Origin of the sequence: Streptomyces sp. NPDC059743, from assembly GCF_042732975.1 — a bacterium.
GTDB lineage: Bacteria > Actinomycetota > Actinomycetes > Streptomycetales > Streptomycetaceae > Streptomyces.
Window position 1 is genome coordinate 57,191 of record NZ_JBHWGS010000016.1, and the last position, 180,658, is coordinate 237,848.

Annotated in this window: 154 protein-coding genes, 4 pseudogenes and 1 riboswitch (1 of these 159 only partly in view); of the genes and pseudogenes, 71 read left to right on the forward strand and 87 right to left on the reverse strand. The window is 69.2% G+C overall.

The features are described from left to right. The 5 genes from ACFV6H_RS27015 to ACFV6H_RS27035 form a co-directional block, all read right to left on the reverse strand. Positions 1 to 1,270, reverse strand: the 5' portion of a protein-coding gene (locus tag ACFV6H_RS27015) for a molybdopterin-dependent oxidoreductase (RefSeq protein ID WP_385546860.1). 254 nt of this gene lie to the left of the window's left edge; only the first 1,270 of its 1,524 coding nucleotides appear in the window; its start codon is at positions 1,268 to 1,270; its stop codon lies off the left edge, out of view. Beyond that, a complete protein-coding gene (locus ACFV6H_RS27020) occupies positions 1,267 to 2,763 on the reverse strand; it encodes a glycosyltransferase 87 family protein (protein WP_385546863.1) in 1,497 nt (498 codons plus the stop codon). Before ACFV6H_RS27020 ends, ACFV6H_RS27015 begins: the two co-directional genes overlap by 4 nt. Positions 2,764 to 3,137: 374 nt before the next feature. Then, positions 3,138 to 3,803 carry a class I SAM-dependent DNA methyltransferase gene (locus ACFV6H_RS27025; RefSeq protein ID WP_385546866.1) on the reverse strand — a complete coding sequence of 222 codons (666 nt, stop codon included), beginning with the start codon at positions 3,801 to 3,803 and terminating at the stop codon, positions 3,138 to 3,140. Next, positions 3,803 to 4,465: a DUF2064 domain-containing protein gene (locus ACFV6H_RS27030; RefSeq protein ID WP_385546869.1), complete on the reverse strand. Its 663-nt coding sequence runs from the start codon at positions 4,463 to 4,465 to the stop codon at positions 3,803 to 3,805. The genes ACFV6H_RS27025 and ACFV6H_RS27030 overlap by 1 nt, the downstream gene beginning before the upstream one ends. After that, positions 4,462 to 5,190, reverse strand: coding sequence for a glycosyltransferase family 2 protein (locus tag ACFV6H_RS27035; RefSeq protein WP_385546872.1), 729 nt, complete (start codon positions 5,188 to 5,190; stop codon positions 4,462 to 4,464). Before ACFV6H_RS27035 ends, ACFV6H_RS27030 begins: the two co-directional genes overlap by 4 nt. A 557-nt stretch (positions 5,191 to 5,747) precedes the next feature. Here ACFV6H_RS27035 and ACFV6H_RS27040 point away from each other — a divergent pair. Then, positions 5,748 to 6,009 (forward strand): annotated as a pseudogene (locus ACFV6H_RS27040) (amino acid permease); the annotation flags it as partial. Positions 6,010 to 6,023: 14 nt separating this feature from the next. Here ACFV6H_RS27040 and ACFV6H_RS27045 read toward each other — a convergent pair. Both ACFV6H_RS27045 and ACFV6H_RS27050 read right to left on the reverse strand, forming a co-directional pair. Next, on the reverse strand, positions 6,024 to 7,505 hold the full coding sequence (locus ACFV6H_RS27045) for a multicopper oxidase family protein (protein WP_385546875.1): 1,482 nt from the start codon (positions 7,503 to 7,505) through the stop codon (positions 6,024 to 6,026). A gap of 1,056 nt (positions 7,506 to 8,561) precedes the next feature. Then, entirely contained in the window at positions 8,562 to 9,539 is a 978-nt protein-coding gene (locus ACFV6H_RS27050) for an SGNH/GDSL hydrolase family protein (protein ID WP_385546878.1), read from the reverse strand. Positions 9,540 to 9,916: 377 nt separating this feature from the next. On the opposite strand from ACFV6H_RS27050, the pseudogene ACFV6H_RS27055 reads away from it, so the two are divergent. Then, positions 9,917 to 10,221 (forward strand): annotated as a pseudogene (locus tag ACFV6H_RS27055) (hypothetical protein). Between the two features lie 8 nt (positions 10,222 to 10,229). On the opposite strand, the gene ACFV6H_RS27060 reads toward ACFV6H_RS27055, so the two are convergent. From ACFV6H_RS27060 to ACFV6H_RS27110, 11 genes are all read right to left on the reverse strand, one after another. Next, positions 10,230 to 11,456, reverse strand: a complete 1,227-nt coding sequence (locus ACFV6H_RS27060) for a nitric oxide synthase oxygenase (RefSeq protein WP_385546881.1) — start codon at positions 11,454 to 11,456, stop codon at positions 10,230 to 10,232. A gap of 190 nt (positions 11,457 to 11,646) precedes the next feature. After that, positions 11,647 to 12,318, reverse strand: a complete 672-nt coding sequence (locus ACFV6H_RS27065; protein WP_385546884.1) for a sterol desaturase family protein — start codon at positions 12,316 to 12,318, stop codon at positions 11,647 to 11,649. Continuing rightward, complete coding sequence (locus ACFV6H_RS27070) at positions 12,315 to 13,157, reverse strand: SDR family oxidoreductase (RefSeq protein WP_385546888.1); 843 nt, start codon at positions 13,155 to 13,157, stop codon at positions 12,315 to 12,317. Before ACFV6H_RS27070 ends, ACFV6H_RS27065 begins: the two co-directional genes overlap by 4 nt. Before the next feature lie 40 nt (positions 13,158 to 13,197). Continuing rightward, positions 13,198 to 13,740 carry a flavin reductase family protein gene (locus ACFV6H_RS27075; RefSeq protein ID WP_385546891.1) on the reverse strand — a complete coding sequence of 181 codons (543 nt, stop codon included), beginning with the start codon at positions 13,738 to 13,740 and terminating at the stop codon, positions 13,198 to 13,200. Further along, positions 13,737 to 14,228, reverse strand: coding sequence for a type II toxin-antitoxin system RatA family toxin (locus ACFV6H_RS27080; protein WP_385546894.1), 492 nt, complete (start codon positions 14,226 to 14,228; stop codon positions 13,737 to 13,739). The genes ACFV6H_RS27075 and ACFV6H_RS27080 overlap by 4 nt, the downstream gene beginning before the upstream one ends. A gap of 1 nt (position 14,229) precedes the next feature. Beyond that, positions 14,230 to 15,516, reverse strand: a complete 1,287-nt coding sequence (locus ACFV6H_RS27085; RefSeq protein ID WP_385546897.1) for an aspartate aminotransferase family protein — start codon at positions 15,514 to 15,516, stop codon at positions 14,230 to 14,232. Continuing rightward, positions 15,513 to 16,568, reverse strand: coding sequence for an SDR family oxidoreductase (locus ACFV6H_RS27090; RefSeq protein ID WP_385546900.1), 1,056 nt, complete (start codon positions 16,566 to 16,568; stop codon positions 15,513 to 15,515). The genes ACFV6H_RS27085 and ACFV6H_RS27090 overlap by 4 nt, the downstream gene beginning before the upstream one ends. Positions 16,569 to 16,757: 189 nt before the next feature. After that, positions 16,758 to 17,882 (reverse strand): acyl-CoA dehydrogenase, encoded by a 1,125-nt coding sequence (locus ACFV6H_RS27095; protein ID WP_385546904.1) that lies wholly within the window; start codon positions 17,880 to 17,882, stop codon positions 16,758 to 16,760. A 268-nt stretch (positions 17,883 to 18,150) separates the two neighbouring features. Next, positions 18,151 to 20,442 (reverse strand): MMPL family transporter, encoded by a 2,292-nt coding sequence (locus ACFV6H_RS27100; protein ID WP_385546907.1) that lies wholly within the window; start codon positions 20,440 to 20,442, stop codon positions 18,151 to 18,153. A gap of 226 nt (positions 20,443 to 20,668) precedes the next feature. Next, on the reverse strand, positions 20,669 to 22,084 hold the full coding sequence (locus tag ACFV6H_RS27105; protein ID WP_385546910.1) for an ATP-binding protein: 1,416 nt from the start codon (positions 22,082 to 22,084) through the stop codon (positions 20,669 to 20,671). Positions 22,085 to 22,154: 70 nt separating this feature from the next. Further along, positions 22,155 to 22,844, reverse strand: a complete 690-nt coding sequence (locus ACFV6H_RS27110; RefSeq protein WP_384788975.1) for a response regulator transcription factor — start codon at positions 22,842 to 22,844, stop codon at positions 22,155 to 22,157. Between the two features lie 240 nt (positions 22,845 to 23,084). Between ACFV6H_RS27110 and ACFV6H_RS27115 the strand changes: the two genes are divergently transcribed. Together ACFV6H_RS27115 and ACFV6H_RS27120 are read left to right on the forward strand one after the other, a co-directional pair. Next, positions 23,085 to 23,462, forward strand: coding sequence for an ArsR/SmtB family transcription factor (locus ACFV6H_RS27115; RefSeq protein WP_384975465.1), 378 nt, complete (start codon positions 23,085 to 23,087; stop codon positions 23,460 to 23,462). Beyond that, positions 23,459 to 24,157 (forward strand): cation diffusion facilitator family transporter, encoded by a 699-nt coding sequence (locus tag ACFV6H_RS27120; protein ID WP_385546915.1) that lies wholly within the window; start codon positions 23,459 to 23,461, stop codon positions 24,155 to 24,157. Before ACFV6H_RS27115 ends, ACFV6H_RS27120 begins: the two co-directional genes overlap by 4 nt. A 187-nt stretch (positions 24,158 to 24,344) precedes the next feature. Here the strand turns inward: ACFV6H_RS27120 and ACFV6H_RS27125 are convergent, their stop codons facing one another. Next, the gene (locus tag ACFV6H_RS27125) at positions 24,345 to 25,643 is read right to left on the reverse strand and encodes an NAD(P)/FAD-dependent oxidoreductase (RefSeq protein WP_385546918.1); all 1,299 of its coding nucleotides are present in this window, start codon (positions 25,641 to 25,643) and stop codon (positions 24,345 to 24,347) included. Between the two features lie 554 nt (positions 25,644 to 26,197). Here ACFV6H_RS27125 and ACFV6H_RS27130 point away from each other — a divergent pair. Further along, positions 26,198 to 26,671 carry a DUF1348 family protein gene (locus ACFV6H_RS27130; RefSeq protein ID WP_385546921.1) on the forward strand — a complete coding sequence of 158 codons (474 nt, stop codon included), beginning with the start codon at positions 26,198 to 26,200 and terminating at the stop codon, positions 26,669 to 26,671. 198 nt (positions 26,672 to 26,869) lie between these two features. Here ACFV6H_RS27130 and ACFV6H_RS27135 read toward each other — a convergent pair whose 3' ends face one another. Next, entirely contained in the window at positions 26,870 to 27,736 is an 867-nt protein-coding gene (locus ACFV6H_RS27135) for an alpha/beta fold hydrolase (RefSeq protein WP_384975461.1), read from the reverse strand. 911 nt (positions 27,737 to 28,647) lie between these two features. Here ACFV6H_RS27135 and ACFV6H_RS27140 point away from each other — a divergent pair. Beyond that, positions 28,648 to 29,418 (forward strand): SDR family NAD(P)-dependent oxidoreductase, encoded by a 771-nt coding sequence (locus ACFV6H_RS27140; RefSeq protein WP_385546925.1) that lies wholly within the window; start codon positions 28,648 to 28,650, stop codon positions 29,416 to 29,418. 42 nt (positions 29,419 to 29,460) lie between these two features. Continuing rightward, positions 29,461 to 30,060 (forward strand): TetR/AcrR family transcriptional regulator, encoded by a 600-nt coding sequence (locus ACFV6H_RS27145; RefSeq protein WP_384975459.1) that lies wholly within the window; start codon positions 29,461 to 29,463, stop codon positions 30,058 to 30,060. 121 nt (positions 30,061 to 30,181) lie between these two features. Here the strand turns inward: ACFV6H_RS27145 and ACFV6H_RS27150 are convergent, their stop codons facing one another. Then, complete coding sequence (locus tag ACFV6H_RS27150) at positions 30,182 to 30,610, reverse strand: VOC family protein (protein ID WP_384975458.1); 429 nt, start codon at positions 30,608 to 30,610, stop codon at positions 30,182 to 30,184. 331 nt (positions 30,611 to 30,941) lie between these two features. Between ACFV6H_RS27150 and ACFV6H_RS27155 the strand changes: the two genes are divergently transcribed. After that, entirely contained in the window at positions 30,942 to 32,165 is a 1,224-nt protein-coding gene (locus tag ACFV6H_RS27155; RefSeq protein ID WP_385546929.1) for an FAD-dependent monooxygenase, read from the forward strand. A gap of 113 nt (positions 32,166 to 32,278) precedes the next feature. Here the strand turns inward: ACFV6H_RS27155 and ACFV6H_RS27160 are convergent, their stop codons facing one another. From ACFV6H_RS27160 to ACFV6H_RS27190, 7 genes and pseudogenes are all read right to left on the reverse strand, one after another. After that, positions 32,279 to 33,007 carry an ABC transporter ATP-binding protein gene (locus tag ACFV6H_RS27160; protein ID WP_385546932.1) on the reverse strand — a complete coding sequence of 243 codons (729 nt, stop codon included), beginning with the start codon at positions 33,005 to 33,007 and terminating at the stop codon, positions 32,279 to 32,281. Between the two features lie 10 nt (positions 33,008 to 33,017). Beyond that, positions 33,018 to 33,929 (reverse strand): ABC transporter ATP-binding protein, encoded by a 912-nt coding sequence (locus ACFV6H_RS27165; protein ID WP_385546935.1) that lies wholly within the window; start codon positions 33,927 to 33,929, stop codon positions 33,018 to 33,020. Continuing rightward, on the reverse strand, positions 33,926 to 36,079 hold the full coding sequence (locus ACFV6H_RS27170) for a branched-chain amino acid ABC transporter permease (RefSeq protein ID WP_385546938.1): 2,154 nt from the start codon (positions 36,077 to 36,079) through the stop codon (positions 33,926 to 33,928). Before ACFV6H_RS27170 ends, ACFV6H_RS27165 begins: the two co-directional genes overlap by 4 nt. Before the next feature lies 1 nt (position 36,080). Next, a complete protein-coding gene (locus tag ACFV6H_RS27175) occupies positions 36,081 to 37,283 on the reverse strand; it encodes an ABC transporter substrate-binding protein (RefSeq protein WP_385547247.1) in 1,203 nt (400 codons plus the stop codon). 151 nt (positions 37,284 to 37,434) lie between these two features. Beyond that, positions 37,435 to 37,839, reverse strand: coding sequence for a roadblock/LC7 domain-containing protein (locus ACFV6H_RS27180; RefSeq protein WP_384792438.1), 405 nt, complete (start codon positions 37,837 to 37,839; stop codon positions 37,435 to 37,437). Beyond that, a complete protein-coding gene (locus tag ACFV6H_RS27185; protein WP_385546941.1) occupies positions 37,836 to 40,301 on the reverse strand; it encodes a nitrate- and nitrite sensing domain-containing protein in 2,466 nt (821 codons plus the stop codon). The genes ACFV6H_RS27180 and ACFV6H_RS27185 overlap by 4 nt, the downstream gene beginning before the upstream one ends. 509 nt (positions 40,302 to 40,810) lie before the next feature. After that, positions 40,811 to 41,459: pseudogene (locus ACFV6H_RS27190) on the reverse strand (acetylxylan esterase); the annotation flags it as partial. A 173-nt stretch (positions 41,460 to 41,632) separates the two neighbouring features. Here ACFV6H_RS27190 and ACFV6H_RS27195 point away from each other — a divergent pair. The 6 genes from ACFV6H_RS27195 (at position 41,633) to ACFV6H_RS27220 (ending at position 49,796) form a co-directional block, all read left to right on the forward strand. Beyond that, positions 41,633 to 42,733: a LacI family DNA-binding transcriptional regulator gene (locus ACFV6H_RS27195; RefSeq protein ID WP_385546945.1), complete on the forward strand. Its 1,101-nt coding sequence runs from the start codon at positions 41,633 to 41,635 to the stop codon at positions 42,731 to 42,733. Between the two features lie 177 nt (positions 42,734 to 42,910). After that, positions 42,911 to 44,524, forward strand: a complete 1,614-nt coding sequence (locus tag ACFV6H_RS27200) for an FAD-dependent oxidoreductase (protein ID WP_385546948.1) — start codon at positions 42,911 to 42,913, stop codon at positions 44,522 to 44,524. A gap of 109 nt (positions 44,525 to 44,633) precedes the next feature. Continuing rightward, complete coding sequence (locus ACFV6H_RS27205; RefSeq protein WP_385546951.1) at positions 44,634 to 46,763, forward strand: hydantoinase/oxoprolinase family protein; 2,130 nt, start codon at positions 44,634 to 44,636, stop codon at positions 46,761 to 46,763. Next, positions 46,760 to 47,419: a hypothetical protein gene (locus ACFV6H_RS27210; protein ID WP_385546954.1), complete on the forward strand. Its 660-nt coding sequence runs from the start codon at positions 46,760 to 46,762 to the stop codon at positions 47,417 to 47,419. The genes ACFV6H_RS27205 and ACFV6H_RS27210 overlap by 4 nt, the downstream gene beginning before the upstream one ends. A gap of 4 nt (positions 47,420 to 47,423) precedes the next feature. After that, complete coding sequence (locus tag ACFV6H_RS27215; RefSeq protein WP_385546957.1) at positions 47,424 to 48,704, forward strand: transporter; 1,281 nt, start codon at positions 47,424 to 47,426, stop codon at positions 48,702 to 48,704. Positions 48,705 to 48,731: 27 nt separating this feature from the next. Next, the gene (locus ACFV6H_RS27220) at positions 48,732 to 49,796 is read left to right on the forward strand and encodes a hypothetical protein (RefSeq protein ID WP_385546960.1); all 1,065 of its coding nucleotides are present in this window, start codon (positions 48,732 to 48,734) and stop codon (positions 49,794 to 49,796) included. Between the two features lie 285 nt (positions 49,797 to 50,081). Here the strand turns inward: ACFV6H_RS27220 and ACFV6H_RS27225 are convergent, their stop codons facing one another. Together ACFV6H_RS27225 and ACFV6H_RS27230 are read right to left on the reverse strand one after the other, a co-directional pair. After that, a complete protein-coding gene (locus tag ACFV6H_RS27225; protein WP_385546963.1) occupies positions 50,082 to 50,513 on the reverse strand; it encodes an MFS transporter in 432 nt (143 codons plus the stop codon). Next, positions 50,510 to 51,280, reverse strand: coding sequence for an MFS transporter (locus ACFV6H_RS27230; RefSeq protein ID WP_385546966.1), 771 nt, complete (start codon positions 51,278 to 51,280; stop codon positions 50,510 to 50,512). Before ACFV6H_RS27230 ends, ACFV6H_RS27225 begins: the two co-directional genes overlap by 4 nt. A gap of 348 nt (positions 51,281 to 51,628) precedes the next feature. On the opposite strand from ACFV6H_RS27230, the gene ACFV6H_RS27235 reads away from it, so the two are divergent. From ACFV6H_RS27235 to gap, 6 genes and pseudogenes are all read left to right on the forward strand, one after another. Further along, complete coding sequence (locus tag ACFV6H_RS27235; protein ID WP_385546969.1) at positions 51,629 to 53,248, forward strand: PstS family phosphate ABC transporter substrate-binding protein; 1,620 nt, start codon at positions 51,629 to 51,631, stop codon at positions 53,246 to 53,248. 294 nt (positions 53,249 to 53,542) lie between these two features. Then, on the forward strand, positions 53,543 to 55,360 hold the full coding sequence (locus ACFV6H_RS27240; RefSeq protein WP_385546972.1) for an ABC transporter ATP-binding protein: 1,818 nt from the start codon (positions 53,543 to 53,545) through the stop codon (positions 55,358 to 55,360). A 233-nt stretch (positions 55,361 to 55,593) separates the two neighbouring features. Further along, the gene (locus tag ACFV6H_RS27245) at positions 55,594 to 55,749 is read left to right on the forward strand and encodes a hypothetical protein (RefSeq protein ID WP_161230512.1); all 156 of its coding nucleotides are present in this window, start codon (positions 55,594 to 55,596) and stop codon (positions 55,747 to 55,749) included. A 185-nt stretch (positions 55,750 to 55,934) separates the two neighbouring features. Then, positions 55,935 to 56,729: pseudogene (locus ACFV6H_RS27250) on the forward strand (SDR family NAD(P)-dependent oxidoreductase); the annotation flags it as partial. Between the two features lie 134 nt (positions 56,730 to 56,863). Then, positions 56,864 to 57,820, forward strand: coding sequence for a GlxA family transcriptional regulator (locus ACFV6H_RS27255; protein WP_385546976.1), 957 nt, complete (start codon positions 56,864 to 56,866; stop codon positions 57,818 to 57,820). 156 nt (positions 57,821 to 57,976) lie between these two features. Then, a complete protein-coding gene (gene gap, locus ACFV6H_RS27260) occupies positions 57,977 to 58,975 on the forward strand; it encodes a type I glyceraldehyde-3-phosphate dehydrogenase (protein WP_385546979.1) in 999 nt (332 codons plus the stop codon). A gap of 74 nt (positions 58,976 to 59,049) precedes the next feature. Here the strand turns inward: gap and ACFV6H_RS27265 are convergent, their stop codons facing one another. Beyond that, complete coding sequence (locus ACFV6H_RS27265) at positions 59,050 to 60,459, reverse strand: NAD(P)-binding domain-containing protein (RefSeq protein ID WP_385546982.1); 1,410 nt, start codon at positions 60,457 to 60,459, stop codon at positions 59,050 to 59,052. Between the two features lie 145 nt (positions 60,460 to 60,604). Continuing rightward, positions 60,605 to 60,671: riboswitch (guanidine-III (ykkC-III) riboswitch) on the forward strand. A gap of 11 nt (positions 60,672 to 60,682) precedes the next feature. Between ACFV6H_RS27265 and ACFV6H_RS27270 the strand changes: the two genes are divergently transcribed. From ACFV6H_RS27270 to ACFV6H_RS27280, 3 genes are all read left to right on the forward strand, one after another. After that, positions 60,683 to 60,997 carry a DMT family transporter gene (locus ACFV6H_RS27270; protein WP_385546985.1) on the forward strand — a complete coding sequence of 105 codons (315 nt, stop codon included), beginning with the start codon at positions 60,683 to 60,685 and terminating at the stop codon, positions 60,995 to 60,997. A gap of 83 nt (positions 60,998 to 61,080) precedes the next feature. Further along, on the forward strand, positions 61,081 to 61,440 hold the full coding sequence (locus ACFV6H_RS27275) for an ArsR/SmtB family transcription factor (protein ID WP_384975433.1): 360 nt from the start codon (positions 61,081 to 61,083) through the stop codon (positions 61,438 to 61,440). A 53-nt stretch (positions 61,441 to 61,493) separates the two neighbouring features. Next, the gene (locus ACFV6H_RS27280) at positions 61,494 to 61,838 is read left to right on the forward strand and encodes a hypothetical protein (protein ID WP_385546989.1); all 345 of its coding nucleotides are present in this window, start codon (positions 61,494 to 61,496) and stop codon (positions 61,836 to 61,838) included. Positions 61,839 to 61,885: 47 nt separating this feature from the next. Here ACFV6H_RS27280 and ACFV6H_RS27285 read toward each other — a convergent pair whose 3' ends face one another. The 7 genes from ACFV6H_RS27285 to ACFV6H_RS27315 form a co-directional block, all read right to left on the reverse strand. After that, entirely contained in the window at positions 61,886 to 63,370 is a 1,485-nt protein-coding gene (locus ACFV6H_RS27285) for an MFS transporter (RefSeq protein WP_385546992.1), read from the reverse strand. Further along, a complete protein-coding gene (locus ACFV6H_RS27290) occupies positions 63,363 to 63,809 on the reverse strand; it encodes a MarR family winged helix-turn-helix transcriptional regulator (RefSeq protein WP_385546995.1) in 447 nt (148 codons plus the stop codon). Before ACFV6H_RS27290 ends, ACFV6H_RS27285 begins: the two co-directional genes overlap by 8 nt. A gap of 267 nt (positions 63,810 to 64,076) precedes the next feature. Further along, positions 64,077 to 64,457 carry a hypothetical protein gene (locus ACFV6H_RS27295; RefSeq protein ID WP_384792386.1) on the reverse strand — a complete coding sequence of 127 codons (381 nt, stop codon included), beginning with the start codon at positions 64,455 to 64,457 and terminating at the stop codon, positions 64,077 to 64,079. A 522-nt stretch (positions 64,458 to 64,979) separates the two neighbouring features. Further along, a complete protein-coding gene (locus ACFV6H_RS27300; RefSeq protein WP_385546998.1) occupies positions 64,980 to 68,675 on the reverse strand; it encodes a hypothetical protein in 3,696 nt (1,231 codons plus the stop codon). Between the two features lie 128 nt (positions 68,676 to 68,803). Then, positions 68,804 to 69,277, reverse strand: coding sequence for an SRPBCC domain-containing protein (locus ACFV6H_RS27305; protein WP_385547001.1), 474 nt, complete (start codon positions 69,275 to 69,277; stop codon positions 68,804 to 68,806). 259 nt (positions 69,278 to 69,536) lie between these two features. Further along, positions 69,537 to 71,750, reverse strand: coding sequence for an MMPL family transporter (locus ACFV6H_RS27310; protein ID WP_385547004.1), 2,214 nt, complete (start codon positions 71,748 to 71,750; stop codon positions 69,537 to 69,539). A 272-nt stretch (positions 71,751 to 72,022) separates the two neighbouring features. Beyond that, positions 72,023 to 72,709: a TetR/AcrR family transcriptional regulator gene (locus ACFV6H_RS27315; RefSeq protein ID WP_385547006.1), complete on the reverse strand. Its 687-nt coding sequence runs from the start codon at positions 72,707 to 72,709 to the stop codon at positions 72,023 to 72,025. A gap of 85 nt (positions 72,710 to 72,794) precedes the next feature. On the opposite strand from ACFV6H_RS27315, the gene ACFV6H_RS27320 reads away from it, so the two are divergent. Further along, positions 72,795 to 73,757, forward strand: a complete 963-nt coding sequence (locus tag ACFV6H_RS27320) for an aldo/keto reductase (protein ID WP_385547009.1) — start codon at positions 72,795 to 72,797, stop codon at positions 73,755 to 73,757. Between the two features lie 58 nt (positions 73,758 to 73,815). Here ACFV6H_RS27320 and ACFV6H_RS27325 read toward each other — a convergent pair whose 3' ends face one another. The 4 genes from ACFV6H_RS27325 to ACFV6H_RS27340 all read right to left on the reverse strand — a co-directional run bounded on the left by ACFV6H_RS27325 (position 73,816) and on the right by ACFV6H_RS27340 (position 77,802). Beyond that, entirely contained in the window at positions 73,816 to 74,658 is an 843-nt protein-coding gene (locus tag ACFV6H_RS27325; RefSeq protein ID WP_384975420.1) for an alpha/beta fold hydrolase, read from the reverse strand. A gap of 114 nt (positions 74,659 to 74,772) precedes the next feature. After that, a complete protein-coding gene (locus ACFV6H_RS27330) occupies positions 74,773 to 75,945 on the reverse strand; it encodes a DUF5624 domain-containing protein (protein ID WP_385547013.1) in 1,173 nt (390 codons plus the stop codon). A gap of 47 nt (positions 75,946 to 75,992) precedes the next feature. Next, the gene (locus ACFV6H_RS27335) at positions 75,993 to 77,093 is read right to left on the reverse strand and encodes a hypothetical protein (protein WP_385547016.1); all 1,101 of its coding nucleotides are present in this window, start codon (positions 77,091 to 77,093) and stop codon (positions 75,993 to 75,995) included. 103 nt (positions 77,094 to 77,196) lie between these two features. Next, positions 77,197 to 77,802 (reverse strand): TetR/AcrR family transcriptional regulator, encoded by a 606-nt coding sequence (locus ACFV6H_RS27340; protein ID WP_385547019.1) that lies wholly within the window; start codon positions 77,800 to 77,802, stop codon positions 77,197 to 77,199. Positions 77,803 to 77,985: 183 nt separating this feature from the next. Between ACFV6H_RS27340 and ACFV6H_RS27345 the strand changes: the two genes are divergently transcribed. From ACFV6H_RS27345 to ACFV6H_RS27365, 5 genes are read left to right on the forward strand one after another with little or no spacing between them, the layout of a single operon-like run. Further along, positions 77,986 to 78,963: an NAD(P)-dependent oxidoreductase gene (locus tag ACFV6H_RS27345; protein WP_385547022.1), complete on the forward strand. Its 978-nt coding sequence runs from the start codon at positions 77,986 to 77,988 to the stop codon at positions 78,961 to 78,963. Continuing rightward, a complete protein-coding gene (locus ACFV6H_RS27350; RefSeq protein WP_385547025.1) occupies positions 78,963 to 80,702 on the forward strand; it encodes a dihydroxy-acid dehydratase in 1,740 nt (579 codons plus the stop codon). The genes ACFV6H_RS27345 and ACFV6H_RS27350 overlap by 1 nt, the downstream gene beginning before the upstream one ends. A 16-nt stretch (positions 80,703 to 80,718) precedes the next feature. Next, positions 80,719 to 81,636: a fumarylacetoacetate hydrolase family protein gene (locus ACFV6H_RS27355; RefSeq protein ID WP_385547028.1), complete on the forward strand. Its 918-nt coding sequence runs from the start codon at positions 80,719 to 80,721 to the stop codon at positions 81,634 to 81,636. Next, positions 81,633 to 83,246 (forward strand): FAD-dependent monooxygenase, encoded by a 1,614-nt coding sequence (locus tag ACFV6H_RS27360; RefSeq protein ID WP_385547031.1) that lies wholly within the window; start codon positions 81,633 to 81,635, stop codon positions 83,244 to 83,246. Before ACFV6H_RS27355 ends, ACFV6H_RS27360 begins: the two co-directional genes overlap by 4 nt. Next, a complete protein-coding gene (locus ACFV6H_RS27365) occupies positions 83,243 to 84,109 on the forward strand; it encodes a TIM barrel protein (RefSeq protein ID WP_385547034.1) in 867 nt (288 codons plus the stop codon). Before ACFV6H_RS27360 ends, ACFV6H_RS27365 begins: the two co-directional genes overlap by 4 nt. Here ACFV6H_RS27365 and ACFV6H_RS27370 read toward each other — a convergent pair. After that, complete coding sequence (locus ACFV6H_RS27370; RefSeq protein ID WP_385547037.1) at positions 84,057 to 85,493, reverse strand: sensor histidine kinase; 1,437 nt, start codon at positions 85,491 to 85,493, stop codon at positions 84,057 to 84,059. The genes ACFV6H_RS27365 and ACFV6H_RS27370 overlap by 53 nt on opposite strands. Positions 85,494 to 85,660: 167 nt before the next feature. Continuing rightward, entirely contained in the window at positions 85,661 to 86,422 is a 762-nt protein-coding gene (locus ACFV6H_RS27375) for a response regulator transcription factor (RefSeq protein WP_385547250.1), read from the reverse strand. Between the two features lie 172 nt (positions 86,423 to 86,594). Here ACFV6H_RS27375 and ACFV6H_RS27380 point away from each other — a divergent pair, with 172 nt between their 5' ends. Next, positions 86,595 to 87,980: a ferric reductase-like transmembrane domain-containing protein gene (locus ACFV6H_RS27380; RefSeq protein ID WP_385547040.1), complete on the forward strand. Its 1,386-nt coding sequence runs from the start codon at positions 86,595 to 86,597 to the stop codon at positions 87,978 to 87,980. 973 nt (positions 87,981 to 88,953) lie between these two features. On the opposite strand, the gene ACFV6H_RS27385 is transcribed toward ACFV6H_RS27380, so the two are convergent. From ACFV6H_RS27385 to pdhA, 6 genes are all read right to left on the reverse strand, one after another. Then, entirely contained in the window at positions 88,954 to 89,769 is an 816-nt protein-coding gene (locus ACFV6H_RS27385; RefSeq protein ID WP_385547043.1) for an enoyl-CoA hydratase/isomerase family protein, read from the reverse strand. After that, positions 89,760 to 90,614 (reverse strand): 3-hydroxyacyl-CoA dehydrogenase family protein, encoded by an 855-nt coding sequence (locus tag ACFV6H_RS27390; protein WP_385547046.1) that lies wholly within the window; start codon positions 90,612 to 90,614, stop codon positions 89,760 to 89,762. Before ACFV6H_RS27390 ends, ACFV6H_RS27385 begins: the two co-directional genes overlap by 10 nt. Further along, on the reverse strand, positions 90,611 to 91,360 hold the full coding sequence (locus tag ACFV6H_RS27395; RefSeq protein WP_385547049.1) for an enoyl-CoA hydratase/isomerase family protein: 750 nt from the start codon (positions 91,358 to 91,360) through the stop codon (positions 90,611 to 90,613). Before ACFV6H_RS27395 ends, ACFV6H_RS27390 begins: the two co-directional genes overlap by 4 nt. 61 nt (positions 91,361 to 91,421) lie before the next feature. Then, positions 91,422 to 92,789: a dihydrolipoamide acetyltransferase family protein gene (locus tag ACFV6H_RS27400; protein ID WP_385547051.1), complete on the reverse strand. Its 1,368-nt coding sequence runs from the start codon at positions 92,787 to 92,789 to the stop codon at positions 91,422 to 91,424. Further along, entirely contained in the window at positions 92,786 to 93,802 is a 1,017-nt protein-coding gene (locus ACFV6H_RS27405) for an alpha-ketoacid dehydrogenase subunit beta (protein ID WP_385547054.1), read from the reverse strand. Before ACFV6H_RS27405 ends, ACFV6H_RS27400 begins: the two co-directional genes overlap by 4 nt. 3 nt (positions 93,803 to 93,805) lie before the next feature. Next, positions 93,806 to 94,912, reverse strand: coding sequence for a pyruvate dehydrogenase (acetyl-transferring) E1 component subunit alpha (gene pdhA / locus ACFV6H_RS27410; RefSeq protein ID WP_385547057.1), 1,107 nt, complete (start codon positions 94,910 to 94,912; stop codon positions 93,806 to 93,808). 106 nt (positions 94,913 to 95,018) lie between these two features. On the opposite strand from pdhA, the gene ACFV6H_RS27415 reads away from it, so the two are divergent. Next, the gene (locus tag ACFV6H_RS27415) at positions 95,019 to 95,540 is read left to right on the forward strand and encodes an Lrp/AsnC family transcriptional regulator (protein ID WP_385547060.1); all 522 of its coding nucleotides are present in this window, start codon (positions 95,019 to 95,021) and stop codon (positions 95,538 to 95,540) included. 91 nt (positions 95,541 to 95,631) lie between these two features. Here ACFV6H_RS27415 and ACFV6H_RS27420 read toward each other — a convergent pair whose 3' ends face one another. Next, positions 95,632 to 96,336: a GntR family transcriptional regulator gene (locus ACFV6H_RS27420; RefSeq protein ID WP_384789541.1), complete on the reverse strand. Its 705-nt coding sequence runs from the start codon at positions 96,334 to 96,336 to the stop codon at positions 95,632 to 95,634. A gap of 132 nt (positions 96,337 to 96,468) precedes the next feature. Next, a complete protein-coding gene (locus ACFV6H_RS27425) occupies positions 96,469 to 97,911 on the reverse strand; it encodes an FAD-dependent oxidoreductase (protein WP_385547063.1) in 1,443 nt (480 codons plus the stop codon). A gap of 157 nt (positions 97,912 to 98,068) precedes the next feature. On the opposite strand from ACFV6H_RS27425, the gene ACFV6H_RS27430 reads away from it, so the two are divergent. The 4 genes from ACFV6H_RS27430 to ACFV6H_RS27445 all read left to right on the forward strand — a co-directional run bounded on the left by ACFV6H_RS27430 (position 98,069) and on the right by ACFV6H_RS27445 (position 101,643). After that, on the forward strand, positions 98,069 to 99,067 hold the full coding sequence (locus tag ACFV6H_RS27430; RefSeq protein WP_385547066.1) for an ABC transporter substrate-binding protein: 999 nt from the start codon (positions 98,069 to 98,071) through the stop codon (positions 99,065 to 99,067). A 14-nt stretch (positions 99,068 to 99,081) separates the two neighbouring features. Then, positions 99,082 to 99,927 (forward strand): ABC transporter permease, encoded by an 846-nt coding sequence (locus ACFV6H_RS27435; protein ID WP_385547069.1) that lies wholly within the window; start codon positions 99,082 to 99,084, stop codon positions 99,925 to 99,927. Then, the gene (locus tag ACFV6H_RS27440; RefSeq protein ID WP_385547072.1) at positions 99,891 to 100,745 is read left to right on the forward strand and encodes an ABC transporter permease; all 855 of its coding nucleotides are present in this window, start codon (positions 99,891 to 99,893) and stop codon (positions 100,743 to 100,745) included. The genes ACFV6H_RS27435 and ACFV6H_RS27440 overlap by 37 nt, the downstream gene beginning before the upstream one ends. A 73-nt stretch (positions 100,746 to 100,818) precedes the next feature. After that, positions 100,819 to 101,643: an ABC transporter ATP-binding protein gene (locus tag ACFV6H_RS27445; protein WP_385547075.1), complete on the forward strand. Its 825-nt coding sequence runs from the start codon at positions 100,819 to 100,821 to the stop codon at positions 101,641 to 101,643. A gap of 148 nt (positions 101,644 to 101,791) precedes the next feature. Here ACFV6H_RS27445 and ACFV6H_RS27450 read toward each other — a convergent pair whose 3' ends face one another. Then, positions 101,792 to 102,562, reverse strand: a complete 771-nt coding sequence (locus ACFV6H_RS27450) for a helix-turn-helix domain-containing protein (RefSeq protein ID WP_385547078.1) — start codon at positions 102,560 to 102,562, stop codon at positions 101,792 to 101,794. A 249-nt stretch (positions 102,563 to 102,811) separates the two neighbouring features. Here ACFV6H_RS27450 and ACFV6H_RS27455 point away from each other — a divergent pair, with 249 nt between their 5' ends. Next, the gene (locus ACFV6H_RS27455) at positions 102,812 to 103,249 is read left to right on the forward strand and encodes a hypothetical protein (RefSeq protein ID WP_385547081.1); all 438 of its coding nucleotides are present in this window, start codon (positions 102,812 to 102,814) and stop codon (positions 103,247 to 103,249) included. Positions 103,250 to 103,344: 95 nt separating this feature from the next. Beyond that, a complete protein-coding gene (locus ACFV6H_RS27460) occupies positions 103,345 to 104,325 on the forward strand; it encodes a hypothetical protein (RefSeq protein WP_385547084.1) in 981 nt (326 codons plus the stop codon). 196 nt (positions 104,326 to 104,521) lie between these two features. Here the strand turns inward: ACFV6H_RS27460 and ACFV6H_RS27465 are convergent, their stop codons facing one another. The 6 genes from ACFV6H_RS27465 to ACFV6H_RS27490 all read right to left on the reverse strand — a co-directional run bounded on the left by ACFV6H_RS27465 (position 104,522) and on the right by ACFV6H_RS27490 (position 109,934). Further along, complete coding sequence (locus tag ACFV6H_RS27465; protein WP_385547087.1) at positions 104,522 to 105,658, reverse strand: PQQ-dependent sugar dehydrogenase; 1,137 nt, start codon at positions 105,656 to 105,658, stop codon at positions 104,522 to 104,524. Between the two features lie 411 nt (positions 105,659 to 106,069). Continuing rightward, positions 106,070 to 106,597: a DUF302 domain-containing protein gene (locus tag ACFV6H_RS27470; RefSeq protein ID WP_385547090.1), complete on the reverse strand. Its 528-nt coding sequence runs from the start codon at positions 106,595 to 106,597 to the stop codon at positions 106,070 to 106,072. Between the two features lie 5 nt (positions 106,598 to 106,602). Then, entirely contained in the window at positions 106,603 to 107,406 is an 804-nt protein-coding gene (locus tag ACFV6H_RS27475; protein WP_385547093.1) for a hypothetical protein, read from the reverse strand. 79 nt (positions 107,407 to 107,485) lie between these two features. Beyond that, positions 107,486 to 107,971: a DUF302 domain-containing protein gene (locus ACFV6H_RS27480; protein WP_385547095.1), complete on the reverse strand. Its 486-nt coding sequence runs from the start codon at positions 107,969 to 107,971 to the stop codon at positions 107,486 to 107,488. 259 nt (positions 107,972 to 108,230) lie between these two features. Continuing rightward, positions 108,231 to 108,743: a winged helix-turn-helix transcriptional regulator gene (locus ACFV6H_RS27485; RefSeq protein ID WP_384975381.1), complete on the reverse strand. Its 513-nt coding sequence runs from the start codon at positions 108,741 to 108,743 to the stop codon at positions 108,231 to 108,233. Between the two features lie 174 nt (positions 108,744 to 108,917). Beyond that, positions 108,918 to 109,934, reverse strand: a complete 1,017-nt coding sequence (locus tag ACFV6H_RS27490; RefSeq protein WP_385547098.1) for a DUF5954 family protein — start codon at positions 109,932 to 109,934, stop codon at positions 108,918 to 108,920. Positions 109,935 to 110,165: 231 nt separating this feature from the next. Between ACFV6H_RS27490 and ACFV6H_RS27495 the strand changes: the two genes are divergently transcribed. The 8 genes from ACFV6H_RS27495 to ACFV6H_RS27530 all read left to right on the forward strand — a co-directional run bounded on the left by ACFV6H_RS27495 (position 110,166) and on the right by ACFV6H_RS27530 (position 118,986). Beyond that, positions 110,166 to 111,125 carry an STM4015 family protein gene (locus ACFV6H_RS27495; RefSeq protein WP_385547253.1) on the forward strand — a complete coding sequence of 320 codons (960 nt, stop codon included), beginning with the start codon at positions 110,166 to 110,168 and terminating at the stop codon, positions 111,123 to 111,125. 112 nt (positions 111,126 to 111,237) lie between these two features. Continuing rightward, positions 111,238 to 112,485, forward strand: a complete 1,248-nt coding sequence (locus tag ACFV6H_RS27500; RefSeq protein WP_385547101.1) for a hypothetical protein — start codon at positions 111,238 to 111,240, stop codon at positions 112,483 to 112,485. 433 nt (positions 112,486 to 112,918) lie between these two features. After that, a complete protein-coding gene (locus ACFV6H_RS27505) occupies positions 112,919 to 114,493 on the forward strand; it encodes a S8 family serine peptidase (protein WP_385547104.1) in 1,575 nt (524 codons plus the stop codon). 247 nt (positions 114,494 to 114,740) lie between these two features. Further along, the gene (locus ACFV6H_RS27510; protein ID WP_385547106.1) at positions 114,741 to 115,865 is read left to right on the forward strand and encodes an acyl-CoA dehydrogenase family protein; all 1,125 of its coding nucleotides are present in this window, start codon (positions 114,741 to 114,743) and stop codon (positions 115,863 to 115,865) included. Positions 115,866 to 115,914: 49 nt separating this feature from the next. After that, a complete protein-coding gene (locus ACFV6H_RS27515) occupies positions 115,915 to 117,159 on the forward strand; it encodes an acyl-CoA dehydrogenase family protein (protein WP_385547109.1) in 1,245 nt (414 codons plus the stop codon). Positions 117,160 to 117,221: 62 nt separating this feature from the next. After that, positions 117,222 to 117,770 carry an NUDIX hydrolase gene (locus ACFV6H_RS27520; protein ID WP_385547112.1) on the forward strand — a complete coding sequence of 183 codons (549 nt, stop codon included), beginning with the start codon at positions 117,222 to 117,224 and terminating at the stop codon, positions 117,768 to 117,770. A 37-nt stretch (positions 117,771 to 117,807) separates the two neighbouring features. After that, positions 117,808 to 118,374 carry a hypothetical protein gene (locus ACFV6H_RS27525; protein ID WP_385547115.1) on the forward strand — a complete coding sequence of 189 codons (567 nt, stop codon included), beginning with the start codon at positions 117,808 to 117,810 and terminating at the stop codon, positions 118,372 to 118,374. Positions 118,375 to 118,428: 54 nt separating this feature from the next. Then, positions 118,429 to 118,986 carry a TIGR03086 family metal-binding protein gene (locus ACFV6H_RS27530; RefSeq protein ID WP_385547118.1) on the forward strand — a complete coding sequence of 186 codons (558 nt, stop codon included), beginning with the start codon at positions 118,429 to 118,431 and terminating at the stop codon, positions 118,984 to 118,986. A gap of 85 nt (positions 118,987 to 119,071) precedes the next feature. On the opposite strand, the gene ACFV6H_RS27535 is transcribed toward ACFV6H_RS27530, so the two are convergent. From ACFV6H_RS27535 to ACFV6H_RS27605, 15 genes are all read right to left on the reverse strand, one after another. Further along, positions 119,072 to 120,313: a CaiB/BaiF CoA transferase family protein gene (locus tag ACFV6H_RS27535; RefSeq protein ID WP_385547256.1), complete on the reverse strand. Its 1,242-nt coding sequence runs from the start codon at positions 120,311 to 120,313 to the stop codon at positions 119,072 to 119,074. A gap of 61 nt (positions 120,314 to 120,374) precedes the next feature. After that, positions 120,375 to 121,115, reverse strand: coding sequence for an acetoacetate decarboxylase family protein (locus tag ACFV6H_RS27540; protein WP_385547121.1), 741 nt, complete (start codon positions 121,113 to 121,115; stop codon positions 120,375 to 120,377). Continuing rightward, positions 121,115 to 122,209 (reverse strand): LLM class flavin-dependent oxidoreductase, encoded by a 1,095-nt coding sequence (locus ACFV6H_RS27545; protein ID WP_384789602.1) that lies wholly within the window; start codon positions 122,207 to 122,209, stop codon positions 121,115 to 121,117. The genes ACFV6H_RS27540 and ACFV6H_RS27545 overlap by 1 nt, the downstream gene beginning before the upstream one ends. Further along, the gene (locus tag ACFV6H_RS27550) at positions 122,206 to 123,603 is read right to left on the reverse strand and encodes an amidohydrolase family protein (protein WP_385547125.1); all 1,398 of its coding nucleotides are present in this window, start codon (positions 123,601 to 123,603) and stop codon (positions 122,206 to 122,208) included. Before ACFV6H_RS27550 ends, ACFV6H_RS27545 begins: the two co-directional genes overlap by 4 nt. Continuing rightward, entirely contained in the window at positions 123,584 to 125,785 is a 2,202-nt protein-coding gene (locus tag ACFV6H_RS27555) for an anthranilate synthase component I (protein ID WP_385547128.1), read from the reverse strand. Before ACFV6H_RS27555 ends, ACFV6H_RS27550 begins: the two co-directional genes overlap by 20 nt. Next, the gene (locus ACFV6H_RS27560; RefSeq protein WP_385547131.1) at positions 125,772 to 127,250 is read right to left on the reverse strand and encodes an adenylosuccinate synthase; all 1,479 of its coding nucleotides are present in this window, start codon (positions 127,248 to 127,250) and stop codon (positions 125,772 to 125,774) included. Before ACFV6H_RS27560 ends, ACFV6H_RS27555 begins: the two co-directional genes overlap by 14 nt. Then, positions 127,241 to 128,263, reverse strand: coding sequence for a phosphoribosylaminoimidazolesuccinocarboxamide synthase (locus ACFV6H_RS27565; protein ID WP_384975364.1), 1,023 nt, complete (start codon positions 128,261 to 128,263; stop codon positions 127,241 to 127,243). Before ACFV6H_RS27565 ends, ACFV6H_RS27560 begins: the two co-directional genes overlap by 10 nt. Before the next feature lie 64 nt (positions 128,264 to 128,327). Beyond that, a complete protein-coding gene (locus tag ACFV6H_RS27570; protein ID WP_384975362.1) occupies positions 128,328 to 129,377 on the reverse strand; it encodes a beta-ribofuranosylaminobenzene 5'-phosphate synthase family protein in 1,050 nt (349 codons plus the stop codon). A 47-nt stretch (positions 129,378 to 129,424) separates the two neighbouring features. After that, the gene (locus ACFV6H_RS27575; RefSeq protein WP_385547134.1) at positions 129,425 to 130,336 is read right to left on the reverse strand and encodes an ABC transporter substrate-binding protein; all 912 of its coding nucleotides are present in this window, start codon (positions 130,334 to 130,336) and stop codon (positions 129,425 to 129,427) included. 231 nt (positions 130,337 to 130,567) lie between these two features. Then, positions 130,568 to 131,560, reverse strand: a complete 993-nt coding sequence (locus ACFV6H_RS27580; RefSeq protein ID WP_385547137.1) for a PfkB family carbohydrate kinase — start codon at positions 131,558 to 131,560, stop codon at positions 130,568 to 130,570. Beyond that, positions 131,560 to 132,246, reverse strand: coding sequence for an HAD family hydrolase (locus ACFV6H_RS27585; protein WP_384975359.1), 687 nt, complete (start codon positions 132,244 to 132,246; stop codon positions 131,560 to 131,562). Before ACFV6H_RS27585 ends, ACFV6H_RS27580 begins: the two co-directional genes overlap by 1 nt. 48 nt (positions 132,247 to 132,294) lie before the next feature. Further along, positions 132,295 to 133,332 (reverse strand): LLM class flavin-dependent oxidoreductase, encoded by a 1,038-nt coding sequence (locus tag ACFV6H_RS27590; RefSeq protein ID WP_385547142.1) that lies wholly within the window; start codon positions 133,330 to 133,332, stop codon positions 132,295 to 132,297. A 5-nt stretch (positions 133,333 to 133,337) separates the two neighbouring features. Continuing rightward, on the reverse strand, positions 133,338 to 135,002 hold the full coding sequence (locus ACFV6H_RS27595; protein ID WP_385547145.1) for an acetolactate synthase: 1,665 nt from the start codon (positions 135,000 to 135,002) through the stop codon (positions 133,338 to 133,340). 69 nt (positions 135,003 to 135,071) lie between these two features. Further along, positions 135,072 to 136,364, reverse strand: a complete 1,293-nt coding sequence (locus ACFV6H_RS27600) for an acyl-CoA dehydrogenase family protein (protein ID WP_385547150.1) — start codon at positions 136,362 to 136,364, stop codon at positions 135,072 to 135,074. A 251-nt stretch (positions 136,365 to 136,615) separates the two neighbouring features. Then, complete coding sequence (locus tag ACFV6H_RS27605) at positions 136,616 to 137,866, reverse strand: nitrate/nitrite transporter (protein WP_385547153.1); 1,251 nt, start codon at positions 137,864 to 137,866, stop codon at positions 136,616 to 136,618. A gap of 314 nt (positions 137,867 to 138,180) precedes the next feature. Here ACFV6H_RS27605 and ACFV6H_RS27610 point away from each other — a divergent pair, with 314 nt between their 5' ends. The 5 genes from ACFV6H_RS27610 to ACFV6H_RS27630 all read left to right on the forward strand — a co-directional run bounded on the left by ACFV6H_RS27610 (position 138,181) and on the right by ACFV6H_RS27630 (position 144,378). Next, entirely contained in the window at positions 138,181 to 139,347 is a 1,167-nt protein-coding gene (locus ACFV6H_RS27610) for a phosphoribosylaminoimidazolecarboxamide formyltransferase (protein WP_385547156.1), read from the forward strand. A gap of 13 nt (positions 139,348 to 139,360) precedes the next feature. Next, on the forward strand, positions 139,361 to 140,584 hold the full coding sequence (locus ACFV6H_RS27615) for a MalY/PatB family protein (RefSeq protein WP_385547159.1): 1,224 nt from the start codon (positions 139,361 to 139,363) through the stop codon (positions 140,582 to 140,584). A gap of 83 nt (positions 140,585 to 140,667) precedes the next feature. Beyond that, a complete protein-coding gene (locus ACFV6H_RS27620) occupies positions 140,668 to 141,180 on the forward strand; it encodes a (2Fe-2S)-binding protein (protein ID WP_385547162.1) in 513 nt (170 codons plus the stop codon). Positions 141,181 to 141,184: 4 nt separating this feature from the next. After that, a complete protein-coding gene (locus ACFV6H_RS27625) occupies positions 141,185 to 142,189 on the forward strand; it encodes an FAD binding domain-containing protein (protein WP_385547165.1) in 1,005 nt (334 codons plus the stop codon). A gap of 26 nt (positions 142,190 to 142,215) precedes the next feature. Next, positions 142,216 to 144,378 (forward strand): xanthine dehydrogenase family protein molybdopterin-binding subunit, encoded by a 2,163-nt coding sequence (locus ACFV6H_RS27630; protein WP_385547168.1) that lies wholly within the window; start codon positions 142,216 to 142,218, stop codon positions 144,376 to 144,378. A 52-nt stretch (positions 144,379 to 144,430) separates the two neighbouring features. Here the strand turns inward: ACFV6H_RS27630 and ACFV6H_RS27635 are convergent, their stop codons facing one another. Both ACFV6H_RS27635 and ACFV6H_RS27640 read right to left on the reverse strand, forming a co-directional pair. Continuing rightward, positions 144,431 to 144,676 carry a hypothetical protein gene (locus tag ACFV6H_RS27635; protein ID WP_384975349.1) on the reverse strand — a complete coding sequence of 82 codons (246 nt, stop codon included), beginning with the start codon at positions 144,674 to 144,676 and terminating at the stop codon, positions 144,431 to 144,433. Further along, positions 144,673 to 145,299, reverse strand: coding sequence for an NADPH-dependent FMN reductase (locus ACFV6H_RS27640; protein ID WP_385547172.1), 627 nt, complete (start codon positions 145,297 to 145,299; stop codon positions 144,673 to 144,675). Before ACFV6H_RS27640 ends, ACFV6H_RS27635 begins: the two co-directional genes overlap by 4 nt. Positions 145,300 to 146,179: 880 nt before the next feature. On the opposite strand from ACFV6H_RS27640, the gene ACFV6H_RS27645 reads away from it, so the two are divergent. From ACFV6H_RS27645 to ACFV6H_RS27675, 7 genes are all read left to right on the forward strand, one after another. Continuing rightward, entirely contained in the window at positions 146,180 to 147,754 is a 1,575-nt protein-coding gene (locus ACFV6H_RS27645; RefSeq protein ID WP_385547175.1) for an ABC transporter substrate-binding protein, read from the forward strand. Positions 147,755 to 147,805: 51 nt separating this feature from the next. After that, positions 147,806 to 148,834 carry an ABC transporter permease gene (locus tag ACFV6H_RS27650; protein WP_384975346.1) on the forward strand — a complete coding sequence of 343 codons (1,029 nt, stop codon included), beginning with the start codon at positions 147,806 to 147,808 and terminating at the stop codon, positions 148,832 to 148,834. Between the two features lie 2 nt (positions 148,835 to 148,836). Beyond that, positions 148,837 to 149,724, forward strand: coding sequence for an ABC transporter permease (locus tag ACFV6H_RS27655; RefSeq protein WP_384975345.1), 888 nt, complete (start codon positions 148,837 to 148,839; stop codon positions 149,722 to 149,724). Next, entirely contained in the window at positions 149,724 to 150,614 is an 891-nt protein-coding gene (locus tag ACFV6H_RS27660) for an ABC transporter ATP-binding protein (RefSeq protein ID WP_385547180.1), read from the forward strand. The genes ACFV6H_RS27655 and ACFV6H_RS27660 overlap by 1 nt, the downstream gene beginning before the upstream one ends. Before the next feature lie 134 nt (positions 150,615 to 150,748). Continuing rightward, positions 150,749 to 151,588: an ABC transporter ATP-binding protein gene (locus ACFV6H_RS27665; protein WP_385547259.1), complete on the forward strand. Its 840-nt coding sequence runs from the start codon at positions 150,749 to 150,751 to the stop codon at positions 151,586 to 151,588. A 40-nt stretch (positions 151,589 to 151,628) separates the two neighbouring features. Then, positions 151,629 to 152,990: an LLM class flavin-dependent oxidoreductase gene (locus ACFV6H_RS27670; protein ID WP_385547183.1), complete on the forward strand. Its 1,362-nt coding sequence runs from the start codon at positions 151,629 to 151,631 to the stop codon at positions 152,988 to 152,990. 10 nt (positions 152,991 to 153,000) lie between these two features. Beyond that, positions 153,001 to 154,032 carry an LLM class flavin-dependent oxidoreductase gene (locus ACFV6H_RS27675; protein ID WP_385547186.1) on the forward strand — a complete coding sequence of 344 codons (1,032 nt, stop codon included), beginning with the start codon at positions 153,001 to 153,003 and terminating at the stop codon, positions 154,030 to 154,032. A gap of 45 nt (positions 154,033 to 154,077) precedes the next feature. Here the strand turns inward: ACFV6H_RS27675 and ACFV6H_RS27680 are convergent, their stop codons facing one another. Together ACFV6H_RS27680 and ACFV6H_RS27685 are read right to left on the reverse strand one after the other, a co-directional pair. Continuing rightward, the gene (locus ACFV6H_RS27680) at positions 154,078 to 155,397 is read right to left on the reverse strand and encodes an MFS transporter (RefSeq protein ID WP_385547262.1); all 1,320 of its coding nucleotides are present in this window, start codon (positions 155,395 to 155,397) and stop codon (positions 154,078 to 154,080) included. A gap of 187 nt (positions 155,398 to 155,584) precedes the next feature. Beyond that, positions 155,585 to 156,016: a PPOX class F420-dependent oxidoreductase gene (locus tag ACFV6H_RS27685; protein WP_385547189.1), complete on the reverse strand. Its 432-nt coding sequence runs from the start codon at positions 156,014 to 156,016 to the stop codon at positions 155,585 to 155,587. A 177-nt stretch (positions 156,017 to 156,193) separates the two neighbouring features. On the opposite strand from ACFV6H_RS27685, the gene ACFV6H_RS27690 reads away from it, so the two are divergent. From ACFV6H_RS27690 to ACFV6H_RS27740, 11 genes are all read left to right on the forward strand, one after another. Next, positions 156,194 to 156,856 (forward strand): GntR family transcriptional regulator, encoded by a 663-nt coding sequence (locus ACFV6H_RS27690; RefSeq protein WP_384789674.1) that lies wholly within the window; start codon positions 156,194 to 156,196, stop codon positions 156,854 to 156,856. Positions 156,857 to 157,021: 165 nt separating this feature from the next. Further along, positions 157,022 to 157,483 (forward strand): VOC family protein, encoded by a 462-nt coding sequence (locus ACFV6H_RS27695; RefSeq protein WP_093596876.1) that lies wholly within the window; start codon positions 157,022 to 157,024, stop codon positions 157,481 to 157,483. Beyond that, positions 157,480 to 158,898 carry a gamma-glutamyltransferase gene (locus ACFV6H_RS27700; protein ID WP_385547193.1) on the forward strand — a complete coding sequence of 473 codons (1,419 nt, stop codon included), beginning with the start codon at positions 157,480 to 157,482 and terminating at the stop codon, positions 158,896 to 158,898. The genes ACFV6H_RS27695 and ACFV6H_RS27700 overlap by 4 nt, the downstream gene beginning before the upstream one ends. After that, positions 158,895 to 159,743 (forward strand): aspartate dehydrogenase domain-containing protein, encoded by an 849-nt coding sequence (locus ACFV6H_RS27705; protein ID WP_385547196.1) that lies wholly within the window; start codon positions 158,895 to 158,897, stop codon positions 159,741 to 159,743. The genes ACFV6H_RS27700 and ACFV6H_RS27705 overlap by 4 nt, the downstream gene beginning before the upstream one ends. Positions 159,744 to 159,788: 45 nt before the next feature. Then, positions 159,789 to 161,024 (forward strand): aromatic ring-hydroxylating dioxygenase subunit alpha, encoded by a 1,236-nt coding sequence (locus ACFV6H_RS27710; protein WP_385547198.1) that lies wholly within the window; start codon positions 159,789 to 159,791, stop codon positions 161,022 to 161,024. Further along, positions 161,021 to 161,566 carry a nuclear transport factor 2 family protein gene (locus ACFV6H_RS27715; RefSeq protein WP_385547200.1) on the forward strand — a complete coding sequence of 182 codons (546 nt, stop codon included), beginning with the start codon at positions 161,021 to 161,023 and terminating at the stop codon, positions 161,564 to 161,566. Before ACFV6H_RS27710 ends, ACFV6H_RS27715 begins: the two co-directional genes overlap by 4 nt. Positions 161,567 to 161,639: 73 nt before the next feature. Further along, positions 161,640 to 161,960 carry a hypothetical protein gene (locus ACFV6H_RS27720; RefSeq protein WP_384975335.1) on the forward strand — a complete coding sequence of 107 codons (321 nt, stop codon included), beginning with the start codon at positions 161,640 to 161,642 and terminating at the stop codon, positions 161,958 to 161,960. Between the two features lie 6 nt (positions 161,961 to 161,966). Further along, complete coding sequence (locus ACFV6H_RS27725) at positions 161,967 to 162,620, forward strand: hypothetical protein (RefSeq protein WP_385547203.1); 654 nt, start codon at positions 161,967 to 161,969, stop codon at positions 162,618 to 162,620. Positions 162,621 to 162,802: 182 nt separating this feature from the next. Next, positions 162,803 to 163,615, forward strand: coding sequence for an ABC transporter ATP-binding protein (locus ACFV6H_RS27730; protein WP_385547206.1), 813 nt, complete (start codon positions 162,803 to 162,805; stop codon positions 163,613 to 163,615). After that, a complete protein-coding gene (locus ACFV6H_RS27735) occupies positions 163,612 to 164,517 on the forward strand; it encodes an ABC transporter permease (RefSeq protein ID WP_385547209.1) in 906 nt (301 codons plus the stop codon). Before ACFV6H_RS27730 ends, ACFV6H_RS27735 begins: the two co-directional genes overlap by 4 nt. A 110-nt stretch (positions 164,518 to 164,627) precedes the next feature. Then, positions 164,628 to 165,791 carry a hypothetical protein gene (locus tag ACFV6H_RS27740; protein ID WP_385547212.1) on the forward strand — a complete coding sequence of 388 codons (1,164 nt, stop codon included), beginning with the start codon at positions 164,628 to 164,630 and terminating at the stop codon, positions 165,789 to 165,791. Between the two features lie 30 nt (positions 165,792 to 165,821). On the opposite strand, the gene ACFV6H_RS27745 is transcribed toward ACFV6H_RS27740, so the two are convergent. The 6 genes from ACFV6H_RS27745 to ACFV6H_RS27770 form a co-directional block, all read right to left on the reverse strand. Continuing rightward, positions 165,822 to 166,697, reverse strand: a complete 876-nt coding sequence (locus ACFV6H_RS27745) for an anchored repeat-type ABC transporter permease subunit (protein WP_385547264.1) — start codon at positions 166,695 to 166,697, stop codon at positions 165,822 to 165,824. Next, positions 166,697 to 167,473, reverse strand: a complete 777-nt coding sequence (locus tag ACFV6H_RS27750; RefSeq protein ID WP_385547215.1) for an anchored repeat-type ABC transporter ATP-binding subunit — start codon at positions 167,471 to 167,473, stop codon at positions 166,697 to 166,699. The genes ACFV6H_RS27745 and ACFV6H_RS27750 overlap by 1 nt, the downstream gene beginning before the upstream one ends. Continuing rightward, positions 167,470 to 169,125 (reverse strand): TIGR03773 family transporter-associated surface protein, encoded by a 1,656-nt coding sequence (locus ACFV6H_RS27755; RefSeq protein WP_385547218.1) that lies wholly within the window; start codon positions 169,123 to 169,125, stop codon positions 167,470 to 167,472. The genes ACFV6H_RS27750 and ACFV6H_RS27755 overlap by 4 nt, the downstream gene beginning before the upstream one ends. Further along, positions 169,125 to 170,702, reverse strand: coding sequence for an anchored repeat ABC transporter, substrate-binding protein (locus tag ACFV6H_RS27760; RefSeq protein WP_385547221.1), 1,578 nt, complete (start codon positions 170,700 to 170,702; stop codon positions 169,125 to 169,127). The genes ACFV6H_RS27755 and ACFV6H_RS27760 overlap by 1 nt, the downstream gene beginning before the upstream one ends. Positions 170,703 to 170,805: 103 nt before the next feature. Then, positions 170,806 to 172,569, reverse strand: coding sequence for a choice-of-anchor M domain-containing protein (locus tag ACFV6H_RS27765; protein WP_385547224.1), 1,764 nt, complete (start codon positions 172,567 to 172,569; stop codon positions 170,806 to 170,808). Continuing rightward, entirely contained in the window at positions 172,566 to 173,243 is a 678-nt protein-coding gene (locus ACFV6H_RS27770; RefSeq protein ID WP_385547226.1) for a choice-of-anchor M domain-containing protein, read from the reverse strand. The genes ACFV6H_RS27765 and ACFV6H_RS27770 overlap by 4 nt, the downstream gene beginning before the upstream one ends. Positions 173,244 to 173,421: 178 nt before the next feature. On the opposite strand from ACFV6H_RS27770, the gene ACFV6H_RS27775 reads away from it, so the two are divergent. Next, the gene (locus ACFV6H_RS27775; protein WP_385547229.1) at positions 173,422 to 174,996 is read left to right on the forward strand and encodes a serine/threonine-protein kinase; all 1,575 of its coding nucleotides are present in this window, start codon (positions 173,422 to 173,424) and stop codon (positions 174,994 to 174,996) included. A gap of 51 nt (positions 174,997 to 175,047) precedes the next feature. Here the strand turns inward: ACFV6H_RS27775 and ACFV6H_RS27780 are convergent, their stop codons facing one another. Beyond that, entirely contained in the window at positions 175,048 to 175,977 is a 930-nt protein-coding gene (locus tag ACFV6H_RS27780) for a CU044_5270 family protein (protein ID WP_385547232.1), read from the reverse strand. Beyond that, complete coding sequence (locus ACFV6H_RS27785) at positions 175,974 to 176,639, reverse strand: RNA polymerase sigma factor (RefSeq protein ID WP_385547235.1); 666 nt, start codon at positions 176,637 to 176,639, stop codon at positions 175,974 to 175,976. The genes ACFV6H_RS27780 and ACFV6H_RS27785 overlap by 4 nt, the downstream gene beginning before the upstream one ends. A 139-nt stretch (positions 176,640 to 176,778) precedes the next feature. On the opposite strand from ACFV6H_RS27785, the gene ACFV6H_RS27790 reads away from it, so the two are divergent. After that, the gene (locus tag ACFV6H_RS27790; protein WP_385547238.1) at positions 176,779 to 178,995 is read left to right on the forward strand and encodes an acyltransferase family protein; all 2,217 of its coding nucleotides are present in this window, start codon (positions 176,779 to 176,781) and stop codon (positions 178,993 to 178,995) included. Here the strand turns inward: ACFV6H_RS27790 and ACFV6H_RS27795 are convergent. Further along, positions 178,968 to 180,041: an alkene reductase gene (locus ACFV6H_RS27795; protein ID WP_385547241.1), complete on the reverse strand. Its 1,074-nt coding sequence runs from the start codon at positions 180,039 to 180,041 to the stop codon at positions 178,968 to 178,970. The genes ACFV6H_RS27790 and ACFV6H_RS27795 overlap by 28 nt on opposite strands. 133 nt (positions 180,042 to 180,174) lie before the next feature. On the opposite strand from ACFV6H_RS27795, the gene ACFV6H_RS27800 reads away from it, so the two are divergent. Next, positions 180,175 to 180,552, forward strand: coding sequence for a MerR family transcriptional regulator (locus ACFV6H_RS27800; RefSeq protein WP_385547244.1), 378 nt, complete (start codon positions 180,175 to 180,177; stop codon positions 180,550 to 180,552). Positions 180,553 to 180,658: the final 106 nt, after the last annotated feature.

Below are 180,658 nucleotides of genomic sequence, written 5' to 3' on the forward strand. Positions count from 1 at the left end.
GCAACCCCACCAGAGCCGCGAGATCGGACAATCGCACTCCGCTCCAGTGCAGGTCCTCGGTGGACCACCCCTCCACACAGGCGATGGGCAGCCAGGCCGATTGCTGCGGCAGGCGGAGCATCTCGGCGCGGGTGAGCACGACCTCGCGGGAGCCGCCGCGCACCACGAGCCGCCAGCCGGCGCCCGTGTCCTCGGCCCGGACACCGACGTCCGCGGCCGTCTTGTTGATCGGGAAGGCGTTGGGACCCTGCCCGGGGTTCCGGCCGTGCGGAGCGAGCAGGGCCGTCCGCCGCAGGCTGCCGCCGATGCTCTGACCGGCCGTCACGACCAGCAGCGCCAGGGAGGCGAGGCCCACCATGCCGAGGATGCCGCGTCGCGACATGGTCGGCGGGGCGGGCAGCGGGGAGACCAGGCCGGTCCGGTCGGGCGGTTCAGGGCGGGTACCGCTCAGAGGGGTGCGCAGTTCGGTGCGCAGCCGCCGACTCCGCAGCGAGCGTGCCACCACGCGGAGACGGAAGGCGACGTGCACGACGAACGCGCCGATGAATACCCAGGCACCGTAGAAATGGAGGGTGTAGAAGGAGCCCGGAAAGATGTAGTGAAGCTGGATGTTGAGCAGACCGGTGGCGAACTCGAACAGGGCGCCGCCGACGAGCAGCAGCAGGGAGAGCCGCTCCAACGCCTGGCTGGGCGAGCGCAGCGGCGGCCAGGCGAACAGCTTCGGGATGACGGACCACAGCTTGGCCAGCAGCACGGGGACGAGGACGACGCCGAGTGTGACATGGACGCCCTGGGTGACCCGGTAGAGCCAGGACGGACTGGTCGGCCAGGCGAAGAGGTAGAAGCCGAGTACGCCTTTGTCCGGTGTCTGGTCGTTGATCGGGGACAGGTTCGGGTTGTAGGCCGCGTAGGAGAGCAGGCCGGTCACGAAGAGCACCGTGATGCCGATGAGCAGGACCAGCCCGAGGACTGAGGTCAGCCACGGCCCTCGCAGCGGGCTGCGCCAGAATCCCGGTCGGGACGGCCCTGGTGGTGGCCCGCCCGTCAGCCGGGCTCGCAGCCGGGTGCGGGGAGACTCCGGTGCGCGCGTGGAGCCTTCCGGGACGGGGCCGCCGATCCGTCGGCCGGCCTGGTCCCCTGCCGGGCCGGGCGGACCGGGCTGGCCGGGCTGGCTGGGCTGGCTGGGCTGGCTGGGCTGGCTGGGCTGGCCGGGCGGACCGGGCGGCGACTGCGGGCGCTCGGCGGCCGATGGGTTGTCAGCCGTCATCATTTCCTCTTTTCCTGGTTGCGTTCGACAGGTCGTGCTTCCTGAGGTACGCGCATCACGGTTTCTGCCGCTGGTGACGGGCCCCGGCCCGACCAGTGGCGGTGGGCGGCCGCGCCGCAGACAACAAGGGCGGCTGCGCCGTACGCCAACTCCTGCAACGGCATCGCAGGAAAGGCAACGCTTCCGACATAAAGCACCGCGCCGGCACCGGGGACGGCGAGCCACTCCGCGCGGCCGTCGAGCGCGACCAGGCCCACGACCAGCAGGGCGTACCAGGAGTAGCCGGGCGAGACCAGCGTCAGTGTGGTGCCGGTCATCAGGAGGGCTCCCTGCCACGGCTGCTCCGGGTCTCCGCGCCGCCAGACGTACACCGCGGTCAGCGCGATGAGCGTGGCGGCGACGGGTATCGCCGCCACGTCGGGCAGCAGCAGCCGCAACAGGGCGAAACGGCGCACGTCGCCGGGCTCGTAGCCCTCCTCCTTCAGATAGCCGGGCAGGTAACCCAGGATCCGGCCCCCGGAGACCGCCGCGTACGGCAGATAAACGAGCACGAAGGCGACGACCGCGGGAGCCACGGTCCGCAGCATGGACCGCCGCCCCACCACGGAGCCGAGCAGCGCGAGGACCGGCAGCAGCTTCACCGCGGTCGCGGCGCCCAGCAGAACCCCGCGTCGGCTGCCCGGCCCCACGGTGCCCAGCGCCAGAACGGTGAGCAGTACCCCCAGGGTGTCGACGTGGGCGTTGTTGACCGCCTCGACCGGCACCGCCGGGCACCAGGCCCAGAGCGCCGCCGTACGGGGGTCCCGGCCACGTCGGCGCAGCGCGGCCAGCAGCGCGGCCGTGGTGGCGAACGCGAGCACGGCGCCCGCGGCCTGGAAAGGCTTGTGCCGCCCCTCGGCGGGCGACAACTCGTGGACGGCGAAGAACCACCACTCCGCCACCGGGGGATAGATCGTACGCGCCTGTGGACGGTTGATGCGGGTGCACCCCGTCGGCCGCGCGTCAGGTTCGTCCTGTGCCGCCGGGAACGTGTGCAGTTCCAGGCGCTGGGTGGTGGCGGGGTCCTGACAGGCGGAGTCCGGGGGGAAGAGCCATGGGTCGCGCAGCCGGGCGAGTTCCGGAGCGGCCGGCGGATGGGCGTACGGGGAGATGCCGGCCGCCTGCACGGTACCGTCCCAGACGTAGCGGAACATGTCGCTGCTGGTGCTGGGCGGTCCGGCCAGGCCGGTCAGGGCCACAACCGCGCTTCCCGCGAGGATGACGGCCGTCGCCCGCCGTACCGGGACCGCCCGCACCGCCCAGCAGGCGGCGGCGAACATGGCCCAGGCCACCGCGTACCAGAACAGGATGTGTCCCGGGCGCGCGAGGACTCCGCCGGTGCGGACCGAAACGGTGGTCGCCGCGACGACGCCGGCCAGCAGTACGAGCGTGCCGGCCGTCCAGGCGCCGGACCGGCCGACGCGAGCCCGCCCGGCGAACGGGGCGAGCGCGCTCATGCCGGCCCGCCGGGAGGCGGACTCGGGCAATGGGCGGGAGGCACCGGCCGGAAACCGGGACGGCAGGGCCTCGCCATCTGGGCATCGGCCGTGAGCCTCTGGTGACGGCCCGTCATGAGCTGAAGGCCGACCCAGGAGGCTCTGGCCGTTCCGCACCGACGCCACGGCTGAGGGCGGCGTCGGACGGGCCTCCGATACCTGGGCGGGAGAGGCACGGGGTCACCAATCTCTGTTTCCTTCATGGAGGACGGTCATGAGCAGCCGGGGGAGGGGGCAGGGCACGGGAGCACGCGGGGAAGGCGGTTGCCGACGGGACGCCCGCCGAGGGGCGAGGGCGGCGAGCGGAATCCGGTGAGGCGAGCGGAACCGGGTGATCAGGGACGAAGCTCCAGGAAGCGGCGGCCCCCCTCGGACCATTCGTCTGCCACCGTCCAGCCCGCTCCGACGGCGACACCGCGCAGCGCCGCCGAGCCCACCCTGGCCCAGAGGAAAACGGGGCCACAGCGGCCGGAGCCGTCCCGTACCCGGACAACCAGGCGCTCGTCCACCTCGTGGGCATCCGCCTCGACGAGCAGCCGGCCCCCAGGGGCAAGCAGACCGCGCGCCCGGGCCAGCAGCGTTTCCGGGGCACCGCCGATCCCGATGTTGCCGTCCGCCAGCAGCACCGTGCCCCACCGCCCCTCGTCGGGCAGCCGGTCGAAGACCGACCTGTGCACCACAGGCCGGCCCTCCCGGTGGGCGCGGGCGACGGCAGCGGGGCTGATGTCCACTCCGAGGACCGGCCGACCCCGCCGGGCCAGGGCTATGACCAGCCGCCCGGGCCCGCAGCCCAGATCGAGGACCGGCCCATGGCAGCGGCGCAACAGCTCCTGGTCCGCGGAATCGGCGGGGGCGCACCAGCGCTCCACGTCCAAAGGCAGCAGCCAGCCGTCGGAGCGCTGAAGGAAGAGGGGACCGCAGCCGGCATCCAGTGCGTGCAAGTACGGGTCGGCGGCCCAAGCGGCGTCGGCGGCGTGTCCACTCAGTACCGTCTCGTGCACTATGCGGCTCCTTCCGCTCGGACGTGGGCGCGGGACAGTGCCGCGGCGAAGCGCGTTCCAGGCGCGTCGGCGGCAACCGCCACGGCGTCGGCGGCGGTGTCCACGTCACGCAGCGGCGGCAGGTCACATACCGTCAGGCCGGCAGCGGCGAGGCGATGCCGCTGCAGCCGTCCGGTCTCGGGGGTCGACATGGGCACACCCCGCACCAGAGAGGGGGCCAGCGACGGTTCGGCAAAGCCCAGGGCCCAGAAGCCGCCGTCGGCAGCCGGGCCGAACCACGCGTCGCCCCCGTACCAGTCCACGGCGTCCAGCAGCCCGGCCGTCAGCTGCGGGGTGTCCATGCCGACGAGCAGCGCCGGACCGTCGGAGACGGCGGCGAAGGCTGCCGCGATCCGCTCGTCGAGTCCACCGCCGGCTTGCGGAACGACCTCGACCCCTGCGGGCAGCCACGGCCCCGGCTCGCCGTCCAGCACCAGCACGCGGCGGCGCACGGCCGCGCGCAGCACGGCGTCCAGGGTGTCGGCCAGGGCGGCCTCGGCCAGGGCGGCGGCCTGGGCGGGGCTGTACGGCGGAGTGAGCCGCGTCTTGACCCTGCCGGGCACCGGCTCCTTGGCGAGAACGAGCACGGTGGGCGTGGCGTGCTGCGGCGGGGCGGGCGTCATCTCCGAGCCTTCCCGGCGTCGGCCGGCGTGACGGCGGGCGCCTCGGCGAGGACCGCCCCCATGTCGCGTACCGCCCGCCAGGTGCCCCGCCAGGTCCCGGTCACCTTGGACCGACCGACCCGCGGTGCGTAGGGCACGTCGATCTCACGCACCCGCCATCCTGCCTCCGCCGCACGGACGACCATCTGCAGGGGGTAGCCGGAACGGCGGTCGGTCAGGCCCAGGCCGAGCAGGGCCGTACGGCGGGTGGCTCGCATCGGGCCGATGTCGTGCAGCTCCACCAGACCCGTGCGGCGGCGGACCCGCCGGGCCAGCTCCCGGTTGGCGAGCCGGGCGTGCAGCGGCCAGGCGCCTCCGGTCACCGGTCTTCGACGGCCGAGCACCAGGTCGGCGGACCCGTTCAACAGAGGGGCCGTCAGAAGCGGAAGCTGAGCCGGGTCGAGGGAGGCGTCGCAGTCGCAGAAGCAGACGACCTCAGCGGTGGCGGCACACAGGCCCGCGTGGCAGGCAGCACCGAACCCGCGCAGCGGCTCGTGGACAACCCGGGCTCCCAGCGCGGCGGCGAGGGCCGCGGAACCGTCGCGAGAGCCGTTGTCGACGACGATGGCCCGCCAGCCGGGCGGGATTCGGCCAAGTACCCACGGAAGGGCGGCGGCCTCGTCCAGACACGGCAGGACCACATCGACCGGTGCTCCCACGACCACAGGAGAATGAGTGTCGGTCACGGTCACCCTATTCGACAGAAACGAACATATGGGATATGGCGACCTTATGGGATGTGGAAGCATGGCGCACCAGCTCGGTACGCGCCCTCCTCGCCGCAGTCGGCAACTCTGCGGGGAAGGAGTCCGCCCCGGCGCTCGCCCTTGGTTCGAGACACGTCCCCCTTTGCAGTCGAAGGCGATGACGGAGGTTCAGAGGTACATGTCTCTGACTTACAGATGACTCCGGTCACCGGCGCCGGCGCGGGCCGGGGGGGACCTCAGCCCGCACCTCCCGTAGCCGGGACGAGACGAGTGAAGGCCACGGCGGGAGCCCGCAGCAAGGCAGCGCTGCTCCCCTCCGATCTCGGTGGCCCGGTCGCGGCCACATGAGTGACCGAGGACGCCGTCGAGGCGCTGAGCCGGGGCAGGATCCTCGCCGACAACGGTCCGACGTCCAGTAGCTCTACCTGGGCCTCGACATGGATGCGACAGTCAGGACCGCACCACCGCACCACCATGTGCTCGCAACGGAACCGGCGAGGGTGCCGACGGTGTACGGGCTGTTTCCGACGCCGGCAGTCATCGTGGCGATCGTCCTGGCGGTGCTTTCCACTGTCGCGGTCGTCGCCCTGGGCTCCGGTGCCCCAGATGCGGCCCGGCTCGACGAGATCGGCTCCGATGCGTCGTTCGGCGGGGTGCTCCAGGCTGCGGGCCCTGCTGTTTTTCGCCTTCGTCGGCTACGCACGCATGGCCGCTCTCGGTGAGGTGGTTCACGATCCGGCCCGTACGGTCCCAGTCGCGCCCGGCGTCGCCTTTGCCGTCTCCGCCGCCTACGGCGTGCGTCGCGCGGTGGGTCAGGTGCAGTGCAGCAGGAGCATGAATCCGTAGTCCATGTGGAGCTGCTGGTGGCAGTGGAACAGGGAGAGTCCTGGTTGGTCGGCGGTGAAGTCGAAGTCGATGGTCTGGTAGCCGCCGAGCATGACGACGTCCTTGTGTAGACCGTTGGTGGGGGTGCCGGCGATGTGAGTGATCTCGAAGGTGTGGCGGTGCAGATGGAGGGGGTGGATGTCGTCGGTGGCGTTGCGGAACCGCATCCGGTAGCGCCTGCCCCGTTCCACCTCGATCACCGGCTTGTTGGTGTCCATGGAGAAGGGCACGCCGTTGAGGGTCCAGACGTTGAATCCCTTGTCGGCCGCGTTGCGTTTCTCCACCAGCAGGTCGAGGGTGTGGTCGGGCCGCTGAGCGGTGGCACCGGTGCGGGCGAAGGTCCGGTAGTCCCACGTGGATTTCGGTGGTGCCGTCCATCGCGCGGAACCGGTGCGGCCGGCGTACTCGACCACGGTGCCCATGCCGGCGTTGCGGTCGTCGTCGGCGAGGTCCCCCAGTACCCACACACCCGGGTGGTCCATCTCCACCAGGGCCGAGACGCGTTCGGCGGTGCCGATCCACAGCACCGGCACGCCGGCCGGGCGGGGTACGGGGTTGCCGTCGAGGGCGACCACGGTGAAGGTGTGGCCGGGCAGGGCGAGGCTGCGGATCTCGGTGGCGCTGGCGTTCAGGACGTGGAACAGCACACGCTGCCCGGTCCTGACCTTGATCGGCTCGCCGTGGCCCAGTTTGCGGCCGTTGACACTGAAGGCCCGGTAGCCGACCTCGTAGCCGTGCGGCATGCCCCGGGCCAGCGAGTCGGCCATCGCCTTCTCACCCTTGCGTTTCAGCTCCGGCACCTCGGAGCCCGCGAGAAAGTCCTGGGCCATGTCCCCGCCGTGACTGAGGGACGGCTGGAACTCCTTCAGTGTCAGGAAGATCTCTTGGTCGTAGGCCCCTGGATTGAGTTTCGGCTCGATATAGACGGGACCCGCCTGCCCGGTGTAGGTGCTCCGGCTGAGGTCACCGAGCGCTGCCACATGGGTGTGGTAAAAGCGGAAACCGGCCGGTCCGGGCGTGAAGGACAGACGCCGCATCCCGCGCGCGGGAATGAACGGGGTGCCCTCCTCCGAAGCGCCGTCCACCTCCGCGGGAACCACCTGGCCGTGCCAGTGCAACAGCTCGGGGACGCCGGTGTCGTTGTGGACGTCGACCACGACCGGACGGCCTTCGGTGAACCGCAGCAGCGGACCGGGGAACTGGCCGTTGTAGGTCGTGGTGGAGACGACCGCGCCCGGCGCGAGCTCGACCGGCCCGGTCGCGATCCGCACTGTGTAATCCGCCTTACGCAACGCCCCGGGCCGCGCGGCCAGCTCCGTAGAACCGCAGGACGAGAGCACGCCGGTGCCACCCCCGGCCACCAGGGCCGAGCCCCCCAGCTTCAGGACATCACGACGAGTGATCGGCACAGCTCGCTCCCTTCCCGATCCCACAGCGCGCCCAGCCGATGCCAAGGACCGACACACTCCGCACATACGAAATTCACTGCATAAGTCCCATGAGGGACGCCATGATTCCGGTATCACGGATCAAGACCACCCAAACGCCAGCACACCGACAGCAATGTGGCCCTCGGGATGGATCGGAACGGATTTTGGCGGTAGCCCGGTGATCTTGATTCCGGTTCGGTGACTCGGTCTATTTGGCCTGTTCAGCGGGCCTACGTTCCGCCTCATGCCAGTTGATTTCCTGCCCGATGACCAGATCTCCCGCTAGCACCGGTTCCCGGCCTGGCCAAACCGCCGTGTCTTCGGATCCTCAATGCCGGGCGCTGAACCGCTGGCCCCGTTCTCTCCTGAGAGGCGCCCGTCCCGATGTTGTGATCGCACGTCAGCAAAGCGGAAACGTCACTGCGGAAGGCGGTGACGGCGCGAGAACCAGATGGCCGGCCACACCGCCCGGATGCTCACCGCGGTCGGCTACCAGGTCGATCTCGACCCCCGCCTCGATCCCTCACATGCCGCCACGCCGCCGCCGAACAGGCCAACGCCGCTGCCGACGAGGACGGCTTCGACCTGGGCGACCGTTTCACCGACGCCGCCAGGCGCCTCACCGAGATCAGCGAAGACCTCCACGTCGCCAGTGACCGGCTGCGCGCTCTCGGGCCGCCCGCTGCTCCGAACTGGCAGGCCCGACTCACCGCTTACCACGAAACCGCCCCGCCACGACACACGGGCGGCGCCCCGGCCGCCACGCTCATCCAGTCCGCCGGCACGACGCTGCCCATGTCGGCGCCCCGCCGCTCCCGCTGACCACCAACCCACCTTTCCAGAAAGGCCGTGCGCGAGGTCGTCGCCGCGCTCTACGGCTTCGGGACGCTGAGCAACTGCGGCACGGTCGCGGCGACCGGCGAGCGCTGATTGACCAGAGGCTGCCGGGCACGGCCGTACCGGAACCGCCTCCGGCTCTGTCCGGCCGGAGGCGGTTCTCCGCATACTCGTCGGCGAGGACTGCGGCGGTGTGGGTCAGACCACGCCCACGACGTCCAGCATCGCCCCTGTGACGTGGTCGGCCGCGTTCCGGTGGCCCCTGGCGTTGGGGTGCACGAGGGCCGGCTGGTCAGGGAAGCGGGTGAAGATGCCCTCCATCCACTTGCCGGTGTCGCAGACGCTGTGATCCTGGGAGGAGTCGTAGAGGTTGACGAAGCGGGCGTCGTCCTGGGTGCCGGCCGACTTCTCGATGGCCTTGTTGAGGGGTTCCAGGACGTCCTGGCGCAGCCAGTCCAGGTCGCCCTGGGTGATCGAGCCGAACTGTTCCCAGTTGTTGTACCGGCACTTGGACGTGTCCTTGGGGACGACTGTGGGGTAGCCGACAGTCAGGATCTTGGCTTTCGGGGCCCGCTCGTGGAGCGTGGTGAGCATCTGGTCGTAGTCGCGGCTCACCTTGGCCAGTCGGCCGGGGATGCCGCCGGCCATCTCGTCCTTGCACGGGGTTCCCACGCCACCGCTGCCCGAGCCCAGTTGCAGGCACTGGAAAAGGATGTCGCCGAACCCGAGGGTGTTGCCGCCCGCGCCGACGGTGATCACATCGGTGCCGGGGCCCACCGCCTCGGACTGCGGAGGCACCGGCGGGAAGGGGTGGTCCGGGTCCTCGGAGAAGGGCGGCAGGTGACGCCCGATCGGCTCCTGGGCCCGGGAGGTGACGTCCTCGATGGTGGCGGCTCCGCAGCTCACATTGGTCAGCTCGAACAGGGAGCCGAGATCGCGGTCGATGACCTGCGGATAGGACTGGTCGGTACGCTCGCAGCCGTCACGGGGCACTTCGAAGGTGTCGCCCGCGGCCGGGATGACTCCGGCGGTGTACGAGTCTCCCAGGGCGACCCACTCGTAGGACGCGGCGGCGGCTGCCGGGGCCGCGTTGGCGAGTTGTGCGGGGGCTTGGGCGCATGCGGCGAGAGCCACGGCGGAGCCCAGCACGGCCAGTCGGGTACGGACGCTTGCCACGAATCCTCCAGGGATACGGCGTTGGTGACGACATGACCGTAGAGAGATCGTTACTTCACGCACCAGATCCAATACAGACAGTCACTATCGATCATGAAATTCGGACTGTGAGTAGGGCGGGCTCCATGAACCGACCGGTTGAGCCCGCTATGTGACAGGCTCGGACGCCGATTTGCGCGATGCGGAGCGGGCTCTGATCGGCCCCGCACGGTCCAGGCCTGTCGCGCGGTTCTCGGTGGCTGTCCTATTTGTGATCATCGACGGACTCGCCCACCGCCCTCACCCGAGGACGCTGCTGGCTGTGACCTGCCGGACGTGTCGGCCCCGCATGTCATCCTGGCCGCGGTCAGGTCAGCGGGGCGAGGGGAGACAGGGCGATGGCGGCCGCGCACTACCGCGCCGACAGCGAGAACGGCGACCGCATCGACGACCCGTCCGAGGACGCGCTGTTCATGCTGATCGGCGGCCTCAACCACTCGGACAGCACCTTCGTCGTCATTCAGCCCGACGAAGACGACCCGGCCTGGTTCACCTCCGTCGCAGTCCTGGACGAAGGCGGCTACGAAGTCGTCCGCCGCGACACCGCCCGACGCGAACACGACGTCGCCCCCGCGCCCTCACCATCTGGATGACCGTCCGAGACCTCCCCGGACGAGCCACCCAGCACACCAGCAACTTCTGAAACACGACCTAGTGGCCGTACGGGCATCCGCCCTTGCCTCGGTTCTTGGCGTCGTTGTCGAGGTAGAAGTTGGGGCGCTGGTCGGCTTGTTCGTAGTAGCGGTGGAAGACCGGGGTGATCCCGCCCGATACGGGCGGGACGATCCAGCTCCAGTCGGCCGGCACGGTGCGGCCCTGGCCTTCCTCCCTTTCCAGATGGGTCAGGAAGTGCCGGGACTCGGTGTGGTGGTCGCTGATCTTGATGCCGGCGGTGTGGAACGAGTGCAGTACGGCGATGTTGAGTTCGACCAGGGCTCGGTCGCGCCACAGGGTGGTTTCGCTGCTGGTGTCGTAGCCGAGGTGTTCGGCGATGGTGGGCAGCAGGTTGTAGCGGTTGGCGTCGACGAGGTTGCGGGCACCGATCTCGGTGCCCATGTACCAGCCGTTGAACGGGGCGAGGGGGTAGTCGATGCCGCCGATGCGCAGGCGCATGTTGGAGATGGCGGGCACCGCGTGCCAGCGCAGGCCGAGTTCGGCGAAGTGCGGGTGCTCAGGGTGGGTGAGGTCCACTTCAAGTACGAGATCGCGCGGAATGTCGAACAGTTCCGGCTTGTCTTGATGGGTCTCAATGACGATCGGCAGTACGTCCCAGGCGCCTTCGGGGGCCTGCCAGCCCAGGCGGCGTACCGTATCGGTGAAACCGACATAAGCCGGGTCGCCCACAATGCCGCCGCCCTCTTGCCGGTAGCCGGCGTACCGGATGAGCTGGTCGTTCCATACCCGGGGCGCGGGCTGGGCGGGAGTGTCCGGGGCGAAGACGGAGATGACCGGGCGGATGCGTCCGCCGTTGGTGGCCTGGCGCAGATGCTCGCACAGGTGCTGGTGGATCTGCTCGGGAGTGGTGGCTTCCCTGCGGTCCAGGACGCGCAGGCTCTTCCAGTACAAACGGCCGATGCACCGGCTGGAGTTGCGCCAGGCGACCCGGGCGCCGAAGGCCAGTTCGTCTTCGGTGTGGCTGTAGGTGCCCTGCTGGTCGATCTGGGCACGTATGTGATGCAGACGCCGGGCCAACGGGGTCGGCTGGTCGGGATGTTCAGTATGGAACAGGCGCACGAACTCTTCGGCCTCGCCCTGGTCGGCAGCCGCGGGCGCGTGGTCGGCACCGGCGCCCGGCCGGCGCTCCTCGACGGCGGGTTCACCAGTTGCGGGGTGGGTGGAGTCGGTGGTGGTGCGCGCCGGAAGAGTTTCGGAGTTCATGTTTTCCTCGCGGGTGGCGTTCGGCTCCGGAGGCCGCCCGCAATGAAGTGAAGGCGGAACCGGATCTGCTGTGGCGCGGGGGTGGGCGTGGACGCCCACGCGGGGGGCATCGACGACTTCGGGGGAAAGTCGGGTCCCACGCAGGCGCCCACGCCGGTTCTGGGATCCGTCCGGGCCGGTGATGAGGATGTCAGACGTCCGGGTTGCCCGGTCCCGCTGTGCCGGGGCGCTGTTGGCGGGCGATGGACGTGCCGAACAGTTCGTCCCAGTAGGGGGCGGAGATACCGAAGCCGCGAGTGTCGTCACGGAAGTGGTGGCGCATGTGCAGGGAACGCAGGTGGCGCATGAGCCGGCTCTTCGGCCTCGCGTGGTGCAGGTAGAGGTGGAACAGGTCGTAGGTCAGGTAGCCGAACGTGTATCCGGCCCCGAAGACGAGCGGCAGCGATCCGAGTCCGGAGGACAGGTAGATCGTTCCGCCGACCGTGGGGATGCTCAGGATGGGGCTGAGGATGGAGCGCCGTGCGTCTTGTGGATAGTCGTGGTGCACGCCGTGCAGGATGTAGTGCAGGCGGGCGCCGAAGCCCTTCTCGGGCTCGTAGTGGAGCACGATGCGGTGCCCCCAGTACTCCGACAGTGTCCACGTCAGGTATCCGGCCCCGGCCCAGCCGGCCAGCGCCCAGCCTCCGGTCCGGCCTGCTGAGAGCCAGACGCAGGCGGCGATGACCGGCGTGAACATCACCACCGTGGTGGCCGGATGGACGTGGAGAAGGTTGTCCAGCCATGACCAGCCGACTGTCGCGGGCGCGTTTCCGCGCCGTACGGCCCCCTTGCTGCCGCTACGGGCGGGTGTTGCGGAGGTCATGCACCGGCTCCTTCTGCTGTGGGGACCTTCACCCGCGTCTCGTAATTGGTACGGGCCTGGAAGTCGGTCGTGCGCAGCAGTTGGTCGGCCTTGAGGAAGCGGCCCATGGCATCGCGCCAAGGCTGCGGAAGCAGAAACAGCGAGCGGGTGACGGGGTTGGTCCAGCCGGGTACGTACCGGTTGTAGACAGGGCGGCGGGCGGTGCGCAGGACCGCTCCGGCGATGTCCTCCGGGGTGAGGAGGGGTACGAAACGTCCCTTGCCGACACCGGACGTCAGCTCGGTCTGGGCGGGGATGGGCAGGACGATGGACAGGTCGACGCCGCTTCCGCGCAATTCGGCCCGTACGCCTTCGGAAAGCCCGACCACGCCGTGCTTCGCGGCGGAGTAGGTGGCGCAGCCGGGCAGGCCGATCATGCCGACGGCGGAGACCATGTTGATGATGTGGCCCTTTCCGCGGGCTCGCATGGGCCGGATCGCGGTCTTCATACCGTTGAGGGTGCCGAGCAGGTTGACGCCGAGCTGGTGGGCGGTGTCCTCGGAACTCTCGTTCTCGAAGGGACCGACGATCATCTCGCCGGCGTTGTTGACGAAGATGTCGATCTCGCCGAGGTCCGCTTCGACAGCGTGCCAGAAAGTCTGGACGTCGGCGGCGTCGGTGACGTCGAGAGGGTAGGCGTGGGCGTGGATCGCGCCTGCGACCTTGACGGCGAAGTCGTAGTTACGGGCGCCGATGGCGACCTTGGCGCCGGCGGCGATGAACTGCTCGGCGGTGGCGCGGCCGATACCGCGGCTGCCGCCGGTGATGGCCACAACCTTGTTCTTGAGATCCCTGGGCACTGGTCCTCCTGCTGGCGTGATCGAGTGAGCGGAGCGGGTGTTAGGCGAGGGTGTGGAAGGCGCGCGAGTGCCAGACCAGGGGCCGGCCGCCTGCACTTTGACCGCTGCCGAGGCGGCGGACATGGCCGGTGACGATGGTGTGGTCGCCGCCGGGGTAGGTCTGTGCGATGTGGCAGGTGAGCCAGGCCAGTGCCCCGGTGAGGACGGGCAGGTCGTCGGCATGGTGGTGAGGAGTACGGGCGAAGCGGTCGGTCTGGCTGACATCGCTGTTGGCGAATCGCTCGGCGACCTGGGTTTGGTCGTGGCCCAGAATGCTGATCGCGAAGGAGCCGCCGGCGCGGATGCGGGCCAGGGTGTTGCTGTGGTTGTACAGACAGAGCAGAACCAGAAGCGGATCCAGGGACAGGGAGCACACGGCGCTGGCCGTCATGCCGCTGGGCTCGGCGCCGCCGGGCCCGCTGGTGGTCACCACGGTTACCCCGGTGGGCAGTTGGGCGAAGACGTCCCTGAACACCTCCCTGGTCACGGACCGTTCCGTGTCGGTGTTGTGCGTGGGAGTGTGCAGGGTGACGGAGCCTGTCACGGCCGGCCGCCGTTGACGCCGGCGCCGGTCGGGACCGGTTCGGGCGTTGTGATGGTGATGTGTTCGCCGAGCAGCCCGCGCAGGATCAGGGTGATGGCTTCGGCGAGGGCTTCACAGGCGATCGGGTCGATAAGGGCGGCCAGGCTGGGCATGCCAAGATCGAAGGTGGCGGTGAACCGTACGGTGACCGAGCGGTCCTGCTGTTCGACCTGCCAACTGCCGGCGAAGGTGTCGAAGTCACCCTCGGTCTGGGTGAAGCCGATGGTCAGCGCCTCGGCGTCGATGTGGTCGCGCTCGCTCCAGCACAGCACGCCATTACGGAAGTTGACCGACCACTGGGAGTCGACGGAGTCCGCCCCGGCGTCGGTCACGATCACTTCGCGGACCGCGTCGGTGTACTTCGGGTAGGCGGCGAAGTCACGCAGGAGGTTGAAGACGGATCCCGCGGTGGTACCGGGGACGAGTGCGTCGAGAGTGACCTGCGGCATGTCAGAGCTTTCTCTTCCGGGAGGTGGTGGAGCGGGACAGGGCGGTGGCGGCACTGGTGATGGCGTCGCTGATGCGGTCCACGTCGGCGTCACGGAGCACGGCGGGTGGGGTGAGGCGTACCACCGTGTGTGCGTTGAGCGAGTGGTTGACCAGCAGTCCGGCTTCCATCAGGTGCAGCACGAGTTCACCGGCGGCGTGCGCGTTGCTCAGCTCGATACCTATCAGCAGGCCCTGGCCGCGGATGTCGGCCACCACGCCACCTCGCAGCGGGGCCAGGGCCTTTTCGATACACCCGAGGATTTCGACGCCCAACCAGGCTGCGCGTTCGATCAGACCCTCTTCGCCGATCGCGGTCACGGAGGCGGTGGCTGCGGCCATGGCCACCGGAGCGGCGGCGAACGTCGAAGTGTGCAGGAACGGATCCTTGTTGAACGGTCCGTACGCCGCTTCGGTGGCGACCGCGGCTGCGACGGGGATGACGCCGCCGCTGAGGTTCTTGCCGACGAGTAGTACGTCCGGGCGGATGTCCTCACCGTCGGCGCCCCACCAACTGCCAAGGCGGCCGAGGCCCGTCTGGATCTCGTCCAGGACGAAGAACGCGCCATGCCGGGCGCACAGTTGCTGCACCCGGCTCAGGTAGCCGGGCGGAGGGATGACGACGCCGCCCTCGCCCTGGACGGGTTCGAGGATGACACAGGCCGGACCGCCGTCGGCCAGGGCACTCGCGAGCGCGTCCGGGTCGCCGTAGGGCACGTGCTCAGCCGTCAGCAGGGGCCGGAACGGATCCTGATAGAACGGTTTCGCGGTGACCGCGAGGGCGCCGGTGGTCTTGCCGTGGTAGCCACCGATGGCGGAGATCAACCGGCGACGGCCATGGGCGCGGGCGAGTTTGATGGCGGTTTCGGTGGCCTCCGCGCCGGAGTTGACGAAGTGGACGTAGTCCAGCCCGGGCGGAGTGACGGCGGCGAGGGCTTGGGCGGCGGTGGCCGCCACCGGCTCCAGCAGGATACGGGTGGCCATTGGGTGGCGCTGGATCTGAGAGATGACGGCTTCGACGACGCGAGGGTGGCGGTGGCCGAGGAGGAATACGCCGTAGCCGCCGCAGTCGAGATACTTCTTGCCGTCGGAGTCCCATACGTACGCACCGTCGGAGGCGACTTCCATCGCCCCGCCGGTCAGCGACGCCAGACGCGCGCGCCCGCGGCTGAGGTGTCGGCGGTAGACATCCAGCACTTCCGCCACCGTGGCCGTACCACCGGCGATGGTCCCCGGCGTGAGGCCGCTCATACCGGCACCTGCTCGGCGAAGCGGCGGCCCATCTGGCGGGCCTGGGCGAGATGCAGGACCGAGGCGCGCAGCGCGGATTCCACGGCTGCCGTGTCGAGGTGCGGCGGCAGACCGGGCTGCCCCAGGCTGTTGGGGAACGGGCGGGCGCCCGCGAACAGGGCGGTCATCGCGAGCATGTCGTCGAAACGGCGGCGGGCCCGCGGATGCAGGTTGGCGATGAACACCGGGCGGATGAGCCGGTCCACCATCTCCTGGCCGACCGTACGCGGCACGGCCATGTCCACACCCAGTTCGCCGGCGGCCTCACTGACAAGCTCAAGAACCCGGGCGGTGGCCAATGCCTGCTCACCGGCTGTCACCCACACTTCGCCCTCACGGCGTCCACTACGGACGAGTGCGGCGATGGTCGTGGCGACGACGTCCTGCGGTATGAAATCCACGGGTGAGGCGGCCGGCAGGGGTATGAGGGGCAGCCCGCCCCGCAGCAGGGCGGCCAGAATGCCGTGCATACCCTGGAACGCGGAGATTTCCCCGGTGCGGGAGTCGCCGATGACGACGGAGGGGCGAATGATCACGGCCGGGACGCCGGAGGAGCGTACGACCTGCTCTCCGGCGCGTTTGGAGTCCAGGTAGTCCTCGGGCCGGGCGCCGGCCTCTCCCGCTTCGCGGCCGAGAGAGGAACGAGTGAGTTCGGTCCGTGCGACAAAGGCGGTCGACAGGTGATAGAGCACGGCGTCCGCGTCGGCGACGAGTTGCACAATCTGCCGGGTACCCGCTTCGTTCAGTGCGTGGGTGGCGTCGGGGCCGCTGGAGAAGTCGGTGATCGCCGCGCAGTGGACGACGACGTCCACACGCCGGGCAAGTGCCCTGTAGGCAGCGGGATCCAGACCGAGGCGGGACGCGGTCAGATCCCCGACGAGCAGCTCGTCGGCACCAAGAACCGGGGCGTGATGGACCAGGGCGATGATGTGACAGTCGGAGAGTTCGGGAAGCAGCGCCGTACCGATTACGCCGGACGCGCCGGTGAGCAGGACGGTGGGAGTAGAAGACACGTTCGAGCACCTCACGGATGGGCAGGATTGCGCGTACGAGAGGACAAGGCGCCGCTGGGCGCTGTCGGGCGCACAAGGCGCGGTGGTACGGCGCCTTGGCATACGACCGAAGACACGGAACCGGAGCCGTCCCCTGAGGCACGGCGGCAGATGCCAGACCCGGGACGGTGAAGGAGCGGCAGCAGGCGGTCAAGGGATACGAAGAGGCTCTCCGGCCAGGGCGTCCACCAGCGGAGCGGCCATGCGGGCGCGCGAGGGCGGGTGGAAAGCCAGAGCGCGGCAGGCGGAGTTCAAGTACGCGATATCGCCGGAAGAAAGGAAGGCCATGCCTCCGGCGGCTTCCACGGTCAGCGCGAGCACCCGGTTGATGGCGTCCTGGGCGGCATAGCGGCAGATCAGCGCCTGGGCGAGAGTGTTCTGCCCGATCGGCTCGGTGGATGCCGCCAGCCCTTCGAGGCCGAGTACGGCCGCTTCGAGGATGGTGGCTGCCTCGGCGCGCACCGCGGCGTCCACCCGGGTGTTGGCCAGGGTGCGTTCCACCAGTGCGGAGGCCGCGCCGAGGTAGCTGGCGGTCATCAGCAGTTCGAACCAGACGAAGCCGACGGTCTGCAAATGGTCCAGACGGCCGTCAGCGGTGACGTCCGTACGCACCAGAAGTTCGGCGGGCACCTCCACATCGTCCAGGACGACTTCGTCGCTTTCCGCTCCGGCCAGGATGGGGCTGCCCCAGAACGGCCGGACGCTGAGGCCGGATGCTTCGGCGGGGATCAGGGCGATGGCCAGTTGCGGTGTGCCGTCGGGTCCGGGCAGTGCCACGGAGGCGGTGAGCAGATTCATCGAGCGGGCCAGACTGCACGGCTTCTTCGAACCGCTCAGCCACACCTTCTCGCCCTCCACGCGGGCGGTGAGGTTGGGGGCGAGGATGCCCTGCCCGGTGCGCCCCTCGGCGAAGCCGGAGGCGAGCAGCAGCCGGTCCTTGGCGACGGCGGCCAGCAGCATCCACTCCAGACCGCTGCTGTGGGCGGCGGCCTCCACCAAGGAGGCGACGGAGAAGTGGTGCATCGTGGTGGCCACAGCCAGCGACGGAGAGCGCGAACCCAGAGCGCGCTGCACACGCACGGCGGTCAGCAGGTCGGCCCCGTATCCTCCGTGCTCGGCCGGCACCAGCAGTGCGGGCCCACCGGCCTCGGTGAAGGCGGCCGGCGCCGGACCTCCGGCGCTCTCCAGATCCATCAGCGGGTGGTCGGCCAATTGCTGGTCCAGCCCGGGCATCGCCTTTTCCAAGACGGCGCGTTCGCGTTGCAAGAACTTCATACCCGGATTCCCCCACCGTGTTGTGTCCACATCGCTGATCCACCGCCCGGCAGAGGCTGGTTGAGCTCTGCCCGAGGCGACACCCGCAACGCTACGAACTCGCGGTGCAGCACTCTTGCAGCACCTGTGCAGCACTCGGTCAGGGTTTCGTTTGAATGGGAATGTGTCGTTCCTGGATGTTGTGTCGGCATGGGTGTGTCCGGGCAGACGGCCGCCCCGGTGTCGGAGAGAGCACCGAGGCGGCTGCACGCGTGGGGGCCGTGTGGTGCTAGTCGTCCAGTCCGATGCGTTTGTGCAAGCGGTCCAGCGGACCTGGGGCCCACCAGTTGGCCCGGCCGGCCAGGCGCATGAACGCGGGCACCAGGATGCCCCGTACCAGGGTTGCGTCCACGATGACGGCCAGGGCCAGACCCACGCCGAGGAGTTTCAGCGGTGTGAGCTCCGAAGTGGCGAACGCCAGGAGCACGGTGGCCACCAGGACCGCTGCGGCGGTGACGAGCCGTCCCGTACGCTCCAGACCCCAGGCGACGGCGCTGACGTTGTCGCCGGTGCGGTGGTACTCCTCCTTGATTCTGGAGAGCAGGAACACCTCGTAGTCCATTGACAGGCCGAACGCGACGCAGAACATCAGTACCGGCGTGTCGATGTCGATCGCGCCGGTGACGGTGAAGTCGCCCACCAGCCGGCGCAGATGCCCCTCTTGGAAGATCCAGACCATCGCGCCGAACGTCGCGGTGAGACTGAGCAGGTTCAGGACGATCGCTTTGAGCGGGATGAGCAGGCTGCCGGTGAACAGGAACAGCAGCAGCATGGTGGAGGCGGCGATGATGCCCAGCGCCCAGGGCAGTTTGTCGCCCAGAGCCGACTTCGAGTCCACCAGCAGCGCCGCCTGACCGCCGACCAGCCTGTCGGACGGGGCGGGGACGGCCCGTACGGCGGAAACCAGGTCCATGCCGCGCTCGGAATACGGCTCGGTGTCGGAGATCACCGCCATCCACGTACCAGGCTCCGTGGCCTTCTTGGCGGCGAAGCGTTGGGAGAGGGCGCTGGGCGGTGCCACCTCCTGACCGGCGTTGTACGAGCCGGTCGTGGCATCCACCCTCGACACATCGGGCAGCTGCGAGAGCGCGGTGGCGTAAGTGGCCACTTCCTTGGAGTCCGTTCTGGGGTCCAGAGCCGGCAGGACCACCGAGATGGGTGAGCCCTCCTGGCTGTCGAACTGCTCCCGCAGGATCTGGGCACCCTGGTGGGCGGGTGAGCTTGAGGGCAGGACGCGGTCGTCACTGTCGGCGAATTCCACGCGCAGGAAGGGAATCCCGAGGGCGATCAGCACCGCGGCCACCGAGAGGGCGAACGGCAGCGGGCGGCGCATGACGGCCATGGCGACACGGTGCCAGAAGCCCTCGTGGTCCTTGTGAACAGTGTTGGTTCGGGCTTTGCGGTTCCACAGGCGGCGTACGTTCCACGCGTCCACCCGGTGTCCGAGGACCGCGAGAAGGGCGGGCAGGACGATCACCGAGCCGAGGGCGGCCAGGATCACCACGGCGATGCCGGAGTAGGCGAAGGAGCGCAGGTGGTACATCGGGAAAACGAGCATCGCCGACAGCGACAGGGCAACCGTCAACGCGGAGAACAGTACGGTACGGCCGGCGGTGCGCATGGTCTCGGCGATCGCCGGGTGCACATCCCGTCCCGCCGCGAGCTCCTCGCGGTAGCGGGTGACGATGAACAAGCTGTAGTCGATCGCCAGGCCGAGCCCGAGCGCGGTGGTGATGTTCACCGAGAACACCGACACCTGCACCACCATGTCCAGCAGCCGCAGGACGACGAACGACCCGATCACCGCCAGGACTCCGACGGCCAGTGGAGTGCCGGCGGCCACCGCACTGCCGAACACCAGCAGCAGGATGATCAGGAGCAGCGGTGCCGACAGCAGTTCGGCTTTGACGAGGTCTTCCTCGCTCTGCTTTTCGATCTCCATACGCACCGCGGTCGCCCCGGTGGCGGTGACCTCCAGCGGGCCCTGCTCGCCGATGACGGTGGGCAGGATCCGCTTGGCGTGTTTGCGGACCTGGTCCTCGTCACCGGCAAGGCGCACCGTGATCAGAGCGGAGCGCCCGTTCCTGGCCTTCAGCGCCTCGGCCCGGCCGAGTGACCAGTACGAGGCGGCCTCCACCACGCCCGGTTCCTTGGCCAGCCGGTCGGTCAAAGCCTGGCCTTCGCGCGCCACGGCCGCAGCATCGACGGAGCCGCTGGACCGGGCAATGAACACCAGATGCGGTGACCCGCCTTCAAAACGGGTGTTGAGGAGGTCATCGGCGCGGGCAGACTCGGAGCCGGGAGAGGTGATTCCGCCCTCGGACAGGCGGCTTTCCACATCTGCACCGAACGGTACGGCCACGATCAGGGCGGCGAGGGTGACCAGGAGCACCAGCACCCGGCGCCGGGCCAGCCATGTCCCCAATCGCGCCAAACCCTTGGCGGGCGATGGCGTCGGCGTCGGGGCGAGGCGGGGCGAGTCGGCTTTGACGGTGGTGCGGGCAGTGGGTCGGGTTCCCATGCCTCCTCCTAGGGGGTGGGGACAACCCTGACGAACGGGCCGCCCGGATGAAGGGAAGGGCTGATGACCGGTGGGGTGGTCGCCGGATCGAGCAGGACCTGCGACGGCCGTCCATACGTGCGCAACGGTCTGGGGCGCGCGGCGGTCTATGCATGCCAGCGTAAAGATCCGCAGGTCAGGCAATCGGCAGGGCACATGCAGGGCAGTCACAAGGAACTGCGCGAGATCACCTCCGCACATGCTCGACAGCCGCGGAAACACCTGCGGCGGGAGGCCGCCAGGCGGGCAGGCGCAGCTCCGCGTGCAGGCCGCCGCCGGGCGCACGCTTCAGCAGAACCTCTCCGCCGTTCGCGCGGGCCAGACTCGCGGCGATCGCCAGCCCGAGGCCGGAGCCCTCGCCCGGTTTCGCACCGGAGCCGCGCCAGAACCGGTCGCATGCCCGCGCGCGGTCATCAGCGCTCATGCCCGGCCCCTCGTCCTGGCACTGCACCGCCACCGTGTCACCGACGACGATCAACCGCAGCCGGATGGAACTGCCGCTCGGGGAAACCTGTACGGCGTTGTCGAGGAAGACGTCGAGGATCTGGTCGAGTGTGCCGGGAATCGCTGCGACGGGCAGCTCCGTGCCCTCGACGATGGCGATCTCGACCGACTTCGGAGCAGCCACCATCCGCCAGGAAGCGACGCGCTCCTCAAGTACGGCGAGGGCGTCGACCGAACGTGCCGACTGGTCCCGGCTCTCCGAACGGGCGAGCAGCAGAAGCGCGTTGATGATACGGCTCATCCGGTCCGCTTCTGCCAGTGCCTGGGCCAGGCGCGGTGCACCGTCCTCGTCGACGAACGGCTCCAGATTCTCCAGGCGCAGGGACAGAGCGACCAGTGGCGAGCGCAACTGATGCGAGGCATCGGCCACGAACGACTGCTGCACACGCACTTGATGCTGGACCTGCTCCGCCAGGTGGTTGAAGGTCTCCGCCAGCACCCGCAGCTCCGGCGGGCCCTGGTCGACCGGTACCCGCGCGTGGTGGTCTCCGGCCGCGAAATCCAACGCCGCGCGCTCCAAATACCGGATGGGCCGCAGAATCCACCGCGCGAGCGGCTCCGCCAGCCAGGCGCCGGCAGCGAGCGCGAGGAGGGCGCCGACCACGATGACCGCCCACGCCGTCATCACCTCGGATTGCAGATCGTCCAGAAAGGAGCAGATGACCACCACGGCGACGAGCCGCCCCTGCTCGATCACAGGTATCGCGATCACCAGTTCCACTGCCCGCCAGGACACACGCTGTTCGGCGGAGTCGATGAAATCGCCGCGCAGAGCCGCCTTTACCGGCTCCCGCTCACGTAACTCGTCCGCGGTGAGGATGCACAGAGCGCCCATCAGAGCCTGGCCCGCCACGTTGTAGATCTGGATCCGGCCACCGGTGCGGTCCTGGTAGTCGGCGATGTGTTCACGGGCCTTCGCCCAGTTGCCGCCGCGCACGAGATCGGCCGCCAGGCCCTTCATCGCCCGCGCCTGCTCCATACGGGCATGGGCAAGCCGACGGACCGCCTGCTCATCGCGCTCCAGCGCCAGCGGCAACCCGAGCAGCACCAGCACCGCAGCGGGTAACGCCACCAAGGCCGCGACCAGATGACGGCGCACGCCGCCTGCTCCTTTCCGAGGATGCCCAGCGTGCCCACGGCGCGGGCACGCTGCCGCTGCATCACCGCCGTCACGAGGCATCGGGCACAGCCAGCCGGAAGCCCACTCCCCGGACCGCCTCGATCCACTCGCGCGCGCCCAGCTTGTTGCGTAAGGAACCGACATGGACATCCAAGGTCCTTGTCGAGCCGTGCCAGTTGGCGTCCCACACTTCGTTGATCAGGTCCTCGCGCGCCCGGACCGCTCCCGCGTCGGCCGCGAGAGCCGCCAGCAGGTCGAACTCGCGCCGCGTCAGGCTCACGGGCGAGCCGTGCACCTCCACCTGACGGGTTCGCAGGTCCATCATCAGTGGCCCGGCGACCCAGCGGTCCTCGCGAGGCTCTTCCGGTCCGCCGCCCGTCGCGGGGCGGGCGGCCCGGCGGGCCACGGCGTCGACGCGCGCCAGGAGTTCGCGCATGCTGTAGGGCTTGACCACATAGTCATCCGCCCCGGCCTGCAACAGCATGATGCGATCAACCTCTTCCGCGCGGGCGGTGACCGCGATGATCGGCACCCACGAACGTTCCCGCAGGCGGCGGCAGACCTCCTGACCGTCCAGGTCAGGAAGGCCCAGGTCCAGCAGTACGAACTCGGTCTTCTCCGCCGCCAACAGCGCCTCTTGCCCGGTGGCGGCCCATGTCGTTTCATGGCCGAACCGCTGCATGGCCTCGCCGAGCGCATCCGCGATCCGCTCGTCGTCCTCGACAATCAGAACGTGCATCTCAACCCCCGTCTCGATGCGGCAAGGCCCCGTCGACCGAGCCAATATCGGATCCTAGCGATATCATCGCCCAAAGACGATGAAACCAGAGGGTAACTTTTACATTCCCCTCCGTGATCGATCATTGGCGGCGATTCACCGCAAACTTCGCAAGCGCCCTGCGGGGTGCTCTGCGCCGCAAGGGGCGTCACGCGATTCCCCTACTTTTCATTCATTGCCCGCGATGGATATCATCGCTCCATGACGATGAATGATGGGCTGGACGCCATCCCCGGTTGCGACGCCCCGCCACCCGCCGTAGCCCTGTTCCGCTCCCTCGGCGAACCGGCCCGGCTGGCGATCCTCCTCCGCCTCGCCCAAGGCGAGGCAAGGGTCGTGGACCTGGTGACCGCGGTAGGTCTGGCCCAGTCCACGGTCTCGGCCCATCTGTCCTGCCTGCGCGACTGCGGACTGGTGGACTCCCGGCCGGAAGGCCGCTCGTCGCGGTACTTCCTGTCCCGCCCGGAGCTGCTGGACCTGCTCGCCTCGGCCGAGCAACTGCTGGCCGCGACCGGCGAAGCCGTCGCACTCTGTCCCACCTACGGCAATGCCCCCGCCGAGGAGACCTCCGGCCGATGAGCACGCCGACCACCGTCCTCGACGCGACCGGGGCAGCGACACACCGCGCGGTGCGGTACGCGAAGTTCACCATCGGCTACAACGTCATCGAAGGGATCATCGCCATCGCGGCCGGCACCGTCGCCGGGGCGGTGTCCTTGATCGGCTTCGGCGTGGACTCCGGCATCGAGGTCGCCGCCGCCGTGGTCGTCCTGGTGCGGCTACTGGCGGAGATCAAGGGCGGGGAGCCGGACGAGGACAAGGAACGCCGCGCGCTGAAGTTCATCGCGATCACGTTCTTCGCGCTGGCCGCCTACGTCACCGTCGAGGGCATCCGTGATCTGACCGGCGGCGAAACGCCCGACACCTCCATCGTGGGCATCGCCCTGACCGGCCTCTCCATCGTGATCATGCCGTGGCTGGCGCGGGTCAAGCGCAAAGCCGGGCAGGAGATGAACTCCCGCCTGGTCGTGGCCGATGCAGCCGAGACGAAGCTGTGCGCCTGGCTCTCGGTTTCCACCTTCGCCGGACTGCTCGCCTATGCCCTGGTCGGCTGGACCTGGCTCGACCCGGTCGCCGGCTTCGTCATAGCCGCCTTCGCGATCATGGAGGGAAAGGAAGCGTGGGAGGGCGAACTGGCCTGCGACGACGACTGCGAAGACGATGAGAAGACCACGAGCGAGACGGGATCGTCGTGCTCGGACAGCCACAAGTGACCGAGCAGTCACTTCGATGAACCGTGCTCGCCACAGCGCGCGCCCGCGGCGACGGCGTTGCGAATGCCGTCCGCAGGCCGGGAACATGGTGCGCGGTCCAGTCCTCCGACGGCTCCCAAGCCGGCACACCCAGCTCTGGTGATCACTCGCGCGACCGTGCCGGTCCGGGCGCGGTCGCGGGGCGGTGTCAGCCCATGACGGTGCCGGAGCTGCCGGCGTTGACGCTTCGCTTGCGGGAGAAGGCGCCCAGGTCGATGGCGGCACCGGAGTGCTCGCCGAAGAACTGGACGGGATGGGCGTCGTGGTCGACACCCGCCTCGACCTGGTCGATGATCGCGGTCATCAGCCGGCCGACCAGCGGAGCGTTCTTGAACTGGTTTCCGCTGGTGCCCATGGCTACGTAATAGCCGTCCAGTTCCGTACGGTCGTAGATCGGGGTCCAGTCGTCGGCGACGTCGTACACCCCGGCCACGCCTCGGGCGCGGTTGGGGACGGCCAGCTCCGTCAGGCGCCGGGCGGCCCGGGTCGTCTGTGCCTCGAAGACACCCATGGTCGGGTGGGGATCGGCCGCGTCGGGATCATCGATCCACTCGAACGGGTCGCACTCCGGCTCCGTTCCTCCGATGAGCAGGCCGCCACCGACCTCGCCGCGGATATACGTGCCGAGATCCATATCGGCCAGGCTGATCCCTGCCGCGCCGCTGGGGTTGAAGCCCGGAGGGGCCGGCACATGGGCGACCTCTTGCCGCATGGGGCGCACCCCGATGGTGAAGTCCGCACCGACCCCTGCGAGTTGGTTGACCTTGCCCGACCAGGGGCCGGCCGCGTTGACCAGCGTCGTGCACGGGATCCGGGTCCCGTCGTCGAGCAGAACCGCGGCGACACCGCTGTCCGTGGTCTCGACCGCCGTGACCGTACGGCGGAAGACGAAGTCGGCGCCGTTGCGCACGGCGGCCTCGGCCAGGTTCTGCGCCGCCAGCTGTGGATCGCTGATGAACCCCGCGTCGGGGGTGAAGACCGCGCCCAGAGAGCCGTCGGCATCCTGCCAGAAGCGGTCGTCCTCGATACGCTTCGGCGGCCAGTAGCGCCCCGCGTCGATCCCGGGGATTCTCTCGCGCAGTGTCGCGGCGTCCCACTCCTCGTAGGGAACGCCCACCTTGTCGAAGAGCGGAAGGTAGCCCATCCGGGGAGCCAGTTGCACATCGAGCATGGCCAGGCCGCTGCGTTCGAATCGGGCCAGGTTGTCCACGTCGATTCCCAGATGGTCACGCCATCGCTGCCAGCAGAACGACGACTCCCAGGAAGCCGCGACACCCGCGTGCGTGGAGAAGTTGAACCGTACGACAGCACTCGACGCGCTCGTCGATCCGAACCCCACGCCCCCCGCCTTGTCGACAACGGTCACGTGCCGACCGGCACGGGACAGCTCGAGCGCGATCGATGATCCGATCACGCCCGCTCCGACCACTACGACGTCCGTACTCATACCGGATTCCTCCTCGGTCGTGCGGTACCTCGATGGACACCGGGCGGCAACGCGGTGACAGCGGGATCGCCGGCGTCCCACGCGCCGTACGACCAGTCTCATCGGGGGCTCGCGCACAGACATCTGGCTGCCGTCAAACATCATTGCCCGTCAACGCGACGGACGTCGAGGCGCTGGGGCGCCGGGGCCAGGCAGGGGACCTGAAGGAGGTCCGCAATGACCGCATTGGCCCACTGGATTCCAGCAGCGTGCGCGACCGTGGATTCCCGAGCCCGTCAAGCGGGTGCCCTTGAAGGCGAGCCGGTCGGTGACCACCGCAGACAGCCTCGAATCGGTGAATGTCTTTGCCCGCTCGCTCAACAGTCCAATCATCTGGGTTACCCGACCGCGCGGCGCATGGGTTACCCGACCGCGCGGCGCGGGGGACCGGGTAACGAGTGTGTGTGCCAATAGGACGGATCGCGCCGCGCGGCTCCGGCCACCCGGGCGAACGGCCCCGGCCGGAGCGAACGCAATGACGCGGCCCCGGCTACAACCAACTGCATGGAGAGAGAATGACCTCCGAACAGCACCCTCCGCTGCCTCCCTTCACCCGGGAAACCGCCATCCAGAAGGTACGCGCGGCGGAAGACGCCTGGAACACGCGCGACGCCAAGAAGGTCGCGCTCGGGTACACCGTGGATTCCTACTGGCGCAACCGGGCCGAGTTCCCGAACGGCCGTGACGAGATCATCGCGTTCCTCACCCGAAAATGGGAGAGGGAGCTGGACTACCGGCTGATCAAGGAACTCTGGGCCTTCGACGGCGACCGTATCGCCGTGCGCTTCGCTTATGAGTGCCACGACGATTCCGGGAACTGGTATCGCTCGTACGGCAATGAGAACTGGCATTTCGACGAGAACGGTCTGATGCATCACCGGTACGCGTGCATCAACGACCTCCCGATCAAGGAATCCGAGCGCAAGTACCACTGGCCGCTGGGGCGGCGCCCGGACGACCATCCGAGCCTGACCGACCTCGGTCTCTGAACATCGCGTGAAGGGGAGTCACCCGGGCACCGGGCACCTCAGGCCAGGGGAACCCTCGCCGAGGTCCGCGCCGCGGCCGAGGCCGACGTCGCCCGCCGGCGCGCCACCCGACCTGCTGCCACCGGCGGCTGTGCCGCGCTCCGCGTGGCAGCCGCCGGCCGCCGGCTTGTTGACCGATAGGGTGCCCAGGCGGCGCTGTCAGCTGAGAACGCGGCCGAGGAATCCGTGGATGTAGCCGCTGATGGCGTCGAGATGTGTCTCCAGGGCGAAGTGGCCTGCGGGCAGGAGGTGGATTTCCGCCTCCTTCAGGTCTCGGGAGAAGGCTCGCGCTCCGTCCGGTCCGAAGATCTCGTCCCGCTCGCCCCAGACGGCGAGTGTGGGTACCTGGCTGTTGCGGAAATACTCCTGGAGCTGTGGGTAGCCGTCGATGTTGCTCGGGTAATTCCGGAAGAGCGCCAGCTGGATCTCGTCGTTGCCGGGCCGGTCCAGCAGGGTCTGGTCGTGCAGCCAGGTGTCCGGGCTGACCAGACTCTTGTCCTCGGCTCCGTTCTCGTACTGCCAGCGGGTGGTTTCGGCACTGAATTTCGCTCGCGCACCGGGTTCGGTGTCCGCCCCCGGAGACGAGGCGTAGGCGAACAGGTCGTCCCAGAAGGGCTTGGCGAAGCCCTCCATGTAGGCGTTGCCGCTCTGCGTGATGATTGCGGTCACGTCGTAGGCGGGGTTGAGGGCCAGTCGCCAGCCGATGGGGGCTCCGTAGTCGTGGACGTAGATCGAGAAGCGGCTGATCCCCAGCTCGTCGAGCAGGCGGGCGGTGATCTTGGCCAGGTTGTCGAAGGTGTACTCGAACTCGTCGGTGTTGGGCATGGACGACTCGCCGTATCCGATGTGATCGGTGGCGATCACGTGATAGCGGTCGGCGAGTGCGGGGATGAGATGGCGGAACATGTGGGAGCTGGTGGGGAATCCGTGCAGGAGCAGGATGACAGGCGCGTCGGCAGGGCCGGCTTCACGGTAGAACACCTGCTGGCCGTCGATCGTCGCCTTGCGGTGGTGGGTGGGGGGCATGTCGACCTCCGGGGAGTTCCCCGAGCGTATGGCGCTTCTGCGTGACATCCCAGGCAGGCGAGGGGGCCAAGCCGCTGGGGCTCCGCAATGCCCTCCAGGCTGCGAGCGGACTGCCACTCCCCAACGCTAGACACAACATCGGGCAGTGGCCACTCAAGACAACGGGCTCCCGCACTTCAGTTCTACCTGCGCTGATCTGGGAACCTTCACGGCCAGCGGCCCGCGCCATGGTGTGGACCAGGGGTAGCTGGTTGTGGTGCGATCCTGGTCGTTTTGATCTCCGGGTCTTACCTCTTGGCGCAGATGAAATTCTCGGAGTTGTCCGTGTTGCCGTGGCCTTTGTACCGAGCGGCAAGTGGGTACATGCACAGCGGCCGTGTCACGCCGGTCTCTCCGTTCGACGGGCAGGCTCAGGCCGATCATGCTCTTGCACGAACGAACCGGCATCTTGCCCGTCGGCGCGGCGTCGGGCACATGAGTGCTGGCTGCTGGAGCGGCCGTGGACGCAGACATCGCCAGGGTCCACGTAACCACTACCGACGTCACCAGCAACAGGACTTGACGACCTTTACTTCTCCGCCGCGACCTGGACGCGGAAGTCGTTCTACTCATTGCCGTTTCCTCCTGGGTTGGCGGAGTGCTGCTCCGAGCCATGAGGTGCACCGTATGCCAGCTTGGCACTTAGTGCCAAGCTGGCATACGGTGTTGGTGGCCAAGGGTGAGCAGCGCTTGCCGGTGTCTCCTGCCCTCGGCTCGTTCCCGTCGCAGTGGGCCTTCACGGCAAAGCGCAATCACACGCTGGTCAAGCGGATGCCCCCGCGCACGGCTCCACCTCGCGCGGGAGCGCTTGCAGATCCAACTCCTTACATGGGAAGGCAGGAAAGATCATGAACGCATCTGAAGCGGTACTCGTGACCGGGGCGAGTTCGGGCATCGGCGCGGAGTTTGCACGACAGTTCGCGGGGCGCGGTTATGACACCGTGCTCGTCGCGCGCCGCGCTGAACGTCTTGAGGCGCTGGCCTCGGAGTTGTCCGCTCTCCACGGCACTCGCGCCACAGCCTTGCCGATGGATCTGACCGAACCGGGGGCGGGGGAAGCACTGCGCGCCGAGATCGACCGGCTCGGGGTCGATGTCGCCGGAGTGGTGAACAACGCAGGTTTCGCCAACCACGGGTTCTTTCGCAGCGAACAGCTCGATCGGCTCAAGGCCGAGATCGCGCTCGATGTCGTCGGGGTCGTGGAGATCAGTCACGCCTTCCTCCCGTGCCTTCGCGAGCGGGGAGAGGGATTCCTGATCAACATCGCGAGCATGGCCGCGTACAACGCGAGTCCCACGATGGCTGTCTACGGCGCGTCCAAGGCGTTCGTGCTCAGTCTCACCGAGGCACTCTGGTACGAGGAACTGGGTTCGGGAGTGAAGATCTTCGCTGTCTCGCCAGGGGCGACGCAGACGGAGTTCTTCGACGTGGCTGGTGAGAGCGCGAGCGGCGGCACTCGGCGGATGCCGGCGTCGGCGGTCGTCCGGACCGCGCTGGCCGCACTCGACCGCCGCGATCCGCAGCCGAGTGTCATCGTCGGGGGCGGTAACCGGGTCGCGGCCGGTGTCTCGCGTCTGCTCGGCCGCCGTTGGATGACACGAACCATCGGACGGGTGATGACGCGCGCCCTGTCGCAGAGTTGATGACGATCATGAGCAGTGATGACGCCTGGTTATGCTGGCCCCATGACGGAGAGCGCAGGTTCGGTGGAGCGGCTGTGGGACCGGTCCCGGCGTTCGGTCTATGCAGAGATCATCCGGATTGCCATGGACCTGTTCCTCCGCAAGGGGTTCGAGCAGACCACGATTGACGAGATCGTTGCGGCGGCGGGCGTATCCCGGCGTTCGTTTTTCCGCTACTTCGGAACGAAAGAGGACATCGTCCTCGGTGGTCTTGCCGATGAGGGCGCGCGGGTGAGCGCCGAACTTGCCAAGTATCCCGACGAAGAGGATCTCTGGACAGCGCTGCGCTCCGCGATCCTGGCCGTCGGAGACGCGGACGCAGACGAGGAGCGTACGCTCGCGGTCGCACGGATGATGTACGGCAGCCCATCCCTGCGAGCCCGCAGCATCGAGAAGCACCTGCGCTGGCAGGCTGACCTTGTCCCCGAGGTGCGCCGGCGTCTCGGCGCGCCCGAGGAAACCGCCGAACTACGTGCCGCAGCCATCGTGGCATGCATGATCACGTGTCTCGACATCGCCGGCGAAGCCTGGACCCGAGCCGACGCCGACCAGCCCCTCTCCGTCTACTTCACCCAAGCACTCGACGCCGTACGTGATCGATAAGTGGCTCTTGTGATGGATCTGTAGGTTGTCGGCGTGGCATGTCGGGGGCGGACCCCATACGGGACCACCTTTAAGAGAGGCCCAAGGGAGACGGTTCCCGCCTCGCCGTCTCGGAGGGTGCTCAGTCGAGACAGAACTCGTTGCCCTCGATGTCCAGCATCGGGATGCACGCATCGTTGCCGTCGTACAGCGTTTGCACGTGTACCGCGCCAAGCGGGACCAACCGCGCGCATTCGGCCTCAAGTGCGGCGAGGCGCTCTTCACCCACGAGTCCGGTGCCGACCCGCACATCAAGATGCACCCGGTTCTTGGCGGCCTTCCCCTCGGGGACGCGCTGGAAGTACAGCCGCGGGCCCACGCCAGAGGGATCAATGCAGGCGAACCAAGAATCCCGCTGCTCAGGTGGCTGCGAGCCCTTGAAGTCATCCCAGGTGGCGAACCCCTCCGGCGGCGGCGGTACGACGTACCCCAGCACCTCGCACCAGAAACGGGCGAGGCGCTCAGGCTCTGCGCAGTCGAAGGTGACTTGGAACTGCCTGATCGATGACATCGGCGCACCATAGCAGGGCGACTCTGCTGCTCATTTCCCGGTGTGGATCCACATGTTGCCGGGAGGACCGCCCCCGCCAGGCCCTTGACCATCGTTGAACAGCGGACCCGTCAACTCCGCAGCCGGCAACGTCATGACTGCGGCGCCGATGAGAAGGGGAGACCACCGGTCCAGCCGTGGTTCTCCCGCCTCCTCGATAGGATTCCGTCCGGGGCCTGACCGCAGGTGAACCGGGACAACGAGCGCCAATTCAAACGGACTTCGGCCGGTCACGTCGGCGCGGCAGCGCCCGGAACGGTGGCCGGAACACCAAGTAAGGGGAGAGCCAGTCATGCGCGGAGGCAGCATCGCTGTGGTCGGCGGCAGCATCGCGGGGTGTGCCACGGCCTTGGCCGCGTCGCGCGGCGGAGCCGGGAAGATAACCGTCTTCGAGCGGGCCGACGCCCAACTCCGCGACAGGGGAGTGGGAATCGCCCTTCACAGCGACCGGTACGACGAGCTGAGGCACGCCGGCTACGTGGCACCCGAGATGCCCTGGGCGCCACTGACCCGGCGGGTGTGGAGCATGCGCGACGGCGAGGCGGACCACGGCCGGGCCGTCGGCGAGCAGCCGTTTCCCTTCCGCGCCTACAACTGGGGCTCTCTGTGGAGCGAGTTGCGCCGCCGGGTGCCCGAGGAGGTCTCCTACCGGTCCGGCGCGATGGTCACCGGCGTGGAGCCGGACGCCGACGGTGTGACACTGCGGCTCGCGGACGGATACCAGGAGCACTTCGACGTTGTGATCGGGGCCGACGGGTACCGCTCCGTCGTCCGCGAGGCCATGTTCCCGGGTGTCAGCGCGACGTACGCCGGTTATATCGGCTGGCGTGGTACGTCGTCGGACGTCGCCGGCCTCCCCTCGGACGGCTACGACGCGCACAACATCGTCTTCCCCGGCGGCCACTGCATGATCTACCGCATCCCGGACGGCGTCGGCGGGCACCGGCTCAACTGGGTGCTCTACACAACGCCCCCGCAGACCGACGGCCTCCACCCCGACCTGCGGACCCCGACCTCCCTGCCGCCGGGCCGTCTGCACGCGGAGCTCACCGCGTATCTGCGCGCCCTGGTGGCCGACAGCTTCCCGCCGTACTGGGCTCTCAGGGTGCTCCGTACGCCCCCTGAGACCACCTTCATCCAGCCCATCTACGACCTGGAGGTGCCCCATTACACCTCGGGACGGATGGTGCTCGTCGGCGACGCCGCCAGCGTCGCCCGGCCGCACATCGGCGGCGGCAGCGTGAAGGCGCTCCAGGATGCCACCGCCCTGGAGGCCGCCTGGGTGACCGGGAGCAGTTGGCAGGAGGTCCTGGAGAAGTACGACGCCAATCGCTGCGCAGTCGGGGCGGCCATGGTCGCGCTCGCCCGCAGGATGGGCAGCGCGCAGGTCGAGAACACACCGGACTGGTCCGCCATGGGCCAGCCGGAGTTCGATGTGTGGTGGCAGAACCAGAACAAGGGCTCCGACCGGCGCAGCGGCTTCGGCGGCCACAGCATCAAGCCGGACAGGGCCTAGGGCCGGAGCGCGATGAGGGCGGTGCGCGACGAGGGCGGTGACTGGGTATCGGTCACCGCCCTCGCGGCTGGTGCCGCTGGTACCGCTCGCGTCTCAGACGTACCGCTTGCGTCTCAGACCGTCGTCGGCGCGAGTTCGAGTGCGGCGTGCAGAGCGGTGGCATCGGTACGGGCGTCCGCGCCGTCCAGTCGCAGCGTCGCCCGCCCCGAGGTGAGGACCGTGAGCGTATGGGCGCACTCGGCGGCCTGGGCCGGGCTGGGGGACACCAGCATCACGGCGATGCCCTCGTCCGCCAGCGTGGTCACCAGCTCGTAGACCTGCCGGACGAGTACGGGCGCGAGGCCCTCGGTCGGCTCGTCGAGCAGCAGCACGTTCGGCGAGCCGAGCAGCGCGCGGGCCAGTGCCAGCATCTGCTGTTCACCGCCGGACAGATCCGCCCCCCGGTTGCCCCGGCGCTCGCCCAGCCGGGGCAGCAGTTCCAGGACGCGCGCGGGGGTCCACACGCTGGGGCGCGTGGTGTCGCCACGGCGCGGCGGACGGTAGGACAGCCGCAGGTGTTCGGCGACGGTGAGCCCGGCGAACACTCGGCGGCCCTGCGGTACGAGGCCGATCCCGGCGCGGGCGATCCGGTGTGCGGGCTGCCCCGTCACATCCCGGCCGTCGAGCCGTACGCTGCCGGCGCCGGGGCGCATCAGTCCGGCGACGGTGTGGACGAGGGTGGTCTTGCCGGCGCCGTTGTGGCCGACGATGGCGTGGACCGTGCCGGCGGGCACCGACAGGTCGAGATCGTGGAGGACGGTGCCGCCGTGATAGCCCGCGGTCAGGCCGGTGAGTTCGAGCATCGGAGGTCGGTCATCCTCTCGCGTCGGCGGACGGATCGGTGGTTGGGTCGACGGTCGGATCGGCGGACGGGGCGACGGACGGGTCGGCGGTGGATGCGCCGACGTTCTCGATGCCGGGGGCCGGGACGTCGGCCGTGGCCTTGTCCGCCGTCGTGCCGGTGTTGTGGTAGGCGTCGCGGACCTCGGGGTGCGCGAGCACCTCCTGGGTCGGACCGGTGACGAGCACCCGTCCGGCCGCCAGGACGGTTACTGTCGCGGCGAGTTGGGCGACGACCTCGACATGGTGCTCGACCAGGATGATCGCGACGCTCTCCGGCAGGCCCCCGAGGACGCCGAGCAGTCGACCGATGTCGCCGTCGGTCAGCCCGGCCGCCGGCTCGTCCAGGAGCAGCAGACGCGGTTCGCCCGCCAGCGCGGCGGCGAGGTCGAGCATGCGGCGCTGTCCGTGGGAGAGCGTGGAGGCCGGCCGGTGGGCGATGTCCGCGAGGCCGACGGCCTCCAGATGACGGCCCGCGGACTCGGTGTGCAGCCGGTAGCGGGACGGGCTGCGCCAGGCACCGCGGCGCTTCGGGTGGTGCGGCCAGCCGGCCAGTACGACGTTCTCCAGCACTGTCAACTCGGATATCACCGAAGGCTGTTGGAAGCTGCGGGCGATACCGAGACGGCTGCGCTTGGCGGTGGCCGTACGGGTGATGTCCGCGCCGCCCAGGACGATGGTGCCCTGGTCGGGCCGGTCGGTACCCGCGATGAGGTTGAGCAGTGTGGTCTTGCCGGCGCCGTTGGGGCCGATGACGGCGTGCCGGGCGCCCGCGGGGAGCCGCAGGTTGACGTCGTCGACGGCGGTGAGACTGCCGTATCTGCGGGTGAGACGGGTGAGGTCCAGCACCGGGGATGCCGATGCGGCGGTCGGCGTGGGCGTCATGGGGAGACCTTCCCGGCGGGGGTCGGGGTGCGCGCGGAGGTGGATCCGGCCGGGGACTGCTCGTCAGGCCGGGGCCCGTCGGGCGTCGGCCCGCTCCGACCGGATCCGCCGCGCAGGCCGGCCAGACCGTGGGGCAGCAGGTACACGGCGGCGACGAACAGCACGCCGAGCAGCAGCGGCCCGTGGCCGGGCCACGAACTGGCGACCCAGTCCCGGGTGATGACGATGAGGCCGGCGCCCAGCAGAGCGCCGATCACGGACGTGGTACCGCCGATGACAGCCGCCAGCAGCGCGAACGCGGCGATCTCGAAGCCGACGTCAGCGGGGGAGAGGTACTGCTGGACGGTGACCATCAGCGAGCCGCCGACACCGGCCAGCGCGCCGGCGCAGACGTGTGCCACCAGCAGATAGCGCCCCACCGGGTGTCCCGAGGCACGCATCCGCGCCTCGGCGCCCCGGGTGCCGGTCAGCAGCTTCCCGGCCGGGGAGCGCAGCACGAGCAGGGTGACGGTGACGGCCATGACGGCGACGGCGAGCGCGTAGGTGTAGACCTCGCTCTCCTCGGACATCCCCTCCCCGCCCCACAGCGCCTGTGTGGACGGGAAGCCGACGAGGCCGTCGGCGCCGCCGGTGACGGACTTGAACTGGTTGATGACCGCGCCGGTCAGCTCACCGACGGCCAGCGTGATCATCAGCACGGTGGTGCCACGGGCCCGGATCACGGCGGGCCCCGTCACCGCGGAGAAGACCGCGGCCGCGAGCGCCGAGAGGACGATCTGGACCGGGCCCATGGTCCACCCGGCGTCCGCGAGATTCGCGGTGGCGTACGCGCCGACGGCGAACGGCGCGGTCTGCCCGAGAGTGGGCAGTCCCGCGTAGCCGGTGAGGATGGTGACACTGACCGCGAGCAGCCCCAGGGCCAGGGCGGAACCGGCCAGCGAGATGCTGTACGAGTCGAGCATCCCAGGCAACGCGATCAGCACCACGAGCAGCACGAGCAACGGAGCGGCCTGCCGCCACGCGGCCCGGCGCGGAAGCCACCCGATGAGCGCGCCCCCGCCCCTGCCGGGTGACGCCACCGCACCGGCCGAACCACCGGACTCCGTAACGGACTTCGCGTGGTCCGTCCCAGGCGCCGGTCGGGCGTCCCGCCCAGGGCCGGGCGCCGTGGTGCCCCGGCCCGCCCCCGCCCCCGCCCTCGCCGCCCCGCGCGGTCGCAGCCGCGCGGCGAGGTAGCGGAGGAGCCGGGCCACCGGATCCGAGGACGGGCCCTGCGGGCCGTGCGCGGTCGCCGGTTCCGCGAAGCGGGAGCGGAGCACCAGCACCGCCGCCATCGCGGCGAAGAGCAGGTACGGCGCCAGGTCCGGCGCCACCGAGACGCCCAGCGTCTGGACCTCGCCCACGGCGATCGCCGCGAAGAACGTCGCCCAGAGCGAGCGCAGCCCGCCGAGCACGACCACCACGAGGGACAGCATCAGCACGTTCTCGGACGTGCCGGGCCCGGGACCGATGATCGGCGCCCCGAGCACGCCCGCCGCACCGGCCAGCGCACCCGACGCCGCGAGGACGCCGATGTGCACCGCCCGTGGGTTGTGGCCGGTGGCCGCGAGCATCTGCGGATCGTCGGCGGCGGCCCGTACCGCCGCGCCCACGCGGGTCCGGGTCAGCACCCATGTGCCGAACGCGGCGAGCAGCACGGCCATCACGATGAAGCAGAGCCGGTACGCGGGGTACCGGTGGCCCAGCAGCATCACCGAGGAGTCGAGCGCCTCGGGGACGCGTACCGGAAGCTCGTCCGCCCCGAAGAGCTGGATGAGCAGATCACCGCCGACCAGGGCGAGCCCGAAGGTCAGCAGTGCTTGAGCGAGATGCCCACGCCTGGCGAGCGGAACCGTCGCGGCGGACAGCCCCGCTCCGGCGACGCACGCCGCCGCGGTTCCGGCGGCCAGCCCGAGCGCGAGGCCGCCCCAGGTTCCGTCGCTCAACTCGGCCCCCGTGTAGGCGCCGATCGCGTACAGCGTGCCGTGCGAGAGGTTCAGCACGCCCGCGGTGCCGAAGGCGAGACTCAGGCCGGCGGCGACCACGAACAGCAGCAGCCCGTAGGCCGTCCCGTCCACCGCCGGCATGAGATGGGCATCGAGGAGTTCCATGTCAGCCGCCGAGCGTCGCCAGGTCCTGGACCATGACGTTGGCCAGCTGGTTACCGTCCGGCCGCACCTGACGCAGGTACCAGGCCTGTACCGGCGAGTGCGCCTTGTCGCCGAATTCCCAGGCGCCGCGCGGGCTGTCGATCTGGCCCAGGCCCGCGATGGCCTTGTTGATGGTCTGCGGCGTCACGTCACCGTCCTTCGCGGCATCGGCGATCGCCGTGTCCAGCACGGCAGCCGCGTCGTACGACGCCATCGCGTACGTGGTGGGCTGCGTGTCGTGCTTGGCCGTCCAGTCGGCGGCGAATTTACGGTTGGCCGCGTTGTCGAGGTCGGCCGCGTAGTTCAGGACCGAGTAGATGTCCTTCGCCGCGTCGCCCTGCGCCTGGAGCACACTGCCCTCGGTGACGAAGGCCGTGTACAGCGGCAGATCGGCGATGTCGGACTGCGCGTACTGCTTGGCGAAGTCGATCGCGGCCTTGCCTGCGTAGAAGCAGTACACCGCTTTGGCGTCCGTCTTGGCGATCTCGGCGAAGTACGGCATGAAGTTGGTGGTCTTCGGGAACGGCGTCCAGGTGGTCTCGCCGTCCGGGTTGGCGAGTTCACCTCCCACGCGCTTGAACTCGTCGGTGAAACCGCGCAGTTCGTCGTAGCCGCCCTGGTAGTCGGGGCCGATCGCGTAGACCGGTCCGTCGACGTTCTCCTTGACGTACGGGGCGATGGCCTTGCCCGGCTCGTCGGACAGGAAACTCGTCGTCCACACGTACTCGAGGTCCTTGATGACCGGCCGGCCGTTCGACCCCAGGAAGGGGATCTCGGCCTGGTTGACCAGCGGCAGCACCGCGTTGACCGAGCCTCCGCCGACGAGGCCTGTCAGCACGTCGACCTTGTCCTTCTTGACCAGTTTGGTGGCCGCGGGAACGGCGGTCGGCGGGCCGTCTCCCTCGTCCGCCACGATGAGTTCGACCTTGCGTCCACCCAGCTTGTTGCCGTGGGTGTCCAGGTACAGCTCGAAGCCGGCTCGCAGGTCGGTGCCGACCGGCTTGTAGGTGCCGGACAGGGAGGCCACCAGGCCGACCTTCACGGTGTCGTCGCCGGCTCCGCTGTCGCTGCTGCACCCGGTGACGGCCGCCAGACCGAGGGCGAGGGCGGCAGCGCCGGCCGGCCGGAATCTGCGGCGGCGCGAAATGGACACATCGAAGAACATAAGCTCTCTCATCGGTAGGAACGGGCAAAACAGGTTGAGCAGTTGTGAAGCGGGCTTGACATGGGCGACGACCGGAGTGGTGCGGTGGTGCTGGTTGTATGGACGGAGCGGGTGGTGCGGGTGGTGCGGTCGTACGGGAACGGCCCGGCGATCAGTGCGAAAGCTCGGTGCTCGGCTCGCGGACCTGGGGAGACAGTGAGTCGCCGACCTGGTTGATCAGTTCGGACATCATGTAGCTGACCTCACCGATGTCCGCGTCCCTGGTGGTGGTCACCAGCAGCGAGGCACCGCTGGAGACGGCCATCGAGAACATGTAGCCGCCCTCCATCGCCGTGAGGCTGTGCTCGACGGGATCGGTGTTCGTCAACTGTGCGGCGGCGGACAGCAGGTTGACGACGCCGGAGGCGATGGCGGCCAGCCGGTCGGCGTCGTCGCGATCCACACCGGTGTAAGCCAGCGCGAGTCCGTCCACGGACACGGCTATCGCCTGAGTGACTTCCGGGATGCGTCCGGCGAAACCGCTCAGGATCCAGCTCAGGTCGGTGGGGGAGGTCATTTCTTGCTCCGTTCGGTGTCGTCGGCGGTGGCGGAACGTCCGCGCTGGTTGGTGCTCCTGTTGATCCCCTGGGCGTAGGCCGCCAGGACGTCGGAGACTTGCCGGGAGTCCCGGCGGCGGGGTGACGGCCTGGGCGCGGTGGCGCCGGAGCGCTGTTCGGTGCCGTCCCGTTTGCCCAAGGTGGGCCGCTGCTGCTGGGTGTTGCGCTGCCGTACGGGCAGTCCTGAGGAGCTGACTCCGGCAATGCGCGAAACCGGCTCGTCGCGCACGGAACGCCGGGCGGGCGTGTCGCCGCGCTCTCGCTCAAGCGTGCCGGAGCCGGAGCCGGAGTTGGAGCCGGAACTGGAGCTGGAGTCGGAGCCACCGCGGAACCAGTTGCCTCCGGTGGTGCCACCGGAGGGCGTGACGCGGTTGCTTCCGCCCTGCTCCGGGCCCCGCGTCCCGCCGGGCCGCCTGCGCCCGGGCTGTCCGGGCCGTGTGAACGGACGAGGCGCCTCGTAGCGCGTACCGACGCCACGGCTGTCATTGTCACGGTCCTCGCCGAGCGTGCCCTGCGACGGCGGTACGGCCTTCCGAGGAGCCGAGGCCAGCACGTTCATGGGCAATGCCACCTCGGCGATGGTGCCGGGGCCGGACGAGTCGCACAGTTCGACCACGATGCCGTGACGCGCGGCGAGCCGCGCCACCACATGCAGACCCATGGACCGTACGTCTCCGATGCCCGACTGCGGCTCGCGCAGCGCGGCGTTGAAGGCCGCGCGGCGTTCCGCGGTGATGCCCACTCCCTCGTCGACGATCTGTACGACGGCCCGGTCCCACAGCCGCCATACGGCGACCCCGACCTGCTTGTCGGGAGGCGAGAACCGGGTCGCGTTGTCGAGGAGTTCCGCCAGGATGTGCGCCACGTCGTGCACGGCGCGGGCGGCGATGCCGATCTCAGAGTCGATGACGCCGAGCGACACGCGGTCGAAGCGCTCGATCTGCTGGGCCGCGGCCATGATGACGGTGGAGCAGTCGATGTCCTGCGAGCGTACCCGGGCCTGACCGTAACCACCCAGCACCAGAAGGCTGTTGGTGTTGCGTTCCATGCGGATGGCGAGGTGGTCGAGAGCGAAGAGAGTCTTCATCCGCGCGGGGTCGGCCTCGTCGCGCTGCACCATGTCCAGCTCGGACACCATGACGGTGGTCAACTGCGCGCCCCTGCGGGCGACACCGACCAGTGTTTCCGCGAACTGCTCGTGGATGTGGGCCTGTTGAGCGGCCAGACGGACGGCCTCGTGATGGACCGCGTTGAATGCCTCACCGACCTCGCCGATCTCGTCCCCGTCCGTGGTTCCGATCGGGTTGCCGGACCGCTGGGCGACCTGCTCGGGTGTCGCGCCCCTCAGTGCGCCGGGCTGCGACAGTTCGCTCATCACGGCGGGCAGCCCGGTGTGGGCGACCTCGTGCGCGGCGTTGCGGAGATCATGCAGTCGGCGGATCATGACGCGGCCCAGGCGGATGGCCACGACGACGGCGCCGACCAGGGTCAGCACCACCAGAGTGACCTCGCCCGTGGCTGTCCAGATGAGCGTGGCGCGCGCGTCGGAGACCGTCGAGAAGACGGACTCGTCGATCCGTTTCTCCACCGAACGCAGCAGCGTCTGACGGTCATCGGAAGCCTTCTGCCACTCCTTCGGGGTGACCTCGATGTCCTTGCTCGTTCCCGTACGCCCGATCTCGTCCTCAAGTCGTCGGGCCTCCAGCGCCTTTTCGCCGGAGAGAGTGCGCTCCAACCAGGTCCGCCACTGGGCGGGGCCGAGGTCGAACAGGACGCTGATCGACTCGGTGTAGCCCAGCCGGCTGGCGTCGAACGTCCGCTGGGAGGCGGTCGTGAAGCCGCCCGCGGCCTGCGCCCTCGCCACCGTGACCTGCTGCTGGGCCGTGTACTCGGCTGCCTCGGACAAGGCGGCGGCGGCACGGATCCGGTCCGCGATGTCGGCGTCGACACCGTCGGCCTGAGCGATGCCGTCGCGGTAGCCGTTGAGGTCGGCGATCACGATCCGGTAGCCGAAGGCGAGCGCGGAGATGGTGCTGCCGCCCGAGCGCACCTGGGCGCGCAGGGAGGGCATCTCGTCGATGAAGCGCTCGATACGGTCCAGCGCGCCCTGCGCGTTGCCGGGCACCTCGGACAAGGGCTCGATCCGGCTGCGGAACTTGGCGACACTTATGTCGGTCGCGTTGGTACTTTCCTGGAACGTCTCCGCATCTCCCTGCGCGGAGACCAACGCGGTGGCTGCCGCCCGCTCGCGCTGCAACTGGTGGGTCAACTCTCCTGCGGTCGCCGCGACTTCGACCATCGCGGCCAGCCGGTCGGCCTGGAGCGCGTGGCTGGCCGCGGGTGCGAGGGCCAGAGCCGAGAAGGCGACGGCCACGGTGAGAGGCGCGGTGACGAGCAGGGCGAGGCGACGATTGATTTTCACTGAGCGGCTCCATCGCCGGAACCGGTGCTGAGTATCGGTAACACGCAGATACCGGCTGACGGTTGTGGCGGGGTGTCGGTGGGGACGCTGCTATGTCGGTGGGGGCGGTAGGGACAGCGGTACGTCAGTGGGGACTGGTGTGCATCGTGCGCATTGTTGTGGATGAGACGGAGGGGGCCCCAGCGGCGCGGCCCGATCCTAAGCCGTAGCGCGTGGCAACGGAGGCGTGCATCGTTGAAAATTTCGCGCACCTGACAGCGCAGAAACAATCCGATACCGGTCACAGATGCCCGGAGAGCAGTCCCTCCCGAGGTCAATCGGAATGACCGACCAAGCCGAGCGGAAACCGTGAATGACCAGGGCACCGGCCCTTCGCAATGGAGTGGCCGGCAGCAGGCGGAATGCCCAAGTGGCGCTCTGGCATATTCACTTGACGGACCGTCAGATATTCGACTTTCGTTGCGGAAAGGTTAGATCCGTTGATCGACGGCGCCGCTGGACGGGGCATGTCATGCCGTCAGCCGGGGCGGCAGCCAGGCCAGTTGGGCTTCCTCCTGGTAGGTCCCGCCGCCCTCGTGGCCGTTGAACTCGTACACCTCGATCGCCCGGTCCTCGTGCCGGTAGGCGTTGAACGCCGCGAACACCGTCGACGGCGGGCAGATCTGGTCCTCCAGAGCCGCCGTCGGGTGCCACGGCGACCAGGTCCGGCACCAGCCCCGCCACCGCCAGCGTGATCCCGCCGCCCTGGCTGCGCCCGATCGCGGCCGTGCAGGAGGCGTCGGCGAGCGGATGGGAGCGGGCGGCCTCCACCGCGCGGACCGCGTCGGTGAAGACCCGGCGGTAGTAGAACTGCCGCGGGTCCTCGACGCCCCGGGTCAGAAAGCCGGGGAACGCGGACGCGCTGCCCACCGGGTCCGGAGTGTCGCCCCCGCCCCACGCGGCACCCTGCCCGCGGGTGTCCATCACGAAGTGCGCGAAACCGGCCGATGCCCAGAGCAGCCGGGCATGGGGCAGGCCGCGTCCGCCGCCGTAACCGACGAACTCGACCACCACGGGCAGCGGTTCACGGGTCCCCGCCGGCAGGACGAACCAGCCCTTGACCGGGTGGCCGCCGAAGCCGGCGAAGGTCCCGTCGTACACCTCCACGGTCGACGGTCCTTCGGTCGCTTCGGTGGTCGGAGAGGCGGGTGATCATATCCGTACGGTCCGGGCCGTCGCCGAGGAAGAGGCCGGAAGAAGCCTTGACCGATGTCTTGACCGCTGAGTTCCGGAGGTCCACAGTACTCGTTAATGCGCATTACTAATACGCATTAACGATCCGGAGGAACACGGTGGAGGAACCCAGGAAGCGGGCGCGGCCAGGTCGGGCCCCCGCACCCACAGGCCGTACGTCGCGGCCACGCCAGGCCGAGGTCGCCAGGCTCGCCGGGGTCTCGCAGGCCACGGTCTCGCTGGTGCTCGGGGGCCGTAAGCAGGGCGCCACGATCTCCGAGGAGACCCGGCGGAAGGTGCTCGATGCGGTACGCAGCCTCGGCTACGTCCCCGATCCGGCGGCCAGCCGACTGGCCGCCGCGCGCAACAACCTGCTCGGGGTCTTCAGCTTCACTTCCACCTTCCCGACCGACGTGCAGCACTCGTACTATCCGTTCCTCGTCGGCGTCGAGCAGGAAGCAGCTGCGCGCGGTTACGACCTGGTGCTCTTCACCGGCTCCAGCACGGGCGGCGCGGGAGCCGCCGGACCGCACGCCCTGAACCGGGTACGGCTCGCCGACGGCTGCCTCTTCCTCGGCCGCCACGCGCCCGCCGACGAACTGCGGCGCCTGGTCGCCGACGGCTTCCCCGTGGTCCACCTCGGCCGCAGGGACGAACTGGAGGGGCTGGCCTGGGTCGGCGCCGACTACGTCAGCGCCAGCAAGGAGGTCGTCGCACACCTCGCCGGACTCGGCCACCGGCGGATCGTGCTCGTACGCGAGGACGACGAGGCCCCCGCGTCCACCGACCGTGAACACGGCTTCCTCAAAGGGCTGGAGGAGGCCGGGCTGCCCGGCGGTCCTGCCGCCGTCTTCCGCTCCGCCGACCCGGAGCACGACCTCACCGCCGAGCGGCTGCGCGGCTGGCTCGACAACGGCGTCACCGCGTTCGTCGCCGAGGAGACCGACACCGGCGACGCCTGGCGCGCGTTGCACAGCGCCGCGCACTTCGTCGGCATCGACTGCCCGCGCGACGCCTCACTCGCGCTGCTCGGCAGCCCGCCGCCGGACCTGTCCGACGGGCCGGCGCCCACCGGATTCGACATCCCCAGGCCGCAGTTGGGCGCCGCCGCCGTGCGCATGCTCGCCGCGCTGGTGGCGGGCGAGCAGGCCATGGAACCGCTGGTGGCCTGCGCCTTCCGGCCCGGTACGACGGCGGGACCACCACCCGCCCACCACTGACCGCGCACACACCGCACCGGCGCCGAGCGCCGGCCGCACCGGGCACACCGCACCGGCGCCGAGGCACCGGCCGCACCCGCGCACACCGCGCCACGTACACACCGCACCGGCACCAAGGCGCCCACTGCTGACCGCGCACACACCGCACCACGTACACACCGCACTTCAAGGAGACCCGTGACATCCGCACCCGACATCCTCATCGTGGGCTCCGGGCTCGGCGGCGTCGCCGCCGCCCTCGCCGCCTGCCGGGCCGGACGCACCGTCGTTCTCACCGAGGAGACGGACTGGATCGGCGGCCAGCTCACCTCCCAGGCCGTCCCGCCGGACGAGCACCCCTGGGTCGAGCAGTTCGGCACCACCGCCTCGTACCGCACCCTGCGCGAGTCCATCAGGGACCACTACCGCCGCTGGTACCCGCTGCGCTCCGAGGCGCTGGCCCTCACCGGTCTCAACCCGGGCGCCGGGCGCGTCAGCAAGCTCTGCCACGAGCCGCGCGTCGCCCTCGCCGTCCTGGAGGCGATGCTCGCACCGCACCGCTCGTCGGGCCGGCTCACACTCCTGACCGAACACCGCCCGGTCGCCGCCGAGTCGGGCGACGACGACACCGTACGGTCCGTCACACTCACCGACCTGCGGAACGGCAGCCGCGTGACGATCGCGGCCCGTTACGTCATCGACGCGACCGAGACCGGCGAACTGCTCGAACTCGCCGGGGTCGAGCATGCGATCGGCGCCGAGGCGCGGAGCGAGTACGGCGAACCGCACGCCCCCGACGAGGCACAGCCTCTCAACCAGCAAGGCATCACGGTCTGTTTCGCGCTCTCCCACCACGAGGGCGAGGACCACACCATCGAGCGGCCGGCCGACTACGACTTCTGGCGCGCCTACCGGCCGGACTTCTGGCCCGGACCGCTGCTCGGTTTTCTCGCGCCCGACCCTCGTACCCTGGAGGCCGTACCGCGCACCTTCGTCCCCAACCCGGACCTCGACCCGCTCGATGTCACCGCCGACCAGTCCGCCGACGCGGGCGACAAAGAACTCTTCGGCTTCCGCCGGATCCTCGCCCGCAAGCTGCACCGGCCAGGCGCGTTCGACTCCGACATCACCCTGGTCAACTGGCCGCTCAACGACTACTGGCTGAAGCCGCTGATCGGCGCGGGCGAGGAGACGTCGGCCGCCGCGCTCGCCGAGGCACGACAGCTCTCGCTCTCGGTCCTGTACTGGCTCCAGACCGAGGCGCCGCGCGCCGACGGCGGCAAGGGATTTCCCGGACTGCGCCCGCGTCCCGATGTCACCGGCACGCCCGACGGGCTCGCCAAGGCGCCGTACGTACGCGAGTCGCGCCGTATCAAGGCGGTCACCACCGTCACCGAGCACGACGTCGCGATCGACATCGTCGGCCCCTATGGCGGCACCCGCTACCGGGACTCCGTCGGCGTCGGCAACTACCGCATCGACCTGCACCCTTCGACCGGCGGAGACAACTACATCGACATCGGCTCGGTGCCGTTCGAGATCCCGCTCGGCGCGCTGATACCGCGCCGCGTCCGCAATCTGCTGCCCGCCGGAAAGAACATCGGCACCACCCACATCACCAACGGCTGCTACCGGCTCCACCCGGTGGAATGGAACATCGGCGAGGTCGCGGGCGCATTGGCCGCGCACTGCGTCGCCGAGGGCGTCGAACCGCGCCAGGTCCAGGCCGAGGACAAGCGGTTCGACCAATTCGCCCGGCTGCTCGACCGCGAAGGAGTTCAGCGCCACTGGCCCGACGTACGCGGCTACTGACGACACCCAGCAACAACGGGGCGGAACAGCCGGGCAGGAGCAGCTCCACCTGCCCCGCCCGGCCTACCGCCCGCACCATGCCAACTGTGCACAAGGAGGTGCCCAAGCCATGAACACCCACCGCATCCGCGTCGGCATCGACGTGGGCGGAACCTTCACCGACGCCGTGGCGGTAGACGCCACGACCCTGCGACTGCTGGGACAGGTCAAGGTCCCCACCAGTCACCGTCACGAGGACGGCGTCGCCCACGGCATCGTCGAAGCTCTCGACCGTCTGCTGGAACAGACCGGACACGCCCCGGAGGACGTGGCCTTCCTGGCCCACGGCACCACCCAGGCTACCAACGCCCTGCTGGAGGGCGACGTCGCCACCGTCGGTCTGATCGGCGTCGGCGCCGGCCCGAGCGCCGCGTTCACCCGCCGCCTCGCCGCCTTCCAGAAGCTCGAACTCACGCCAGGCAAGCGGCTGCCGCTCGTCTACGCCCATGTCGCCGACCCCGACGACGCATCCGCCGTACGCGCCGCCGTCGACGCGGTCGTCCAGGGCGGTGCCCAGGTCGTCGTCGCCAGCCAGCCGTTCAGCGTCGACCGTCCCGAGGGCGAGGACACGGTCGTCGCGGCGGCCAAGGAGCGCGGCCTGCCGACGACCGCCGCGCACGAGATCACCTCGCTGTACGGGCTTCACAAGCGGACCCGGACCGCCGTCGTCAACGCCGCGATCCTGCCGCGCATGCTCGCCACCGCCGACCTCGTCGACGCCTCCGTCGCCAAGGCGGGCGTCAGCGCGCCGCTGATGGTGATGCGCTGCGACGGCGGAGTGATGTCGCTGGACGAGATGCGGCGCAGACCACTGCTCACCGTGCTGTCAGGACCGGCGGCCGGCGTCGCGGGCGCGCTCATGCAGGAGCGCATCAGCGAGGGCCTGTTCCTGGAGACCGGCGGCACCTCCACCGACATCAGTGTCGTACGGCGCGGCAAGGTCGCCGTCCGGCACGCCACCATGCTCGGCAGGACGTCGTATCTGTCGGCGCTCGACGTCAGGACCGTCGGTGTCGGCGGCGGCTCGATGGTCCGCGTCGGCGGCGGCAAGGTCACCGGCGCCGGACCGCGCAGCGCGCACATAGCGGGCCTGCCGTACGCCTGCTTCGCGACCCTGGACGACCTGCGGGACGCGAAGGTCACCACGATCCGGCCGATGGACGACGACCCGGCCGACTACGCGGTGCTCGACGCCGCCGGCGGACGCTTCGCGATCACCATGACCTGCGCGGCCAACGCGCTGGGCCGGGTCCCCGAAGGAGACTTCGCACACTGCGACCCGGCCGTGGCGAAGGCCGCGATCGCGCCGCTGGCCGCCACGCTCGGCACGGACGTCGCCACGGCGGCGGCCCGCGTCCTGGACGCCGGCACCGACCAGGTGAGGACCGTGGTCGACGCGATGATCCGCGACTACCGGCTGGACAAGGACATCGCCGTACTCGTCGGCGGCGGCGGAGGCGCGGCGGCCGTCACGCCGCATCTCGCGGCCGTCTCCGGCCAGGAGGGCCGCATAGCCCGCCACAACGAGGTCATCAGCCCCATCGGCGTCGCCCTCGCCCTCATCCGCGAACAGGTGGAACGCATCATCCCCGGCGCCGGCCAGGAACAGATCCTCGCCGTACGGGCCGAGGCCGAGGCCGCCGTCGTGGCCCAGGGCGCCGCCGCCGACGGTGTCGAGGTGGAGGTCACCGTCGACCCGCAGACCAGCACCGTGCGGGCCGTCGCGACCGGTGCCACCGAACTGCGCACACAGGACCGCGCCCACCGGGCCGACGACGCCGACCGGCTGCGCGCCGCCGCCGACAGCCTCAAGACCGACCCGGCGTCGGTGCGTGTGCTTGCCGGCACCGCCGCGCACACCGTGTACGGCACCGATGTCCGCCGCCGGTTCCGTCCCGACCGTCACCCGGTGCGCGTCGTGGACGCCGACGGCGTCGTACGGCTCCACGCGCCGGACGCCCGGGTCGAGACCACCACCGTCGGCCGCGCCCCCGAAGTCCTCGCCGGGCTGGTGCGGGAGGCCACGTCGTACGGTGACGGCGGCGTCCGCGCCCCGGCCCTGCGGCTCCTCCTCGGCTCCCGGATCGCCGATCTCTCCGGTGTGCTCGACCCGCAGCCGCTGCTGGCGCTCGCCCGCAGCGAACTGCGCGCACGCGCCGCCGACGAACCGGTCGTCGCCGTTGTGGAGGTGCGCTCATGACGGCCGCCCTGCTCAACCACGCTCTGCTCGACCGCGCTCTGCTCGACCGCGCCACGTCGGCGGCGATCGAGGTACTCGAAGCGAGCGACGACATCGAGTTCGGCGTACGGCTGCTCGCGAACACGCCCACGCACGAAGGCCGCGACCCGGCTCTGCTGCGTCAATGGGCGCGTACCGCCGACGAGTTCGGCGCCGCACTCGCCCCCGTCGCCGCCACGGCCCGTGTCGTTGAGAGCGGCGGCGGACTGGCGAAGGGCCTGCTCGCCCGCTACACCTCCCGGCCCGTCCCGACCGTGGAACTGTTCACCGACACCCTGGCCCTCGCCGACGAACTGATCGACCGGCTCGGCTGGCGCCACTGGTATCCGGCCGGGTCGGTACGGGCGGCGGCGATCGCCCACGAGGCGGTGCACGAACAGCTCCACCACGGACCGGCGAAGACGGCCCTGAAGCGGTCACTCGGCCATGTCGTACTGCGCGCGGGACGCCACCGCCTGTACGGCCATGTCGCGGGCGCCGACGAGATCGCCGCCCACTCCTACGCCCGCACCGTGTGCGGCCTCGGCCGCAGCCCGCTCATGCTGACGGCCGCCCTGGCCACCGCCGCCGAAGCGGCCGAACCGCCGCACGGATCCCCGCACGGAAGAAAGAAGTAACGCCATGGGCGTCGTCATCCTTATTGTCATGGCGGCCGGTGTCGCCGCGATGCTCACCCGCAGACTTCCCACCGCCTTCGCGCTCGTCATCCTGGCCGTCGTGATCGCCTTCCTCGCGGGCGCTCCGCTGACCGGCGAGAACAGCGTCCTGGACACGGTCCTCCAGGAGGGCGCGCCGACTCTCGCCGCCACGATGATCGCGATCCTGCTGGGCTCCTGGCTCGGCAAGCTCCTTGACGAGACCGGCATCGCGGGCACGCTCGTCCGCAAGATTGTCGAATTCGGCGGCGACCGTCCCGTCGTGGTCGCGCTCGGTGTTCTCGCCGTCTCCACCCTCGTCGGTACGGTCACGGGCTCGGCGCCCGCCGCGATGCTCGCCGGCATCATCGGCATCCCCGCCATGATCGCCGTCGGGATCCCCAAGGTCACCGCGGCCGGCACCATCCTGATGGGCATCGCCGCCGGTATGCCCTTCGAGCTGCCCATCTGGCAGTTCTTCTCCACGGCGCTGGAGCTGCCCGTCGACACCGTGCGCGGCTTCATGATGAAGCTGTTCCCGTTCGCGCTGGCCGCCGCCGTCCTCTTCGTCCTCGTCGAGACCCGGCGACGCGGTGTCGAACACACGTGGTCCCTCAAGTCCGCGTCCGCGAAGCCCGCTTCGCGCCGCAGGCAACTGGGCGACGCGCCCTGGTACGCGCTGCTGACCCCGCTCGTACCGCTGATCCTCGCCCTCGGCCTCGACGTCGCGATCCTGCCGTCGATGCTGGCCGGTGTCCTGTACGCGCTGGTCACCACCACCCGCCCGGGCGAGATGAACAAACGGCTGCTGCGCACCCTGTACGGCGGCTTCGAGACGGCGGCGGCACCGATCGTGCTGTTCATCGCGATCGGCATCCTGCTCGCCGCGGTGAAGCTGCCCGGCGCGGTGGAGGCGCTGGAGCCGCTGATCAAGGCGGTCAGCCCGCAGAACCCGGTGCTGTTCGTCGTGGTCTTCACCCTGCTCGTGCCGCTCTGTCTCTACCGGGGGCCGCTGAACGTCTACGGCCTCGGCGCGGGCATCGCCGGTGTCCTCATCGCCGCCGGCATCTACCCGGCCGCCGCGGTGCTGGGCCTCGCCACCTCGTACAACCAGGTCTTCGGTGTGTCGGACCCGACCAGCACCCAGACCGTGTGGAGCGCGCAGTACGCGGGAGTCACACCGCAGCAGGTGATGCTGCGGACCCTGCCGTACGTCTGGGCTGTCGCCCTGGGCGGATTCTGCGTCACCGCCGCCACCTATCTGTGATCTCTCACTCCCGGGACGGAGCACGACATGACACGGCACGACACGGCACAGCACGACGGCAACGCGCGGCAGCACCAAGCCGATGAGCCGCGGAACCCCGGCCGGCGGATATTCCTGCGCGCCGCTGCCGCGACCGCCGCGGCGGCATCCGGTGTGATCGCCACCGGTACGGCGGCGGGCAGCGCCGCCGCGGCGGCGCCCGGCGGATTCCCCGACTACCGTTACCTCAAGACACTCCTGACGCCCTCCCAGCTCAAGTACAACCCCACCGGCGAGATCATCTTTCCGTGCGTCCGGGGCGTCTACGACAAGTTGTCGAACCCGCTGGGCCGCTACTACCTCTACTACGGACCGCACGACGCGCCGGGCGGAATCTGCCTGGCCTACGGCGACTCGCTGGAGGGGCCGTTCACCGAGTACACCGCCAACCCGATTGTCTCCAACAACTGGCAGCCGCACTACAAGGTCAGCCATGTCGCCTCTCCGCATGTCCTTTGGAATACGGACGTCAAGGAGCTGTGGCTCTACTTCCACGGCGAGAACGGCACCACCCGCCTCGCCCGTTCCAAGGACGGCATCACCTTCACCTACGACAAGGTGGTGCTCACCACCGCGATGATGCCGGCGGGCAGCAGCGAGACCTCGTACGCGCGCGTCTTCCGGCACGACCTGCCCTCGCGCGGCGCCCGCTACGTGATGCTCTTCATGCTCAACAACCAGTCCAACCACCGTGACATCGCCTGGGGCTGGTCGCAGGACGGCCGTGACTGGACGTTCGACCAGCAGCCGCTCGTGCGCCACTCCGACGTCGGCGCGAACAACATCGGCGGCCCGCACCTGCTGAGCCGGAACGGGAGCACATACGTCGTCTACAACACCAGCAAGGAGAACGGCGGCAATCTGCTGATCACCGAGGTCGGCAACGACTTCAGCCGCCGCGAACACCTCGGTCTCTTCTACGACTCGTCCAACACCGCGCCGGACAACGGCCGCAGCGCGTCACCGACGTTCGGGACCGACCGAGGCGTGCCGTACATGATCTACGAGGCGGGCGAACGGCTCCAGGGCTCGATCGCGGTGGCACGCGGCTGACCCACTGCCACCGTATGCGAGCGATCCGCTCGGCCTGCTGGACGGGCCGCGGCCGATGGAGTTGCCGTCGTACGGTACGACCGCTACCGGCCCGGCCTGGGTGCCGGGCCGGTCGCGGTACGGCTTGAAGAAGGCATCCGGGCCGGGGCCGCGCGGCGGGTACCGAGCGCGCACCCGCACCTGCGCGCCTCGTCCACGGCCGGCTGCGCCTGCACGGTGTCGCCCTGCGGTACGCAGGCGACGGCCGGGCGGTGGTCCGGGCAGCGGGGAACGCTTCTGCCGGGATCAGATGGTGGCCGAGGGCTCGGATGCCGTCGGCGGGGTTGACAGTGAAGGACGCTCCTCGACGGCCAGCAGGGCTGTCGCCACGGCGAGCACCGGCAGTGCCAGCAGTGCGACGCGCACGCTGCTGTGAGAGGCGAGGAAGCCGATGAACGGCGGGCCGGCGAGGAAGGCGAAGTAGCCGGTCGTCGAGACCGTGGCCACGGCGGTACCGGGTGAGCCGGTGTGGAGCCGACTGGCGCCGCTGACGACCAGGGGGAAGGACGCGGCGATACCGAGGCCGACGAGCGCGAAGAACACCACCGCCACCACAGGGTGTCCCGTCACGATGGCGACCATGGCTCCGGCCGCGGTCAGCAGGGCGCCGACGCGGACGACCCGGACGGGGCCGAACCGGCCGGCCGTCCAGTCACCGCTGAGGCGTCCCGCCGTCATGGCCACGGCGAAGGCCGCGTACCCGGCGCCGCCGGACCGGGTCCCGCGTGCAGTGAGTCCGCCAGATACACACTGCCCCAGTCGGTCACCACTCCCTCGATGAGTAGCACGCACAGGCCCAGAGCGCTGAGCAGGAGCAGCCGGGGGGTGAAGCGGGAGACCGGGGCCGAGGCAGGAGCGGTGGCGGAGGTGCCCGGGGCGGAGGTGCCCGGGGCGGAGCGGGAACGCGCCGGCCCGGGGTGCTGGTGCGCCGCGGGCCGCAGGGTGGCCGCCGCCGACCCGGCGGCGAGCACCGCGACGACGGCCGATGCGGTGAACTGGGCGCGCGGCGCCACGCCCCCGGCCGCGGCGAGCGTACCGACCAGCGCACCGGCCAGCGCACCCGCGCTGAAGAGGGCGTGGAAGGAGGACAGCCGGGCTCGTCCGCTGCTCCGTTCGACGTCCACCGCGTGGGCGTTCATGGCGACATCCAGCGCACCGACCGCGGCGCCGAGCACGGCCAGGCTCACCATGAGTTCGGTCAGCGAGCGGGCCAGTCCTGGCAGAGCGATGGCCGCGGCGTACAGCAGAACCGCGGTCCGTGCCACGGCCCGGCTGCCGAAGCGGTTCACCAGCGAGCCGGCCGCCGGCATGGCCGGTACGGAGCCCAGAGCCACCCCGAGCAGGGCCAGTCCGAGCTGCCCGTCGGACAACTGAAGCTGTTCCTTGACCTGGGGGATGCGGGGCGCCCAGCTCGCCAGGACGAGCCCGTTGATGAAGAAGACCACGTAGAGCGCGACGCCGCCGCTGTTCCCGCGCCCGGGGCCGCGCCCGCCCCCGCCCTCGTGCCGTATGCCGTCCCAATTATCTGGATGCGGGTGTAGGCGGGACTCAAACGCCGATGCCTCCTCGCGGCTCGGCGAGACGGACGGACGCGACTCGTGCGCGACTCGTGCGCGGCGAATCGGCCGCTCGCTGAGCAGCGGGGAGACGAAATCTGCGACGCCGTAAAGCGAATGACAGGCAAACGGCCACCGGCGGGACACGGAAACGCCGCACGGTCCGTTCTCCGGCTCTCTAACGTGACCGCCTTATCACGCATACGAACACGCGTACGCGTACGGGGGGATGAACACGTGAATGAGTGGCTTACTGCCGAAAACATCCTGGCCACGCTCTCTGCTCTGCTCGGTCTGGCCGCCACAGCCGTCACGGTCTGGTACCGGCCCCGGGCCCCACACCGCAAACGCATCGGCTATCGCGTCCAGATGGACACCCCTTTCGGCCGCGGCAACGACGCCGGCGAGGGCCAGGGCCTGACCACCGTCCGCGTCGGCGCCTTCAGCAACTTCCTGGAGGGCATGGCCGACGCCACCGTCGTCCTCCTCCGTATCGAGAACGACGGCGCGGAATCCATCGTCGACTCCGACTACACCAGCCGGGACGCTCTGCACGGCCTCACCGTCGTCTTCGCCGACCGCACGGTGCGAGGTGTGGCCGTCACCCAGCCGGAAGACAACGCCGAGTATCTGATGGAGCACTTCGTGCCCTCAGGACCGGCCGGTATCCAGTACTCGGACCGAGAGATCCGGCTTCCCCGTATCCCGCTCAACCGGGATCAGCACTTCAAGCTTCTGATACTGCTCACCGGCGGTCCGGTCAACTCCGGTGTACGCGTGACAGGCGGCCTTCAGGGCGGGGATGTCGTCCCCAACAAAGGTGTGTCCGTCGATGAGAAGCCGCCCCTCTTCAGCAGACACGCCAAATGGATCACAGGAATCCTCGCGGCCTACGTGATGGTGCTGACGTCGGTCCTGGTCTGGCCACGGGACACGGTCCCGCCGAGAGGCTGCGAGAAGGGCAAGCTCACCCTGGTCGGCTCCACAGCCTTCAGCCAGGCGGCGACAGCCCTCGAACTGGCCTACGAGAAGGACTGCCCCGGCTCGGAGATCGAGATACGGATGACGGGCACCCAGGGCGGGCTGGACGCCCTGGCCGCGGCCGGCAGGAAAGAGCCGGACAGTTCCCCGGCCATGATCGCCTTCTCCGACGGGCTCAAGACCAGGGCCGAGAACTACGTGGACCTCAAGGAGAGCTTTGTCGCGCTCTCGGCGTACACCCTTGTGGTGAACTCCTCCGTGAAACTTCCGGAACAAGGCCTCTCGCGCCGGCGGGTGCAGCAGATCTTCGCGGGCGAGCACGCGAACTGGTCAGAACTCGACGGTGGTACCGACGACATCAAGCTGATCAGCAGGGAAGGTGACTCCGGCACCCGTGACATCTTCGAACGGAAGGTCCTCAGGGGGACAAAGGCCGTGGACGACACGTCGCGGGACTGCGAGACACTGAGGTCGGGGTACGAGGACGCCCCGATCGTCCATTGCGAACGCGACAGTACGAACGAGGTACTCGACGCCGTCGCGAGAATCCCCGGCGCACTCGGCTACAGCGAACTCCAGTCCTTCAAGAAGTTCCAGGACAAGAGCGCCATGACCGTTTTGCGCCTGGACGACGTGGCTCCGCCGTCAACAGCGGACATCGGCGCGAGCGTGTACCCGTTCACCGAGGTCGAGTACGCGTACACATACCGGTCTCCGCTCCCCGGGTCACTGACCGACAGCTTCCTGACCTTTATGACCAGAGAAGGCGGCCAATCCATAGTCGAGCACGCGGGGCACGCCCCGTGCGAGCGCATCACGATGTACGAGAGCTGCCGGAAGAAGATGGACGATCAGCTGACGGAACGACACGAGTGAATCGCGTCCCTGTACGCGGAGTTGCCGCCGGCTGAGAAAAACGCTGGCTGAGAAAAACGCTTGGACTGCGCGGGCGCCGCCGCGCGACACTGAGGATCCCGGCCTGGCCTCCCCGTACTCGCACCTATGCGTCGCCGCGAGCTGCGCGGGTGGCTCTGCCGTCGTGCTCCGCCTGTCCCAGGACAACCCGAACGAGGGCACTCACTCGAACTGAATCTCCGCGCGGCCGGTGAGACCAACGGCTTCTCCCCGTAGAAGCATTCGGCGGCTGCCGCACGACCACACAGGGATGGTATGGGATCGCCTGAATCGCACGAGGCGCCGGGCAAAGGCGCGGTGCTCCTCGCACTTCGTTACTACGGACGGGAGCTGGCCCGGCTCCGGTGGGTGACGGTGCCCGCGATGCTGCTGCCGGCGCTGGGCAACATCGGCATCAACTACGTCGCGCCGTTGGTGGTCGCCAAGCTTGTCGGCCGCATAGCCGACGACGACGCCGGCACCACCATCGGCTCGACCCTGCCCTATGTCCTTGCCTTCGCCGGCGCGCTGCTCCTCGCGGAGACGCTGTGGCGTATCGGTCTGCACTTCCTGAACCGCCTCGACGCCCTCGGTATCGAGCACCTGTATGTGATCGGAATGGACGAGCTGTTCGCCAAGGACGCCGCGTTCTTCCACGACAACTTCGCCGGGTCGCTGACCAAGCGGGTCCTGAGCTTCGCCTCCCGCTTCGAGGAATTTGTCGACACCCTGACGTTCTCGGTCGTGGGCAGTTTCGTGCCACTGGTGTTCGGGTCGGTGGTGCTGTGGCGCTACGAACCGCTGCTCGTAGTCGGGCTCTTGGCGATGATCGCGCTGACGGGGCTGTGTGTGGCGCCGCTCATCCGGCGCCGTCAGGCGCTTGTTGACCAGCGTGAGGAGGCGATCGCCCGGGTGTCGGGCCACGTCGCCGACAGTCTGATGAACATGGACACGGTCCGGGCGTTCGCCGCCGAGAAACGCGAGGCGGCCGAGCACCAGTCCCGCGTCGCGGAGTCGCGGCGGCTCACCCTGCGCTCATGGGACTACGGCAATCTGCGCATCGACACGCTGGTCGCGCCGATGTCCGTGCTGACCAACGCGATGGGCCTGCTGCTCGCGGTCGCTCTCGGCGCGGGGGGCCACGACGTGGAGGCGGTCGTTCTCGCCTTCACGTACTACAGCAACGCGACGCGGATCATGTTCGAGTTCAACCAGATCTACCGCCGTCTGGAGAGCTCGATGACGGAGGCCGCGCAGTTCACCGAACTGCTGCTGACGCCGGCGACCGTGCTCGATCCGGAGTCGCCGGAGCAGCTGCTGTCCCGGGGCGCCGATGTCCGCTTCGAGCGGGTGACCTTCGCCCACGCGGGTGCGGAGCCTCTCTTCGAGGGTCTCGATCTGACCGTGCACAGCGGGGCGAAGATCGGCCTCGTCGGCCGGTCCGGCGGCGGCAAGACCACGCTCAGCCGACTGCTGCTGCGGATGACGGACATCGACGGCGGCCGGATTCTGATCGGTGGGCAGGACATCAGCAGGCTGCGCCAGGCCGATGTGCGCAGCCTGATCGCCTACGTACCCCAGGACCCGGCGATGTTCCACCGCACGCTACGGGACAACATCGCGTTCGCCCGGCCGGACGCCACGGACGCCGAGATCCGCCGCGCGGCCGAGGCGGCGCATGTCACGGAGTTCGCCGACGCGCTGCCGGACGGCTTCGACACCATGGTGGGCGAGCGCGGTGTCAAGCTGTCCGGCGGACAGCGCCAGCGGGTCGCTCTCGCCAGGGCGATCCTGCGCGACGCGCCGATCCTGCTGCTCGACGAGGCGACCAGCGCCCTGGATTCCGAGAGCGAGACCCTCGTCCAGGAGGCGCTGTGGCGGCTCATGGACGGGCGGACGGCGCTCGTGGTGGCGCACAGGCTGAGCACGGTCGCCACCATGGACCGGCTCGTGGTCCTGGACCGCGGCCGGATCATCGAGCAGGGCACGCACCACGAGTTGCTCGCGTCGGACGGCGCCTACGCGAAGCTGTGGCAGCGCCAGTCGGGCGGCTTTCTCGACGACACCCCCGCGCCGCAGGCCGACCTGCGCTGAACCCGGGTCCGGTGGGTGCGGCCCTGTGCCTCGCGAGGCGGCATTGCCGGGGAGTGCGGGGATCGCGGGGGAGGTGAGGAACGCGGGGGAGGTGAGGAGGACGAGGAGCATGGTGCCCGCCCGTCACCATGTCCCGTCTTCACGTCCCGGAGGCGGGTGGTCGGCAGAGCTGCCTCCATCGTGGCGGGCGGCCCACTACGGTGACTCCTAATCATCCTTGGTCGGGAGGCGAAGTGATCAGGTTCTGGACCATCCTCGCCGTACTCTTCGCCGCTCTCACCGTCGGCGCCCTCGCAACGGCGAACCGGCGCGGTGGCATCGACGACCTCGCGATCGCCGCGATCCTCGCCTGCCTGGCCTGGGGAAGCTGGAAAGCCCGGCGAAGGTGACGGCCCATCGGCCTACCGGCACAGACCGAGGACGTCCTTGCCCACGTACCGGGCCTGGGGGCCCAGTTGTGAGGGGGCGGGGAGTCTGCTGTCGGCGGGTCGTGGGTACTGCTATGTCGTTTCGCCGGCGTCGGCGACCATACGGACGAGGGTGTCGATGAGCTCTTCGGCGGTGGTGCGCCCGCGAACTGGCTCGCCAGGGATTCCACGTCCTGGCCGGCGTGCGACGCGACCATGACGCCGACGCCATCCGATCGACCGGCATCGAGCCGGTCATCCTCGACATCACCAAGTCCGAGCAGGTGGAGGCTCTCGCCGCGCGGGTCGCCGAAGACCCGCGCGCGCTGCACGCGCTCGTCAACAACGCCGGCGTCCAGGTGAACGCCCCGGTCGAAGCCCTGCCGATGGATCAGTGGCGGCGGGTGTTCGAGGTCAACCTGTTCGGCCATATCGCCGTCACTCAGGCGCTCCTGCCCGCGCTGCTGCGCAGCAAGGGCCGTGTGATCAACATCAGCTCGGTCGGCGGCAAGGTCGCCATGGCCACATACGGCGCGTACGCCGGCGCGAAGTTCGCCCTGGAGGCGGTCAGCGACTCACTTCGCCGGGAGGTCGCGCCGTTGGGCGTACAGGTGGTCGTGGTCGAGCCTGGCGGCGTCCGCACGGAGATGGCCACCCGCGGGATCGCGACGGCGAATGACCTGGCCGCCCGGATGACGCCGGAGCACGACGAACGCTACGGCCGCCTGGTCCAGGCGAACAACACGTTCATGGCCTCCGGCACCGCGTCGGGCCTGATCGCCGACGCCGCCGCCCGGGTCATCGCGAAGACCGTAACGACCCGCAGGCCGCGTACCCGCTACACCATCGGCAGGGATGCCGCCCTGGTCACCCGCCTGGTGCGGATGCTGTCCGACCGCACGCTCGACCGCGTCCTCGCCGCCAACCTGCGCCGCCACTACCCGAAGGAAGCCGCGGCCTGACCCACCGCCACCTTCACCTCGCGCCGGTACCAACATCGCGGCATCCGAACGACCGGACCTCACCGGACAGCCGTCGGCCAGGACCAACCGCGTGCGGATGTACCCGGCCGTCCCTCCCACGTACCCTCGTCCCCGTGTCAGTCTCACGCCTGCGTCGCGTCGCTGTCCTCGTGCTTGAAGGCGCGAAGCCTCTTGATGTGGGTATTCCCGCGCAGGTGTTCACGACCCGGGCGAGCATGCCGTACGAGGTGCGGGTGTGTGGCGCGGCGCCGGGTCTTGTGGCCGGTGGCGACGGCCTGTCGTACTGCGTCGCCCATGGCATCGACACACTCGCGTGGGCGGACATTGTCTTCGTTCCCGGCTATCGGTATCCGGACCGTGATGACCCGCCGCAGGTTGTCGTTGATGCGCTGATCGCTGCCCACGATCGGGGAGCGCGGCTCGCTGCGATCTCGACGGGTGCGTTCGCGCTCGCTGCCACGGGCCTGCTCGACGGCAAGCGTGCGACGACGCACTGGCATTACACACGGGCGCTCGCGGCGAAGCGTCCGCTCGTTCAGGTCGACGCGAATGTTCTGTTCGTCGACGAGGGCAGTGTGCTGACGTCGGCCGGTGCCGCTTCGGGTATCGACCTGTGCCTGCATATTCTGCGCGGCGATCTGGGGGTGTCCGCGTCGAACCATGCGGCGCGGCGTCTGGTGGCGGCGCCTTACCGCAGCGGCGGTCAGGCGCAGTACGTGCCGCGCAGTGTGCCGGAGTCGCTGGGCGAGCGGTTCGCCGCCACCCGGGAGTGGGCGCTGCACCGGCTCGGCGAGCCCCTCACTCTTGAAGTGCTCGCCAGGCATGCGGCGGTGTCGCCGCGCACGTTCTCGCGGCGCTTTGTCGAGGACACGGGGTACACGCCGATGCAGTGGGTCATGCGAGCCCGTATCGACGTGGCCCGTGAGCTGCTTGAGCGTTCGCAGCAGAGTATCGAGCAGATCGCCGCCGACGTCGGTCTCGGCACCGGTGCGAATCTGCGGCTGCACTTCCAGCGCATCCTCGACACCACGCCGAGCGAATACCGGCGCACCTTCGCCCAGGGGCAGTAGCTCGTCACCACCACGTGGCGCGATCCCGTCACCACCACGTGGCGTAATCCCCGTCACCACCACGTGGCGCGATCCTTTTGGACCGTGGCAATCACGCCGCTGTCACGGGCGAATGCCGCGCGAGAACCTGATGGCGAACCCGAAGGGACACCGCTCATGACTCGCATCGCCATCAACGGATTCGGCCGCATCGGACGCAATGTGCTGCGCGCGCTGCTCGAACGCGACAGCGACCTGAAGGTCGTCGCCGTCAACGACCTCACGGAGCCCGACACCCTCGCGCGGCTGCTCGCCTATGACACGACGGCGGGCCGGCTCGGCCGCCCGGTGACTGCCGACGGGGACGCCCTCGTCGTCGACGGCCGCCGCATCACCGTGCTCGCCGAACGCGAACCGGCCCGGCTGCCGTGGGCCGAGCTCGGCGTCGACATCACGCTTGAGGCGACCGGCCGCTTCACATCGGCCACGGCCGCCCGCGCCCACATCGACGCGGGCGCGACAAGGGTACTCATCAGCGCGCCGGCGGACGGCGCCGATGTCACACTCGCGTTCGGGGTCAACACCGACGCGTACGACCCGGCCGCACACACGATCGTCTCGAACGCCTCGTGCACGACCAACGCGCTCGCGCCGCTGGCCGCCGTGCTCGACGGTCTCGCCGGCATCGAGCACGGCTTCATGACAACGGTGCACGCCTACACGCAGGAACAGAACCTCCAGGACGGCCCGCACCGCGACGCCCGCCGCGCCCGCGCCGCCGCCGTCAACATCGTGCCGACCACAACAGGCGCCGCCAAAGCGATCGGCCTCGTACTGCCGAACCTCGACGGCAAGCTGTCCGGCGACTCGATCCGCGTGCCGGTCCCGGTGGGATCGATTGTCGAACTCAACACGACCGTCGCCCGTGACGTGACACGCGAGGACGTACTGGCGGCATACCGCACTGCGGCACAGGGGCCGCTCGCGGGCGTACTCGAGTACTCGGACGACCCGCTCGTATCGTCCGACATCACGGGCAACCCGGCCTCGTCAATCTTCGACTCGGCCCTCACCCGCGTCGACGGCCGCCACATCAAGGTGGTCGCCTGGTACGACAACGAGTGGGGCTTCTCGAACCGCGTGATCGATACGCTCGAACTCCTCGCCACCAGCTGAGAACCTCGACTTGGCGCGCACTCAACAGCAGCTGCACGACGGCCATCCCGCCATCATTCGAAAGCACTGGTCGATCACGAGCCGCAGCAGCCGCCTGCGGGAGCTTCCTTCGTCGCGGCCGGGGCCGGTGCACCGATCTGTACGAGCTCCGGCGCCGACATGGCGCAGCAGCCTCCGCCGTCGGACTGCTGCTCGGCGGCCGGTTCGTTGAACAGGCCGGCGCCGCCGCACACCCCGCTCTCGGGGAGGGTGAGTTCGACGCGGTCGGCGGACTCGACATCGCCGGCGATCGCCGCGGCAATGGAGCGGACCTGTTCGTAGCCGGTCATGGCGAGGAAGGTGGGGGCGCGGCCGTAGGACTTCATCCCGACGAGGTAGACGCCCTGTTCGGGATGGGACAGTTCACGGTGGCCGTGGGGGTAGACCGTGCCGCAGGAGTGGACGTTGGGGTCGATCAGCGGCGCGAGTTCCACGGGTGCCTGGAGGCGCTCGTCCAGGCCGAGGCGTAGTTCGGAAAGGAAAGACAGGTCCGGACGGAAGCCGGTCAGGACGATGATTTCGTCGACCGGGTCGAGACGGCGGCCGTCTTCAGCCACCAGCACCAGGCGACCGTCGCTGTCCCGTTCCACCGCCTCGGTACGGAAGCCGGTGACGGCGTCGGCGTGTCCGTTGTCCACCGCCGCCTTGGCCGCGAGGCCGAGGGCTCCTCGGGCGGGCAACTGGTCGGCCGCGCCGCCGCCGAAGGTGGAACCGCTGATGCCGCGCCGCAGGATCCACACGGCATGCGTACCGGGAACGTTTTCGGCAAGGTCGGCCAGGGAGGCAAGCGCTGTGAAGGCCGACGCTCCGGAGCCGATGACGGCCGTACGCTTGCCCGTGTAACGGGCCCGTACGGCTTGGTCGTTGAGGTCGGGGATACGGTACGAGATCCGCTCCGCGGCCGTACGCTCGCCCAGCGCGAAGAGCCCGTCCGCGCCGATCGGGCTGGGAATGGCCCAGGTGCCGGAGGCGTCGATGACCGTACGGGCCGTGATCCGCTCCTCGGCTCCGTCCGTGTTCATGATGTGGACGGTGAAGGGCTGTCTGTCCCGGTCGGCGTCCACGATCCGGTCGCGTCCGAGGCGGGAGACACCGGTGACGCGGACGCCGTATCGGACCCTGTCACCGAGGACGTCGGCCAGCGGCTGGAGGTAGAGCGTCGCCCAGTCGCCGCCGGTGGGGTAGGTGGCCCCGTCGGGTGCGGTCCAGCCGGTGGGCGTGAGGAGCTTCTCGGCGGCGGGGTCGACCAGCTCGGCCCAGGTGGAGAAGAGCCGTACATGACTCCACTCCCGTACGGCGCTGCCCGCGCCGCCTCCAGCCTCCAGGACCAGGGGCTCGATCCCGCGCTCGACCAAGTGGGCGGCAGCGGCCAGGCCGATCGGGCCTGCTCCGATCACCACGGTGGGCAGGTCGCTGGTGGGCGCCTGGGTCGTCGGCACAGTCACGGCGACTCCCTCTCGATCTTCTTGTTTCGACGTTTGTCGATGGCTTGCACCGTCAGGGTTCCACCTGATTCGATAACTGTCAACATAGGCATTCATCGAAACAGTGGCTCCGTTGCCGCCCCTGGGTCGGGTGTGAAATGTTGAGGTGGAGCCCGATCGAGTGGCTCCCGGACGAGGGGTGCCGTACCCGGAGTACGACAAGACGGCCCGTGAGAGGGCTGTCATGTCGTGGTGGATTCTTGCCATTTCGGGTGTTCTGGAAGCTGTGTGGGCTGCCGCCCTGAGTAAATCCGAAGGCTTCAGTCGCCTTGTCCCGTCGCTGCTCTTTGTCATCGCCCTGGCTGCGAGTATGGCCGGACTGGCTTACGCGATGCGTGAACTGCCGGTCGGTACCGCGTACGCGGTATGGGTAGGCATCGGCGCGGTGCTCACCATCCTGTACGCGATGTTCACCGGACAGGAATCGGTGACCGCACTCAAGGTCTTGTTCCTGACGCTGATCGTCGCAAGCGTGATCGGGCTCAAGCTCGCCCACTGAGGCCCCCGGTCAAGTTCTCGTCTGGCGGTAGTGGTGGGAGGCGGCCTCTGTGAGGTTGGTTCGACGTATGTCAACATAGACATATGTCGAATACGAAGGTGCTGCCGCTGCTGGAGCCGGAGGTGGTGCCGTGCTGCCCGCCGCTGTCCGAGCGGGCGTTGACGGCCGAGGAAGCGGTCCGTACGGCCGCGATGTTCAAGGCCCTCGGCGATCCCGTACGGCTGAGGCTGTTCTCGCTGGTCGCCTCGCACGAGGGCGGCGAGGCCTGTGTCTGTGACATCTCGGACGTCGGTGTCTCCCAGCCCACCGTCTCCCACCATCTGAAGAAGCTCCGCGAGGCCGGTCTGCTCACCTCGGAACGGCGCGGGACCTGGGTGTACTACCGCGTCGCTCCGTCCGTCCTGGCCGCCATGGGCCAGTTGCTGAAACAGCCCGCGGCCTGACTTCGCCGAACGGGCCGGTGTCTGTTCGTCCGGTGCCGCGCGATGCTGGACGTATGGAGATCGAGATTCTGGTCGTGCCGGACTGTCCGAATGAGAAGCCCGCTGCGGAACGGTTGAGGAGCGCTCTCGACGCTGTCGGCATGCACGACACGACGTTCACGATCCGCACCATCAGCGACCCCGAGGAGGCCGAGCGAATCGGCTTCACCGGCTCGCCGACCATCCTGATCGACGGCCGTGACCCCTTCGCCGAGCCAGAACGTACCGCCGGACTGAGCTGCCGAATATATCCGGCCCTGGCCCTGATCCCGGACGGACCCGTCGGTGTCCCAGGGCTCGACCAGCTCCGCGAGGCCCTCACCACCGCCGCGGAGAGGCCCGCTCCTCCCGCACTCTGAACCGCCTTGACCTTCAAGTCGGGTAGAAGGGACGGGGTCTACGGCGCTTACGGCGTATCGGCCAAGGCGTTCTCGTCCGTCGCGTGGCCGAGAGTGCGGTCGAGGACGGTCAGGAGGAGGTAGAGCACGCCTGCGCCGAGCATGATCCAGGCGAGGTGGTGCATACCGCCGGTGTCCGCGCGCTGCCCGAAGGAGGCGGCTGTTGTGGAGGAGGCGACCATCGAGCCGATGTAGGCGAAGGTGCGCAGCAGCCCGGCCGAGGAGGCGGTGCGCTCGGGATCGGCCTGGAAGTAGACGGAGTTCTGCAGGGCCAGGCTGTTCAGTCCCTGCGGGACGCCGAAGATCAGGGCGACGAGAATCAGCATCCACACGGGGCTGTCCCCGGTGAGCGTCAGCATCACCACACAGGCGACCACCTGTCCGAGCGCGCCGACGAGCAGCTTGCCGCGCACGCCCTTGCGCCGCCCGGAGACGATCGAGACACCGATGGCCACCAGGAACATGGGGATCTGCACCAGCCCGGCGTGGAAGGGCGCGAGTCCGAAGCCCTCCTCCGTCCACTGGGTGAACCCGTAGAGGAAGGAGTAGGCGACGACGTAGGCGACCAGCGCGCGCCCGTAGGTGACCAGCAGTGGCGTGTTGCCGCCCAGCACCCGCAGGTCGATGAACGGGGTGGGAGCCCATAGCTCCCGCGCCGCGAACGCGGCGCTCGCGGCGGCGGCGATCACCAGCAGATACCAGTCGCGCAGGTGCAGGTTCATCAGGAACAGCAGCAGTGAGACGAGCATTACGGCGAACAGCGCCATGCCGGGCAGGTCGAGCTGGGCGGCGCGGCGCCCATGCTGCGGAGACTCCCCTGTACGGGCCTCCTTGGTCCCTGTGTCGCCCTCCTTGGCTCCCGTACCGTCCTTCTTGGCCCCCGTACCAGCCTCCTTGGGCAGTCGGAGCAACCCCAGCAGCACGGCCGCGACGGCCAGCGGCACATTCAGCGCGAAAGTGGCGCGCCAGCCGCCCAGCCCGATCAGCAGGCCGCCCAGCAGAGGGCCGATCACGGCGATGGTCTGGTTGGCAACGGCCAGGGCAGTCAGCACCCCACCGGGACTGTCCTGCCCGGTGCGCCTGGCCTCGCTGCGCAGCAGCGCCATGGCGGCGGGATACCCGGCGCAGGTGCCGAACCCGAGCAGGACCCGCGAGGCGATCAGCACCCCCACGTTCGGCGCCAGCGTGCCGACGACACCGGCGACCTCGACAAGGCTCGTGCTGACGAGGAAGAGCCTGCGCGGCCCGAAGATGTCGATGAGCCGACCCACGACAGGCTGCCCGAGAGCAGTGGCCAGGTAGAGGGCCGAGACCAGCCACGCGGTCTGCGAGGGCGGCACGCCCAACGCGTCGCCGATGGGTACGAGCGTGACGGCGATGATCGTTGAATTGATCGGGTTCAGGACCGAGCCCAGCATCATCGGCGGCAGCAGCCGCCGGTCGAAGCCCGCTGTCGCCGTCCCGCCTCGCCCCTCTGTTCTCTGATCAGTCATGGGTGAGGCGTTCCAGTACTGCCATGGCGGCGATCACGGCCCGCCGTTCCTCTTCCGTGCACTTCTCCTGCAACTCACCGGCAAGCCATTCCTGCCGGGCCTGCCGCCCCTCCGCCACCCGCCGGTGCCCCTCCGCGGTCAGCGCGATCAGCAGACGGCGTCCGTCATAGGGGTCGGGCCGCCGTTCCACCAGCCCCAAGGCGGTCAGCGACGTGACCGTCGCCGTCATCGACTGGTGGCGCACTCCCTCGGCCGAGGCGAGCTCACTGGCCGTGACGCCTTGCTTGTCGGACAGGCGAGTCAGGACGGACGCCTGCCCAAGAGTGATGTCCTCGGCTTCGGCGGCATTCAGGATACGGCGCCGCAGGCGGCTGATGACCGTACGGACCTCTCGCGAAGCCTGAACCGCTGAGGGCGACAGACGCGGGCTCTCATTCATGCGTTCCACGCTAGAACCCGCAGCTTAAGTTGTACAGTTTTATCTGCACAGCTTAGGCTGCTTGACGAGCCCCACGCTGCGGTGCCGTTCCAGGTGCCGGAGGCCGAGGCCCAGCAAGTCAAGGACTGCTGGGACATCGGGGAGCCGTCTCAGCGGACGGGCTGCTTCTCTTGGGGGCAGCCCGTCCGCTGAGGGGAAATGTCGTCGGCTCACGTACCGATGTTCACGTACCGATCACCGGCCGAGTGGTGCGCGGGCATAAGCGCGTCACCCGGTGGTGTCCCACTTCCACTTGCCGCAGATGTCAGGTCGGGAGGGAATATTGACGCAGGCCCGGTACTTGATGGTCTGGCCCTTGGTGAAGTTGCGGTTGAAGTCCTTGTAGGTACGGCAGCCGCCGCTGTGACGCAGGGTTTGCGTCTTTGCCCCGGCCCTCTGGTACTGCGCGTATATGGAACGGCCGTCGCACTTGGTGTCCGAGACGCGGAAGTCGTCCGTACTGGTCCAGTAGGTCACCCGGCCCGCTTCGGACTGGTTGGTGAACACCTGGGCCTTCCCCGTCGCGGACGCCGGTGATATCGCGATCAGCGATATGGCGCCCGCCGCGCAGGCCGTCATGGCCGCGCGGCGCAGATTGTTCATGTACATGTTTGGTCCTTCGTCGTTGTGGAAGCCGTATGCGGCTTCCCGATGAGCCCGCCTGCTTGTGGCAAGGAGCACCTTCGAGAATTGAGTCTTGGCTGCGGTGAGTTGTTGCGCAGCCCCCGTTTGCGCAGCAAAACAATTCCTTGCGCCGCTATCGAGGCGATCGGCTGAAATCCGGTCTCGTTCCCTGGCGACGGGTCTTTGTTGCGTACCGCGAATCCGGGCTGCGCAACAACGCGGCACCCCTGAGACTCAACGGTGCAGGGCCTGCCGGCCTGCCTGCCGTCGTTACGTGGACGGTATTTGGATCGCGCTTCGGCAGGGCTCTGCTCAACCGGAGAACAAGGATGGGCCTCACCGGCTCAAGAAGGTAAGGAACGATCTATGCGAATGAGGCGCTCACTCGTTGCCGTGCTTGCGGCGGGGGCCGCGGTCGCCGTGTCCGTACCGGCTACGGCAGCCGCACCTGCCGCTCGTCCGTCGGCTCCGCTCATGACGGGGCCGACGGAATTCCCTCGGCGGAACTCATCCTGTCGCCGAGGGCGGCACTGATCGAGCTCGGCTTCCGGTGCAGGTCTTGCGGTAGGGAATTCCCGGGAGAAACTCCCGCCATTCCCTGGGTGTGAGGTCGCGGGCGACGGAAGCGCAGAGTTGCGCTTCGGTGTGCCGCGGTTCGGTGTTCCACAGCATGGCGGTGTGGTCGTCGCTGCCGGTGGCCAGGGTGCGGCCGTCGGGGCTGAACTCCACGGAACGGACTTGCCGGGTGTGGCCGGCGAGTGTTGCCAGTTGGCTGCGTCGGGCGAGATCCCAGAGCACTACCGTTGTATCTGCGCTGGCGGTCGCCAGGGTGCGGCCGTCAGGGCTGAACGCCACGGCGAGCGCGGGCCCGGTGTGGCCTCCAAGGGTCGCCAGGCGCGTGCCGTGGGCGACGTCCCACAGTGTGACCGTCTGGTCGATGCTGGCGGTGGCCAGGGTGCGGCCGTCGGGGCTGAACGCGACTGCTCTGACGGCTCTGGTGTGGCCGGTGAGGGTGGCTCGGCGGCTGCGCTTGGACACATCCCACAGGATGGCGCTCCCGTCGCGGCGGGCGGTGGCCAGGGTTTGGCCGTCGGGACTGAACGCGACGGCGTTGGATGCCGCTTGGGTGTCGATGGTGGCCTGTTGGGTGTGCTTGACGGCATTCCACAGCTTGATCGTTCTGTCCGAGCCGGCGGTGGCCAGGGTCCGCCCGTCGGGGCTGAAGGCGACGGCCATCACACGGTCGGTGTGCCCGGTGAGTTTGACGGGAGAGGAGCCGGTCGCCGGATTCCAGAGTGTGAGCGTGTAGTCGTGGGCACGCGGAGGGTGCTGGGCGGTGCCGGTCGCGGCGGCCAGGGTATGACCGTCGGGACTGAACGCGACGGCATTGACGGGCCCGGTGCCGCCGTCGAGCGTGGTCTTACGAGTGCGGCCTTCGACGTCCCAGAGTACGGCGGTTCCGTCGTCGCCGGCGGTGGCCAGGGTCCGCCCGTCCGGGCTGAACGCGACCTTGTTCACACGGTCGGCGTGTCCGGCGAGCGGGATTCGTGTGGGATCCCACAGGACGACCGTTCCGTCCTCCCCGGCCGAGGCGAGAAGGTGGCTGCGCGGATCGAACGCGAGCGTATAGAGGTTGCTGGTGTGTCCGGTGAGGGTTGCTCTGCGGATATGGCGGTCGGCGTCCCACAGCATGACGGTGTTGTCGTGCCCAGTGGTTGCCACGGTCCGCCCGTCGGGGCTGTAGGCGATGGCCCGCACTTGTCCGCTGTGCCCGGTGAGGGTGGCCTTGCGGGTGTGGCGCCTGACATCCCAGAGTATCGCCGTCTGGTCCTGGCTGGCGCTGGCCAGCGTACGGCCGTCGGGACTGAAGGCGATGGCGTCGACGGATTGGGCGTGGCCGGTGAGCGTGGCCAGCCGAGCACCGGTCGTCGCATCCCACAGCCCGATGGTCCCGTCGCTGCCGGCGCTGGCCAGTGTGCGGCCGTCCGGGCTGAACGCCACCGCGTTCACAAAGCCGGTATGGCCGGAGAGGGTCAACCGCATGGATCGGCGTTCGGTGTCCCACAGCATCACAGTGCCGTCGCTGCTGGCGCTCGCCAGAGTGCGGCCGTCGGGTGAGAACGCGATGTCCTCGACCTGTTGGGTGTGCCCGGTCAGGGTCGCCACTTTCCTGCGTGCCGGGACGTCCCAGAGCACCACGTTCTTGTCGTCTCCTCCGGTGGCCAGCAGGCGGCCGTCGGGACTGAACTTCACCGCTCGGAGCCAGGTGGCATGGCCGCTGAGTGTGGCCAGTTGACGACGGCGTTGTGCGTCCCAGAGCCTCAAGGTCTGGTCCCGGCTGACGGTGGCAAGAACACCATCAGGGCTGAAGGCGACCTCGGAGACGGCGTCGGTGTGGCCGACGAGTTCGGCTCGGTAGTACTCGTGGGCGGACATCGTCAGCAGCGCGCCGCGTGCCTCGGGTGTCGGCGCGACGCGGTATGCCTCCACACTGAGCAACATCGCTGTGCCCGGTCGCGACTCGGCCAGTCCCAGCGCCTGCGCCGCCAATTGGCGGGAGACCGCGACCCGGTGGGCCTGCACGGCGTCCTGACGCTGCTGAACGGCGATCACGCTGATACCCGTGACCACCAGCAGCATCATCGCGAGGCCGGCGGCAAGGTAGCGCAGTTGGCGGTTGCGCCGTGCGGTCACGGCGCGCTCCTGCTCACGCAGGCCGACGCTGGCGTCGAGAAAGGCACGCTCCGGCGCATTGAGGCTGTCCCGGTTCCCCTCCCGGGCGGCCCAGTCGCAGGCGACAGCCAGCCGTACGCCTCGGTACAGCGCACCCGCATCCCGGTCGAGCTCCTCCCACGCACCGGCGGCTTCGGTGAGCCGCCGTTGCAGACGCAGACCTTCGCGATCCTCCTCGATCCACGCGACCAGTCGGGGCCAAGCGGTGATCAGGGCCTCGTGGGCGAGGTCCACGGTGTCGTTGTCGAGGATGATGAGCCGGGAACGGGCGAGGCGCTCCAGGACCAGAGCGGTGTCATCGGGCCGGCCGGTGTCGAGTTCGCTGCGGGCAGCGGGACGGCGGGTGTCCTGCGCCCTCTCACCCGGGATGATCAGCCGCAGCAGAATGCGCCGGGCGACGTTGGCCTGATGAGGCGTCAGGCGTGTGTAGAGGTCTTCAGCGGTCTTCGCGATGGCGCCACGTAGGCCACCTGCGGCTTCATAGCCGGCCTCGGTCAACGCACGGCCGCGGCGGCGGCGCCAGGTCTCCAGGAGTACGTGCGACATGAGCGGCAGCCCACCCGGCTCGGCCTCGACCTCGTCGATGATCCTCGCGGTCAGGGTGCGCTCGACAATCAGGCCCGAGGCCGCCGCCGGTTTTACGATCGCCTCGCGCAGCTCGGCCGGACTCATAGGACCGACCAGCAGACTCGCGTCGCGTAAGGCCAAGGCGAGTTCCCCGTACTCGGCGCAACGCCCGTAGAAGTCTCCGCGTACGGCGATGATGACGCGTAATCGGCTGTCCGGCCGACGGGCGGTGAGCAGCAGGTCGATGAACTCTCCACGCTCAGTGGCGTCATGGCAGAGAGTGAACACCTCTTCGAACTGGTCGACGACGATGACCGTGTCGCCGGCCGTGTCCTTCGGCACGAGCAGGTCCGCGTGAGTGCGCACCGGGTGCTCGCCGGGCGTGAAGATCACGACGGCCGCGGGGCGCTCACGTGGTTCTTCGGTGTGCTGAAGCAGCGGGATCAACCCGGCGCGCAGCAGAGAGGACTTACCGCTGCCCGAGGGGCCGGCCACGGCGATGAACCGCCGCTCGCGCACCAGCTCCGCCAAGTCGCCGAGAAGCTGGTCCCGGCCGAAGAAACGTTCCCGGTCGCCCGACTCGAACCGGGCCAACCCCTGATACGGCGGCGCGGCGTCGTCATCGGCCGCCCCCAGAGCCGCGTCCTCAGCCGCCAGGTGCCAGCGCCGCTCCCACTCCTCGCGGTCCCCGCCGCAGGCCTCGACGTACGCCAAGGCGACTTGCAGGGTCGGCAGTTGCTCGCCCGATGCGGCCCGCGACAGCGTAGGGACCGTGTAAGGCGTACGCCGCGACATCACCCGATAGGTGACACCACCCGCCTCCTGCCGAAGCTTCCGCAACTCGAACGCGAAACGCTGCACCGGACCGGCACTCGGATCGAGCGGGCGCTCCTGACGGCCCATACAGGTTCCACCTCCAGCGCATACGGGCACCAGGATAGGGCGGCACTGCCCCTATGCCACGTATCCTGGTCACGCCCCCTCTGGAGCGGCCGGGTTCACTGGAGTCGCCGTAGGCGTTCTTGCCTTCTTCAGTTCGTGTAACGCTCGTTCGTCTCAACGAGCCGGGCGAGGTTTGCCAGTGCCATGCGTGTGCCCGTCTCGTTGTCGGCGGCGGGCACGGCGTCGGGGATCCCTTCGTGCACGACGAGGACTTCAGTGCCGCCGTCCGCATCGGTGAGCGTGGTCGTCATCGTCATCGTGCCGTGAAGTGCGGGATCCGCGGTCTCGAATTCGGACACTTCGACCACCTGCTCGTTCGGCACGAGCTTCACGAAGTGGCCGTGGTACGTGTCGGTATGTGAGGCCGACTTGCCGGTGGCATCCGGCGCGTCGTAGGTGAGCGAGACACGGAACCGTCCACCTTCGCGGGCATCGAATTCGTGCACGTGGCTGCTCATGCTGGCCGGCACCCGCCATGCCGCGATCGCGTCCGCGTCCAGCAGCGCCCGGTAGACGGCCGGACGCGAGGCATTCACATGCCGGGAGACCTGCGTCGAGTACATGGAGCCAACATAGCGCTCGGGTACTCCTGCCCGGGAGGTCCGGTAGGTCCCGTCCCGGAGCAGGCAGGTGGTGGCAATCGGGCGCGCGGTGAATGCCCTTGGGCCCGGTGGCGAGCAGGGGGTGCTCGCCACCGGGCTGGGGTTCTCGCCGTTCCCCGTCCCCACGGGTTCGGCGAGTGCGGGGCCGATACCGCCATGGCGGCCCTGGTCTTGGGGATGGCTGCCTGCGGGAGACGGCCACGAGGGCGTGGGGGGGGATCTACCGGCTGTGTACGAGTTCGTGGTCGTGCTGGTCGACCGGTGCCGAAGGGACGGGATGCTTGCGGGCGATCGCCTCTCCTTCGACGTCGATGCTGGGCAGCAGCCGGTCGAGCCACCGCGGCAGACGCCAGGCACGGTCGCCGAGGAGGGCGAGGACGGCGGGCGCGATGGCCATCCGGACGACGAAGGCGTCGAAGAGGACGGCGGCGGCCAGACCGAACCCGATCATCTTGATCATGGACTCGTCGGCGCCGACGAATCCGGCGAAGACCGCCATCATGATCAGCGCGGCGGCGGCGACCACGCGGGCGCTGGTGCGGAACCCGGAGACGATCGCCTGCCCGGGCCGGTCACCGTGTACGTACGCCTCCCGGATGCGGGAGACGAGGAAGACCTCGTAGTCCATGGCGAGGCCGAACACGATGCCGACCAGGAAGATCGGCATCATGCTCATGATCGGGCCGGTCGTCCCGACGCCGAGCAGCTCGGCGCCACGGCCGTGCTGGAACACCGTGACGACCACGCCGAGCGAGGCCAGCACGGAGAGCAGGTAGCCCAGGGCAGCCTTCAGCGGCACCAGGAGGGAACGGAAGACCAGGAGCAGCAGCACGATCGCCAGGCCGACCACGACCACGAGATAGGGCACCAGCGCGTCCTGGAACCTCTGCGCGACGTCGATGTTCATCGCGGTGCTGCCGGTGACTTCGTAGCCGGCCCCGGTCTGCCGCTCGATGCCGGGGCGCTCGGCGCGGATGGTCTTCACCAGGTCGATCGTCCTGGCGTCCGTAGGGCTGGTGGACGGGGTGGCGGAGAGCACGGCGGCGTCGCCGGCCTCGTTGAACCGCGCCGGGGAGACGGAGACAACTCCGCCGGTGTCCGCGATCCGTCGGCTGATCACGGAGACGGCCGCCTTGGGGTCGTCGACGCCCTTGGTGTCGACGGCGATGGTCAGGGGACCGTTGAAGCCGGGGCCGAAGCCTTCGGCGAGAGCGTCGTAGGCCCGTCGCTCGGTGGTGGAGGTGGGCTTTGCCTCATCGCCGGGCATGCCCAGCTGGAGGTCCGCGGCCGGCAGCGCGAGCGCGCCCAGGCCCACGACGCCGAGCAGCAGCACGGGCAAGGGATGACGCACCACCAGGCGTGCCCAGCGGCTGCCGGCGTTCTCCGCCTTGGCGCGGCGGGGCTGCTTGCCCTTGCGGACGCGGCGTGCGAGCACGGCGTCGGGCCAGAAGCCGAGGAGGGCCGGGACCAGGGTCAGACAGATGAGGACGGCGACGAGCACGGCACCGGCCGCGGTGAGGCCCATCTTGGTGAGCATCGGAATGCCCACCACCGACAGTCCGGCCAGCGCGATGACCACGGTCAGGCCGGCGAAGACCACCGCGGACCCGGCCGTGCCGACGGCCATTCCCGCGGCCTCCCTCGGCGCACGGCCCTTTCCGCGCTCCTCGCGGTAGCGGGAGACGACGAACAGGGCGTAGTCGATGCCGCAGGCCAGGCCCAGCATGGAGGCGAGAGTCCCGCTGGTCAGGGACAGGCCGAACGTACTGCCCAGGGCGATGATCGCGGTCATGCTGACACCGACGCCGATGACGGCGGTCAGCAGCGGCAGCCCGGCCGCGGCCATGGCCCCGAAGGTGATCAGCAGGACCACCGCCGCGACCGCGATGCCGATCGCCTCGGCGGACCCGCCCGCGGCCGGCTGCGTCGCCAGGGCGTCTCCGCCGATCTCGACGGTCAGGCCCGTATCCCGTGCCTGGTCGACGGCGCGCTCAAGGTGTTTCTTGCCGTCATCGGTCAGGTCGGCGGCTGCGGTCTTGAAGGAAACGGTGGCGTAGGCCGTGGAGCCGTCCTCGCTGACCGCCTTCGCCTGGAAGGGGTCCACCGCGTCGGCCACCTGCGGGCCGTCGGCGGCCTTGTCGACCAGATCCTCGATCACGGCCTTGTGCGCGGCGGCGGTGACCTTCTCTCCGCTCGGCGCGATGAACACGATGCGGGCGTTCGCTCCATCGGCCGCCGAGCCGGGGAAGCGCTCGTCCAGGAGATCGAACGCCTTCTGGGACTCGATGCCCGGCATGGCGAACCCGTCGTCGGGAGCGGCGGGCGCCTTCGCGGCGGCGAAGCCGACAGCGGCCAGGACGGCTATCCACAGGAAGGTGACGAACCATCGCCATCTGAAGGCGATGCGGCCCACGTGGTACAGGAAAGTTGCCATGGCGGTGAGGAAGCCTCCACATCGGCGGTGCAGGACAAGGGGCAGAGGAGGCTCTCGCCGTTTGCGTCCGGTCGGAGACCGGGACGGCGTGCCTCAGTGATCTCCACGATCCCGTCCGGCGGGTCCCGCCACGAGGGAGCACTCTCCCGAACCCGAGGTGTAGCGGGCTACACCTCGGCACCGCGCAGAACACCGGCTCGGCCAAGGCCACCGCACCCGACTCCGGCGCACTTCACGTCGCGACGTCGCGCTGAACGGCCAGGCCTTCGCCGTCACTCCCGCGTCGTACGGTGGCGGCCCTCTCTTGGGTGCAGTGCGTCGACAACGAGGTCGAGCTGCCGTCCGGTCTGCTCCGGAGTGTTGCTGGCCGCCGTGGAGAGGAAAACGCCGAGGAGCATGGTGGTGACGTCCTCGGGTGTGACATCCGCGCGGAGTGAGCCCGCTCGCGCTCCGGCCGTGAGGATCGTTCCGATGGCGGCGGTGATGCGCTCCCGGGTGGTCGGTGTCGCGATGCGTCCCGTGGCCCAGCCGGTGCGGAGTGTGTCGATCATCCCGCGCTTCGTCGCGACGAACGCCGCGTAGCGGTCCATCCACGCACGGAGTGCGGCCTCGGGCGGGAACTCGGCGAGGAGGGCGGGGGCGCTCGCGGCGACATCGTCCAGTTCAGCGGCGTAGACGGCCTCGACAAGTGCTTCGCGGGTGGGGAAGTGGCGGTAGAGCGTGCCGATTCCGACACCGGCCTCGCGGGCGATGGCTTCGAGCGGGACGGTGTCGGCGGCGGCTGCGAAGGCGGCGCGGGCGACAGCGACGAGCTTCTCGCGGTTGCGCCGTGCGTCGGCGCGGAGCGGGACGTCGGCGCCGGCGGGCAGCTCGGCGTCGGCGCCGACGGGCAGCTCAGTGCCGGTGCCGGCGGGCAGGGCGGCTTGAACGCCAGGGGGCGTCGATTCGGACGGACCCAAAACGGAGGCACCTCCGGTAGTGCTACAGTCGGATGAAGCGGAGGATCCTCCGCTTCCCTCATCATCGCACGAGGACGGGATTTCCATGACATCCAACGGCGCTCCTTCCCCCGAGGCCATGGCTTCTCCCGAGGCCACGGCCACCGGCGCTCCACGCCCCGGAGGCTCCGGCCTGCTCGCCGGCCGCTCCGTTTCGCGTATCGGGTACGGGGCGATGCAGCTTGAGCGCTTGCACGGCGACCGCCCTGCGGCCATCGCGCTCCTGCGCCGCGCGGTCGAGCTCGGCGTCGACCACATCGACACCGCCCAGTTCTACGGCGACGGTCTCGCCAACGGGCTCATCCGTGAGGCGATCCGTCCCGAGGACGGCGTCCTCGTCGTCAGTAAGGTCGGCGCCGCCTCCAACCCCGGCGGCCCTGTCCGGCTTCGTCTCGCCCAGCGGCCCCAGGAGCTCCGGGCGAGCGTCGAGGACAACCTCACAAGCCTCGGTGTCGACCAGCTCGCGCTTGTGAACCTGCGCCGCACCGACACCGGGCCCGGTCTTCGGGCCGAGGGCGACCAGCTGGTCGACATCGATGATCAGCTCGCGGTGATGGTCGCGATGCGTGACGAGGGCAAGATCGGCGCGATCGGGCTCAGCAGCGTGAGCCTCGATGTTCTGCGCCGCGCGATCCCGGCGGGCATTGCCTGCGTGCAGAACGCCTACAGCCTCGTGGCGCGCGACGACGAGGACATGCTTTCGCTCTGCGTCGCCGAGAAGATCGCCTGGGTACCGTACTTCCCGCTCGGCAGCGCGTTCCCCGGCATGCCGAAGGTGACCGACGAGCCGGCGGTCCGCGCCGCGGCACAGTCCCTCGGCAGCACCGCGCAGCAGATCGGCCTCGCCTGGCTGCTTCGGCACGCCCCGAATGTGCTCCTCATCCCCGGTACCGCTGACGCCGACCACCTTGAGGCGAACATCGCCGCGGGCGCGATCACCCTCGACGGCGCGACGCTTGCCGCGCTCGACGCCGTCCCGACGCGCTCGGCAGTCGTACCGCTCGGCTGATCCACACCAGGAGCGCTCCCCAGGCTCGGTTCGGGCGAGCCGCTGGGCCCGTGGGCCGTCAGGCCGTCAAGAAGGTGTCGAGCAGGGCATTGACCAGTTCGGGACGGGTGGCGAAGGCGAAATGGTCGGTGCCCGGAAGCTCTGCCAGGCGGGCCTTCGCGATGGTGGTGCGCAGATACAGGGACACTCCCGAAGGCACCTCCTGGCCGATGGTGCTGGTCATCAGGAGCGTGGGTACGGTGATGTCGGCCATGAGCGCCCGGTCGTCGTCCAGGGAGATGTCGTTGAAGAACCCGAGGAGTGTCTCGACGCCGGCGTTGTAGCTCATCTCGCGGAACCGGACGTCCAGTTCAGCGGCGCGAGTGGCGTCGACATCGGCGAAGACGACATCGGGCCGCAGCACGGCGTCGGTAATGCCCTTGATACCGCCGTCACGTGCGGCGTCGGTGAAGTGGGCGATACCGGCGTCGTCGAAACCGTACGGCCAGTCCTCGCCGCGGCGGAACTTCGGGGAGCCGTTGATGACGGCGAGTTTCCCCAGCAGATCGGGGTACTTGGCGGCGAAGCGCAGGGCGACATGGCCGGCGGAAGCGAAGCCCACCACGGTCGGCCTGTCGAGGCGCAGATGGGTGATCAGCGCGGCCAGGTCGGCGGTGTAGAGGGCGGTGACGCCGGTCAGCTGTGGCGGCAGTTTGTCGGAGGCGCCATAGCCGCGCAGATCCAGGAAGATGTTCCGGACGCGGGGATCGAAGTACGCGCGCTGTGCTTCCCAGGACCTGGAGTCCAGGGGCAGGCCGTGGACCCAGACGACGGTGTGGTCGCCGCCGCCGGTTTCGTAGTAGGCGATCCGGCCGCCGTCCACATCGAGGTGGCGGGCCTGGTCGAAGGTGAGCGAGGACATGGCTGTTGTGTGCTCCTGGTGCTGGTGCTGGTGCTGGTGCTGGTGCTGGTGGGCAGGGACGGCGACGCGGCGGGCGCCGGGCGCGGCGGGCATGGGCCGGCCACGCCGTGAAGATCACTGGACGGTGGGGTAGACCACGCCGTCCAGGCCGGGCACGGTGACCTCGGCCGGATCGTTGCCGGCGGCGACGAGCTGGCTGACGGCGTAGTCGGTGACGCAGCCGGACAGGAGCTGGCGCGGGTCTTCGAGCACCATGCGCAGGCGCGTGGTCATGGAACGCCAGTCGTCGTGGCCGTGGATGACGGGCATCTCGCTGATCTCGGTGACCGAGGGATCGCCGACATCGGGAACGGCCAGTCGGCCGGGAGCATAGCGGGGCAGTCCGGGAAACATCAGGCCACCGAGTTCGACGGTGGCGCGGGTGTTGGACCAGATGCGGCGCAAGGGCTCTTCCAGGGCGATGACTTCGGACAGGTCACCGTGCTGAGGTGTGGCGAAGGTCGGGGCGTGCGGGGCCATGTAGAGGCGTTCCGGAGGAAGCCGGTAGCCCGAGGCGCCCAGGATCATGGTGGCGACGCTGGAGGTGTTCCAGGTGACGCCCGCGGTGGGCCGTCCTTGCTTGCCGGCGATGACCACCATGGCCCGCTCCCAGTCGATCTCCTGCTCATGGAACCAGCGCAGGATGCGGTGGGAGATGTCCAGGCCGGTGAGGAAGAAGGTGGCGATCATCATCTGATTGATCGTGCCGTGTCCTTCCTCCTTGCCGTGGTCCAGATAGTCGCTCTGCAATGTGGAGGCGTTGAAGGTGTTCTCGTCCTCCAAGCCGGCGCGAAGATAGCGGGCGGTGCGGGCGAAGGTGTACTCGGCCATGTCGGCGATGGCCTGTTCACGTCCGCGGTAGGCCTCCACGGCGATGGTGTCGCGCCACAGGGCGGCGCTGTTGGCCTGCCGGCCGCGTTCCACCTCGTACAGCAGGCGTTCCGTCTCGGCGCGCCATCCGGAGTCGGCGTACTTCGCGCGCAGTTGTACGAGAGTGGCGACGGCCGGGCCGAGGTGGGAGATCCCGGCCAGTTCCTTGAAGCCGCGGGTGGAGAAGCGGAACCCTTCGACCGTGGGCGGCTTTCCGTTGCCCGGGTAGAGGGCGAAGTCGGCGCCGGTGGCGACGACGAGAGGCGCGTCGGCGTCGTGTTCGGCGGCTGTGGCGGTCAGATGGGAGCCGATGCTGGTGGGACCGGCGGTGTAGGTGGTGAACAGCTTGACGAGTTCGGGGCTTTCGTAGGACAGCATGGTGCGTTTTCCGATCGTGCGAAGGTGGGGGGTGCGTGCTGAGCAGCTCAGCCGGTGAAGCGGTAGAGAACGGTGCGGGCGGCGAAGCGGATGTCGGCGGTGAGGCTGTGGGAGACGGCGAGCAGCAGACCGTGCTCGTCGGGAATGGCCGCCACGTCGGTCGCGCCGGTGGTGGGGAAGGTCTCGATGAGAGTCAACCGGTCGTCCTGCCAGCGGTAGAGCTCGGAGTTCAGGGCGGTCGTCGGGTCGGCCGGAGTGCCCAGGACGAAGTTGACACGTACGACATAGAGCGTCCCGTCGTGGCCCTGGATCACGGCGAACTCCCGCGCCCCGGGCCCCGGGAGCGTCTGATGGACGACGAACTTCCCACCGTCCCAGCGCAGTACCTGCGAAGGGCTCTGCAGCCGGGCGACGAGTAGGTGCGTGACGCCGTCGACGGTGAAGTGGGCGAAGGCACGGCCGTGACGGTCCGCGAGTTTCTGGTACGGCTCGAACCGCTCGCCGTCCCAGCGGTACAGCACGGACGGCCGGACATGATCGGCGTAGGCCAGGAAGCGGTGTCCGTCCAGCTCGAAGGCATGCCAGTTGTAGCCCCACTGCGAGTCGACGTCCTGAAGGTGGGCGAAGCGCTCTCCGTCCCAGGTGTAGATCCGCGAGGGCCGGTTCTCCGCCTCGTGGCCGGGTACGACGACGCCCTGGGCCAGGGCCAGGAAGTGACGCCCGTCGTAGGTGAAGTGCTTCCACTGCTTGGCCGCGAAGCCTCTGAAGGACTGGAAAGGGACGAAAGACTCGCCGTTCCACTCCAGCACCTGGGAGTCGGTGGCGTACTCGTACGGGCCCTTGCCGCGACGGATGCTGGCCACGGCGAGGAAGGCCCGGTCGCCGATGCGGAAGAACTCCGCGTCCTCGCCTCCCGGGACGGCGATGCGCTGGAAAGGCTCATAGCCCTTGTCGCCGCGGCGGAGCAGCAGCAGGTCGGTGTCGCTGTCACCACCGTTCATGTCGATCTTGCCGCCGGGAACGTCGTAGGCCAGCTGCGGGATGGCGAGCAGATGCATGCCGTTCAGCTCGAACGGCTCCACCGCTCGGGCGCCCGAGGTGGGAATCGACTGTGTCTCGGTCAGGTGGGTGAGTGGCGTGGACTCCATGGATTCCTCCAGGGGAGAAGAGTGTCGGGCGGGGAGAGGAGCGTCGGCGGGGCAGGGGTGGGCGGCGGTGGGGGAGAGGAGTGTCGGGCAAAGCGGTGCGAACTCACCGTTCCGGGTGCTGCCCGGTGTGCAGGATTCCGTGCGCGGCGAGCCGGGTCAGGGTCTTCACATGCACCTCGCCGTCCTCCTCGTCCGACAGTGAGGGCACCGTCGTGCGGCAGTAGTGCTCCAACATGCAGACCAGAGCGCGCGCCGCGAGCGCGCACTCGCCGTCCGCCGATTCCAGCCGCCGGGCCTCGGACAGATGGGAGGACCAGGCGGCGACATGCCGCTCGTGCATCTGTTCCCAGTGCACCGAGAACTCCGCGCTCATCAGCGATGCCTGATAGAGGCCGGTCATCTGCCCTTGGAAGGCGCGGTAGATGTCCCAGTACGCGCGTACGTGCCGTTCGACGTCCCGCTCGTCGCGCATCTCGTGCCGTTCGCCGAGCTCGTGGCTGACCCGCTCGTGCAGTGCGGCGGCGAAATCTTCGGCGACCTCGCGCAGAAGATCGTCCTTGTCGGTGAAGTAGCGGTAGAACGCGCCGGCCGACTTGCCCGCCTCGGTCGTGATGTCGGTGATCTTCGTTGCCAGGTAGCCCTGGCGGGCGATGACACGCAGCGCCGCCGCCTTGAGCTCTTCCGCCGAGCGTCTTCCCTTCGTCGTCATCTCTGCCACTGTTACCTCCATGAGTGAATGTGAATTCATCTTCACTTCCTGGTGGCGGGGATGTCAAGTCGCCCTCCGTTCGGCAGTGGGGCAGCTCCGAGGAAGAAATATATCTGTAAGACACTATTGACATTCTATTAATACTCTACGATCTTTCTCGCATACCTGCGGGAGGGAGCAGCAGTGAGTGCGTTGCCCAGGGTCGGCTTCGTAGGAGCCGGCGTCATGGGGCTTCCGATGGCCCGGCGATTGCTGGCCGCCGGCCACCGCCTCCTCGTTCACGCCCGTACTCCGGCCAAGGTGGCCGCACTGACCGAGGCCGGAGCCGAGCTCGTGGAAACTCCCGCCCAGCTCGCGGCCGACAGTGACGTGATCATCGGCTGCCTCCTGGACGAGAAGGCTGTCCAGGAGGTCTACCTCGGTCAGGACGGGATCATCGCCGCGGTTCACGCAGGCCATCTGCTGGTGGAACACGGCACATTCGCCCCACGAGTGGCCCGTGGTCTTGCCGAGCAGGCCGCCGACCGAGGCGCCGGCTTCGTGGACGCTCCGGTGACGGGAGGGCCACAGCGTGCCCATTCGGGGAAGCTGACCTGTATGGCCGGCGGCCGAACCGAGCACTTCGAGGCCGCTCGGCCGCTGCTGGCGGCCTACTGCCGAGAGATCATCCATGTCGGACCGGTAGGTGCGGGACTTGAGCTCAAGCTCGTCAACCAACTGCTGGTCAGCGTTCATGTGGCGGCGGCTGCCGAAGCAGCGGCGCTCATGGACCGGCTGGGGCTTCCCGTGGAGCTCGCCAAGAGAGTCCTGATGTCGGGCTGGGCGGCCAGTGCCATGCTGGACTACTGCCTTCCCGCGGCCCTGACACCGTCCGCAGCGCCCACGGGAGCAACCATCGGTGGTCTGTCCGCGGTCCAGGACGCGGTTGACGAAGTCTCCTCGGCGCTTGATCTCCCGCTGCGGGTCTTCCCGGCCGCCCGGCAGATCTTCACCAGGCTTACGGACGCCGGCGCAGGCGGCAGAGACATCGCGCAGCTCGCCAGGGCCTACGACCGCGAGCATTCCGCGCACGTACCGCACGCGCCACACACGTCACACGCACCGCACGCACCTGCGCACGCACCTGCACACGCACCTTCCTCTACGGTGGAGGCGAACTGATGTCGCAGAACGACACCAAACAAGGCAACGGCGACGTCTTCTCCTCGCCCGACCGCGACGGATTCATCCACCGCGCCTTCATGAGAGGAGCCGGACACAGCGCCGCGGCGACCCGCCGCAGGCCCGTGATCGGCATCTGCAACTCCTTCAGCGAGCTCAATCCCTGTAACGCGGGCCTGCGCGACCTTGCCCGGTCGGTCAAGCAGGGCGTCATCGCCGCCGGCGGATTCCCGCTGGAATTTCCCACGATCTCGCTGGCCGAGCCGTTCATCCGTCCCAGCACCCTCTATCTGCGCAACCTCATGGCCATCGACGTGGAGGAAATGATCAGCTCGTCGCCCATCGACGCGGTCGTCCTGCTCGGCGGATGCGACAAGACCGTACCCGCGCAGCTCATGGGAGCGATCAGCGCGGGCAAGCCCGCCATGATCGTCACGGCGGGACCTCGCGCCGTAGGCCGTCTGCACGGTGCGCCCTTGACCATCGACGATCTGTGGACGCTGTCGGACCGCCGCCGCTCCGGTGATCTCGGCGAGGACGAGTGGGAGACCATCGAGGGCCTCCTCGTGCCCGGCGTGGGCACCTGCAATGTGCTGGGCACCGCCGTCACCATGGCCATGATCGCCGAGACACTCGGCATGTCCCTGCCCGGCTCCAGCCTGCTGCCCGCGACGAGCGGCGCCCGGGCCGCTGTCGCCGAGGAGACCGGGCGCCGTGCTGTGGAACTGGCTCGCGGCGGGCAGCCGCCCACCGACTTCGTCACCCTCGCGGCACTGGAGAACGCCTTCCGGATGCTGTGCGCGGTCAGTGGTTCGACCAACGCCGTCATCCATCTGGAAGCCATCGCCGGCAGGATCGGCCACCGGCTGGGCATGCGCGCCATGGCCGAGTGGAGCGAGTCCACGCCGGTCCTGGCGCAAGTGCGCCCTTCAGGGCCGCACCTTCTGGAAGACCTCGAAGAGGCCGGCGGACTGCCCGCCGTACTCAAGGAGCTTCAGCCTCTGCTGCACACCGACGCGCTCGCCGGAACAGGCGAGACATGGGCGCAGATCCTGAGGCATGTGACACGCCGGGACAATCCCGCGCTGCGCACGGCGGAGGATCCGGTCTTCGCGGCGGGCGGACTGGCCATGCTCCACGGCACGCTCGCGCCGGCCGGAGCCGTCCTCAAACGTTCCGCGGCCGATCCGCGCCTGTGGAGGCACCGAGGCCCGGCCGTCGTCTTCGACGGAGTCGCCGACCTCCATGCCCGTATTGACGACCCTGGTCTCGACATCACCGAGGACTCCGTCCTCGTCCTGCGCGGAGCCGGCCCTGTCGGCGGCCCCGGCATGCCCGAGGTGGGGCAACTGCCCATTCCCGGACGGCTCCTGCACAAGGGCGTCACCGACATGGTGCGGATCTCCGATGCCCGGATGAGCGGCACCGCCACCGGCACCGTCGTCCTCCATGTCGCACCGGAAGCAGCCGAGGGAGGCCCGCTCGCGCTCGTCCGTAACGGCGATCCCATCGTCCTGGACGCCCTCGACGGCCGTCTCGACCTCGATGTGGACCAGGCGGAACTCCGCCAGCGCACTCCGGCGCTCACGGCCCCCGCACCTCGCCGCGGCTACGCCGCCCTGTACCGGCGACACATCACCCAAGCCCCCGAGGGCTGCGACTTCGACTTCCTTACCGCGACGCCACAGCCCTTGCCCGCAGTACCCGCCTTGCCCGCCGTACCCGCCGACCGTCCTTGAACTGAGGAGACGTGCCGTGAAGATTGTCAGTTTCGGGCCTCCCCGTAGCGAACAGCCCGGCGTTCTGCTGGACGACCAGCAGCGCATCTTGCCGCTGGCGCCGGTGCTCGCCAGGGCCGGACTGCCCACGCTGGACATCAACGCGATCCTGGCCTTCCTCCCTTTCCTCCAGCCCATCATCGAAACGGCGCTGAAGGAGCCGGTCGAGACCATCGCCGTCAGCTCGACCCGCCTGGGACCGCCCGTTCCACGGCCGGAGAAGATCATCGTCGCGGGCGGCAACTACCAGTCGCACGTGGACGAAGCATCCGGAAAGAAGAACGCGCCCTCCCCCTCCGAGCCCTTGCTGATCTTCAAGCCCTCCAACACCGTGATCGGCCCTCACGACGCCCTCGTACGCCCTGCCGAGTCCGAACAGCTCGACTACGAAACGGAGATCGCGGTGGTCATCGGGCGCGGCGGGCACCGTATCGCCCGTGAGGACGCCTACGACCATGTGGCCGGCTACATGATCGGCAACGACGTCACGGCACGGGACATGGCCTTCAAGGACATCGCCTTGAGCCCTCTGTACTCCCAGATCACCCGGGCCAAGGGCATTCCGACCGGCGCTCCGTTCGGGCCGTGGCTGGTCACCAAGGACGAGATCCCCGACCCGCACCATCTCCGTCTGCGCTGCTGGGTCAACGGCGAGCTGCGCCAGGACGGTTGGAGCTCGGAGATGATCGTCGACATTCCGGGCCTCATCGCCGACTTCAGCAAGGTGCTCGAACTCTCGCCGGGCGACATCATCTACACCGGCACCACCACGGGCTGCGGTGCCTTCCAGGATCCCCCGGTCTTCCTCTTCGCCGGAGACGTGGTCCGCATGGAGATCACCGGACTGGGTGTGATGGAGACCCCGATCGCCGACGCCGACGGAGTGTCCCGGTGAACGAGACGCACCTCCTGGTCGTCGGAGGCGGTCCGGTCGGCCTCAGCGCCGCGCTGCTCGCCTCCCGGTACGGCATCCCCTGCACCATGGTGGAGAAGTTCCCCCAGCCCTACGCCCACCCGAAGGCGCGAGGCGTCCGGGACCGTGGCATGGAACTGTTCCGCTTCTGGGGGCTGGAGAAGGAAATCCGGGCCCAGGCCATCCGGAGCCCTCAGTACGGCTTCGTCTACTGCGACTCGCTCACCGGCGAGGAGTACGGCCGTACCCCGCCCGGCCAGGAAGACACCACCCTGGGACCGTCCAGCACCTGCCGTATCCCGCAGGACACCCTCGAACGCATTCTGCGCGAGCGAGTCGCCACGGCCCCTGGAGTCGAGGCGCTCTTCGGCACCACGGTCAGCCGGCTGACTCAGGAAGACCATCAGGTCCGTGCCGTCCTCGAACCCACCGCCGGAGGAGCCCAGCGGGAACTGACAGCACGCCATGTGATCGCCTGCGACGGAGCGGCCAGTCCCACCCGCGCATCGCTGGGCATCACCATGGAGGGCGAGACCGTCGGGTACTGGCAGAGCGTCTACTGGCACGGCGACATCTCCGCACTTCTCAATGACCGCACCGCCATCCAGTTTCTGACGGCCGCAAAAGACGGCGGCTTCGTGACCGTGGCGCCGGTCGACGGACACACCCGCTGGCTCACCTTCCGGATGCGGAGCAAGGACAGCGGACACCCGGGAACTCTCACCCAGTTCCAGGCTCACGACCTCATCGAGGCCGCCGTCGGTGAGCCGTGCCCGGCCGACATCATCAGCGCCGCCACCTACGCGGTGGAAGCGCGCGTGGCCGAACGCTATCGGGCCGGTTCCATCTTTCTGGCCGGGGACGCGGCTCATGTCTTCCCGCCCACCGGCGGATTCGGCCTCAACACCGGTGTGCAGGACGTACACAACCTGGTGTGGAAGATCGACCTGGTACGCCGAGGCCTGGCCCCGCAGGAACTGCTGGACACCTACGAGTCCGAACGGCGCCCGGTCGCCTGCTCCAACGCCCGGTGGAGCAAGCAGAACGCCGAGCGATTCGATGCCGTATGGGAACGCATCGTCACCAAAGCTCCTGCCGGCGCGCCCATCGACCGCCAGCGCGCACACCTCGCCGCCCTGGAACGGGACCTCGCCTTCCGCTACACCGACGGAGCCCTCGCTCCCGGTGCGGACAATGCCGACGGTGAGGACGTGGATCCTTTCACCGCGGCGGTCGGCCGCCGGGCACCGCACCTGTGGCTTCGCTCCGAGGGCGAGCACCGTTCCATCCTCGATATCCTCGACGGCCACTTCACCCTTCTGTACGGGCCAGAGGGCCAGGACTGGCAGACAGCCGCCACACATATCGGCGAACACCTTCAACTGCCCCTGAAGACCGTCCAGGTGCCCGGCGCCGATTGCGATGTGGATCCGCGGGAGTTCGCCCGCCTGTACCGCATGGCCCCCGGCGGAGCCGTCCTCGTACGTCCCGACGGCCATGTCGCCTGGATGCACGACGAGGCGGACCCGGGATTCCACACGCCGCTCATGACGGACGCCCTGCGCCGAACGCTGGGCGGGGACGGAGGATGACCAGCGGCAGAAACGACCGCTACGCGCTGAACCTGTCACTGCCTCCGCTGCGGGACCACACCCTGGTCGCGCGTATCGATGCCGCAGCAGCCGCGGGTTTCTCCCTCGTGGAGACATGGTGGCCGTTCTCCACCGTTCATCCGACCAGGCAGCAGACCGAGGATTTGCATGAGGCGTTGACCGCGGCCGGCACACGACTGGTGTGCATGAACATCGATGCCGGCGACTTCACAGCAGGAGAACGAGGAATCCTCAGTGATCCCGACAGGCAACAGTCCTGCCGGCACAGCATTCTCGCCGCGGTGGAGTTCGCCTCCAAGGTCGGCTGCCGCCTGCTGAATCTGCCCTACGGCAACCGTCTGCCACAGCACAGTGAAGAAGCCCAGCACCGAACCGCATTCGACAATCTGCTCTTCGCTGCCCGCCATGCCGACGTCCACGGGATATCCGTACTCGTGGAGGCACTCAATCCCGAGGACAACCCGCTTTATCTGCTGCCCAGTGTGGACGCGGCGGCCGGTGTCATCCGGCGGGCGCGACAGGCTGGAGCTCTCAACGCGGGAATCCTCCTCGACATCTACCATGTGGCACGTATGGGCCAGGACCCGTCTCATGTCATAGCTCGATACGCCAAGGAATGCCTGCATGTTCAATTCGCCGATATTCCGGGCCGCATCTGTCCGGGCACCGGCGTACTGGACTTCGCCCACATCATCACAGCTCTCCAAGAAGTTGCGTACAAAGGGCTGATCGGGCTGGAATTCAACTCCGTCCTTGGCTTCCTCGACTCGCCCGCCGACGTACGCTCATTCACTTCACGTCATCCCTTGGTGAACCAAACCGTCGGTCCACGGGAAGCGTGACGGTGAAAACGGTGGCGCCTGGGCTGCTCGTCATCTTCACCGCACCGCCGTGAGCCTCCACGACCGCGGCGACGATGGAGAGTCCCAGGCCCGAGCCTCCCTGTGCGCCGGTTTCGGAACCGTCACCACGCACGAAGCGGTCGAAGAGACCTGCCTGCAACTCCGCACGTATACCAGGGCCGTCATCAGCCACCACAAGCCGGACCGTGGCCCCGTCCGCTTCGGCGCTCCGCTCGCCGGCGCCGGCTTCGTCGTACTGAAGACTCACCGTGACCCGGGTGCCCGCCGGGGTATGGAGACGGGCGTTGGCCAGCAGGTTGGCGAGCACTTGGTGCAACCGGTGCGGGTCGCCGTTGAGTACGATCGGCGAGTCGGGCAGGTCCAGCAGCCAGTGGTGCTCAGGACCCGCTGCCCGGGCGTCCTCGATGCCCTCCAGCGCGAGGAGTGTGAGATCGACCTCCTCCCGGGCCAGAGGCCGCCCGGCATCGATCCTGGCGAGCAGCAGGAGTTCGTCCACCAGCGTGCTCATATGGGTGGAAATCGCCTCGATACGCCGCAGCGCCCGGAGCACGGTCGGTGAGACGGGCGCCGTATCGCCCAGGGACAGTTCGGCGTACCCACGGATGGCGGCGAGAGGAGTCCGCAGCTCATGGCTGGCGTCGGCGGCGAACCGGCGCAGCCGCTCCTCGCTGTACTGCCGTCGGGCCAGAGCCTGTTCAAGGTGTCCCACCATACGGTTGAGGGCCGCGCCCACCGCGCCGACCTCGGTGCGCTGGTCGGTGTCGGAAGCCAGTGGCGGCAGCCGGACCGTGCCCGAGGCCAGAGGCAGCTCGGTGACCTCGGTGGCGACCGCCGCGACCTGACGCAGCGGGCGCAGCGACCACCGGATCCACAGCACTCCGACAAGACCTGTGATCGCCAACGCCACCCCGAAGAGGACGGCACAGACCAGCACGAGCTGGAACACCGCCTCGTCCACGGGCGCCAGCGGAAGACCGGTGATCAGTGTCTTGCCGTCGTCCCCCAGGACGGAGACCACCCGATACCTTCCGACCGTGCTGAGATCCACGTTGTGGGCCCGCCCATCACGCGGTACGGCTCCCAGCGCCGTGACGTCGGCGGCGCTTATGCCGGCGGCCGATCCTTCGCCCGACTCGACCACGGCGGCATCGAGCAGCGCGCCGTCGCTCAGCAGAACTCCTAGTGTTCCCTGCATCTGACCACGGGTGTCCCCGCGCCCCGGACCGGTCGGACGGGCGGGTGGCCCGACTCCCAGACTGGCCGGCAACCGGTCGGTGGCCTGCGTCAGCTGGTCGTCCAGCCGGTCCGTGAGCGCGCCGCGCAACGCCACGGCGGCCACCACGCCGACCACGGCACAGCTCACCGCGAGCAATATCAGCAGGCCGCCGCTGAGCCGGGCTCGAAGGCTGAGAGGCCGAACACCCGCCAGCCGGGCTCCGACCGCCGCACCACATCGCCGCCACACATGCTTGTCGCGCGCGCCTCGCCCGGTCCTCCCGGTCCTACCGGTCTTCCTACCGGTCTTCCTACTCACCGGGCACCTCGCCGCTCCGCGGCCGGACCCAGGGCGTAGCCGGCACCACGCACGGTGCGGATCATCGGCGGTCGGCCCGCGTCGATTTTTCTGCGCAGATAGGAGATATAGAGCTCGACCACATGGCCTCTGCCTCCGTAGTCGTAATTCCAGACCTGTTCCAACAGCTGATTCCGGCTGAACACCTGGCGGGGATGGCGCATGAGGAAGCAGAGGAGCTCGAACTCCGTGGGCGTCAGATGGATCGGGGCGCCACCGCGGGTGACCTCGCGGGCCTCCTTGTCCAGTACGAGGTCCCCAACGGTCAGCAGGGCGGCCTCATTCCGTGTCCGTGCCATGCCGGCTCTCCGAAGCAGGCCGCGTAGCCGGGTCAGCACCTCGGCGAGACTGAAAGGTTTGGTCACGTAATCGTCACCTCCGGCGGCTATTCCGTTGATCCGGTCCTCCACCGCGTCCCGTGCAGTGAGGAACAGCACACAAACATCGGGGAGGAAAGCGCGTATCCGGCCCAGGACGGTCAGTCCGTCTAAGTCGGGCAGCATGACGTCCAGTACCACCGCGTCCGGGCGGAAGTTCTGGGCAACGGCCTCGGCGGTGGCGCCGTCCGCGGCGCTCTCGACGCGGAATCCTTGCGCGGCCAATGCCGAGCACAACACTTCGGTGAGGTCCGGCGAGTCGTCGACGACCATGACACGTACCGCCGAGCCGTCCGGCCTGGTCAACAATCCATTGGAAGAGCCGGAGCGGCTCCGTGAGATGTATTCGTCAGAGCTGGCGGAGAGGTTCATGCCTTCACCCTCTATCAGCCGAATCTGAAATCAGGATGAGAAGCCGCTCGGGACCGGTCGGGCAGCCGGCGGCTGAGAAAAAACACAGAAGTCGCGTCGGCAAAGTAGCCATCATCCATTCCATGAAACGGAGGGCTATGTCATGGCCGCAATTCATGATGGCGCCGGAGCGCGATCACGACCGGGTCCCGTGCCCGGGCAGCGCTCCGGCGCCTCCCTTCCCGAACCAGCCGTGCTCGTCCAGGTGGTGCTGTGGGCGGGGCTCATCGGCGTCCTGGCCCTGTGGTGGTTCACGGCCCACGCGGTGATCGGCGTGGCCGGCTGGATGATCGGCGCAGGTGACATCTTCGGCATGGTCGCCGGCTACACCTGTGCGCTGCTCGTTCTGCTGATGGCGCGTATCCCGTATCTGGAACACGTCGTCGGCAGCGACCGAGTTGCGCGCTGGCACGCCAAGGCCGGGCGCTACACGATCACACTGCTGGTGTTCCACGTGGTCTTCGAGTACTGGGGCAGCGCTCTGGAGCGACAAGCGCCCATCCTGAGCTTTTCCTGGCAGATGACCATGATCTTCCCCTACCTGCTGCCGGCCGCCATCGGTGGCTTGCTGCTGTTCGCGGTCGGAGTGGTGTCCGCCAGTGTGGTGCGCCGCCGGGTGCTCTACGAAGTCTGGTACTTCCTGCACCTGACGACATATGTGGCGCTCTTTCTGACGTTCGGTCACCAACTGGCCCTCGGCGCCTCCTTCACCGGCACCTTCGCACGGGCCTGCTGGTTCGCCCTCTACTTGAGCGCCGCCGCGGCAGTGCTGTACTACCGGGTGTTCACGCCCATCCGCCGCAACCTACGACACCGGCTGCGCGTGGAGTCGGTGACCACCGAGGCACCTGGCACCTACTCGGTCCTTGTCCGCGGCAGCCGACTCGATGAACTGGCGCCGCGGCCGGGCCAGTTCTTCCGCTGGCGATTCCTGACCAAGGGTTTGCGCCTGAGCGCCAATCCCTACTCGCTCTCGGGCGCGCCGGGCCCGGACCTGCTGCGTATCACCGTCAAGCAGTCGGGCGACCACAGCGCACGGCTGGCCCATCTCAGGCCCGGCACCCGGGTCTGGGCGGAGGGCCCGTACGGAGCGCTCACCGCGGCGCGTCAGCGCCGGGGCAAGGTGCTCCTGCTCGCAGGCGGTGTCGGCATCACCCCGCTGCGCACGCTCTTCGAGACACTGCCGGCCGCACCGGGCGATCTCACCATGGTCTACCTGGCACGCAGCGAGTCCGACCTTGTCCTGCGCGCCGAGTTGGAGGCCGTAGCGGCCAGCCGGGGCGGCAGGCTGCGCTGTGTCGTCGACGCTCCTGGGGAGAACCGTCCCTCCCCGCTCACCGCGTCGGCGCTCAGCGCCCACGTGGACGACCTGGCCGTGCACGACGTCTACCTCTGTGGTCCGCCCGGCATGATGGAGGCCGCATGGGACGGTCTGCGGACAGCAGGGGTACCCGCCCGTCATATCCATCACGAGTCTTTCACCCTGTGAGTCACTGATGAAGAACCGATACATACGCCGCGTCGTCCTCACCACCCTGGCCACTGTGCTGACAACGGCCGGACTCCTCGCCTCCAAACCCCATACCGGCTCCGGCCCCGAGCGGGGTGGGCCGAGTAATGGGCGGACGGGCACGGACGAGCGGCCGGAGGGCGGTGTGCCGGATGAGCGGCCTGAAGGTGGCATGCCCGACGGGTGGCCCGAGGGCGGGATGCCCGGTGAGCGACCTGAAGGTGACATGCCCGACGGGTGGCCTGAAGGCGGGATGCCTGGCGAGCGGCCGGAGGGTGACATGTCCGGCGAGCGGCCTGAGGGCTTCGAAGATGGTTCGCAGGGCCAACCAGTCTCTTCGGTCAAGGGCGGCAACGCCGTCTCCGGCCGTCCACTCGGCGCCGTCCACGAAGGAACGGTCTAGCAAAGATGTGCCCTACTCGTCCGCTCGGCGAGGCCGCGCCCGGCGGCCCTTGCCGTCCCTGCCCATCCTCCAGCCGTCCCATCGCCGAAAGGTAGTTGTCCATGTCTGCTGCATCCCGACGTCCGTCCCCAGCAGGAGCTTCCGTACTGCCAGGCGGATGGGCCCTCACTCAACGTCCTCGACGTCCTAAGTTCCGGAGCGGCCTTCGGAACGTGCGAGCGGGCGCTGTCGGACTAGCCGTTGCCGCAGTGCTCGGACTGGCCACGATCCTTGCGTCCACCAACCTGGTCACCATGGACCGTCCCGACGGCCCTCCTCCGGGCACGATGCAGGAGGGCGATGGGCCGGGCGGTGAGCAAGGTCCTCGCGGCGGTCAGGAGGGAGACACAGGATCGGGTCAAAGGCCCGATGCCGGGAACCGGACCGACTAGGTTCTGATCGTCGGCGACACTGGCTTGACGACACCGGCTTCTTGAAGAAGGGCGCCCGGTCGGCCGGGACATAGCGGCAGGACACCGACCGACCGGGCAGCTATCAGCGAGCGTCGAACTAGCGACCGTTGAACTGGGGACGCCTGCGCGCCAAGAAGGCTTCCACGGCCAGAAGGTGATCCTCGGTCGTGCCCAGCCGGGACTGTGCCGAGGCCTCGCACTCCAGTACGTGGTCCAAAGAGGCCTGTGCGCCACTGCCACGCAGCAGTTGCTTGACCTCTGCGAAGGCGAGGGTCGGGCCCGATGCGAGGCGCTCCGCCAGGGCCAGCGCCTCGGTCGCCGCCGTGCCCTCCCGTACGACCCGATGGACCAGCCCCCAGGCCAGCGCATCCTCGGCGCCGACACGGTCGCCCAGCAGGAACATGCCGCCGGCCCGCGACTCCCCGATGGCCCGGCTCAAAGAGGCGCTCAGCCCGGTGTCCGCCGCCAGGCCGATGCCGGTGAACGCTGTGGCGAAGGCCGCGCTCTCCGAGGCGACGCGCAGATCCGCGCACAGGGCGAGCCCCAGACCCGCTCCCACGCAAGCGCCCTCGACCGCGGCGACGACGGGCTGAGGCAGCTCGTACAGGGCCTGCACAAGCGGGTTGTATTCGCCGGCGACCGTGGCGAACGCGGAGGAGGGCTGCTGCTCCAGCGCGCGGGCGTGCTCCTTCAGGTCCTGTCCCACGCAGAAGGCGGGGCCCTGCGCGGTGATCAGCACGGCACGCACCGTGTCTCTTTCATGATGGGCCCGCCGCACGGCCGCCAGCAGTTCGCGCCGCATGGTCGCGTCGAGCGCGTTGCCGACCGCCGGCCGGCGCAGTTCGATGACGGCGACGCCTCCACGCTGCCGGTAGCCGACTCCGTAAGGGACTTCGGCTGCGTCTACGGCCATGAGTAGAAGCCCTTTCCCGATTTACGGCCCAACTCGCCGCGGGAGACCTTGTCCCGCAGCAGCCGAGGCGGACGGAAGCGCTCACCGAGGGTGGTGTGCAGGTGTTCGGCGATGGCCAGGCGGACATCGAGTCCGACCAGATCGGTCACGCGCAGAGGGCCCATCGGGTGCTTGTAGCCCAGCCGCACGGCAGTGTCGATGGCCTCCGGCTCGGCTACGCCCTCCTCCACCATGCGGATGGCTTCCAGGCCCAGAGCCACGCCCAGGCGGCTGCTGGCGAAACCGGGTGAGTCGTTGACTACCACTTCCTGCTTGCCCAGGGCCTGTGTCCAGGCCGTGGCCGCCCTCAGGGTCTCGGGCAGAGTGGCGGGCGTCCGTACCAGTTCGACCAGTTCAGAGGCGGGCACAGGGTTGAAGAAATGCATGCCGAGGAACTGGCCGGGCCGTGACAGGTGGCCACCGAGCTCGGTGACCGACAGAGAACTGGTGTTGGTGGCCAGGATCGCCTGCTCACCCATGGTCTTCTCCGCCTCGGTGAGGACTGCTGTCTTGAGATGGAGTGTCTCGGGGACCGCCTCGACCACGAGAGCGGCCTCGGCCGGAAGGCCGCTCAGCGAGGAGAGCACGGTGATACGGCCGATCACGCTCGGAGCGGGCTCGGCCAGTCGGCCGCGTTCGGCCGCGCGTGTGAGCGCGGCATCGATGCGCCGGCGGGCCGCCGCTGCCGCCCGGTCGCCGGTCTCGACCACGGTCACGCGGGAGCCGATCAGGGCGAACGACTGGGCGATGCCGGCGCCCATACTGCCGCCGCCGACCACGGCAACTACCGTGGGGGCATTGCTCATCGGGCCTTCCTCCGCTCGCTGAGAAAACGTGTCATGCGTTCTTGCTTGTCCGGACCCTCGAACAGCACGGCCTGGGCGAGATCGTCGGCGACGGGATGCGCCGCCGGTGCGTTGACGACCAGCTTGGTCAGCCGCAGGGCCGTGAGGGACGACCGTGCCATCCGGTCCAGCAACGCGTGTGCCTCCGCGAGCAGTTGGTCCGCCGGCACCACATCGATGACCAGTCCCGCCGCGAGAGCGGCCGAGGCGTCCAAGCGGCGGCCCGCCAGCAGAACCTGCTTCGCGAGCGACTCACCCACCAGCTCCGTCAGACGCCAGCAGGCACCGGCGGCTGCCATGATGCCCAGGTCCGGCTCCGGATTGCCGAACACCGTGCCGGGGCCCGCGATACGGACGTCGCAGGCGTACGACAGTTCCGCTCCGCCGCCCAGCACCCATCCGTCCAGGGCCGCCACCGTCGGCAGCGGCAGATGCCGGACACGCTCGAAGAGACGGCTGTTGATGCCCCGCAGCGCCTCGTCCCGACCGCGCCGAAGAAGCTCGGCGATGTCGGCGCCGCCGGCGAACACTCCGTTCTGTCCGGTCAGGAGCAGCAGCCGCGGCTGCTGCTCCAGCAGACCGCACACATGATGCAGTTCCTCCACCATGCGCGCGTTGATGGCGTTGCGGGCGTGGGGACGATTCAGTGTGACGACAACACGGTCGTCCTTCTCGTCGACCAGCAGTGTCTCGTAGCTGATGGTCATGCCCGCTCCACCAGCATGGTCGCATGGTGTGTTGCTTCCGGCACGGCTGCTCCTCGGCTGCTCATACGTCGGCCAGCAGCGTCGTCGGGCTCTCGACGCAGTCGGCCACATAGCGCAGGAAGCCTCCCGCCACACCGCCGTCGCAGACCCGGTGGTCGAAGCTCAGCGAGACCTGGACGACCTTGCGTACGGCAAGGGCGCCGCCCACCACCCATGGCTTGTCGATGATGCGTCCGAAGCCGACGATGGCCGCTTCCGGGTGGTTGATGATGGCCGACGAGCCGTCGACACCGAACACACCGTAGTTGTTGAGTGTGAAGGTCCCACCGGTCAGACAGTCGGGTGGCAGGGAGCCCGACCGGGCCAGGCCGGTCAGACGTCTGAACTCCGCCGCCAACTGCGCCGTGGTCAGGAGATGGGCGTCCCGGATGACCGGCACGACCAGTCCCCGTTCCGTCTGGGCGGCGAAGCCGAGATTGACATGGGGGAACCGGAGGATCTCGTTGTTGCTTGTGTCGACGCTCGCGTTCAGCTCGGGATAGCGCCGCAAGCCGGCGACGCAGATACGGGCCAGGAGGGCGAGCAGGCCGATGCCGTGGTCTGGGCCGGCAGCCTGGAGCACACCTTTCGCCTCCAGCAGTCCGGTGGCGTCGGCGTCGACCCAGGTGGTCGCGTCAGGGATCTCCCGTCGGCTGCGGGACAGCTTGTCCGCAATGGTTCGGCGAAGCCCTCGCAGCGGAATCCGCTCCACCACCGGGCTCCCACGGTCCACAACCGCGGTCCCGGCACTGGCGGACGCGGTCTTCTCCTCCTCCGTGACGGCACGTTCCACGTCCCGGCGCTGGATCACTCCGTATGGGCCGCTGGGCACGAGTGTCGTGACGTCTACGTTTTTCTCCCGGGCCAGTCTGCGTACCAGCGGCGAGATCACACGCGGAGCGAGCCCACCGGCGTGGGTGTCGGCGCGGCCGGCGGGAGCGGCGGTGGCCGGTGCGGGTGCGGGTGCCGCAGTGGAGGCTACGGCGTTGCCGCGGCGCCGACGGCGTCGCGTGGCGGGCGCGTGCCCGGTGCCGTAGCCGATCAGTACATTGCCCGAGCCGGCCTGCTCCTCTTCGCGGTACTGAGCTGCCGCCGCCGCTTGCGCGGAGTTCTCCGGGCCGGGCTGCCGCGCCGCGGCGCCGACGGAGATAAGAGGCTCACCGACGCCGACGGACGTTCCTGCTTCGGCGTGAAGCCTCACGACAGTGCCCGCATAGGGCACCGGCACCTCGACAGCCGCTTTCGCGGTCTCCACCTCGACAACGATCTGGTCGATCTCGACCGTGTCGCCGACCGCGACCTTCCACTCGGTGATTTCGGCCTCGGTCAGGCCTTCACCGAGGTCGGGCAGGCGGAACAGCTGCTCCGTGCCCGTGCCGGCCGTCGTCATGACACCTCCCGGACGAGGTGGCGGACATCGGGCTCGTCATCGAACTGGAGCCTGTCGACGGCGTCCATCACGCGGTCGACGCCGGGAAGATGCGCGTGCTCGAGTTTCGGCGGGGGATAGGGGATGTCGAAACCGGTGACGCGCAGGACCGGCGCGGCCAGGGAATGGAAGCAGCGTTCCTGGACGCGGGCGGTGATTTCGGCAGCGACACCGGCGAATCCCTGCGCCTCCTGCATGACGATGCACCGGCCCGTCTTGCGCACGGACTCCGTCACCGTTTCATCGTCGAAGGGCACTATGGTGCGCAGATCCACGACCTCCAGGCTGATCCCTTCCTCCGCCGCGGCCGTGGCCGCCTGCATGGCCACAGGAACACAGGGACCGTAGGCCAGGAGCGTGCCGTCGTGTCCCTTCCGCCGTACGACCGCCCGTGCGAACGGCGAGGCCTGACGGGTCCCGAGGTCGGCTTCCTCCTTCGACCAGTACAGCCGCTTGGGCTCCATGAAGATCACGGGATCCGGATCATCGATTGCATCTCGCAGTAGCCAGTAGGCGTCTTCGGCCGTCGCGGGCGTGACGACCTTCAGGCCCGGAGTGTGGGCGTAATAGGCCTCACTCGAGTCGCAGTGGTGCTCCACTCCGCCGATGCCGCCCGCGTACGGGATACGGATCACCATGGGCAGGGAGAGACGCCCGCGGGTCCGGTTGCGCAGCTTGGCCACATGCGAGGCGATCTGCTCGAACGCCGGATAGGCGAAGGCGTCGAACTGCATCTCCACCACGGGTCTGAAGCCGCCCATCGCCATGCCCACCGCGAGGCCGACGATCCCGGCCTCGGCCAGAGGCGTGTCGAAACAGCGGTCCTCACCGAACTCCTTGGTCAGCCCGTCCGTGATCCGGAACACACCTCCCAGCGCGGCGACATCTTCGCCGAAGACCAGCACCCGCTCGTCCGCGCGCAGTGCGTCACGCAGTGCGCCGTTGAGCGCCTGGGCCATCGTCATCGAGGCCATGGATCAGTCCTCCTGTGGGTGCAACTCGGCGGCGAGCTGGGCCCGCTGTTCCAGCAGTTGAGGTGTGGGTTCGGCGAAGACGTGGTCGAACAGTTCCATCGGATCGGCCTCGACCTCGGTGTTCATCCCGGCCCTGACCTGCGCGGCGAAGGCCTCAGCGGCCTCTTTCGCGTCCTCGATGTCCTGGGCGCCGAGCAGGCTCCGTCCCCGCAGATAGGTCTCAAGCCGGGACAGCGGATCCGCGGCGCTCCACTCCTCCACCTCCTGCTGTTGGCGGTAGCGGGTCGGGTCATCGGCGTTGGTGTGGGCCTCCATGCGGTACGTGTGCGCCTCGACCAGGAACGGTCCCTCGCCCGACCGGGCGTGCTCCACGGCGGCCAGCAGCACCGACAGGACGGCGACCAGGTCATTGCCGTCGACCTGCTCCGACGGCACCCCGTACCCGATGCCCTTGTACGCCAGTGAGGGCGCGGCGGTCTGCCGGGACAGCGGCACCGAGATCGCGTACTGGTTGTTCTGGATGAAGAACACCACCGGCGCCCGCAGTACGGCGGCGTAGTTGAGGGCTTCGTGGAAATCGCCCTCACTGGTCCCGCCGTCGCCGATGAAGGCCATGACGACGCCGTCCTCGCCCTTGCGGCGCAGTGCTTCCGCCATGCCGGTGGCGTGGATCGTCTGCGTGGCCAAAGGAGTGCACTGGGGAGCCACGCGGGTGGCGGCTGCGTCGTAACCGCAGTGCCAGCCACCGCGGAGCAGGGTCAGGACCTCTATCGGGTCGATACCGCGGGAGACCAGGGCGACGGAGTCGCGGTACGTCGGGAACAGCCAGTCCTGCTCGCGCAGCGCCAGGACGCCGGCGATCTGGCAGGCCTCCTGGCCGCGGCTCGACGGATACACCGCGAGCCGTCCCTGCTTGGTCAGAGCGGTGGCCTGGGTGTCGAACCGGCGGCCGAGAACCATGCGGCGGTAGGCCTCGCGCAGCAACTCGTCCGCCGGCTCGGCATAGCCCGACGGAGGCTTGACGGGCCTGCCGTCGGGTGCCACGAAGCGCACCGGCGCGAGTGAGGGAAGGAGGCTGTCAACCGCTTGGCGGAGAGCCTTCACGGACATGCTGCACCGCTTTCTTTGGACACTTGACACAAGAATCGTGGCCTCATCCGGTATACCTGTTCAATAGCTCGTAATAACAAGAGAGAGATTGCCGGTCTCTCTCCGGATGGAGGACAAAGTGTCGATCGATGAAGGTCCCGCGGGTCCGGAGGCCGGACGTTCTGCCGTCGGCCTCGACGCCATCGACCGCGCGATCATCGCCGCCCTGCGGCGCGACGGGCGCATCTCGGTCCGCGCGCTCGCCGATCATGTGCATATCTCCCGGGCCAACGCCTACGCACGTATCGGCCGGCTGACGGAGGACGGCATCATCTCCGGCTTCACAGCCCAGCTGAACCCGAAGAAGCTCGGGCTGGGCACAAGCGCCTATGTATCGGTGACCATCGAGCAGAACGCCTGGCGAGCCGTTGCCGGCAGGCTGCGGGAGATCCCGCACATCGAGCACTTCGCTCTGGTGGGAGGCGACTACGACGTGCTCGTGCTGGTGCGGGCGCCTGACAACACCGCGCTGCGGCACGTTGTTCTGGAGTCGATCCAGGACATCCCTGGCGTGCGCGCCACACGGACATGGCTGGTGTTCGAAGAGGCCGACGGGCTCGGCACCCAGTGGGACGCTCCGGACCGGTGATCGGTGACCGGCCACTGGCGACCGGTGAGCACGCCGCCGCGATCCGGCTACCGGGCCCGGTCACCGGGCCCGGCTCGCGCCGCTGTCAGCGTCAGCGGCGCATGCCCGCGAAGGCGTCGACCATCGCCTCGGCCACCTCGGTGACATGATCGCTCATCAATTCCGCAGCCGCCCGCGCGTCCTTCGCCTCGACCGCGGCCAGGATCTGGCGGTGCGCGTCGAGTTCCACGGTTGATGTGATGTGGTGCTCGACCTTCGGCATGAGGTGGTGCAGCCGGCGTACCTCGTCGAGCTGGTCGGTGAGGATCGCCAGCGCCCTGCCGTTGCCGGTCAGGGCGGCCAGCTCGCTGTGGAAGGCCCGCGCCGCGCCCAGTGCGGGCTCGATCGACGCGGCGTCGCGGGACTGCTCGGAGCAGAGGCCGGACAGGCGTGCGATGTCTTTGCCGGTGCGCAGGTGTGCCGCCTGTCCGGCCATCACGGGCTCTATCATCCGGCGGACCTCGAACACCTCACGGATGTCCTCCAGTTGGACCGGGCGTACGAGATAGCCCTTGCGCGGCATCACGATGACCCAGCCGTCCTGGAGCAGCAACCGTAGGGCTTCGCGGACCGGAGTCTTCGAAATGCCGTAGCGCGCGGCGAGTTCGGGTTCGAGCAGGACCTCGCCGGGACCGTGGCGGACCTGGAGGATCTCCTCCTTGAGCCGGTGGTAGACCTGCTCGGTCAGCGAGAGTCTGCGAGCGGGCTGCTCGGCTCCCGGCTCGGCCGCCACCAGAGTCCTGCGCTGCTCCGCCATGGACCCATCCACCTCCGTCGTCAACAATGCCCAAGGTATATCTGGCCGCCCGAGCCGGAACAACTGCCTGCTCCTTCACCGCACCGAGCCCGGCGCGTACTCACCGACCGCCGCGCGTCTCCCGGCGCGTACTCACTGAGCTCGGCGCGCCGCAGCCCGTCCCGCGATCCTGCCGGAGTAAAGACATGGTCCGAACATCGTGCCCTCCAGCGCCGCTCGCCCGTTGATCCTTCCTCCCGCCATGCCCGCGACCTCACCGGCGGCGTACAGGCCCTCGACCGGCTCGCCCGAGACGGTCAGCACGTCGCACTCCGGACCGGTGTGCACTCCGCCGAGGTTCTTCTGGGCCATCGGGAAGAGCTGTACGGCGATCAGCTCGCCGGTCAGCTCGGTCAGACCGGCCATGGCGCGGCCGGTCAGCGGATCGTGGACGGTGTCCGAGCGCACGGCCGTGTTGAATTCGCCGATCGCCTGGACCACGGCCTGCTCGGGGAGTCCTGCGGCATGGGCGAGTGCGGCCGGGCTGTCGGCCGTGCGTACGTACGCGGACTCCGTCCAGAACTGCTTCATCGCTGCCGGGTCCGGGCCCGCCGGTGTTCCGTAGTGTTCGTTGTCGATCAGCAGGACGTGCTCGGCCTCGGCTGCCGAGAAGACCGACCAGGCCGTGCGTCCGGGCTGGTCCAGCAGCGCCTCGGTACCGGAGCGGCCTCCGCGAAGAGACTCGTCGTGGAACCTGCGGCCCTCGGCGTTGAGCCAGATCTCCGTGGTCACGCCGCGGATGCCGAGCCCTCGGGTGCCGGAGCGGTCGCGCGGGTCGGGAGTGCCGGTGGGATAGACCCACACATGGTCCAGGTTGGTGAATTCCGCGCCGCACGCCTCCAGCAGGTCATGCCCGAGCCCGACCGCGGTCGGCGCGCCTCCCGCGAGGACACGGGGGAGTTCGCGCAGCTGGGCGGAGTGTTTCAGCACCGTTTCGATCCGGCCGACATAGCCGCCGGTGCACACGGCGACGGCTCCGGTGGCCAGAGTCTCGCCGATTCCCTCCGAGCGGGTCCGCACACCGGTGATCCGGCCGTCGGTGTGACACAGCTCCTCGGCGGTGACGCCGGTACGGACGGTCACTCCGAGCGCGCGTGCGCGGGCTTCGAGCACCTCGATGATCCGGCGGCCCCAGCCGACCGGGATGTGCCAGCGCGGCACACTGTTGCCTTCCGGCTGCCCGAGGGTCTCCCACTCAATACCGAGATCGACACACCACTGGTACACCTCGCGGGCGCTGTCGGCGACGTATCTGCGAGCCCACTCCAGGTCCGCGGCCGGCCCGCCCATCCGCTGCCAGTCGGCCATCGCGAGTTCGACGCTGTCGGTGATGCCCAGCGACCGCTGGAGCGGGGTGTCGACGAGAAAGCAGGCGGCCCCGCTCATCACCGACGCGCCACCGATCGTGTCGGTCGCCTCAAGGAGCCGCACATCGAGCCCCGCCTCCGCGGCCTCCACGGCGGTCGCCAGGCCGGCCACTCCGCTGCCGATCACAACGAGGTCCGGGGTACGCCCGGTCGTCTTCCTGCTGCTCATCGGCCCGCCTTCGCTGTCGTCGTCCGGTCGATCTGTTGGATTGAGGAATGCCCTGAAGTGATGGTAAGCAGATATATCTAGGAAATACTATTGACATGATAGTGAAATCTGATGACCATCGCAGCATTCGATCGCGGCTGACTGGCGAGAGGTCCTCATGGCCAAGCACTTCTGTTCAGCTTCTCTCACCGCAACGCTCGTCGCAGGGGCCGTTCTCCTGCTGACCGGCTGCGGTTCCGGGTCGGCGGACGACGCCGGTTCGTCGTCCGGTGGCAGTGCCGGCCTGACATCGTTGAAGGTCGGCTCGTCTCCGACGCTGACCAACGCGTCGCTGTACCTCGCGACACAGGACGGTACATTCAAGGCGAACAACCTCAAGGTGACACCGCAGCAGGTGACGTCAGGGGCTCAGGCGCTGCCCATGCTGCTCAACGGACAGATCCAGTTCACCGCTGCCGACCCGCTCGGTGCGATCAAGGCGATCAGCGAGAAGATGGCCGTGAAGATCGTGGGACAGGGCAGTGTGAACGCCACCGAAGCGGCCAAGGACTCCACGGTCCTGGTGGTGGCGCCCGGCAAGGTCACCTCGGTGGCGGGACTGTCCGGCAAGACCGTCGCCGTCAACGCGCTGGGCGGGCTCGCGGAGGTGGCCGCGCGGGCGGCGATCGACGCCAAGGGCGGGACATCGAAGGATGTCCGATTCGTGGAGATGTCCTTCACACAGATGGTCGCCGCGGTCGAGAACGGGAAGGTCGACGGGGCGGTGCTCAATGAACCGTTCGTGTCCCAGGCACGGTCGGCGGGTCTCACGGATCTGGTGCCGGTGATGTCCACATCGATGCCCACGGTGCCGAACAGCGTCTACCTGACGTCCGAAAGCTATGCCAAGAGCCACCCCGAAGTGGTCCAGGCGTTCTCGGAGTCGCTGGACACGGCCAATGTCACGCTGAGCAAGGATCCGGCGAAGATCCGGGAGGTGGCGGCCGAGTCGACCGAGACCAGTGCCGAAGACCTGGCCAAGATCGTGCTCCCCACCTTCCCGGACCAGCCGTTGAGCCGGCAGACGCTCGACGGCCTCCAGACACTCATGGTCAAGTACGGAATTCTCGACTCCCCCATCGACCTGAGCTCGTACATGCTGGTCGCCCAGCCGTGAACACCGTGACCACTGTGAACACTGTCACCGAAGCTTCCCCGCAGACCGCCGGCGCGGGCCCGCCGAAGACGGCTGGTGTGCCGAACCGGCGGGCGGCGCTGCTCGGCGCGCGTGTCCTGTGCGTCGTACTGACGCTCGCTGTATGGCAGTTGCTCGTGGTCATCGGCACCCTGCCGGCCGCGGCCATCGCCGCGCCCTGGGACATCGGCCGCGCGCTCGGATCGATGCTCACCGACGGCTCCTTGTGGTCGGCCATCGTGGACACCGCCTCCACGTGGGCGATCGGCCTCGGTCTCTCGCTGGCCGCCGCGGTTCCGGTGGGGCTGCTGCTCGGGGCGAGCGGGCTGCTCTACCGCTTCTCCCGTTTCAGTATCGACTTCCTGCGCTCCATCCCGCCCATCGCCCTCATCCCGCTGGTCCTGCTCGAATACGGCGCCACCACGAAAATGGCGCTGGTCCTGGTGGTCTTCGGATCGCTGTGGCCCGTACTTCTGCAGAGCATGTACGGCATGCATCAACTCGACCCGAACCTGCGGGACATGGCCCGGACCTACGGGATCGGGCGATGGCACTACGTCCGGTTCGTCGTGCTGCCCAGTGCCTCTCCCTTTGTCGCCACCGGGATCCGGGTCGCCGCCACCATGAGCCTGCTGCTGGCCATCGCGGCCCAGCTCATCGGCGGAGCACCCGGACTGGGCGCCGAGATGACCACCTACGAACAGGGTGGCGACGTGCCCCGGATGTGGGCGGTGGTCGTCGTCATCGGACTGCTGGGCATCCTGCTCAACCGGGGTCTGCTCGCGCTTGAGAGGAGAACACTGCGATGGCACTCGGCGTACCGTCCCGCCGCGGCGAGCTGAAGAAGGCCCCGTCCGGCGGCCGGGCCGGAGCGCCGGGCAGCCGGACGCTCCGGCTTCTGTCCGGCCTGGCCCTGGAACTGATCCTGCCCGTCGGAGCCGTCGCGACGTGGTGGGTGCTCAGTGCGGACAGCACCTCGGCGTACTTCCCGCCTCTCGCCGACAGCGTCTCGGCGCTCCGGGAGGTCTGGTTCTTCTCGCACTTCGGATCGGACGCCGTACCGAGCCTGGTGCACCTGGCGGTGGGCCTGGGTATCGCCGTCGTCATCGGGGTCACGGCGGGCCTCCTGCTCGGCCTGGTCCCCTTTCTGGCGGACGCGCTCGCGCCGGTTCTGGAGTTCGCACGCGCCACCCCCGGGGTCGCCCTCGTCCCGACCGCTCTCCTGCTGTTCGGCATCGGAACGGAGATGCAGGTCAGCCTTATCGCCTATGGCACGGTGTGGCCGATCCTGCTGAACACCGTGGACGGGGTGCGCTCGGTGGACGTGGTGGTACGGGACGTGGCCACCAGCTACCGGCTCGGCCGCCGCGACCGGGTGCTGCGGGTGATCCTGCCCGCCGCGAGCCCACAGATCATCGCCGGGGTGCGCACCGCCCTGTCGATCGGCATCACCGTGATCGTGTTCAGCGAGATGGCCGGATCCACCAACGGCATAGGCTTCCGTATCCTGCACGCCCAGCGCCAATTCGCGATCACCGACATGTGGGCCGGAATGCTGTTCCTGGGCATCGTCGGCTACCTCGTCAACGTCGCCTTCCGCGGTCTGGAACGCGTACTGCTGCGCTGGCACCGGGGCATGCAACGCGTGGAGCAGAGGTGAGTCCCGTGCGCAGCGGAAACAGCCGGATGGACCAGATGGACCGAATGGATCGGACAGACCGGATGGACTGGAGATGACTGTGATGACCGGCTCGACGGGCCATGGTGCCCGTGACGCGACTCTTGGATCGGATGCCGTGGGCGAGTCCGTGGTGCTGCGTGTGAAGGGGCTGTCGAAGTCTTATGCGGGCAGGCCGGTTCTGGACGGTATCGACGCGGAGGTCCGCAGTGGGGAGTTCGTCTGTGTCGTCGGACCGTCCGGTGCGGGCAAGACCACCTTGCTGCGGTGTCTTGCCGGGCTGATGGCACCGACGGGAGGCGCGGTGTTCATGGACGATGTGCTGGTGGAACGGCCGCCGGAGAAGCTGGCGGTGGTTTTCCAGGATTACAGCCGGTCGTTGATGCCGTGGATGAGTGTGCTGGGCAATGTGACATTGCCGCTGCGGTCGAAGGCGATGTCCCGTGGCGACAGGCAGCAAGCGGGCCTGGCGGCGCTGGCGGGCGTAGGACTGGAGGGCTGCGAGCATCAGTATCCATGGCAGTTGTCCGGTGGAATGCAGCAACGGGTGGCGATCGCACGTGCGTTGGCCTATCAGCCCGAGGCGCTTCTGATGGACGAACCGTTCGCGTCGGTCGACGCCCAGACGCGTGCCGATCTGGAGGATCTGATCCTGCGGGTCCGGAGGGAGTTCGGCGTTACGGTCGTGCTTGTCACCCATGACATCGACGAGGCGGTCTACCTCGCCGACCGGGTCCTGGTCCTCTCCGGCCGGCCGACCACCGTACGCGCGGTGGTCGACGTCCCACTGCCGGCCGACCGGGACCAGCTCCACACCAAGTCGCTGCCGGAATTCGCGGTTCTGCGCTCTCGTGTGCTGAAACTGATCCAGGAAGGCTGAGCTGCCACGGGTGTCAAACGGCCGGCACCAGGATCCGGCTTTCGCGGAGGCGCGGCCGGTAGTGTCGGGGCGCATGGAGAGCGTGGAACTGACAAACGGCGTCGAGGACTTCGGGCGCCTTGTCGCCTTGGTCGCGAGGGGGCTCGGCTTATGTGGCCGCTCCCTTTCGGTACCGCCCGGGTGACACCCCGACCGTCGCTCGGAACACCCGGTTGAAGTCGGAAGGGCGCGGGAAGCCCCAGCGGGCGCCGATCGCGTGGACCGGGATGTGGTGGAGGGCGGGATCGGTGAGGTCGCGGCGGCAGCGGGTGAGGCGTTGGGTGCGGATGAACGCCGCCGCTGTTGTGCCCTGTTCCTGGAAGATGCGCTGCACATAGCGGAGTGAGATGCCGTGAGCCCTGGCGATCGCTGCCGGTGAGAGGCCCGGATCACCGAGGTTGCGGTCGACGTGGGCGGCGATCGCGAGGAACAGGGTGCGCGGTCGGGATGCGTGCGGCGGAGAGGGCGCGGTGTCGACGCCTCGGTTCAGGACCGCCGTGGTGAGGTCGAGCGCGGTCTGGCCGAGCCGTATCAGCTCCGGCGGGGAGCAGTCGACGTACTCCTGCGCGATGCCGGCGAGGAGCTGGGAGAGTAATCGGCCGCAGCCGCTGCCCGCCGGAATGGGGACGGCCAGCAGGCGCCGAACCCGGTGCGGCGGAAGCCTCAACGACCGTTTCGGGAAGCGCAGCACCAGCGCTCCGGACCACGGCGCCAACGGCAGCGCGCTGTCGAACAGGACCATCTCCCTCGGCCCCACCAACGCAGGACAGACCAGCACATAGAGCTCCGGGTCGCTCCGCCGGACGAGGCGCGACGTCCGCTCCGGTCGCAGCGGGCCGCCGTACGTCAACTCCAGCAGCTCGACTCCCCCCAGCGGCATGCTCGCGACACGAACACGGCCGGCCTCAACATCGATAACAGTCGGCACTGTTCCCAAACCCCCGTCTGAAATCCTCCTGTGCTCCTCCTGCGGAGAAACAGTGCGCTCTCGGCCAATCAATGTGCGCGTGCCGCTCATGACGAACCCTCGGGCCGCGGGCGAGGGTGATGCCGCACCGTCCGCACCAACCCACAGGCACCAACCCACAGGCACCAACTCACCCGCACGACAAAACGATTGGGGAAACACATGCGTGTACGCAGAAGGCTCGCGGCCGTTACCGGCCTGACGGCGATGGCCGCGACGGCCGGGCTCCTGCTGGGGGCGTCTCCGGCCTCGGCGGGCCCGAACTGTGCCTCCGGCAACCACTGTGTGTTTTATCTGGGCATCAACGACTCGGCCCGGCAATCCTACTTCGACACCGACAGCAACTTCACCAACGACACGTTCAACGAGCTCACCAGCCGTGCCGGCGGCGGAGTGAACGTCAACGACAACACGGTCTCCGCGAGCAACTCCAGCACCGGCGGCTACGAGAGTCACTACTACCGCGACGCCGGCACCAGCTGGTCGACGTTCCTGTTCTGCGTGAATCCCGGCTCCTACGTCGACTATCTGCCGAGCAGCCAGCAGAACCTGGCGAGTGCCCTGCGGCTGCGCGGCACCACGACCATCTCCTGCTACTGAGCGACCCGTGCCAGGCCCGGGGGCGGAGCCACGGTCACCGCACCGCCCGCCCTCGGGCTGTCCCGACCGCAGACCGCCCGGAGGAGCCGTCCGCCATGTCACCGACCAGACCGACCGGACCGACCGGACAGCCCGGACAGCCCGGACAGCCCGGACAGCCCGGACGGACCAGACTGTCCGGACCTCGCCGGCGCACCGGCGTCGCCTTGCTGGTCCTCCTGCCGCTCGTCCTCGCGGCTGCCGCCGCCTGGACGCTGAGCGGCCGTATCTCCGAGTCGCCCCGGCCCTCCGCCCGGCCTCAAGCGGCACTCGCCACTCCGTGGACCCGTCTCCCGCTCTACGGTCTTCTGCACGCCCGCACCGAATCCTCTCGCCGCGCCCACCGGGCGGAACAGCGGCTCGTCGCCGACTGCATGGCCGACCGCGGCTTCCGCTACACACCGGCCCCCGACGCCTCCGGCGACTCTGCCGCGAGCCCCGCGTACTTCGGCATCGAGACTCTCGGGTCGGCGCCCGGCACCGGCGGCGCTCCCGAACCGCAGCCGTCGGAGCAACCTCGGGGCGAGGGTTTCGACCGTGCGCTCTACGGCGATCCCGACCGCCGAATCTCCGCACAGAACAAGGCGATTCGGGTCGCCCGGCCGGCGACGGGATGTCTCGCCGAGGCCCAGACCCGGCTACTGGGTGACGGCGGACGGGTCCGGGACCTCACGCTCCGGCTGAAGCTCGACCAAGGGGAGCGGGACGCCCTGGAGGCGCTGGAGAAGGACCGGGCCTTCCGTTCCGTCACCGCGCGCTGGCGGGCCTGCATGGCCGAGGCCGGGATCACGGCGAAGGATCCCCGTGAACTGGCCGGAGACCTGCCGCGCGGCACGGATCCCGTCACCCGGCCCGAGGTCCGCACCGATGTGAAGTGCAAGCGGCGCACCGGTTATCTGGAGGGTGCCTACACGCGGCTGGCCGCCGTGCAGCGGCGCTGGGTGGACGCGAACGCCGAGGCGGTCGCCGGGTGGCAGGCCCTGCGGCGGTACGAGGACGGGGAAGCCCGGCGGGTCCTGCGATCCAGGGACTCTTGAACCTGTCTCCCGTACAGCTGAACCTGTTTCCCGTACAGCCCTCGTTCTCCCGCGCGCGTCGGACGAACCGGGAAGCGGATCAGGCCCGGTGCTGATTTCTCAGCGCCGGGCCTGACCTGGTGTTTCATCCGCCGCGGTGGCGGGATTTGAACCCGCGAACCCTTCGTCCCGCACTACCGGCGGGACGGTTCAGTGGTTACGCCGGGTCGATGCGGGAGACGGTGCCGCCGATGGCGAGTACGTACAGTTCGCCGTTGCCGCCCTCGACGAACGAGATGACCTCGCCGCCGTTGACTCCGAGGTCGCTCTCGCCGGTCACCGTGCCGTTCTTTATCTTCAGAGTGCGGACGGTGCCGTCGCAGTAGTCGCTGAACACATACTGCCCTTTGAGGGCCGGGATCGCCTTGCCGCGGTAGACGAATCCGCCGGTCACCGAGCAGCCCAGCCCGTTACGGCCGTACTCGTGGATCGGCGGCACATGGTTCGCGGGCTCTATGCCGCCGCGGAAGGAATGATTGCCTTCCATCTCGGACCAGCCGTAGTTCTCGCCGCCCTCGCTGGCCGCAGAGGCCCAGTCGATCTCCTCCCAGTTGCTCTGGCCCACGTCGGCGATCAGCAGGTCGCCCGTGCCCGCGTCGAAGGAGAACCGCCACGGGTTGCGCAGCCCGTACGCCCAGATCTCGCCCTTCGCGTTCGGGTCGTCCACGAACGGGTTGTCCTGCGGGATCGCGTACGGCGTGCCGCCGCGCGGATCGATCCGCAGCATCTTGCCGAGCAGTGTGCCGAGGTTCTGCCCGTTGTCGTGCGGATCGCCGCCGGAGCCGCCGTCGCCGAACGCGATGTAGAGATAGCCGTCAGGGCCGATCTTGATGTCGCCGCCGTTGTGGTTGGAGTACGGCTGCGTCTGGGTGAGGACGGTGCGCCGGGTGCTCGGCCGGATCTTGCCGTTCCGTACGGCGAACTCGTCCACGGTGCTGGTGCCTTCGAGGTCCGTGAACGAGATGTAGAAGTGCGCGAACTTTTTGTCGAACGCGATGCCCAGCAGGCCGCGTTCGCCGTCGGTGGTGGTCTCGTCGGATATGTCGAGGACGGGCGCGCCGAGCCCCTGAGCGCCCAGGACCCGTACGGTGCCCGCGCGTTCGGCTATCCAGACCGTGCCGCCGGGCCCGGCGGCGCCGGCTATCGGATTCTGGGCTGTGGCCACTTTCGTGAGCCCGACCTCCGCCGCCTGACGTGAGGCGGCGGGCTCGTCGGCGGACGCCGTGGTCAAGGCGAGTGAAGCGATGAGGCAGATGGTGCCGATGATCGCCGAGCTTCTGGTGCGAACTTTCACCGTGACCCTCCTGGAGGCGGTGAGTGGGGGGAACCCGGCTGCTAGGGCGGAGTTGTGTGGGCGTCGCCCGTGCCAGCACGCAACCTGGGTGGGGGAGTGTGTGCCGCTGGCCACGGATGAGGATACAGGGACGGGACGGTTTGGCGTAGACCAATGCTTCAGCCACGGGGATATGTGGCGCATTGCCATACGTGTGAGGGTTGACTTCAAGCGCTTCAAGTATCGGAGGCTTCCCGCATGGATCTTCGGCCCCCAGCTGGGCAACCGGCCCTCCGGCTCGGTCGGACTGATCAAGGGCATGCTGACCGGGCAGATGCCTGTGGTGCCGGTCATGTACTTCGGCGTCGTCGACGTGCGTGATGTCCCGGGAACGACAGCCTCCAGTCGTGACCGGCAGTCGTCATACAGACGTCATACAGAGACGGTGCTCTTGAGCAGGTCCGGGACTTCCGCTCCCAGGAGAGCGAGCAGGTCGGCGAGGAGCCGGTCCAAGTACCGGCCGACTTCGGTCACTTCGGGTTTGCCGTAGGACACGAAGTGGGACGAGGGCTGGTCGACGGCGAAGTGCGTACGGCCCTCGGCGTCGGCGTACAGGACCGTGCGCAGCGGTGCGTGAAGCATTACGGCCGGGTCGTGGTCGTACATGCGCTGGGCGATCACATGGTTGCCCATGAGGTATTCGGCGCACTTCCAGTCGGAGGGCGATGTGGCCATGTCGCTGGTGATGTCGGCCTTCCAGTAGATCATGAAGCCGTGAGGCGCGTTGATCTCGGCCTGTTCGCGTACGGCGTCCCAGGTCGCCAGTACGCCGAACCGGGTGAGGTCGATGACGGGAACGAGTTCCTCGTAGCGGCGGACGGCGGTGTCGTAGGGCTGCGGGAGGAGGACGTCGATCCGGCGGGTGAGGTATTCGGTGTGCTGCTCGGGCGTGGTGGTCATCGGAGTCACCTGCTGTCGTACGTCGGCTGCTCTCGGGTGTCGGCCTCGCCGGGCTTGACGCCGTGGACGTCGACGGTGATGGAAAGGAGGTTGGGGTTGGTGGTCCCGTCGGGATTACGACGGAAGACACGGCGGCGCGTGGGGAGGACGAGGCCGTCGAAGGAGTGGTGATGGCCGCTGTAGTGGCCGACCAGCGTGCCGCCCATGACCTCGTTGACATAGTCCATGCGCCGCTGGAGACCGTCGGCGTCGTAGTAGAAGGTCTGTTCCGGGCTGTGCGTGGCCAGAGTGCCGGGAAACACCACACGGAGCCGCCGCCAGGTCTGGCCGGCCTCGTACCACGGTTCGATCTCCCACGTCCGCACATCGGGACGGAGGAGGAGAACGGGCGTGGTGAGGTAGTTCCACAGCGCGTAGCCGAGGAAGTAGCCCAGATGCAAGGCGTCCCACGGTGTGGAGCGCAGCATGCCCGTGAACGCGGCGCGCGGGTCGGGGCGTTCCTGCACGATCCGGCCGGTCCCGTCGCGCAGGACCACCCGCTCCGGCTCGCCGGTGGCCGGCACACCGTTGAGCGCGGTGTTACGTGTGTTGTCGAACTCCACACTGAGGTGAGGCGCGGTGAACGGTGTGATCACGGAGTACTGCCGCCGGGTGTCCACGGTGATGGTCAGCTCACGCAGGGCGTCGGCCCAGCCCTTGGCCGCCCAGATCGGACCGCCGACGGACATGTCCGCGGTGATGGTGGAGGTTTTGGACCACAGGTCTAGGCCTCCGCTCGCGTCGACGACGCGATTCAGCAAGGTATTCATGCCGATGCCCTTCTTTCTTTTCGAAGGGATGACGGTTCGACCGTCGCTTCTCGGGCTTCTCCCTGGGACGGCCGCCGGGTTATGACCCTGTCACCGGGCCGATGCCGAGGTACGCCAGCAGGGCGTCGAGTTCGCGGTCGAGTTCGAGTCCGACGTCCGTGATGGCCGGGTCGCCGAGTCCGGCGAATACGGTGCTGGGCTGGTCGATCGCGAAGACGGTGTGGCCGTCGGCGTCCTCGTAGAGCGCGATGCGCAGAGGCGCGTAGAGCAGCGCGGCCGGGTCGTGGCGGAACATGCGTTCCGCGATGACGTGGTTGCCCATGAGGTATTCGACGCAGGGACGGTCGTGGCCGGCCAGTGACATCAGGGGTGTTGTGTCGACGGTGGCATAGATCATGAAGGTGTGAGGCGCGTTGGCGGCGACCGCCGACTTCATCTCGTCCCAACTGGCCCGTGTCTCGGCCAGTTCGGTCATCCGCCGGGTGTCGAGCGGTGGTACGGCGAGTTCGAAGCGCGAGCGGAACTCCTCGAAGGAGGCATCGACAACGATCCTCAGACGGGTCATGGAGTGGGGTGTCGACTGAATCGCGACAGAAGGTGAGACCGTCATATCGCTCATCCCTTCCGATGAAGGTCTCCAAGCGGCACATCGCCCGCCACTCGGCCGGACAGCGATGCCGCGCGGTCGGGCCCCGTGACACAGACACTGCCCACACACGGTCAGGCCGCGCGCCTGTGCCCGATGACCCTTTCCACCGAACGTAACCCCGTAGCTTTCGATATGCAACTCAGGTTGGAGGTGGCCGCCGCCGCGGGATGGCCGCTCACCGAGCAGGTTCGGGTACAGCGTCCGCGATGAGAGCGGGCTCCGGGGAGTGCCAGGGCCGCAGCCAGGCGATCTCGCCGCGTACGGCCTCCCGGCCGCAGTTCTCGCAGAACTGGCGTGCGTCGAGAGTGTGCCCGCAGACCGAGTGCAGGACTCGCATGGGCTCGGCCGGTTCGGCGGGGGACGTATGCGCCTCGCCCCAGGCGGCCAGCGCGTTCAGTACGGGAAGCAGATCGACGCCCGCTGCGGTGAGCCGGTACTCGTGGCGGCCCCGGCCGCTCTCGTCGCGGTAGGCCACCTTGGTCAGCAGGCCCGTCTCCACCAGACGGCCGAGGCGATTGGAAAGGATGTTGTCGGCGATTCCCAGCTCCGAGCGGAATTCGTCGAAGCGCGTCATGCCCAGCGTGGCATTGCGCATGATCAACAGGATCCATCTGTCCCCGACGACCGAGGACGCCCTTCCGATCGGGCAGGCCACGCCCGCGTACGACGACGACCGCTGTCCGCGCATCGCACGTTCACTCCCTCTCGTCCTGGTGCGCCCGCATGACTTTTATGGTGCAAGTCAGCATCAATGAGTTTACCTCGCGGCTGTCCGACTCGGCGTGGATCTCCCTGGTCACGGGCATGAGCTGCTCGCCACGGCCGGAACGGATCACGGCCGGGGATTCAGTCGGTCGGCGATTCAGTCGTCGTAGTGGAGGGTGCCGTCGAGGTCCATGGTCGGGTGGATTTTCATGGGGCCGTATTCGTCCTGGTCGCTGGGGCGCGGTGGTTCCGGTCCGTCGGGGCCCATACGGACGGCCCGTTCGACGCGGCAGATCCGGAACAGGCGGTCGTCCACGCGTGCTTCGTTGGCACGGCCGGCGGCTTTGAATTCGTCGGCCGCCTGCGCGTACGTGGTCTTCTTGTCCTGGTCGAACTCGTAGAGCCTGGCCCAGGTTTCGGCCATCCCGTCGTAGAGAAGACGCCGGGCGTCGTGCGGCGTGGGCATCAGGACGCCGCGAGGCCGCCATCCTTCACCGAAGCGCTCGGCCACGCCGAAACAGACGGGCAGCAGGGCGACGTCCGGGTAAGCCGCCGCCGCCCGCTCGGAGTCCGCGCGGACACCGGCGGGAAAGCGGGAGCCGGAGTACGCGAAGGTGCGCAGCGACAGCTTCAGGGCGCCCGCGATCAGGCCGTCGTCCCGGCCGGGATCGAGGACGAACCCCACGTCCGGTTCCGCGGTGTCGTACGGTCCCTCCCACAAGACGTCGCGTGCTTCCCCGTCGGTGGGCCGCGGCGGCTCCAGTCCGTCCGTGCCGCTGCGCGCGAACTCGTCGCCGCGCACCACGCGGTAGCGCGTACCGAGGACCTCCAGTTCGTTGACCGGTTCGTCTTCGAGTAACGCCACCGCGGCCAGCAGCTCGCGCCGTACGCCCGGGTCGTCGGTGTCGTCCTTGGCCTGGAACCAGAGGTGGGAGTTCAGGCCGTCCCGGGCCTGCTGAGGCATACCGTCCGACGCCGGCTTCAGTATCCGCCAGTCCGGTCCCGCCGCGGGATCCTGAACCGCGATACCGAAGACCGGCCCGCGCAGAGTGATATACGGATAACGCTGGGAGGCATCCACCGCGTCGGCCTCCCTCACCCACGCGGCGGGATCATCACGGCGTACCAGCCCCGCGTGGAGTGCTTCGAGTTGTCGCTTCCAGTCATCGGCCACGCATGCATTGTCGCAACTCCCGAGCGGGATATTGACCGAATGCCTCAAGTGACCATCTTCACGACCACCTTGGTGGTCCAGCTCCACGCCGCGGTCAGCCTGTTCGCCGGTCGTACGGAGGTCCGGGACCGCGCTGTCGGGCTCTGTCCGTCAGAGGTTGTCAGAGGTGGCTGATAGAACACAGTGAACAGCCGCCGGGTTTGGAGTGTCGGGAGCCAGGTCTTGTCTTATGTGCACCATGTCGAGCAGTTCTACGGACTGCCCACATTCACTTTCTCGCCGTATGTGAACCCGGTGGATCTGCCTGATCCAGGTTCGGTGGCCTGGCGTCTCCAGTGTGAAGAATTGCCACGTGAGACGGACTACTGGGCGCGCGTCGACGCCTATTGGGCGCGCTTCACCGAGTCGGTCGAGCTGGAGAAGGTACGGGCGCTGATATTCGGCCATCCGTGGTACGGCGCCGACGGCGGGCTTCCGAACGACGCGCTGATCGGCCTCCGCTCCCGGCTGACCGGACTCGAAGCGCTCTTCCTCGGCGATCTGGAGGACGAGGAGGCGATGATCTCCACGATATATCTGGGCACGGTCGCGCCCGTCCTGGAGGCGTTCCCAGGTCTTCGGGAGCTGGCCGTGCGCGGCGGAGAAGGCTTTGACTTTCCCGTGACAGGCCACCAAGGACTGCGTGCGCTGCGCGTCGAGTCCGGCGGGCTGCCACCGGAGGCGGCGGCGCAGATAGCCGCCTCCGATCTGCCCTCGCTGGAGCGTCTGGACCTGTGGCTGGGCGACGACGATTACGGCGGCGGGACAACGGTCGAGCATCTCGCTCCGCTGCTCACAGGTGAGGGCAAGCCCGCGCTGCGCCATCTGGGACTGCAGAACAGTCCGATCCAGGACGAGCTGGCCGCCGCGCTGGCCTCGGCGCCGGTCGTGGCCCGGCTCACGTCGCTGAGCCTGTCGATGGGCACGCTCACCGACGAGGGCGTGGAGGCACTGCTCCAGGGCCAGCCTCTCACCCACCTGCGGGAGCTGGACCTCTCGCACCATTTCCTCAGCCACGCCATGATGCTGCGGATCTGGACGGAGCTGGAGCCGGCGGGAGTCCGTGTGAACCTGACCGCCAGGCAGGAGGACGACGGCGGCAATCCTGAATGGGGCCAGGAGCACGGCCGGTACATCGCGGTCGCCGAATGACCGCCGCCGCCAGGTCCAGGTTCAGGTTCAGGTTTTGGTCCTGGCCTTCCCTCGCGCCCTTGTCCTCATCCTCGTTTCGCCACCACTCCCACCGCAGTCGAAAGGCCGCACGATGTCCTACGCCTTGGAGTCCCACGCCCCCGAGTCCCAGGACCCGGACGACCTCCGGATCGCCAGTCGCGAAGTGAACGGCCGCGGCCCCTGGCTGAAGCCCGGCGAACAGGTGCCGTACGGACATGTGTTGCACGCCGCGGCCCAGCTGAGGTGGAGCCCCGCCGCCGTCGTGTCACGGCTGACCGCCCTGGGATACGCCGACATCCAGCACGCCGAAGCCTCCCTGCCCGGCACCGCCGACCTGCCCGGCACCGTCGACCTGCCCGACACCGTCGAGCTGGACGACGTGCCGCTGATCAGGGACGTGAGCGCGCAGTACAGCCCTTCCTGGCTCGACGTCGGCAAGCCGGTGTCCCTGCGCCAGATACTCGAATCGGCGGGCCTGGCCGACCGCGGTCCCGCCGATGTCGCACGGCGGCTGACCGCTCTCGGCTACCTGCTCGGTGGCGCCGGCCGGCCGCTGCCTGAGTCTCCCCATCCCGGTGACACCGTGCTGATCAGCACCGGCCATGGCCGCTATGGGAAATGGCTCGACTGGGGCGACGAGGTGTCCGCATTCCATGTACTCGTCGCGGCCGGAGAGCTGAAATGCAGCCCGTACGCCGCCGCCACGCGACTGATCGCGCTCGGCCTCCGGCTGCCGTACACCCCTGAACCTGTCGACGAGCTGATCCTCAAGTCTTCGGGAGAATACGGAGATCACCACGGTGCTCGCTGGTTCTACGGGACTCCGCCCGTCGGGCACATACTCGCTGTCGCACAGGAGACGGGACGCCGTCCGGCGGACATCGTCGCCCGGCTGACGGAGCTGGGCTACGACCGACCGGCCGCGCCCGACCATCCGGAGGCCGACGACCTCATCATCCTCAGCGAGGAACTCAACGGCCGCGGGCCCTGGTTGGTGAAGAACACCGTCGTCGGGCTGTCGATGCGGCACATTCTGCGCGCGGCACTCGCCACGGGACGGAGCCCTGCGGACATCGCCGAGAGGCTGGCCGCGCTGGGACATTGGCTGCACGAGAACGCGAACCTGCCCGCGGTCGCCGACGAGGCGGACATCCGGCTGCTGGCGACGGTCGACCGCTCGTACCTGGACAACGTCCACCTTGAACACGTTCTGCGCAGCGCGAGTCTGACAGGGAGGAGCCCGGCGGATGTCGCGTCGCGTCTGACCGCTCTCGGCCACCGGCTACCCGACGACGTGGCCTACCCGGAGGTACGGGGCTCCCTCGCGGCGGCGAAGTAGCGGTTCACTCCGCCGATCGGGGACCACGGGTGACGATGCCGGCGCCGTCGGCGACTCCGCGTCGGCGTGGACGGAGGCGCGCCGGTTCCGTCCAAGGTGTCTATGGCTGCGTGGACGTTGTACGTGACAACGGGCGGGCCAGATGCGGCATTGGTGGCGTTCCGTCGTCATTGGCATCATGGCCGCCGTGTGGCGGCTGTGTCACGTCTACCCGCGTCCTCTTGCGGAATTGCCCCGGAGCCACCAATCTTTCGGCTGGCGCACCGAGTTGGCTCCCCACCCTGGATCTGTCCGATCGGCCCCGTTTCTCCGATTGACATGTTCATGCCGCAATAGCGCAGCCCCAAGCGGCGTCCGCCGGCTCCAGGCGCGTCGAAAGGCACCACGCCCCACCCCGCCATCAGCGCACCACCTCTTGAGGAGGACCCCTCACATGGCAGTAACGCGTCCCGCCCGGCGAAGATTCGGCCTTGCCATCGGTACGGCAGCCGCCGCGGCCCTCGTACTCGGCGCCGTCTCCGCGCTCCCCGCGAGCGCGGCCCCCCAGCAGGAGGGCCAGATCCAGTACGCCGGCGCCGCCGGCTCGATAGCCGACAGCTACATCGTCACCTTCCACGGCTCCGCCGCCAAGGCCGGCTCGGCCTCCGGCAAGGCGCTGGCCAAGGAGTACGGCGCCAGGATCGAGAGGACCTACACCAAGGCCCTCAACGGCTACGCGGTGCACCTCTCCGAGGCGCAGGCTAAGAAGCTCGCCGGCGACCCGGCCGTCGCCTCCGTCGTCCAGAACCGGACCTTCCACACCGAGGCGACCCAGACCAACCCGCCGTCCTGGGGCCTGGACCGCATCGACCAGAAGAACCTCCCGCTCAACAGCCAGTACACCTACCCCGATGCCGCGGGCCAGGGCGTCACGGCGTACATCATCGACACCGGCGTCCGGATCTCGCACAGCGACTTCGGCGGACGCGCCTCCAACGGTTACGACGCCGTCGACAACGACAACGTCGCCCAGGACGGCAACGGCCACGGCACGCATGTCGCCGGTACCGTCGCCGGCACCTCGTACGGTGTCGCCAAGAAGGCGAAGATCGTCGCCGTACGCGTTCTCGACAACGCCGGCTCGGGCACCACGGCGGGCGTCGTCGCGGGCATCGACTGGGTGGCGCGGAACGCCGTCAAGCCGGCCGTCGCCAACATGTCGCTCGGCGGTGGCGCGGACAGCACGCTCGACGCGGCCGTCCGTAACGCCATCGCGTCCGGCGTGACCTTCGCGGTCGCCGCCGGCAACGACGGCCTGAACGCCTCCAACTACTCGCCCGCCCGGGTCACCGAGGCCATCACCGTCGGCTCCACGACCTCCACCGACGCCCGCTCCAGCTTCTCCAACACCGGTACGGTGCTGGACATCTTCGCGCCGGGTTCGTCGATCACGTCGACGTGGAACACCAGCGACTCCGCCACCAACACCATTTCGGGTACGTCGATGGCGACCCCGCATGTGACCGGCGCCGCGGCCCTGTACCTGGCCGCCAACCCGACGTCCACGCCGGCCCAGGTCTCCTCCGGCCTGGTCTCCCTGGCCAGCACGGGCGTTGTCACCAACCCGGGCACCGGTTCGCCGAACCGGTTGCTCAACGTGCCCGGCGGTACGGTCACTCCGCCCGGCCCGAAGTTCGAGAACACCGCCAACTACACGATCAACGACAACGCCACGGTCGAGTCGCCGGTCACCGTGAGCGGTGTCGCGGGCAACGCGCCGGCCTTGCTGAGCGTGCCCGTGAACATCGTGCACACCTACATCGGTGACCTCCAGGTCCAGCTGATCGCTCCTGACGGCTCCGCCTACACGCTCAAGGCGTTCGGCACCGGCGGCAGCGCGGACAACATCAACACCACCTACTCGGTGAACGCCTCCTCCGAGGTGGCCAATGGCACATGGAAGCTGCGGGTGACCGACAACGCGTCGGCCGACACCGGCTACATCGACTCCTGGGCGCTCCAGTTCTAAGAAGCGCTATGTAAGAAGTGCTACGAAAGCGACACCGTCCGTCCGCAGGGCAGCACGCCCTGCGGGCGGACGCGGTGCGTCTTATGGGCCACACAGTTCCGGACACCGGACGCATGACAAGTTCGGCCGTCGGCCATCCCGTTAGCCGGAGAAATCGACCGGCGTGCTTGACAACGCGGGCGCCGGAAGCGGATGGTTTTTGTATCCGCCTTGCTTCGCCGGTCCGTCCGATCCGACGGGAGTGGTTGTGAGCGCGCCCTTCAACGACGACCATGAAGAATTACGCAGAACGGTGCGTCGTTTTCTCGCCGATAAATCGCCGGAGAACGAGGTACGCCGGCTGATGGAGGGCACCGAGGGATTCGATCCCGTTGTCTGGAAACAGATGGCCGGACAGCTGGGCCTCATGGGGCTGGCCATTCCGGAACGCTACGGCGGTTCCGGCGCCTCCTTCGTCGAATTGGCCGTCGTTCTGGAGGAGATGGGCGGCGCGCTGCTGTGCGCACCGTACTTCTCGTCGGTGGCCCTGGCCGCCAGTCTGCTGCTCGCGTCCGGCGACGAGACGGCGAAGAGCGACCATCTGCCGGGCATCGCCACCGGGCGGACCGTCGCGACCGTCGCGCTGGCCGAGCGGTCGGGGCTGTGGAGCGAGGACGGAGTCACGCTGGAGGGCAGTCGGGCCGCGACCGGCGGCTGGCGGCTGACCGGCGAGAAGCACTATGTGCTGGACGGCCATGTGGCCGATCTGGTGCTTGTGATCGCCAGGACGCCGGCCGGTGTTTCGGTCTTCGGTGTCGACGGAGCAGCCGACACGGACGGTTTCACGGCCACTCCGGTCCCGACCCTGGATCAGACACGCAAGCTGGCCACTCTCTCCTTCGACCGGGTGCCGGCCCGTCTGATCGGCGCCGAAGGACAGGGCTGGGCCGCCGTGGCGAAGATGCTCGACCTCGCGGCCATCGCGCTCGCGGCCGAACAGGTCGGCGGTGCGCGGAAGGTGCTCGACATGGCCGTGGAATACGCCAAACTGCGGGTGCAGTTCGGACGGCCCATCGGCAGTTTCCAGGCCATCAAGCACAAATGCGCGGATCTGCTGCTCGAAGTGGAGTCGGCGGGAGCCGCCGCCGGTTACGCCGCCTGGGCCGCCGCGGAGGACAACGACGAGGTACCGGCGATGGCGAGCCTGGCCAAATCGTACTGCTCCGAGGCGTATTTCCATGCCGCCGCGGAGAATATCCAGATCCACGGCGGTATCGGCTACACCTGGGAGCATCCGGCCCATCTCTATTTCAAACGGGCCAAGAGCAGCGAAATTCTCTTCGGCGATGCCACCGCCCATCGCGAACTTCTGGCCCAGCGCATCGGTATCTGAGCTTCCCGACGCCTTGAGAGTTTCCGACGCCTTGAGGGAGACAACAGCAGTGGGACGAGCGCCCGGTGACATCCCGCCTTCCCGCACCGACGCGGAGCTGTTCCGCCAGGACATCAGGGAATGGATCCGTACCCATGCTCCCGCCGGACTCACCGGCCCGCCGCCACGCCCGGCGGAAGCCGCCGTAGCCGAAACTGCCGTAGCCGAAGTCGCCGCCGAAGCCGCCGCCATATGGGAGCGCAGTCTGCTCGACGCGCGGCTGATCTGCGCGGACTGGCCGCCGGAATACGGCGGTTCGGGGCTGAGCCCCCAGGAATCGCTGGTGTTCGAGGAGGAGTGCGCCCGGGCCGGAGCGCCCCGGATCCGGCGCGGTGCCGGTGAGCGGATCGTCGGGCCGACCGTCCTGGCGCACGGCACCGAGGAGCAGAAGTCCCGGCTGCTGCCCGGGATCGTCTCGGGCGAGCACACCTACTGCCTGGCGTACTCGGAGCCAGAGCACGGATCCGACCTCGCCTCCATCGGTACGCGCGGCACGGTGACCGGCGACGAGATCGTCATCACCGGCCGCAAGGCCTGGGTCGACGGCGCGGAACGGGCCGACAGGGCGCTCGTACTGTGCCGGACCGGTCCGGACGCGTCCGGCCACCGCGGTCTGTCCTGTGTGGTCGTACGGCTGGACAGCGGGAACGGCGTCGTCCGGCGCGTGGTGCGGCAGGCGGACGGTACGGCGGACTGCCGTGAGCTGAGCTTCGACCGCTCCCGGGCGCCGCTGAGCGATGTCGTCGGAGAGGTGAACGGCGGCTGGCGGGCGGTCATGACGGGCCTGGCCCATGAGCGGGCCGGCCGGGCGGCGGGCCGCCATCTCGGCTTCGAGGCGGAGTTCTGGGATCTGGTCCGGGAGGCCGACAAGACGGGCCGGTCACGTGATCCCGTGATCCGTGACCGGTTGGCCTGGGCCTACACCAGGATCACTCTGCTGCGGCTGCTGGAGCGGCGCGCGGCGGCACGTACCGGAGCGGGCGCCGTGCCGGGCGCCGACGCCGCCGTTGCGCATCTGCTGAGCGCCGAGTACCACCGCCGTTTCGGCGAGATCGCCCTCGACATCATGGGCGCGCCGGCCCTGGTCCGTCCGGACGGCGACGGCTATGCGACGGACCGATGGCAGGAGGCGCTTCTCACGGGACGGGCCGGGACCATCCGTTCCGGTACGGCCGAGATCCTCCGGGATGTCATCGCGGAACGGCTTCTCGGCCTGCCCAAGGAGCCCGGTGCCGTACACCGCCGCCCGTCATAGCTCCGGCGACCGTGGACTGCGGTGCCGTGATGCCGTCCCCAAATAAGATGCGTTCCATGGTTATGACCCGTCAGACAATCACCGGTCTCCTTGCCCGCCACCGTCCGCGAACCGAGGAGGAGCGCGCCGATGTGGCACAGGTGCTCGCCCTCGTGGAAGGGACGGACGACCCATGGGCGCGATCGGCGCCCGTACACATCACGGCCTCCGCGCTGATCGTGCACCCGGACAGCGGCCGTGTGCTGCTGCGCTGGCACCCGCGCCATGAGTCCTGGCTGCTGGTGGGCGGGCACGCCGACGACGGTGAGTACGACCCGCTCGCCATCGCCCTGAGGGAGGGACGGGAGGAGACCGGGCTCACCGATCTGTCGCCCTGGCCGGACGCCGAGGTGCGGCATGTGGCGGTCGTCGCGGTTCCGGCGAACAGCAAGGAGTCCGCCCACCACCACGCCGATCTGCGGTTCGTGCTGGCGACACAGGATCCCGACGCGGCGCGGCCGGAGAACTCCGACGCACCGCTGCGCTGGATGGAGCCGGCCGAGGCACATGAGGCGATCGCCGAGGCCAATGTCCGGGACACCCTGTCCCGGGTGACGCAGCTACTCGTCTGAACACATCGGAGGGCCGGGGATGTACGCGGTACTGTCAGTGACGGACAAGACGGGCATCGTGGAGCTGGGCGCCGGTCTGCGCGACCTCGGCGCGACGGTGGTGGCGACGCGTGGCACGGCCGACCTGCTCGGGCGCGCCGGGACCGATGCCGTCGTCATCGGCGATCTGACCGGTGTCCCGGAGCTGATGGGCGGCCGGGTGCGCGCCTTCCATCCCTCGGTCTTCGGCGGGCTGCTGTACCGGCGCGGACACGCGGCGGACGAGGCGGACGTCAAGGAGTACGGCATCCCCCGTATCGATGTGCTCGTCTGCAACTTCCGTGATCTGGAGGCGGACGGCGAGCCGAGCGCCTCGATGGGATCGGTCGATGTGGGAGGCCCGGCCATGGTGCGTGCCGCCGCCAAGAACTTCGCCGATGTCCTGCCGGTCGTCGATCCGGCCGACTACGGCGCGGTGCTGGACGCGCTGGCCGCCGCACAAGGCCGGGTCGGCGCCACCGATCTGACGTGGCGTCAGGCGCTTGCGGCGAAGGCGTTTGCCCGGACCGCCGCCTACGACCGGTCGATCGAGCGGCTGCTCGGCCAACCTGCCGGTCCCGCCTGACAGTTGGCGGAGAAGCACGGGTGAAAAGATAGCTAAATATCCTACTATACAGGTATGGATATCCGTGCGCTGCATGAGGAAGCACTGCGATCGACCCACCGGTTCGTGGCTGCCGTCGGCCCGGACCAGTGGGAAGCCCCGACCCCCTGCGAGGCGTGGAACGTACGGCAGCTCGTCAACCACCTGGTGAGCGGCAACCTTTGGGTGGCTGAGCTGGGACGCGGCCGGACCATCGAGGAGGTCGGGACGGATCTCGACGGCGATCTGCTCGGTGACGACCCGGTGGCCGCGCACGAGGCGTCGGTGTCGGCCGCGGCCGGCGCCTTCGCGGCCGACGGCGCGATGGAGCGCCTGTGGCCGCTGTCCTACGGCGCCAGGCCGGGCCGGGTGTACGCGCGACAGCGGTTCATCGATGTCCTGATCCACGGCTGGGACATCGGCCGGGCCACCGGCGAGGATCCACGGCTGCCGGCCGGTCTGGTCCAGGAGTGCACGGACCTGATCACCGCCCGTCCGGGGATCCGCGCCCAGTGGGGTTTCGCCGATGTCACGGCCGGGCCCGGCGCCGATCCGCAGGCCCGGCTGCTCGCGCTCACGGGCCGCCGTTCCTGAGCCCGCCGCGCCGCCGCGCCGTCGGTCCCGTACCGCCGTCACCGTGTTACCCGTCATCCCGTGGCCGCCTTGAACCGTCCGGTCGTTACGCCGACGGGCTCTGTCCACTCCGCCGACCGTCTCCCTCCGGTGGATCCGCCGGAGGGACCTCCCCGTCCAGCGCGGCCAGTACCTCCTCCGTGTGCTCCCCGAGCAGTGGCGGCCGTCGGTAGACCCCCGACGGCGTCGCGGTGAAGCGGATCGGGCAGTTGGGGACCACCACCGGACGGCCGCCGCCCGGCTGGTCCACGGCGACGAGCATGTCGCGGGCCCGTATATGAGGATCCTCGAACAGATCGGCGGCGTCGTTCACCGGTCCCACCGGTACGCGCCCGCCGAGCTGCCGGGCGATCTCGTCGGTCGTCCGCTCCGCCGTCCACCGCGCGATGGCCTGCTGCACGATCCCGGTGTTGGCCACCCGGCTGCCATTGGTGGACGTACGCTCGTCACCGGCGAGTTCCGGGCGCCCGATCACCTCGCAGAGCACCTTCCAGTGATTGTCGGTCGGCGCCGCTATCGCGCACTTGCCGTCCTTCGTCGGATAGATGTCGAACGGGACCAGCTGCGGATGGCTGTTGCCGGTGGGCCGGCTGACGGCGCCCGTGTAGGAGTAGCGGTAGACGGCCGTCTCGCACAGCGACACGATCGAGTCCACCATGGCCACATCGACCATCTGTCCCACGCCCGTGTTCCGGGCGTGCAGGACGGCGGCGAGGATGCCGATCGCGGACAGCGCGGAGGGATACAGATCGCCGATGGTCGGTCCCGCCCGTACCGCCTCCGCCTCGGACGGCCCCGTCATGCTGATGAGTCCGCCCATCGCCTGCGCGATCACGTCGTAGGCGGGCCAGTCGACGTACGGGCTGCGGCCGGTGCGCGGATCCCCGAACCCGCGGATCGACGCGTAGACCAGCCGCGGATTGCGCTCATGGAGGGCCTCGTACGACAGGCCCCACCGTTCCATGACACCGGACCGGTAGTTCTCGACCACCACGTCCGAGGTGTCGATCAGCTTCAGCAGCTTCTCGCGGTCGGCGGGAGTGGTGAGATCGAGCACGATCCCCAGCTTGTTGCGGTTGATGCTGCCGAACAGTCCGCCGAAGCCGCGGACGGTGTCGTCCTTCGTGAACGGTCCGCTGAACCGGGGCAGATCGCCGACGGGCGGCTCGACCTTGATCACCTCGGCGCCCAGATCGGCGAGCATCATGGTGCAGAAGGGCCCGGAGACGGCCCGGGTGAGGTCTGTCACGCGGATTCCACGCAGCGGCCCCGAGGCGCCGGGCTGCATGGCGGAGGCGTGCTCATGACCGTGGAGGTGGGCGGAGGCGTCGCGGGGCGACGTCCTGTCGTCACTGGCCAATTCGTTCCGTCCCTTCCAGAGCGCCGATATCGGCGCGGCACAGATAGCGGACCGGCCGTATTGTCATGTCGGCGGTCGCCCACAGCGCGGAGATCGGATGTGAGGGATGCAGCCGGGGCTCGCCCCAGGCGGCGGCGTCGAACGCGGTCAGCGACGGCCGGCCACGGCCGGCCTCATGTATCTCGTAGACGCGCTCGACCTGGAGGAACCTGATACCGGCCGGCGTCCGGGCGAGCTGGAGGGCGTCGGTGAACCGCAGATCGGCGGGCGAGAGCGGACGCGGATCGAGGAGATCCAGTGCGAGAGGCCGGAGTTCACCGCAGCGGACCACCGCCGTGGAGCCGTGGTACCGGCGGCGCAGCTCCACCTCGGCCGGGCGCACCCGGTACGCCCACCGCTCGGCGAGCAGCCGCGCGGCCTCGTCGCCCTGCACGAAGCACGACACATGCATGCCACGGCTGCGCGGGCCGCTGCGGCAGATGATCCGGGTCTCCGCCAGGGTGAACGGTCCGACGTCGCTCTCCTCCGCCTTGATGACCGTCACTGTGATCGCCGGCGGATTCACCGGATGCAGGGCGGGCGGAAGGACGGCCTGCCGCGCATCACCTCGCACCTCGTACACCGCCTGGAGCACCTCGGCTCCCCGGCACACCAGAGGCTCGGTCGCGGGAGCGGTGACGAACGGCGCGTCGGCGGCCATGATCTCCGGGTCCGCGGTGCCGCTGAGCATCAGCGTCCGCCTTCCGCGAAGTGCGGCATGACCTCCGCGGCGAACAGCCGCATACTGTCGAGGACTTGCTCCTGAGGCACCAGATTCGCCGTGTTCAGAAGGAAGTTGATCGCGTCCACGCCCACCGACTCCCATACCTTGATGGCCTTGACGATCCGCTCCGGATCGCCGATCGCGACACCTTCGGGCACCGGGCGCCGCCGGCTCGGGTCGTCGTCGCGGATCTGTGCGACGCCGCCCGCCGCGAGATTGCCGAGCGACTGGTAGGCCGGTGTCGGATAGACCTCCCTGGCCCACAGCAGATTGCTGTTCAGCATGCCGAACGCGGTGAACATCGCGCCGCCCACGCGCGCCGCGACCGTGTCGTCCTCGTGGCAGAACAGATAGTTCATGGTGGCGACCTGGTCGTTGACGGCCTTGCCGACGGGATCGCACTGCTGGATCCGCTTGCGGTAGTCGGCCGTACGCCGCTCCTGCTCCTTGAAGCTCGCCGCGGCCACGCCCAGACAGCCGATCCCGCGGTCGGCGGCGTCCCGCTCGGTGCCCGGAGACGTCACCGTGACCCACAGCGGCGGATGCGGGTCCTGCGCGGGCTTGGGCAGGACGGGCCGCTCCGGGAAGGAGAAGGTGGTGCCCTCGTACCGCACCCGCTCCTCGGTCCACAGCCGTGGCAGCACATGGACGTACTCGTCCCAGGACATCTTGGTGGTGTCCGGATCGGCCCCGAAACCGCCGAGTTCCGTGATGGTCGACGCGCGCGCGGTACCCATGTCCAGCCGGCCGCCCGAGAGGATGTCGAGTGCGGCGGCGCGCTCCGCCACCCGGATGGGATGGTTGATCTGAGGTACGCACACCACACCGCCGTGGCCGACGCGGAGCCGGCTGGTCGACATCGCGACGGCGGTCAGAAAGATCTCCGGGGACGAACAGTGCGAGTACTCCTGGAGGAAGTGGTGCTCCACCGCCCAGGCCGTGGTGAAACCGAGTTCGTCCGCGAGCCGGCTCTGTTCGAGGGCGTCCCCGTACGCCTGGGCCTCGTCGCCGCGTGACAGCGGCTGCGGTACCGAAAGCTCGAAGAAGATGCCGAATTTCATGTCCCGCTCCCGTCAGACTCTCTCCGTCGTCCGTCCGTCGCTCCGCGCGCCGCGGGCGAGGGCGCGCTCTCGGGTCCGCGCACCGGGCGGCCTGCGGTCAGGACCAGCCGCGGCCGGACGACGGCGCCGATGTCGCTCAGCGGATCGCCGTCCACCGCCAGCACATCCGCGCGCCGGCCCGGCGCCAGCACGCCCGTGTCGTCCACTCCGAGCCGCTCCGCCGCCGCGGAGGTCGCGGCCACCAGCGCCTGGCGGCAGGTGAGTCCCATGCCGTCCGGGCCGACGAGGGCGGCGAGATCAGCCGGAAAACCGTCGAACGCGCGCTGCGGCACACCCGCGTCCGATCCGGCGACCATCGGCACGCCGGCCGCGACCATGCGCCGGAAGACCTCGCGGATCTGTGTCCGCCGCTCGCGAAAGCGCGGCGCGACGAGATCCGGCCCCTCCGGCCCTTCGGGCCCGGCGGTCCGCATCCGCAGGAAGGCACCGCTGATCGTGGGTACGAACGCGATACCGCGGGCGGCCATCTGAATCGCGGTCGCGGGATCGTAGGCGATTCCGTCCGCCGTCTCGAACAGGCAGTGCTCGATGGTGCGCACACCCGCGTCGACCGCCCGCCGGATGCTGACCGGATCGTAGGCGTGCGCCGAGACCGGCACCCCGAGCCGCTCGCTCTCCTCGACACACGCCCGTACCTCCTCCTCGCTGTACTGAGGCCGGCCGGGATTGGTCCTGGGCGTCAGATTGCCGCCGCTGAGCATCAGTTTGATCCAGTCGGCGCCGTCCCGGACCTGGCGTCTGACGGCGACCCGGATCTCGGCGGGCGAGTCGCACTGGTGGCTGAACCAGTGGCAGTGGCCGCCCGTGACCGTGATCGGCTGACCGCTCGTCAGCACCCGCGGTCCCGGGATCCGTCCTTCGGCCACGGCGGCGCGCAGCGGGAACGCCACCTCGTTCGGCGTTCCGAGATCGCGCACCGTCGTGACGCCCGCCTCGGCCGCGCGGCGGAGGTTCTGTACGGCCCGTACGGCCAGTGCCGCCGCTCCGGCGCGCGCCTCCCGCTTGAAGTCGCGCACCGGTGTGGCCGAGCCGGACAGCGCCATGTGCACATGGCAGTCGATCAGCCCCGGGAGCACGGTCGCTCCTGGCAGATCCAGGCGCGGCACGGTGTCCAGGTCGCCGCCGAGGTCCGCCTGCCGTCCCACCGCGCCGATCCGTGCGCCCTCCACCAGCAGGAAGCCGTCCCGGACCGGTTCGGGCGCGACACCGTCCCAGACGCGGTCGGCGGTGATCAGATACCGGTCGGGCGCCGGATCGCCCGGGCGGAGCAGGACCGCCGCAGGGCGCCGCGCGGCGCCCCGCGCCGTAACGCCGTCAGTTCGCGAGAAGACCACGCAGCACCGCCTCGACTATCCCGTGTCCGACTCCGCCGCGCAGGGTCAGGATCGACTCCGGGTGAAACTGGACGGCGGCGACCGGCAGACTCCGGTGCTCCACCGCCATGACCACTCCCTCGTCCGTGGTGGCGGTGACCTCCAGACACTCGGGCACCTGCGCCGCGAAGATCGAGTGGTACCGCCCGGCGGCGAACCGTTTCGGCAGCTCCGTGAGCAGCCTGCCGCCCGTGACATTGATCCAGGAGGTCTTGCCGTGCACCGGCTGCGGCAGCAGGGAGAGCGTGCCGCCGAAGTACTCGACGACCGCCTGGAGTCCCAGGCACACGCCGAAGACCGGGATGCCCAGCCCCAGCGCCGCACCGAGCGTTGCCGACATGCCGAAGTCGGCCGGCCGGCCCGGTCCCGGCGACAGGACCAGCAGGTCCGGCCGCTCGTCCGCCAGCACCTGGCCGCCGAGCGGCGCGCGCAGCGTACGGACGTCCGCGCCGGCCTGCCGGAAGTAGTCGGCCAGGGTGTGCACGAAGGAGTCCTGGTGGTCCGCGAGCACCAGCCGCCGAGGCAGCGGCCGTGGACCGGGCAGCGACCGAGGTCCGGCCGCGCGGCCGGAAAGAGCCATACCGGTGTCCGTACGCCCGGCGTGGCCGGATTCGTCTTGTCCGGGGGGCTCGTCCCGCCGTAACACGCTCAGCAGGGCGGACGCCTTCAGCTCCGTCTCCCGCTCCTCCTGCTCGGGAACGGAGTCGAAGAGGAGAGTGGCACCCACCCTGACCTCGGCGCGCCCGGACTTCACCCACGCCATGCGGATGGCCAGCCCGGTGTTGACGTCGCCGTTGAACCCGACATGGCCCACCGCCCCGCCGTACCAGCGCCGTACCGACGGTTCGTGGTCCTCTATGTACTGCGTCGCCCATGCCTTGGGCGCGCCGGTGACCGTGACGGCCCAGGTATGGGCGAGCAGGGCGTCCAGCCCGTCGTACTCCTTGCGCAGGACGCCCGTGACATGGTCCGCGGTGTGGATGAGCCGTGAATACAGTTCGATCTGACGCCGTCCGATCACCTGGACGCTGCCCGGTTCACAGATCCGCGCCTTGTCGTTGCGGTCGACGTCCGTGCACATGGTCAGCTCGGACTCGTCCTTCGCGGAGTTGAGCAGTGTACGGATCTGGTCGGCGTCACCGACCGCGTCGGCACCGCGCGGGACCGTTCCGCTGAGCGGGCAGGTCTCCAGCCGGCGCCCGGTGACCCGCACATACATCTCGGGCGACACTCCCACCAGGTGCTCGCCGTCCCCGAGGCTGACCAGGAATCCGTAGGGCGACGGATTCGCCTCGCGCAGCCTCCGGAACAGCTCAGCGGGCCGCTGGTCGGTGCCCTGCGAGAACGTCTGGCTCAGCACCACCTCGAAAAGGTCGCCGCGCTGGAATGCCTGGCGCGCCTCGCGGACGAGATCCGCGTACCGGCCGGGCGGCAGGCCGCGGCCCGCGCCGGGCTCACCAGGCTCACCGGATGTCCATGGGGTGCGCGGCCCTTCGCGCCGCAGACCGCGTGTGCTGCCGCCGTCGCAGCGGAACTCGTAGCGGCGGCGCTCGGCGATACCTCTGCGCGGATCCACGACGACCAGTTCGTCCGGCAGGTACAGCACCAGATCGCGCTGGTCGGCAGGGCGCTCCAGACGCAGCCGGGCGGGCTCGAACTGGAAGGCCAGGTCATAGCCGAACGCACCGTGCAGCCCCAGGTACTCGTCCTCCGAGGAGCCCAGGACCTCACAGACGACGCGCAGCACCGAGAAGGCGGACGGCCGGCGGCTGCGGCCCTCCTCGGCAAGGCAGGCGTCGGCCGTCCTGACGACGGCCGTCAGCTCCGTGCCGTCCTCGCGCACCTCGGCCACATCGTCCGCCTGCCGCAGCGCGGGACCGAAGACGGGCAGCAGAAGCCGGCCACGGTCGTTGAGGGCCGTCAGCGAGACCTCTCTGCCGCGCGCCGTGAGACACAGCGGCGGATCGACGAAACCTATCCGCCACGGCGTGTACCGGCCGGGGTACTCGGTGTCCGAGGCCAGCACCATCCCACGCCGCTCGTCCAGTGCGGCGGCGATGTCGTCCAGCACCGCGGGATCGACCGCGTGGCGCTCCCGTTCCACCGTCAGACCGCCCGCGGTCATGAACTCATCCGTGGACATGGTCGCCCTCCGGGCGGCGGCCGTCCCGGTGGTCCCGTACGCCGTGGTCCCGTACGCCGTGGTCCCGTACGTCATGGTCCCGTACGGCGCCGTCGGGTGCCTGGGCCGGTGTCCGGGACAGGAGCGATGTCGTGGACAGATGGATCGTGTCCTCGCGCTCCGGTCCGACGCTCACCGCGACGATCTCGGCGTCCAGCAGGGACGACAGCAGATCGACATACCGGCGGGCCGCGTCCGGGAGTCCGGCGGCGCCGCGGCGCGCCACCGCGGACCAGTCCTGGTCCGGCCAGCCGGCCGTGCGGCGCAGTACCGGCGTGACCGCGGCGGCGTCCGCCCGCTTGGCCGGATACCGGTCCAAGTCCTGGGCCCCGGACCGGTATCCGGTGATCACTTCGATCTCGTCCAGACCGGCCAGTACATCGATATTGGTCAGGCACAGCTCCCTGATGCCGTCGGTCTCGATGGCGCGTCTGACCATGGGCACGTCGAACCATCCCACCCGCCGCCGACGACCGGTGACCGTACCCCACTCACGGCCCCTGGTGACGAGATGGTCGGCCGTGGCGCCGTCGAGTTCGCCGACCAGCGGGCCGCCGCCGACCTGCACCATGTACGACTTGATCACGCCCAGCACACCGAACTCCTGCGCCGGCGAGGTGCCGGTGCCCACCGTCACTCCGCCCGCGGCGCTGTATCCGCTGGTGACATACGGATAGGTGCCGTGCTCCAGGTCCAGGCCGAAGCTCTGCGCGCCCTCGTAGACCAGCCGGCGTCCCTCGGAGCGGGCCTGGCGCAGCCAGCGCGACACATCGCACAGATACGGTTCCAGCTCCCGGCCCGCCGCGTTGTACTCCTTGACGAGATGCGCGACCTCGTCGGCGACCGGCCGGCGGTCCGCGGGCCGCCCGAACACCTGCTGGAGCAGGGCCCGTTTGAGCGGCACCAGACGTGACAGGCGTGTGTGCAGCAGGTGTTCATCGAGCAGATCGACCATCCGCAGACCGATCCGCGCAGACTTGTCCTCCCGGCAGGGCCCGACTCCGCGGTTGGTCGTGCCCAGCCGGCCGGTGCCGTGGACGAAGCCGTTCGCCGCGGAGGTGGCGACCTCGCTGCCGCGCCACTCCTCCTCCGCCGCGTCCTGTTCGACGTGGTACGGGAAGATCACATGCGCCGACTCGCTGATACGGAGCGAGGGATCGAATCCGGCGGCGCGGAGCTCTCCGAGTTCCGTCAGCAGGGCGAGCGGATCGATCACACATCCGTTGCCGAGGACTCCGGTGATGCCGCGCAGCACTCCGGCCGGCACCTGGACGAAGCGGTGGTCCCTGCCGTCCGCGACCACCGTGTGTCCGGTGTTCGGTCCGGCCTGGTAGCGGACGACGGCGTCCGCGCCCTCGCAGGCGATATCGGTGAACTTGCCCTTGCCCTCGTCACCGGCCTGACAGCCAACGATGATCAGGTCCATGACACACCGGTCCGTAAGGCCGGGCTCTCGGCTCCGCCCTGCCGCCGTCCTGTCGGAACGACATCGGCCAGCCGGTCGAGCACCTGGTCCAGATCCCGCGCTCCCCACACCTTGCGGCCCGTCCATGCCTCGCACAGCGAGCGGTACATCTCCGCCACCAGTTCCACCACTTCGCGCGGCAGCGGATCCGGCGCGGGCCAGGTGGACCGTGGCCGGCCCTCCCGTACCCATTCCTCCACCCGCGCCTGGAGACCGGTGGCCGTGTAGTGGTCGCGCAGCACCTGTTTGCCCACGTGCGCGCCGTCCAGCAGCAGCCGGGCCTCGTCCGGTGTGCCCGCGTGGTCCACCAGGATCAGCCGGCCCCGGTCGTCGCGGCCGAACTCCACCTTCCCGTCGGCGTGCAGCAGACCGAGGCCGCGCGCGTGGGCGGTGACGATGTCGTCCGTCTCCCTGGCGCGTTCCTCCAGTTCGGCCTGCTGCGCGTCGTCAAGGCCGCCGATCGCGGCGGCCTCGGCCCGGCCGATGAAGCGGTCGATCTCCTCCAGCTTGGTGGTGTACTCCACGACCGGGCGCGCCAGTACCGTGCCGGCTTGCGGCGGCTCGGTCAGACCGATGTCGGCGGGAGTCAGTCGGCCCAGCCGCAGCCGGCGCAGTACGGAGGAGCCCTCGGGGATGGTGTTGCGGAAGATGACCTGAAGCGGTACGAGATGGTTGATGTCGTCCGGTCCCAGCGCCCGCTTCCGCGGATCCAGCACCCGAAGGAGAGTGAACTCCATCCGGGCGGGCGGCTCGAAGCCGCGGAAGTGAGTGCGGACACCGGCGTCCGCCAGCAGGCCGAAGTTGAACGCGGCGATCCGGCAGCACGCCTGGCCCTTGTCGGGAATCCGATCGGGCATCTTCCCGAAATGGAAGACGGAGTAGTCGTCGGTGAACGTGAAGCGGCCGACGCCGCTCCGGGTGTCGGTCGGTTCCTCCCGGGCGATCAGATCCTTGGTCGAGAACCTCTTCGGCAACGTTCTCTCCTCTGCTGACGGACGGCTAGGATCAGGCGCGGATCAGACTCGGATCAGGCTCAGATCAGTCCACGAGTGTCTGGTCGTCCAGGGCGGGGATCCAGTCGACGGAGGCCGGGACATTGCGGGCGCCGCTGAACCAGAACTCGCGCACCACGCCCTCGCCGCGCAGCTCCGTGAGCCGCCGCACGGCGTCCTGCGGACGGCGGGTGAACGCGTAGCACATCGGGCCCTCGGAGCTCATCGCGATGGCGTCGATCTCCGGTCCGCGCCTGGCCTCCTCCAGGAGGAACTTCACCTGTGCGGACTGCATGTCGATCTGCTTGCGCTTGAAGTAGCTCTCGTAGGTCAGGAAGTTCACGGCCCGGCAGAAGGCCGTGTAGTCGGCCTCCAGCACCGCCGTCGCCAGGTTCATCAGCACGGCATGCGCGGTCCGCCGGGCCTCCTCGGCCGGGATCGGGAGCGTCCGGGCGAAGAACTGGCGTTCCACCTCGCCGTGCATCTGGTTGCCGTTGGGGATGATCACCAGGACCGGCCACTGCGGGAACGGCGCCGAGATCAGCACCGGAGGCCGCTTGCCGCCGCCCGCGTATCTGGTGGGGACCAGATAGCGCTTCGGGTCCTCGCCGAAGTCGTCCGGGTTGAGATGTCCGCCGTCGACCAGGAAGCCGCCGCGCTCGATCAGATTGGGACTGGCGCCGGAGGTGCCGGCTCGTCCCGCCGCTCTGGCGATGTCCGCCACCGCGACGGACCGGCCGGCGAACTGCGCGTACGCACGGCCGATCGCGACGGCGGTGGTGGTGCCGGAGCCGAACCCGGTGTGCGGCGGCAGGCCCTTGCGGATGACGACACGGGCGGACGGTCCCTGCCACGCCTCCTGAAGACGTTCCAGAAGCCCCGTGACGGCCTCGGCATGGGCCGAGCCGTTCTCGTCCGTCTCGACCTTGTTCACCTCGGACGGCAGGACCACGGCCTCCAGCCCCGGTGACCGCAGTGCCATGGACGCCATGCCGTTGCGGCGGCCGGACTCCCCGTTGAGGTCGATCAAGGTGTAACTGACGCGGCATCCCGTCCGTATGCGGACGCCCCATTCCTTTGAAATGGACTCAGCCATGTGCTCTCCCTTGTCCGCTGCGGTCGGTGGGCCAGATCCTGTCCGGGCTAGCGAGCGGCGTCGAGCCCGGAGGCCTCGACCACCAGATCCTCATAACGGGAGCCCGGTTCGATCAGTCCCCAGCGCCGCATCCAGGAATACGCCTTCTCGAACTCCAGACGGGTGTAGGGCTCCGGCTCGACATAACGCAGACGAGGCAGATGGAAGTCGTCCGGCGTGATCACGCCGTTGAACTCCTCCGGCAGTGAATCGATCAGATAGTGCAAATACGAGCGCTTGTCGGCGTTGATGGCGGTGACGGCCCGGCCGATGGCCCTGTTGCAGGCCGCGTATACGGCGGGATCGAAATCCGGCGCGGCGAGTTCCAGGCCGGCGTAGTGCGTCTCGATGACCTTCTGGAACCCCTGCTTCTCCGCCAGAGTGATCCACGGCTCGGCCAGCGCCACCACCGCGGCCTCGCCCTCCAGCACCGCGCGGTAGCCGTCGATGGTGTGGTAGCCGACCGCCTTGATCTCGTCCTGCTCCAGGAATCCCTCCAGCATCTGGATGGCGCTGTAGTGGTTGCCGTTGTGGAAGCTCACCGCGACCGGCGCGTTGGCCAGCGTCTGCGGATGGGTGTACTCCGAGCCGGGCGCCGCCAGCAGCGCCATGACGGCGACCGACGACCGCTTGCCGATGATCTTCGCTCCCCGGCGGCTGTCGTGCGCCCGCCGGATCTGTCCCCACTCACAGGCCCGGTACAGATCGACCTGACCTTCCTCGAAGGGCACATGGTTGCGGACGGAGTCGACCAGTTCATGATCGGCGACCGGCTCGGTCAGTACCTGCTCGGCCCGGTTCCGTACGAACTCGACCGCGATTCCCTCCTCGGCGAAGTAGCCGAGTTCATCGGCGGCCAGCCAGGGCAGGGCGAAAACCGCGGAAGGGCCGATTCCTTCGGTGCGAACGGTAACCGTCATGTCGCGCTCCCCTTTTCTGAGAAGTTCATGTTCGCCTGGTCAGGAATATCAGAGCATTACGCCGTGAGCAAGACCGCGCGCTTCATCGGGTGGGAAATGATTTCCCGTGTAAAAAGGCATGAAGGAAAGAGACGCAAAGAAAGAGAACTGACGGAAAACAGTCATGGTGAACCGTGCCCGTAACCGGCCGGCCGGGCATTAATTCATGGGATTAATGTGCCGCGAGAATGGTCATGTGCCTCCTACGGGCTGCCCTACCGGGGCACGCGCCTGCCGTACGTTCAGTACGGCGTGCGCCTTCGCGCTGCCGAGCGCCAGGCACTCGGGATCCGGCAGGCCCGACAGCAGGCCGGTCAGAAAGCCGGCGGCGAACGCGTCGCCGGCGCCGAGCGCGCTGGCCACTGGCGTGCCGCTCCCGGCGACCGCGTGCCGCCCGGCCGGCCCGTGGACGAGCGCGCCGCGGCTGCCCAGGGTGACGACGGCGAGCACTCCCGACCGCGCCAGCCCGGCCGCCGCCTCCTCCGCGTCCGCCGCACCGGTGAAGGCCTTCACCTCCGCCTCATTGCCGATGACCGTGCCCACGCCGTCCGCCAGCAGCGTCTCGAAACGCCGCCGGTGCGCGGCGACCAGCGCGCTGTCCGAGAGCGACAGGACCGGTGAGGCGCCCAGCGCGGTGGCCCGCCGTACGGCCGCACTCGCCACCTCCAGCCCGTCCTCGGCCGTCAGCAGATAGCCCTCCACCAGCAGACCGTCACAGCGCAGCCCATCGGCGAAGGCCGCCTCCATCCCGTCGTACAGCATCCGCAGCCGCCACGGCTCGCCCTGCCAGAGCAGGAAGGACCGGTCGCCGTCCGGCAGCAGGAGCACCAGGCACCGTCCCGTCGCGCCCGTAAGGGCCGGCTTCAGCGGTACGGCGACACCGCGGGCCGCGAGATCGTCCCTGACCGCCCGGCCGCGCCCGTCGTCCATCGAGGCGGTGAGGAGCGTCGCCCGCCCTCCGTCGGCCGCGAACGCGGCGCAGGTGTTCGCGGCGCTGCCGCCCGCCGAGAGGACGGCCGTATCGCCGGATCCCGTCAGTTCGGACACCGTCGCGTCGAGTGCCGCGAGACTGACGAAGGCCGCCGACCCGGGAGCGACTCCCAGCCGCTCGCACACCCGCGGACGCACCGCGACCACTATGTCGGCGAGTGTGTCGCCGACCGCCACGAGATGAGGGAGCGGCATCAGAAGTGCTCCACGAGATCCGCGAAACGGTCCAGTGACAGCAGCCGCTCGTGCTCCACCGGGACCGGCCGCTGTTCCAGCACCCAGGTGTCGGGATGAGGCACATGGACGGCGCGCAGCCCGGCGGTCAGCGCGGGAATGATGTCGGACTTCGGCGAGTTGCCGATCATCCAGGTCCGCTCCGCGTCCGCCTTCGCCTCCTCCACCACGGTGGTGTACGTCTCGGTGGTCTTCTCGGACACGATGACGACGTCCTCGAACAGCCCTCGCAGACCGGACGCCTCCACCTTCGCCGACTGCTCGTCGAAGTCGCCCTTGGTCAGCAGGATCAGCCGGTGCCTGGGCCGCAGATACGACAAGGTCTCGTGGACGCCGGCGATGATGACCGGGGCCTGCCGCAGAATGCGGTCGCCCAGCGCGGTGAGGACCCGCGCGTGTTCCTCGGACGCCTCCCTCGCGTGCACACGCCGGTAGCAGTCGTGCAGGCTGCGGACGAAACTCACCGCGCCGTAGCCGTACAGCTCGCAGTTGGCGGTCTCGATCTCGTCCAGAACACTCCGTAACTCCGTCCGCGTGAACGAGTCGTGGATCATCAGGTCGAGGAATTCCTCGATCGCCTGCTCGAAGTAGATGTTGTTCTCCCACAGTGTGTCGTCGCCGTCGACGAGCAGACACTGACTCTTCATCAGAGGGACCTCCAGCCCAGCCGGTTCAGTGCTCCTAGCCTGCCTCACCTACACGAGCTTGGGGATCACCTCTTCGGTGAGGAGCATGAACGAACTGTGGCTCAGCGGGGCGCACAACAGGTAGTGCAGACCGATGTCCGCCCGGAGGGACCGGATCTGCTCCGCCACCCGGTCCGGACCGCCATGGATGATGACGTCGTCCACATACCGCTCGACCCGTGACCGCCGGTCCCGCTCCGCCTGGTCCGGTGCCGCAGGGCGGATGCCCTTGGAGTACTTGCGCCGGGACGGATCGCTCATCGAGGCGACGGTCCACTCGGCACCCCGTACGGCGATCCGGCGGGCCTCCTCGTCGGTGGGCGCCACCGCGATCAGCCGCGCCATCGGGATGACCCGGCCGGCTGCCGGGTGGCCGGCTGCCGTCAGTCCCTTCAGATAGGCGGCGTACTTGGCGCCGATGTCGGCGTGCGAGGAGTGCGGGTCCATGAGGATCGAGTAACCGGCCGACGCCGCCCAGGCGATGGCGTCGGGTGAGGAGGCGGCCAGCCAGACGGGCGGATGCGGCTGCTGGAGCGGCTTCGGCAGCACCTCGATGCCTTCGAACGTGTGGAATTCACCGTGATAAGTGAGGCGTTCGTCCTGCCAGGCCCGCAGCACGATGTCCACGTTCTCCCGGAACAGCGCGTAGCTGCGGTCCAGATCGAGCCCGAAGACCTTGAACTCGCCCGGGTCGTTGCCGCGTCCCGCGCCCCAGTTGACCCGTCCGCCGGACACCATGTCCAGCAGCGCGATCTCCTCGGCGAGACGCAGCGGGTGGTACATCGCGGCCAGGGACACGGCGGTACCGATGCGCAGCCGCTCGGTTCTGGCGGCCACCAGCGCTCCCATCATGCTCACCGAGGGCGACACCGAGTAGGTCGTGAAGTGGTGTTCGGCCAGCCACACCGCTTCGTACGCACCGGACCGCTCCATGATGTCGATCCGGTCCAGCGCGCGGTTGTAGACGGTCGGCAGCGGCACCTTGCGGCCGGAGTTGGAGAAGAACTGGAGCACACCGAACTGGAGCCGTCCCTCGGCCGTCGCCATCCCGGTCACCCGAGCTTCGCCGTGCGCCGGTACGCCACGGCGGGGTCGGTGAGGACATTGACGAGATACGGCACGCCGGAGGCGAAGGCGCGGCGCAGCGCCGGCGCGATGTCGCGCGGCCTGGTCACGGTTTCGCCGGCGCCGCCCAGCGCCTCGACCAGCAGGTCGTACCGGCTGCCGGGCCGCAGATCCGCGGCGACGTCCGAACCGTAGAGTTTTCGCATGGGATGCTTCTCCAGTCCCCAGATCCCGTTGTTCCCGACGACCATCACGACCGGCAGCTTGTGGCGCACCAGCGTGTCGACATCACTCGCAGAGAAGCCGAACGCGCCGTCGCCCAGCAGCAGCACCACCTGGCGGTCCGGGTACCGGAGCCGGGCCGCCGCCGCGTAGCCCGGTCCGTTGCCGAGGCATCCGAACGGACCGGGATCGAGCCAGCAGCCCGGACGGTGGGAGTCCAGGAGCCGTCCTGCGTACGACACGAAGTCACCGCCGTCGCAGACGACGACGGCGTCCTGGTCGAGCTGTGCGCGCAGTTCGCCGATGACCCGTGCTGGATGGACCGGTGTGTGCTCCGCCGTCAGCTCCGCCTCCTCGGCGTGCCGCGCGGCCCGTTCCCGGTCCCGGAGATGCCCGATCCACTCGTTGTGATCGAGCCGGTCGCCCGGCCAGAGCGCCATCGCGTCGAGGATCGCCGCGAGGTCGCCGGCGGGTGCCGCGGCCGTCGGGACATGTGTCGCCCGTAGGCCCGGATCGTCGACGACATGGACGATCCGCGCGGCCGGAAACCGTCCGAACGACAGCCGGAAGTCGAGCGGAGTACCGACGACCACGACCGCGTCCGCCTCCTTCAGCGCGTCCCTGGTCCTGGCGAAGGCGAGTTCATGGCCCGGCGGCAGACAGCCGCGTCCCTGCCCGTTCATGAACGTGGGTACGCGCAGCGCCTCGACGCACCGGCGCAGGGCGTCCCAGGCGCCGCCCCACCACACATCGCCGCCCGCGACCAGCACCGGCCGCCGTGCGGTGGCCATGATCTCGGCGGCCCTGGCGGTCTCCTCCGGATCGCCGGGCTCCGCGGACACCGGTGTGACAGACGGGAGTTGGACACTCGCCCGCCGGTGCATCACATCGATGGGAATGTCGAGGAAGACGGGACCGCGGTGCGGCGTGGCCGCCGTCGCCGCGGCCTCCTGGACGGCTGCGGCGATCGCGTCGGTACGGGTCACCGTGCCCGCCCGTTTGGTGACCGGCGCGACCAGCGGGACATGGTCGAACTCCTGGAGCGAACCGGATCCCCAGCGCCGCTGGGACGCCCGTCCCGCGAGCAGCACGAGCGGTGAGCCGTTGGCCTGGGCCGTGGCCAGGGCGCTGATGCCATTGGTGACGCCCGGTCCGGCGGTCAGCAGCGCCACGCCCGGCCGCCGTGTCAGCTTGGCGAGGGCTTCCGCGGCGAAAACGGCCGTCTGCTCGTGGCGGACGTCGATGATCCGCATCCCGTCCTGCGCGGCGGCGTGCAGGACGGAGAAGATATGGCCGCCGGAGAGTGTGAACAGCGTGTCCACACCGACGGACCGCAGCGCCGCGACCGCCAGCTGCCCGCCCTCGCCCTCGACCGCCATGGCCGTACTCACCGTTCCGTCGCGAGGGTGCGACAAGCTGTTCCCGTCCATGCCCGCTCCGTCGGTCGGCTTTTCCTGTTATCGGGCTGTTCGTGCTGCCGGACTGCTCGCGCTGCCGGGCTACTCGCGCTGTGTCCCCACTCGTAGCTGGTTGAAGGGCACATCGCGGTCGGTCTCCGGCTCACGCGGCAGCCCGAGGACGCGTTCGCCGATCAGATTGCGCTGGATCTCGTCCGTACCGCCGGCGATCGACAGGGCCTGGACGGACAGGGCCATCTGCTGGAACGCTCCGCCGCCGGTGGTCTCCTCGCCGGTCAGCAGGGACTCTGCGCCCAGCAGCGACAGACTGATGTCACGTGCCTGACGGCCCACTTCGGAGCCGGCGAGCTTGCCGAGGGAGACCTCGGGCCCGGGCTTGCGTCCCTGTCTCCGGGCGGACCGCAACAGCATGTTGCGCAGCCGGTTGGTCTCGTACGTCCCGTGCACGGCCGCGAGCCGCTGGCGGACCACCGGATCGTCGGAGCGGCCGACCTGCCGCGCCAGCGCGATCAGCGCCGGGGGAGTGCGGACACCGCGGACGACCGGCCGCTCCCGCTCCGCGGACCGGCTCTCCTCGGCCAGCTCCCGGATGCTGCGGTCGAGCGTTCCGTTGCGCCGGCCCGGTGAGGCGATACGCGCCGGGCGCAGCACTCCGCCGCCGCCCACTTCCTCGCGTTCGTACGACACACTCGCCAGGGCCATCGGCCAGCCCTGGGCGAGACCGCCGACGAGCTGGTCCGGCGGTACGGCCACATCGGTGAGGAACACCTCGTTGAACGAGGCGCGTCCGTTCATCTGCCGGATCGGCCGTACCTCCACGCCCGGCTGGTCCAGGTCGACAACGAAGTAGCTGATCCCACGGCGTTTGGGTACGGCGGAGTCGGTCCTTGCCAGGGCCAGTCCGCGGTCCGCGCCCTCGGCCTCCCGGGACCACAGCTTCTGGCCGTTCAGCAGCCATCTCCGCCCGTCCCAGTCGGCGCGCAGCTGAAGGCTCGCCAGATCGGATCCGGCGCCCGGTTCACTGAAGAGCTGGCACCAGGACTCCGCGCCCGCGGCCAGCGCGGGCAGCCAGCGGCGGCGCTGCTCGTCGCTGCCGTACTCGATGAGGATCGGGCCGCCCACCATCTGGCCGACACCGCCCGGCGGTCCGAGCGCACCGGCCCGGGTGATCTCCTCGGTGATCCGCCGTGCTTCTTTCCTGCGCAGACCACGACCGCCCATTCCGGCGGGCCAGGTGGGAAATGCGAATCCGGCGGCGGCCAGCGATTTCCACCAGGCACCGACCGTCAGATCATCGCGCCAGTTCAGTCTGAGCCATTCCCTGGCTTCTTCATGTAAATTACTTGTTAACTCGGAATCCGAATCCTGCGACACCCGTCACTCACCTCCGGAGCGTTCGGTGATAATTCCGCAGACCGTCCGACCGTGCCGAGCACTGGGAATTGGCCGGGCGCCGGAAGAGCGCTGCCGGTGCTCAATGATCGAGTACCTTCGACGCGGGTATGCCGACCGGAGTCAGCATACCGACGCGCGAGACGACAGCAATACCAGGCATCGATTGAATATTCATCTGGCTTATATCGTTCGGCCCGCGCCCGGCCGGCGCGGGACGGAAACGGACGGGTTCAGACGGCCGGCTGCCGTACTGACGCGCGTAGCAGCAGAGTGCCGACGAGACAGACGACGAGCACCGTGGGCGCCACGGCCCACCAGCCGCCCGCCGACAGCAGCATCAGACTGACCAGCGGCGGACCGGCCAGCGAGCCGGCGCTGCCGATCTGGGCCAGCAGACCGTTGGCGACACTGATGTCGGACGGCCTGGACACGACCACCGGAATCATCGCGAACGCGGCGGCCACGACGAGTTCGTTGGCCAGGGCGACCAGCAGCGCGCCCGCCGCACTGAGCCCGATCCCGCCGGACTGCTGGAACGCGACCGCCGCGCCGAGCGGCATCAGCAAGGCCGCAGCGAAGACATGCCGGGCCGCCACGCCCCGGCGCAGCAGCCAGCCGCTGAGAAAGCCGCCCACCGTGCCGATCAGCGACACCAGGCCGATCATGCTTCCCGCCGCCGCCATGGACGCGCCCAGCTTCTCGTGCAGATAGGTCGGCAGCAGGGAGACGACGGCGACGATCGTGCCACTGGCGGTGGCGAAGCCCAGCGCCAGCAGGACCGGTCTGCGCAGGGCGCGCGCCCGCTCGCCCGGCGACTCGGCCACGGGCGGAGCGATCGGCTCGGTGGCACCGGACCCGGGCGTGCTCAGCGCGAACACGGCGGCGGCTCCCACGGCGAGCAGGACGCCCGACTGCGCGGCGAGCCAGCCGCGCCAGCCGAACGAGGTGGACAGCAGGCCGCCCGCGAACAGTCCCAGGGCCAGACCGACCGGGAAGTAGGTGCCCCAGATGGCCAGTGCCGTGATCCGCCGGGCGCCGCCGCCCATCGCGATGATCACCGCGGGCGCGGCCACCACGACGGCGACATAGCCGATGCCCTCGATCAACCGGGTGGTGATCATCGGCCCGAATCCGTCCACCCGTGACTCCATGAACCCGGCGGCGGCCATGACGGCACAGCCCGCCAGCAGCGTCCACCGCAGGGCGAGCCGTCCGATGAGATAGCTCACCGGGATGCCGAACAGCGCCGCCACCGCCGTGATCGAGGAGGTGACCAGAGACATCTGGTCGAGAGAGAGGCCCAGCGCCGCGCGCACGTCGACCGAGATCGGCGCCATCTTGCCGAGGCTGGTGGCCGCGAGAACTCCGCAGAGGTATACGAGTGCGAATGTCGACCAGTAGGTCCACGACCAGCGCGGAATATTCGGTTCCGAGGTGTCTTCCGGCGCCTCTTCCGGCACGTCGCCGGACGGTTCCGGCACCTTTGCGGCAGTTTTCGTGCCGGGTCTCGCCGGCCGTTCGCTCAATCGCTTCTTCCCTAAGTACACAGGTCCGGCATCGTAGCCAAGACGCGGGTGCTCCGGCAACGCGGTTGCCTCGGCAAGGAGACGTCGCACGGCACCGAACTCCCGGTCCAGCCCATTATTAGCTGACTTTCGGACGTCCCATATCGACCGGGTCCATAATCCGGGGCAGGCACATATTCTGTCGGAGTGCCCGGCGGCAGTCGTCCGCCGAACCGCGAACCCGAACCGCGAACCCGAACCCGCCCGACGTCGGCATGGGAAGGGCTTATATGTCCAGTGGCCAGACGGATCTTCGACTCAAATACGGTCTGAATCCTCAGCAGGCCGAGGCCGTGGCGGCGACCACCGACGGCGGCCCGCTGCCCTTCACGGTCCTCAGCGGCACTCCCTCCACACTGAATCTGCTGGACGCGCTCCAGGGCTGGCAGCTCGTCCGGGCGGCCGGCGCCGCTCTCGGGCTGCCCGCCGCGGCGTCGATCAAGCATGTCTCCCCGGCCGGCGCCGCCGTCGCCGGTGAGACCGACGCGGTGACACGGGCGACGTTCGGGCTGGAGGACGAACCGTCCGCCGTGGCCGGTGCCTACGCGCGCGCCCGGGACTGTGATCCGCGCTCGTCGTACGGCGATATGGTCGCTGTGTCCGACACGGTCGACATGGCCACCGCCCGGCTGCTGGCCCGGGTCGTCTCGGACGGCATCATCGCGCCGGACTTCGAGCCCGGAGTGGTCTCCGTACTGGCGCGCAAGAAGCGCGGAGCGTTTCTCGTCCTGCGGATGGATCCCGGCCACAAGCCGCCCGGCACGGAGGTCAGGGATGTCTACGGAGTCCGGATCACCCAGGACGCGGATCCGCTCGTACTGGACGAGCAGGTGCTCGGCGAGGCCGGTGCGATGTCCGAGGAGCAGCGCCGCGACGCCGTGCTCGGTCTGATCGCGGCCCGCTACGCGCAGTCCAACTCGGTGACCTATGTCGCCGGCGGCGCGACGATCGGCATCGGTACGGGACAGCAGTCGCGGGTGGACTGCGTCCGGCTGGCCGGGGAGAAGGCCGACCGGTGGCGGCTGCGGCGGCATCCGCGCGTGGCGGCCACCCGCTTCCCGGACGGTATGCCGCTCCAGGAGCGGGTCAACTGGGTGATGCGGCTGGTCGAAGGCGGCCTGAGCCCGCGGGAGTCGGCAGCGCTCACGCGCTTTCCCGAGCCCGTGCGGGCGCTCGGCGCCGAGGAGAAGCGCGACTGGCTGCCGGGTAAGACACCGTGCGTCCTCGCCTCCGACGCCTATCTGCCGTTCCGCGACAATGTCGACGTCGCGGCCCGGCACGGAGTGCGCGGCATCGTGGAGGGCGGCGGATCACGCCGGAGTCAGGACGTCGAAACGGCCTGCGAGGAGCACGGCATCGCGCTGGTCCGCACCGGACTGCGGTTGTTCCACCACTGACCGGGGGAGCGGAATGCCGAACAGACCACCGGCCGGTCATGAATTACCGGCCGGCTATCAACCACCGCCCGGCTTCGACGACTTACGGATCGAGGACCTGGTCGGGCGGCGCAGCCTGAAGTGGGCGCGGCACGGCCCCGGCGTGCTCGGCGCCTGGATCGCGGAGATGGACTTCGCACTGGCGCCCGCGATCCGCCGGGCACTGCACGACGCGGTCGAGCGCGGTGAGACCGGCTATCCGCTCCGCGACATCCGTACGGGACTGCCCTCCGCCTGTGCCGACTGGCTCCTGCGGACCTTCGACTGGTCGGTCCCGGCCGAGTGGATCTTCCTGCTGCCCGATGTGGTCACCGGGATCGGACTCGGTATCAGCGCCTACAGCAGGCCCGGCAGCGCCGTGGTGGTGCCCACGCCCGCCTATCCGCCGTTCTTCGAGATCGCCGCGGCGGAGGGCCGCGAGGTGGTCGAGGTGGCGATGGCGTCCGACGGAGGCCGGCCCGTACTGGACATCGAGGCGATCGACACGGCGCTCGCGGACGGCGCGGGGACGGTGCTGCTGTGCAATCCGCACAATCCCATGGGACGAGTCTTCACCAGAACCGAACTGCTGGCCCTGAGCCGGTGCGTCGATGCCCGGGGCGCCCGCGTCATAGCCGACGAGATCCATGCGCCGCTCGTCTACCCGGGCCATGAGCATGTGCCCTATGCCTCCCTCTCGCCCGAGGCCGCCGCGCACACCATCACGCTGACCTCCGCCTCCAAGGGCTGGAACACCGCGGGCCTCAAGTGCGCCCAGGCCATTCTGACCAGCGAGCAGGACGTGGTGCGATGGCGCACACTGCCGTTCCACTCCCGGCACGGAGCGAGCACCTTCGGTATCGCCGCCGGCCTCGCCTCGTACACCGAAGGCGACTCCTGGCGGCAGGACGCGCTCCGCTATCTCGACGCCAACCGCCGGTTCCTGACCCGGGTCCTGGCGGACGAGCTGCCCATGATCGGCTATCGGCAGCCCGAAGCCACCTATCTGGCCTGGCTCGACTGCCGGAGCCTTGGACTTGACGATCCGTCAGGACATCTGCTGCGGCAGGGCGGTGTCGCACTGAGCGACGGAGCGGTATTTGGAGCGGCCGGGCAAGGCTTCGTCCGGATCAACTTCGCGACCTCGCGGGCCATCCTCGAACGCATCGTCACCGCACTCGTCGCGTCCCTCCGCGCCCTGCCCAGGCAGGGCGCGTGAACGCCCAGCATGTTCGGCCTCCGTACGCCGCCCCCGTACGCCACCTCCGTACGACCTGTTCACACGAGCCCGGGATGGTAGTCATGTCAACGGGAATCAAGCACGGCGCCCTCTTCGCGACCTCGGTCGAAGTGGTCTGTACGGTCAACGGCCGGCCGGTCCGGCTGCTGCTGGATCCACGTGAATCCCTGCTCGACGTCGTGCGCGAGCGGCTGGCGCTGACCGGCACCAAGAAGGGCTGCGACCAGGGCCAGTGCGGTGCCTGTACGGTCCATCTCGACGGGCGCCGGGTCCTGGCGTGTCTGACACCGGCGGTCCACGCACAGGACGCGGACGTCCTGACGATCGAAGGGCTGGCGGAACCGGACGGCACACCGCATCCGGTGCAGCAGGCGTTCATCGACCATGACGCCTTGCAGTGCGGATACTGCACACCGGGCCAGATCATGTCGGCGGTGGCGTGCATAGCCGAGGGCCACGCCGGCAACGACGACCAGATCCGGGAGTATCTCAGCGGCAATCTCTGCCGCTGCGGCGCGTATCCGGGAATCCTGGCCGCGGTCCAGCAGGCCGCCCGCGCCGCCGCGGAGGGCTGAGGCGATGCGGCCGTTCGGCTACGCCGCGCCGGCCACCCTCGCGGAGGCCGTCGAGGCCCTGGCGGCCGGCGGGCCCGGCACCAAGGTCCTGGCCGGCGGCACCACGCTGTACGACCTGATGAAACTGGGCGTCGAGCGGCCGACCGCCGTGGTCGACATCCACCACCTCGCCGAACTGGCCGGCTTCGACACCACGGGACGCGACGAACTCGTCTTCGGAGCCGGTGCGCGGCTGGCGGACCTGGCCGAGGACCCGGTCCTGCGGCGCGACTGTCCGGCGCTGGCCGAGTCGCTGGCCAAGGCCGCCTCCCAGCAGTTGCGCAACAGCGCCACGGCGGGCGGCAGTCTGCTCCAGCGCACCCGGTGCGGCTACTTCCGCGGCGGGCCGCCGTATCCCTGCAACAAGCGCCGGCCGGGCAGTGGATGCGCGGCGCGCGACGGTACGGACCGGCAGCACGCCGTGCTCGGTACGAGCGAGTCGTGCGTGGCCGCGTATCCCGGCGACTGGGCCGTGGCACTGCTCGCCTTCGACGCCCGGCTGGACCTCCTCGGGCCGGACGGCCCGAGGACGATACCGCTGTCCGCGCTGCACCGGGAGCCCGGCGACACACCGCAGCACGAGCACACACTCGCCGACGGTGAACTCATCGTCCGCATCAGGGTTCCGGTCTCCGCGACGGCGCGCGGCTCCGCCTTCCACAAGGTCCGGGACCGGGAGTCCTTCGCGTTCGCGCTGGCCTCCGCCGCGGTCGCCGTCCGTCTCGGCCGGCGCGGCACCGTCCAGGACTGCCGTATCGCCCTCGGCGGGCTCGCCACCCGGCCCTGGCGCGCCCATGAGGCCGAACGGACGCTGCTCGGCGAGGAGTTGACCGAGCGGAGCGCCCTGCTGGCCGGAGAGGCGGCGCTCGTCGGCGCCCGGCCGGGCACACACAACGGTTTCAAAGTGGCACTGGGCATCCGTACCGTGGCGGACGCGCTGCGTGCCGCCGGACGGCGGGCCGCCTCATGAGAGGTCCCGCGCGGCCCGTGCCACGGGTGGACGCCGCTGACAAGGTCACCGGCAGGACCCGCTACAGCGCCGACCACTGCCCGCCCGGCACACTGCACGCCATGCTGGTCCCGGCGTCGATCGGGCGAGGGCGCGTTGTCCGGCTGGAGACGGAGGCCGCCCGCGCCGTCCCGGGCGTACGGCTGGTCCTCACCCGGCTCGACGCGGAGCAGGTGCGCTCTCCCGGCTTTCCGCAGAGCGGCTCGGGCTACGGCTTCCAGAGCCTCCAGCCGCTCCTGGACGACCGTGTCGCCTACCGCGGTCAGCCGATCGCGCTGGTCGTGGCGGACACACTGGTGGCGGCCGTCGAGGCGGCCGGACTGGTCGACGCCCGTTACGAAGCCGAACCGGTGGCGGTCACGCTCGACGCCGAGGGCGCGGAAACGGTCGTACAGGCCGAGGAGTTCCCCGGCATCCGGCGATTCGCGGACATCGAGGTGGGCGACGCCGACATGGCCTTCGCGTCGAGCCCCGTCCAGGTCGACATGACGTTCGACTTCGGCCCTCAGCACCATGCCCCGATGGAGCTGCTGGCCACCGTCGTCGAGTGGCACGGCGAGAGACTGGTCGTGCACGAGAGCACCCAGAACACCGGCGCCGTCAAGCACGGCCTCGCGAAGGTGCTGGGCATCGATCCCGCCCGTATCGAGGTCATCTGCCCGCAGGCGGGCGGCAGTTTCGGCCAGAAGACCTGGCTCCAGCCGCATGTCGCCCTGCTCGCGGTGGCCGCGGCCCGGCTCGGCCGGCCGGTCAAGTTCGTCATGCCGAGGAAGCAGACCTTCCTCGCCACCAGTTTCCGTCCGGCCAGCCGCCACCGGCTGCGGCTCGGCGCGGACGCCTCGGGACGGCTGCTGGCCGCCATCCACGAGACACGGTCACAGACGTCCCGGCATGACCTGTTCGCGTCCGACTACCCTTCGATCACCGCGCGGTTGTACGGCATCGGCGACTTCCGGGGCACCCAGCACCTCACCCGTACCGATGTGCCGACGCCCGGCTTCATGCGCGCGCCCTTCGAACATGTCAGCGCGTTCGCCCTGGAGTCGGCCGTCGACGAGATCGCGTACGCCACCGGCCGGGACCCGGTGGCGCTGCGGCTGGACAACGACACCGCCACCGATCCGGTCACCGGCAATCCGTTCTCCTCCCGCCATCTCGCCGAGTGCCTGCGCCGCGGCGCGGCGATGTTCGGCTGGGCGGCCCGTACGGCGGAGCCCGGCTCGATGCGGGACGAGGACGGCGCGCTGGTCGGCTGGGGCGTCGCGGCCGGTGCCTACCGGGCCTCCGCGGCACCCGGTGTGGCCCGGCTGCGTGCGGACGCCGAGGGCCGGATCGCCGTCGATGTGACCGGTCATGAGATGGGACAGGGGCTCTACACGGCGGTCGCCCGGACGGTGGCCCTCGACCTCGGTGTCCCGGCCGACGGGATACGGGTCGGCCTCGGGGACACCAGGAGCGCGCCTCAGCATCTGACCGCCGGCTCCTGGGGCACCGCCACCGCGCTGGCCGCCGTCCATGCCGCGCTGCGGGAACTGCGCACGCGTCTGGGCGTGCCCGACGACGGTCCGGTCGATGTGGCCGCCGCGGTCGCCGCGACCGGCCGGCCGGAGGTCGCCGTCGAAGCCGTCACCCGGGCGCCCGGCCAGTCCGTCCAGGCCGTGGACCGGCTGAACGCCGGTCTGTCCGCGCCGGCCGGTCCCGAGTACCGCGGGTTCTCGGCGTTCAGCTTCGTCGCGCACTTCGCCGAGGTCCGGGTCGTGGTGGAGACCGGCCGTGTCCGGGTGTCTCGGGTGGTCAGCGTGGTGGACTGCGGCCGGGTCGCCAGCCCGGTGACCGCGCTCAGCCAGATCCGCGGCGGTGTCGTCTGGGGCATCGGCGCGACACTGCGGGAGGGCAGTGAACCCGACCCGCTTTACGGCGGGTTCGTCAACGCCGACCTGGCCGACTATGTCGTTCCGGTCAGCTCCGACATCGGCCGGATCGAGGTCGCCTTCATCGACGAACCCGATCCTCTGCTCAACGCTCCCGGCGTGAAAGGAGCCGGCGAGATCGCTTTCGTCGGAGTGGCGCCCGCGATAGCCAACGCGCTCCACCATGCCACCGGCCGGCGCCACCGCAGACTGCCCATCCGACTGGAGGACATCCTGTGAACGCCCAGAGTCTGTCCGGCCGTCGGCGCGGGCCCCGACCTCGCCGACGGCGTCACCGCATGACGAGCAGCAGCAGTGCCAGATTGGCTCCGCAGGTCTTCAGTTCCTGGTCGTAGTAACGCACCGTCTCGTTCTCGCGGGAGAGATCGGTGCGCGGCAGCCCGGCCGCGCGTCTGGCGTCGGCGAGAAGGTGCTCCTCCTCGATCCGCTGCCGTATCAACTGCACGATACGGGCGTCGATCTCGGCCAGCCGGTCCTGCGACCGGCTTGTCCCGCCCGAGCTCTCCGGCGGTCTCACAGGACGCGTGGTGTTTCGCCGGAGCGGGCGGGGACGGCCTGTTCCGTCAACGCGATCCGGCGGTGCACGGCGAATTCCACCACCTGTCCCGCCATGGTCCGCAATTGCTGCTCCGCACGGCTGTCGGCCCATTGTCCGTCGGGACCGAAACGGGTCGCCATTTTATCCAGAGTGACACCGAGCGGTGTCGGCCAGCCGCGTAGCGCGTGAGCCACCTCGCGCAGCGCGGTAAGCGCGGTGACGGCGCCCTGCCGGCCGTCTCCGACGGTGACACAGCCGATCGGGCGTCCGCTGAGATACGGCCGTTCGTCGTCGCGCAATTCCTCGATGTAATCAATGGCGTTCTTCACCAGGCCCGAGATACTGCCGTGATAGGCGGGGCTGGCGAATATCACGCCGTCCGCCGCGGCGATCGCCGCGACCAGCCGCCTGGCCGCCGGCGCGTGCATCCCTGCTCCGGGGTCGTAAGCAGGCATGACGAGCTGGGCACCACCGATCAGATCCACCTCGGCGCCCAGCCGTTCCGCCTCGGCCAGTGCTCTGCGAAGTGCTTGCTCGGCCGTTGAACCCGGGCGGGTCGAGCCGCCGACACCGAGTACTCTCACGATCTGCCGCACAGTCATCACTCGATTCCTCGACTGGATATGCTCAGATATGCCGATGGCGCCACGCCGTGATCAAGACGGTGAGTGAGATGCCCGCGGTGAAATCCGGTCGGGAATGCCGGCCGCCCGTAGCACAAGGCTTTTCAGGCCGCCCACGTTCCGCCTTCGTGGTGTTGATATCGCGACGGCAACGACGCGATGCGCCGACCGTCCAGTCATGACGGAGATAAATCATAGGGCCGAGCACAAAGTATTGCCGCTGTGTGACGGGACCGGGCGGGGAATGGCCGAAAGGCAAGCGCGTGGGTCCGGATCCCGCAGGTTCCGGACGCGTCCGCGCGCGGACCCGGAGGCGCCCGCGCCCGGGTCCGCCGCCCGGTCCCGCCGGTCCCTGACCTGTGGTCGGAGGCCGTCCCGCCCAATGAGACACCAATTGGTGTCCATTGACAGTCACTGACGGCTGCCCCCAGGATGTGCAGCATGTTTACGACGCACCCCGGAGTGGTGTGCCGCTACGTGGATCTGCGGCGCACATGCAGCGCCCTCTGTAGCTGACCGCCGGCCGCCCACGGCCCGCAGGCGCCTGACCGCCCTCGGCGCCGCCCGCCGCCCGGCTGAACCGCGCCCGACGCCTCGCGTCCCACCTCCGCGCTTCGTCGCCTCCTCTTCACCGCCTCCCGGTCCGCCCACGCGAACCCGTCGACGTCCCATGCCCTGAGCGTGCATGCCTGAGCGTGGCGTGCCCGACGTGTGCACCGAGGCTCCTCCGGCATGCCTCCTTCGGCATACCTGCCCATGTACGGGCCGACCGTCCCGCGCGGATACGAGTCAGCTCCCGTGTCCCGATCCTGCCGCCCTGTCACAGGCCGGGACCATCAAGGAAAGAAGAAAGAAAGAGATGTCCGGACGACCCACGCCCAGCCGCCCCAGACTGGACCTCCGATCCGCCCGACGGACCGGCCGCCCGCGCCTCGCGGCTCTCGGAACCGCGCTCTTCGCCCTGCTCGTCCCCGCGCTCGGCGCCTGCGGCGGCGACGCCTCCTCCGCGGGCGCCGGCGCCACACTCAAGTGGACCTCGTCCTACTTCCCGACCCACTGGGACCCGGTGGTCGGCGGCAGCGGTGCCCAGTTCCGCGAACTCTCCCTGGTGTACGCCTCGTTGACACGTACCGACGAGAGCGGCAAGGCCGTCCCGGACCTGGCCAAGAGCTGGGAGTACAACGCCAAGGGCGACCGGATCACCTTCCATCTGCGCCCCGGCCTGAAGTTCAGCGACGGTGCGCCGGTCGACGGAGCCGCTGTCAAGGCCGCCATCGAGCGGGCCAAGAAGCAGAAGAACTCGGCGCTCTTCGGCGATCTGACCTCGATCGAGTCGGTGGAGGCCAACGGCCTGGACGCGGTCATCCGACTCAACCAGGTCGACTACCAGATCCCGCAGCTGCTCGGCGAGCGCGTCCTTCAGATCGCCAGCCCCAAGGCGGCGGCCTCCCCGGAGAAGCTGGACCAGAACCCGGTCGGCGCCGGGCCGTTCACCGTCACACAGCTCATACCCGGTACCAAGGTGCTCCTCAAGAAGAACCCGGACTACTGGGACGCGAAGAACATCCATATCAGCAACGTCGAGCTGACCTCCGCGCCCGACGCCTCCACGGTGGTCTCCGGCCTCCAGACCGGCGTCTACAACTTCGCGGACATCGAGCCCAGTCAGGCGGACGCTGCCAAGAAGGCCGGCCTGGACGTCTTCGTACAGCCCGGCTTCAACGCCTCGAACATCAGCCTGAACATCAACAAGGCCCCGTTCGACAACGAGAAGGTGGTCGACGCCGTACGCCATGCGATCAACCGTCAGGAGTTTGTCGACAAGCTGACCTTCGGCTACGGCGAAGTGACCGACCAGCCGTTCCCGAAGGGCTATGTCGCCTACGACCCGGAGTCCGAGAACAACTACGCGTACGACCCGGCGAAGTCGAAGAAGCTCCTCGCCGAGGCGGGCCACCAGCCCGGTGACATCAAGCTCGACCTGGTCATCCCGGCGGAGGACCCTCAGGCCGAGATCGTCCAGTCGCAGCTGGCCAAGGTCGGCATCACCGTCCGTATCAAGATCGACAAGAACTGGGCCACGCCGTTCTTCGCCAAGGACCTGACGTTCTCGCTCTACGGCACCACGGGCCGTGACTCCGCCGCGCAGACACTCACCGCCCACTTCGGTCCCAACGGCCCGCTGAACCTCAGCTCGCCCTACGAGCCGGCCGGTTTCGAGGCGGCCATCGCCACGGTGCGCCAGACACCGCTGGACGATCCGGACTACGCGAAGGTCCTCCAGGCGGCGACCAGGGCGGGCCTCCGGAGCAAGGCGCTGGTCTTCACGTACTCCTCGCCGAACCTCATCGCCAAGAGCAAGTCGATCTCGAAGCTGCCGGCGAACCCGGCCCATATCGACTGGACCGGCGTGACCATCTCCGGCGGCAACTGACCGTCGCCCACCACAGACCACCACAGACCATCACAGAGAGGAGGCAACCTCATGACGACGACCGCGGTACAGGCCACGCCTGCCCGCCGTCGCGGAGTCGCGGTGGCCAGGACGCGGCACATGCTGGGCCGCGTCCTGGCCACCCTCGCCCGGTCGGTCGCGATCTTCGTGCCGGTCTTTCTGGTCGCGACGTTCGTGACGTTCGCGCTGCGGTCGCTGAGCGGGCTCAGTCCGGCGCGGATCCAACTGGGCGAGGAGGCGACTCCCGAGGCGATCGCGAGAGTCGAGGCCCAATGGGGTCTCGACAGGCCCTTCCTGGTCCAGTACTGGGACTGGTTCAGCGGTGTCCTGCACGGACAGCTCGGCGCGAGCTGGACCAACGGCGCCGACATCTCCACACTCATCGGCCTCGGCCTGGGCGTGAGCCTCTCGGTCGCGACCTTCGCACTGATCATCGGCGTGGTCGTCGGCTTCGTCCTCGGCACGGTGGCCGCGCTGCGGCGCACCACCTGGATCGACCGCGCGATCACGGGCTTCGTCACCATGATCTCCGTGATGCCCGCGTTCGTTGTCGGCATCGTCCTGGTCGCCGTCTTCGCCGTCGGACTCCATCTCTTCCCGGCCGCCGGATACGTCAACGCACAGCAGGGCATCGGTCCATGGCTCGCGCACATCACACTCCCGGCCGTCGCGCTGAGCTTCGACGTCATCGCCGATGTCGCCCGCCAACTGCGTACGAGTCTCATCGGCGCCTACCGCGAGAACTATGTGACGGGCGCGATCGTACGGGGACTGAGCCCACGACGGATCTTCTTCGGTCATGTCCTGCGCAACGGCCTCGGGCCGGCGCTCGCCACACTCGGCCTGAAGTTCCCCTCACTGGTGGGCGCTTCCGTCGTGACGGAATGGATCTTCGGCCTCCAGGGCTTCGGCAGGTTCGCCAACGACTCCGCCCAGGCCGGTGACGTACCCGCCGTACAGGGCGTCCTCGTGGTGTCGATCGTCCTGGTCGTCGTCTTCAACCTGATCGTCAATCTGGTGCTGGCCCGTGTGACGCCGGCGTCCCAGAGGGGAGTATGACCATGGTCCGCCGTATCCTCGCACTCACCTCCGGCCGGATCGCCGTCGCGATCCTCACCGTGATCGCCCTGCTCGCGGTCTTCGGCCCGCTGCTCGCTCCGCAGAATCCGCTCGCCACCGGCGACAACACCCTCGCGGCAGTGTCGGGCGCCCACTGGCTGGGCACGGACCATCTGGGCCGTGATGTGCTGAGCCGACTGCTCGACGGATCCCGCGTCAGCGTGCTCGGCTCGCTCGAAGTGGCGCTGATGGCACTGGTCGTGGGCGCGATTCCCGGCATCCTGTCGGTCTACTTGGGCCGCGCCTTCGAGTGGCTCACTCTCCGCCTGGCCGACACGCTGGTCGCCCTGCCCTTCCTGCTGTTCGCCGTCGCCGTGATCGCCCTGCTCGGCAACGGCATCACCCAGGCCATGCTCGTCACCGGCGCGCTGGTCTCGCCGCTCTTCTACCGGGTGGCGCGCGCCGCCACACTCGCCGTTGCCCGCTCGCCGTACGTGGAAGCCTCACTCATCGCCGGCGCCTCCATCGGCTGGATCGTACGGCGCCATGTCTGGATCAAGGTGCTCCCGCCGATCGCGGTGGCGCTCGCCCAGACCATCGGCGTCGGCTTCATCATCGTCTCCAGCCTGACGTTCCTCGGTATCGGCGTCGAACCTCCCGCGCCCACCTGGGGCGGACTGCTCGCCTCGGACCTGGGCTACCTCAGCCACCGGCCATGGGCGCCGCTCGCTCCCGCCCTGCTGATCACGGTCACCGTCTGGGCCAGCAATCTGCTCGCCGACGCGATCCGGGATGTCTCAGGCGAGGCGGGCCGCGCACTGGTCAACAACCGCAAGGCCCGCGCCAACCGTCTCGACAAGGCCGGTCCCGTTCCCACCGGAGGCGCGTGATGACGACACTGTCCAAGAACATCGCGCCCGGAGAGACCCGGAGCGTCCTCCCTCATGCCACCGCCGGCCCGACGGCCTCACCGGTGCTCGCCGTCCGCGATGTGCGCATCATCGACCGGGCCAATGACCGTGAGATCGTCCATGGCGTGAGTTTCGAGCTCACGCCCGGCAAGGTCGTCGGCATCGTCGGCGAGTCGGGCAGCGGCAAGACTCTCACCTGCCGTGCCACGCTGGGCATCCTGCCCGCGCACTTCGAGATCGCCGGCGGCTCGGTCGAGATCAACGGCACCGATATCGCGGCCCTGACCGGGCCGCAGTGGACGGCCCTGCGCGGCGCCGTGATCAGCGCCGTCTTCCAGGACCCGGCGTCGTATCTCAATCCCTCGATCCGCATCGGCCCGCAGATCGTGGAGGTCGTCCGGAGCAAGAAGGGACTGAGACGGCGCGAAGCGCGCCACCGCGCTCTCGAACTGCTGCGGGCGGTGCGTCTGCGCGATCCGGAGCTGGTCTACGGCCAGTACACCTACGAGCTTTCGGGAGGCATGCTCCAGCGCGTCCTGATCGCGGCGGCGATCGCCGCCGATCCGCAGATCCTCATCGCCGACGAAGCCACGACGGCGCTCGATGTCACCGTCCAGGCCGAGATCCTCGATCTGCTCGCCGACCTGCGCGAGCGTACGGGCCTTGCCCTGGTCGTCGTCTCCCATGACCTGGCCGTCGTCGCCCAACTGTGCGACGAGGTCCTCGTGATGCGACAGGGCGATGTCGTGGAGCACGGCCCGACGCGTGCGGTGCTCCACGACCCACGGCACGAGTACACCCGACTGCTCATCGCCGAGCACGAGCAGTACGGCCTGGAGAAGTTCCTCACGCCGAAGGAGGCGTCGTGACCACCGAGCTGCCGGACGAGAAGTCCGCCGGCACCGGAGAGTCCGCCGGCACCGGAGAGCCCGTTGGTACGGGAGAGTCGGTCGGCACCGGGAAGTCCGTCGGTACGGGAGAGTCCGCCGACACCGGGAAGTCCATCGGCACCGAGGAGCTCCCGGGCCCGGTCCTCGAAGTCACCGGCCTCGACGTCCATTACGGCCTGCGCCGTCGCCGCCGCCGTGCCCTGCACGGAGTCTCACTGAGCGTCGCGCCCGGCGAGACCGTCGGCGTCATCGGCGAGACGGGATCGGGCAAGTCCACCTTCGCCCGCGCCGCACTCGGCCTGGTACGCGCCTCTACGGGCTCGATCGTCATCGGCGGCGAGGACGTGAGCGCCTACGGAAACCGTCAGTGGCGCGATCTGCGCCGCCGCGGCGTGATCCAGTACGTTTTCCAGGATCCGCTGCGCAGCCTCGATCCCGACCTCACCATCGAGGACTCCCTGACCGATCCGCTGCTTCTCCAAGGCGTCCTGCGCAAGGAAGCGGCCCGGCGGGTCCGTTCGTTCCTCGCCCGCGTCCGCCTCTCCGAGGATCTCCTCGGCCGGCTGCCCGGCGAACTGTCCGGAGGACAGCGCCAGCGGGCCGCGGTGGCGCGGGCGCTGGTCACCGAACCGCGGCTCGTCATCCTGGACGAGCCGGTCAGCGCCCTGGACTCCGCCAACCGGGTCCAGGTCCTGGAGATCCTCAAGGAGCTCCGCGCCGCCGGAGTGGCCCTCGTCTTCATCTCCCACGACCTCGGATCCGTCGCCGGGATCGCCGACCGTATCGCCGTGCTGTACCAGGGCGAACTGGTCGAGGCCGGCGCCGCCGGAGACATCATCAACCGCCCCCAGCACATCTACACACGCCTGCTCGTCAGCTCCGCGCCCACACTGCACAGCGCTCCGGCCGACCGGGCCGAGCGCGAAGCGCTGCGCGCGCTGCTGCACACCTGAGCCCACCCACACCTGAGCCCACCACAGACAGGGAGAAACCATGTCCCGCACGTCTCGCACGTCCCCTCGCACGATCCACCTCGCGCTCCATCCGTACGGCGTCGGCGGCCCCGGCCAGCACGGCCTCTGGAGAGACCCGCGCGTCGCGAAGAACGCCAGCATCGACATCAACTACTACATCCGGCAGGCCCAGGCCGCCGAACACGCGCTCTTCGACGCCCTGTTCGTCGTGGACAGCCAGTTCATCAACGCCACCTACCCGGCGCACTACCTCAACCGGCTGGAGCCGCTCACCCTGCTCTCCGCGGTCGCCACCCACACGAAGCACATCGGTCTGGTCGGCACGGCCAGCTCGACATACAACTCGCCGTTCAACCTCGCCCGCCGGTTCGCCTCGCTCGACCACATTAGCGGTGGCCGCGCCGGCTGGAACGTGGTGACCAGCTTCGACACCGGCACCTCCAGGAACTACGGGCTGGACGAACATCTCGACTACACCACCCGCTACGGCCGCGCCCTGGAGTTCGTCCAGGTCGCCCGTGGCCTGTGGGACTCCTACGAGGACGACGCCTTCCCGGCCGACGTGGCACGCAATGTCTTCCTCGATCCGGCCAAGCTGCATGAACTCAACCATGCCGGCGAGCACTTCAAGATCGCCGGGCCGCTCAATCTCTCCCGCTCGCCACAGGGCCAGCCGGTGATCTTCCAGGCCGGGGTCTCCGAGGAGGGCCGCGACCTCGCCGCGCAGGTCGCCGAGGGCATCTACGCGCCGGGCGGCTCCCTGGAGCAGGCGCAGGAGTACTACGCGGACATCAAGCGGCGCACCGCCGCCTACGGGCGCGATCCCGAACACATCAAGATCTTCATCCACGGCGGCCCGGTCGTCGCCGCCACCGACGAGGACGCCAGGAGCCGTGAGCGGGAGATCTTCGAGGAGGACAACGACTTCGACCGCAATCTCGCCCTGCTCGGCCGCTCCTTCGGTGCGTACGACTTCAGCCGGCACGACCTGGACGCGCCGTTCCCGGACGTCGCCCACCTCGCCGAGAAAGGCGGCCGGACGGGCGCGGCCAAGATCATCGAGCGCGCCAGGGCCGAGGGTCTGACACTGCGTCAGGTCGCGGAGTCGGTCAACCAGTTCCGTCGCTCGCCCTTCGTCGGCGCGCCGGAGACCGTCGCCGACACCATCGAGCAGTGGTTCGACGCCGGCACCTTCGACGGCATCAACCTCGCCTTCCGCACCGACGACGACCTCAACCTCTTTGTCGACGGCGTCGTCCCGGTCCTGCAGAAGCGCGGACTGTTCCGCACCGAGTACGCCGGCGACACCCTGCGCGCCAACCTCGGCCTGCCCGTCCCGGCCAACCGCCACACCTCCGAGCGCCGGCTCGCGAACGACTGAGGACCGCGCCATGACCACCGGGACACCGCGCTTCAGACTCGGCTTTCTCACACATGTCCAGGGCCACGGCAACGACGTGGCCCGGACCTACCGCAATGCCCAGGAGCTCTTCGTGGCCGCCGACGAACTCGGCTTCGACGTCGGCTGGGTCGCCCAGCACCATGTCTCCCTCGGCGGTGGCGGCCTCTCCTCACCGTGGACGTTCCTCGCCCACGCCGCCGCGAAGACCACCCGGATCCGGCTCGGCACCGCCATCACGATCCTCCCTCTGGAGGACCCGGTCCGCCTCGCCGAGGACGTCGCGGCCGTCGACACGCTCAGCGGCGGACGCGTCGAGCTCGGCGTGGGCAGCGGCTCCAGCGATGTGGAGTACGCCGCGTTCGGACAGGATGTCGCCCGTAAGCGGGAGCTGACCAGCGAGAACCTGGAGGTGCTGCGCCGGGCCCTGGCGAATGAGGAAGTGCGCACGCCCGGCTTCCGTATCCAGCCGACGGCCGCCGACTTCACCGACCGGATCTGGCAGGGCGTCTTCAGCGGACAGGGCGCACGGTATGCCGCAACCGGCGGCTCGAACCTGCTGCTCAACCGTGCCGCGTACGGCTTCGACGCCGCCACCGACGAGGTGCAGCGCCCATGGGCGGACGCCTTCCTCGCCGCCTGGGACGGGCCGTATCGCCCACGGGTGGGACTGTCCCGGTTCGTGTTCCCGGCGAAGGACAAGGACACGGCACTCCGGCAGATCGGTGACGACGTCCACCGGGCGGCGCTCCGCTTCGCCGAGAACGGCGCCTTCCCCAAGGGCCTGGACAGGGACGAGGCGCTGCGCCGCTTCCACTCGTTCTACGGCCCGCCCGAAGAGATCGTCACAGCACTCCGGCAGGAGAAGGTCCTGCCCGTCGCGACCGACCTGATCACCCAGTTCAACCCGGCCGTACCCGACCACGACGCCGCGATCCGGGCCCTCGAACTCATCGCGACCGAGGTGGCACCCGCCTTGGGCTGGAAGCCCGCAACCAAGCCCACCACCGAGCCCGGGCCCTGATGCTGCCACTGGCCACCGGCAGCACCGTGATCCATCGCAGAGGCCCTAGACCAGTTCGCGCTCCCGTGTCTCCGGGAGCGCCCGGACGCAGAGCAGGGAGACCACGGCCATCGCGCTGACGTACCAGCCCACCGACGCCGAGCCGAAGCCGGACTGGAGGCGCGGGACGACCAGCGGGGAGACCGCGCCGCCCAGGACGCCGCCCAGGTTGTACGCGAGTGACGCGCCCGAGTAGCGGACGCGGGCGGGGAACAGTTCCGGCAGATACGCGCCCATCGGGCCGGAGGTCATGCCCACACAGAACAGCGCGCCGCCCATGGCCACCGCCATCACCACCGGGTGTCTGGTGTCGAGCAGCGGGAACAGCACCAGGGCCCAGACCGCGGCCAGTCCACAGCCCGTCAGCACCAGCTTCCGCCGGCCTTCCCTGTCGGAGCGGGTGGCGGCGAACCAGACGGCGGTCGCGAGGAAGAGGCAGGCGACCAAGGACAGCGCCAGCATCGTATTGCGCGGCATGCCCAGGACTGCCGTGGTGTACGACAGGCCGTAGGTCATTGTCGAGTAGAAGAGGGTGTATACGACGGCCATGGCGCCCGCGCCGAGCAGGAGTTCGCGCGGATGGCACCGGAGGAGTTCCGCCACGGGCGCCCTGCTCGCCGTCCGCTCCGCCACGGACCGCGCGAAGACCGGAGTCTCGCTGATCTTCAGCCGTACGACCAGTCCGACGGCGACCAGCAGGAAGGACAGCAGGAACGGAACGCGCCAACCCCAGCTCGCGAAGGCCGCCTCGTCGAGCGACGCGGACATCAGCCAGAAGACACCGGTGGCGGCGGAGAAGCCGACGGGCGGGCCGAGTTGGGGGAACGCCGCGTACAGCCCGCGCCGCCCACTGGGTGCGTGCTCCACGGCGAGGAGCACCGCGCCGCCCCACTCGCCGCCGATCCCGATTCCCTGGAGGAAGCGGAGCAGGACGAGCAGCAGAGGTGCCCAGCTGCCCAGGGTGGCGTAGCCGGGCAGCAGCCCCACCAGCGCCGTGGACAGACCCATCAGCAGCAGTGAGGCGACCAGGACGGACTTACGGCCGACGCGGTCGCCGAAATGGCCGAAGATGATTGAGCCGATCGGGCGAGCCAGAAAGGCGACCGCGTACGTGGAGAACGACGCGAGCGTGGCGTTGAGAGGCGAGAGGTTGGGGAAGAAGACGTCGTCGAGGACCAGCGCCGCCGCCATGCCGTAGATGAAGAAGTCGTAGAGCTCGATGGTGTTGCCGATGAAGCTCGCCACGGCCACCCGGCGTGGACTCTCCTGGTTTTCCGGACGGGCCGCGGCGGGCCCTGCGGGAGTGGGGGACAGAGTGTCGTCGATCACACAGGCACTTTCACGGCCGGTGACCGGGGCGGTCAACGGCGCACTTCGAGCACTCTCTGGAATCGCAACGCTACCGACTGTTATCGGCCGCGCGGTCGCCGGTGCGTCCGTCGTACGGCGCGGAACGCGTGTTGATGTGGCCGACGGACCCGGAGTCCCGGAGTCCTCTGTGGCCGACCGGCCGTCAGCGGAGCTGGGTGCCGTACACGTTGTCGACCGTCATCGTTATCAGCACTCTCCGGTCGGACACCATGGCCGACCGGTATTCGTCCCAGTCCGGGTGTTCGCCGGCGGCGGCGCGGTAGTAGTCCACCAACGCCTGGACCTCGGGACCGTGCGGGTCGGTTCCCGGCCCGACGAGTGTGACCGTGCCCTCCGCGGTGGCCCATGCCCGGCCGTCCGGGCTGGTCACCTCAAGCGCGGCTCGTGGGTCCCGGCGCAGGTTGGCGATCTTGGCGGTTCCCACGGTGGTCGACACCCGGATGACTCCGGCGGCCCGGTCATATGCCGGCGTGACGGGAGAGAGCTGGGGGCGGCCGTCGGACTTGATCGTCGCGAGCACGCCCAGCCGACTGTGCGCGAGCAGCGCGTGCGGATCGAAAAGTGTGTCTGCCATGTCGGCCCCAACCCGCAACCGGATGCTGTGTATTCCGGCTCGCCCGGCCCTGTGAGGATCGGCGATCGGCATACCGGCAGAGGGCATCCGGCGGTTGCGGGGGAGACGTCGACGGCTCGAACACGGTAGCCTCGGTTGTATCTTGTATTCAATGCCCGTTGTGCCGAGGAGTCACCTATGTCATCAGTGGGATCTCGTCATCGTTCCCTCCGTGACGAGACGGCCGATGAGATGCGTCGGCTCATCCTCGACGGCGAACTGCGTCCCGGCGAGCGCCTGAGCGAGGCCACGATCTCCGAGCGTCTCGGGGTCTCCCGCCACCCTGTGCGCGAGGCGTTCCGCCGTCTGGAGGCGGAGGGCCTGCTGGAGGCGCTTCCGCGCCGTGGAGTACGAGTTGTCGAGCTCGACCGGGACGAGCTGCGTATCGTCCGGGAGATCCGGCTGGCGCTCGAACTGATCGCGGTCCAGCGCACCGTGGAACGTGCCGACGAGGCGACGATGTCCGCCCTGCGCGTGACGCTTGAGGAAGGGCGCACCGCTGCCGCGGCCACCGATCACGACAGGATCAACGCGCTGAACGACCAGTTCCATGAACTGCTCGCCTCCGGCGGCGGCTCACGCTTCCTGGCCGACACACTGCGCTCCGTACGCAATCAGGCGCACCATCTGGTCGGAGGCAAGAGCACGGCGGTCAATCAGTCGTGGGACGAGCACGCGGCGATCATCCAGGCGGCACTCGACCGGGACGCCGAGCTCGCGGTGCTGCTGATGCGTCGCCATCTCCAGCAGCGCCACGCGAACCAGGGCGGACCGCAGCCCGTCGAAGCGGCCCAAGGCTGACCGACACCACGTCACGCACGGACGCCCGGAGGGACATTCCTCCGGGCGTCCGTGCGTCCGGGCGTCGCACGTACGAGGCCGGCGCGGTCCGCCAGGCCCGGAGCGGACACATGGGTTTAACACGAGTCGTCGTCAGCCGTGATGTCTTTTGGATACAAAATGCCCATGACGACTACGTACTCTTCCATCCCCGCCCGCGAGGGCGCCGCCGTGGCCGTGAAGCGACTGGACCACATCGTCCTGCGCGTGAAGGATCCCGAGGCCTCCGTGGCCTGGTACGTCGAGAAGTTCGGCTTCTTGGTGCACCGGCTCGACGAGTTCCGCGCGGGAACGGTCCCGTTCCCTTCGGTCGAGGTGTGCCCGGGCACGATCATCGACCTCGACGCGCGTGTGGAGGCCACCGGCAAGAACGTGTCCCACTTCGCCATCGAGGTGGAGCCGATCGACTTCGTCGCTCTGCGCGACTCCGGGGTCTTCGAGACGGTTGAAGGTCCTTTCCGCCGCTGGGGAGCGCGCGGGCCCGGCGATCTTGTGTACGTCGATGATCCTGACGGCAACACGATCGAGCTGCGCCACTACGCTCTCGGTCAGTTGGACGATCACGCTCCCAGCCAGTCGGACGCATGAGCGTGCCGACACGCACGATCGCGCGACGCGCGGTGGCTTCCGGGACGCTCGGCGCCGTGGCCTCGGGCTCACGGACGGCCAGTGGTATCGGGCTCGCCGCGTTGCTGGACGGCGGCAACGCCTTTGACGCCGCCCTCGCAGCCGCCTTCGCCGAGACCGTCGTGATGCCGTCCAAGTGCGGCCTCGCCGGTGACCTCGTGGCGTTGTATGTAACCGCCGACGACGAGGAGCCGGTCTCCGTCATCGCGTTGGGCGGCGCTCCGGCCGGCCTTTACGCCGCAGTGGCGGCACGTAATTGGCAGGTCCCCGCGACCGGCCCGTTGTCGGTCGGTGTTCCCGGCGCGCCGGCGGGATACGCCCACCTCGGCGCGCTCGGCAGGATGAGCCGGGAACGTCTCGTCTCGCCCGCGGTCGCGCTGGCGCGACGGGGCTTCCCATGGTCGCGGCTGAACGTGCTCCTGACCGAGGAGTCGCTCGCGACGCTGACGCGCTACCAGCCCGACGGCGGCCGGTGCTTCCCGGCGACGGGCCCACTCGCCGAGGGCGAGGTCGTGCGGATGCCCGGTCTCGCGGGAGTGCTGGAGCGGTTCGTCCACGACGGATCGGACCTCTTCGCCGGCGAGCTCGGCCGACGTCTCGTCGGCTATGTCCAGGAGCACGGAGGTGTCCTGGGCTTGGACGACCTCGGCACCGTCGAGGTGATCGAGGAACGCGCGCACAGCGTGGAGTCGGAGCACGGCCGCCTCTGGGCGACCAACGGCCCGAGCTACGGGATCGCCCTCACGCGGACGTTCGACCGCGAGCACCGTGTCGACCGCGGTGCTCCCACCTCGCCGGACGCGGTGGCGCAGGCTCTCGCGGCCCTGGCCCGAGGCGGGCTCCAGCCGGCGCTGACGGCCGAAGGGACATCGACCGTGTCGGCCGCCGACGCGGACGGCAACGCCGTGGTGATCGTCCACTCCAACTCGTTCCCGCAGTACGGCAGCGGGCTGGTCCTCCCGGGCGACGACCTCGTCCTGGCCAACCGCGCCGGACGCGGATTCACCTTCGAGGCGGACCATCCCAACGCACCTCGCCCAGGTCAGCGGCCACTTACGACGCTCCACGCCTGGGCCTTGAAGGACGCGACGCGGTCATGGGTCCTCGGCGCCACACCCGGTGGCGCTCAGCAGGTTCCCTGGAACGCCCAGGTCATCGACCAGCTGACCTGTCCCGACCTGCTCGACGGCCCGGCGCGGATGGGCGCCGCCGTGACGGCACCCAAGTGGGAGATCTCCGACCGCGGTGTCCTGCGCGAAGGAGCGGAGCTCCCGCCGCTCGGCGCCCGGTCCGCCCACACCCTGGTCCGTCTCGGGCCTGACCTCCTCTCGGCCGCCGCCGATCCGCGGTGGGACGCGACGGCGGTCGCGTCATGACATGGCGTATCGCCGTCGCCGGCACGGGCACGATCGGCGGACGAGTCGCGGCCGAGCTCGGCGCCGGCCGCGTCGCGGGCTGCGAACTCGTGGCCGTACTCGACTCGTCCAGCGACGACACCATGATCGGCGAGGCGCTGCGGTCGGCCGACCTCCTGGTCGAGGCCAGCACCGCCGCGGCAGCGCGCGTGCTTCTCCCTCGTGCGCTCGACGCCGGACTGCGGATCGTGCTCTGTTCCTGCGGCATCCTCGCCGATCGTTCCGTCGAGTTCGACCTGCGCCGGCGCGGCGCCGTACTCGGCGCGGATGTCCTGGTGCCGGCCGGAGCGATCGGCGGCCTCGACATCCTCGGCGCGGCGTACCGCGCGTCGGTCCGTACACCGGGCCGTACATCGGTCGGTACATCGGACTGTACGGCGGGCGGCCCTGCGGTACCCGAGGTGACGGTGCGGCACACCACCACCAAGAGGCCGGCGGCTCTCGGCATGAGCGCCACCTTGACCGAGCCCGCCGTGGTCTTCCGAGGCTCCGCACGCGAGGCGGCCCTCGCCTATCCGCTCACCTCCAACTCCTCCGTCGCCCTGGCGCTCGCGACGACGGGCCTCGACAACGTCGAGGTCGTCATCGTCGCCGATCCTGACGCGACGTCCACCCGGCATCGGATCGAGCTGTCGTCACCCGTCGGCCGCTACGACTTCGCCATCGAGAACACCGTCTCGCCCGCCTCGGGCGGACGGACGTCGGAGATCACCGCATGGTCGGTCATCGACGTCCTGGAGAAGCCGACGAGATCCCGGACGCCTGTCATGACGCGATTTCACAGAGAGGTAATCCAGGGCCACTAGTTTGGATACAAGATACGGATCATTTCGGCGGCGAAGAGGAGACACATGAGTACGACACTCCCGATCAGTGACCATGCCCTGGCCGCGGCCCGGGCCGTGATGGCCGACATCGACCACACCACCGACCCGGTCGCCACGGCACGGCTCCTGCCACCGGCCGTCTATACGAGCACGGACTTCTGGGAGTTCGAGAAGGAAGCCATCTTCCACCGGGAGTGGCTGTGCATCGGCCATGTCAACGAGGTCCCCGAGCCCGGCAACCAGCTGCCGCTGACGATCCTCGACGAGCCGATCGTCATGCTGCGCGACCTCAGCGGCCATGTCCGGGTGATGTCGGCGGTGTGCCAACACCGTGGCCAGCCACTGTTCGGCGGACTCGCCGGCGAGGGCCGCGGCGCGGCGGCGCCATGCCTCTCCGGCCGGGTCATGAAGTGCCCGTACCACAACTGGGCCTTCGACCTGGACGGCCGGCTGGCGGCGGCTCCGTCCATGACCGAGACGGTGCCCGTCAAGCGCCTGCGCGAGACGATCCGCCTGCCCCAGATCCGCCATGAGATCTTCCACGGCCTGGTGTTCATCAACTTTGACGACAATGCCGCGCCTCTGGCCGCGAGCGTGGCACGGATGGACGAGGAGCTGTCGACCTTCGGGCTGGAGGAGCTGGTCCCGATGCCGGCCTCCGTTTTCGAGGACCAGAAGTGGAACTGGAAGATCCACCACGACAACGCTCTTGAGCCGTACCACACGAGCTATGTGCACCGCGGCGTGCACGAGGCCGCTCCGGCCAAGAACGCGCGCTTCTACGACTTCGAGCGCGGCGACGGACAGGTCATGCACCCGACGTATCTGCTGGACGAGAACGCCGGCCTGGCCAGCACCGACGGCAAGCGGACCACGTCCATCATCCCGGGCCTGACCGATGAGCAGCGCAGGCGCGTCATGTTCGCCTCCATCCCGCCCATGCTCTTCTCGATCCTCCAGCCGACGTTCGTACAGCTCGCGATGATTCATCCGAACGGGCCCGGCTCGATGGACCTGCGACGGGTCAACCTCTATCCCAAGTCGGCCGTCGAGGAGCCGGGCTTCCACGAGGCCTACGAGAAGTTCCTGGACCGCAAGTCGCTCGCGATCCATCAGGACGCCGTGACGACCGCGGCCCTCCAGCAGGGGCTCCGCTCGCGGTACGCGCCACGCGGACCTCTGTCCTGGATGGAGTCCAACATCCCTCAGCTCAACGCCTGGCTCGTGGAGCGCTATCAGAAGGCACTGGACACGCTGTGACCGACCTCGCCACTCCGACCGCCACTCCGACCGCCACCGACCTCGCCACTCCGACCGATCTGTCCGCCGTCCTCGCCCGGCTCGATCTGCTCGAATCCCGCGAGGAGATCAACGCCCTCATGGTCGGTTACATGGCGGCCACCGACGCCCACCAGGACAAAGGCTCCAAGGTCGCCGCGCTGTTCACCGAGGACGGGCGCTGGCAGAGCGTCGGACCTCACGGGAACCCGGAATGGGCCGCCGTTGGACGTCCGGCGCTCATCACCAAGTTCGACCGCAACGTCGAACGCATGCCGTTCTCGGCGCACTTCGTGACCAATCCCGCGGTCGAGGTGTCCGGCGAAACGGCCCGCGGACAGTTCATGTACTTCCAGGCCTGCACCTACCGCGGCGACCAGCCGCTGTGGATCGCCGGGTCCTACGACAACGACTTCGCCCGGGTGGACGGGCGATGGCTCATCGCCCATATGCGCGTCCACAACTTCTTCACCACGCCGTTCGACCAGGGCTGGGTCGCCGTGCCCCATCTGCGGACACCGTGACTTCCCGCCTGCGGACGCCATGACCACACCTCCTGTGAAGACACCTCCCGAAAGCGATCGGACCGTGACCGAGATGACCTACCGCCACCAGATCCTGCGCAACCTCGCGTTCGGCACCCTGCCCACGTTCACCCGGCTCCAGGAGCAGAAGAACGCGCTGCTGATCGCGGCCGGGCTGACGCCCTACGCGATCTGGGCGCCGGCCTTCGGCGGTCTGCACCACCTGGTCATCGAGGCCTCGTTCACCTCGATGTCCGCCTTCGAGAAGGAGCATGCCGCGACGAAGCAGATCGCCGGAATGGCCGCCCTCAACGCACAGCAGCTCGAATGCGTGATTCCCGGGACGGCCCACGACCGGCTCCAGCGCCTCGGGCTCGCCGCAGAGCGGGCCTGAACTCCCATGCCGCTCAGCGACTACGACTGGTACGCGTGGCACGCGCCGTACGACCAGCTCCACACGGTCGAGACCGACCGTCTTGAGCAGGTGCAGGAGGCGATCTCCGCCGCTCTGGACGCGGCGCCACCAGGCCGTCTCACCGCGGTCAGCGCCTGCTCCGGACAGTCGCGGGACCTTCTTCCCGTCCTCATCGACCACCCGCGCGGTCATGACATCGACGCCCTGATGATCGAACTCGAACCGCTGAACGCGTCATTCCTGCACGGTGCCCTCGGCAGCACCGCACTCACCACGGTCGATGTCGTCGTGGCGGACGCCGGCGCGGCGGCGTCGTACGCCGGTCATGTCCCGGCCGAACTGCTGCTGATGTGCGGCGTCTTCGCGAACATCGGCCTCAAGGACGCCCGGCATACGATCGGCCGCCTCGGCGAACTCGTCGCACCCGCCGGGTCGGTGATCTGGACGACGTACGGCGACTCCATCGAGGATGCCGACGACGTGCTGGCCGCGTTCGCCGACGCCGACTTCACTCCGGTGTCGCTCGTGTGGGCCGCCGACCGCTCCTGGCTGGTGGCCGTGCACCGCTTCGACGGCGACGGCCGGCCGTGGTCCGACGAGGGCGTCCTGTTCGCGTTCCGGCCGCCGACGGAGCCCTGAACTCCGCTGGGCCGGGCGCCCGACCGGGCGGCGAACGCCACTCCTGAAGCAGTTACCTCAAAGTTTACTCGGCAGAAACCCTCACCCGAGTTTGGGATACAAAATTCATTAGACAAAGCGGGACCTCAGCTGCATACACGTACACGCAGAGGCGGACACGACGAATGACGAACATCCTGCCGATGGACACGACACAAGACGGCCGGGGACCGGTGCGGCAGCAACAGGCCGGCCGGCATCCGGCTCCGCTCGACAAGTCCGTCGAGCCGATCGTGAAGTTCTCCGGACTCACCAAGCGGTTCGCCGACGGCACCGTGGCCCTGAGCGACCTCGATCTCTCCATCAGGCCCGGGGAGTTCGTCTCGCTCGTCGGGCCGTCGGGCTGCGGCAAGTCGACGCTGTTGCGGATCGCCGCGGGCCTCAGCCCGATCAGCGAGGGCCGTGTCGAGACCAGGTTCGACTCGCTCGGATATATCTTCCAGGACGCGACACTCATGCCGTGGCGTACGGTCGCGCGCAATGTCGAGCTGCTCGCCCAGTTGGAGGGCCTGCCCAAGGCCCGCCGGCGCCGGCTCGCCCAGGAGGCCATCGATCTCGTCGGCCTCGGCGGATTCGAGGACAACTACCCGAAGACACTGTCCGGCGGCATGAAGATGCGCGTCTCGCTGGCCCGGTCGCTCACGCTGAACCCCAATCCGTTCATGTTCGACGAGCCCTTCGGCGCGCTCGACGCGATCACCCGCGAGCGGCTCAACGACGAGGTGCTGAAGCTCTACGCGGAACGCCGGTTCACGGCCATGTTCGTGACCCACTCGATCTCCGAGGCCGTGTATCTCTCGTCGCGTGTCGTCGTCATGGCGCCTCGTCCGGGACGCGTGATCGGTGAGTTCGACATCCCGTTCGACTACCCACGGTCGCCGCACCTCCGCTACGGCGAGGAGTTCGGCGCCATCGCCCATGAGATCTCCGAGTGTCTGCGAGGAGTGAGCACATGACCACCGCCTCCCCGGTCCAGGCGACACCTCCGGCCGAGTCCGCCGTCGGCGTCCCGAAGGAACCACGGGTCATCCTTCCCTCCACCAGGCGACGCCGGGCCCGCGTCGGGAACTTCCTCGTCGTCGCCGGCCCACCCGCCCTCGTGGGCGCGACCGCCATCGGGATCTGGTATCTGCTGGCGTACTTCGGCCTCAGCGAGACACAGCGCTTCATCCTTCCTCCGCCGCACGAGGTCGTGAAGGTCGGCTTCCTCGACTGGGCCAACCTCAAGGAGATCCTCCAGGGGCTCCTGTCGAGCGGCACCGTCTCGCTCATCGCGTTCGCGCTCTCCACCGTCATCGGCCTGGTCTTCGCCATCACGATGAGCGAGGCCCGCTGGATCGAGCGGTCGTTCTACCCGTTCGCCGTCGCGCTCCAGACGATCCCGTTCCTGGCCCTCGTACCGCTGATCGGCTTCTGGTTCGGGTTCAACGAGCAGAGCCGCATCATCGTGGCGACGCTGGTCTCGCTCTTCCCCATCACGACCAACGCGCTGTTCGGGCTGCAGTCCGGTGACGCCGCCCTGCATGACCTGGTGCGGCTGCACAACCGGTCACGTCGCGTACGTCTCGTCCGCCTGCGGCTTCCCGGCGCCCTGCCGGCGATCTTCACCGGGCTGCGGATCTCGGCGGGACTGTCGGTCATCGCCTCCATCGTCACCGACTTCTTCATCCGCCAGGGACAGCCCGGCATCGGCGGCCTCCTTCAGAACTACTCGGCCAACCTCCAGTCCGAACGGCTCTACGCGGCACTGCTCGTCACCTGCGCCTTCGGTCTCGCGGTGTTCTGGACGGTCGGACTCGTCCGCAAGCTCACCATCGGCCGGTGGGAGACCTCGACCGCGACGCGCTCCGACGACTGAACACCGCACCGCACCTCTCCTCCGCCATACATGCCGTCACTCCTTACCCCCCGCGTACCCGGATCCGGACACTCCCGTCCCGACCTGACCTGCTCTCATCAGGAGAGAACATGCACACCAATGCGCGCACCGCCCGCGGCCTCCAGCGATCCGCGTCCCTCGCGGTCGCCTCGGCGGGCATCATGCTGCTCGCCGCTTGCGGAAGCGGTTCGAGTGACACGGCCGACACTGCCGGCACGGCGCCCACCGGCAGCGGACCGCTCGCCGGTATCTGTCCGAGCACCGTGAAGATCCAGTCGAGCTGGTACCCGCAGCCGTCCAAGGGCGCGCTCTATCAGCTCGTCGGGCCCAACGGGACGATCAACACCGACAACGGCACATACAGCGGCGAGGTCGGCGGTGTGACCGTCTCGGTCCTGGCCGGCGGCCCGTTCCTCGGCAACCAGTCCGTCATGGCACGTCTCTACCAGGATCCCTCGATCCTGCTCGGCGAGGTCAGCACGGACGACGCCATCGAGGTCTCGGACAAGCAGCCCGTGATCGCGGTCGTCGCCACCTTGCAGAAGAGCCCCAAGGCGATCGTCTACGACCCGGCGACCTATCCCGACGTCAAGTCCATCGCCGACGTGGCCAAGACAGGCGCCACCGTGCTCAAGGCCGGCGAGGACGCCTCCAGCAATCTCCTGGTCGCGAACGGCAGCCTTAAGTCCGGCCAGCTCGACTACAGTTACGACGGCTCGCCCGGACGCTTCATCACCGCGGGCGGCAAGGACATGATCATCGACTACGCCGATGCCACGACCTACCGGTTCGAGCACCTCAAGCAGTGGGGCAAGACTCTCAGCAGTCTCCCGCTCGCCGACGGCGGCTACACGACGTACGAGAACTCCCTGTCCGTCATGCCGACGAACAAGACGAAGTACGACTCCTGTCTGAAGGCGCTCGTGCCCATGATCCAGAAGGCCGTCGTCAGCTACACGACGAATCCGGAGCCGATGAACGCGACCATGGAGAAGTACGCGACCGAGGCCAAGAGCCCGACCACACTGACACCCGCTCAGGACGCCTACTCCGTTGCCTTTATGAAGGACAACGGCATCCTGGCCGCCGGCACCGACGGTGTGGTGGGCAGCTTCGACACCGACCGTGTCACCCAGCTCATCAGCGACATGGCACCGGTCGTCAAGAAGCAGCACATCACGGTCAAGAGCGGTCTCGCCGCCGACGCCCTCGTCACCAACGAGTATCTGGACACCTCGATCTCGATGAAGTGACCGACCGCAGGACGAACAGCAGAAGCCGCATCACACTGTCGGTGATGAGATCGCCGCCGTACGGCCCCTCCGCAGCCGCAGCGCTCTGGCCAGGGGGCCGTGCCGTGGTGCCAGGCACCATACGACCGCGAACACGCCTGTGAGCACCACCACGACCGATCCTCCGGCCGCGAGGTCATAGGCGTACGACACATAGAGCCCGGCCACACTCCCGGCGCAGCCGATCGCCGACGCCAGTAGTGTCATCGCCCACAACCGCTCCGTCAGCATGCGTGCTGTCGCGGCCGGAGTGATGAGCAGAGCAAGGACGAGGATATTGCCGACGGCCTCCAGCGACATCACGATCGTCGCCGTGACGACGATGTACAGCGTCAGATCCAGCCGCAGTACGGGCAGTCCCGCCGCCCGTGCCGTCTCCCGGTCCAGGGAAACGGCGACCAGTTCCTTACGCAGTGCCAGCACCAGCGCGACAAGCACCGCGCCGATCCCGGCCACCGTCCACACATCGCCCGAACTCACCGCCAGCACCTGTCCGAAGAGGAACGACGACAGGTCCGTCGTCCAGCTGTCCCGTGTCGATACGAGGACGATGCCGAGCCCGAACGCGAACGCGAAGAACACACCGATGACGGTGTCCTCCTTCAGCCGCCGGTTCTGTGAGACGACCGCGATGAGCACGGCGGTGGTGATTCCGGCGGCTGCGCCGCCGAGCAGCAGATTGCCGTTGAACGCGTACGCGAGTGCCACTCCCGGGAACGCGGAGTGTGCCACCGCGTCACCGATGAAGGCCATTCCGCGCAGCACCACGAACACACCGACGACACCGCACACCAGCCCGACGACCGCGGCGACCGCGAACGCCCGCTGCATGAACGGAAGCTCCCAGGGTTCCAGCAGGAACTCCATCACACCGTCACCGCCTTGTCCTGGGTGGCGCCGATCGCGCGGTCCAGCCCGAAGGCCCGCAGCATCTGTTCCGGGTCCGAGAGCAGTTCGGGACCGCCCTCGGCCACCACACTCCGGTTGAGCAGCACCACACGGGTGCAGGAGCGGGCCGCCGCGGCCAGATCGTGGGTGGTCATCAGCAGCGCCCGTCTCTCCTGTGCCAGCCTCGCGAACAGGGCGCCGAGCACATCCTGTGTCGGTACGTCGACTCCGGTGAACGGCTCGTCCAGCAGCAGTACGTCCGGCTCGGTGGCCAGAGCGCGGGCCACCAGGACCCGCTGCCGCTGTCCGCCCGACAGCTCGCCGACGGGCCGCCGCCGCAGCGCGGTCAGTCCCGTACGCTCCAGCGCCTCGTCGGCCGCGGCCCGGTCGCGCGCTCCGGCTCGCCGCAGCCAGCCGATCTGCCGGGTACGTCCCGACAGCACGGCACCTGCCACATCGACCGGGAAGTCCCAGGCGAACTCGTGCCGTTGGGGTACATAGCCGATACGCGCCCGCGCGGTGATGGTGCCGGATGCCAGCGGCAGCAGGCCCAGGACGGCCCGTAGCAGCGTCGTCTTCCCGGCGCCGTTCGGCCCGAGCAGTCCGACGAGTTCGCCCTCGCGCACCACGAGCCCGGCCTCGCACACGGCGAGCCGCCCGCCGAGCCGTACGGAGACGGCGTCGACGGTCAGCGGCGCGGGCGCGGGAACGTCCTCGGACGGACGGGCGGATGTGTCGAGTCCGTCGCCTGTCACGCTGTCTCCCGCCGGCCGCGCCGCGTCGCGACCACAAAGCCCGTGCCCAGTACGGCGAGCCCGGCCGCGGTCGCGCCGATCAGCAGAGGACCATCGGCCCCGGTATGCGCCATCGATCCCTGCTTCCCGTCACCGTCACCACCGCCGCCGCCGTCATGGACAGCGGAAGCCTCACCGGTGTCGCTTGAGTTCGCTCCCGACTGCCCGCCGCCCGGCGAACCGGGCGACGCGTCACCCGGATTCCCCGAGCCGCCGCCCGGCCGGACCGTGTCCGGGTCGGTGGCTCCCACTACGAAGGTCACCGTCTCCGTGTCGCTGACCGAGGATCCGTTCGCGAGTGTGCCCGACATGGTGAACGTCAGCCGGTACACGCCCTCCTTGCCGAAGGCCCAGCCGCCGTGCGCGTGGGTGTTCTGCGGTACGTCGAAGGTGTCGGGGACGCCGTCCCCGCTGTTGAAACGGATGGTCGCGCCGGACATCCCGTCGTAGTTGTAGAGCGCGAAGACACCGGGTCCTTCGGCCTTGGCCAGCTTGAACCCGACGGCGCCCTTCGTCCTGCCCGGCTCGATGTTCTCCGTGGACCAGCCGGGCCACAGCAGCCCGTCCTGCTGAACCTGGTCGAGCAGCCACACCGGGTCGCCCGGCCTGCCGAGGAACGCGAAGTCGTCGCCGTCCGGGATCTCCTTCTTCGCGGCGGGCTTGACATGCAGGACCACCGACGACGGCTCCCGCCAGACCGTCTTCCCGGCCACCGTGCCGTCCTTGATGTGGATCTGCATCTTCCCGTCGACGATCCGGGCCGCGAAGTCGATGTGCCCGTTGTCGAGCACCTTCTCGGCGGTATCGGCCTTCGCGTCGGCGGTGTCCTGGGCAAGCCGCGCCTCCGACACCTGTGCCTTTGACAGCCGTGTCGCCGTCGAAGTCAGTGCGCGAGTACGGCTTTCCGGCGCACGGCTTTCCGGTGCACGGCTCTCCGCCGGTGGAGCGGATGGCCGGGACGACGGCGTCGCGGGTACGAGTGTTGTGGCGTCGCCGACCCGTACCTCGTACCGTACGGACGCCGTGAGCGCCTTCCCGTCCCGCTCCCGAGCAGCCGCGGTGAACGTCAGTGTGTACGTCCCGGCCGTGTCGAAGGCCCACCGGGTGTCACCGCTCGCGCCGGCCGGCAGGTCGTAGCCGTCGGGCAGGCCGTCCGCGCTGTCGAACCGCACCAGTGGCCGCGCGCCTGTCGTCTCGTACACCGCGACCGTGCCGGGCCCGTCCACCGCGGCGAGCGACCAGCGCACGCTGTCGTCCCGTACACCGCCCGGCGCGATACCCGAGGTGTCCCACGGCGCGTCCGCGATCTCCCAGACCGGTGTGCCCGGTGTGCCGAGGAACTCGTACGCGGTGTCGTCCGGCACCACCGTCCGGTGTGTGTCGTCGACCACGACGAGCCCGCCGCGCCCCAGCCCGAGGCCCTGCTCCCCGAGCGTGATCCGCGCCTGCGGAACCGCCGTCGCGGCTTCCGGAGCACCGGTGGCCGACTGGGCGGCGGCTCCGTTTCCCGGTATCACCGCGGCGGCGACGGCCATCGAGGCGGCGGCTGCCGCCACGATCGAACCTCTGCGTACGCCCCATGGGCCTCGCTTGTTCCCTCCGCCGATCACCATCAGGCAGTCCTTCCCAGGCACCGAGCCAGCTCGCGTGCGTTGTGCCGCATCATCGATATGTAGTCGTGGATCTTGTTGTCGAACGAGTCGCCATAGATGGTGCAGATCCGTACGCCCTCGTCCTGGGCGACCCGGCGCAGGACATCGGCGCGTGCCGCGAGATTCGGCTCCAGGAAGACGGCCGGGACCTGTTTCTCGCGGATGGTGTCGCCGAGCGCGCGCACCTCGGCCGCGCTCGGCTCCTGGCTCGGGACCGGTACGACGAAGCCCGCGACCTCCATGGCGTACGCCTTCGCGAGATAGCCGAAGGCGTCATGCGTGGTGATGAGCTTGCGGCGGTCCGCCGGGATGGCCGCGAGCTGTCGGGCGACCTCCTGGTCCAGCGCGCCGAGCTGCTTCAAGTAGCGCCCGGCATTGGCCTCGTAGACCCGGCGGCCCTCGGGATCGGCCTTGATCAGCTCGGCCTCGATGCGTCGCACATACGCCTCGGCGTTGGCCACGTCCTCCCAGGCGTGCGGGTCCAGGTCGCCGTGCACATGCTGGCCCAGCACGGCCTGCGGCAACACCCACACATCGGCACCGGGCGTTCCGAGGAACCGGAAGGCGTCCTCCTTCGGCACCCGCGCCTTGGCCCGGTCCGGTACGGACATCACCACCTCGTCGGCCGGGTGATGGGTCCGCTTCCCGGTCTTCGGGTCGTCCACGCGTACGTACACCTGCCGCTTCTCGGCGTTGAGCGCGACATCGGCGTGCCCGCCGTCGAGAACCGTCCGGCCTCCGGACACACCGGGTGACGCCGGCGAATCCGAACCGGCTGGCGAGCCGCCGACCGAGCCGCCGACCGGGCCGCCGACCTCGAACGTCACCGTGCCGCGGCCGATCTCCGCGGTCTTCCCGTCGAGCGTCTCGGTCCGGCCCTCGACCGTCAGCCGGTACGTTCCGGGCTTGCTGAACGACCAGTTGACATGCGTATGGGCCTCGGGCGGCAGTGTGAAGGAGTCCTCGGCGTCGAAGCCGTCGGTGGAGTCGATATAGCTCCTGGGATGGCCGAGCGTGTCCGTCAGATAGACGTGCAGATCGCCGGGCCCGGTCATAGCGACGGCGGTCGTGCGCACCTGGGAACCTTCGCCCGCGACCTCGCCCTCCACCGCCCAGCCCAGCCACAGCACATCGAGCCCGAGGTCCTCCTTGAGCTTGATCACCGAGCCGCCGTACTCCTCCAGCGTCTCGCTGATCGCGACTTTCGGTGTGCCTTCGCGGGCGTTGGTGTGGACCATCTTCATGATCCCGGGCTCTTCGAGCAGCAGCCCGTTGCTGAAGACGAGATCGGCCCGTGCCACCTTGACCGCGTCGCCGGGGCTGGGCTCGTACGAATGAGGATCGCCGTGGTGCGGCACGATCGACGTCACGTCGACCCGGTCGCCGCCGACCCGGCCGACCAGGTCCGCGATGATCGCGGTGGTCGCCGAGACGGTCAACGCGCCGTCGGACGTGCCTGGTTGTGAGCGTCCGCTGCACGCGGTCAGCAGCGCGGACGCCACGACCAGCACGGCGGACATGCGGAGTGGGGCCCGCATCGGGCTCCTCCCTTTCCTGGATATGGAGTGCTATGTGCCCCGGGGCAGGGCACCGGCAGGACCTCGCCGACCCTGCCCCGGGGCACCTGCGCCGGAGCAGGTGTCAGGCCTTGCCGGTGTCCGCTCCTGGGACAGGCGTACGGTGGCGTCGGCGCACCGCGAGGAAGGCGATGCCTCCTACCATGACACCGGCGACGGCTCCCGCGAGAGGTACCAGCACACCGGCTCCCGTCGCGGCGAGTCCGCCCTGCGGGGACGTACCGTCGCCGGACGAGTCGCCGGACGGACCGTCCGGACCCGAGGCACCGCCGGAGTCGGCGGCCGGTCCTCCGTCGGAACCGGGTACCGGCGGACCGTCCGACGTGTGGCCGGACCCGCCCGAATCGTCCGTCGAGCCGGACGGCGCGGGCGCGGAGGAGCCCGAGGGCGTCACAGAGGGCGAGGCGGTGGGCCCGTCCCCATCTCCGCCGCCGTCTCCATTTCCGTCCCCGTCCCCGTCTCCCGGTACGACCGTCGCCGGATCGATGTCGCCCACCGCGAACGCCACCGTCTCGCTGTCGCCGACCTTCGTGCCGTTCGCGAGAGTGCCGCTCATGGTGAAGGTCGCCCGGTAGACGCCCTCCTCGGTGAACGCCCATACCGGGTGCGCGTGGGTATGGGCGGCGAAGGAGAAGCTGTCCGGCAGCCCGTCGCCGCTGTCGAGCACGTTGGTGAGCCCGCCGAGGCCGCTGTTCTGGAACACGGCCAGTTGGCCCGGCCCGCGCACCGCGGTCAGTTCGTACGTCAGATCTCCACGGAAGTCCGCCGGGTCCAGCTCCGTCGAGCCCCAGCCCGGCCAGACCAGCCCAGGCACCTGCTGGTCGGGCAGCCACCACACCGGGTCGCCGGGCGTCCCCAGAAACTCGTAGCCCGCGCCGATCCTCCGCTTGGCCTGCGGTTTCACATGGATGACAACACTCTCCGGCTCGCGCCACACCAGCGTCTCGTACGCGCCGTCCTTGATCTGGAACCGCAGACCGCCGCCGACCAGCCGGGTCGCCAGATCGATATGCCCGTCGTCGATGACGTATCCCTTCGGAAGCGTCGGTGTCGGCGTGGGTGTAGGTGTGGGCGACGGCGTGGATCCGTCGCCGGGCAGCACCTGCTCGGGACCGATGTCGTCACCGACCACGACGGCGACGGTCTCCCGGTCGACGCCGCGCGTACCGCCTCCGGTGTCGACGGAGATCTCGAAGGTCAGCCGGTAGACGCCCTCCGCCGTGAAGCCCCACATGGGCGTGAATCGCTTGGAGTCGGGGAGTGTGAACGACGAGTACTCCGGCAGCCGTTCCACGAGCAGCGGTTCGGCCTGGGCACCGTTCGCCCAGTCCCAGGAGAACATGGCGAAGTCGCCGGGGCCCTGGACCTCCGCCAGCCGTACTCCGGCCGACTCGGCCTGCGCGGCGGGGAGTTCGGCGGTGCTCCAGCCGGGATCGAGGTCGAAGCGGTCGTCGGAGCCGACGCCGTTGAGGAGCCAGACCGGATATCCCGGAGTCTCCTCGAACATCGGCACGGGTTCGATCATCGCGCCGTCGATCGCGTACTCCGTCTCCGGCTTGGCATGCAGGACCACCGTGGAAGGCTCCCGCCACACCGCGCTCCCACCTCCGCCACCGGTACGGTCGGCGATCCCCAACTGGACCGTGCCGTCCACGATCCTCGGCGCGAAGTCGATCTCGCCCTCGTCCAGCACGACGGCGAGCGGAGCCGCGCTCGCCGCCGTACTCCCTCCGGCGACCACGGTGAACGCTCCGGCGAACAGGGCCGCCACGGCCGCGACCGCGGCCCCGGCACGCAGCGGCCCGTTCATCCTGGGAGTGGTCGTCACGGCTTGACGGAGAAGACGTACGACGCCGTGGCGGACGGCGTGGCACCGCCGAGGGTGGTGCCGCTGACCCGGAAGGTGAGCCGGTAGGTGCCGGCCGCCTCGAAGGCCCAGTTGTAGTGGTTGTGGGCGCCGGTCAGGAACGAGCGGGAGTCGGACGCGGTGAGACCGTCACCACCGTCGTAGAACTTGGTCACCGCGGAGCCGGACACACCGTACACACTGACATCGGCGGTCGTGTCCTCGTAGACACCGTCGCCCGCGGCGTCGTACTCGGCGCCGGTGAGTGTGAACGTCACACGGTCATTGGTGAACACACCGGAGGTCAGGTGCTCGGTGGAGATGCCGGGCCACAGCACGCCCTTGGCCGCGGCGGCGGCCTGGTCCTGCGGCAGGATCCATACGGTGGAGCCCGCGGCGCCGAGGAAGTTGTACGCGGCGCCCGCGGGTCTGACCGTCTTGGCGGCGGCCGACACATCGAGCCGCACATCGGCGGGCGCGTACTCGACGTCGGGCGTCACCGATTCATCGTGCACATGCAGATCGAAGGCCGCGCCGTCGAACTCGGCGTCCAGGACGTCGACATGACCGGACGACAGGACGACCGGAGCGGCGGCGGTGGCCGTGGCGAGCCCCGCCATCGCGAGCGCGGCGAAGGCGGTACCTGAAACCGTCACAAATCGCTGAAGAGCAGACACAGATGTCCCCCCAAGGGTGGGTATGCGCTTGACCTTGGCCGGTCAAGCGATCGAGTAAGACGATAATCGTTTTCATTAATGAGCGCAACGGCCGCACGGCACCGGCGGTGTTCGCCCGACGGCGAGTGGGCATCTACAGTGCGGGAAGGGGGACTTGATGAGTACTCAGTGGGCGGACCAGGTGTTCCGGCCGCTGGCGGGCGGCGATCCCGCCACCATCGCGGGGTACCGGATCAGTGCCCGGCTGGGGGAAGGCGGCATGGGCACGGTGTATCTGTCCTACACGCCCGGCGGGCGGCCCGTGGCCATCAAGGTGATCCGCCCGGAACTGGCCGGGGATCCGGAGTTCCGTCGCCGGTTCACCCAGGAGGTGCGCGCCGCGCAGCAGGTGCAGGGCCTGTACACCGCGCCGGTCATCGACAGCGACACGGAAGGCGAGCGTCCCTGGCTCGCCACCGCCTATGTGGCGGGGCCCTCGCTACATGTCGCGGTCGGCCGGCACGGGCCGCTGCCGGTTCCGGCGGTGGCGCTGGCCGTCGCCGGGATCGCCGAGGCGCTTCAGGCCATCCACGGCATCGGCATCGTCCACCGCGATCTCAAGCCGTCCAATGTCCTGCTGGCCTCCGACGGGCCGCGTGTCATCGACTTCGGTATCGCCCGTGCCGCCGACGCCACCTCGCTGACGCGCAGCGGCGTCATCGTCGGCACGCCCGCTTTCATGACTCCCGAGCAGGCCTCCGGCGCGGCCTGTGTGCCCGCCACGGATGTCTTCGCCCTCGGCCAAGTCGCCGTCTACGCCGCCACGGGCCTGCCGGCCTTCGGTGAAGGCACCTCGCACGCCGTGCTCTACCGCATCGTGCACGAAGAGCCCAGCCTTTCCGGCGTGCCGGAGGAGCTGGGCGAGCTGATCAGCCGATGCCTGGCCAAGGATCCCGGAGCGCGCCCCACGCCCGCCGATGTCATCGACATGTGCCGACAGGCGTCGCCGCGTACCGAGTTGCGCCGTCCCGAGAGCTGGCTCCCGCCCGCCGTCGCTGCTGATATCGGCCGCCACACGGCCACGCCCGGCCCCCCGCGGCCGTCGGTCAGGCACAAGCGCGTTTGGCTCACGGTCGCCGCGGTCCTGGTGGCCGGTCTGGCGGGGGCCGGTGTCACCGCGCTCCTGGGGAACGACGGGACGACGGATCAGGGCCTCGATTCGGATGTACCCAAGCAGCCGAGCCAGAGCAGCAGTCGGAGCGGGAGCCGGAGCAACCCGGTGGAGACGTCCACAAGTAGCGGCCCCAGCCCCGAAACGACGACACCGACGGACCCGGAACCCTCCCGCTACAAGGCGATCGATATCGCCGATGGCTACACCATGTCGCTCGCGGAGGACCCGCCCAAGCCCTACAAGGCGGAGAGCGGCGTCAACTACGACGGTGATTTCGGCTTCGGCTCGGACTGGGTCACGCAGTTCTGGGGGTTCGCGACTCCCGAAGGCAACACACTGGTGCTGCTCAGGAGCGGGCAGACCGGGTCACTCGACACCTGCCGCTCGGAGACCCGCTATACGAACGAGATCTCGGGGGAGAGCGCGGTCAAGGGCAGCCAGATCTGCGTTGTCACAGCGTCCGGGCATATCGGGCTCGTCACGGTGAAAGGATATTCCCCGGACAACTCGGACAGCACGTATGCGACCGTGGACCTGACGGTCTGGCGCAACGCGGTGGAGCCCGCAGCGGACTCTTGACGCCTCGGGTATGACACCTCGGGTATCCGTTACCACCGGCGCCGCCCGCCTTCAGGACGGCCGCTGGCCGGGGCTGTCGACCACCGTGCGCTGCTGGATGGCGGTAATGGACACTGTTTGTCCTTCGGTGAAATCCTTCGTTGTTTTGACGGCCACTTCGCGCTCGCCCAGATAGGCGTGGGTCCGCACATCGAAGATGAGTTCCTCGCGGATCCCGTCATCGGTGCGTGTCACGGCCACGCCGCGGCGGCCCAGGGCGTCGGTGGTGTTCGGGGTGAGTTCGACGCCGGGGATCATGGCGGCGGCGCGGAAGAGTGCGGCACTCACTGCGGGCGGCATCAGGGACTCGCCCGCCAGGTCTCCCACCAGCACGAAGGTCTTCTGGTTGTTGCTCGTGCCGCCGCCGGCCGTCTTCCGCAGCCAGCGCAGCATGGCGTCCGGGGCGGTGGGGAGGGTCTGGAGGTGGCGGTAGTTGGTGTTGCTGCTGTTGCCCGGCACCTCGATGCCCAGAGGCTGGTGGCGGTTGCCCGGAGTGTTCTCCTTCAGCAGGCCCGGGCGGGAGCCGTCGACGGAGAACCAGACTTCGCGGCGGTGAACCGGGGCGAGGACTCCGGGGCCGTTTCCCTCGTGGACGGTAGCGGCGACCGTGCTCCTGATATAGACGTACTGGTCGTCCCGGATGTCCGCCGGAACGTCCTGTTGTTCCGCGGCGGAGGCGATGTTCTGAAGGAGCTCCGCGGCCTGGGCGGAGGCCGGCTGACCGTCGGTCACGCCGACCACGGCCAGGGCGAGGGCCACCACTGCGGCCGTGGCCATGGCCATGAGACCAGGGCGGAGCCACCGTCCGGGCGCGGAGGTGGCGGCGCGCGGAGAATGCGCCTGGTCACGCCGTACCTCGTGGAGCTGTATCTCCTGGAGCAGATGGTTTTTGAGAACGCTGTGACGGCCAGGCGGAAGGTTACGCTCGGGCAGGGCACTCATGATGACGCTTCCTTACGGAGGACGGCGGAGGAGCTGAGCGGCTCGGGCATGCGGACAGGTGCGCTTCCTGTCTGTCCGCTGCCGGTACCGGAGGATTCCAGCGCGGCGGCGAGCTTTCGTCGTGCGCGGGAGAGCCGGGACCGTACGGTGCCGACGGGTATCCCCAAGGTCCGCGCGGCTTCCGCGTAGTCGAGGTCGTCCCAGACGCACAGCGCGAGGATCTCCCGCTCCGGACGCCGGAGGGCCGCGAGCGCTGTGTGCACCTGGCCGAGCTGGGCGGCGTCGTCGATCCGGCCGACGATGTCGTCGGCAAAATCCGGAACGGTTCCCTCGCGCGGGAGCCTGGCCATCGCGCTCGCGTGGCGGCGCGCGGCCCGCCGTCGGGTACGGGTGACATTCGTGGCGATGCCGAGCAGCCAGGGCCGCAGCGACCCACCGTCGGCGGCTATCCGTTCCCGCAGCCGCCATGCTTCGAGAAAGGTCAGCGACACGATGTCCTCGGCGAGCGACCAGTCTCCGTTCAGCCGGTAGGCATGGTTGTAGACGGAACGGGCGTACGTGTCGAAGAGGTTCGCGAACGTGTCGGCATCACCGTCCCGGATACGGGTCCGCAGACGACGGTTCCCATCGGCGTCGTCCTGGGTGTCCTGGTTTCTGTCCACACTGTCCTGTCTGGCCGACCGGACGGGGCAGTTCCCGTGACACACGTCACACTCCGCTGCCCGCCGGGCGGAGCCAGGCCCCATCGGTCCTGTGAGCTGCCTCACCGGAACTGCTCGGGCGCACAGGTCAGTTCAGGGCATGACCGAATTTCCGCCGCCTCCCGCGACAGAGCTGCCTCGCCTGGCCACACCACGACAATCCACCGCCGCGCATCTGCGGCTGGACATCCAAGGGCTTCGCGCCCTGGCGGTGTCTCTGGTCATCCTCTCCCACATCGGAGTGGCCCGGTTCAGCGGCGGCTACGTCGGCGTCGACGTCTTCTTCGTGATCTCCGGATTCGTGATCACGTCGATGCTGCTGCGCGAGCTCTCCTCGACCGGCCGGCTGTCCATCAGGACGTTCTACGCCCGCCGGGCCCTGCGCCTGCTGCCCGCCGCCACCGTCGTCGTGATCGCCACCCTCGCCGGATCGTGGCTGTATCTGTCCAGGGTCCGGTTCGCCGATTACGTGGGCGACGCCCTGAGCAGTTCCCTCTATGCGGCCAACATCCGGCTGGCTTCCACCGGCACCGACTATCTCTCCCAGGGCAGCCCGCCTTCGCCGTTCCAGCACTTCTGGTCGCTCGCCGTCGAGGAGCAGTTCTATCTGGTGTGGCCGCTCCTTCTGCTGGTCAGCTGGACGGTGGCACGGCGGCACGCATTCCCACTGGCTCTGCCGACGGCCGTCCTGACCGTGGTCTCCTTCGCGCTGAGCCTGCTCACCACCGCGACCTCGCCGTCCTGGGCGTACTTCGGTCCGCACACCCGAGCATGGGAGCTCGGGACCGGCTCCCTCCTCGCGATGGCCGCCACCCGGCTGGAGAAACTCCCGGCCCGGATCGCGGCGGCGGCGACCTGGACCGGGCTCGCCTGCGTCCTGATCGCCGCGTTCACCTTCGACCAGGACACTCCGTTCCCCGGGTACCACGCGCTGCTGCCGGTGCTGGGAACCGCCCTGGTGCTGGCCGGCGGCTGCGTCCCGACCCGGTTCGGTGCGCGGCGTCTGCTCGCGTTGCGGCCCGCGGTATGGGTGGGCGGGCTGTCGTACGGCTGGTACCTGTGGCACTGGCCGCTGCTGGTCATCGGGCCGATGGCGCTGCGCAGAAGCCCGGAACTTCCGCTGCTGCTCGCGCTGATGGCCGTCGCCCTGCCGGCCGCGTGGGCGACGTCCCGTCTGGTGGAGAACCCGGTACGGTTCCATCCGGTTCTGCGCCGCCGGCCGGGCAGCGCGCTGGGCGTGGGCGCCGGTCTGTCGGCGGGCGCCGTTTCGCTGGTCCTGCTCGCCGGGACCTTTCCGCCCGCGATCGACTCCGGCGTGCCCGCACCCGTACTCCAGAACGCCCTGCGGGCCGCACCGGACGCCGAAGGGCGGCTGGCGGAGCTGCTGGGATCCGCGCCCGCGCGCCTGCCGAGCAACCTCACGCCGGGACTCGACGCGATCAGGAGCAAGCGCTCGGCGGCCTACCGTGACGGCTGCCATGCGAACTACACCGGCACGAGCGCTCCGCCGTGTGTCTTCGGCGACCGGGCCTCCGACAAGGTCGTGGTGCTCTTCGGTGATTCCCATGCCGCCCAGTGGTTCCCGGCGCTGGACCGCCTGGCGCGGGCCAGGCACTGGCGGCTGGTCTCGCTGACCAAGGCGTCGTGCAAGGCCGCGACGGTGACCACCGTCCTCCAGCACAAGCCCTACCGGTCCTGCGACATCTGGCGGAACGACGTCCTCGCCAGGATCGACAGGTTGCGCCCTTTCCTGGTGATCGTGTCGTCCTCCGACGCGGGCACCCTGGTGGACCCCGAGCTCGATCCTCTTCAGGAGTGGACCGCCGGCTACCGCAGGACCTTCCAGCGCCTCACGGCAACCGGTGCCCAGGTCGTCGCGCTCCTCGATACCCCCTGGCCCAAGTCCGATCCGGTCGACTGCGCCGCGTCCTACCCGCTGCGGCTGACCACCTGCGCCACCGACACGGCCACGAGCTTCCGGGATCCGATCCGCAGAGAAGCGACCCGCGCGGCGGCGGCCTCCAGCGGAGTGTCCGTCATCGACCCGGAGCCCTGGTTCTGCGCACCGGACGGCGACTGCCCGGTCGTCGTGGACGACACACTGGTCTACCGCGACGACAGCCATGTGGCGGAGACCTACGCTCAGGCCCTCGCGCCCGTCGTCGGCGACCGGTTGTCACGGACGCTCGCAGGGCGGGCCCGTGCCGAAGGCACACCACTGGTCGCCCTGCGGCCGGATGCCCGTCCTCCCTTCGGCACGGGTCGTCCTCCCGCCAGCACCGGTCGGAGTCAGGCCGCGTACTGGTGGGCCGAGTAGGTCAAGTAGCCCGCGTCACCGCCCTGGTAGTACGTGGCCTCGTCCACCGGGGCGATCGGGAGTCCGCCGCGCAGCCGCTCGACCAGGTCGGGATTGGCGATGAAGGCGCGGCCGAAGCTGATGAGGTCGGCGCCCAGTCCGAGCCAGTGGTCGGCGTCGTCGCGGCCGGTCTGCTTCGGTCCCATCGGGAGCACCGGGTTCATGACGAGAGTGCCCGGCCATGCCCGGCGCAGGGCGACCAGTGTCTCTTCGTCGGCGGTGGCTTCGAGGTGTACGTAGGCCGGTTCGAGGCGGGCGAGCTCGGTCAGCAGCGCGGTGTAGAGCTCGCGGACGTCGGTGTCCTCAACTCCCCAGAATGTACCGCCCGGTGAGAGCCGGATGCCGGTCCTGGCTCCGCCGACGGCCTCGACGGTGGCGGAGACGGCCTCGACGGCGAACCGGATCCGGTTGGCGACCGGGCCTCCGTAGCGGTCCGTGCGCAGATTGGCGTTGGACGAGAGGAACTGTGAGATCAGATAGCCGTTGGCGCCGTGCAGCTCCACGCCGTCGAAGCCCGCGTCGACGGCGCGGCGGGCGGCCCCGGCGTACGACCGCGCGTGCTCGGGCACTTCGGCGGTGTCCAGGGCGCGCGGTGTCGGGGCGGGCTGGGGCCCGTTCGGAGTGAACACCTCGCCGACGGCGGGGACGGCCGAGGGCCCGACCGGCCGCATGCCGGTGGTGTCGGGATGCGAGACCCGGCCGCCGTGCATGATCTGGGCGAAGATCCGTCCGCCGTTGGCATGGACGGCGGCGGTCACGGGACGCCATGAGGCGACCTGCTCGTCGGTGTGCAGTCCCGGCGTACCCGGATTGGACTGCCCGATCGCGCTCGGCTGCACTCCCTCGCTCACGATCAGCCCGGCCGTGGCCCGCTGGGCGTAGTAGGCCGCCATCGACGGTGTCGCCAGACCGCCGGCGGCGGCCCGTACCCGGGTCATCGGGGCCATGACCACCCGGTTGGGCAGCGTCAGGCCGCCGAGCCGGTAGCTGGTGAAAAGGGTCGTCACGTCAGGACTCCTTCGCGGTGCGCCGCGCCCGGACCTCGGGCACAGCAGCTACGCTAAAACCTCACATTGATGTCAGAGGCAAGCTCTGTTCAGAGACGAGCCCTGTGGCGCGGGACACAGCCGGGAGGACTTCGTGCGGATCGGGGAGCTCGCGTCACGGGCCGGAGTCAGCGTCAGGTCCGTGCGCTACTACGAGGAGCAGGGACTGCTCACCAGCACCCGCAGTCCCAGCGGGCAGCGGCACTACACGGACGACGAGGTCGAACGGGTCGTGTTCATCCAGCGGCTGTACGCCGCAGGACTGTCCAGCCGCACCATCATCGAACTGCTGCCCTGCGTCGACGCGCCCAGCAAGGAGAACTCCGACGCCGCGCTGGAGCGGATGGCACAGGAGCGCGACCGGCTCTCCGCGCATATCGCCGACCTCCTGCAGACCAGGGACGCACTCGACGCGCTGGTGGCCACGGCCCGCGCGTACCGGGAACAGCTGAGGACGGCCGTGGCCGGCTGACGGGGCAGTGCCTAGGTGTATTGACCCGCAGGGTTGTTGACGCGGCTGATCGGGGGGTGGCCTCCGAGTGCGGTGTGGGTGCGGTGGTGGTTGTAGGTGTGGAGGA

Excerpts from the sequence above, each read along its gene's own strand:
- ACFV6H_RS27615 (WP_385547159.1), top strand. The coding sequence starts at position 139,361 with ATGCCGAACAGACCACCGGCCGGTCATGAATTACCGGCCGGCTATCAA.
- ACFV6H_RS27060 (WP_385546881.1), bottom strand. The coding sequence starts at position 11,456 with ATGAACTCCGAAACTCTTCCGGCGCGCACCACCACCGACTCCACCCAC.
- ACFV6H_RS27220 (WP_385546960.1), top strand. The coding sequence starts at position 48,732 with ATGACACGGCACGACACGGCACAGCACGACGGCAACGCGCGGCAGCAC.
- ACFV6H_RS27580 (WP_385547137.1), bottom strand. The coding sequence starts at position 131,560 with ATGCCGCTCCCTCATCTCGTGGCGGTCGGCGACACACTCGCCGACATA.
- ACFV6H_RS27500 (WP_385547101.1), top strand. The coding sequence starts at position 111,238 with ATGTCCTACGCCTTGGAGTCCCACGCCCCCGAGTCCCAGGACCCGGAC.
- ACFV6H_RS27790 (WP_385547238.1), top strand. The coding sequence starts at position 176,779 with ATGACCGAATTTCCGCCGCCTCCCGCGACAGAGCTGCCTCGCCTGGCC.
- ACFV6H_RS27655 (WP_384975345.1), top strand. The coding sequence starts at position 148,837 with ATGGTCCGCCGTATCCTCGCACTCACCTCCGGCCGGATCGCCGTCGCG.
- ACFV6H_RS27030 (WP_385546869.1), bottom strand. The coding sequence starts at position 4,465 with ATGACGCCCGCCCCGCCGCAGCACGCCACGCCCACCGTGCTCGTTCTC.
- ACFV6H_RS27620 (WP_385547162.1), top strand. The coding sequence starts at position 140,668 with ATGTCAACGGGAATCAAGCACGGCGCCCTCTTCGCGACCTCGGTCGAA.
- ACFV6H_RS27165 (WP_385546935.1), bottom strand. The coding sequence starts at position 33,929 with ATGACGCCCACGCCGACCGCCGCATCGGCATCCCCGGTGCTGGACCTC.
- ACFV6H_RS27325 (WP_384975420.1), bottom strand. The coding sequence starts at position 74,658 with ATGTCCTCGCTCACCTTCGACCAGGCCCGCCACCTCGATGTGGACGGC.
- ACFV6H_RS27740 (WP_385547212.1), top strand. The coding sequence starts at position 164,628 with ATGCACACCAATGCGCGCACCGCCCGCGGCCTCCAGCGATCCGCGTCC.
- ACFV6H_RS27340 (WP_385547019.1), bottom strand. The coding sequence starts at position 77,802 with ATGACGACGAAGGGAAGACGCTCGGCGGAAGAGCTCAAGGCGGCGGCG.
- ACFV6H_RS27400 (WP_385547051.1), bottom strand. The coding sequence starts at position 92,789 with ATGACGACGGCCGGCACGGGCACGGAGCAGCTGTTCCGCCTGCCCGAC.
- ACFV6H_RS27645 (WP_385547175.1), top strand. The coding sequence starts at position 146,180 with ATGTCCGGACGACCCACGCCCAGCCGCCCCAGACTGGACCTCCGATCC.
- ACFV6H_RS27275 (WP_384975433.1), top strand. The coding sequence starts at position 61,081 with ATGTCGAATACGAAGGTGCTGCCGCTGCTGGAGCCGGAGGTGGTGCCG.
- ACFV6H_RS27660 (WP_385547180.1), top strand. The coding sequence starts at position 149,724 with ATGACGACACTGTCCAAGAACATCGCGCCCGGAGAGACCCGGAGCGTC.
- ACFV6H_RS27470 (WP_385547090.1), bottom strand. The coding sequence starts at position 106,597 with ATGACCACCACGCCCGAGCAGCACACCGAATACCTCACCCGCCGGATC.
- ACFV6H_RS27755 (WP_385547218.1), bottom strand. The coding sequence starts at position 169,125 with ATGGTGATCGGCGGAGGGAACAAGCGAGGCCCATGGGGCGTACGCAGA.
- ACFV6H_RS27210 (WP_385546954.1), top strand. The coding sequence starts at position 46,760 with ATGACGGCCGCCCTGCTCAACCACGCTCTGCTCGACCGCGCTCTGCTC.
- ACFV6H_RS27095 (WP_385546904.1), bottom strand. The coding sequence starts at position 17,882 with ATGAAGTTCTTGCAACGCGAACGCGCCGTCTTGGAAAAGGCGATGCCC.
- ACFV6H_RS27700 (WP_385547193.1), top strand. The coding sequence starts at position 157,480 with ATGAGCGTGCCGACACGCACGATCGCGCGACGCGCGGTGGCTTCCGGG.
- ACFV6H_RS27485 (WP_384975381.1), bottom strand. The coding sequence starts at position 108,743 with ATGCGCGGACAGCGGTCGTCGTCGTACGCGGGCGTGGCCTGCCCGATC.
- ACFV6H_RS27160 (WP_385546932.1), bottom strand. The coding sequence starts at position 33,007 with ATGCTCGAACTCACCGGCCTGACCGCGGGCTATCACGGCGGCACCGTC.
- ACFV6H_RS27460 (WP_385547084.1), top strand. The coding sequence starts at position 103,345 with ATGTCACCGACCAGACCGACCGGACCGACCGGACAGCCCGGACAGCCC.
- gap (WP_385546979.1), top strand. The coding sequence starts at position 57,977 with ATGACTCGCATCGCCATCAACGGATTCGGCCGCATCGGACGCAATGTG.
- ACFV6H_RS27475 (WP_385547093.1), bottom strand. The coding sequence starts at position 107,406 with ATGAATACCTTGCTGAATCGCGTCGTCGACGCGAGCGGAGGCCTAGAC.
- ACFV6H_RS27175 (WP_385547247.1), bottom strand. The coding sequence starts at position 37,283 with ATGTTCTTCGATGTGTCCATTTCGCGCCGCCGCAGATTCCGGCCGGCC.
- ACFV6H_RS27735 (WP_385547209.1), top strand. The coding sequence starts at position 163,612 with ATGACCACCGCCTCCCCGGTCCAGGCGACACCTCCGGCCGAGTCCGCC.
- ACFV6H_RS27640 (WP_385547172.1), bottom strand. The coding sequence starts at position 145,299 with ATGACTGTGCGGCAGATCGTGAGAGTACTCGGTGTCGGCGGCTCGACC.
- ACFV6H_RS27405 (WP_385547054.1), bottom strand. The coding sequence starts at position 93,802 with ATGGCCTCGATGACGATGGCCCAGGCGCTCAACGGCGCACTGCGTGAC.
- ACFV6H_RS27335 (WP_385547016.1), bottom strand. The coding sequence starts at position 77,093 with ATGGAGTCCACGCCACTCACCCACCTGACCGAGACACAGTCGATTCCC.
- ACFV6H_RS27420 (WP_384789541.1), bottom strand. The coding sequence starts at position 96,336 with ATGGCGGAGCAGCGCAGGACTCTGGTGGCGGCCGAGCCGGGAGCCGAG.
- ACFV6H_RS27215 (WP_385546957.1), top strand. The coding sequence starts at position 47,424 with ATGGGCGTCGTCATCCTTATTGTCATGGCGGCCGGTGTCGCCGCGATG.
- ACFV6H_RS27080 (WP_385546894.1), bottom strand. The coding sequence starts at position 14,228 with ATGCCGCAGGTCACTCTCGACGCACTCGTCCCCGGTACCACCGCGGGA.
- ACFV6H_RS27590 (WP_385547142.1), bottom strand. The coding sequence starts at position 133,332 with ATGGCGACGGCCGAGGGACGGCTCCAGTTCGGTGTGCTCCAGTTCTTC.
- ACFV6H_RS27455 (WP_385547081.1), top strand. The coding sequence starts at position 102,812 with ATGCGTGTACGCAGAAGGCTCGCGGCCGTTACCGGCCTGACGGCGATG.
- ACFV6H_RS27100 (WP_385546907.1), bottom strand. The coding sequence starts at position 20,442 with ATGGGAACCCGACCCACTGCCCGCACCACCGTCAAAGCCGACTCGCCC.
- ACFV6H_RS27085 (WP_385546897.1), bottom strand. The coding sequence starts at position 15,516 with ATGAGCGGCCTCACGCCGGGGACCATCGCCGGTGGTACGGCCACGGTG.
- ACFV6H_RS27320 (WP_385547009.1), top strand. The coding sequence starts at position 72,795 with ATGACATCCAACGGCGCTCCTTCCCCCGAGGCCATGGCTTCTCCCGAG.
- ACFV6H_RS27440 (WP_385547072.1), top strand. The coding sequence starts at position 99,891 with ATGGCACTCGGCGTACCGTCCCGCCGCGGCGAGCTGAAGAAGGCCCCG.
- ACFV6H_RS27350 (WP_385547025.1), top strand. The coding sequence starts at position 78,963 with ATGTCGCAGAACGACACCAAACAAGGCAACGGCGACGTCTTCTCCTCG.
- ACFV6H_RS27650 (WP_384975346.1), top strand. The coding sequence starts at position 147,806 with ATGACGACGACCGCGGTACAGGCCACGCCTGCCCGCCGTCGCGGAGTC.
- ACFV6H_RS27295 (WP_384792386.1), bottom strand. The coding sequence starts at position 64,457 with ATGTACATGAACAATCTGCGCCGCGCGGCCATGACGGCCTGCGCGGCG.
- ACFV6H_RS27270 (WP_385546985.1), top strand. The coding sequence starts at position 60,683 with ATGTCGTGGTGGATTCTTGCCATTTCGGGTGTTCTGGAAGCTGTGTGG.
- ACFV6H_RS27365 (WP_385547034.1), top strand. The coding sequence starts at position 83,243 with ATGACCAGCGGCAGAAACGACCGCTACGCGCTGAACCTGTCACTGCCT.
- ACFV6H_RS27745 (WP_385547264.1), bottom strand. The coding sequence starts at position 166,697 with ATGGAGTTCCTGCTGGAACCCTGGGAGCTTCCGTTCATGCAGCGGGCG.
- ACFV6H_RS27180 (WP_384792438.1), bottom strand. The coding sequence starts at position 37,839 with ATGACCTCCCCCACCGACCTGAGCTGGATCCTGAGCGGTTTCGCCGGA.
- ACFV6H_RS27145 (WP_384975459.1), top strand. The coding sequence starts at position 29,461 with ATGACGGAGAGCGCAGGTTCGGTGGAGCGGCTGTGGGACCGGTCCCGG.
- ACFV6H_RS27285 (WP_385546992.1), bottom strand. The coding sequence starts at position 63,370 with ATGACTGATCAGAGAACAGAGGGGCGAGGCGGGACGGCGACAGCGGGC.
- ACFV6H_RS27390 (WP_385547046.1), bottom strand. The coding sequence starts at position 90,614 with ATGAGCAATGCCCCCACGGTAGTTGCCGTGGTCGGCGGCGGCAGTATG.
- ACFV6H_RS27120 (WP_385546915.1), top strand. The coding sequence starts at position 23,459 with ATGAGCACGCCGACCACCGTCCTCGACGCGACCGGGGCAGCGACACAC.
- ACFV6H_RS27540 (WP_385547121.1), bottom strand. The coding sequence starts at position 121,115 with ATGCTCAGCGGCACCGCGGACCCGGAGATCATGGCCGCCGACGCGCCG.
- ACFV6H_RS27305 (WP_385547001.1), bottom strand. The coding sequence starts at position 69,277 with ATGTACTCGACGCAGGTCTCCCGGCATGTGAATGCCTCGCGTCCGGCC.
- ACFV6H_RS27725 (WP_385547203.1), top strand. The coding sequence starts at position 161,967 with ATGCCGCTCAGCGACTACGACTGGTACGCGTGGCACGCGCCGTACGAC.
- ACFV6H_RS27395 (WP_385547049.1), bottom strand. The coding sequence starts at position 91,360 with ATGACCATCAGCTACGAGACACTGCTGGTCGACGAGAAGGACGACCGT.
- ACFV6H_RS27595 (WP_385547145.1), bottom strand. The coding sequence starts at position 135,002 with ATGGACGGGAACAGCTTGTCGCACCCTCGCGACGGAACGGTGAGTACG.
- ACFV6H_RS27545 (WP_384789602.1), bottom strand. The coding sequence starts at position 122,209 with ATGAAATTCGGCATCTTCTTCGAGCTTTCGGTACCGCAGCCGCTGTCA.
- ACFV6H_RS27535 (WP_385547256.1), bottom strand. The coding sequence starts at position 120,313 with ATGCAGCCCGGCGCCTCGGGGCCGCTGCGTGGAATCCGCGTGACAGAC.
- ACFV6H_RS27520 (WP_385547112.1), top strand. The coding sequence starts at position 117,222 with ATGACCCGTCAGACAATCACCGGTCTCCTTGCCCGCCACCGTCCGCGA.
- pdhA (WP_385547057.1), bottom strand. The coding sequence starts at position 94,912 with ATGTCCGTGAAGGCTCTCCGCCAAGCGGTTGACAGCCTCCTTCCCTCA.
- ACFV6H_RS27155 (WP_385546929.1), top strand. The coding sequence starts at position 30,942 with ATGCGCGGAGGCAGCATCGCTGTGGTCGGCGGCAGCATCGCGGGGTGT.
- ACFV6H_RS27505 (WP_385547104.1), top strand. The coding sequence starts at position 112,919 with ATGGCAGTAACGCGTCCCGCCCGGCGAAGATTCGGCCTTGCCATCGGT.
- ACFV6H_RS27380 (WP_385547040.1), top strand. The coding sequence starts at position 86,595 with ATGGCCGCAATTCATGATGGCGCCGGAGCGCGATCACGACCGGGTCCC.
- ACFV6H_RS27170 (WP_385546938.1), bottom strand. The coding sequence starts at position 36,079 with ATGGAACTCCTCGATGCCCATCTCATGCCGGCGGTGGACGGGACGGCC.
- ACFV6H_RS27675 (WP_385547186.1), top strand. The coding sequence starts at position 153,001 with ATGACCACCGGGACACCGCGCTTCAGACTCGGCTTTCTCACACATGTC.
- ACFV6H_RS27480 (WP_385547095.1), bottom strand. The coding sequence starts at position 107,971 with ATGACCCGTCTGAGGATCGTTGTCGATGCCTCCTTCGAGGAGTTCCGC.
- ACFV6H_RS27730 (WP_385547206.1), top strand. The coding sequence starts at position 162,803 with ATGGACACGACACAAGACGGCCGGGGACCGGTGCGGCAGCAACAGGCC.
- ACFV6H_RS27150 (WP_384975458.1), bottom strand. The coding sequence starts at position 30,610 with ATGTCATCGATCAGGCAGTTCCAAGTCACCTTCGACTGCGCAGAGCCT.
- ACFV6H_RS27135 (WP_384975461.1), bottom strand. The coding sequence starts at position 27,736 with ATGCCCCCCACCCACCACCGCAAGGCGACGATCGACGGCCAGCAGGTG.
- ACFV6H_RS27705 (WP_385547196.1), top strand. The coding sequence starts at position 158,895 with ATGACATGGCGTATCGCCGTCGCCGGCACGGGCACGATCGGCGGACGA.
- ACFV6H_RS27555 (WP_385547128.1), bottom strand. The coding sequence starts at position 125,785 with ATGTCCACGGATGAGTTCATGACCGCGGGCGGTCTGACGGTGGAACGG.
- ACFV6H_RS27710 (WP_385547198.1), top strand. The coding sequence starts at position 159,789 with ATGAGTACGACACTCCCGATCAGTGACCATGCCCTGGCCGCGGCCCGG.
- ACFV6H_RS27115 (WP_384975465.1), top strand. The coding sequence starts at position 23,085 with ATGACGATGAATGATGGGCTGGACGCCATCCCCGGTTGCGACGCCCCG.
- ACFV6H_RS27775 (WP_385547229.1), top strand. The coding sequence starts at position 173,422 with ATGAGTACTCAGTGGGCGGACCAGGTGTTCCGGCCGCTGGCGGGCGGC.
- ACFV6H_RS27530 (WP_385547118.1), top strand. The coding sequence starts at position 118,429 with ATGGATATCCGTGCGCTGCATGAGGAAGCACTGCGATCGACCCACCGG.
- ACFV6H_RS27570 (WP_384975362.1), bottom strand. The coding sequence starts at position 129,377 with ATGGCTGAGTCCATTTCAAAGGAATGGGGCGTCCGCATACGGACGGGA.
- ACFV6H_RS27585 (WP_384975359.1), bottom strand. The coding sequence starts at position 132,246 with ATGAAGAGTCAGTGTCTGCTCGTCGACGGCGACGACACACTGTGGGAG.
- ACFV6H_RS27560 (WP_385547131.1), bottom strand. The coding sequence starts at position 127,250 with ATGGACCTGATCATCGTTGGCTGTCAGGCCGGTGACGAGGGCAAGGGC.
- ACFV6H_RS27125 (WP_385546918.1), bottom strand. The coding sequence starts at position 25,643 with ATGAGTACGGACGTCGTAGTGGTCGGAGCGGGCGTGATCGGATCATCG.
- ACFV6H_RS27110 (WP_384788975.1), bottom strand. The coding sequence starts at position 22,844 with ATGCACGTTCTGATTGTCGAGGACGACGAGCGGATCGCGGATGCGCTC.
- ACFV6H_RS27695 (WP_093596876.1), top strand. The coding sequence starts at position 157,022 with ATGACGACTACGTACTCTTCCATCCCCGCCCGCGAGGGCGCCGCCGTG.
- ACFV6H_RS27130 (WP_385546921.1), top strand. The coding sequence starts at position 26,198 with ATGACCTCCGAACAGCACCCTCCGCTGCCTCCCTTCACCCGGGAAACC.
- ACFV6H_RS27425 (WP_385547063.1), bottom strand. The coding sequence starts at position 97,911 with ATGAGCAGCAGGAAGACGACCGGGCGTACCCCGGACCTCGTTGTGATC.
- ACFV6H_RS27205 (WP_385546951.1), top strand. The coding sequence starts at position 44,634 with ATGAACACCCACCGCATCCGCGTCGGCATCGACGTGGGCGGAACCTTC.
- ACFV6H_RS27625 (WP_385547165.1), top strand. The coding sequence starts at position 141,185 with ATGCGGCCGTTCGGCTACGCCGCGCCGGCCACCCTCGCGGAGGCCGTC.
- ACFV6H_RS27310 (WP_385547004.1), bottom strand. The coding sequence starts at position 71,750 with ATGGCAACTTTCCTGTACCACGTGGGCCGCATCGCCTTCAGATGGCGA.
- ACFV6H_RS27720 (WP_384975335.1), top strand. The coding sequence starts at position 161,640 with ATGACCTACCGCCACCAGATCCTGCGCAACCTCGCGTTCGGCACCCTG.
- ACFV6H_RS27240 (WP_385546972.1), top strand. The coding sequence starts at position 53,543 with ATGGGATCGCCTGAATCGCACGAGGCGCCGGGCAAAGGCGCGGTGCTC.
- ACFV6H_RS27415 (WP_385547060.1), top strand. The coding sequence starts at position 95,019 with ATGGAGGACAAAGTGTCGATCGATGAAGGTCCCGCGGGTCCGGAGGCC.
- ACFV6H_RS27685 (WP_385547189.1), bottom strand. The coding sequence starts at position 156,016 with ATGGCAGACACACTTTTCGATCCGCACGCGCTGCTCGCGCACAGTCGG.
- ACFV6H_RS27445 (WP_385547075.1), top strand. The coding sequence starts at position 100,819 with ATGACTGTGATGACCGGCTCGACGGGCCATGGTGCCCGTGACGCGACT.
- ACFV6H_RS27280 (WP_385546989.1), top strand. The coding sequence starts at position 61,494 with ATGGAGATCGAGATTCTGGTCGTGCCGGACTGTCCGAATGAGAAGCCC.
- ACFV6H_RS27760 (WP_385547221.1), bottom strand. The coding sequence starts at position 170,702 with ATGCGGGCCCCACTCCGCATGTCCGCCGTGCTGGTCGTGGCGTCCGCG.
- ACFV6H_RS27780 (WP_385547232.1), bottom strand. The coding sequence starts at position 175,977 with ATGAGTGCCCTGCCCGAGCGTAACCTTCCGCCTGGCCGTCACAGCGTT.
- ACFV6H_RS27300 (WP_385546998.1), bottom strand. The coding sequence starts at position 68,675 with ATGGGCCGTCAGGAGCGCCCGCTCGATCCGAGTGCCGGTCCGGTGCAG.
- ACFV6H_RS27430 (WP_385547066.1), top strand. The coding sequence starts at position 98,069 with ATGGCCAAGCACTTCTGTTCAGCTTCTCTCACCGCAACGCTCGTCGCA.
- ACFV6H_RS27020 (WP_385546863.1), bottom strand. The coding sequence starts at position 2,763 with ATGAGCGCGCTCGCCCCGTTCGCCGGGCGGGCTCGCGTCGGCCGGTCC.
- ACFV6H_RS27690 (WP_384789674.1), top strand. The coding sequence starts at position 156,194 with ATGTCATCAGTGGGATCTCGTCATCGTTCCCTCCGTGACGAGACGGCC.
- ACFV6H_RS27610 (WP_385547156.1), top strand. The coding sequence starts at position 138,181 with ATGTCCAGTGGCCAGACGGATCTTCGACTCAAATACGGTCTGAATCCT.
- ACFV6H_RS27670 (WP_385547183.1), top strand. The coding sequence starts at position 151,629 with ATGTCCCGCACGTCTCGCACGTCCCCTCGCACGATCCACCTCGCGCTC.
- ACFV6H_RS27290 (WP_385546995.1), bottom strand. The coding sequence starts at position 63,809 with ATGAATGAGAGCCCGCGTCTGTCGCCCTCAGCGGTTCAGGCTTCGCGA.
- ACFV6H_RS27575 (WP_385547134.1), bottom strand. The coding sequence starts at position 130,336 with ATGACGGTTACCGTTCGCACCGAAGGAATCGGCCCTTCCGCGGTTTTC.
- ACFV6H_RS27450 (WP_385547078.1), bottom strand. The coding sequence starts at position 102,562 with ATGCCGCTGGGGGGAGTCGAGCTGCTGGAGTTGACGTACGGCGGCCCG.
- ACFV6H_RS27225 (WP_385546963.1), bottom strand. The coding sequence starts at position 50,513 with ATGACGGCGGGACGCCTCAGCGGTGACTGGACGGCCGGCCGGTTCGGC.
- ACFV6H_RS27065 (WP_385546884.1), bottom strand. The coding sequence starts at position 12,318 with ATGACCTCCGCAACACCCGCCCGTAGCGGCAGCAAGGGGGCCGTACGG.
- ACFV6H_RS27330 (WP_385547013.1), bottom strand. The coding sequence starts at position 75,945 with ATGCTGTCCTACGAAAGCCCCGAACTCGTCAAGCTGTTCACCACCTAC.
- ACFV6H_RS27385 (WP_385547043.1), bottom strand. The coding sequence starts at position 89,769 with ATGGCCGTAGACGCAGCCGAAGTCCCTTACGGAGTCGGCTACCGGCAG.